The sequence below is a fragment of the Paraburkholderia humisilvae genome (genome assembly GCF_902859855.1).
GTDB classification, from domain to species: domain Bacteria; phylum Pseudomonadota; class Gammaproteobacteria; order Burkholderiales; family Burkholderiaceae; genus Paraburkholderia; species Paraburkholderia humisilvae.
Genome location: NZ_CADIKH010000015.1, coordinates 1 through 187917 on the forward strand (window position 1 = coordinate 1; position 187917 = coordinate 187917).

Here is a 187917-nt window from a genome sequence, read left to right on the forward strand (position 1 = left end):
CGACTCCACGCCGATGATAGTGCGGATCCCCGTGTGAAAGTAGGTAATCGTCAGGCTCCCCTTTCCAGACGCCCCAACCCCGCCCTCCCAGGCGGGGTTCGTGCGTTTACGGGAAACACTAACAAGTGAGAGCTATCTGGGAGGACGGCGCCCGGGCAAGTCTTGACAATGCCCGGTTGTTCCCCCATAATCATCAGTTCTCTGCGGAGGGGTGCCCGAGTGGCTAAAGGGGGCAGACTGTAAATCTGTTGGCTTACGCCTACGTTGGTTCGAATCCAACCTCCTCCACCAGGATAACGCTGAGCAGTTGTCGGGAATCGATGGATCCTTGCGGGTGTAGCTCAATGGTAGAGCAGAAGCCTTCCAAGCTTATGACGAGGGTTCGATTCCCTTCACCCGCTCCAGCAAGAAGCAACGCCCATGTGGCTCAGTGGTAGAGCACTCCCTTGGTAAGGGAGAGGTCGGCAGTTCGATCCTGCCCATGGGCACCAGCAGGTGTCAGTGATTGATTGTTTGCGCCCCGCGCAACGTACGGAAAAACCCTCTTAGGAGTCGAAAATGGCCAAAGGTAAGTTTGAGCGGACCAAGCCGCACGTGAACGTGGGCACGATCGGTCACGTTGACCACGGCAAGACCACGCTGACGGCGGCGATCACGACGGTGCTGACCGCGAAGTTCGGCGGGGAAGCGAAGGCGTACGACCAGATCGACGCGGCGCCGGAAGAGAAGGCGCGCGGCATCACGATCAACACGGCGCACGTGGAGTACGAGACGGCGAACCGTCACTACGCGCACGTTGACTGCCCGGGACACGCGGACTACGTGAAGAACATGATCACGGGTGCGGCGCAGATGGACGGCGCGATTCTGGTGTGCTCGGCCGCGGACGGCCCGATGCCGCAAACGCGCGAGCACATCCTGCTGGCGCGCCAGGTGGGGGTGCCGTACATCATCGTGTTCCTGAACAAGTGCGACATGGTGGACGACGCGGAACTGCTCGAGCTGGTGGAAATGGAAGTGCGCGAGCTGCTGTCGAAGTACGACTTCCCGGGCGACGACACGCCGATCATCAAGGGCTCGGCGAAGCTGGCGCTGGAAGGCGACAAGGGCGAGCTGGGTGAAGTGGCGATCATGAACCTGGCCGACGCGCTGGACACGTACATCCCGACGCCGGAGCGCGCGGTGGACGGAGCGTTCCTGATGCCGGTGGAAGACGTGTTCTCGATCTCGGGGCGTGGTACGGTGGTGACGGGACGTATCGAGCGAGGCGTGATCAAGGTCGGCGAGGAAATCGAGATTGTCGGGATCAAGCCGACGGCGAAGACGACGTGCACGGGCGTGGAGATGTTCCGCAAGCTGCTGGATCAGGGTCAGGCGGGCGACAACGTGGGTATCCTGCTGCGCGGCACGAAGCGTGAAGACGTGGAGCGTGGCCAGGTGCTGGCCAAGCCGGGTTCGATCACGCCGCACACGCACTTCACGGCTGAAGTGTATGTGCTGAGCAAGGATGAGGGCGGCCGTCACACGCCGTTCTTCAACAACTACCGTCCGCAGTTCTACTTCCGCACGACGGATGTGACGGGCTCGATCGAGTTGCCGAAGGACAAGGAAATGGTGATGCCGGGCGACAACGTGTCGATCACGGTGAAGCTGATCGCGCCGATCGCGATGGAAGAAGGTCTGCGCTTCGCGATCCGCGAAGGTGGCCGTACCGTCGGCGCCGGTGTCGTCGCCAAGATCATCGAGTAAAGCCAGCCAGTTCTCGTTGATCTGTTGTTTTCGGGGTTGGCGATGTCGTCAACCCCAAATGGTTTAGGGGTATAGCTCAACTGGCAGAGCGTCGGTCTCCAAAACCGAAGGTTGGGGGTTCGATTCCCTCTGCCCCTGCCAATTCTCGCGTCGATTTGACGCTCGTAAGGTGTTATGGCGAATCCATCCGTCGAAACTGTAAATACGTCCGGTGACAAGCTGATGCTGGTCGTCGGTGTATTGTTGGTCGTGGCCGGGTTCGTGGGGTTCTTCTGGCTCAACGGTCAGGAATGGTACGTTCGCGGTGCGGCTTTGGCCGTCGGTTTGATCGCGGGCGTCGCAGTCGGTCTCCTTTCTGCGCCCGGCAAGGGTTTTATCGCGTTCGCCAAGGACTCGTATAAAGAGGTCCGCAAGGTCGTGTGGCCGACTCGTAAAGAGGCAAGTCAAACGACGCTCGTGGTCTTCGGGTTCGTGTTAGTCATGGCGCTATTTCTTTGGATTTGCGACAAATCCATCGAATGGGCGATTTTCTCGGCGATTCTGGGTTGGAAATGATATGAGTGATACGCCGGCATCCCCGAGTGGAAAACGTTGGTACGTCGTGCACGCCTACTCTGGGATGGAGAAGAGCGTGCAGCGTGCGCTTCAGGAGCGCATCGAGCGGGCTGGCATGCAAGACAAGTTCGGCCAGATCCTCGTACCGACGGAAGAGGTTGTTGAGGTAAAGGGCGGTCACAAATCAGTGACCGAGCGCCGCTTTTTCCCGGGCTACGTCCTCGTCGAAATGGAAATGACCGACGAAACGTGGCACCTCGTCAAGAACACGGCCAAGGTCACCGGGTTCGTCGGTGGCGCGCGTAACCGTCCGAGTCCGATTTCGCCGCGCGAAGTCGAAAAGATCATGTCGCAAATGCAGGAAGGCGTTGAGAAGCCGCGGCCCAAGACCTTGTTCGAAGTTGGCGAGATGGTTCGGGTGAAGGATGGCCCGTTCACTGACTTCAACGGCAGCGTTGAGGAAGTGAACTACGAGAAGTCGCGGGTCCGTGTTTCTGTCACGATTTTCGGTCGCGCGACACCGGTCGAGCTGGAATTCGGACAGGTTGAGAAGTTGTAATCAGTTTTAGCGAGTCGCGCCGACCGGCGCGACTCGCATTTCGCGCTTACGGCCCGCGTAATGGCCGTTGAGGAGCGTCAGTAGTCGAAGTTGGGCGAACGCGCGCTACTACTCACTGAACGCACACGCGTTCCAACGAGGTTTTCAGACATGGCAAAGAAAATCGTCGGCTTTATCAAGCTGCAGATTCCTGCAGGTAAAGCCAATCCGTCGCCGCCGGTCGGCCCGGCACTGGGTCAGCGCGGCCTGAACATTATGGAGTTCTGCAAGGCGTTCAACGCGCAGACCCAATCGATGGAACCGGGTCTGCCGATTCCCGTCATTATTACCGCGTTTGGGGACAAGAGCTTCACGTTCGTTCTCAAGACGCCGCCGGCCACGGTTCTGATCAAGAAGGCAGCGAAGGTCGACAAGGGTTCGAGCAAGCCGCATACGGACAAGGTCGGCAAGATCACGCGCGCACAGGCTGAAGAGATCGCCAAAACGAAGATGCCGGATCTTACGGCAGCTGATATGGACGCAGCGGTACGTACTATCGCTGGCAGCGCCCGCTCGATGGGCATCACCGTGGAGGGCGTGTAAATGGCTAAGCTTTCGAAGCGTCTGCAGGCGTTCGCCAAGAAGGTCGACCGCGAGAAGCTGTACCCGATCGACGATGCGTTGTCGCTCGTGAAGGAATGCGCGAGCGCGAAGTTCGATGAGTCGATCGACGTGGCGGTGCAACTCGGCATCGATGCGAAGAAGTCGGACCAGGTGGTTCGCGGTTCGGTCGTTCTGCCGGCTGGTACGGGTAAGTCCGTGCGCGTTGCGGTGTTCGCGCAAGGTGAAAAGGCTGAGCAGGCGCGTGCAGCGGGCGCCGACATCGTCGGTATGGAAGATCTCGCTGAGCAAGTGAAGGCCGGCAATCTGAACTTCGACGTCGTCATCGCTTCTCCGGACACGATGCGTGTGGTGGGTACGCTGGGTCAGATCCTCGGCCCGCGCGGCCTGATGCCGAACCCGAAGGTCGGTACGGTGACGCCGGACGTGGCGACCGCCGTGAAGAACGCAAAGGCTGGTCAAGTCCAGTTCCGCGTTGACAAGGCCGGCATCATCCACGCGACGATCGGTCGTGCGTCGTTCGAACCCGCAGCGCTGCGCAGCAACCTCGACGCACTCGTCGAAGCGCTGCAAAAAGCGAAGCCGGCGACGAGCAAGGGCGTGTACCTGCGCAAGGTCGCACTGTCGAGCACGATGGGTGTGGGTGTGCGCGTCGATCAGACGTCGCTGGTCGCGCAGTAAAGAATTTTGTCGCTTCCGTGCTGTTCAGCGGGGAAGCGTATAAAGGGCTTTGGGCGGTCGCGAACTGGGCGGTAAGCAGTGCGCGACCGGTTGTCAAAGACCGTTGGCGGATGCGCAGCAATCAGGTGTGTCCTTAATGCAAGCCAACGCAGATGGCGAACCCGAAAAGGTTTTGTGGTGATGAAGCTGTTCGACACGCTCGGTAACGCGAGTGTCGGATGGTCGAAATACTCCTTGACTGGTCGGACGCCGTTGTTGAACGCGATGCATGAAACGCAAGTCGAGTGCGTCGAATCTGGAGGTTAACCGTGCCACTCAACAAAGAAGGTAAGCAGGCCGTCGTGGCTGAGGTTTCCGCGCAAGTCGGGAAAGCTCAGACCATCGTTCTGGCCGAGTATCGTGGGATCACGGTTGGCGATCTGACCAAGCTGCGCGCGAAAGCGCGTGAGCAGAAGGTGTACCTGCGCGTGTTGAAGAACACGCTGGCGCGTCGCGCTGTCGAGGGTACTCCGTTTGCTCCGCTGGCTGAGCAGATGACCGGTCCTCTGATCTACGGCATCTCTGAAGATGCCATTGCCGCCGCTAAAGTCGTCAACGAATTTAGCAAAGGCAATGAGAAGTTGATCATCAAGGCCGGTTCTTACGAAGGCAAGGTGATGGACAAGGCTGGCGTGCAAGCGCTTGCCAACATCCCGAGCCGTGAGGAGCTGCTCTCCAAGCTGTTGTTCGTTATGCAGGCGCCTGTTTCCGGCTTTGCGCGCGCTATGGCTGCGCTGGCTGAGAAGAAGCAGGGCGAAGCTGCCTAACGCACTTCAGCCGAGCGTAATGGATCGCTGGCTGTATCCGAATTCAATCTAGGAGTATTTCAAATGGCAATCGCAAAAGAAGACATCCTCGAAGCCGTAGGCTCGATGTCGGTTCTGGAACTGAACGAACTGGTCAAGGCATTCGAAGAGAAGTTTGGCGTGTCGGCTGCTGCTGTCGCAGTTGCTGGCCCGGCAGGCGGTGGCGGCGGTGCCGCTGCTGTGGAAGAGCAAACCGAGTTCACGGTTATCCTGACCGAAACGGGTGGCAACAAGGTTTCCGTGATTAAGGCTGTTCGTGAACTGACGGGTCTCGGCCTGAAGGAAGCGAAGGACCTGGTCGACGGTGCACCGAAGCCCGTTAAGGAAGCGGTGCCCAAGGCTGCTGCTGAAGAAGCCAAGAAGAAGCTGGAAGACGCAGGCGCGAAAGCTGAAATCAAGTAAATTTCGGCGCGCTTTGCGAAGGCTGGCGGTTTTTCCACCGCCGGCCTTTTTGTGCTTTGTGGAAACGGCGTTTTCCGACGTCGTTTCTGGCAACAATGCATGCAAGAAGCCAAAGAAAACCGCCACATCGGAAGTTGTGTGACGTTTCTCTTTGTCTTCTGAAGCGACTGCAGAAGGCAAGTTTGGTCGGGCAGCGGGCAACACAGGCATCCGCTGCCGTCAGCCAGCGGTTGGTAGCGGCCAACCACCAAGCTTCTCGGCTCGTTCAAGCCATCGGACGGCCAACGGGTCTCAGTCGGTGAACACTCGGGTTGTCACATCAAGGTATCTCGCCTCGACAACAATGCCCGCCGTGATTCGGAGATCGTATGCAATATTCCTTCACCGAGAAGAAGCGCATTCGCAAGAGTTTCGCGAAGCGCCCCATCGTTCACCAAGTACCTTTCCTGCTGGCCACCCAGCTTGAATCATTCAGCACGTTTCTGCAAGCAGAAGTGCCGGCTACGCAACGCAAGCCAGAGGGTCTGCAGGCCGCGTTTACGTCGGTTTTTCCGATTGTTTCTCATAACGGCTTCGCTCGTCTAGAGTTCGTCAGCTACATGCTGTCGTCGCCGGCGTTCAACATCAAGGAATGTCAACAGCGCGGACTGACGTACTGCTCCGCACTGCGCGCGAAAGTGCGTCTTGTGTTGCTCGATAAGGAGTCCCCGAGCAAGCCCGTCGTCAAGGAAGTGAAGGAGCAGGAAGTGTACATGGGCGAGATTCCGCTCATGACGCCGACTGGCTCGTTCGTGATCAACGGCACCGAGCGCGTCATCGTTTCGCAGCTGCATCGTTCGCCGGGCGTGTTCTTCGAACACGACAAAGGCAAGACGCATAGCTCCGGCAAGCTGCTGTTTTCGGCACGTATCATTCCTTACCGCGGTTCGTGGCTCGACTTCGAGTTCGACCCGAAGGACGTGCTGTACTTCCGCGTCGACCGTCGTCGCAAGATGCCGGTCACGATCCTGCTGAAGGCGATTGGCCTGACGCCGGAACAGATCCTCGCAAACTTCTTCGTGTTCGATAACTTCGCGCTGATGCCGGAAGGCGCGCAGATGGAGTTCGTTCCCGAGCGTCTGCGTGGAGAAGTCGCGCGTTTCGACATCGCCGACCGCGATGGCAACGTGATCGTCTCGAAGGACAAGCGGATCAACGCGAAGCACATTCGCGACCTCGATAACGCGAAGACGAAATTTATTTCGGTCCCCGAAGATTATCTGCTCGGCCGTGTGCTCGCGAAGAACGTCATCGACGGCGAAACCGGTGAGGTCATCGCGAACGCGAACGACGAAATCACGGAGACGGTGCTCGAGAAGCTGCGCGAAGCGAAGATCAAGGACATCCAGTCGCTCTACACGAACGATCTCGACCAGGGTCCGTACATCTCGTCAACGCTGCGCATCGATGAAACCGCAGACCGGATGGCCGCGCGTATCGCGATCTACCGGATGATGCGTCCGGGTGAGCCGCCGACAGAAGAAGCCGTCGAGGCGCTGTTCAATCGTCTGTTCTATAGCGAAGACGCGTACGACCTGTCGAAGGTCGGCCGTATGAAGTTCAACCGCCGTGTTGGCCGCGACGAAATCGTTGGTCCGATGACGCTGCAGGACGACGACATCCTCGCGACGATCAAGATCCTCGTTGAGCTGCGCAACGGCAAGGGCGAAGTGGACGATATCGACCACCTCGGCAATCGTCGCGTGCGTTGCGTCGGCGAGCTCGCGGAGAATCAGTTCCGCGCCGGTCTCGTGCGTGTCGAGCGCGCGGTGAAGGAGCGACTTGGCCAGGCGGAAAGTGAAAACCTGATGCCGCACGACCTGATCAACTCGAAGCCGATTTCGTCGGCCATTCGCGAGTTCTTCGGTTCGTCGCAGCTGTCCCAGTTCATGGACCAGACCAACCCGCTGTCGGAAATTACGCACAAGCGTCGCGTTTCCGCATTGGGCCCGGGCGGTCTGACCCGTGAGCGCGCGGGCTTTGAAGTCCGCGACGTGCACCCGACGCACTACGGCCGCGTGTGCCCGATCGAAACGCCGGAAGGTCCGAACATCGGTCTGATCAACTCGCTCGCACTGTATGCGCACCTGAACGAATACGGCTTCCTCGAAACGCCGTATCGAAAGGTGGCGGACGGCAAAGTGACCGACCAGATCGACTATCTGTCGGCGATCGAAGAAGGCCGTTACGTGATCGCGCAGGCGAACGCGGCAGTGGCTGACGACGGCACGCTGACGGACGAACTGGTGTCGTCGCGTGAAGCTGGCGAAACGCTGATGGTCACGCCGGACCGCATCCAGTACATGGACGTGGCGCCGTCGCAAATCGTGTCGGTCGCCGCTTCGCTGATTCCGTTCCTCGAGCACGATGACGCGAACCGTGCATTGATGGGCTCGAACATGCAGCGCCAGGCGGTGCCGTGTCTGCGTCCTGAGAAGGCCGTGGTCGGCACGGGCATCGAGCGCACGGTCGCGGTCGACTCCGGTACGACGGTTCAGGCGTTCCGCGGCGGCGTGGTCGATTACGTCGACGCGGGCCGTATGGTGATTCGCGTGAACGACGACGAAGCGGTGGCTGGCGACGTCGGTGTGGACATCTACAACCTGATCAAGTACACGCGTTCGAATCAGAACACGAACATCAACCAGCGCCCGATCGTGAAGGTCGGCGACGTCGTGTCGCGCGGCGACGTGCTGGCGGACGGCGCATCGACCGACCTCGGCGAACTGGCGCTCGGCCAGAACATGCTGGTCGCGTTCATGCCGTGGAACGGCTACAACTTCGAAGACTCGATCCTGATCTCGGAGAAGGTCGTGGCCGACGACCGCTACACGTCGATCCACATCGAAGAGCTGAACGTGGTCGCTCGCGACACGAAGCTCGGACCGGAAGAAATCACGCGCGACATTTCGAACCTCGCGGAAGTGCAGCTTGGCCGTCTGGACGAGTCGGGCATCGTATACATCGGCGCGGAAGTTGAAGCAGGCGACGTGCTGGTGGGCAAGGTCACGCCGAAGGGCGAGACTCAGCTGACGCCGGAAGAAAAGCTGCTGCGCGCGATCTTCGGCGAGAAGGCGTCCGACGTGAAGGACACGTCGCTGCGCGTGCCGTCGGGCATGAGCGGCACGGTGATCGACGTGCAGGTGTTCACGCGCGAAGGCATCCAGCGCGACAAGCGCGCGCAACAGATCATCGACGATGAACTGAAGCGCTATCGCCTCGACCTGAACGACCAGCTGCGTATTGTTGAAGGCGATGCGTTCCAGCGTCTTGCGCGTATGCTCGTCGGCAAGGTGGCGAACGGCGGTCCGAAGAAGCTCGCGAAGGGCACGAAGATCGAACAGGCTTACCTGGAAGATCTCGACCATTACCACTGGTTCGACATCCGCCTCGCGGACGAAGAAGCAGCGGCGCAGCTCGAAGCGATCAAGGACTCGATCGAACAGAAGCGTCACCAGTTCGATCTCGCGTTCGAAGAGAAGCGCAAGAAACTCACGCAAGGCGACGAACTGCCGCCAGGCGTGCTGAAGATGGTCAAGGTGTACCTCGCGGTGAAGCGCCGCCTGCAGCCTGGCGACAAGATGGCGGGGCGTCACGGTAACAAGGGCGTCGTGTCGAAGATCGTGCCGATCGAAGACATGCCGTACATGGCGGATGGCCGTCCGGCCGACGTCGTGCTGAACCCGCTCGGCGTGCCGTCGCGGATGAATGTGGGGCAGGTGCTCGAAGTGCATCTCGGTTGGGCCGCGAAGGGTCTCGGCTGGCGCATCGGCGAAATGCTGCAGCGTCAAACGAAAATCGAAGAACTGCGCGCGTTCCTGACCAAGATCTACAACGAGTCCGGCCGCGCTGAGGAAATCGACAGCTTTAGCGACGACGAAATCGTCGAACTGGCGAAGAACCTGCGCGAAGGCGTGCCGTTTGCGACGCCAGTGTTCGACGGTGCGACGGAAGACGAGATGTCCAAGATGCTGGACCTCGCGTTCCCGGACGAAATCGCGCAACAGCTCGGCATGACGAAGTCGAAGAATCAGGTGCGTCTGTACGACGGCCGCACGGGTGAGGCATTCGAGCGTCCGGTGACGGTCGGCTACATGCATTACCTGAAGCTGCACCACCTGGTCGACGACAAGATGCACGCGCGTTCGACGGGCCCGTACTCGCTCGTCACGCAGCAGCCGCTGGGTGGTAAGGCGCAGTTCGGCGGTCAGCGCTTCGGTGAAATGGAAGTGTGGGCGCTCGAAGCGTACGGCGCATCGTATGTGCTGCAGGAAATGCTGACGGTCAAGTCGGATGACGTGACGGGCCGGACCAAGGTGTATGAGAACCTGGTCAAGGGCGATCACGTGATCGACGCGGGCATGCCGGAATCCTTCAACGTGTTGGTGAAGGAAATCCGTTCGCTCGGTATCGATATCGATCTGGACCGCAACTAATCGGACTACGGAGAGAAAGCAATGAAAGCTCTGCTCGATCTATTCAAGCAAGTCCAACAGGAAGAAGTTTTCGACGCGATCAAGATCGGTCTGGCCTCGCCCGACAAGATCCGGTCATGGTCGTTTGGTGAAGTGAAGAAGCCGGAAACGATCAACTACCGCACGTTCAAACCGGAGCGGGATGGTCTTTTCTGCGCGAAGATCTTCGGGCCGATCAAGGACTACGAGTGCCTGTGCGGCAAGTACAAGCGCCTGAAGCACCGCGGCGTGATCTGCGAGAAGTGCGGCGTTGAAGTGACGCTCGCGAAGGTGCGTCGCGAACGGATGGGCCACATCGAACTGGCTTCACCGGTCGCGCACATCTGGTTCCTGAAGTCGCTGCCGTCGCGTCTGGGCATGGTGCTCGACATGACGCTGCGCGACATCGAGCGCGTGCTGTACTTCGAAGCATACGTGGTGATCGATCCGGGCATGACACCGCTCAAAGCGCGGCAGATCATGACCGAAGAGGATTACTACAACAAGGTCGAAGAGTACGGCGACGAATTCCGTGCCGAAATGGGCGCGGAAGGCGTGCGCGAACTGCTGCGCGCGATCAACATCGACGAGCAGGTCGAAACGCTGCGCTCGGAGCTGAAGAACACCGGTTCGGAAGCGAAGATCAAGAAGTACGCGAAGCGCCTGAAGGTGCTCGAGGCATTCCAGCGTTCGGGCATCAAGCCCGAGTGGATGATTCTCGAAGTACTGCCGGTGCTGCCGCCGGAACTGCGTCCGCTCGTGCCGCTCGACGGCGGCCGTTTCGCGACGTCGGACCTGAACGACCTGTATCGCCGCGTGATCAACCGTAACAACCGGTTGAAGCGTCTGCTCGAGCTGAAGGCGCCTGAAATCATCGTCCGCAACGAAAAGCGGATGCTGCAGGAAGCCGTCGACTCGCTGCTCGACAACGGCCGTCGCGGCAAGGCGATGACCGGCGCGAACAAGCGTCCGCTGAAGTCGCTCGCTGACATGATCAAGGGTAAGGGCGGCCGTTTCCGTCAGAACCTGCTTGGCAAGCGGGTCGACTACTCGGGCCGTTCGGTGATCGTGGTCGGTCCGACGCTGAAGCTGCACCAGTGCGGTCTGCCGAAGCTGATGGCGCTCGAGCTGTTCAAGCCGTTCATCTTCAACAAGCTCGAAGTAATGGGCGTGGCGACGACCATCAAGGCGGCGAAGAAGGAAGTCGAGAACCAGACGCCGGTCGTGTGGGACATTCTCGAAGAGGTGATCCGCGAGCACCCGGTGATGCTGAACCGTGCGCCGACGCTGCACCGCCTGGGCATTCAGGCTTTCGAGCCGGTGCTGATCGAAGGCAAGGCAATCCAGCTGCATCCGCTCGTTTGCGCGGCGTTCAACGCCGACTTCGACGGTGACCAGATGGCCGTGCACGTGCCGCTGTCGCTCGAAGCGCAGATGGAAGCGCGCACGCTGATGCTCGCGTCGAACAACGTGCTGTTCCCGGCCAACGGCGATCCGTCGATCGTGCCGTCGCAGGATATCGTGCTCGGCCTGTACTACGCGACACGTGAAGCAGTGAACGCGAAGGGCGAAGGTATGTCGTTCACCGGCGTGTCGGAAGTGCTGCGTGCGTACGAGAACAAGGAAGTCGAGCTCGCGTCGCGTGTCAACGTGCGGATCACCGAAATGGTCCACAACGAAGACAAGTCGGAAGGCGCGCCGGCATTCGTGCCGAAGATCTCGCTGTACGCGACGACCGTCGGCCGCTCGATCCTGTCGGAAATTCTGCCGCCGGGCCTGCCGTTCTCGGTGCTGAACAAGCCGCTGAAGAAGAAGGAAATCTCGCGCCTGATCAATACGGCGTTCCGCCGTTGCGGTCTGCGCGAAACGGTGATCTTCGCCGATCAGCTGATGCAGTCGGGCTTCCGTCTTGCGACGCGCGCCGGTATTTCCATCTGTGTGGACGACATGCTCGTGCCGCCGCAGAAGGAAACCATCGTCGGCGACGCCGCGAAGAAGGTGAAGGAGTACGACCGCCAGTACATGTCGGGTCTCGTCACCGCGCAGGAACGCTACAACAACGTGGTCGACATCTGGTCGGCAACGTCGGAAGCGGTCGGCAAGGCGATGATGGAGCAGCTGTCGACGGAGCCGGTGACGGATCGCGACGGCCACGAAACGCGTCAGGAGTCGTTCAACTCGATCTACATGATGGCCGACTCGGGTGCGCGCGGTTCCGCGGTGCAGATTCGTCAGCTGGCCGGTATGCGCGGCCTGATGGCGAAGCCGGACGGTTCGATCATCGAGACGCCGATTACCGCGAACTTCCGCGAAGGTCTGAACGTGCTGCAGTACTTCATCTCGACGCACGGCGCACGTAAGGGCCTGGCCGACACCGCACTGAAGACCGCGAACTCGGGTTACCTGACGCGGCGTCTGGTCGACGTGACGCAGGATCTGGTCGTCGTCGAAGACGATTGCGGCACGTCGCAAGGCGTGGCGATGAAGGCGCTCGTGGAAGGCGGTGAAGTCGTCGAAGCGTTGCGCGACCGGATTCTCGGCCGCGTCGCGGTGGCGGACGTCGTCAACCCGGAAACGCAGGAAACGCTGTACGAATCGGGCACGCTGCTCGATGAAACGGCGGTCGAAGAGATCGAGCGTCTGGGCATCGACGAAGTCCGCGTGCGTACGCCGCTCACCTGCGAAACGCGCTATGGTCTGTGCGCGTCGTGCTACGGCCGCGATCTCGGCCGCGGCTCGCTCGTGAACGTCGGCGAAGCGGTCGGCGTGATCGCGGCGCAGTCGATCGGCGAACCGGGCACGCAGCTGACGATGCGGACGTTCCACATCGGTGGCGCGGCATCGCGTGCAGCGGTCGCGTCGTCGATCGAAGCGAAGTCGAACGGCACCGTGCGTTTCACGTCGACGATGCGTTACGTAACGAACGCGAAGGGCGAGCAGATCGTTATCTCGCGTTCGGGCGAAGCGATGATCACCGACGATCACGGCCGTGAGCGTGAGCGTCACAAGGTGCCGTACGGCGCCACGCTGCTGCAGCTCGACGGTGCGCAGATCAAGGCGGGCACGCAACTCGCGACGTGGGACCCGATGACGCGTCCGATCATCACCGAGTACGGCGGTACGGTGAAGTTCGAGAACGTCGAGGAAGGCGTGACGGTCGCCAAGCAGATCGACGACGTGACGGGTCTTTCGACGCTGGTCGTGATCGACGCGAAGCGCCGTGGTTCGCAATCGTCGAAGAGCGTGCGTCCGCAGGTGAAGCTGCTCGATCCGACCGGCGACGAAGTGAAGATCCCAGGGACGGAGCACGCGGTGCAGATCGGCTTCCAGGTCGGCGCGCTGATTACCGTGAAGGACGGTCAGCAGGTTCAGGTGGGTGAAGTGCTTGCACGTATTCCGACCGAATCGCAGAAGACCCGTGACATTACCGGCGGTCTGCCGCGCGTGGCCGAGCTGTTCGAGGCACGTTCGCCGAAGGACGCCGGTATCCTCGCGGAAGTCACCGGTACGGTGTCGTTCGGTAAGGACACGAAGGGCAAGCAGCGTCTCGTTATCACGGACCTCGAAGGCAATCAGCACGAGTTCCTGATCGCGAAGGAAAAGCAGGTTCTGGTACACGATGGTCAGGTCGTCAACAAGGGCGAAATGATCGTCGACGGGCCGGCGGATCCGCACGACATCCTGCGTCTGCAGGGCGTCGAAGCGCTGTCGCGTTATATCGTGGACGAAGTGCAGGACGTGTATCGTCTGCAGGGCGTGAAGATCAACGACAAGCACATTGAAGTGATCGTGCGTCAGATGCTGCGCCGTGTGCAGATCGTCGACAACGGCGATACGCGTTTCATCCCGGGCGAACAGGTCGAGCGGTCGGATATGCTCGACGAGAACGACCGCATGAGCGCGGAAGACAAGCGCCCGGCGACGTACGAAAACGTGCTGTTGGGTATTACGAAGGCGTCGCTGTCGACCGATTCGTTCATCTCCGCGGCGTCGTTCCAGGAAACGACTCGTGTGCTGACCGAAGCGGCGATCATGGGCAAGCGCGACGATCTGCGTGGCCTGAAGGAAAACGTGATCGTCGGCCGTCTGATTCCGGCGGGTACCGGTCTTGCGTTCCACAAGGCACGCAAGAGCAAGGAGCTGTCGGATCGCGAGCGTTTCGATCAGATCGCAGCCGAAGAAGCCTTCGAATTCGGTACGCCGGAAAGCCCGGCTGCCGAGCAACAAGCGCCTCACACCAACGAGTGATGGCGGGCGGCGCAAGCCGCTTTGCCTGAACCTGCTGGCAAAAGCCGCCCAGTTTCGACTGGGCGGCTTTTTTTTATTTTTTGAATTTCCTTTGAGCGCGCTCAAAGACGAATGACGAACTCGTCGACTGCGATATCAGGTATTACTGCCGCGACTGAATCAGGCTCAAACTGGTTTCAAGGATTCAGCTTCATCGCGTACCGAGACCGATTCGTATAGACATAGACTCACAATTGTTCCTGTGCCACATGATTAGGATGATTAAATATGTTCGAATTCAGAAGTCCCAGCGTAACGTTTCATCCCACGTCCGATCACACTCCCATCAAGGCTGGCTCGATTGATGATAATTTTAACCCACCGACATCAGGCAATCTGGTAGCGGGCCTTAAAACTGAAATGGCCATCGAACTTCGAAACCAGATTGGCCCGGAAAATATGCAGACTTTCTCGGGAGTCAGATCGGGAGTCCCCTCTGCCAAGCCGCGGCTCACTGCCGAGCGCATCATTAAACCCTACGTGAATTATCTGGAAGATAAAGGACAGCTAACCGACAGACACGCAGCCGACATCGTGAAAGACATAGTGGGCGGGCTCGGTAAACCAGCGCTGGCTCAACATCAGGGTAATCCACCGCAGTATGTTTCGCACGGTTTTGATCACTCCGAGCGAGTGGCGGGATATATCGATCAAATTATCAAGGCATATCCAGAAATTGAACAGAGTGCCGCCAAAAAATATAATATTTCACCTGGTCTTGCGCGCTTCCTGTTTCAAGTCACGGCGCACTGGCACGATATCGGTTATCCAGATCTCGATGGCCGACCAAAATCGACTCATGGACTATCCAGTGCGTCGATATTCGATGGCATACGTGATCAATTGAGTAGCCTGATTCGACATGAAAATGGACAAGCGGACCAGGTACTGTCGGATATGAGGAAGGCAATTCAACTTCACTCCGCGGATGTCGACGCGGAGCACTATCCAATTAACGTGAAGACAGACCGGGGGGCATTGCTGACTTCCGATGTGGAGTCGCTGGAGAAGTTGCTGAATCATTATTTGATGTCGTCGCGTCGTCCGCATCAGGTGCAGGAAATAGACATTCGTGGACACGATGCCAAGGAGATGGAAAAACGAGTCAACGATATGCTGAAGAGCCAGTCAATTCCGCAATCCGCAAAGGTAACGGCTGATGAAAGCAAGGACGAGTACGCTGGCCGGCCGGCCGCACTCGACAGGAACAATCAGGTGAAGGTGGGGCTGCGCTACACGGAACAAGAGCTAACGAAGAATCCGTTTGCTGTCATTCGCCTTGCCGATAATCTTGATATGGCGGCAAACCGCTTGAGCCCGTTCCAGCGGTCACCGGTATTTCAAACTATCTATTGGAAACTCGGCGATCAAGCGCCGATTGGTCGGGCGCTATCCGCATTGGACAAGCTGGACGATAAAAATACGTCCGGTGTGCTTGACATATCGCGCGGCCTGCGAAGCGCTGCAGCGGGTGGAAACTCGATCGACCTCGACTCGTCGATTCTTCTTGGCGTGGTGAACCGGTTCACCCCGGATCTTATCCACGGTGCGGATGCTCGGGCCGCCCGCCGACTGCTAATAAGGGCAACGGTAGACAGTGTATTGAGCAGCCCTATCGCCCGAGGTTTGCCCGAGGCTGACCGCGCCATGTTGCGCGAGGTCGGATATCGCATGAATGGGGAATCCGTGCGTCATTTTGGCGGCTGCGAAGCGATTGAAAAGGTAGAGGTAAAGCGAGGGAGGGTCAGTGTGACTGTAAATGGACCGCTATTCCGCAAGCTGAATGAACTAAAGGATCCAGGCGGAATCGGCATCGGCGAGTATCAGGTCGAGCGCGCGAAACAGGCATTTTCCAGTTTGACAATTAATGGCAAGCGTCCCGTTGTCGAGGTGACAGACCGGAACGCGGCTGCGATGTGACAAGATTGCGAGCCTTGTCGAAGCCGGTGTGGCCTCGACCTTCGCACACGCGTGCTACCGCGGCACGATGAGCGCGTGGCGGATTGCGTCAAGGCAGGTGGCCGCGTCCCCGATGACCCACTGAACGGTGCACGCGAGCATCAAGTTCACCGGCAGACCGAAGTCTTCGACAATAAAGCCGCGCGAGCAAAATGCCGTACCCGCCTCCGTGCGCACTGCCGCTCGCGCGACGAGTGGCAGTTCGTCCGATCGATAGCCCCAGACCGGCTTGCCTAGCGCGATCGCAAAGCCTACCTCGAATACCGTGCCAGCATCCGGTTCGCCTGCGCTGCGGAAGTCGTTCAGATTGGCCATCACCGCGTCCGCGGCGCGAATCAGCGCCAGGTTGGTGTCACAGATCCATTGGGCGGTGTCATCTGCACGCATGCCGGCCGGCGCCGCGCTGTCGCCTGGATGGAGGCCGACAAGCCCTCGCTCGGCGCACAGTGCTTTAAGTTGTTCGCCATGCTCGGCGGCATCAGGACGAAACACATCGAATCCGGCGAGATAGATTTGCGGCGACCTTGCCACCACGGTCTGCACACGGGGCATGCCATCTCCAAACGATAGTGAACTCGATGAGGAGTGTATCCCGCATGCGCATGGGACTACACCCTGGCCGTTCAGCCAACGTCACGGACGCATGCAGCCACGGCGCGAACGCGTTGGTAGAATTCGACACTGTTCCGCTTGCGGTCTCTTCACCCCGTTCCTCGCAATCATTCATGTCCCGTCCGCTCGAAATTCTCAATGAAGTCTTCGGCTATCCCGCGTTCAGGGGACAGCAAGCGGAAATAGTCGAGCATGTGGCCGGCGGTGGCGATTGCCTCGTGTTGATGCCAACCGGCGGCGGGAAATCGCTGTGCTATCAGATCCCGTCGCTGGTTCGACGTGAGCGGGCGTTGGGTGCGGGCATCGTCGTGTCGCCGCTGATTGCGCTGATGCACGACCAGGTCGCGGCACTCACCGAAGTCGGCGTGCGCGCCGCTTATCTGAATTCGACGTTGTCCGGCGCGCAAGCGGCTGCGACCGAGCGTGCGCTGCGCGACGGCGATATCGATCTGCTCTATGTCGCGCCCGAGCGCCTGATGACGCCGCGCTTTCTGGAGTTGCTCGAACGCGCGCGCATCGGGTTATTTGCGATCGACGAAGCGCACTGCGTATCGCAATGGGGGCACGATTTCCGCCCTGAATATATCCAGTTGTCCGTGCTGCACGAGCGGTTTCCGTCGGTGCCGCGCATCGCGCTTACCGCGACTGCCGATGCGATCACGCGCGACGAAATCATTCATCGTCTTGCGCTGGACGATGCACGCGTGTTCGTGTCGAGTTTCGACCGGCCGAACATCCGGTACCGGATCGTCGAGAAAGACAACGCGCGCTCACAGTTGCTCGACTTTATCCGCGCGGAACACACGCGGCCTGATGGCACGACCGACGCCGGCGTTGTTTATTGCCTGTCGCGGCGCAAGGTCGAGGAAACCGCTGAGTGGCTTCAGGGGCAGGGCGTTCGTGCACTGCCCTATCACGCCGGGATGGAATTCGAAGCCCGGCAGCAACATCAGGAGACCTTTCAGCGAGAGGAGGGTGTCGTCATCTGCGCGACGATCGCATTCGGCATGGGCATCGATAAGCCGGACGTGCGTTTCGTCGCGCACCTCGATTTGCCGAAGAGCGTCGAAGGCTATTACCAGGAAACTGGCCGCGCGGGGCGCGACGGCCTGCCGGCGAACGCGTGGATGGCCTACGGTTTGGGTGACGTCGTGCAGCAGCGGAAGATGATCGACGAATCGGATGCCGACGATGCACACAAGCGCGTCCAGACCAGCAAGCTCGACGCGCTGCTGGGTCTGTGCGAAACAGCCGCCTGCCGGCGTGTGCGGCTGCTTGGCTATTTCGGTGAAGCGAGCGAGCCTTGCGGTAACTGCGACACATGCCTCGAGCCGCCCGCGTCCTGGGACGCGACGCGTGAGTCCCAGATGGCGCTGTCATGCGTGTTTCGTGCACAGCGCGCAAGCGGCTTTAACTTCGGTGCTGGGCACCTGATCGATATCCTGCGTGGTAACCGTAACGAAAAGATATTGCAGCGCGGCCACGACCGGTTGAGCACCTTTGGAATCGGTTCGGCCCTGACCGAGCCCGAATGGCGAGCGGTGTTCCGGCAACTCGTCGCGTTTGGCTTTCTGGCGGTCGATCACGACGGGTTTGGCGCACTCGTGCTGACCGAAGCCAGCAAGCCCGTTCTCAAGGGCGAGCAGAAAGTCACGATGCGTCGATATGTGAAGCCGACGCGTTCCCGCCAGACGTCCGGACGCACCAGCGAACGCGCCGATCCGACCATTGGCATGAGCGCGCGGGAGCGGGCCCGCTGGGAGCGGCTGCGCGCGTGGCGTTCCGAGACAGCGAAAAGCGATGGCGTACCGGCCTACGTCATCTTTCACGACGCGACGTTGGCCGAGATTGCCCGCAGTGAGCCGGATTCACTCGAGGACTTGCGCCAAATTCCGGGCATGGGTGCTCGCAAGCTGGATCGATTCGGGGCGGAACTGCTGGAAGTCGTGGCGGCCGACTGAGCCCGCCAGTCCGTCAGCAGCTTGCCGAGGGTCGCAACTTGTTGACTCTTTTAATATTTTCGGAATATCATGCTGGGTTCCGGTTCTTGGAGTGTCTTCGCGCGCGCTCGATTCGTTTGAGTTTGCGCGTTTGTCATCGAAGTAGTCATCGAACCGGAGTTCGATGCGTAGCCGTTTTCGCTTTGCCCGGAAACGGATGCGTCGATTTTGTTCACTTTCAGGAATAAACAATGCCAACCATCAATCAACTGGTTCGCAAAGGCCGCACGTCGGAAACGGCGAAGAGCAAGAGCCCGGCCTTGCAGGACTGCCCTCAGCGTCGAGGCGTGTGCACCCGTGTGTACACCACGACGCCCAAGAAGCCGAACTCGGCGCTGCGTAAGGTCGCCAAGGTGCGCCTCACGAACGGCTTCGAAGTCATTTCGTACATCGGCGGTGAAGGTCACAACCTGCAGGAGCACTCGGTTGTGCTGATCCGCGGCGGTCGCGTGAAGGACTTGCCGGGTGTGCGTTATCACATGGTTCGTGGCTCGCTGGATACCCAGGGCGTCAAGGATCGCAAGCAGGCTCGTTCGAAGTACGGCGCCAAGCGCGCCAAGGCTGGCAAGTAAGTCGCCGGTCAGTTGTTTCAGGTCGCCTGCAAAGGCGTTATTGGCGGTGGTGCCGGATTGCCGGTGCTGTCGAGTAAGTGGTCACCCGACCGGGCTGGTAAGTCTCAGAAAGATGAATCGGGTTAGTTGGTGGCCGCGGAGCTGGGCGCGCAATAAGCGTCGCTCCAACTGAAAAGGTAAAGGAAGAAACATGCCGCGTCGTCGCGAAGTCCCCAAGCGGGAAGTGTTGCCGGATCCGAAATTCGGTAATGTTGATGTTGCAAAATTCATGAACGTGCTGATGCTCTCAGGCAAGAAGTCGGTTGCTGAGCGCATCGTGTACGGCGCTTTCGAACAGATCCAGACCAAGGGTGGCAAGGACCCGCTGGAAGTGTTCACGGTGGCGCTCAACAACGTTAAGCCGGTGGTCGAAGTGAAGAGCCGCCGCGTTGGTGGTGCGAACTATCAGGTTCCGGTCGAAGTGCGTCCGTCGCGTCGTATGGCATTGGCGATGCGCTGGTTGCGTGAGGCCGCGAAGAAGCGCAGTGAAAAGTCGATGGCGTTGCGTCTGGCCGGTGAACTGAGCGAAGCCGCTGAAGGTCGCGGAGGCGCGATGAAGAAGCGCGACGAAGTGCACCGGATGGCGGAAGCCAACAAGGCGTTCTCGCATTTCCGTTTCTAAGCATCCCGACCCCGGGTTAGCAGTCAATAACGGAAAGAATTTCCGGGCGGGTGCGCTAAACAGGCGCCTCGCCCGTTTGTGTTAGGGCGCGCGGGTATTTCACTCCCCAGCGCGTCATTCCCATAGAGGATCAAAGTGGCTCGCAAGACACCTATCGAGCGCTACCGCAACATCGGTATTAGCGCTCACATCGACGCCGGCAAAACGACGACGACCGAGCGCATTCTGTTTTACACCGGCGTGAACCACAAGATTGGTGAAGTGCACGACGGCGCTGCAACCATGGACTGGATGGAGCAGGAGCAGGAGCGCGGCATCACCATCACGTCCGCTGCCACGACCGCTTTCTGGAAGGGCATGGGCGGCAATTATCCTGAGCACCGGATCAACATCATCGATACGCCGGGGCACGTCGACTTCACGATCGAAGTCGAGCGCTCGATGCGCGTGCTCGACGGCGCATGCATGGTCTATTGCGCCGTGGGTGGTGTGCAGCCGCAATCGGAAACCGTGTGGCGCCAGGCGAACAAGTACAAGGTGCCGCGTCTTGCGTTCGTCAACAAGATGGACCGTACCGGCGCGAACTTCTTCAAGGTCTACGACCAGCTGAAGACGCGTCTGAAGGCGAACCCGGTTCCGGTCGTCGTGCCGATCGGTTCGGAAGAGAACTTCAAGGGCGTCGTCGATCTGCTGAAGATGAAAGCGATCATTTGGGACGAAGCGTCGCAAGGCACGAAGTTCGATTACATCGACATCCCGGCTGAACTTCTCGACACCTGCAATGAGTGGCGCGAAAAGATGATCGAGTCGGCTGCTGAAGCTAGCGAAGAGCTGATGGAAAAGTATCTCGGCGGCGACGAGCTGAGCGAGGCCGAGATCGTCAAGGCGCTGCGCGATCGCACGATTGCGTGCGAGATCCAGCCGATGCTGTGCGGTACCGCGTTCAAGAACAAGGGCGTGCAACGCATGCTCGACGCTGTGATCGATTTCCTGCCGTCGCCGGTCGATATTCCGCCGGTGAAGGGCGAGCTCGAAAGCGGTGAGGCTGCGGAGCGCAAGGCGTCTGACGAAGAGAAGTTCTCGGCGCTCGCGTTCAAGATCATGACGGACCCGTTCGTCGGTCAGCTGATCTTCTTCCGCGTCTATTCGGGCATCGTGAATTCGGGCGACACTGTGATGAATTCGACGAAGGGCAAGAAGGAACGCCTCGGCCGTATTCTGCAGATGCATGCCAACCAGCGTGAAGAAATCAAGGAAGTGCGCGCGGGTGACATCGCTGCAGCGGTCGGCTTGAAAGAAGCAACCACGGGCGATACGCTGTGCGATCCGACCGATCCGATCGTGCTCGAGCGCATGATTTTCCCGGAGCCGGTTATTTCGCAGGCCGTCGAGCCGAAGACCAAGGCAGACCAGGAAAAGATGGGCATGGCGCTGAATCGTCTCGCGCAGGAAGACCCGTCGTTCCGCGTGCAAACGGACGAAGAGTCGGGCCAGACGATCATTTCGGGCATGGGCGAACTGCACCTCGAAATTCTGGTTGATCGGATGAAGCGTGAGTTCGGCGTTGAGGCGACCGTTGGCAAGCCGCAGGTTGCTTACCGTGAAACGATCCGCAGCACGGCTGCAGACGTCGAAGGCAAGTTCGTCAAGCAGTCGGGTGGTCGCGGCCAGTACGGCCACGCGGTGATTACGCTCGAGCCGAACGAGCAGGGCAAGGGCTACACGTTCCTTGATGAAATCAAGGGCGGCGTGATTCCGCGTGAATACATTCCGGCGGTTGACAAGGGTATCCAGGAAACGCTGAAGGCGGGCGTGCTGGCGGGCTTCCCGGTCGTCGACGTGAAGGTTCACCTGACGTTCGGTTCGTACCACGACGTTGACTCGAACGAAAACGCGTTTCGCATGGCCGGCTCGATGGCGTTCAAGGACGCGATGCGCAAGGCGAACCCGGTCATCCTCGAGCCGATGATGGCGGTCGAAGTGGAAACGCCGGAAGACTACATGGGTAACGTGATGGGTGACCTGTCGGGCCGTCGCGGTATCGTGCAGGGCATGGAAGATATGGTGGGCGGCGGCAAGATCGTCCGCGCCGAGGTGCCGCTGTCGGAGATGTTTGGCTACTCGACGTCGCTGCGCTCGCTCACGCAAGGTCGCGCAACGTATACGATGGAGTTCAAGCACTACGCCGAAGCGCCGCGTAACGTCTCCGAAGCGATCATCAACGCGAAGGCGAAGTAATCATTCGGCAACGCAAGCGCCGATCAACTTTTTTGAAAGAAGAGAAACATGGCTAAAGGTAAATTCGAACGGACCAAGCCGCACGTGAACGTGGGCACGATCGGTCACGTTGACCACGGCAAGACCACGCTGACGGCGGCGATCACGACGGTGCTGACCGCGAAGTTCGGCGGGGAAGCGAAGGCGTACGACCAGATCGACGCGGCGCCGGAAGAGAAGGCGCGCGGCATCACGATCAACACGGCGCACGTGGAGTACGAGACGGCGAACCGTCACTACGCGCACGTTGACTGCCCGGGACACGCGGACTACGTGAAGAACATGATCACGGGTGCGGCGCAGATGGACGGCGCGATTCTGGTGTGCTCGGCCGCGGACGGCCCGATGCCGCAAACGCGCGAGCACATCCTGCTGGCGCGCCAGGTGGGGGTGCCGTACATCATCGTGTTCCTGAACAAGTGCGACATGGTGGACGACGCGGAACTGCTCGAGCTGGTGGAAATGGAAGTGCGCGAGCTGCTGTCGAAGTACGACTTCCCGGGCGACGACACGCCGATCATCAAGGGCTCGGCGAAGCTGGCGCTGGAAGGCGACAAGGGCGAGCTGGGTGAAGTGGCGATCATGAACCTGGCCGACGCGCTGGACACGTACATCCCGACGCCGGAGCGCGCGGTGGACGGAGCGTTCCTGATGCCGGTGGAAGACGTGTTCTCGATCTCGGGGCGTGGTACGGTGGTGACGGGACGTATCGAGCGAGGCGTGATCAAGGTCGGCGAGGAAATCGAGATTGTCGGGATCAAGCCGACGGCGAAGACGACGTGCACGGGCGTGGAGATGTTCCGCAAGCTGCTGGATCAGGGTCAGGCGGGCGACAACGTGGGTATCCTGCTGCGCGGCACGAAGCGTGAAGACGTGGAGCGTGGCCAGGTGCTGGCCAAGCCGGGTTCGATCACGCCGCACACGCACTTCACGGCTGAAGTGTATGTGCTGAGCAAGGATGAGGGCGGCCGTCACACGCCGTTCTTCAACAACTACCGTCCGCAGTTCTACTTCCGCACGACGGATGTGACGGGCTCGATCGAGTTGCCGAAGGACAAGGAAATGGTGATGCCGGGCGACAACGTGTCGATCACGGTGAAGCTGATCGCGCCGATCGCGATGGAAGAAGGTCTGCGCTTCGCGATCCGCGAAGGTGGCCGTACCGTCGGCGCCGGTGTCGTCGCCAAGATCATCGAGTAAAATCGGCGGCTTGCCGTAAGTAGTGGATGGTGCCCGGGATGAGGGCACGCGCGCCTGGCGCAGGTCCTCATCCCTCGTTCTTTTTTAATCCGGCGGTGCAATATCGCCTCGCTCTTTTTAAGGAATCGTCATGCAGAACCAGAAAATCCGCATTCGCCTGAAGGCGTTCGACTATCGTCTGATCGACCAGTCGGCCGCCGAGATCGTCGACACCGCGAAGCGGACTGGCGCAATCGTTCGTGGTCCGGTGCCGCTGCCGACCCGCATTCAGCGCTTCGACATCTTGCGCTCGCCGCACGTCAACAAGACGTCGCGCGACCAGCTCGAAATCCGCACGCACCTGCGCCTGATGGACATCGTCGACCCGACCGATAAAACGGTCGACGCGCTGATGAAGCTCGACTTGCCGGCAGGCGTGGACGTCGAGATCAAGCTGCAATAAGCCTCACAGGGCACCCGGCTTGATGGGTGCTGCTAAGTCTTTGATTGCTTGCGGAAAACGAAAAGCCTCGCTATAATGCAAGGCTTTTCGCGCATTTGCGCAAAAAAGTCGTGGTAGTCGGCGCCGTAAAAGCGCCCGGAAGCACGGCATTTTGTAAATTAGCCCCGACCAATCGCAGTCGGGAATGGAGAAAACGATGAGCCTTGGACTCGTAGGTCGCAAGGTTGGCATGACCCGTATCTTCACGGCGGAAGGGGATTCGATTCCCGTCACCGTGCTGGACGTGTCCGACAACCGCGTGACGCAGATCAAGACTGTAGAAACCGACGGCTACACTGCCGTTCAGGTTGCGTTCGGTACGCGCCGTGCATCGCGCGTGACGAAGCCGCTCGCAGGTCATCTCGCCAAAGCCGGCGTTCAGGCTGGTGAAGTCCTCAAAGAATTCCGTATCGATGCCGCCAAGGCCGCCGAGTTGTCGAACGGCGCGATCGTGGGTCCGGACCTGTTCGAAGTAGGCCAGAAGGTCGACGTGCAAGGCGTGTCGATCGGTAAGGGCTATGCCGGCACGATCAAGCGCCACAACTTCAAGTCGAACCGTGCATCGCACGGTAACTCGAAGTCGCACAATGTGCCGGGTTCGATCGGTATGGCGCAGGACCCGGGTCGCGTGTTCCCGGGTAAGCGCATGACCGGTCACATGGGTGACGAGACGGTCACCGTGCAGAATCTCGAAATCGCTCGTATCGACGCTGAACGCAAGCTGCTGCTCGTGAAGGGCGCCGTTCCGGGCGCGAAGAACGGCAAGGTCTTTGTGACGCCGGCTGTGAAGGCGCCTGCTGCGAAAGGAGCGAAATAATGGAACTTAAGCTCCTGAATGCCAATGGTCAGGAAGGTGCGGCGGTCACCGCGTCGGACGTCGTGTTCGGCCGTGACTACAACGAAGCGCTGATCCACCAGATCGTGGTCGCGTATCAGGCCAACGCTCGCAGCGGCAATCGTGCGCAGAAAGACCGTCAACAGGTTAATCACTCGACGAAGAAGCCGTGGCGCCAGAAGGGTACGGGCCGTGCCCGTTCCGGTATGACGTCGAGCCCGTTGTGGCGCGGCGGTGGTCGTATCTTCCCGAACTCGCCCGAAGAAAACTTCGCGCACAAGGTCAACAAGAAGATGCATCGCGCAGGTCTCTGCTCGATCTTCTCGCAGCTGGCCCGCGAAGGCCGGATCTCGGTGGTCGACGAGCTCACGCTCGAGGCGCCGAAGACGAAGCTGCTGGCCGAGAAATTCAAGGCGATGGGTCTCGATTCCGTGCTGGTGATTACCGACACGGTTGACGAAAACCTGTACCTCGCCTCGCGCAACCTCGCCCACGTGGCGGTTGTCGAGCCGCGTTATGCCGACCCGCTGTCGCTGATCTACTTCAAGAAAGTGCTGATCACGAAGGCTGCGGTCGCCCAGATCGAGGAGTTGCTGTCATGAGCGAGATTCGCAAAAACGATCATCGTTTGATGCAGGTCCTGCTCGCGCCGGTGATCTCCGAAAAGGCGACGCTGGTGGCCGACAAGAACGAGCAAGTCGTGTTCGAAGTTGCGCCGGACGCCACGAAGCAGGAAGTGAAGGCTGCTGTCGAGCTGCTGTTCAAGGTGGAAGTCGATTCCGTCAACGTGCTGGTTCAGAAGGGCAAGGCAAAGCGCTTTGGCCGCTTCATGGGCAAGCGCAAGGACGTGAAGAAGGCGTACGTCTGCCTGAAGCCCGGCCAGGAAATCAACTTTGAAGCGGAGGCCAAGTAATCATGGCGCTCGTGAAAGTTAAGCCGACTTCGCCCGGTCGCCGCGCGATGGTCAAGGTGGTGAACAAGGACTTGCACAAAGGCAAGCCCTTCGTTCAACTGCTCGATACGCAGAAGTCGAAGGCAGGTCGTAACAACAACGGCCACATCACCACGCGCCATCAAGGCGGTGGTCACAAGCAGCACTATCGTGTCATCGACTTCCGTCGCACGAAGGACGGGATTCCCGCGAAGGTCGAGCGTCTGGAATACGACCCGAACCGTAGCGCACACATCGCGCTCGTGCTGTACGCGGACGGTGAGCGTCGCTACATCATCGCGCCGAAAGGCGTGACGGTTGGGCAGCAACTGCTGTCGGGCTCCGAAGCGCCGATCCGCGCAGGTAACACACTGCCGATCCGCAATATTCCGGTCGGTACGACGATTCACTGCATCGAAATGCTGCCGGGCAAAGGCGCGCAACTGGCGCGTTCGGCGGGCACGTCGGCGATGCTGATGGCTCGTGAAGGTACCTACGCCCAGGTTCGTCTGCGCTCGGGTGAAATCCGTCGCGTACACATTGAGTGCCGCGCGACCATCGGTGAAGTGGGCAACGAAGAGCACAGCCTGCGTCAAATTGGTAAGGCCGGTGCAAATCGTTGGCGCGGTATCCGTCCGACGGTGCGCGGCGTTGCCATGAACCCGATCGATCACCCGCACGGTGGCGGTGAGGGTAAGACGGCAGCAGGTCGCCATCCGGTGAGCCCGTGGGGTACGCCGACGAAGGGCTATCGCACCCGCAGCAACAAGCGCACGACGAGCATGATCGTCCAGCGCCGTCATAAGCGTTAAGGAGTAGGCAATGGCACGTTCAATCAAAAAAGGTCCGTTCTGCGACGCCCATTTGCTGAAGAAAGTTGAGGCGGCTGCAGCTTCGCGCGACAAGAAGCCGATCAAGACCTGGTCACGTCGCTCGACGATTCTGCCGGACTTCATCGGTCTGACGATCGCTGTTCACAACGGCCGTCAACACGTCCCGGTGTATGTCACGGAAAACATGGTCGGCCACAAGCTTGGCGAGTTCGCGTTGACCCGTACGTTCAAGGGACACGCGGCCGACAAGAAGGCCAAGAAATAAGGGGCAATCAAGATGGAAGTGAAAGCAATTCATCGCGGTGCCCGCATCTCGGCGCAGAAGACGCGCCTTGTGGCTGACCAGATCCGCGGTTTGCCGGTCGACAAGGCGCTGAACGTTCTGACGTTCTCGCCGAAGAAGGCGGCTGGCATCGTGAAGAAGGTCGTGCTGTCTGCGATCGCGAATGCGGAGCACAACGAAGGCGCCGACATCGACGAGCTCAAGATCAAGAGCATCTACGTCGACAAGGCTGCATCGCTCAAGCGTTTCACCGCGCGCGCGAAAGGCCGCGGCAACCGCATTGAGAAGCAATCCTGTCACATCACTGTGACGGTCGGGAATTAAGGGGTCATACGATGGGACAGAAAATTCATCCGACTGGCTTCCGTTTGGCCGTCAGCCGCAATTGGGCGTCGCGTTGGTACGCGAGCAATAACAATTTCGCGGCGATGTTGCAGGAAGACATCGGTGTTCGTGAATACCTGAAGAAGAAGCTGAAGAACGCTTCGGTTGGCCGTGTTGTGATCGAGCGTCCTGCGAAGAACGCGCGCATTACGATTTTCAGCTCGCGTCCTGGTGTGGTGATCGGCAAGAAGGGCGAAGACATCGAACTGTTGAAGTCGGAACTGCAGAAGCGTATGGGCGTTCCGGTTCACGTCAACATCGAAGAAATTCGCAAGCCGGAAACCGATGCACAACTGATCGCGGATTCGATTACGCAACAGCTCGAGCGCCGGATCATGTTCCGCCGCGCGATGAAGCGTGCGATGCAGAACGCGATGCGTCTGGGTGCGCAAGGCATCAAGATCATGAGCGCCGGCCGCCTGAACGGTATCGAAATCGCCCGTACCGAGTGGTATCGCGAAGGTCGCGTGCCGCTTCACACGCTGCGTGCCGACATCGACTACGCAACGTCGGAAGCAAAGACGACGTACGGCATCATCGGCGTGAAGGTGTGGGTCTACAAGGGCGACACGCTTGGTCGCAACGACGCGCCGGTGGTGGAAGAAGTGGCCGAAGAAAAGCGTCCGCGCCGCAACGCACGCCCGGGTGGCGATCGCCGTCCGCGTCGTGACGGTGAAGGCGGCGGCCCGGCAGGTGCGCGCCGCGGCGGTCCCCGTCGTGGCGGCGCTGGCGCCGGCGGCGATGGCAAGAGTGGAGAATAACCATGCTGCAACCGAAACGCAGGAAGTATCGCAAAGAGCAGAAGGGTCGTAACACTGGTGTAGCGACGCGCGGCAACGCTGTGTCGTTCGGTGAATACGGTCTGAAGGCTATCGGTCGCGGCCGCCTGACCGCGCGTCAAATTGAAGCGGCGCGTCGTGCAATGACGCGTCACATCAAGCGTGGCGGCCGTATCTGGATCCGCATTTTCCCGGACAAGCCGATCTCGCAAAAGCCGGCCGAAGTACGTATGGGTAACGGTAAGGGTAACCCGGAGTACTACGTCGCCGAGATTCAACCGGGCAAGATGCTGTACGAAATGGATGGCGTAACCGAAGAACTGGCACGCGAGGCGTTCCGTCTGGCTGCAGCGAAGCTGCCGCTGAAGACGACCTTCATCGTTCGTCAGCTTGGCGCCTAAGGAGTGATGATGAAGGCTTCCGAACTTCACCAGAAAGATAAGGCCGCGCTCAACAAGGAGCTGTCGGACCTGTTGAAGGCGCAATTCGGCCTGCGCATGCAGCTCGCGACCCAGCAGCTCACGAACACGAGCCAGCTGAAGAAGGTCCGTCGCGACATCGCACGTGTGCGGACCGTCCTGACTGAGAAGGCGAACCAGAAATGAACGATAGCGTAAAAACCTCGCTTAAGCGGACGCTGGTCGGCAAGGTCGTCAGCAACAAGATGGACAAGACGGTCACCGTGCTGGTCGAGCACCGAGTCAAGCACCCGATCTACGGCAAGTACGTCGTACGGTCGAAGAAGTACCACGCTCACGACGAAGCGAACACCTACAACGAGGGCGACCTCGTTGAAATCCAGGAAACCCGTCCGATTTCGAAGACGAAGGCCTGGACGGTGTCGCGTCTGGTTGAGGCTGCCCGCATCATCTAACGCGGTTGGCGCAGTCGAACACGTTGTTGAGTCGTAGAAGTAGTTGAAATCGCAGTAGATTTCGCTTGCCAGACCGAGATTATTTGATATAATCTCGGTCTTCCCTCTTTACGGGAGCCCAGCTGTTGCCTGCAGTTGGCAAGGCGGCGGGCGAGTCGTAGGTGGAAACCTCGGTGGGAAGCGGCGCAAGCAGCAGCCTGCGCTGAAGGCTTCGCCGGATTGCGATGGCGGGTTTCGTTGCCGTCGCTGCCTGTTCTAACCCAAGCAGCCACACGGCTGACGGGACCAAGACTGACCGGATGCGCCATGGTGGTGCGATCGGATTAAGTTGGGAAAAGTAAACCATGATCCAGACCGAAACTCGGCTTGAAGTGGCCGACAACACGGGTGCGCGTGAAGTCATGTGCATCAAGGTGCTCGGCGGCTCGAAGCGTCGTTATGCCAACATCGGCGACATCATCAAGGTGAGCGTCAAAGAGGCAACGCCGCGCGGGCGCGTGAAGAAAGGCGAAATCTATAACGCCGTGGTGGTTCGCACCGCCAAGGGCGTGCGCCGTCAAGACGGCTCGCTGATCAAGTTCGACGGCAACGCCGCCGTGCTTTTGAATACCAAGCTCGAGCCTATCGGTACCCGTATTTTCGGGCCGGTCACGCGTGAGTTGCGTAGCGAACGTTTCATGAAGATCGTTTCGCTCGCGCCGGAAGTGCTGTAAGGAGCCGAGATGAACAAGATTCGCAAAGGCGACGAAGTCATCGTCACGACCGGCAAGGACAAGGGCAAGCGCGGTGTGGTGCTGGCCCTTGGTGAAGGGCGGGTGACGGTCGAAGGCATCAATATCGCCAAGAAGCATGTGAAGCCGAACCCGATGAAAGGGACGACGGGTGGCGTGGAGGCGAAGGCAATGCCGCTCTCCATCTCGAACGTCGCTCTGGTCGACGCGAATGGCAAGCCCTCGCGTGTCGGCATCAAGGTCGAAGGGGACAAGAAGGTTCGTTTCCTGAAGACGACCGGTGCCGTGGTGGGCGCCTGACGCTGCGGAGTAAAAAATGGCACGTTTGCAAGAATTCTATAAAGAGAAGGTTGTTCCTGGCCTGATCGAGAAGTTCGGCTACAAGTCCGTCATGGAAGTGCCGCGCATCACCAAGATCACGCTGAACATGGGTCTTGGCGAAGCCGTCGCTGACAAGAAGATCATCGAGAACGCCGTTGGCGATCTGACGAAGATCGCGGGTCAGAAGCCGGTGATCACGAAAGCGCGCAAGGCAATCGCGGGCTTCAAGATTCGCCAGGGTTATCCGATCGGAGCAATGGTCACGCTGCGTGGCCAGGCGATGTACGAATTTCTCGACCGTTTCGTGACGGTTGCGCTCCCCCGTGTGCGCGACTTTCGCGGTGTGTCGGGCCGTGCATTCGACGGTCGTGGCAACTACAACATCGGTGTGAAAGAGCAGATCATTTTCCCCGAAATTGACTACGACAAGATTGACGCGCTGCGTGGGCTGAACATCAGCATCACGACGACTGCGAAGACCGACGACGAAGCGAAGGCACTGCTCGCCAGCTTCAAGTTCCCGTTCAGAAACTGAGGTTACCGTGGCTAAACTGGCACTGATCGAACGTGAAAAGAAGCGTGCTCGCCTCGTCGCGAAATATGCGGCCAAGCGTGCAGCGCTGAAGGCGATCATCGATGACGTGAGCAAGTCCGACGAAGAGCGTTATGCGGCTCGTCTGGATATGCAACAACTGCCGCGCAATGCAAACCCGACGCGCCAGCGCAACCGCTGTGCGATCACGGGTCGTCCGCGCGGCACGTTCCGTAAATTCGGGCTGGCCCGTAACAAGATTCGCGAAATCGCGTTCCGCGGCGAGATCCCTGGCCTGACCAAGGCGAGCTGGTAATAGGAGAAACATAAGATGAGCATGAGTGATCCTATCGCCGATATGCTGACTCGCATCCGCAATGCGCAGATGGTCGAGAAAGTTTCGGTGACGATGCCCTCGTCGAAGGTCAAGATTGCGATCGCGCAGGTCCTGAAGGACGAAGGTTATATCGACGATTTCGCAGTGAAGTCCGAAGGCGCGAAGACGGAGCTGAATATCGCTCTGAAGTACTACGCCGGCCGTCCGGTTATTGAACGCCTTGAGCGCGTTTCGAAGCCTGGTCTGCGTGTGTACCGTGGCCGCAATGATATTCCGCAGGTCATGAATGGCCTTGGCGTTGCGATCGTTTCGACGCCGAAGGGTGTGATGACGGATCGCAAGGCGCGCGCTACTGGCGTCGGCGGCGAAGTCATCTGCTACGTTGCTTAAGGCCGAAAGGAGAGAGAAACATGTCTCGAGTAGGTAAAAGCCCGATCGTGCTGAAAGGCGCCGAAGTGGTTGTCAGCGACGAGCGTATTACCGTCAAGGGCCCGCTGGGTACGATCTGGCAAATTGCGAATCGTCTGGTGAAGGTGGTGAACGACAACGGCACGGTGAAGTTCGAGCCGGTTGACGGGAGCCGCGAAGCAAATGCGATGTCGGGCACGATGCGCGCACTGGTTGCGAACATGGTGAGCGGCGTTACCAAGGGTTTCGAGCGCAAGCTGACGCTGGTTGGCGTTGGTTATCGTGCGCAAGCGCAAGGCGACAAGCTGAACCTGTCGCTGGGTTTCTCGCACCCGGTGGTGCACCAGATGCCGGAAGGCGTGAAGGCCGAAACCCCGTCGCAAACGGAAATCGTGATCAAGGGGATCGACAAGCAGAAGGTTGGCCAGGTTGCCGCCGAAGTGCGCGGTTACCGTCCGCCGGAGCCCTATAAGGGCAAAGGCGTACGCTATGCCGACGAGGTCGTGATCCTCAAAGAAACGAAGAAGAAGTAAGGGTGCGCAATCATGGATAAGACTCAATCTCGCCTGCGCCGCGCTCGTCAGACGCGTATCAAGATCGCTGAGCTGCAGGTCGCGCGCCTGGCTGTTCACCGCACGAACACGCATATCTATGCACAAGTGTTCTCGCCGTGCGGCACGAAGGTGCTCGCCAGCGCATCGACGCTCGAAGCCGAAGTGCGTGCGCAGCTCGCCGACCAGTCGGGCAAGGGTGGCAATGTTGCCGCTGCGACCCTGATCGGCAAGCGCATTGCTGAAAAGGCCAAGGCTGCCGGCATCGAATCCGTCGCCTTCGACCGCTCGGGTTTCCGCTACCACGGCCGCGTCAAGGCGCTGGCTGAAGCGGCGCGCGAAGCCGGGCTCAAGTTCTAAGGGAAGGAATTCGTCATGGCAAAGATGCAAGCGAAAGTTCAGGCTGACGAGCGCGACGACGGCCTTCGCGAAAAGATGATCGCGGTCAATCGCGTGACCAAGGTGGTGAAGGGCGGCCGGATTCTCGGCTTCGCGGCACTGACCGTGGTTGGAGATGGCGACGGCCGCGTCGGTATGGGCAAGGGCAAGGCGAAGGAAGTGCCGGTTGCTGTCCAGAAGGCGATGGAACAGGCACGCCGCAACATGTTCAAGGTGCCGCTCAAGAACGGCACGCTGCAACACGAAGTGCACGGCAAGCACGGTGCGTCGATGGTTCTGCTCGCTCCGGCGAAGGACGGTACCGGTGTGATCGCCGGCGGCCCGATGCGCGCAGTGTTCGACGTGATGGGTGTGCAGAACGTCGTGGCTAAAAGCCACGGATCGACGAACCCGTACAACCTCGTTCGTGCGACGCTCGACGGTCTGCGCAAGCAGTCCACGCCGGCTGATATCGCAGCCAAGCGCGGCAAGTCCGTCGAAGATATTCTGGGCTAAAGGTGGGCACGATGTCTGAAAAAACTGTGAAGGTTCAGCTCGTCAAGAGCCTGATCGGCACCCGCGAATCGCACCGCGCAACGGTGCGCGGTTTGGGCCTGCGCCGACTCAACTCGGTTAGCGAACTGCAGGACACGCCGGCTGTGCGCGGCATGATCAACAAGGTCTCGTACCTCGTTAAGGTCATCGGCTAAGCGGTTGGTCGGGTACTCAAGGAGTTGATAATGGAATTGAATAACCTGAAGCCGGCAGCAGGCTCGAAGCACGCCAAGCGGCGCGTCGGTCGCGGCATCGGCTCCGGCCTCGGCAAGACCGCGGGTCGTGGTCACAAGGGTCAGAAAGCGCGTTCGGGCGGCTTCCACAAAGTCGGCTTCGAAGGCGGTCAAATGCCTCTGCAGCGTCGTCTGCCGAAGCGCGGCTTCACGTCGTGGACGAAGGAGTTCGTCGGCGAAGTGCGGTTGGGTGATCTCGAGAAGCTGCCGGTCGACGAAATCGATCTGCTCGCGCTCAAGCAAGCCGGTCTGGTTGGTGAGCTGACCAGGAGCGCCAAGATCATCGCGACGGGCGAGCTGAAGCGCAAGATCGTCGTGAAGGGCTTGGGTGCGACGAAGGGCGCGCGCGCTGCGATCGAGGCAGCGGGCGGCTCTTTTGCCGAGTAACGAGCAAGTCGATTGCCGTCACTAGCATTTGCATCGGAGAAGGTACTTGGCTAACAGTCCGAGTCTCGCAAAACCGGGTCGCAGCGCGGCGAAGTTCGGCGACCTGCGTCGGCGGGCAGTGTTTCTGCTGCTGGCGCTGGTCGTCTACCGTATCGGCGCGCACATTCCGGTGCCGGGTATTGACCCGGATCAACTGGCGAAGCTGTTCCAGAGCCAGGCGGGCGGCATCCTGGGCATGTTCAACATGTTCTCGGGTGGCGCGCTTTCGCGATTCACGGTGTTTGCACTGGGGATCATGCCGTACATCTCGGCATCGATCATCATGCAACTGCTGGCAATCGTGTCGCCGCAGCTGGAGGCGCTAAAGAAGGAAGGGCAGGCCGGGCAGCGGAAGATCACGCAATACACGCGCGTCTTCACGGTCCTGCTTGCGACCTTCCAGGCCTTCGGTATTGCGGTGGCGCTCGAGAATCAACCTGGCCTCGTGATCGATCCAGGCATGGTGTTTCGCCTGACGACGGTTGTGACGCTGGTGACCGGTACGATGTTCCTGATGTGGCTCGGTGAGCAGATCACTGAGCGTGGTCTGGGCAACGGCATCTCGATCATTATTTTCGGCGGGATCGCGGCGGGTTTCCCGAATGCGATCGGTGGTCTCTTTGAGCTGGTGCGTACCGGCTCGATGTCGATCATCTCCGCGATCATCGTGGTCGCGCTGATTGCCGCCGTGACGTACGTGGTGGTGTTCATCGAACGCGGTCAGCGCAAGATTCTTGTGAACTACGCGAAGCGGCAGGTGGGCAACAAGATTTACGGCGGTCAGTCGTCGCATCTGCCGCTGAAGTTGAACATGTCGGGCGTGATTCCGCCGATCTTCGCATCGTCGATCATCCTGTTCCCGGCCACGATTCTGAGCTGGTTCAGCTCCGGATCGAGCAACGGCGGCTGGTTTGCAGACACCCTGCACAACGTGGCAGAGGCGCTGAAGCCGGGCCAACCGGTGTATGTGTTGTTGTATGCATTGGCGATCGTATTCTTCTGCTTTTTTTACACCGCGCTGGTGTTCAACAGCAGGGAAACGGCCGACAACCTGAAGAAGAGCGGCGCATTCGTTCCGGGCATTCGTCCGGGCGACCAGACGGCACGCTATATCGACCGGATTCTCACGCGTCTGACGCTGGCCGGTGCGATCTATATCGTGTTCGTTTGCCTGCTGCCGGAGTTTTTGGTGCTGCGCTGGAATGTGCCGTTTTATTTTGGTGGAACGTCGCTGCTGATCATTGTTGTCGTCACCATGGACTTCATGGCGCAGGTGCAGTCGTACGTTATGTCGCAACAGTATGAATCGCTGCTGAAGAAAGCCAATTTCAAAGGCGGCGGCGTCCCAATGCGCTAAAGGACTTATGGCCAAAGACGATGTCATCCAGATGCAGGGCGAAGTGATTGAGAACCTGCCTAACGCTACCTTCAGGGTAAAGCTGGAGAACGGCCATGTCGTATTGGGACATATCTCCGGCAAGATGCGGATGCACTACATCCGTATCCTGCCGGGCGACAAGGTGACGGTTGAGTTGACGCCTTACGATCTGTCGCGTGCGCGGATCGTGTTCCGGGCGAAGTGATTTGAAAAAAGGGTAATATCATGAAAGTGATGGCATCGGTTAAGCGCATCTGCCGCAATTGCAAGATCGTCAAGCGCAAAGGCGTTGTGCGCGTGATTTGCAGCTCTGATCCGCGCCACAAACAGCGTCAAGGCTAAACGACGCGCTTTTGCTTGCGCTTTTTGTTTGAGGAAAAACAATGGCTCGTATCGCAGGGGTGAATATCCCGAACCACCAGCATACCGAAATCGGCCTGACGGCTATTTACGGCATTGGCCGCACGCGCTCGCGCGTCATCTGCGACGCCGCTGGTGTGGCTTATTCGAAGAAGGTTAAAGACCTGAACGACGCAGACCTCGAAAAGCTGCGTGAAGAAATCGGCAAGTACGTCGTCGAAGGCGATCTGCGTCGCGAAACGACGATGAACATCAAGCGCCTGATGGACCTCGGCTGCTACCGCGGCGTGCGCCATCGTAAGGGCTTGCCTTTGCGCGGCCAGCGTACGCGTACCAACGCCCGTACGCGTAAGGGTCCGCGTCGTGCAGCGCAAGCGCTGAAGAAGTAAGCGGCACTGACAGTTACAGGAAAACGTATGGCTAAGGCTTCGAACAACACCGCGGCGCAACGCGTTCGCAAGAAGGTCAAGAAGAACGTCGCCGAGGGCGTGGTTCACGTTCACGCGTCGTTCAACAACACCATCATCACGATCACCGATCGTCAAGGCAACGCGCTTGCCTGGGCGACGTCGGGTGGGCAGGGCTTCAAGGGTTCGCGTAAATCGACCCCGTTTGCAGCTCAGGTCGCAGCCGAATCGGCTGGCCGTGTGGCGATGGAATACGGCGTGAAGAACCTCGAAGTGCGGATCAAGGGCCCGGGCCCTGGCCGTGAGTCCGCGGTGCGCGCGTTGCATGGTCTTGGTATCAAGATCACCGCGATTTCCGACGTGACGCCGGTTCCGCACAACGGTTGCCGTCCGCCGAAGCGCCGTCGTATCTAAGACGCGCTACTGCTTGCGCCTGTTGTCGCCGAGCTGTGGCATCGGCGGCAACGGGCGGCTTGCGTTATTGAATTGACTAAGCCCACCGTTCAACCCAAAGGGTTCGGACTAGCGTGAACGAGAGTTCACGTGATCAAACATAGAAGGAAAGCAACGTGGCACGCTATATCGGCCCTAAAGCCAAGCTATCTCGCCGTGAAGGCACCGACCTGTTCCTGAAGAGCGCGCGCCGTTCGCTTGCCGACAAGTGCAAACTTGATAGCAAGCCAGGCCAGCATGGCCGCACGTCGGGCGCGCGTACATCCGACTACGGCACGCAGCTGCGCGAAAAACAAAAAGTGAAGCGCATCTACGGCGTTCTCGAGCGCCAGTTCCGTCGTTACTTCGCCGAAGCCGATCGTCGCAAGGGCAACACGGGTGAAAACCTGTTGCAACTGCTCGAGTCGCGTCTCGATAACGTCGTGTATCGCATGGGCTTCGGCTCGACGCGCGCTGAAGCGCGTCAGCTGGTCGGCCACAAGGCGATCACGGTGAATGGCTCGGTCGCGAACATCCCGTCGCTGCAAGTGAAGGCTGGCGACGTGGTGGCCGTACGCGAGCAGGCGAAGAAGCAGGCACGCATTCTTGAAGCGTTGTCGCTGGCTGAGCAAGGCGGGCTGCCGAGCTGGGTGTCTGTCGACACGAAGAAGTTCGAGGGCACCTTCAAGCAAATGCCGGAACGCAGCGACATCGCTGGCGATATCAACGAAAGCCTGATCGTCGAATTGTATTCGCGCTAATCGGATTGACGGCCGGGGTACCCTGATTGCGTTGCGCAAGGGGGCGCCTCGGCTGTTTATTTTCAGGTTGTTACCGGTCAGCCTTATCGGTGTAACGAGCCGAGGGTATTGAAAAGGAAAACCTATGCAAACCAGTTTGTTGAAACCCAAGATTATCGCTGTGGAATCGCTGGGCGAGAGCCACGCGAAGGTGGTCATGGAGCCGTTCGAACGCGGCTATGGGCACACCTTGGGTAACGCGCTTCGGCGCGTGTTGCTGTCGTCGATGATCGGCTACGCGCCGACCGAAGTGACGATCGCAGGCGTCGTGCATGAGTATTCGACGCTCGACGGTGTGCAGGAGGACGTGGTCAACCTGTTGCTGAACCTCAAGGGTGTGGTGTTCAAGCTGCATAACCGTGACGAAGTGACGGTTACGCTGCGCAAGGAAGGCGAAGGCGTCGTCACCGCAGGTGATATCGAACTCGCGCACGACTGCGAAGTGATCAACCCGGATCACGTGATTGCGCATCTGTCGAAGGGCGGCAAGCTCGACGTGCAGATCAAGGTTGAGAAGGGCCGTGGCTACGTGCCGGGCAACGTGCGTCGTTACGGTGAAGAGTCGGCCAAGATCATTGGCCGCATCGTACTGGACGCATCGTTCTCGCCGGTTCGCCGCGTGAGCTATGCCGTGGAGAGCGCGCGTGTCGAACAGCGTACCGACCTCGACAAGCTCGTGATGAACATCGAGACCAACGGTGTGATTTCGCCGGAAGAAGCGATTCGCCAATCGGCGCGCATTCTGGTTGATCAGTTGTCGGTGTTCGCTGCGCTGGAGGGCACGGAAGCCGCGGCAGAAGCACCGTCGCGCGCACCGCAGATCGATCCGATCCTGCTGCGTCCGGTCGACGACCTCGAGTTGACGGTCCGTTCGGCGAACTGCCTGAAGGCCGAAAACATCTACTACATCGGCGACCTGATCCAGCGCACTGAAAATGAACTGCTGAAGACGCCAAATCTGGGCCGCAAGTCGCTGAACGAGATCAAGGAAGTCCTCGCTTCGCGCGGCTTGACGCTCGGCATGAAGCTCGAGAACTGGCCGCCGGCTGGCCTCGACAAGTAAATCGCAGCGTATCGGTAGTAGCGGTAGCTGTCCTGCGACTGGTAAAGACGTGGATTTCCCTTTAAAATCCACGTCTTGCCGTTTTTTATACCGGCCCGTGCACTCGTCGTTCAAATGACCGGGTGCGATAGAAGAGCTGGATCAAAACTTTGAATCAAGGAAATCGAAATGCGTCACCGTCATGGCCTGCGGAAACTGAACCGCACGAGCAGCCACCGTCTGGCAATGCTCCGTAACATGTCCAACTCGCTGATCGAGCACGAAGTCATCAAGACTACGCTGCCGAAGGCGAAGGAACTCCGTAAAGTCGTTGAGCCGCTGATCACGCTCGGCAAGAAGCCGTCGCTCGCGAACCGTCGTTTGGCATTCAACCGTCTGCGCGATCGCGATTCGGTCACGAAGCTTTTCGATGTACTCGGGCCGCGTTTCGCAAACCGTCCGGGTGGTTATCTGCGAATCCTGAAGTTCGGCTTCCGCGTGGGCGACAACGCGCCGATGGCGCTGGTCGAACTGCTCGATCGTCCGGAACCGGCTGAAGAAGAAAACGTCGTCGAAGCCGAGTAAGCTTTCTGTCGACCGAGACGAAGGAAACACAAAAAACCAGGCCATGCGCCTGGTTTTTTGCATTAAGCGCGTTTAAGCGTCGAATAGACCGAGTGGCCGATCGTCCAGTTGCGTCCGGAACACAATCGGTCTCGGTGATACGATGCTGGAAGCGGATTTTGTACAGCTGGAGGAGGTGTCGGTAATCATGAACGTGATCCTGATGTTGACCACGGTGCCCGACACCACGACCGCCGATAAGCTCACGTCGGCCATTCTGGCGGCCCGTTTAGCCGCATGCGCGACACAGCTTGGCGCGGTGCGGTCCAGCTTTCACTGGCAGGGCACGATCGAATCGGCTGACGAAGTCCAACTGTTGTTCAAAACGAGTGTCGCTCGCGCGCAGGAACTCGAGCAGTTCATTCTTTCGCATCACCCTTACGACACCCCGGAAATCCTTTCGTGGCAAGCGATCGCGTCAGCCGCATATGGGCAGTGGGTCAACGCGGAAACTCAACGTTCCATCCATGTATAACGGCCTGAATTCGTCCACGCGCGGTGTTGTGCGTGTTGCCCGGCTGCTCTTCGCCGGTCTGCTCATTGCATTGTTTTGCGTCGGTGCCGCGCGCGCGGCCGACGATTTTCTCGACCCCGCTGTTGCGTTCAAATTCAGCGCCACGGAACAGCCCGGCGAAGTCGACGTGCACTACAAGATCGCCGACGGTTACTACATGTATCGCGAACGCTTTTCTTTCGCGGTTCGTAACGGCACGTCGACCATCGGTGATCCGCAATTGCCCGCGGGGCATGTCAAGTTCGATCAGACATTCCAGAAGAACGTCGAGAGCTACCGCGGCGATTTGACCATCCGTATCCCGATCAAGAATGCGGCTGGACCATTTGATCTTGCGGTGACGTCACAAGGGTGCGCCGACGCGGGCATCTGCTATCCACCGATGGAACGCGTTTACCACGTGAGCGGTGCGGCGCTGCATGCTGCAACGGCGGGCGCGACGACCCGCGTCGCGCAGTCGGCGACACCCTCCGACTCATCCGCCGCAGGCAACTGGTACGAACGCGCGACAAGCGCGGACTATGCGCAATCGCTGTTGCAAGGTGGCGGCTTCTTCGCGATCGTCGGCTTGTACTTCGTCGCCGGCGTCGTGCTGAGTTTGCTGCCGTGCTCGTACCCGATGATTCCGATCCTTTCCGCAATCATCATCGGCGAAGGCGCGCGGGTCACCCGTGCACGTGGCTTTGGCCTGTCGCTTTCATACGTGATCGGCATGGCGCTGGTCTACACGGCGCTCGGCATTGCTGCGGCGCTGGTCGGACAGAGCCTGGGCGCGTGGCTGCAAAACCCGTGGGTACTGGGCGTATTCGCCATTCTATTGACGGTGTTCGCGCTGACGCTGATCGCAGGCGTCGATATCGCGATGCCTCAACGTTGGCAAAACAGCGTGTCGAAGGCGTCCGCAGGACACTCGGGCGGTAAGCTCGCTGCAGTCGCGGTGATGGGCGCGCTGTCGGCGCTGGTCGTTGGCGCATGCATGACGGCACCACTCTTCGCGGTGCTCGCGTTTATCGCTCATACCGGTAACGCCGTGCTCGGCGGCGCCGCGCTGTTCTCGATGGGAATCGGGCTCGGCGTGCCGCTGCTCATCATCGGACTGGGCGCCGGGACGTTTTTGCCGCGCGCGGGTGCATGGATGGACAGCGTGAAGGTGTTCTTCGGCGTGGTTCTGCTTGCTGCTGCGTTGTGGATTGTATGGCCAGTGCTCGGCGGCACCGCGCAGATGCTGTTGAGCGTGCTGTGGCTGCTGATCGCCGCCGCCGCATTGGGCCTCTTTTCACCGCAGCCGACGGCCGGCGGTTCGATCTGGCGTGGCCTCGGACGTGGAATCGGCGCCGCTTTCGCGATCTGGGCGGCGGTGCTGCTGGTCGGCGTAGCGGCCGGTTCGACCGACCCGCTGCGGCCACTCGCGGTCCTTGCGAGCCGCGCACCGGGCGTGAGCGTTGCAGCCGGCGGCAGTACGGCTGCGTCTGCTGCCGCGCAAAGCGACCTCACGTTCGCGCCAGTCAGTTCGTCCGGGCAACTCGATCAGGTCGTCAAAGCTGCCGCGCGGCCCGCCATGCTCGACTTCTATGCGGACTGGTGCGTCAGCTGCAAGGAAATGGAGAAGTTCACGTTTAGCGATCCGCGCGTCAACGCGCGCCTGAAGCAACTGAAGTTGCTGCGTGCCGACGTGACGGCTAACAATACCGATGATCAGGCGTTGCTGAAGCGATTCAATCTCTTCGGGCCGCCTGGCATCATCTTCTTCAACCAGGACGGTAAAGAAGTGCTGCGTGTGGTCGGCTACGAGTCAGCGGATACGTTCCTGCGCAGCCTTGACCGGGTCGCCGCCACGCAACAATCGCCTCAGTCCTGATCCGCTGTCCCAAATAACCCGACTACATTTGCGCGGGCGTTGTCGCACAAGCCGCAACGCCCGAGCGCAACATAAACGAAAACGGAGCGCCCTCGCGAACGCTGCGCGCCGCTTATTCATCAACCCGAGTCGAGCCATGCAGGCGACGCGAAGGTCGGGCGTGCGGCATCCGATTCGCGACGCGCCTGTCAACGATCAGCCGTTCACTTCTGCGAGCGAAGCAGTCGCGCCGCATCGAGCGCGAAGTACGTCAGCATGCCATTCGCACCCGCCCGTTTGAATGCGAGCAGCGACTCCATCATCGCCTTGTCGTGATCGAGCCAGCCGTTCTGCGCAGCTGCCTTCAACATCGCATACTCGCCGCTCACCTGATACACATACGTCGGAAAATGAAACTCGTCGCGCACGCGGCGCACGATGTCGAGGTAGGGCATACCGGGCTTGACCATCACCATGTCCGCGCCTTCGTCGATGTCGGCGCGAATCTCGCGCATCGCCTCGTCGGAATTTGACGGATCGAGTTGATAGGTCATCTTGTTGCTCTTGCCGAGGTTCGATGCGGAGCCGACCGCATCGCGGAACGGACCATAAAACGCCGATGCGAATTTGGCCGAATACGCCATGATCCGCGTATGAATGTGCTCCTCGCTCTCGAGCATCTCGCGGATCGCACCGATACGGCCGTCCATCATGTCCGACGGCGCAACGATATCGACGCCGGCTTCCGCGTGAGCTTTCGCCTGTTCCACAAGAATTTCGACAGTTGGATCGTTGATCACGTAACCGGTTTCGTCGATTACGCCGTCCTGACCATGGCTCGTATAAGGATCGAGCGCGACATCCGTCAGCACACCGAGCTCGGGGAAGTGTTTTTTTAACTCGCGTATCGCGCGCGGAATCAGGCCGGCAGGATTGGTCGCCTCGCGGCCGTCGGGCGTCTTCAGCGAGGGTTCGATCGCCGGAAACAGCGACAACACCGGCACACCCAATTGGACGCACTGTTCCGCCACGCCCATAAGCAGATCCACCGACACCCGCTCGACACCCGGCATCGACGGCACCGCTTGCCTTGCTTGAGTGCCCTCGACGATGAATACCGGATAAATCAGGTCATTAGTGGTGAGAACGTTCTCGCGCATCATGCGGCGCGAGAATTCGTCGCGTCGCATGCGGCGCGGACGTTGATGCGGGTAAAAACTCATATCGAAACTCGTGCGAATGTGAAACAGACGGTGGCCGCGTGCCAGAAACTTTTTGAGACAATGGTATATCATACCGATCGAGCAAGGCGCGCTGCGCCGACCTCCCCGCTTCTCCTCCCTGAGCGGGTGCCTGTCGTTTTTCGATTAGGCTGTTTAGCCCGCCGTCAACTTGCGGCGGGTTTTTTTATGGCGGACGGGAAATGCGCGCCACGCGGGTCATCGTGAGCTGCGTACACACGGGGTGGCGCACTATCGATGCGGACCCGCGCGCCAATATGTGTTGTGAGCCTGTTACGCCGTTCCGGCCGAATCACCGGATGGATCGTCTGCGATATCGGGGGCAATCCAGCTTTCGATTAACTCATGCGCTTCTTCGACACCGATGCGCTTGAGCGCCGAAAAGATCTGCGCGGTGAGTTCGCCCTGGTAACCGGCCGCGCGATAGTCGGCGAACGCCTTTTGCGTCGTACGTAACGCGTGGGTGCTTTCCTGACGCGTCAATTTGTCGCATTTGGTCAGCAAGGTATGAATCGGCTTGCCGGTCGGCGCGAACCACTCGATCATCCGCTGGTCCAGCTCGGTGAGCGGGCGCCTCGAATCCATCATCAGGATCATGCCGCGCAACTGCGCGCGCGACTGCAAGTAACTCGACAGCAACGCTTCCCAATGCGACTTTGCTGCGCCGGGCACTTCGGCATAGCCGTAGCCCGGCAGGTCGACCAGATGTGCGACTGGCTCATCGGCCGGCCCGACCGAGAAGTAATTGATATGTTGTGTGCGCCCCGGTGTTTTACTCGCGAACGCTAGCCGCTTCTGATTGCACAGTATGTTGATCGCGGTCGATTTGCCCGCATTCGAGCGCCCGGCAAATGCAACCTCAGGTTGCGCGGTGGACGGCAGGTCGCGCAAATGGTTGACAGTGGTGAAGAAGCGCGCCTGATGGAGCAGAAAGGGCATGAATAGGACCGGAATAGAATGCGTGACCCGCGTTGCAGGCCAACGCCTGGAGCGATGGGAAGTGCGGCTCGTGAACCGCATGGCGACTGCAACGACCACAACGGAACCACGCAACGCGAACGATATGGGCGGCCACGGCTGGATTGGCTGCGGGGCAAGCCCGACTGGCGTCTTGGCGATTAGCGAGTTATTGTACAATACGATGGTTTACTGAAAACCTGTGGAGCGTCGTGTACATCCACGCGCGCTCAATACGTAACTGGGGTTGCGAGGTATTTCAATCGGGTAATTCGGTCGCCGTCGTATTTTGCAGAACCTCTAATTCCCACAAGACGAAACAGGGTGTGCGAATGAATCGACTGGGCAGGATTCTGGTGGTGCTTCACACAGCGGTAGGTCTTTCAGGTTTGGTGGTACAGGCAAAAGCGGCGGATCAGGCAAAGCCGGATTTGAATCGGGGGCAGGCAATCGCAGCACAAGTTTGCGCTGCGTGTCACGGAGCGGATGGCAATAGCGCAGGCGGGGCGTATCCGAAGCTCGCCGGCCAGCATCCGGAATACCTCGTCAAACAGCTCAAGGATTTCAAAACGCAACCGGGCGCGAAGCAGCCCGCGCGCAGTAATCCGATCATGGCTGGCATTTCCGGTGCACTGTCGGATCAGGACATGGTGAACGTGGCCGCGTACTTTGCCACTCAGGTTCCGAAACCCGGCTACGCACACAACAAGAACACAGTGCCGCTGGGCCAGAAGATTTATCGCGCGGGTATTGCAGACAAGGGCGTGCCGGCCTGCGCAAGCTGTCACGGGCCGACTGGCCAGGGCATCCCCTCGCAGTATCCGCGTCTGTCAGGACAGTGGGCCGAGTACACGGCCGCACAATTGACGGCGTTCCAGCAGGGCCCGGGCGCACGCAACAACAGTGATGTGATGCACGCGATTGTGCAGCGTCTGTCAGATAGCGAGATCAAAGCCGTCGCTGATTACATCGCCGGTTTGCATTAAGCTAGCGCCCACGTGCAAGTCAAGCCGGCCAGGCGGTGTGCGGTAAAGCGGCAAAGAGGCCGGCGGAAAAAACAAGAAAAGGGTGAGGGCGTCGTCAGCATGAGACGGCCCTGCACCCTTTTTTGCTGTTCAGTTGGAGTTTGAATGAGCGTTACCACGTCGGGTCTGCAGTCGAAATCGCGTCAGCGGGTCGCGCGCGAAGTCATTGAGGTGCTGAGCTCAATGCGCTTTGCGATCGCGATGCTGGTGATTCTCGCGATTGCGAGCATCATCGGCACCGTGCTCACGCAGGACGATCCGTATCCCAACTACGTCAATCAGTTCGGCCCGTTCTGGGCGGATATCTTCCGGTCACTGAGCCTCTACACCGTGTACAGCGCATGGTGGTTCATGCTGATCCTCGGCTTTCTGATCACGTCGGTGTCGTTGTGCGTGATCCGCAATGCGCCGAAGATGATCGCCGACACGAAGAGCTGGAAGGACAAGGTGCGCGAAGCAAGCTTGCGCGCGTTCCATCACAAGGGTGAGTTCGTCGTCGAAGGAACGCGCGCGCAAGCCACCGCGACCTTGTCGCATCTGTCACGCAAGCTAGGCTACCAATTCGTGACGCGCGAGTCCGACGGCGCGACGCTGATCGCCGCGAAGCGAGGCGCGTTGACGAAGCTCGGCTATATCTCGGCACACCTTGCGATCGTCATCATCTGCATTGGCGGTTTGCTCGACAGCAATCTGCCGATCAAGCTGCAAATGTGGCTGTTCGACAAATCGCCGATTAGCGGCAATTCGGTGATCAACGATATCCCACCCGAGCACCGGCTGTCGCAATCGAATCCGACGTTTCGCGGTTATGCGTGGGTGCCCGAGGGGCAGCACGTGTCGACCGCGATTCTGAATCAGCCGAACGGTTCGCTGATTCAAGATCTGCCGTTCTCGATCCAGCTGGACAAATTCATTGTCGATTACTACTCGACGGGGATGCCGAAACTTTTCGCGAGCGACATCGTCGTGATCGACCACAAGACCGGGCAGCGCGTTCCGGCGCGCGTCGAGGTGAACAAGCCGTTCGAATACGACGGCGTGTCGATCTATCAATCGAGCTTCCAGGACGGCGGCTCCGAAATGAAGATGACCGCGTACCCGATGACGGGCAATAGCGCGAAGCCGGTTCCTTTTGGCGGCACGATTGGCAATTCGACGCCGCTCACCAGCGCGATTCCCGGCACCGACGGCCAGACCATCGAATTCGCCGATTTTCGTGCGATCAATGTCGAGAACATCACAAACGGCAATGGCCAGACCGACGCGCGCGGCGTCGCGGCGCACGAAACGTTGAAACAGGCGTTCGACGAGCGCCTCGGCTCCGGCGCGAAGTCGTCCAAGCCGCTCGATCTGCACAACGTCGGGCCGTCGGTACAGTACAAGGTGCGCGACAAGGATGGTCAGGCGCGCGAGTACAACAACTACATGCTGCCGGTGGAAGTCGGCGGCGAGCGCGTGTTTCTCGCGGGTGTGCGCATCAATCCGGACGATCCGTTCCGCTATCTGCGGATCCCGGCTGACGAAGGCGGCACGGTGAAGGATTGGATGAATCTGCGCGCGGCGCTCGAAAACCCGGCAACGCGCGCCGAAGCCGCGCATCGCTTTGCGCAGCGTTCAGTGCCGTCCTCGAATCAGGAGTTGCAGCAGCATCTGGAAGAAAGCGCGGTTCGTGTGCTCACCCTCTTTGCCGGCGCCGATAGCAGCCTCGCGCCGCAGCCTGGTCAGCCGGTCGGCGGCTTCCAGGCCATCGCGACGTTCATCGACCATTCGGTGCCGAAGGCGGAGCAGGAGAAGGCGGCAGGGCTGTTACTGCGCATGCTGGAAGGCGCGATGTGGGACGTCTGGCAACTCTCGCGTGCGCAAGCCGGCGAAACGCCGGCGCAGCCCAGTGACGCGGCCAGCCGTTTCATCCAGAACTCGATTAACGCAATTTCTGACAGCTTTTTCTATGGATCGCCGGTCTATCTGCAACTGGACGGCTTCAAGCAGGTGCAAGCCTCGGTATTTCAGTTGACGCGCGCGCCGGGTAAAAAAGTCGTGTATCTTGGCAGCCTGCTCCTCGTGCTGGGCATCTTCTCGATGTTCTATGTGCGCGAACGGCGCCTGTGGTTCTGGCTCAAAGATACGGATCGCGGCGTGAACGTCGTGATGGCGATGTCAAGCGCTCGAAAGACGTTCGACTTCGACAAGGAGTTCAGGGAGACGCGCGACGCGGTCGGTACGGCGCTCAACGCCAAACTGGCTGACGAATCGGCAGCGTCCGCTGCGTCCGGCGGCGGCAGCCACCCGGCTGATCCGGCAACCGGCCCACAAGATTCAACCCGGTAACATCATGGACTTGACCCAGTCTTCCTCTTCCTCGCCCGCACAACGGCCTGCCGCGACGTCGGCAGGGTTGCCAACCCGCAATGGCCTGCTCGACGATCGCCCGTTCCTGAAGCGGCTTACGCCGTTCGACTGGCTATTCGCGCTCGTGCTGGTCGGCGGCGCCGGGTTCGCGTTGACGCGCTACCACGCGTTCATGAATTACTACGACAAGCTGGTGCTGGTGTGCGCGGTGCCGGTGTTCGTTGTGCTCGGGTGGCGCTGGAAGCCGGTGCGACCGCTGATGATCGGCATCGCGGCGCTATCGCTGTCGGCTATCGCGCTTTACCACGGCGACCTGTCGCGCGCCGACCAGGCGTTCTTCCTCAAGTATTTCCTGTCGAGCCAGTCCGCGATCCTGTGGATGAGCGCGCTGTTCGTGTTTGCGACGCTCTTCTACTGGATCGGTTTGCTGTCGCGCTCACCGGCGGGCGCCGCGATCGGTTCGAAGATGACATGGGCCGCGGTGCTGATGGGCTTCGTCGGCTTGATGGTGCGCTGGTACGAGTCGTATCTGATCGGCGCGGACGTCGGCCATATTCCGATTTCGAACCTGTATGAAGTGTTCGTGCTGTTCAGCCTGATTACAGCGCTCTTCTATCTGTATTACGAATCGCATTACAACACGCGGGCGCTCGGTGCGTTCGTGCTGCTCGTGATCAGCGCGGCGGTCGGCTTCCTGATGTGGTACTCGATTGCGCGCGACGCGCAGCAGATCCAGCCGCTCGTTCCGGCGTTGCAAAGCTGGTGGATGAAAATCCACGTACCGGCGAACTTCATCGGTTACGGCAGCTTTGCGCTGTCGGCGATGGTGGGCGTGGCCTATCTGATGAAAGAACGCGGCGTGCTGGCCGACCGGCTGCCGACGCTGGATGTGCTCGACGACGTGATGTACAAATCGATCGCGGTGGGCTTCGCGTTCTTCACGGTGGCGACCATCCTCGGTGCGCTGTGGGCGGCGGAAGCATGGGGCGGCTACTGGAGCTGGGACCCGAAGGAGACGTGGGCGCTGATCGTGTGGTTGAATTACGCCGCATGGCTGCATATGCGTCTGATGAAGGGGCTGCGCGGAGCGGTGGCCGCGTGGTGGGCGCTGACGGGCCTGCTGGTGACGACGTTTGCGTTCCTCGGCGTGAACATGTTCCTTTCGGGGCTGCATAGTTACGGGAAGCTGTAATATCCGTCGCCCGAACCCGACAAATGACCGCCGCGTGTTAAACACCGGCGGTTTTTTTATGGTCAAACGGGATGATTTCCGAATTCTTTTCGTTTGCTACAACAGAAGCAGTAAGACCACGCGCCAATCATTCATAAGCGGGCCCGAGCCGGCACGCGAGGAGTAGCAACATGTGGATCAAGCGTACCGGCACGTCGCGCCTGGCCGGCGACGATATTCCGCGCAGCGAGATCACGCCGCAGCGGGTATTCGAAAACAGGCGGCGCATCCTGCAGGTGGCGGGCGCCGCGGCGCTCGGCGGTCTGATCGGGGGCGTGCCCGGCGAGGCGTTTGCGACGTTCTCGTCGCCGGATCCGAAGGCCCAGAAGCTCGCCGCGAAGACGAACCCGAAATTCGTCGTGGTCGACAAGGCGACACCGTACAAGGACATCACCACGTACAACAACTTCTACGAGTTCGGCACCGACAAGTCGGACCCGGCGCGCAACGCCGGTACGCTGCGGCCGCGTCCGTGGAAGGTGAGCGTGGAAGGCGAGGTGAAGAACCCGAAGGTCTACGATATCGACGAGTTGTTGAAGCTCGCGCCGCTCGAGGAGCGTGTTTACCGGCACCGGTGTGTGGAAGGCTGGTCGATGGTCATTCCGTGGATCGGCGTGCCGTTGTCGGAGCTGATCAAGCGCGTGCAGCCGACCGGTAATGCGAAGTACGTGCAATTCATCACCCTCGACGACCCGTCGCAAATGCCGGGTTTGTCGGACCCGATTCTCAATTGGCCGTATTCGGAAGGCCTGCGGATGGACGAAGCGATGAATCCGCTGACGCTGCTGACGATGGGTCTGTATGGGCAGGTGCTGCCGAACCAGAACGGCGCACCGGTGCGGATCGTTGTACCGTGGAAATACGGCTTCAAGAGTGCGAAATCACTGGTGAAGATCCGTTTTGTCGACAAAGAGCCGCCGACCAGCTGGAACACGTATGCACCGAACGAATACGGCTTCTATTCGAATGTGAATCCGAATGTCGACCATCCGCGCTGGAGCCAGGCGACCGAGCGGCGCATCGGCGAAGACGGCTTTTTCACGCCGAAGCGCAAGACGTTGATGTTCAACGGTTACGGCGATCTGGTCGCGTCGATGTATCAGGGCATGGACCTGAAGAAATACTTCTAGGCGGGGACGCAGATGGCAACCGACACGCAAACGGTATCCGGAGGCAGCGCGCAGCGCCCATCGACGGCGGTCGCAGGCAGTGCCGCCGGCTCTGCGAGCGCGAAGAAACGGCCGGCAACGGCGACGGGCCCGCGCTGGGTCGCGCCGGCAAAGATCGCGGTGTTTATCGCGGCGTTGTATCCGCTTGGGCGGCTTGTCCTGTTCGGCTTCACCGGTCAACTGGGCGCGAATCCGATCGAGTTCATCACGCGTTCGACCGGGCTATGGACGTTGGTGTTCCTTTGCATCACGCTGTCCATCACGCCGTTGCGCAAGCTTACCGGTGTCAATGCACTGCTGCGCTTGCGCCGCATGATCGGTCTGTATGCGTTCTTCTACGGCGCGCTGCACTTTACGACCTACTTCTGGTTCGACAAGTGGTTCGACGTTGCCGAGATTCTGAAAGATATCGGTAAGCGGCCTTTCATTACGGTCGGATTTGCCGCGTTCGTGCTGCTGATTCCACTGGCGGCCACATCGACGAAAGCGATGGTGCGCAGGCTCGGCCGCCGCTGGCAGATGCTGCATCGCGCGATCTATCTGATCGCCGCGCTCGCGATTCTGCACTTCTGGTGGATGAAGGCTGGCAAGCACGATCTGATCTTGCCGAAGATTTACGGCGCGATCGTGATCGCGCTGCTTGGGTGGCGCCTGATCGTATGGGCGCGTGAGCGGATCGCGCGGCGCGAGGCGGTGCGGCGCTGATTTCTCTGCGGGCGGTGTTCGCGCTAACGGGCGGGCGTCGGAGGATGGCCTGACAGCGTATGCGCTGCGCGCTCACGCCGTCATCCACACCTTTATCCCTTTGCGGTCTCAGTCAGGCAGCAGAGATTCGCCGGCAAACAGTTGCGTGACGTCTTCACGCGCGCGAATCAGATGCACGGTGTCGCCGTCGACCATCACTTCCGCGGCGCGCGGGCGGGTGTTGTAGTTAGAGCTCATCACGAAGCCATATGCGCCTGCGGAGCGAATCGCGAGCAGATCGCCCGCCGCCACCGCCAGTTCACGTTCGCGCCCGAGCCAGTCGCCGCTTTCGCAGACCGGGCCGACCACGTCGTACACCTGCTTCGGCGCGGCGCGCGTCACGACCGGCTCGATCGCGTGGTACGCGTTGTACATCGCGGGACGCGCAAGGTCGTTCATCGCGGCATCGACGATCAGAAAGTTCTTCTCGATACCGGGCTTCAAAAACTCGACACGCGTCAACAGGATGCCTGCGTTGCCGACCAGCGAGCGGCCGGGCTCGAAATACACCTCCCGGTGACCATGCCCGCGCGCGTCGATGCGATCGAGCACGGTGCGCACGAACACGCCGATATCGGGCGGCGTCTCGTCATCGTAGGTAATGCCGAGGCCGCCGCCGACGTCGATATGACGAATCTTCACGCCATCGGCCTCGATCTGCTCGACGAGCTCGAGCAGGCGGTCGACCGCATCGAGGTACGGCGAGACCTCGGTGATTTGCGAACCGATGTGGCAATCGATGCCGACGACCTCGAGGTGCCGCATCGCCGCGGCCGCGCGATACGTCGCGCGTGCGTCGTCGAACGCGACACCAAACTTGTTCGACTTGAGGCCGGTGGAAATGTACGGGTGCGTTTTTGCATCGACGTCCGGATTGACGCGCAGTGACACCGGCGCTCGCTTGCCCATCGCGCCCGCAGCCTCGTTGAGACGGTCCAGTTCCGGAATCGACTCGACATTGAAGCATTTCACGCCTGCGGCGAGCGCATCGCGCATTTCAGCGGCGCTCTTGCCCACGCCGGCAAAAACGGTGTTTTCCGCTTTGCCGCCCGCCGCGAGCACACGTGCGAGTTCGCCGCCCGACACGATGTCGAAGCCCGCGTTCATGCGCGCGAACACGTTCAACACCGCGAGGTTGCTATTCGCCTTCACGGCGACATGGACGCTCGCGCGGCGACCCGCGCATGCGCCCGCATAGGCTTGCCATGCGTCGGTCAGCGCGGCACGCGAGTAGACGTAAAGTGGGGTGCCGAAGCGCTCGGCGAGCGACACGGCGGACACGCGTTCGGCGTGCAGGACGCCGTCGACGTGGGCGAAAACGGATCGAGTCATGCGAAGGTCTTATTGAGCTTGAGGAACGTCGGACGCGGGCCGCTGCGGCATCGGCGCGGCGCTGCCGCTCGCGGGCGTCTGCATGGTGTCGTCAGGCGACAGCGTCAACGGTTCGCCCGATGTGTCGGGAATGGTCGACGACGCGGTTTCCGGGCCCGGTTTCACCTCGTCAGGCGACGGCGGTTGCGTCTGTTGTTGCGGCTTGGGTGGCAGTGGCGGAACGGTAGGCAGATAAAGCGGGCCGCGTTGCCCGCAACCGGCGAGCGCGCCCGCTGCGAGAATGGATAAAGCCGCTACAATCGCGCTCATCCGGAGTACGGCTCGCATAACAGTCCCTGTATAACGAATCCGTTGGAGTTTAGCATGACCGATATTGATTACCTGGCTCGTGCCGAAGCCGTGCTGGCGGCGGTCGAGCGTGCACTCGACTACACCGACGCCGATATCGAGTTCGGACGCAGCGGCAATGTTCTGACGCTGGAATTCGCGAACGGCACGAAGATTATCGTGAACCTGCAGCCGCCGATGCACGAAATCTGGATTGCCGCGAAGTCAGGCGGTTATCACTTCCGTTTCGTCGACGATGCATGGCGCGACACGCGCAACGGCACCGAATTCTTCGCAGCGCTGTCCGACTACGCGACGCAGCAGGCCGGGGAGCCGGTGCGGATTACCCCTTGAACCGCACTTGAACACGGTGCGGCGATGGCTGCTGGTGCAGGCCGTGCGCGTGATGCCCGTGACGGCCGCAATGCCCGTCAATGCGCGCTAGTGCCCGCTAGTACCCGCTAGTGCCCATCAATGCCCCGTTAGCGTCCGTTAATGTCCGCGGAACAGGTTCATGATGTCCTGCTTCTCCTGTTCTCCGACCTGCTCCGGCGCGCCCTCTGTGCCACTCGCTTCCTCGCCGGGTTGCGGCAGCGTGATGCCGACCGCCGAGACGAAGCCGTTGCCCGGCGTAAAGCCATCGAGATACAGCTCGTCGCCAATCGTGACGACGCCGTCGGGCATCGGCATCTTGTATTCGGGCACGCCCTTGAGCGCGCGGCCCATGTATTCGATCCACACCGGCAGCGCGAGTCCGCCGCCTGTTTCCTTGTCGCCGAGGCTGCGCGGGTTGTCGTAGCCGATCCACGCGATCGCTGTAAGCGTGTGCTGGTAGCCGGCGAACCATGCGTCGCGTGAATCGTTGGTGGTGCCGGTCTTGCCGGCGAGGTCGGTGCGCTTCAACACATTCGATTTCGCGCCGGTGCCGCGTTGCGCGACGCTTTGCAGCAGGCTGTTCATCACATAGGCATTGCGCGGCTCGATCGCATGCGGCGCGCTTTGCCCGGCAACGAGCGGCTGCGCGTGCGCGACGACGACCCCGCGCTGATCGGTGACTTCCGCGATCAGATACGGGTTGATGCGATAGCCGCCATTCGCGAACACCGAATACGCGGCGGCCATCTGCAGCGGCGTGACGAGGCCCGCGCCCAGCGCCATCGGCAGGTACGCGGGGTGGCGCTCCGCGTCGAAGCCAAACTGCGTGATGTACCGTTGCGCGTACTTGGTGCCGATGTGGTTCAAAATGCGGATCGACACGAGGTTCCTCGACTTTTGCAACGCGGTTCGCATCGTCATGGGGCCATCGAAGCCGCCGCCATAGTTTTTCGGTTCCCAGGCCTGGCCGCCGGTCTCGGCCGCGCTAAAAAAGAGCGGTGCATCGTTGATGATGGTCGCGGGTCCAAGGCCCTTTTCGAGCGACGCGGAATAGATGAACGGCTTGAAGCTCGAGCCTGGCTGGCGCCACGCTTGCGTCACGTGATTGAATTTGTTCTTGTTGAAGTCAAAGCCGCCGATGAGCGCGCGAATCGCGCCATCCTGCGGCACGATCGATACGAATGCGCCTTCCACTTGCGGCAACTGCGTGATCGACCAGTCGCCGTCGTCATTTTTGACCACACGCACGATTGCCCCGGGCCGGATCCGCTGGTTCGGCTGCGCACGTGCATTCAGCGCAGACGCCGCATAGCGCAGCCCATCGCCGCTGATCGTCACCGAGTTGCCACCGATTAGCGTCGCTTGCACCTGTTTCGGGGCAGCCGATGTGACGACCGCCGCGAAAATATCGCCATTGTCCGGATGCTCGAGCAGTGCGTCGTCGATCGCCTGCTCGCGGTCGTCCGGATCGCTGGGCAGGTCGATGAATGCCTCCGGGCCGCGATATCCGTGCCGGCGTTCGTAGTCCATCAAACCTTTGCGTAGTGCGCGATAGGCGACGTCCTGATCGGCGGAGTCGATCGTCGTGACCACATTCAGGCCGCGTGTGTACGCCTCTTCCCGATACTGCGCATACATCATCTGCCGGACCATCTCCGCCACGTACTCCGCGTGCACGCTGAACTCCTTGCCGGCGCCCTTGACGATGAGCGGCTGGCGCACCGCATCGTCGTACTGCTGCTGCGTGATGTAGTGCAGTTCGAGCATCCGCTGCAGGATGTATTCCTGGCGCACCTTCGCCCGCTTCGGATTGACGACCGGGTTATACGCGGACGGCGCCTTCGGCAGCCCGGCAAGCATCGCGGACTCGGCCAGCGTGAGGTCTTTCAGATCCTTGCCGAAGTACACGCGTGCGGCGCTCGCAAAACCGTATGCGCGTTGCCCGAGATAGATCTGATTCATATAGACCTCGAGAATCTGATCTTTCGACAGCTTCGACTCGATCTTGTACGCCAGCAGCATTTCGTACACCTTGCGCGTGTACGTCTTCTCACTGGACAGAAAGAAGTTGCGGGCGACCTGCATCGTAATCGTGCTTGCGCCTTGTGTCGCATGGCCGTTTGTCAGTGCAACGAATCCCGCGCGCAGGATGCCGGTCAGATCGACGCCGCCATGATCGTAAAAGCGTGCATCCTCGATTGCGAGCACGGCCTTTTTGAGGTTGTCCGGCACGTCGCGTATGTGCACGATATCGCGCCGTTCCTCGCCGAATTCGCCGATCAGCACGTGATCGGCGGTGTAGATGCGCAGCGGCACCTTGGGCTGATAGTCGGTGAGCGCGTCGAGGGACGGCAGGTTAGGTGTCGCGACGACCAGCGCGTAGCCGAGTACGAGCGCCGCGCTCACGATGCCCGCAAAGATCAGACCAACGAAACCCAGAATAAGCGTGAGCCACCACGGGCGCCTGCGTTTGCGCGGCACCGGCGGCGGGGACGAAGGACTTGAAGTTTGTTGCATATAACCACCAGAAACCAGTCCCGCGATTATAGCCGCGCGCACCATTAGCTTTCGATGCGCTTACATCGCTGCGGGCGCCGGCGACAGCCAATAAGGACGGCCAACGAAGGCCGCCAACGACAGTGCCGGACGCAGACAGGCTGTAAGGGAAACGACATCACGGAATGACGTCACTGTAGCTCGTCCAGCCGCGTCCGGGCAGTACTTCTGTGCGCGTTAGCCATTCGGCCGAATTTCGCAGAACGCACGGTCTGAGCACAATCCTCTCCGTTGTCCGCGTTCGAATGGGTTGTCCGCGGGTTGGTGAAAGGGAGGCAAGATGGCGTTGAAAACTTCGTTGCAAAGGGCGGTGCGCCGGTTCGCGGCTGGCATCGACGTGAGTCCGCAGGCGGTGCGGCTCGTAGTGCTGAGCCGGCGCGTGCGCGGCGACGAGCCGGTGCGAATCGACTGCGTCGCGTCGATGCCGCTACGGCCCGGTGCGATGGCGGGTGCCGAGATTGTCGATCGGCAGGCGGTCGCGCATGCGCTGTTCGAGCTGTTCGACAGCTTGCAGATTGAACGCGTTGTGCTTTCGTTGCCATGCGCGATGGCGATTCCCGGTTCGGCGACGCTAACGGCAAGCGTGCCGCTCTGTCAGCTTGCGCCGCTTCTGCGGCGTCAAGGGCCGCCGCCGAACGCGGAGTGCCCGAACGGCGACGCCCTGGCGGCACTCGAGCCGGCGGTGCTGATCGAGGTGGAGCGCATCGCGGGAATCGAGCGGCATGCGCTCGCGGTCGACTGGTATATCGACGAATCGTCGTTGCGCGAAGGGGAGGTGACGATCGCCGCAACGGCGCGCCAGCATCTCGAAGCACGCATCGAGTGCGCGGCGATTGCCGGCATCTCGTTGACGTCGATCGACGGCGAGCCGCATGCGGCGTTGCGGGCGATGCGTTACGCGGCAGCAGTCGAACTCGAACTGAATGACGAGTACGTGGCCATCTGGGTCGGCAGTGATGGCATTTATGGCTGGCGTATCGCCGATGACGAGGTCGCGGCGCATATGCGTTACCCGGCGCCTGAGCACGGCAGTCTGGCCGATGCGCTGCGCGAGCTGGGCGGCGGCAGTGAGCTTGTGTCGGTGCTGGTGGCGGGCGAAATCGCGCTGCTCGACGGCGTCTCGCTGTCGCTTGCCGACATCGGCGACGTGCTCGGCTGCACGGCGCTGCCATTCCAATGCGCACTGCTTGGCGAGGTCGCGCATCCGGATGACTCGGAATTGCTGAGCGATCCCGCGTGTGCGGTTGCATTCGGTCTCGCGGTACGGGGAATCTACGAATGAAGTGGCTCACGTTGCGCTTCGGCGATGCGCCGGCGCGGCGTGCGCGGCCGGTGTGGCTAGGGGGATTCAATCTGCTGCCGCACCGGCAGCGCGCCGCGCGCCGTGAACGGCGGCGCCGCGTCAACGAAGCGTTGGGCTCGGTGGCGGTCGGGTGCATCGCTGTGCTGGCGCTGGCCACCTGGCAGACGGTCGATCGGGTACGGCTCGACGCGCAACGCGCTTCGTTCGAGCGGTCGCTCTCACAACTGACCGCGCCGCTTGCCGAACATGCGCGGCTTACACGCGACGTCGATGACGCGCATACACGCGCCGCGCACGCGGCATCGCTCGTCGAGCCGCTCGTGCACCTGCTGGCGCTGCTGGATGAGTTGGCCGTCGAGCCTCGCGAGCGCGTGGTCGTGCGGCAAATGCGGCATCGTGACCACGAGACGGAACTGCTCGCGATCGCGCACGACCATACGGCACCGGCATCGTGGGTGAAGCGCTTGAGTGCGATACCTGGAGTGAGGGACGCTGAAGTCAAAGACTTGCGCCGTGCGCCGCCACCGGCGCGCGGCGTCATCGGAAACGCCAGCGAAGCAATCGGGTTCTCGGCGCGCCTCGACTGGAAGGGTGCGCGCGAACTTGCAGCAGCGAGGTCCGCGCCCGCGGTACGTCCGGTACAAGGTGGCGACATACATGGCGGCGACATGCGAGGTACAAGATGAGTGTAAGCATCACGGGCCGCTTCGGTCCGATCAACCAACGAAAAGCGCCGCGCCACTGGGTGGACCGTCTGCGCGTGCCGCACGGTGCGTGGAGCGGGCGACGGCGTCTGCTAGCGGCGAGTCTGATCGCGAGCGCGACGTTTGCGCTTGGCGCCAACGCGTGGGTCGCAGCGGATTTTGCGGGCGCGCGCGCGATGCACGCGTTGCTCGACGACACGCAACGCCGTTTCAACAGCGCGCAACACGCTATCGGTGAACTGCCGGCGCTGCGCGCGGCGGCCGGCGCGGCCAATTCGATGCGCTCCACTCGAGCGACCGATAGCGGCGCGTCGACGGATGACGTGCGGATCGTGTCGCAACTCGCGGCACGCGGCGGCATGACATTGATCTCGCTTGAGCCGGGAGCGGTCACGGGGACGGGAATCGATGCGATGCGTCCGCTGCGCTTGACGGCACTTGCGCAATTTTCGCAAGTGCTGGCCTTTGTGCGAGCACTGCCAAGTATTCCGGTGCTGATCGTGCCAGGCGAATTGCTGATCAGGCCAGCCAATGACGCCTCGCCGAATGGCGGTCTGCTGTCGGTCAGCGCGACACTGAACGTATTCGATGCACTGCGTCCGCTCGAACCGCCCGCTACCGGGTTGCAGGACGATGCGGCCATCGACGATGACGAAGATATCTTCTATTACGATCCGTTCTTGCCGCCGCCGCAATCTGACGCGCGCGTTGCCGCCGCTGACACTGCCGGAATTCGCCTCGTCGGTCTTTTGTACGATCTCGCGCGCGGTCTGGGGCTTGTCGAAACGCCTGATGGCGAAGCGATGCTCGAAGCAGGGCAGCACGTTCGTGGCGAAAGCGTTGCGCGCGTCGACGGATTCGGCGTGACGCTTGCGGCGCGAGACGGCAGCGAGCATCAGTTGACGTTCGAGGAAACGGTGCAATGAACGCCCGATCTCGCCTGAAGTCGGCAATGGCGGTCACGTCGATGGTAACGGCGGCGGCTCATGCGTCGCTGCCGCCGTTACCCGAGTCGATGCCGCTCGACGACACGCTCGCGCAATACGGTGTGCCGCCGCTACCGTTGCTGCGTGTTGCATCCAATGAAGTGCGCAATCCGTTCACGGCGGATCTTGCGACCGATGAAGCTGTGCAGGTCGACGCTGCGGCGGATCCATCCGCGGCTGCCTATAAGCGCGACGATAACGACGACAAGGGCGACGATGCATCACCAGCAATCGCAGCGGGCAGCGAATCGACAATACCCCGAGAGTCGACGCGTACCGAGGATCCGCAAGCCGCGCTGGAAGGACCGCCGGTGCCGCTCGCTCCAATGGCGCGGCTGACCACCACGCCGGCCGCGACGGCTGTCGACGATCTGCCGCCCGACCGGCCGATTTCGCTGAATTTCCGGCGCGCTGAGCTGGGTGCCGTGCTGAACGCATTCGCACAATTCACAGGCCTGAACATCATTGCGAGCGACAAGGCGCACGGCGTGGTCACACTGCATCTCGACAAGGTGCCATGGCGTACGGCGTTCGATACACTGCTCGACGTCAACGGACTTGCGATGGAACGTCGCGCCAACGTGATCTGGGTTGCGCCGCTTGCCGAACTCGCCGCGCGTGAGCGGCAGCGTTTCGAGGCGCACGCGCGTGGCGCGGATCTCGAACCGCTCGCCAGCCGCACCTTCGAATTGCACTACGCGCATGCCGACGAAGTGCGCAAGATGTTGACCGGATCAGGCAACCAGCGTGTGTTGTCAAAGCGCGGTGCGGTGATGGCCGATCCGCGCACGAATCTGCTTTTCATCACCGATCTCGAAGCGCGTCTTGCGCAAATCGCGAAGCTGATCGCGGCGATCGACCAGCCAACGCGTCAGGTGATGATCGAGGCGCGCATCGTCGAAGGCGAACGGGGCTTCTCGCGCAACCTCGGTGTAAAGCTGTCGATGGCGGCCACCAGCGAGGATGGGGCGGCGCTCGGCGTGACCGGTGGCAAGGACGGTGCGATCCACGATCTGTCCGCGCGGCCGATTTCCGGATTCGACGCGGCAACCGCCGGCCTGACGCTGTTCGCCGCGCGTGCAACGCGTCTGATCAACCTCGAGCTGAGTGCGCTTGAAGCGGAAGGACGCGGGCAGATCGTGTCGAGTCCGCGCGTCGTGACCGCGGACCGGATGAAGGCGATCGTCGAGCAGGGTACGGAACTGCCGTATCAGGCGAAGGTCGGTCAGGGCGTGTCCGGCGTGCAGTTTCGTCGCGCGAGCCTGAAGCTCGAGGTGGAGCCGCAAATCACGCCCGATGGCAGAGTCGTGCTCGACCTCGATGTCGCGAAAGACAGCGTTGGCGAGCAGACCGCGGCCGGGCCGGCGATCAACACGAAACATGTGCAAACACGCGTGCAGGTCGAGGATGGCGGCACGGTGTCGATCGGCGGCATCTATGAGACCGACGATCGCGATGATGTGACTCGCGTGCCGGTCCTGGGCAAAATACCCCTTTTGGGCGCGCTTTTTCGTCATCGCGCGCATCGCGATACGCGCAGCGAGCTGGTCGTTTTCATCACGCCGAACGTTGTGCAGATGAATTGATGCGCGAAAGTACAGGCCGGCCCGCAGGCTCGACAAGCCGGCCGCTTTGACAGTAAGCTGCGCCACAAACCAAACCGGATTAGCCAGAGGACACCGTTGCAAGCGCGGGACGCACACGCCAATGTTTTTTTTGTAGGGCTCATGGGAGCGGGCAAGACGACCGTCGGCCGCGCCGTGGCGCGGCGGCTGGATCGTCCGTTCTTCGATTCCGATCACGAGATCGAGGAACGCACGGGCGCCCGCATTCCGGTCATTTTCGAGCTAGAAGGCGAATCGGGATTCCGCGAACGCGAAGCGCAGGCGATCGAGGAGCTGACGAGCCGCTCAGGCATCGTGCTCGCGACCGGCGGCGGCGCGATCCTGCGGCCCGAAAACCGCGACGCGCTGCGCAATCGCGGGCTGGTCGTCTATCTGCGCGCGAATCCGCACGATTTGTGGCTGCGCACCCGGCGCGACAAGAATCGCCCGTTACTGCAGACTGAAGACCCGAAAGCGAAGCTCGAAGCATTGTACGAAGTGCGCGATCCGCTTTACCGCGAATGTGCACACTTCGTGATTGAAACCGGACGTCCGTCGGTCAACGGCCTTGTCAACATGGTGCTGATGCAGCTGGAGATGGCGGGCGTCGGCAAACCCGCTGCGTCATAATTGCGAGCATGAGTCCCTCCATGATTACCGTTAACGTCGACCTGGGCGAACGCGCCTATCCGATTCATATCGGCACCGATCTGATCGGCAAGACTGAGCTATTTGCGCCGCATATCGCAGGCTCGTCGGTCACGATCGTCACCAACACGACTGTCGAGCCGCTGTACGGCGACACGCTGCGCCGCGCGCTCGGGCCCCTTCTTGGCAAGAACGTGTCGACCGTCGTGCTGCCGGATGGCGAGGCGTACAAGAGCTGGGAAACGCTGAACCAGATCTTCGACGCGCTGCTCGGCGCGCGCGCCGATCGCAAGACCACGCTGATCGCGCTTGGCGGAGGCGTGATTGGCGACATGACCGGTTTTGCCGCCGCGTGTTATATGCGCGGCGTGCCGTTCATTCAGGTGCCGACCACGCTGCTGTCGCAAGTCGATTCGTCGGTGGGCGGTAAGACTGGCATCAACCACCCGCTCGGTAAAAACATGATCGGCGCGTTCTATCAGCCGCAAGCGGTGATCGCCGACATCAGCGCGCTGCGCACGCTGCCGCCGCGCGAACTGGCAGCCGGCATGGCCGAAGTGATCAAGACTGGCGCGATTGCGGACGCGGTCTTCTTCGACTGGATCGAAGCCCATATCGATGCGTTGAATCGCTGCGAACCCGAAGTACTGGCGGAAGCGGTCAAGCGATCGTGCGAGATCAAGGCATCGGTCGTCGCGGCTGACGAACGGGAAGGCGGCCTGCGCGCGATTCTCAATTTTGGCCACACGTTCGGCCACGCAATCGAAGCGGGCCTCGGCTATGGTGAATGGCTGCACGGAGAGGCGGTCGGTTGCGGCATGGTGATGGCGGCGGATCTGTCGGTGCGGCTGGGTTATCTCGACGAGGCGGCGCGCGAGCGCCTCGTCGCGCTCATCACGGCGGCGCATTTGCCGACGCGCGCACCGGCGCTCGGCGCCGCGCGTTATGTTGACCTGATGCGTGTCGACAAGAAAGCGGAATCCGGCGAGATCAAGTTCATCCTGCTCAAGCGGTTCGGCGAGACGCTGATCACGCGCGCGCCCGACGATGCGGTGAACGCAACGCTGGCGGCAACCGTCTAACGGCCGAACGCGCCGAACGCGCACGTCAACGCTTGCATAGCCGTTTGCCCTAGTTCCGGAGAGGCCGGTGACCGAAAGACTCAGCGACAATCCGCTCGAACCACCTCACGCGCCTCATGCGTCTGACACCGCGCCGCGGCACGCGGTGTCGCCGCCATCCGTCGCCGCGCTCGAGGCCCATCTCGCACCGTACGCCGCGCATGCCGCACAGTCGCGCGGACGCCACCATCCTGAAGCGCCGCCAAGCGCGCGCACCGAGTTTCAGCGAGATCGCGACCGCATCGTTCATTCAACCGCGTTCCGGCGGCTCGAGTACAAAACGCAGGTGTTCGTCAATCACGAAGGCGACCTGTTTCGCACGCGGCTCACGCATAGCCTCGAAGTCGCGCAGATTGCACGGTCGGTTGCGCGCAATCTGCGCGTGAACGAAGACCTCGTCGAAGCGATCTCGCTCGCACACGATCTCGGCCACACGCCTTTCGGTCACGCGGGGCAGGACGCGCTCAACGACTGCATGCGCGAGCACGGCGGCTTCGAGCACAATCTGCAAAGCCTCGCGGTCGTCGACGAACTCGAAGAGCACTACGGTGCGTTCAATGGGCTGAACCTCTGTTTCGAGACGCGCGAGGGGATTCTGAAGCACTGTTCGCGGGAAAATGCCCGGCGGCTCGGCGCACTCGGCGAGCGCTTCCTGCAGGGGCGTCAGCCGTCGATCGAAGCGCAGATCGCCAATCTCGCGGACGAAATCGCGTACAACAACCATGACGTCGACGACGGTTTGCGTTCCGGATTGATCACGATCGATCAACTCGCTGAAGTCGAGCTATGGCGCATGCACTACGATGCGGCACGCGACGATTATCCGCAAATCGAAGGGCGCCGGCTGATTCACGAGACCGTGCGCCGCATCATCAACTCACTGATCGTCGATCTGATCGATACGACGATGCGCAATCTAATTCACCATGCGCCGCGCTCGCTCGACGACGTGCGCGCCGCGCCGCCGCTCGTTGCGCACAGCGAAGCGGTGTCCGCGCAAGCGACGGTGCTCAAGCGCTTCCTGTTTAAGAACCTGTATCGGCACTATCGCGTGATGCGCATGGCCAACAAGGCGCGACGCGTCGTGACCGGGCTTTTTAGCGCGTTCAGTGACGATGCGCGCCTGCTGCCGCCGAATTACCAGTCGCCGGACCCGCAGGTACAGGCACGTCTCATCGCGCATTACATCGCGGGCATGACCGACCGCTATGCGCTGAAGGAGTACCAGCGGCTTTTCGTCGTTGACAGCAACTGACGCAGTCGACCGGAGTGCGCAGACACGTAAAGACAAGCGGCAGAGACAAGCGGCAGCGCATCACGAGGCCGCGACCGCCACGCGGTCGCGCCGTATCAACGGCTCGGCGTACGTGGTCCGCGCCGCACGCGCGCCAGCGCGCCGTGCCCAACGAATATCGCAACGCGTCGGACGCGAAGCTCGTTCAGCTCAACGTCCAACGCGTCCGCGCGCCGACCTCAGCGCGTCAACGTGCGCGCGTGAGCAGCGCGCCGGCGACCACAGCAAGCGCACCGACAACGGCGATTGTCCGCCACGGGTTTTCATGCACGTAGTCGTCCGCACCGGCAAATGCATCTTGCGCGCGATCGCGCATCACGCTGCGCGTGTCGTTGAGCCGCTCACGCGCATCGTCCAGACGCTTGCGCACCTGCTTGCGCAATGCGACAGCGTCGGCCTGCGTCCCATCGCCAAGCGTGGTTTCAAGTTCGGCGATCAGCGTGCGCAGCTCGCTCGCAATGTCTTCCGCGGCGTGGCGGCTGTGTCGCGCAATACGGCGCGCACGACGCCCGGTCGTCGTCCAGGATTCGCCAATGGCATCTCGCGTGTTCGGTAGTGCAGTCATGGTCGCTCCGATGATGGTTTGATGAAAGTCCCCGCTGCTTGATGCGGTAAATCCAACTGGACGCAACTTCGGTGCCTGCCGGGCGAAGCGATATCGCGTGCGGCGAAGCCCAGCCGAAGTACAGCGTATCGCATATCGGCACGCGGTATAAACGATCATCGCTTGACGGAAGACACAGTCAGTCGGATGTCGCGATGGACACCGTGCGCGCTGTCGCTAGCGCGTCACGGAAAACGCGCGCGTCGGCAAGATGCAGCAGAATTTTCAGCGACAACCGTGGCAGAGCGTCAAAATTACAATACTTGCACGGTTGATACGGAGCACCGGCCGGATCGCGACGTGCGATTGCGCAAAAACGAAAACGCCGTTACGCGTTGCGCGACGGCGTTATCCAAGCCGGAAAAACTCGACTAACCTAGGTTAGAACCGATAGCCGATGCTCAGCAGCGTGACGATCGGGTTCAGTCGAATCTTGGTTTGCGACTGCACGTTGAGTGTGCCGACGGGCGTCTGCGCAGCGGTATTCAGCTTCGCCGTGGTGCTAACCGGCAGATACGAAATCGAGAAGCCCGCGAACCAGTGTTCGGTGAACGCGTAGGTGAAGCCAGCATTAAACACGGGTGCCCACGAACTATCCGTGTCGACTGTGGTCGGACCATGCAGTACGCTTTGTTCGAATGCGCCGTTCGTGATGCGCGCGTCGGTGAACCAGACGCGGCTCACGCCGATGCCAACGTACGGACGGAACTTCGACTGTGCCGCGAGGAAGTAGTACTTAAGCAGCAGCGCAGGGCTCCACTGTTTTGCCTGGCCGAGCTTGCCAAACTGTCCGAACTGGCCGGTGCCATTGATATCGAAGGTCGGTGGGACACCAATGTCGAACTGGGTGGCGATATGGTCGGTGATGAAGTAGCCCGCAGTGAAGCCAACCGTATCGGCGGAGCTGATCTTCGCGCCGGTATTCGGAATCGTGATGTTGACGGGCGAGCCGCCGACGTTTGTCTCCTTCAACGGATCACTACTGGACTGAGGCGCAAAATGGAACCAGCCTGTCGTGAAGTAAAAGCTGCCGGCCGTTTGAGCGTGAGCCGCAGTCGAAATGCATGCGAATGCAACGGCCCCCGTGATGGCCTGTTTTAATTTCATATGTGCTCCTCCTGAAAGGCCCGCACATTATGACCACTACGTTTGAAACAAACCATACGCGTCGGCTAGAGCGTTCACTCTGGGCGACGCGTGGTTTCTGGCTCAGGCCCGCCGCGCGGAACGCCGCGCTGGTGGCGCCTGTCGGACCTTCGGGTATCTACCAACGCGAATTTGGATAATCCAGCATGGCACGGCTTGCACGTCTTTATGTTCCTGACCAGCCGCAACACGTGATCCTGCGCGGACTCGACCAGCAGCCCGCGTTTGTCGACGACCAGGACTACGAACTCTTCATCGACTGTCTGAAGGCGGCTTCACGCGATCATCACCTCGCGATTCATGCGTATGCGCTGATGCCCGGCGCAGTGCAACTACTCGTCACGCCCACCGACGAGTCGAGCTTGCCGAAGGCGATGCAGGCCGTCGGCCGGCGCTACGTCGCGCACTTCAACCGGCGTTACTCGCGACGCGGCACGCTGTGGGAAGGGCGATACCGCGCAACGGTGATCGAGGGCGAGCGCTACTTTCTGCTCGCGAGCCGGGTAGTCGAGATGTCGCCGGTGCGCACCCAGCTCGTTGCCGCGCCCGAGGACTACCGGTGGTCCAGCTACCGGCATCACATCGGCCTGACGCTCGACAGCCTGATCACCGATCATCCGCTGTACTGGTCGCTCGGCAATACGCCGTTCGAGCGGCAGCGCGCGTATCGCGAACTGTGCGAGCAGCCGCTCGACGAACGCGAGGCCAGTCAGCTGCAGCAGGCGACGCTCAAAGGCTGGGTGCTCGGCAGCGACTCGTACCGCGAATGGGCGGCGCGCGCGGCGAACCGCCGCGTGTCGCCTTTGCCGCGCGGCCGGCCGCGCAAAGTCCGCGAGACGCCGCAGACCCAGTGAGACCGCGATGACGCGGCAATAAACCATGGCGCATCACGGGTTTGCAGGACCGACGGCATCTTCGCATGCCGTTTTCTTTTGCCCCTGATTGATATGGAACCAATAAATTTAGCCCGCAATGCACCATTGTGATAATTAGGGTTCAATCATCACGTTTTGTTTGCTATTTCATTGATTCGTCGCGTATATTCCGAATTCCGGCGGGTCGGGGCGCGCAGCGCATCCCGTCGCCTGTGCAGTTGCAGCGCGGTTCCCCACTCGCGCTGCCGGCAACAAGAAAACGGCAAGCAGACGATTTAACGGCCGCCCGGCCTCTGACAGACGGTGTCCCCCATGAACGACCAACAGCAACCGATCCAACCGGTTCCCGCGGCGCAAGGTCTGTATGACCCGCAAAACGAACACGACGCATGCGGCGTCGGTTTCGTCGCGCATATCAAGGGCAAGAAAAGCCACGAGATCATCGAGCAGGGCCTGAAGATTCTCGAGAATCTCGATCACCGGGGCGCGGTCGGCGCCGATCCGCTGATGGGCGACGGTGCGGGCATCCTGATCCAGATCCCGGACGGCTTCTATCGCGAGGAGATGGCGAGGCAAGGCGTGACGCTGCCGCCGGCCGGCGAGTACGGCGTCGGCATGATCTTCCTGCCGAAGGAACATGCATCGCGTCTCGCGTGCGAGCAGGAACTGGAGCGCACGGTGAAGGCCGAAGGCCAGGTCGTGCTCGGCTGGCGCGACGTGCCGGTCGATCACGCAATGCCCATTTCGCCGGCCGTGAAAGCGAGCGAGCCGCTGATCCGCCAGATCTTCATCGGCCGCGGCAAGGACATCATGGTCACCGATGCGCTCGAACGGAAGCTGTATGTGATCCGCAAGACCGCGAGCCACCGTATCCAGGCGCTGAAGCTCAAGCACGGCAAGGAATACTTCGTGCCGTCGATGTCGGCGCGCACGATCGTCTATAAGGGCCTGCTGCTGGCGGGCCAGGTGGGCGTTTACTATCGCGACCTGCAGGACGAGCGCGTCGTGTCGGCGTTGGCGCTCGTGCACCAGCGCTTTTCGACGAACACGTTCCCCGCGTGGGAACTCGCTCACCCGTACCGGCTGATCGCCCACAACGGCGAAATCAACACGGTGAAGGGCAACGTCAACTGGCTGAACGCCCGCACCGGCGCGATCGCGTCGCACGTGCTCGGCGACGACCTGCCGAAGCTGTGGCCGCTGATCTACCCGGGCCAGTCCGATACCGCATCGTTCGACAACTGTCTCGAACTGCTGCTGATGGCCGGCTACCCGCTCGTCCACGCGATGATGATGATGATTCCGGAAGCGTGGGAACAGCACACGCTGATGGACGACAACCGCCGCGCGTTCTACGAGTACCACGCCGCGATGATGGAGCCGTGGGACGGCCCGGCGGCCATCGCGTTTACCGACGGCCGTCAGATCGGCGCGACGCTCGACCGAAACGGTTTGCGCCCGGCGCGCTACCTTGTGACCGACGACGACCTCGTGATCATGGCGTCGGAAGCCGGCGTGCTGCCTATTCCCGAGTCGAAGATCGTCAAGAAGTGGCGTCTGCAGCCGGGCAAGATGTTCCTGATCGATATGGACCAGGGCCGGATCATCGACGACAAGGAACTGAAGGACAACCTCGCGAACGCGAAGCCGTACAAGAGCTGGATCGATGCGGTGCGCATCAAGCTCGACGAAATCGAAGCGAAGGCCGAGGACGTGATCACGGAGCGTCGCGAGGCGGCGGCGCTGCTCGACCGTCAGCAGGCGTTCGGCTTCACGCAGGAAGACGTCAAGTTCCTGATGGCGCCGATGGCGCAGGCCGGCGAAGAAGCGGTCGGCTCGATGGGCAACGACTCGCCGTTGGCCGTCATGTCGAACAAGAACAAGACGCTGTACCACTACTTCAAGCAGCTGTTCGCGCAGGTGACGAACCCGCCGATCGATCCGATTCGCGAAAACCTCGTGATGTCGCTGGTGTCGTTCGTCGGTCCGAAGCCGAACCTGCTCGACACAAACAACATCAACCCGCCGATGCGTCTCGAAGTGTCGCAGCCGGTGCTCGATTTCAAGGACATCGCGAAGATTCGTGCGATCGATCAGTACACCGGCGGCAAGTTCAGCTCGTACGAGTTGAACATCTGCTATCCGGTCGCGTGGGGCAAGGAAGGCATCGAAGCGCGCCTCGCTTCGCTATGCGCGGAAGCCGTCGACGCGGTGAAGTCCGGCTACAACATGCTGATCGTGTCGGACCGCCGGACCGATCGCGACAATGTCGCGATTCCGGCGCTGCTGGCCACCTCCGCGATTCACACGCACCTCGTCACGCAAGGTCTGCGCACGAGCACGGGTCTCGTCGTCGAAACCGGCTCGGCGCGTGAAACGCACCATTTCGCGCTGCTCGCGGGCTACGGCGCCGAAGCCGTGCACCCGTACCTCGCGATGGAAACGCTCGCGCAGATGGCGACCGGTCTGAAGGGCGACCTGTCGGCGGACAAGGCGATCTACAACTTCACGAAGGCGGTCGGCAAGGGCCTGCAGAAGGTCATGTCGAAGATGGGCATTTCGACTTACATGTCGTACACCGGCGCGCAGATTTTCGAAGCGGTCGGCCTCGCTGAAGACCTCGTGCTGAAGTACTTCAAGGGCACGGCGTCGAAGGTCGGCGGCATTGGTCTATTCGAAGTCGCGGAAGAAGCGATCCGCCTGCATCGCGAAGCGTTCGGCGACAACCCGGTGCTCGCGACGATGCTCGACGCTGGCGGCGAATACGCGTACCGCGTGCGCGGCGAAGAACATATGTGGACGCCGGACGCGATTGCGAAGCTGCAACACTCGGCGCGCAGCAACTCGTACCAGACGTACAAGGAATATGCGCATCTGATCAACGATCAGACGAAGCGTCACATGACGTTCCGTGGCCTGTTCGAGTTCAAGTTCGATCCGATGAAGGCCATTGCGCTCGACGAAGTCGAACCGGCGAAGGACATCGTCAAGCGGTTCGCGACCGGCGCGATGTCGCTCGGCTCGATCTCGACCGAAGCGCATGCGACGCTCGCGGTCGCGATGAACCGGATCGGCGGCAAGTCGAACACCGGCGAAGGCGGCGAGGACGAAAAGCGCTATCGCAACGACCTGCGCGGCATTCCGATCCGGAATGGCGACACGATGAAGTCGGTGATCGGCGATGAGGTCATCGTCGATATTCCGCTGAAGGACGGCGATTCGCTGCGCTCGAAGATCAAGCAGGTTGCGTCGGGCCGCTTCGGCGTGACGGCCGAGTATCTGGCGTCGGCCGACCAGATTCAGATCAAGATGGCGCAAGGCGCGAAGCCGGGCGAAGGCGGCCAGTTGCCGGGCCACAAGGTGTCCGACTACATCGGCAAGCTGCGCTATTCAGTGCCGGGCGTTGGCCTGATCTCGCCGCCGCCGCACCACGACATCTACTCGATCGAAGACCTCGCGCAACTGATTCACGATCTGAAGAACGTGAATCCGTCGTCGAGCATTTCCGTGAAGCTCGTGTCGGAAGTCGGCGTCGGCACGGTGGCCGCGGGCGTTGCGAAGGCCAAGGCGGATCACGTCGTGATCGCCGGTCATGACGGCGGCACTGGCGCGTCGCCGCTGTCGTCGATCAAGCACGCGGGCACGCCGTGGGAGCTCGGTCTCGCGGAAACGCAACAGACCTTGGTGCTGAACCGTCTGCGCGGCCGCATTCGTGTGCAGGCCGACGGCCAGATGAAGACCGGCCGCGATGTCGTGATCGGCGCGCTGCTCGGCGCGGACGAGTTCGGCTTCGCGACGGCGCCGCTCGTCGTCGAAGGCTGCATCATGATGCGCAAGTGCCACCTGAACACGTGCCCGGTCGGCGTCGCGACGCAGGACCCGGTGCTGCGGGCGAAGTTCAAGGGCCAGCCGGAACACGTCGTGAATTTCTTCTTCTTCATCGCTGAAGAAGTGCGCGAGATCATGGCGCAACTGGGCCTGCGCAAGTTCGATGAGCTGATCGGCCGCTCGGACCTGCTCGACATGAAGAAGGGCGTCGAGCACTGGAAGGCGAAAGGTCTCGACTTCGCGCGCGTGTTCTATCAGCCGGAAGTGCCGGCGGAGGTCGCGCGTCTGCACGTCGAATCGCAGGACCACGGCCTTGCCCGCGCGCTCGATCACACGCTGATCGAAAAGTCGAAGGCCGCGCTCGACAAGGGCGAGCACGTGTCGTTTATCCAGCCGGTGCGCAACGTGAACCGTACGGTCGGCGCGATGCTGTCCGGCATGATCGCGAAGAAGTACGGCCACGACGGGCTGCCCGACGACACCGTGCACATTCAGCTTAAGGGCACCGCGGGTCAAAGCTTTGGCGCGTTCCTCGCGAAGGGCGTCACGCTCGACCTCGTCGGCGACGGCAACGACTATGTCGGCAAGGGCCTGTCGGGCGGCCGCATCATCATCCGCCCGACCAACGACTTCCGCGGCAAGTCCGAAGAAAACATCATCTGCGGCAACACCGTGATGTACGGCGCGATCGAAGGCGAATCGTTCTTCCGCGGCGTCGCCGGCGAGCGCTTCTGCGTGCGCAACTCGGGTGCAACGGCGGTCGTCGAAGGGACCGGCGACCATGGCTGCGAGTACATGACGGGCGGCACGGTGGTCGTGCTCGGCGAGACGGGCCGCAATTTCGCGGCCGGGATGTCGGGCGGCGTCGCGTATATGTACGACCCGGACGGCACGTTCCCGGGCAAGTGCAACAAGTCGATGGTCGCGCTCGATCCGGTGCTGCAGCAGGCCGAGCAGGAACGCACGGTCGACCGGGCACTGTGGCATGCCGGCCAGACCGACGAGGCGCTGCTCAAAGGCCTGATCGAGCGTCACTTCCAGTTCACCGGCTCGCCGCGTGCGAAGGCACTGCTTGAAAACTGGGACGCGGCGCGCCGCCAGTTCGTGAAGGTCTTCCCGACCGAGTACAAGCGCGCGCTGGGCGAACTGGGCGCGAAGAAGGCCAGCAAGGAAGTGCTCGCGGCCTGATTGGCCGGCGGATTCAACCGCCGCGACGTCAGCCTGTAGCAACGAACATTAATCTGCGCACCCGCCGTCTGCACCATGAATGGGCGGCGACGGGTGCCGATCCCCACCGATCTGGATAGACAAGAGAACCACATGGGCAAGGCAACCGGTTTTCTCGAGTTCGAACGCCGCCATGAGGCGTACGAGGCTCCGCTCACGCGTGTGAAGCACTATAAGGAATTCGTCGCTGCGCTCAGCGACGAAGACGCGAAGATTCAAGGCGCGCGCTGCATGGACTGCGGCATTCCGTTCTGCAACAACGGCTGCCCGGTCAACAACATCATCCCGGACTTCAACGACCTGGTGTTTCGCCAGGACTGGAAGAGCGCGATCGACGTGCTGCACTCGACCAACAATTTCCCCGAGTTCACGGGCCGCATCTGCCCGGCGCCGTGCGAAGCGGCGTGCACGCTCGGCATCAACGACGACCCCGTCGGCATCAAGTCGATCGAGCACGCGATTATCGACAAGGCGTGGGCCGAAGGCTGGGTTGCGCCGCTGCCGCCGAAGCATAAGACCGGCAAGAAGGTCGCGGTGGTGGGCTCGGGCCCGGCGGGACTCGCTGTGGCACAGCAACTCGCGCGTGCCGGCCATGACGTGACGGTTTTCGAAAAGAACGACCGTATCGGCGGCCTCCTGCGCTACGGCATCCCTGACTTCAAGCTCGAGAAGTGGCTGATCGACCGCCGCATGCGCCAGATGGAAGCCGAGGGCGTGACTTTCCGCACGAATGTGTTTGTCGGCAAGGACGCGATCCCCGCGCATATCGGCAATACGGCGAAGGAAACCATGACGCCCGACGAGCTGGGGGAACAGTTCGATGCCGTCGTGATCGCCGGCGGCTCGGAAACACCGCGCGACCTGCCGGTGCCGGGGCGCGAACTCGCGGGCATTCACTATGCGATGGAGTTTCTGCCGCAGCAGAACAAGGTCAACGCGGGCGACAAGGTCGCGGATCAGATCCTCGCGAAAGGCAAGCACGTGATCGTGATCGGCGGCGGGGACACCGGCTCGGACTGCGTCGGCACGTCGAACCGCCACGGCGCGAAGCACGTCACCCAGTTTGAACTGCTGCCGCAGCCGCCCGAAGAAGAGAACAAGCCGCTTGTTTGGCCGTACTGGCCGGTCAAGCTGCGCACGTCGTCGTCGCACGAGGAAGGCTGCGAGCGCGATTGGGCGGTCGCGACGAAGCGCTTCGAAGGCAAGAACGGCAAGGTCGAGAAGCTCGTCGCCGTGCGCGTTGAATGGAAGGACGGCAAAATGCAGGAAGTGCCGGGCTCCGAATTCGACATGAAGGCCGATCTCGTGTTGCTCGCGATGGGCTTTACGCAGCCCGTGTCGCCGGTGCTCGAAGCGTTCGGCGTCGACAAGGATGCGCGCGGCAACGTGCGTGCGTCGACCGAAGGCGACAAGGCGTATTACACGTCGGTCGACAAGGTGTTTACCGCTGGCGACATGCGCCGCGGGCAATCGCTGGTCGTGTGGGCGATTCGCGAAGGACGACAGTGCGCCCGCTCAGTTGACGCGTATCTGATGGGCTGCTCGGAGTTGCCGCGCTAACCCGCATCAACGTTCCCTGCCGCACTCGGGGCCGGCGAGGCCCCGGCAGCGAAGCAAGGCTTTTTGCAGGAAGAGGTGGAGACGATAGGTGTGGCACAGGGCTGGCGGCCCGCTTGCGGCCTAGCTCGCAGCTGGCTTTCAGCCTGATAGCCACGTCCGGAGGCCGGGCACCCGCGAGGGTGACCCGGCCTTTCGTTTTTAGCATCGGCAACATCGGCTGCGGTGCCGGTGCGTCGAACCGGCCGCATGAAGAGAAAGACGCATGATCGCCCGATTCGCGCGGTCGCGGCGATAATGCGACGATGACTTTGCCGCGCAGGCGCCCACCCAAGCGATGCAGCCGCATGACTCCTCTACCGTAACCGGCCACGACGCCGGGCACCAGGCGGTGCAAGGCTGGCAGCGCTGTTTCATCGCGCTCGTGCCTGATGCCGCCACGCGCGATGCGCTCGCCGCCGTGGCGGTTCCGGCTGCCGCGCGCCGCGTGCCAAACGAGCAATTGCATCTGACGGTCACATTTATCGGCGCATTGACGCACGAACTCGGTAGCGCGCTAATCGACGCGCTGGCTCCGCAGGCGATTCCGTTGACGCCAGTGCCTGTCACGCGCATTGAGCACTGGCCGCGCGCGTCGCATCCGCGGCTGACGGTCGCGATGCTCGCGATGTCCGACGAATTCGTTGCGCTCGACTGGCGCGTCCGGTCATTGATGATCAAGCTGGGCTTGCCGGTCGACGCGCGTGCGTTCCGGCCACACGTGACACTTGGGCGCTTTCGCCGCGATGCGCCGGCGGTGGGGCGCGCACCGGATGCGCCGGACAAGCTGCTCGCGCGTTTTGACTCGTTGACGCTGTATTCGAGCACGCTCGCGCGCACCGGCGCGCGTTATCGCGCACTGACAAGCGTACCGGTCATCGCAACCTGACTGAGTGTCTCGCGACGGGCGATCGACGACCCCGCCAACGCTCCACGCGCGCGCTTCGCTTACGCGTGATAGCGCGCAATCGTCAGTCCGTCGAGGTCGATCTCGGGCTGTTTTTGCGTGACCAGATCGGCAACCACGCGTCCCGACCCGAGCGACATCGCCCAACCGGTCGAGCCGTGCCCGATGTTGAGCCACAGGTGGCCGATGCCGGACGGGCCGAGCAGCGGCGTGCCGTCCGGCATCATCGGCCGGCGTCCGACCCAGAAGTGCGCGGACGATGGCACGCTTGCGTGAGGAAACCAGTCGTCGAGCACTTTCAGCAGCGTACGCAGCGACTGTTCACGCAGTGTCGCTTGCCGATCGCCGAGTTCCGCAGTGCCGGCGACTCGCAGATTAGGCCCAAGACGCGTGATCGCCGTTTTCAGCGCTTCGTCCATGAGTGCGGCACGCGGCGCTTTCTGGTCGTTGATCACCTGCAGCGTCGCCGAATAGCCTTTCACCGGATAAAGCGGTACGCGTACGCCTACCGGCTCGAGCAACCCGGCGCTGTCGACGCCCGCGGCTACCACGACCGCGTTGGCCGCGAGCGTCTCGCTACCTTGTGCGCTATCGACGTGCACGCCGCGCGCCGTGCCGCCTCGCACGTCAAGTGCGGTCACTCGCGTATCGAAGCGGAACTGCACGCCGCGCCGCTCGCAGAGCGCGCGCAGCTCACGCGTAAACGCCGCGCAGTCGCCGCATTCGTCGTCGGGCAGGTAGAGGCCCGCGAATGGCGCCTTGCGCGCCCAGCGCAATCCCGGCTCGACCGCGGCGCATTCCCCGCCGCTCAATTCGCGGTGCGGAATGCCGGCGTCGCGCAGCATCGCGAGCGCGGGCTGCGCGAGCTCGACGTCGTATGCGCTGCGAAAGAGCTGCAGATAACCGTGGCTGCGCCGGTACTCGAACGGATGGGCCGTGCGGAATTCATGCAGACAGGCGCGACTGTAGTAAGCGATACGCTGCATCCGCTGTTTGTTCACCCGGAACCGCTCGAGCTCGCATTCGCGCAGCCAGCGGCCGATCCAGCGCCATTGCGCGGTATCGAGCGTCGGGCGGAAGATCAGCGGCGACGTTGGTCTGAACAGGTATTTGAGAATTTTCGCGGGCATGCCGGGCGCGGCCCAAGGCGTCACATAGCCCGGCGCGATCACGCCCGCGTTGGCGAAGCTCGTTTCGAGCGCGACGTCCGTTTCGCGTTCGATGACGGTGACGTCGCATCCGCGCTCACGCAAATAGAAAGCTGTGGCCACGCCGATCACGCCGGCGCCGAGAACGATCGTCTTCATGCACGCGAAAGTACCATCAGATGGCCGACGGTGCATGCGCGAGCGACTTGCCCTTGGTTTCCGGCAGGCACAGCGCCGCGACGATCACCAGCAGATAGCCGGAGCCCGCGACGAGCCCGATCGCTTTCACCAGCGTCATCGATTGCGACAGCGTACCGACCAGGATCGGGAAGAACGAGCCAGCGCCACGTCCGAGGTTGTAGCAGAACCCTTGGCCGGAGCCGCGTATCGCATTCGGATACAGCTCGGACAGGTATGCGCCGATGCCCGCAAAAATGCCCTGTACGACGATGCCGAGCGGAAAGCCGAGCAGCAGCATCGCGCGATCGGTGATCGGCAGCATCGTGTAAGCCATGCCGAGCAAAAACGAGCCGATCGCGAACAGGATGAACGACGCGCGGCGACCGATCCGGTCGCACAGAATCGCACCGACGATGTAGCCGGCGAACGAGCCGACGATCAGCACCACCAGATAGCCGCTCGTATTAAACACCGACAGATGACGCACGGTCTTCAGATAGGTGGGCAGCCACGTCGTGATCGCGTAGTAGCCGCCGAGCATGCCGGTGCACAGCAGGCTGCCGAGCACGGTGGTTTTCAGATACGCGCCCGTGAAGATCTGCAGGAAGTGCGCGCGTTCGTGACCGGCATCGCGCGCACGTCGTGTAGCGACGTAAATCTCCGGGTCGCTCACGTTGCGGCGGATATAGAGAATCCACAGTGCGGGCACGATGCCGATCCAGAAGCACGCACGCCATGCATATTCTTCAGGAAGTAGCGCGAAGAAAGCCCAATATAGAATGGCGGCCGCTGCCCAGCCGAACGACCAGCTGCTCTGCACCGTGCCGACCGCCTTGGCGCGATGCTGCGGCGAGCGGATCGTTTCGGCCATCATGATCGTGACCACCGACCACTCGCCGCCGAAACCGATGCCTTGCAGCGTGCGGGTCGCGAGCAGTTGCCCGAACGAGTGGGTGAAGCCGGACAGGCAGGTGAACAGTGCGAATGTCGCAATGGTCCATTGCAGCACGCGCACACGGCCATAGCGGTCCGCCAGAATGCCTGCAAGCCAGCCTCCGAGCGCCGATGAAATCAGCGAGCTGGTCGCGATCAGGCCTGCTTCGCTTTTTGTCATGCCCCAGCGTGCGATCAGCGTCGGGATCAGGAACGAGTAGATCATGAAGTCGAACGCATCGACTGCATAGCCGCCGAATCCGGCGTAGAGCGCGCGGCGCTCGCGCGTCGTCAGTTCCGTGAACCATTGAAATGACGCCATCCCGTCTCCGTGATCTGGTTGGAAGCGAATTGTGGGGCGATGCGCAAACGGGCTGTATTGTACGGTCCGCTTCGAGCCGCGCGCGGGGCGTTGCAAAAATGCGTTACGGGGAAGGTTGCGTATGCAACGAGATGGTTCACGAGCGTTGTGAGCATAGGTATTTGCATCTGTGCAACGCGTCAGACGGGTGGACTAGCCGAGCGACAGGCCGCCGTCGATGTGAATCACCTGACCGGTGATATGCCGTGCGTCGTCGGCGAGCAGAAACGCGATCAATGCCGCAACCTCGGCGGGTTCCGCGATGCGGTTGAGCGGCGCCGCTTCGGCGGCATGCGTCCACGCGGATGCGTTTTCCGTGCTCGGGCCATGCTCCTTGCGCGTATAACCGGGCGCGACGCAATTGACCGTCACCGCGTGGGCCGCGAGTTCGGCCGCTGCGGTCTTCACGAGCGATTCCAACGCCGCTTTCGCAGCAGCCGTGGCGGCGAATGGCGCATCGGCGCGATAGCGGTGCGCGACAAACGAACTCACCGCGACGACCCGGCCGCGCGGCGAGGTTTCGAGCGCCGGCGTCGCGCGCTTCACCAGCGCGGCGAACGCGCCGGGCATCACGTTGAACGATGTCGCGAGCGTCTCGGCGTCGAGCGCCGCAAGGCTTTGCCGTTGCGCGAAGCCCGCGTTTGCGACGAGTTGATCGAGGGCGCCGAAGCGTGAGAGGGTTTGATGAACGATGTGCTCGGGCGCGCCGCGTTCGGCGAGATCGGCGTGCAGTGTCGCCACGGTCGCGCCTTTGGCCGCGCAGTCCGCGGCGACCGCATCGAGCCGCGTGCGCGACGCCCAATCGGCGCCTCGTACATGCAACATCAGCGCGGTGCGTGGCGCGGCGATGCGCCGCGCGAGTGCCGCGCCGATGCCCGAACCGGCGCCGGTAATCACGACGACGCGATCAAACGACGCAGTGCTCATCACGCGCTCGCAACGGACGCGATGGACGCAACGGCGCGCCGCTTACGCGGCCTCGCGTTCGACCGCGCGCTCGACATACAGCGTCTGGTCGTGGAACGCTTCGAGCGTTTTGCGATGCGCGACGCTGATGATCGCCGAATCCACGAGCCGCTCATTGAGCGCGGTGTAGATTGCCGCTTCGTTGTCCGGGTCGAGTGCGCTCGTCGCTTCGTCGAGGAACAGGAAGTCGGGCTTTTGCAGCAGTGCGCGCGCGGCGGCCACGCGTTGCTGCTCGCCTGGCGACAAGGTGTGTTCCCAATGCGCGGATTCGGCAAGACGATCGGCAAGCTCAGGCAGCCGGCATACCGTGAGCGCTTCGCGGCACGCGTCGTCGCTGAAGGCGTCTCCGAGCGACGGGTAGCAGAGCGCCGCCTTCAGCGTGCCGATCGGCAGATAACTGCGCTGCGGGACGAACATCAGCTTGGCGCCGACCGGTGCTTCGATGGTCCCTTCGCCGAACGGCCACAGGCCCGCGAGCGCACGCAGCAGTGTGCTCTTGCCGGCGCCCGATGGTCCGCGCACCATCCAGCGCGCCTTGCGCGCGATCCTGAACGAGCCGATCGCGGCGATCGGCTGGCCGTCCGGGCGTTTGAGCACGAGGTCCTGCACGTCGAGCACCTGCGTGTCCGTCATGTGGATATTGATGCCGCCGTGCGCGGTGCCGCCCACCACCGACTCGTGCAGATGCTGCTCGCGCATCACGCGATTGAATTCCCGCAGACGATTGACCGTGGCGCGCCACTCGGCAAGTGAATCGTAATTGTTGATGAACCACGAGAACGAGTCGCTGACCGTGCCGAACGCGCTCGTCAACTGCTGATAGACGCCGAACGAAATGGCCTTCGAGAAGTACTTCGGCGCGGCCGCGATATACGGAAACACAATCGCAAGCTGCGAGTAGCTGATCACGACGATCGACAGGCGCCGCGTGAAGCGCATCACGAGCCGCCAGTTGTCGCGGATGTGGCCGAACACGCCTTGCAGCGATTTTTCCTCGGCCGCCTCACCCTGGTATAGCGCGATCTGATCGGCGTTCTCGCGGATGCGGATCAGCGAGAAACGGAAATCCGCTTCGACGCGCTGCTGCTGATAGTTGATCGACACGAGGGGATGGTTGACCTTGTGCGTAATCCACGAGCCGATTGCCGCGTAAATGAGTGCGACCCACACCATGTAGCCGGGAATCGATATCTGGGTGCCGAATACGGGGAACGCGAGCGCGCCCGACAGATTCCACAGGATCACGATGAACGAGAACAGCGTGACGGTGGTCGACAGCAGGCCAAGCGACAGGTTCAGCGTGTTGCTCGCGAGGCCCTGCAGGTCGGCGGAAACCCGCTGGTCGGGGTTGTCCGCGAGGCGGTCGCGCTCGATCCGGTAGTACGCGTCGTCGCCGAGCCAGGCATTGAGGTACTTCGTCGTGAGCCACTGCCGCCAGCGGAATTCGAGCATCTGGCGGAAGTACGTGCGATAGGAGCCAAGCAGGATCAACGCGAGCGCGATGACCGTGAACTGCAGCAGCGAATGTTTGAAAACAGGGTAGTTGTACTGCTGGATGGCATCGAAGAAGATGCCTTGCCAGCGGTTGAACCACACGTTGGCGGCCACCATCGTCATGTTCATCGCGATGACGATGGTGAGCAGGCCCCATGCGCGCCATTTGTCCTCGGACACCCAGTAGGGCTTGATGAGGCCCCACGCGGTGATATCCGCGGAGCTGTTCGGGTTTTCGGTCATATGCGTCCTTTGAAGCGGCGTCCTTTGAAGCGGCGTCCCTTGAAGCGCGTCTTTTGAAGCGCGCGTTCTGTAAAGCAATTCGACGCGACGCACGCGGCGACACGACGACGCGTTCGCCGGCGAATTCGTCCGAGGCGCGATTGTCGCGGCCAACGCTTAACCGGAACTTAATCCGTGCCACAGCCGGGCGCCCGCTGGGCGTGCTACCCACCCATCTGCGATCGGCCGTGGCCGTGGCCGGACTGGCCGGGGCAGGGTGCGCGTACCGACTGTGTGTCGCGCATTATGTCAGAGCCGCTTGCGTGGCTCATATTGAATTCGTCCGGCCCCGTGCGCGCTGGATGTGGCGGCCCATACGCCGGTGAAACCCTCGGGTTTGCGCGAAGGGTCTTTTATGTTCTAATGACCAGGACGAAACAGGGGTGCTTTGGCGCGGACCATACGTCGCGGCGAGGCTGAGAGAGACCCTTCGCACCCGATCCGGGTAATACCGGCGCGGGAAGTTTCGAAGTCTTTCGTTTCCTGCCGGGCGGCTTTCATGCGAAAGCCGTGCACCGGCCGGTTCCGCCCGCCGCCGCGTCTGCTGCCGCCTCCGCGTGTTTCGTCCTTGGGTACGTGCGTTTTCTTGCCGTACGGAAAGGATCCGATGACCGCTCATACTTCAGTCTTCTGTCTGGCCTGTCCCCAGTTCGCTCGACGTGCTCGACGCACGCGACGTGTCGCGTCGGGTATTGCTGCATCGCGCAACGGGTGGTCGAAATGAACGCGCCCGCAATGTCCGCGTCGCGCTCCGGTGCGTCGACCGATTTCGCGGTGATCGGTGGCGGCTTGTGCGGGCGGCTAGTCGCGTGGCGGCTGGCCGGCAAGGGGCGCCGCGTTGCGCTGTACGAACGTGGCGACGCAGCGGGCACGCAGTCGGCCGCGTGGGTTGCCGCTGCGATGCTTGCGCCGCTTGCCGAAGCGGCCAGCGCGGAGTTGCTGATCACGCGGCTCGGTGCGACGTCGCTCGACAGCTGGCCGCACATCATTGCCGAACTGCCTGAGCCGGTGTTCTTTCAGCGTAACGGCACGCTCGTCGTCTGGCATCACAGCGACCGCGGCGAGGCGCCGCTGTTCGAGCGGCGGCTGCGCGCGAACGCACCAGCGGAACTGCTCGACGGTGGCTTGCTCACGTTGTCCGGTGTGCAGATCAACGCCGCCGAGCCGGCGCTCGGCGGACGCTTCACGCAAGGTTGGCTGCTGCCGCATGAGGGGCAGCTCGACAACCGGCAGGTGCTCGCCGCATTAGCTGCGGGTCTCGCCGAGCGCGGCGTTCAGACGCACTGGAACACGCCGGTCGACGACTGCGCGCTGCCGGCGGCACACGTCACGATCGATTGCCGGGGCCTTGGCGCGAAGCCGGCGCTGCCGACGCTGCGCGGCATCCGCGGCGAGGTGGCGCGCGTGCACGCGCCGGGCATCGGACTGGTGCGTCCGGTACGGCTGCTGCATCCGCGCTATCCGCTTTACGTCGCGCCGAAGCAGAACGACCTGTACGTGATCGGTGCGACTGAAGTAGAAGGGGAAGACATGTCGCCGGTCAGCGTGCGGTCCGCGCTCGAGCTATTGAGTGCCGCGTTTTCGGTGCATCCGGGCTTTGGAGAAGCGCGCATCCTCGAGTTGAACTCGCAGTGCAGGCCGACGTTGCCGGACCATCGCCCGGCGCTCGTCTGGGACGGCGCACAGACGTTGCGCGTCAATGGCCTGTATCGGCACGGCTACATGATTGCGCCCGAGGTCGCCGACGAAGCGGTGCGCTTTGCGCTCGCGCTCGCCGACGGCCAGATCGCCGACGCCGATGCGTTCGCCGACTGGCGGGACCATGCGCGTTGGAACGAACTGTTTCATCTCGATCACCGGAACCCGCGCGACAGCGTTGCGCGCGAGCCCGCCTGAGCGCGCTCACGCCACGCCGGCAACCTGACTACGTAGACAACATCGCTTCAAGAACAAGGTAGATCCACAACATCATGGATATTCAAGTCAACCAGAAGCCGCTGAAGTTGCCCGAAGGCGCGACGGTCGCCGATGCGCTGGCCGCGTTCGGTGCCCAGCCGCCGTTCGCGGTTGCGCTGAACGGCGATTTCGTCGCGCGCGCGCAGCATGCGGCGCGCGCGCTGAGCACAGGCGACCGGCTCGACATTGTGCAACCGGTCGCGGGCGGCTAAGCCGCCCGGTGATCACGCCGCGCTGGCATTCCGACTGAGCCAAACTGAGCCCAACAGAGACTGCACCAGGACCCTGGCAACTGCTACAGGCAAGGACTGACCGATGACTTCCACTCAATCCACGCCCGCCGACGCGCTCAAGCTGTACGGCGAGACTTTCGCGAGCCGCGTGCTGCTCGGCACGTCGCGCTATCCGTCGCTGCAATCGCTGTCCGATTCGATCGCGGCGGCACGGCCTGGCATGGTCACCGTCGCGCTGCGCCGGCAAATGAACGAAGCCGGCGCGCAAGCCGGCTTTTTCGATCTGCTCAAGCGCCACGCAGTCCCGTTGCTGCCGAACACGGCCGGCTGCCAGACGATCGCCGAAGTCATCACCACGGCGCAGATGGCGCGCGAGGTGTTCGAAACCGACTGGATCAAGCTCGAGCTGATCGGTGATGACTACACGCTGCAACCCGACCCGGTCGGCCTGATCGAAGCCGCAGCGAAGCTCGTGAAGGACGGCTTCAAGGTGCTGCCGTATTGCACCGAAGACCTCGTGATCGGCCGACGTCTGCTCGACGCCGGTTGCGAAGCGCTGATGCCTTGGGGTGCGCCGATCGGCACCGGCAAGGGCGTGGTCAATCCGTACGGGCTGCGCGTGCTGCGCGAACGGCTGCCGGACGTGCCGCTGATCGTCGACGCCGGGCTCGGCGTGCCGTCGCACGCCAGCCAGGTAATGGAATGGGGCTTCGACGGCGTGCTGCTGAACACGGCAGTGTCGCAGGCGACGCACCCGGAGACCATGGCGCGCGCGTTCGCGCTGGGCGTCGAAGCTGGCCGCGCGGCGTTTCTCGCCGGGCCGATGGCCGAGCGCGACGCCGCGCATGCGAGCACACCGGTGGTCGGCATGCCGTTCTGGCATCAGGATGGGAGCGCGGCAGCATGACGCAGACGCTTAAGCTCACGGGCCGCGACCTCTTCTGGCCGCCCGCCGACGAACTCACTGAGGCCGTCGAGCGGATTCGCGCGCGCCTTGGCGACTGGCCGCCGAATCTCGCTCCGTGGCGCCTCTGTTTGACGCCGCCGGATCGGCCGAACGGTGGCGATCTGATCGTCGTCGCCGACGAGCAGCATCACGGCGAGAACATCGCGCGCTGGCTTGTGCAGGGTGCCGGCGTGATCGAAGCGGGCAACGGTGGCGCGACGTTGCATCTGGGCGGCGAGCGCTACCGGCTCGAAGGCCAGTTGGCCGAAGACTGGATCGCCGCGCTGGCCGCGTTCCTCGATTGCGGCTTTGCCCCGCATGATGCACTGGTGTTGGCGTTGGCGTGGCGCGACGGCGATGAAAAGCGTACCGCCGACGCGTGGCCGTCCGATCTCGCGCGCTTTCCGCGCGTCGCCGGTTTACCGGCCGCGCCTGCGCAGCCTTTCGCGCCGTGTCCGCACGACCTGGGCCTGTATCCGGTGCTGCCGACGGCTGAATGGGTCGAGCGGGTGGCCGGTTTCGGCGTGCGGACGATCCAGCTGCGTCGCAAGACGGCTGAGCCTGCCGAGCTCGTGCGGGAAATCGAGCGGTCGGTCGCGGCGGGGCGCACACACGGTGCGCGCGTGTTTATCAACGACCACTGGCAGCACGCGATCGGCGCCGGCGCGTACGGCGTTCATCTCGGCCAGGAGGACGTGCACACCGCCGACTTGCACGCGATCGCGGCGGCGGGCCTGCGGCTGGGTCTATCGACACATGGCTATTACGAAATGCTGACCGCGCTGCATTTCCGGCCTAGCTACATTGCGCTTGGCGCAGTGTTCGCGACCACCACCAAGGTGATGCCGACCGCGCCGCAAGGCCTCGCGCGGCTCACGCGCTATGTGCGGCTCCTGAACGGTGTGGTGCCGCTGGTCGCGATCGGTGGCATCAGCGCCGATGTGCTGCCGGATGTGCTGGCGACGGGCGTGCGCTGCGCGGCGCTGGTGCGGGCCGTGACGGAAGCCGCCGATCCGGCGGTGGCTGTCGCGTCATTGCAAAAAGCCTTCGACAAGAAATTGTCAGATTAAGTAAGGGGGCAGAACGCATCACGGCAGCGAATTCACGATGGCCCTATAATTCGCCTTCCGTGTAAAGGACTGTCAGAGTTGCCTTCTACTCCCGAGACCCTCCTCGAGCTACGCGACGTCGACTTCGGCTACAACAACGATCGGCTCGTTCTGTCGAACCTGAACCTGCGCTTTGGGCGCGGTCAGGTCGTGGCGGTCATGGGCGGCTCGGGGTGCGGCAAAACCACCGTGCTGCGCCTGATCGGCGGCCTCGAGCGCGCACGGCGCGGCCAGGTGCTGTTCCAGGGCGAGGACATCGGCGCGCAAACGCGCGAAGGTCTCTACGCGCTGCGCCGCCGGATGGGTATGCTGTTCCAGTTCGGTGCGCTCTTCACCGATATGTCGGTGTTTGAAAATGTCGCGTTTGCGCTACGCGAGCACACTGATCTTCCCGAAGAACTGCTCCGCGACCTCGTGCTGATGAAGCTCAACGCAGTCGGCCTGCGCAGCGCGCGCGATCTGGCGCCGTCGCAGATTTCCGGCGGCATGGCGCGCCGCGTGGCGCTTGCGCGCGCAATCGCGCTCGATCCGGAGCTGATGATGTACGACGAGCCATTCGCCGGCCTCGACCCGATTTCGCTCGGCATCACTGCGAACCTGATTCGCGCGCTGAACCGGGCGCTCAACGCAACGTCGATTCTCGTTACGCACGACGTGCCCGAATCGTTCGCGATTGCCGACTACGTGTACTTTCTCGCGAACGGCGGGGTGCACGCGCAGGGCACGCCGGACGAGCTGCGCGCGTCGGCGGACCCGGTCGTGCGGCAGTTTATCGACGGCGCGCCGGACGGTCCTTTCAAGTTTCACTACCCGGGCGGCAAATCGCTCGCGGCGGACTTCGGCCTGGATGCGGACGCCAATGCAGACGCAAAACACGGAGGCCGGTCATGATCTCCGCAATCGGACGATCCGTTCTCGATGGCCTCGGCACTGCCGGCTACGCGGCGCGCCTGTTCGTGCGGCTCGTGTTCGAACTTTTTCCACTGCTGCGCCGTCCGCGGCTTGTCACAAAACAGATCCATTTTGTCGGTAATTACTCGCTGGTCATCATCGCGGTGTCCGGGCTGTTCGTCGGCTTCGTGCTGGGCCTGCAGGGGTATTACACGCTGAACCGCTATGGCTCCGAACAGGCATTGGGCCTGCTCGTCGCGCTGTCGCTCGTGCGCGAACTCGGGCCGGTCGTGACCGCGCTGCTGTTCGCCGGGCGGGCCGGCACGTCGCTGACCGCGGAGATCGGCCTGATGAAGGCCGGCGAGCAGTTGACGGCGATGGAGATGATGGCGGTCGATCCGGTGAAGGTTGTCGTCGCGCCACGGATGTGGGCCGGCATTATCGCGATGCCGATCCTGGCCGCGATCTTCAGCGCGGTGGGCATTTTCGGCGGCTACGTGGTAGGTGTGTTGCTGATCGGCGTCGATGCCGGCGCGTTCTGGTCGCAGATGCAAGGTGGCGTCGATGTGTGGCGCGACGTCGGCAACGGTGTGATCAAGAGCATTGTGTTCGGTTTTGCGGTGACGTTCATCGCGCTTTTCCAGGGCTACGAAGCGAAGGCGACACCCGAAGGCGTGTCGCGTGCCACGACGAAGACGGTCGTCTACGCATCGCTTGCTGTACTCGGCCTCGATTTCCTGCTGACCGCACTGATGTTCAGCTAAGTCCCGCGAGGGGGCGCCGGAAGGCGGGCGCGGGTCGCGCGCGCCTTGCGTGGCGCGCTCGCGCGTCAAGATTTACTTTGGGATGACGATGAAAAAGACTGCTCTCGACTTCTGGGTCGGCCTGTTCGTGGTGCTGGGCTTTATTGCGCTGCTGTTTCTCGCGCTGAAGGCTGGCAACATGAGTTCGCTGTCGTTTCAGGCGACCTATCCGGTCAAGCTGAAATTCGACAACATTGGTGGCCTCAAGCCGCGTGCGCCGGTCAAGAGCGCCGGCGTGACGGTCGGCCGCGTCGCATCGATCGGTTTCGACAGCAATACCTATCAGGCGCTGGTGACGATCGACATCGACAAGCAGTACCAGTTTCCGAAGGACAGCTCGGCGAAGATCCTCACGTCGGGGCTCCTCGGCGAGCAATACATCGGGCTCGAGCCGGGCGGCGACACCGAAATGCTGAAAGCCGGCGACACGATCACGATGACGCAGTCGGCGATCGTGCTCGAGAACCTGATCGGACAGTTCCTGTACAGCAAGGCCGCCGATGCGGGCGCAGCCAAGCCGGCGGCGCCCCCCGCACCGGCCGCCGCGCCGGCTCAACCCGCTTCGGGCGCGGCTCAATAAGGAGAAGAAGATTGCAGATCAAACCCCAGCGCGCCGCGGCGATCGCGCTTGCCGCAGCGGCCCTGGTCGGCTGTTCGACCGTTCAGACGCCGACGAAGGAAGACCCGTGGGAAGGCTTCAACCGGACTGTGTTCACGTTCAACGACAAGGTTGACCAGTACGCGGTCAAACCCGTCGCGCAGGGCTACGTGAAGATCACGCCGCAGCCGGTGCGCGACAGCGTCACGAACTTCTTTTCGAACATCGGCGACGTCTATATCGCAGCCAACAACCTGCTGCAGTTGAAGATTGCCGATGGCGTCAGCGACATCATGCGGATCGTGATCAACACCGTGTTCGGCGTCGGCGGCCTGTTCGACGTCGCGACGATCGCGAAACTGCCGAAGCATGACAACGACCTGGGCCTCACGCTCGGCCACTATGGCGTGCCGTCGGGTCCGTATCTGGTGCTGCCGCTTTTCGGGCCGAGCACGGTGCGCGACGCGGCCAGCTATGTCGGCAACTACTTCGCGAATCCGATTTCGTATATCGATTCGGACGCGATCAGCTGGAGCCTGTGGGGCGTGCAGCTGATCAACACGCGGGCGAACCTGCTGAGCGCGACCGACGTGCTGGAAGGCGCCGCGCTCGACAAATACTCGTTCGTGCGCAATGCGTATCTGCAACGTCGTCAGTTCCTGCTGACGGGCGGCACGGGCAGTTCGCTGCCGAACTATGGTGAAGGCGCACCGCTGCCGAATTACGACCAGGAGGGCGCCGCCGCGGCGGGCGCGCCTGCGGCAGGTGCGCCTGGCGGTCCCGCGTCGTCGGCTCCGGCTGCGCCGCGTGGCGCGTCGGGCACAGCGGCTGCTGAAGGTGCGGTTCCGGCGTCCGGTACACCGGCCCAGCCGCCGGTCGACTCGAACGGCATTCCGTCGCCGACCACGGTGCCGGGCGACCAGGTGGTGCCGCCGGGACGTTATCCGTCGCTGAGGTTACGCTAACCGGATTCGGGACCGCGAGCGCCCGTAACACCGGGATACAACTCTCGCAGGTTTCCGGTGGTTTAGGATAGAACTTGCGTGATATTGTCGGCTCGAAGTTAGCGATCTTCTTTTTGCAGGACTGGAAATGAAAAAATTCTTCTTTATCCCGTTTTTCGCAGCATTGTTCACGTTCGGTGGCGCAGCGGTCGCGCAGACCGTCGACACCAATTCGCCGGACGCGATGGTGAAGACCGTCACGCAGCAGGTGATCGACACGATCCGTTCAGACAAATCGATCCAGCAAGGCGACATCAACCGGATTACCCAGCTCGTCAACGAAAAGATCCTGCCGTACATCGATTTCCGCCGCACCACGCAACTCGCGATGGGGCGCAGCTGGCGCACTGCGACGCCCGAGCAGCAACAGCAGGTCATCGAGCAGTTCAAGATGCTGCTGATCCGCACCTACGCCGGCGCGCTCGCGCAGGTGAAGAACCAGGAAATCCAGTACAAGCCGTTCCGCGCGAATCCGGACGATACCGATGTCGTTGTGCGCTCGACGGTAATGAACAACGGCCAGCCGATCGAGCTCGACTATCGCCTGTACAAGACGCCGCAAGGCTGGCGCGTGTATGACATCAACGTGCTCGGCGCATGGCTGATTCAGGCCTACCAGCAACAGTTCGCCGAGCAGATTCAGCAGCATGGCGTCGACGGCCTGATCCAGTTCCTCACGCAGCGCAACCAGCAGCTGGCGGCGGGCAAGCAGTCGTGAACCGTGCACCGCTTCCAGGCAACGTCGCGGGCAGCTTCGCGACCGGCCCCACGCTGACCCACGCCAGCGCGCGCGCCGCGCTGGCGAGCGGGCTCGAGTGTATCGCGGGCGGCGCGCGCAACGTCGATTGTGCGCCGCTCACGCAGTTCGATTCGTCCGCGCTCGCGGTGCTGCTCGCGTGGCAGCGCGCGGCCCGCGCACGCGGCGCGGCCCTGGAAATCGTCAATCTTCCCGCCGGGCTTGCCAGTCTCGCGCAAGCCTATGGCGTCGACACACTGCTGTCGGCGCGACATTCACGCTCAGTCGATACCGAGCGCTCGCCGTCCTGATGCAACGTGGAGCCGGCAGCGCGTCCGGCTTTATCCCGACGTTTGCCGCAAGCTTTTGACCTATAATCAAACGTTTTTTGGGGCAGGTAACCGGCCCCAATTTCGCTTTTCGTTGCCCCCTTTCTCGTGCGCGAAGCGCACTTTTCAGTCGCCGCCGTCCGGCGGCGCATAGTCATGCCAGCCATAGAATTCCGTAACGTCAAGAAGCGCTACAAGAGTCTGCAGGCGCTCAAAGGCGTGAGCCTGACGGTTGAAGAAGGTGAGTTTTTCGGGCTGCTCGGCCCGAATGGCGCGGGCAAGACGACGCTCATCAGCATCCTCGCAGGCCTTGCGCGCGCCGACGAAGGCAGTATCGCGGTGCGCGGTCACGATGTCGTCGACGACTTCCGCGCGGCGCGCCGCGCGCTCGGCGTCGTGCCGCAGGAGCTCGTATTCGATCCGTTTTTCACCGTGCGCGAAACCTTGCGAATCCAGTCCGGATACTTCGGCTTGCGCCACAACGATGCATGGATCGACGAAGTGATGGCCAATCTCGATCTGACCGAGAAGGCCGATGCAAACATGCGTGCGCTGTCAGGCGGCATGAAGCGCCGCGTGCTGGTCGCGCAGGCGCTGGTGCACCGGCCGCCGGTGATCGTGCTCGACGAGCCGACCGCCGGCGTGGACGTCGAACTGCGCCAGACGCTGTGGAAATTTATCTCGCGTCTGAACCGCGAGGGCCACACGATCGTACTGACCACCCATTACCTCGAAGAAGCCGAATCGCTGTGCGACCGCATCGCGATGCTGCGGCGTGGCGAAGTGGTCGCGCTCGATCGCACCAGCGACCTGCTGCGGCGCTTCGCGGGCTTGCAGCTTTTTGTGCGCTTCGCACAGGGCGTGCTGCCCGCTGAGCTGCGCGCACTCGAAGTCGACCCCGGCGCGGTCAACACGCGCGAGCATCTGCTGCGCCTGTCGAATTACGACGATGTCGAACGGATTCTCGCGCAGTGCCGCACGGCGGGTTGTACATTCGACGAAATCGAGGTGCGCAAGGCGGATCTCGAAGACGTGTTCGTGCAGGTGATGAACACGCCGGAAATGGTCGAGGGGCTTGCATGAGCGGGTTTCGCACGCTGTTCTACAAGGAGCTCCTGCGGTTCTGGAAAGTGTCGTTCCAGACGGTGCTCGCGCCGATCGTCACCGCGCTGCTGTACCTGATGATCTTCGGTCACGCGCTGCGCGACCATGTGCAGGTGTATAGCGGGGTCGGCTATACGAGCTTCCTGATTCCCGGCCTCGTGATGATGAGCATGTTGCAGAACGCGTTTGCGAACAGCTCATCGTCGCTGATCCAGTCGAAGATCACCGGCAACCTCGTGTTCGTCTTGCTGCCGCCGTTGTCGCATTGGGAAATGTTCGGCGCCTATGTGCTCGCGTCGGTGGCGCGCGGCCTCGCGGTCGGCTTTGGCGTGTTCATCGTGACGGTGTGGTTCATTCCGGTGAGCTTTACCGCGCCGCTTTTCATCGTGCTGTTCGCGGTGCTGGGTTCGGCGATTCTCGGCACGCTCGGTGTCATCGCTGGCATCTGGGCCGAGAAGTTCGACCAGCTCGCGGCATTTCAGAACTTTATTATCGTGCCGCTCACGTTCCTGTCGGGCGTGTTCTATTCGACCCACTCGCTGCCGCCCGGTTGGCGCGAGGTATCGCGGCTCAACCCGTTCTTCTACATGATCGACGGCTTTCGCTACGGCTTTTTCGGCCAGTCGGATATCAATCCGCTCGTGAGCCTCGCGATCGTCGCCGCATTTTTCGTGGTGCTGGCCGTGCTTGCGATGCGTCTGCTTGCAAGCGGCTACAAGCTGCGCTACTGACCAGGAGCGTCCCATGTTACCGACTCCCGAACAGATCAAGACTTACATCTCCGCCGGCCTGCCGTGCGAGCACCTCGAAGTGGAAGGCGATGGTCAGCATTTCTTCGCGACCATCGTTTCCGCGAGCTTTGAAGGCAAGCGGTTAATTCAGCGTCATCAGCTGGTGTACGCGGCGCTCGGCGACCGCATGCGCGAAGAAATCCACGCCCTCAGCATGAAAACACTGACGCCTGCCGAATGGCAGAGCGCGTAATCTGGAACACTAGTGCGTATTACTCAAGACAGCCACGGCGCCGTGAGCGGCGCCACCCACGTTTCCGCTAATGCGCAACCCATCGCGCACAACGATCAGGAACCGACAGGCATGGACAAACTCGTCATCGAAGGCGGCCGGCAGTTGGCAGGGGAGATCCACGTTTCAGGTGCAAAGAATGCCGCGTTGCCGATTCTTTGCGCGAGTCTTTTGAGTTCGGACCCGATGCAGCTCGCGAATGTGCCCGACCTGCAGGACGTGCGCACGACGCTCAAGCTGCTGCGCCAGATGGGCGTGAAGGCGGAGACGGCAGACGGGACGGGTAAGGTGATGCTCGATGCGTCGAAGGTGAACAACCTCGTCGCGCCATACGAGCTCGTGAAGACCATGCGCGCTTCCATTCTGGTGCTCGGTCCGCTGGTCGCGCGGTTCGGCGAGGCGAAGGTGTCGCTGCCGGGCGGCTGCGCGATCGGCGCGCGGCCGGTCGACCAGCATATCAAGGGCCTGCAGGCGATGGGCGCCGAGATCAATATCGAGCATGGTTTTATCGAAGCGCGTGCGAAGCGTTTGAAAGGCACGCGGATCATTACCGACATGATCACCGTGACCGGCACCGAGAACCTGCTGATGGCGGCGGTGCTCGCCGAAGGCGAGACGGTGCTGGAAAATGCGGCGCGCGAGCCGGAGGTCGGCGATCTCGCGCATCTGCTCGTCGCGATGGGCGCGAAGATCGACGGAATCGGCACGGACCGGCTCGTCATCCAGGGTGTCGACAGGCTGCACGGCGCCGAACATACGGTGCTGCCGGACCGCATCGAGGCGGGCACGTTCCTGTGCGCGGTCGCGGCGGCGGGTGGCGATGTGACGCTGCGACACACTCGTCCGCAAACGCTCGAAGCGGTGATCGACAAGCTGCGCGAAGCCGGTGTCACGATCGACGAAGGCCACGACTGGCTGCGCGTGCGGATGAATCGGCGCGCCAACGCGGTGTCGTTCCGCACGTCCGAATATCCGGCGTTCCCGACTGACATGCAGGCGCAGTTCATGGCGCTCAACGCGATCGCCGATGGCCCATCGCGCGTCGTCGAGACGATCTTCGAAAACCGCTTCATGCACGTCCAGGAACTGAATCGCCTCGGTGCGAACATCACGATTGACGGCAATACGGCGCTGGTGAACGGCGTCGGCAGACTGTCCGGCGCGAAGGTGATGGCGACCGACCTGCGTGCATCGGCGAGTCTCGTGATCGCCGGTCTGTGCGCCGATGGCGAAACGCTGATCGACCGTATCTATCACCTCGACCGCGGTTACGACCGGATGGAAGTGAAGCTCACCGCGGTTGGCGCCAACGTGCGCCGCGTATCGGGTAAGCAGGCATGAGCACGTCGCAGCGAGGCGCGTCCCAGCAGACGTCTTCTGCACAGGCGAGCGGCGTGCCGTTGACGCTGGCGTTGTCAAAAGGGCGTATTTTCGAGGAAACGGTGCCGCTGCTCGCGGCGGCTGGCGTACAGGTCGCGGAAGACCCGGAATCGTCGCGCAAGCTGATTCTGCCGACCACCGATCCGGATCTGCGGGTGATTATCGTGCGCGCGACCGATGTGCCGACCTACGTCGAATACGGCGCTGCCGATTTTGGCGTGGCCGGCAAGGACGTGCTGATCGAGCACGGCGGCAGCGGGCTGTATCAGCCGGTCGACCTGGATATCGCGCGCTGCCGGATGTCGGTCGCGGTGAAGGCGGGTTTCGACTATGCGAACGCGGTGCGCCAGGGTGCGCGCCTGCGGGTCGCGACGAAGTATGTGCAAACCGCGCGCGAGCATTTCGCGGCGAAAGGCGTGCATGTCGACCTGATCAAGCTGTACGGCTCGATGGAGCTCGCGCCGCTCGTGGGTCTTGCCGACGCGATCGTCGACCTCGTCAGCTCGGGTGGCACGCTGCGCGCGAACAATCTGGTCGAGGTCGAGGAGATCATGCCGATCTCGTCGCGCCTCGTCGTGAATCAGGCCGCGCTGAAGTTGAAGCGCGCCGCGCTGCAGCCATTCCTCGATGCGTTCGAACGCGCGTCGAGGCGCGCGGTGTGATGACGCTCGGGGGCCTCGCGCCGCGAACGGCTGCGAAGGCGCCCCGCGCGTTTTACCGAAACGGATATCAGCATGTCTATCAAGATTCGCAAACTCGATTCCAGCGCTGACGGCTTCCAGAAGTCGCTGCATGCGGTGCTCGCGTTCGAGGCGAGCGAAGACGAGGCGATCGAGCGTTCGGTCGCACAGATACTCGCCGACGTGAAAGCGCGCGGCGACGCTGCGGTGCTCGAGTATACGAACCGCTTCGACCGGCTCGACGCGAAGGCCGTCGCCGCGCTCGAGCTGCCGCTAGCGGAGCTCGAGGCGGCGCTCGAAGGGCTCGGGCCGAAGCGTCGCGCGGCGCTTGAGGCGGCCGCCGCGCGCGTGCGCGCCTACCACGAGAAGCAGAAGATCGAATGCGGCAGTCATAGCTGGCAATACGAGGAATCGGACGGCACCGTGCTCGGCCAGAAAGTGACGCCGCTCGATCGCGCGGGTATCTATGTGCCGGGCGGCAAGGCCGCCTATCCGTCGTCGGTGCTGATGAATGCAATTCCGGCGCGAGTGGCCGGCGTGCGCGAAATCGTGATGGTCGTGCCGACCCCGGATGGTGTGAAGAACCCGCTCGTGCTGGCGGCGGCGCTGCTCGGCGGCGTCGATCGCGTGTTCACGATCGGCGGCGCACAGGCCATCGGCGCGTTGGCATACGGCACCGAAACGGTGCCGGCGGTCGACAAGATCTGCGGACCGGGCAATGCCTATGTCGCGTCCGCGAAGCGGCGCGTGTTCGGCACGGTCGGCATCGACATGATTGCCGGGCCGTCGGAAATCCTCGTGCTGTGCGACGGCACGACCGATCCGCGCTGGGTCGCGATGGATCTGTTTTCGCAGGCCGAGCACGATGAGCTTGCCCAGTCCATCCTGCTGTGTCCCGACGACAACTTTATCGCGCGCGTCGAGGCGGCGATCAAGGACTTGCTGCCCACGATGCCGCGGCGCGACGTGATCGCGGCATCGCTGACCGGCCGCGGCGCGCTCGTCAAAGTGCGCGACATGGCCGAAGCGTGCGCGATTGCGAACGATATCGCGCCGGAGCACCTCGAAATCTCGGCGCTCGATCCGCACCAATGGGGGCAGCAGATTCGCAACGCCGGCGCGATTTTCCTTGGGCGCTATACCAGCGAGAGTCTCGGCGACTACTGCGCGGGCCCGAACCACGTGTTGCCGACGTCGCGCACCGCACGGTTCTCGTCGCCGCTTGGGGTTTACGATTTCTTCAAGCGTTCGAGCCTGATCGAAGTCAGCTCCGAAGGCGCGCACACGCTCGGTGAAATCGCGGCGGAACTCGCGTATGGCGAGGGTTTGCCCGCGCATGCGCGCAGCGCGGAATACCGGATGAAGCAGAACGGCTGACGCTTTACGCGATGACTACCCCACAAGACATCATCCGCCGCGACGTGCTGGCGATGACCAGCTATCCGGTGCCGGACGCAACCGGCTTCGTGAAGCTCGACGCGATGGAGAACCCGTTCTCACTGCCGCCGCCGCTTGCGGCGCAACTCGCGGAACATCTGGCGGGCATCGCGCTGAACCGATACCCCGCGCCGCGGCCGGGCGCGTTGCTCGACAAGCTCAAGCGTGCGATGCACGTGCCGGCGAACTGCGAGGTGCTGCTCGGCAACGGCTCCGATGAAATCATCAGCATGATCTCGGTGGCGTGCGCGCAGCCGGGCGCCAAGGTGCTCGCGCCGGTGCCGGGCTTCGTGATGTACCAGCTATCCGCGCAGTTCGCGAATCTGGAGTTTGTCGGGGTGCCGCTGCATGCGGATTTCACGCTCGATACCGGCGCGATGCTCGCGGCCATCGAAGCGCACCGCCCGGCCGTCATCTATCTCGCGTACCCCAACAACCCGACTGGCAACCTGTTCGACGAAAACGCGATCGAGCGGATCATCGCGGCCGCGAAGCGCAGCCTCGTCGTGATCGACGAGGCCTATCAGCCGTTCGCCGGGCACAGCTGGATGCCGCGCGCGGGCGAATTCGACAATGTCGTCGTGATGCGCACCGTATCGAAGCTTGGGCTCGCCGGTATTCGTCTTGGCTACCTCGCCGGCCGGCCGGCATGGCTCGCCGAATTCGACAAGGTACGTCCGCCGTACAACATCAACGTGCTGACCCAGGCGACCGCCGATTTCCTGCTCGATCACATCGATGTGCTCGATGCGCAGGCTGCGCACCTGCGTGCGGAGCGGGCGAAACTGGCGCGGGCGGTTGCCGGCCTGCCCGGCGCCGAGGTGTTTCCGAGCGCCGGCAACTTTCTGCTGGTGCGCGTGCCGGATGCGTCCGCGACCTTCGAAGCGCTGCTTGGCGCGCGGGTTCTGATCAAAAACGTGAGTAAAATGCACCCACTGCTGGCGAATTGCGTACGTCTGACGGTCGGTGCTCCGGACGAGAACACGCAATTGCTTGCCGCGCTAAGGCTCGCGTTGCATTGAGTGGACGCGGCAACGGCCCGCTTCCCCACCTTACCTTTCAAGCAAGCTTCGAGGAATTGTCATGCGCCTTGCGGAAGTCGTTCGCAACACCAGCGAAACGCAGATCCGTGTGAAGATCAACCTGGACGGCACCGGCCAGCAAAAGCTCGCTACCGGCGTGCCGTTTCTTGACCACATGCTCGACCAGATCGCGCGGCATGGGTTGGTCGATCTGGACATCGAGGCGCATGGCGACACGCATATCGACGACCACCATACGGTCGAAGACGTCGGCATCACGCTGGGCCAGGCCGTCGCGAAAGCGGTCGGCGACAGGAAAGGCATCCGGCGCTACGGCCATGCGTATGTCCCGCTCGACGAGGCGCTGTCACGTGTCGTGATCGACTTTTCCGGTCGCCCGGGCCTCGAATTCCACGTGCCGTTCACGCGCGCGCGGATCGGCACGTTCGACGTTGACCTGTCGATCGAATTTTTCCGCGGCTTCGTGAACCACGCGGGCGTCACACTGCATATCGACAATCTGCGCGGCCTGAATGCTCATCATCAGATGGAAACGGTCTTCAAGGCATTCGGTCGTGCGCTGCGTATGGCGGTCGAACTCGACGAACGCGCGGCGGGGCAGATTCCGTCGACCAAGGGCAGTCTCTGACGCTTATTTCGGCGCCGATTCCCGGAGCAGTACCTGTTTGACGTGTCAGGCGAATGCGCAGCAGGCGCCGAACCGACCAACCGAACCGGTGCTGCGTCCACGGGTGCCCGGGTTGCGATGGATATCCTCAAGTCGTTTATTTCGCTGCTTGCGCTGATCAACCCGGTCGGCGCCGTGCCGTTTTTCCTGAGCCTGACCGCACAGCAGTCCGAGGCGGAGCGGCGGCGCACGATTCGTATCGCATCGGTTTCGGTGTTCTGCGTGATTGCGGTCACAGCGCTGTGCGGCAAGCAGATCATCAGCTTTTTTGGCATTTCGGTGGGCTCGCTCGAAGTCGGCGGCGGCATCATCATGCTATTGATGGCGATCAGCATGCTCAACGCGCAAATCGGCAATGCCCGTTCGACGCCCGAGGAGCGCTACGAAGCCGAGTCGAAGGACAACATTGCGGTCGTGCCGCTCGCAATCCCACTGCTGACCGGACCGGGTTCGATCAGCACGGTCATCGTCTATTCGGCTAGCTTTCACCACTGGTACGACCGCGTTAGTCTGATCGGTATCGGCGCGGTGCTCGCGGCAATCTGCTTCGCGTCGCTGCGTCTGGCTGAACCGATCGCCCGCTGGGTGGGTCGCACCGGTATCAATATCGGTACGCGTCTGATGGGTTTGATGCTGTCGGCGCTGGCGGTGGAGTTCATTGTCGACGGCCTGAAGGCGCTGCTGCCTAGCCTGAAATAAAAACCTGTTGAAGTGCAAACCTCGGTTGTGAAATGAAGACCTCGATTGCAATTGTGGATTACGGAATGGGCAATCTGCGCTCGGTTGCGCAGGCGCTGAAGAAAGCGGCGCCCGAAGCGGATGTGGCGATTGTCGACCGGCCCGAGGCGATCCGCGCGGCCGACCGCGTCGTGCTGCCTGGCCAGGGTGCGATGCCGGACTGTATGCGCTCGCTCGGCGAGTCCGGCTTACAGGATGCGGTGGTTGAGGCGTCGCGCACCAAACCGCTGATGGGCGTTTGCGTCGGCGAGCAGATGCTGTTCGACTGGAGCGCCGAGGGCGACACCCGCGGTCTCGGCCTGCTGCCGGGCAAAGTCGTGCGCTTCGAGCTGGACGGCCAGGTGCAGGACGACGGCTCGCGCTTCAAGGTGCCGCAGATGGGCTGGAACCGTGTCCGTCAGGCGCAGTCGCACCCGTTGTGGGACGGCGTGCCGGACAGCAGCTTCTTCTATTTCGTGCACAGCTACTATGTGGTGCCCGACAATGCAGCACATACGTCCGGCGAAACTATCTACGGTGTGCCGTTCACGTCGGCGGTGGCGCGCGACAACCTTTTCGCGACCCAATTCCACCCGGAAAAAAGTGCGGACGCGGGCTTGCGTGTATACCGGAATTTCGTGCACTGGAATCCATGAACGATGCCATCTTCGCCGGCGGGCCCGAGCGGTCGCGGTTGCCCCTTGACATTAGCAAGGCCGCCGAAAGAGTTGTACTAAACTAGCGGAACGGTCCGGCGCGGCACCGCCGCAGGCTTCGCGCCGGCCGAACATCAACCTTCTTCCCAGATATCACCCGATTGCTATGCTGCTGATCCCCGCCATCGACCTGAAAGACGGTCAATGTGTTCGCCTCAAACAGGGCGATATGGACCAGGCGACGATATTTTCCGAGGAGCCGGCGGCAATGGCCCGGCATTGGCTGGAGCGTGGCGCGCGGCGCCTGCACCTCGTCGACCTGAATGGCGCGTTCGCCGGCAAGCCGCGTAACGAAGAGGCGATTCGCGCGATTATCGAAGAAGTCGGCGCCGAGATTCCGGTGCAGCTAGGCGGTGGCATTCGCGATCTGAACACGATCGAGCGCTATCTGGACGACGGCCTCGAATACGTGATCATCGGCACGGCGGCGGTGAAGAATCCGGGCTTTCTGCTTGAAGCGTGCACCGCGTTCGGCGGCCACATCATCGTCGGTCTCGACGCGAAAGACGGGAAGGTCGCCACGGATGGGTGGAGCAAGCTGACCGGCCATGAAGTGGCGGATCTCGCGCGCAAGTTCGAAGACTACGGGTGTGAATCGATCATCTACACCGATATCGGCCGTGATGGCATGATGCAGGGCATCAATATCGAGGCGACGGTACGTCTCGCGCGTGCGGTGAAGATTCCGGTGATCGCGAGCGGCGGTCTGTCGAACCTGAGCGATATCGAGGCGCTGTGCGAGGTGGAAGACGAAGGCGTCGAGGGCGTGATCTGCGGCCGTGCGATCTACTCGGGCGACCTGGACTTCGCCGCCGCGCAGACGCATGCGGACCGGCTGCGCGAATCGGACGACGCCTGAGGGATGAAGTTTGAACGCTCGGCACGGCAGGCTGCGCAGGCTCAGGTGGCGTATCATCCGCCGCACCGATGCACTCCTTCCTTCCTTCATTGTTCATTGAGCGCCGTCGTTGTCCCGGCACACAGCAGCGTGCGGTACGGTTTCGCAGCACGGCACGCGCGGCACACCCGCTACACCACGTAAGCGCACCATCATGGCTTTAGCTAAACGCATCATCCCCTGTCTGGACGTGACCGCCGGGCGCGTCGTCAAGGGCGTGAACTTCGTCGAGTTGCGCGACGCCGGCGATCCGGTCGAGATCGCGCGCCGTTACGACGGGCAAGGCGCCGACGAGCTTACGTTTCTCGACATCACCGCGACTTCGGACCAGCGCGATCTGATCCTGCCGATCATCGAAGCGGTCGCGTCGCAGGTGTTCATCCCGCTGACAGTCGGCGGCGGCGTGCGCGCGGTTGAAGACGTGCGGCGTCTGCTCAATGCCGGTGCGGACAAGATCAGCATGAACTCGTCGGCGGTCGCGAATCCGCAGCTCGTGCGCGATGCAACGGACAAGTACGGCTCGCAGTGCATCGTTGTCGCGATCGACGCGAAGCGCGTGTCGGCCGACGGTGAGCCGCCGCGCTGGGAAGTATTCACGCACGGCGGGCGCAAGCCGACGGGTCTCGACGCCGTTCAATGGGCGCGCAAGATGGCGGAACTCGGCGCTGGCGAGATTCTGCTGACCAGCATGGACCGCGACGGGACCAAGAGCGGTTTCGATCTCGCGTTGACGCGAGCGGTATCGGACGCCGTGCCGGTGCCGGTGATTGCATCGGGCGGTGTCGGCTCGCTGCAGCACCTGGCCGACGGTATCAAGGACGGCCACGCGGACGCGGTGCTGGCCGCCAGCATCTTCCACTATGGCGAACACACGGTCGGCGAAGCCAAGCGCTTTATGGCCGATCAGGGCATTTCAGTGAGGTTGTGACGTGGTGAACGCTTCGGGTGTCGACTGGCTCGACAAGGTCAAATGGGACGCGAACGGACTCGTGCCGGTGATCGCGCAGGAGTTCGCGACGAACGACGTGCTGATGTTTGCATGGATGAACCGGGAGGCGCTCGCGAAGACGGTCGAGACCGGCCGCGCGGTGTATTTCTCGCGTTCACGCCAGCGGCTGTGGTTCAAGGGCGAGGAGTCCGGCCACGTACAGCACGTCCATGAAGTGCGCCTCGATTGCGACGAAGATGTCGTGCTGCTCAAGGTCGAGCAGGTGTCCGGCATCGCTTGCCACACGGGCCGTCATTCGTGCTTCTTCCAGAAATTCGAAGGCTCGATCGACGAAGGCGAGTGGGTCGCCGTCGATCCGGTACTGAAAGATCCCGAACATATCTACAAATGACGCAACCACACTTGCATGACACGCTGCTGCGCCTTGCCGCGATCATCGACAGCCGCAAGGGCGGCGATCCCGATGTTTCGTACGTGTCGCGCCTCTTCCATAAGGGCGACGACGCGATACTGAAAAAGATCGGCGAAGAGGCCACCGAAGTGGTGCTCGCCGCGAAGGACGTGCGGCACGGCCGCGAATCGAAAGCCCTGGTCTACGAGATGGCCGATCTGTGGTTTCATTGTCTCGTGACGCTGTCGCATTTCGGGCTGAGCCCGGCCGATGTGCTTGCCGAACTGGAGCGGCGCGAAGGCCTGTCCGGAATCGAGGAAAAGGCGCTGCGCAAGAGCCGCGATCGCGAGCAGAACGGCGACTGACGCGCGCCGCAGCGCGCGCGACGATGCCGGACAACCATGCGTTGGGTCGCCCCTGAAGGAGGATGAAACATGGAGCAGTCGCACAGCGGATATCCGCCGCCGTCGTATCAGAGCGCGGTCGAAATCGACCGGCAGCGCAGCCTGCGCACACTGACGCACGTGCTGTATGCGCTCTATGCGGTCTACTGGCTGACGGGCGGCGTGTCCGTGCTGGTCGCGATCATCATCAACTACCTGAAGCGGGGCGAAACGGTCGGCACGCCCTACGAGGCCCATTTCGAATGGCAGATCCGCACGTTCTGGATGGGTCTGGTCGGCCATTTGATCGGCGTGGCGCTGCTGATCGTGCTGATCGGCGTACCCATTCTCTGGGCTGTCGCGATCTGGACGTTGTACCGTATCATCAAAGGCTGGCTATATCTGTACGACAATAAGCCGTTGCAGAATCCGCGCGCGTGGTTCTGACGGCCAGCACCGGCCAGCCCTCGTAACCGCAGTCGCGCAACAAGCCAAACCGGGAAGTAACGGGAGAGAGTCGGGAAGACCATGAGCCACGATCCGAACTGCCTTTTCTGCAAGATCGCCGCGGGCGAGATTCCGTCAACCAGAGTGCATGAAGACGACGAGTTCGTCGCGTTCCGCGACATCCGTCCGGCCGCCGATACGCACGTACTGGTGATCCCACGCAAACATATCGCGACGCTGACCGATTGCCACGAAAGCGATGCCCCTCTGCTTGGTAGAATGCTTGTATTGGTCGCGCGTCTTGCGGACAAGCTTGGGGTTGCGTACACAGGCGGCGAAACGGGCTTCCGCACGGTAATCAATACCGGTCCGGGTGGCGGTCAGGAGGTCTATCACCTGCATGCGCACCTGCTTGCCGGTCCGCGCCCGTGGTTACGCATGGGGTGACATATGTTCATAACCGTTCGGCAGCGATACTAACGGGCCGCGCGACGGTGACGGATGCGAAAAGCAACGATGGGACGAAGCGCCCGCGCTTCGATTCGGGCCGCAAGGCCCAAGTGTTTTTCTTCACGTCGGTGGGCGACGGGAGACAAGGAGAGTTTTCATGGGTTCGTTTAGCATTTGGCATTGGCTGATCGTTCTGCTGATCGTCGCTCTGGTGTTCGGCACGAAGAAGCTGCGCAACATCGGCAGCGATCTGGGCGGTGCGGTGAAGGGCTTCAAGGAAGGCATGAAGGACCCAGACGCGCCCGCCGACGCGCAGGCGCAGCAACGCGAATTGCCGCGTGCGGGGACGATTGACGTCGACGCGAAGGAAAAAGCTACGCAACCGGGTGACTCGCGCTAAATCGCGCGTTGGACCCGAGTTAACACCCCTGCAAACGGCGCACTGACGGGAAGCCCATTCGATGCTGGACCTCGGCCTCACCAAGATGGCGTTGATCGGCGTAGTCGCGCTGGTCGTGCTCGGCCCTGAGCGGCTGCCGCGCGTTGCGCGCACGGCGGGTGCGCTGTTCGGCCGTGCGCAGCGATATATCAACGACGTGAAGGCCGAAGTCACGCGTGAAATCGAGCTCGACGAGCTGCGCCGGATGAAGAGCGAATTCGAAACGGCCGCGCAGAACGTCGAAACCACGATTCACGACAATCTGCGCAAGCAGGAAACCGAGCTGAACGAAGCGTGGAAAGCGGGAACGTCCGTTTCGCCGAGCATCGCGGGCAGCGGAGCGGAGCCTGGCGGCACGGCGGCATCGAGCGACGCGTCGTCGTCATGGAACGGCTTTGGCACGTCCCGGTCATCCTATAGCGCGCCGAAGCGCAAGAACTGGCGCCTTAAGCAAACCGCCACACCGACGTGGTACAAGCGTGCAACAGCGCGCCGTACGCACGTACAATCGGGCGCTGCGCGCGTGGCGCGCCACAAGCCAGTCAGCATGCGGCGCATGACGCGCTTCTTCTGATCACTCGTGAATCCATCTCCTACCGAGGGCCGGTGTGAGCGACCCCCAGCACAACCAGAACGAAGGCACTGAAGAGACCTTCATCTCCCATCTCGTCGAACTGCGCAATCGCATCATCCGCGCCGGCATTGCGGTGATTGTCGTGTTCGTGGGGCTCGTCTACTGGGCGCCGGACATTTTCCGGTTGCTCGCGCGGCCGCTGATGATGAACCTGCCAAAGGACGGGAAGATGATCGTCACCGACGTCACCGGCTCGTTCTTCGTGCCGATGAAAGTGACGATGCTCGTCGCGTTCGTGATCGCGCTGCCGATCGTGCTGTACCAGATCTGGGCATTCGTGGCGCCAGGGCTCTATCAGCATGAGAAAAAGCTCGTGATGCCGCTCGTTAGCAGCAGCTACGTGCTATTCCTGTGCGGCATGGCGTTCGCGTACTTTGTCGTGTTTCCGACCATCTTCCGTGTGATGGCGCACTACAACGCACCGCTGGGCGCGGAAATGACCACGGATATCGACAACTACCTGAGCTTCGTGCTGACGATGTTCCTCGCGTTCGGCGTTACGTTCGAGGTGCCGATTGTCGTCGTGCTGCTGGTGCGCATGGGCGTGCTGACGGTGCAAAAGCTCAAGCAGATTCGCCCGTATGTGGTGGTCGGCGCGTTTATCGTGTCCGCGGTCGTGACGCCGCCGGACGTGTTTTCGCAGCTGATTCTCGCGGTCCCGCTGATTGTGTTGTACGAGGCGGGCATCATCGCGGCGCGGTTCTTTGTCAACAAGCCGGCTGTGGAAGCCGCGAAAGAGGGCGAAGGCAACGCGGCTCCGTGACGCGCGGGGTTGCCCCCGCTATGTGTCCACTGCGAGCCCGCTCTGTGCCACATTGGGCCGCCTGCAACTCAAACTCACCGTCGTAGCCGTCCCTGCATCACCCGCAGCTGCGGAGCCGCACCCGCCCAGCCCGCGGCGCCTTAGCCGCCGTCGTCGCCCTGATCCTCGTCATCGGATGGCGACTGCTTCGGCGGCGGCGGGCGTTTGCCGATCATCACCGTCAGATCCAGTTCCTTGTTCTTGCGCACCAGATGCACCTTCGCACCGGTGCCGGGCTTGATTTGCGCGATCACGTTCAGAAGACGCGTCGTATCGGTAATATCCTGGCCATTCACGCCAACTAGAATGTCGCCGGGCTTGATGCCCGCCTTGTCCGCCGGGCCGCCCTTCAGCACGCCTGCGACGATCGCGCCGGTCTTCTGCTCAAGCCCGAACGATTCGGCGATTTCAGGCGTCACATCCTGCGGCTCGACGCCGATCCAGCCGCGCGTGACCGTGCCGGTGGTGATGATGCTTTCCAGCACGCTGCGCGCGGTCGACACGGGAATCGCAAAGCCGATGCCGAGCGAGCCGCCCGAGCGGGAATAGATCGCCGTGTTGATGCCGAGCAAGTTGCCGTGAATATCGACCAGCGCGCCGCCGGAGTTGCCGGGATTGATCGGCGCGTCGGTCTGAATGAAGTTCTCGAAGGTATTGATGCCGAGGTGGTTGCGCCCGAGCGCGCTGACGATGCCCATCGTCACGGTCTGACCGACGCCGAACGGGTTGCCGATCGCGAGCACGACGTCGCCGACGCGCGTCTGGTCCATGCGGCCAAGCGTAATGGTCGGCAGATTGGTCATATTGACCTTCAGCACCGCCAGATCGGTTTCCGGATCGACGCCGATGACCTTCGCTTCGCTCGTGCGGCCGTCCGCGAGCGCGATTTCGATCTGATCCGCGCCGTCCACGACGTGCTGGTTCGTTAGAATGTAGCCTTCCGAACTCACAATCACGCCTGAGCCCAGATTCGCGGCCGGTTGCTCCTGCTGGCGGCGGTTACGGTCGCCAAAGAAGTAGCGGAAGAGCGGGTCTTTCGCGCGCGGGTCGGGCGGGAGCGATCCGTCCTTGCTGGAGAATACGTTGACCACCGCGGGCATGGCTTTCTGGGCGGCGTCGGCATAGGAACTCTCCAGCTTGCCGCTGCCGATCCCCGGCGCCACTTCGCGTAGCGCGACGATCGGTTCGGCAAGCTGCTTGCCGAATTGCCCTTGTCGCTGCAGCCATTGCGGTTTGAGTGTCGCGATGATGAACATCAGCGCGAGCAGTACCGTCACCGCCTGGGCGAACAACAGCCAAAAGCGTCTGAGCATCTGGAAAATTAGAGGTTTATATGGATCGGATCGAATTGGAATTGTACTTGAACAACGTTCTCGAAGCCTCACGGTTCAAGGACTATTGCCCGAATGGACTGCAGGTCGAAGGGCGCCGCAAGGTCGAGAAAATCGCAACCGGCGTGAGCGCGTCGCTGGCGTTTCTCGAGGCCGCGCACGAGTGGGGCGCGGACGCGGTGCTCGTGCATCACGGCTACTTCTGGCGCAACGAAGCGCCGCAGATTACCGGGCGCAAGTACCACCGCCTGAAACTGCTGCTGGCGAACGACATTAACCTGTTCGCGTATCACCTGCCGCTCGACGACCATCCGGTCTACGGCAATAACGCGCAGCTTGGCGCGAAACTGGGCCTGATCGGCGACGCGCGCTTCGGGGACAACGACATCGGCTGGATGACCACGCTGCCGATGCCGATCACGCTCGCGCATTTCTCGGCACAGGTCGAGCAAACCTTGGGCCGCACGCCGCTCGTGCTCGGCGATCCGGACCAGGAACTGCGTCGCGTCGCATGGTGCACCGGCGCCGCGCAGGGCTATTTCGACGCCGCGATCGACGCCGGCGCGGACGTCTACCTGACTGGCGAAATTTCCGAGCAGAACACGCATATGGCGGCGGAAAGCGGCGTCGCGTTCGCGGCCGCGGGGCACCACGCGACTGAGCGCTTCGGTGTGCAGGCGCTCGGTTCGCACCTGTCCGAGGCGTTTAATCTCGAGCACCTCTTTATCGATATTCATAATCCGGTCTAGTTGCGACAAAACCAGTCCGAAGCAGTCAAAAACATGCGAAGCGGCGCATCACGCCGCATGCAAAGCGGGTAAATACAAAACGAAGGAAATACTTAAATCCGCATCGCTAAAATGTTTGCAAACTGTGCGGGAATACCCTGATTTATCAATAACTTCGTGCGGTTTTTGGTTATCGGGCCTTGTAAATGGCGACTCCATTCGAGCAAACTAGCGGCGGTAGAAGCGACGGAAGGAAAAAAATCCAACTTAGAAGTGGGGCGTGTGATGCGAGACAAGGAAGATGGACGCGTCGACGGCAGCCGTCGTACCTGGCTGATCGCGACGACCGTAACAGGTGGCATCGGAGGAGTCGCCACCGTAATACCCTTTGTTAGTTCATTTGCACCATCCGAAAGGGCCAGAGCAGCGGGTGCGCCGGTCCAGGTCGATATCAGCAATCTGAAGTCCGGCGAGATGATGACGGTCGCGTGGCGCGGCAAGCCAGTGTGGATTCTCAACCGCACTGACCGGATGCTGGCCGACGTGCAGAAGGCTGACAACGAAGTCGCCGACCCGCATTCCAACAATCCGTTTTCGATGCCGATGCCGGAGTACGCGAAGAACGAGTTCCGCTCACGGCCCGAACGCAAGCACATTCTCGTTGCCGTAGCGGTGTGCACCCACTTGGGTTGCACACCGACACCGCGTTTCCAGGAGGGCGCGCAGCCCAATCTTCCGGACGACTGGCCAGGTGGTTTCCTGTGCCCGTGCCACGGTTCGACGTATGACCTGGCCGGCCGCGTCTTCAAGAATAAACCTGCGCCGCAGAACCTCGACATCCCGCCTTTCATGTTCGTGGGCGACACGCTCGTGATCGGCAAGGACGAGAAAGGAGAAGCGTAAATGGCGACGACCGAAAAAGATGTGGAGAACACGTCCGGACTTGTCGGCTGGATCGACCGGCGCTTCCCGATGACGTCGACGTGGAAGGCTCACGTTTCCGAGTACTACGCACCGAAGAACTTCAACTTCTGGTACTTCTTCGGTTCGCTCGCGCTACTCGTGCTGGTCAACCAGATCGTCACCGGCATTTTCCTCACGATGAACTACAAGCCCGACGCAACGCTCGCGTTCGCATCGGTCGAATACATCATGCGCGAGGTGCCGTGGGGCTGGCTGATCCGCTATATGCACTCGACCGGCGCGTCGATGTTCTTCGTGGTCGTGTATCTGCATATGTTCCGCGGGCTGCTGTACGGGTCGTACCGCAAGCCGCGCGAACTGGTGTGGATCTTCGGCTGCGCGATTTTTCTGTGCCTGATGGCCGAGGCGTTCTTCGGCTACCTGCTGCCGTGGGGGCAAATGTCGTACTGGGGCGCGCAGGTGATCGTTAACCTCTTTTCGGCCATTCCGTTTATCGGCCCGGACCTGTCGCTGTGGATTCGCGGCGACTACGTCGTGTCCGACGTCACGTTGAACCGCTTTTTTGCGTTCCACGTGATCGCGATTCCGCTGGTGCTGATCGGCCTCGTGATCGCGCATGTCGTCGCGCTGCACGAAGTCGGGTCGAACAACCCGGACGGCATCGAGATCAAGGCGAAAAAGGACGAGAACGGCATTCCGCTCGACGGCATTCCGTTCCACCCGTACTACTCGGTGCACGATTTCATGGGCGTGTGCATCTTCCTGATCGTGTTCGCGGCGATCATCTTCTTTGCGCCGGAAATGGGCGGCTATTTCCTCGAAGCCAACAACTTCGTGCCGGCCAATCCGCTGCAGACACCGCCGGAAATCGCCCCGGTCTGGTACTTCACCGCGTTCTACGCGATGCTGCGCGCGACCACCGATCCCTTCAAGATCGTGCTGATGATCGTCGTCGTGCTGCTCGGTCTGCTCGCGCTCGCCCGCGCGCGCGGCAAATGGCGCGTCGGCTTGCCGGTGCTCGCGGTGCTGGTCGTGCTCGCGATGCACTTCACCGAATCGAAGTTCTGGGGCGTGGTCGTGATGGGCAGCGCGGTGGTGTCGCTATTCTTCCTGCCGTGGCTCGACCGGTCGCCGGTCAAGTCGATCCGCTACCGGCCGCTGTTTCACAAGGTCTTCTACGCGATCTTCGTGCTGGCGTTCCTGACGCTCGGGTTCCTCGGCACGCGGCCACCGTCACCGGCGGCCACGCTGATCGCGCAGATCTGCGCGCTGGTCTACTTCGCGTTTTTCCTCGGCATGCCGTTCTGGACACCGCTTGGCCGTTTCAAGCAGCCGCCCGAACGAGTGCGGTTCAAACCCCACTGAATGCCACGCGAGGAGAACCCGAACATGAAAAGACTACTTTCGATACTCGCGCTGATTGGCGCGACGCTGGGTGGGCTGGCGGCCGCTCCGGTTACTGCGCAGGAAAATATTCCGCTCGACCGGGCGCCGGATAACGCGGACAATTTTGCTTCGTTGCAACATGGCGCGCAAATCTTTGTAAACTATTGCATGGGTTGCCATTCCGCGAACCTGGTGCGGTTCAGCGCGCTGCAGCAACTCGGCATTTCGCAGAAGGAAATCGAGCAAAACCTGATGTTCACGACGGACAAGATCGGCAACACGATGTCGATCGCGATGCGCCCGGACGACGCGAAGGCGTGGTTCGGCGCGGCGCCGCCGGATCTCTCCGTCATCTCGCGGGCGCACGGCCGTGACTGGCTCTATTCGTACCTGCGCGGCTTTTACCGCGACGATACGCGGCCGACCGGCTGGAACAATCTCGTGTACGAGAATGTGAGCATGCCGAATGTGCTGTGGCAGTTGCAGGGCGAGCGCACCGCGAAGTTCGAGGAGGAAACCGACGAGCGGACCGGGGAAAAGGTGCGCACGTTCGCCGGTTACCAGCAGGTCACGCCGGGGACGATGTCGCCGGTAGATTATGATTCGGCTGTGGCCGATCTTGTCGCGTATCTGTCGTGGATGGGCGAGCCGACCCAGAAGTTCCGCCAGCAGCTCGGTGTGTGGGTGCTTCTGTTCCTCGGTCTGTTGAGCTTTTTCGCCTGGCGACTGAACGCCGCGTATTGGAAAGATATCAAATAAACACACCGTAGCGGGTGTGGGGCTGGCGCAAGGAAAAACCGCACGGGGAAACTGTGTGACGGCTTTTCCGCGTGCTGGCCCTTCAGCTTTTTGAGGAAACGTAAAAATGATGGTTCTGTACTCCGGCACTACGTGCCCATTCTCCCAGCGTTGCCGGCTGGTGCTGTTCGAGAAGGGCATGGATTTCGAAATCCGCGACGTTGACCTGTTCAACAAGCCGGAAGACATCGCGGTGATGAATCCGTATGGGCAGGTGCCGATTCTCGTTGAGCGTGATCTGATCCTGTATGAATCAAACATCATCAACGAGTACATCGACGAGCGCTTTCCGCACCCGCAACTGATGCCGGCCGATCCGGTGCAGCGCGCCCGCGCGCGCCTGTTCCTGCTCAACTTCGAGAAGGAACTGTTCGTGCATGTCGGCACGCTTGAAAATGAGAAGGGCAAGGCAGCCGAAAAGAATCATGAGAAAGCGCGCCTCGCCATTCGCGACCGTCTGACGCAACTTGCGCCGATTTTCCTGAAGAACAAGTACATGCTCGGCGAAGAATTTTCGATGCTCGACGTCGCGATCGCGCCGCTGTTGTGGCGCCTCGACCACTATGGAATCGAGCTGTCGAAGAACGCCGCGCCGCTGATGAAATACGCCGAACGTATCTTTAGCCGTCCGGCCTATATCGAAGCGCTGACGCCGTCGGAAAAGGTGATGCGCCGTTGAGTTTGGGCGAGGGCGAGCGCCGCGACACCGCTGCCGCGGCCGCCCGCCCGGCATGAGGACTGTTGATGCAAGAAATTTCCACGAAGCCGTACCTGTTGCGTGCGCTGTACGAGTGGTGCACCGATAACGGCTATACGCCACATATCGCGGTGCGGGTCGACAATCAGACACGTGTGCCGCGTCAATTCGTGCGCGACAACGAAATCGTGCTGAACATCAGCTTCGAGGCGACCAGCCAGTTGCAGATGGGCAATGACTGGATCGAGTTCAGCGCGCGGTTCTCCGGCAAGTCGCATAAGATCGAAGTGCCGGTGGCGAACGTGCTGGCCATTTACGCGCGTGAGAACGGACAGGGCATGGCGTTTCCGGTGGATTCGGCGGGCGGCGAGGCGACCGATTCAGAAGCCGACGCCGATCATCTGCCGGCCGAGGCCGTCGATAACCCTGCGCAGCAGGCCGCGGCGAAGCCGGATGCGGACCATGCTGGTGGCGCGCAAACCCGTGCGCAATCCGAGTCCGACGCGCAGACCGACGGGGACCCGCGTCCGGACGATGACGGCGCCAAAGGTGGACGGGGTCACCTCAAGGTCGTGAAATAGAGGTTCTACCGGGCGGCGTTCGTGCAACAGACAGAACCGGCAGGCATACGAGGCGCCGGTTCTTCCTCCCGTTCAGTGCGATGCAAGCACTCGCACGAATGCGAACACGAGCGCGAGCACAACCACAATCACACCTGTGGCAACCACCAGGCGATCAGCTAGCAAGCGGCGCATGGCGACTTCTCCTACACGAAGCTGTAGCGCTCGGAATGATACCGGGCGATCGGCACTTTCATCTTGCCCAGCGCGGTTTCGATCGCGTCCATCATGACATCCGGCCCGCAAATGAAGTACTCGTGGTCGGTGTACTCGGGCGGCAGGTGACGCCTGAAGACGTCTGCGTTGATGCGGCCCGTTTCTCCCGTCCAGGCGTTGGGCGGATTCGAGAGAACATAGACGATCTTCAGGTCGAGCCGCGTCCTTAGCGCGTCAAGCTCGTCGCGGAACGTAAGCGACTCCCAGTCTTTGCCGCCATAGAGCAACACCAGCGGACGCCTGTCGCCGCGGTCGGCGAGCGTGCGGATCATGCTCATCATCGGCGTGATGCCGATGCCGCCTGCGATCAGCACGTGCATATCGGTCGGGTTGCCGATCGTGAACGCCCCATACGGGCCGTCGAGATACACGCGCTGCCCGGCCGTGACCGTTTTGACGGCGCTCGTGAAGTCGCCGAGATTGCGGATCGTCATTTCGACGCGCCCATCCGGCGCCTCGGCACTCGACGAGAACGAGAACGGGTGCCCGGTAATGCGGAACGGGCTAGCCCATAGCGTCAGCCAGCCGAACTGGCCCGGCTTGAAGCGGAACCCCGCGTGCCCTTCGGGCCGCATGACGAGCGTCGTCGTGTCGCCGCGCTCCATGCGCACCTCGACGATGCGATAGGGCCGCCGCAGCATGAAGACCGGCTTGATGATGCGCACATAGAGCAGCAACGCGATCCAGAAGATCGTCATGCCGATCCACAGGGTTCGCTTGAGCGGATCGGCGAGGTAGAAGCCCCAGCCGACCATATGCAGCATGCCCGCGCCGATCGCGGTCAGCGCGAGCACGATATGGGACAGATGCCAGATTTCGTAACGGATTTTCAGCTGCTTGCGCCACAGGGCCGTCACCACGAGCACGATGAGCGCACCGATCGACAGCACGGCAAAGCGGGCACCCCAAGGGATATCCCAGATCGAGTCCGGCATCGCGAGCGATTCCGAGCGGATGGCGATCAGGATCAGCGGATGCACCACGACGAGACCGACGGCCAGCAGCGAGACACGTCGATGGAAGTGATAGATGACGTCCTCGCCCCACGGTTCGGTCACGTGTCGAAAACGTGCGGTGAGGCCGAATTGCAGCCCCATCATCGCGAGACCGGAGTAGCCGAGCGCGACCGAGAACTCGGTGCCGAAATTCCGGGCGGGCGGCAGATCGCCCGCGAGCAGCGCGAACAGCGGGGCGAGAATGAACAGCAGATAGATGGCAGACCAGATGGCCTTGCGCACGAAATCGCGATACCGCATGAAATCCCCTCTATTCCGGCAGCAAATTGGGGCCACCTTTGGTCCAGCTGGGTCCTCGTTTTCCGCGTACGGACGGCCTACGCGGCGCCGGCTCTCGCGAACAGGCTGATCCGCTCGCCACGGCCATCCGCCGCAGGTCCTCCATGCACCGCGTCGCCCGGCGCTGCTTCAGATACAGGTAGTCAACAGCAGCGCGGGCCCGAATGTGATGACGGTGGCGGCCAGGGCCGCTATCAAGGTCCAGATGACGACGGTGCGCAGAAACGTGCTGATGGGCTCCGGTCCAGGGTCGCGCCTCGCGGTGGCGCGATAGCGCCACAGCCAGCCGATCGCGACGAGATGCACGAGCAGCACGATCGCGAGGCTCAGGCGCAACGGACCCGTCGACCAGCCGAACGCGCAACCGATCGCGTGCAGTGCGTACAGGATCACGAGCGCGAGACACCAGATCGTGAAGCCAACGGCCAGCCACCACAGACGCCGCGGCGGGAGCGGGTGTCCGTTCATGGCCGTGCCCCCAGCATCGCAACGAGTCCGGGCAGCGCAAGCACGAGGCCGAGCGCGATGATCGCGGTCACCGTCGTGTAGTCAAGCCACACACGCGACAGGCGCAGGTCGGTCAGCCGGCGCGGCGAGATGAAGCCCGCACCGAAGCGCAGCAGGTTGCTGAGAAGGAACAGCAGTCCGATACCGGCGTGCAGCGCGACATAGCTGAGCAACGCGGCGGCTGTCGCACCAAGCGCATGCTCGCGCGGACTGGGCGTGACACCGGCGATCAGGGAGACATCGGCGGCAAGCGCCACGACCAGCGCTAGCGCGGCGAGCGCGATCCAGCCGTGCGGCTTGCTGCCCGCCGCGGCGCTGCGCAGCGAGCCGCGCGCGGCCGCCGCCGCGACGGCGAGCCCTACGACCGTGACGAATGCGAGCAGGCTGCTCGGCTGCGGCGTCACGGCAGCGGGCCAGTTGGGCGCGGCGATCCAGAGATAGAACGTGCCGAATATCAGCGACGTGAACAGCGTGCCGTTCGCGACCAGCGCACAGACAAGCGCCAGCCAGGACGGTGCGTTGGCCACTTCGGTATGCGGCGGCACGCTGACGCCACGACCGACCGGCAGCGGACCATAGTCACGCGGCAGTCCCGCGCTCTGGCCGGCGAAGACGAACATGCCGAGCGTCGCGACGGCGAGCGCCGCGGCCAGCAGATAGAACTTGAAGAGCATCGCGAGCACTGCGGCGCCGGTCATGAGTGCGGTGAAAAGCGGCAGGTACGTCGGGTTCGGCAGCACGATCAGCTGTTCGGGCTCGCCCGACGTCATGTGCACGCCCAGCGTTTCCTGCCAGCCGTTGCGTGTAAAACCGAGATAACCTTCGCCGCGCGCCAGGGACACGGCGAGTTGGCCCGCACCGATGCCATCCGTTTCCGTGCCGACGCGCGGGAGCGACGCAAACGCGTAGGGCGCGGGAGGAATCTGCATGGCCCACTCCAGCGTCGTCGAATCCCACGGATTGCGCCGCACGCGTCGGCCGAAGCGCAGTTGCACGATGATGTCGATCGCGACCAGCGCAAAGCCGATTGTCATGATGAAGCCACCTACCGAGGACAGCAGGTTAAGCCCGTTCCAGCCTTCCTCGCCGCTGTAGGTGAAGATGCGCCGCGGCATGCCGAGCAGGCCGGTCAGGTGCATCAGGAAGAACGTCATGTTGAAGCCGATGAAGACGAGCCAGAAGGCAGGCAGTGACAGCTTGTACACGGCGGTGCGCCCGGTCAGCAGCGGCAGCCAGTAATAGAACGCCGCCAGCATCGGAAACGCGAGGGCGCCGGCCACCACGTAGTGCATATGCGCGACGACGAAATAGGTGTCGTGCGCCTGCCAGTCGAACGGCACGATCGCGAGCATCACGCCGGTCAGCCCGCCCGCGGTGAACACGAAAAAGAAGCCGAAGATGTACAGCATCGGCACATCCCAGCGTGGCCGGCCGTGCGACAGCGTGGCGAGCCACGCGAAGAACTGGATCGCGGTCGGTACCGCCACGATCGCCGAGCCCGCCGAGAAGAACGCAAGCGCCAGATGCGGAATGCCGACCGTGAACATGTGGTGCACCCAGATGCCGAAGCTCAGGAACGCAAGCGCGATGATCGCGACGACGATGGTCCGGTAGCCAACCAGCGGCCGCCTCGCGAACACGGGGATGATGGTCGACAGCACGCCCGCCATCGGCAGGAAGATGATGTAGACGTCCGGGTGGCCGAACAGCCAGAACAGGTGCTGCCACAGCAGCGGGTCGCCGCCGCGGCGCGGGTCGAAGAACGGCAGGCCGAAGGCGCGCTCGACCTCGAGCATGATCGAGCCGAGGATCAGCGGCGGAAAGGCCACGATCATCATCATGGCCGTCACGAGGATGTACCACGCGAAGATCGGCATGCGGTCCAGCGACATACCCGGCGCGCGCATCTTGAGGATCGACACGACGATCTCCATCGCAAGCGAGAGCGCCGAGATCTCGACGAACGTGACGCCGAGCAGCCAGACGTCGGCGTTGATGCCCGGCGTATAGACGTTGGAACTGAGCGGCGTGTACATGAACCAGCCGCCGTCGGGGGCGACATGCATGATAAGCGCCACGGTCAGGATCGTGCCGCCGAACAGGTAGCACCAGTATCCGTAAGCCGTGAGCCGTGGAAAGGCGAAGTCGCGCGTGCCGAGGATCTTCGGGGTGAGATAGACCGCGAAGCTCTCCACCATCGGAATCGCGAACAGGAACAGCATCATCGAGCCATGCATCGTGAAGACCTGGTTGTAGGTCTCCGCATCCATGAAGGTCGCACGCGGGCTAGCGAGCTGCACGCGCGTCAACATGCCGAGAATGCCAGCGATCGCGAAGAACACGAACGACGTGATCATCATGCGCATGCCGATCACGCTATGGTTCACTGCGGCGAGCCGCTGCACGCCGGGCCCCGTGGCCCATATCGCGGCCAGCTGGCGATGCAGCCGCAGCGCGTTCATGCGCTGTGACGGAGGCTCGACGGGCACACTCATTTTTTCACCTCCGCGGCGGAGGCCGCCTCTTTGAGGGCGGCGGAAAAGTCTTCAGGACGATCGACGATCACCGTGAAGTGCATCCCTGCGTGGCCGAATCCGCAGAACTGGTTGCATAGCCCTTCGTACTGGCCCGGCTGATCGGCCTGCACGCGCAGGTGCGTCTCATGGCCGGGGATCGCGTCGATCTTGCCGGCAAGGCGCGGGACCCAGAACGCATGCACGACGTCCTGGCTCGTGACCACGATGTCGACAGGCGTGCCGGCCGGCAGTTGCAGCACGTTCTTCGTTTCGAGCCCGCCCGCATCGGGATAGCGGAAGGTCCAGCTCCATTGCTGCGCGATGGCTTCGATGCGCGGCGGCGTCGTGCGGCCCGGCAGCGGCAGCAGCCGTTCGCCGGCATAGAGCGCATAGCCGATCAGCGGAATCAGGACTATTGCGGGCAGCACGAGCCCGCCCAGCACGACCCAGCGCGCGGGCGACACGCCCGAGCCCCAGCCCGGTCGCCGCATCACAAGGAAGAACAGCACGAGCACCAGCGCGAACAGCACGGCCGCGCCGGTCAGCATCACCCACCATAGCGCGGCGATCGAAGCGGCAGCGGGCCCGGACGGCGACAGCGTCGAGAGCGGACCGGCGCAGCCGGACAGCGCCGCGAGCGATCCGGCTTGGACCGGCACACGCCACGCACTATGATGGCTTGAAGCATCACATCTTCGACGCGGCGGGCATTGACCATGGCAAAGAACGGCGATTCCGGACACCAGACCAGGAGCGAGGTGGTGCTCGAACTGCTGAGGCTCGATGCGGGCTCGGCCGTCGCGCTTGTGGGGCACCCGATTCACGTGATGATGGTGCACTTCCCGATTGCCTTCGTGGTCGCCACGCTGGGCGTCGATGTCATCTACTGGTGGTCGGGCGATCCGTTCTGGGTGAGGGCGGGTCTGTGGGCCGCCGGCTTTGCATTCTGGAGCGGCGTGGGCGCGAGCCTCGTCGGCACGGCCGAGCTGTTGCTGGTGCGCGGCATCCGCTTGCGGGAGGCCAGCTGGTCGCATGCCGTGGCCGCCATGACACTGGTCGCGATCGCGGGCGCCAACTGGGGGCTGCGCCTTTTCTATCCCGCCGAGGTGCTGCCGCACGGGCTCGCGCTGTCGATCCTCGCCTCGGTGATGACGGGCTTCGCCGGCTGGCATGGAGGCAAGCTCGTGTTCGATCATGGCGTCGGCATTCTGGTTTCGCCGAAGGACTGATGTAGCCAGCGGGCGAGGCCGCCTGGCTCGAACAGATGCGGGGCGAACGTGTTTGACGGGATGTGCGGCTTGGCCAGTACGACCCAGATGATCGCGACGATCACGAGCACATAGGCCGTTGCCAGTGCAATCGACGCAGGCCGGCTGAAGTGTCCGTCGGGCAGGAACAGATGATGGAGGACGAGGCCCGCGACGACATGCAGCATCGCCATGATGCCGACGAGCACCATCTTCACTGAGAACCATTCGACGAAGGTGGCCTGCAGGAAGATCAGCGCCGTGCCGCTTGCGATCGCGATGAACGCAGCCGGAGAGGTCAGCTCGACATAGACAAGCCTCGTGATGCGGTGCAGCCGGTCGAGTTCGGGGCCAACCGTGAGCGTGCGCCGTTGCCAGAACAGCAGCGGCAGCACGATGAGTCCGCCCGACCAGATCGCGATCGCGGCCAGATGGATGAATTTCAGGGCGGTTGTCACAGGGCGGGCTCCCTCGCGCGCAGCGAGGACCAGGTGATCCAGAGTCCCGCAGCGAGATAGGGGATCATCGCGAGCACCCACATCAGTAAGCCGGCCAGTTGCTGATCGGCGAGCGGGGTGAGGCCCCATGCGGCCGTGCTGGCGAAATGCACGACATAGAGCGGCCGCGGTGAGAAGACGATCAGCGCGCCGAGCAGGCCCATCTGCCCGATCGTCGCGACCAGCGCCATCAATGCGGCGCCGGTCTGGACCCACGGCGCAAGGATGCTGCGCCACATTAACCATGCACTGCCGAGTAATGTGACCTGCATCAGCCAGTAGGCGGGCACGGTGGCCAGAGCCCAGGCATAGGGCCCGGGTGCATGCCAGAGCCAGACGACGATGGCATGAGCAGCGACCACCGGCGCAAGCGGTGGCCAAGGCAAGTGGGGGAGCGGGAACGCACGCGCGAGCAGAGGCGCGACGGCGGCGATCAGGATGATGTGGTGGGTGACGCGCGCCGAGAACAACGCGGACGACAACGCGCACAGCGGCGAGACGAATACGACGACCATCAGCGCAAGCGCCGCCCAGCCGGCGCTTGCATCGGCCGAGCGGCCGCGGGCGATGACGAATGCCAGGGCGGCAAGCGCCGCGAGCAACAACGGATCGGTATTCCAGCGCAGCCAGAAGTCTTGAGGAATGGCTGCGGGGCCGCAGTAGGCGATCAGTGAAGCTGGCATGACACGCTGCCCTCCGGATCGTAACCGCACTGTAATGTACGCTTAGCCGTCGGTGTGACAAGGCATGTGAAGCTGCTGGTGATAGTAGACTAATTTCGCTCGTATCGCGTAGCGGAAGAACGATCGCTCAAGGCCGGTGGGCATGCGTTAGCGCACATGGGGTATAATCGTGCGCTTCGCCGGGTTAGCTCAGTTGGTAGAGCAACCGCCTTGAACACACACGAGTGCCCTGTCGGAAACGATGGGAGTAGAACCCCTCAAATTCGGGGAAAGCTAACGCCTTCACGGGCTATGCCAATCCCGAGCCAAGCTTGCTGACGCAAGAAGGTGTAGAGACTAGACGGGGGGAGCCTAAGGCGTTCGCTATGGCTAAGGGATAGTCCAGACCACAAACGTTAGGCGGCGAAAGTCGTAGTGGTAAGGTAAGCGGTAGGTCGTCTGTTCGAGTCAGACACTCGGCACCACATCAAAGGGTTACAGGGATTTTTCCTGTAACCCTTTTTGCGTTTCGGGTCCTGAGTTGACCTACGAGCGCACGCCGCCCGAATCCCGCCGCTGATCCTCACACAGATACGCCACAATCTTCTCCGCCGCTTCCTCCGGCGTGAGCTTCGTTGTATCGATATGCAGTTCCGGGTTCTCTGGCGGCTCATACGCCGAATCAATCCCGGTAAAGTTTTTCAGCTCACCCCGGCGCGCCTTCTTGTACAACCCCTTCGGATCGCGCCGCTCCGCCACCGCGAGCGGCGTGTCGACAAACACTTCGACAAACTCACCATCCGCAACCAGACCACGTGCGGTTTCGCGTTCCGCCCGGAATGGCGAAATAAACGACACCAGCGCGATCAGCCCGGCATCGACCATCAGCTTCGCCACTTCACCCACGCGACGTATGTTTTCCACGCGATCGACCTCGGTGAACCCAAGATCCATACAGAGACCATGCCGGACGTTATCACCGTCGAGCAGATACGTATGCCGTCCCAACGCATGAAGCTTCTTCTCCACAAGGTTCGCGATCGTGGATTTGCCGGCGCCCGATAGGCCCGTCAACCAGACCACCGCCGGCGTTTGCCCCTTGAGCCGTGCGCGCGCGTCCTTATTGATCTCGAGCGCTTGCCAATGGACGTTCTGCGATCGGCGTAACGCAAAGTGCAGCATGCCGGCGCCCACCGTCGCATTCGATAGCCGGTCGATGATGATAAAGCCGCCGGTATCGCGATTCTCCTGGTAAGCATCAAACGCAATGCCCTGATCGACATGCAGATTGCAGACGCCGATTTCGTTCAGCTCCAGCGTTTTTGCCGGCAGACGCTCCATCGTATTGACGTTGACCTTGTACTTGAGCGGGCCGATCGACAAACCCACAGTCTTCGCGCCCAGCTTCATCAGGTACTTCCGGCCTGGCAGCATCGGCTCGTCGCTCATCCAGACGACGTTGGCCTCGAACTGGTCGGCGACCGACGCGGGCGCGTCGGCGGCACACAGCATGTCGCCGCGGCTGATATCGATCTCGTCGGTCAGCGTGACCGTGATCGATTGGCCCGTCACCGCCTGCTCGAGGTCGCCATCGAACGTCACGATCCGCTCGACGGTGCTTTCACGTCCCGACGGCAGCACCCGCACCCGCGCGCCTCGCCGCAGGGTGCCGCCCACCACGCGACCCGAGAAGCCGCGAAAATCCGCATTGGGCCGATTGACCCACTGAACCGGCATACGGAACGCGCCCGACTGCGCCGCATCGTCGCCGATCTCCACCGTTTCGAGGTAAGCCATCAGCGTCGGCCCGTGGTACCACCGCGTGCGCTCGCTTGGAACCGTGACGTTGTCTCCATTGAGCGCCGACATCGGAATGGCAACCACGTGGGCAATACTTGTCTGTGCCGCCAATGCACGGTATTCGTCGACGATGCGATCGAATACGTCTTTCGAGTAATCGACCAGATCGAGCTTGTTGATCGCGAGCACGACGTGCCGGATGCCAAGCAGCGACACGATGTAGCTGTGGCGGCGGGTTTGCGTGAGCAACCCCTTGCGCGCATCGACGATCAGGATCGCGACATCCGCCGTCGACGCGCCGGTCACCATGTTGCGGTTGTATTGCTCGTGGCCGGGTGTATCGGCAACGATGAACTTGCGTCGATCCGTCGAGAAGAAGCGATACGCGACATCGATCGTGATGCCTTGTTCGCGCTCTGCCGCGAGCCCGTCGACGAGCAGTGCAAAGTCGAGCGCTCCGCCCTGCGTGCCGACCTTTTTCGAATCGGCTTCGAGCGCGGCCAGCTGATCGGCAAACAGCATTTTCGACTCATAGAGCAGACGTCCGATCAGCGTGCTCTTGCCGTCGTCGACGCTGCCGCAGGTGATGAAGCGTAGCAGTCCCTTGTGCTGGTGCGCTTCCAGATATTGCTCGATGTCCTCGGCGATCAGGTTCGATACATGTGCCATCAGAAATAGCCTTCCTGCTTTTTCTTCTCCATCGAGCCGCTCGAATCGTGGTCGATCAGGCGCCCCTGACGCTCGGAGGTTTTCGTCAACAGCATTTCCTGAATGATCTGAGGCAAGGTCGTCGCGGTGCTCTCGATGGCGTCGGTAAGCGGGTAGCACCCGAGTGTGCGAAAGCGGACGCTGCACATTGTCGGCTGCTCGCCGGGCTTGAGCGGCATCCGGTCGTCATCGACCATGATCAGCAAACCGTCGCGCTCGACCACCGGCCGAACGGCGGCGAAATAGAGCGGTACGAGCGGAATATTCTCCAGGTAGATGTATTGCCAGATATCGAGTTCGGTCCAGTTCGAGATCGGGAAGACGCGCATGCTCTCGCCTCGATTCTTGCGCCCGTTGTACAGGCGCCAGAGTTCGGGGCGCTGCATCTTCGGATCCCATCGGTGCTGCGCCGAGCGAAACGAGAAAATGCGTTCCTTCGCGCGTGATTTTTCCTCGTCGCGGCGCGCGCCGCCGAATGCCAGGTCGAAGCCGAATGTGTCCAGCGCCTGCTTCAGGCCTTGTGTCTTCCAGATATCCGTATGAATGGCCGAGCCGTGATCGAACGGATTGATGCGTTTTTCCAGCGCTTCCGGGTTCTGATAGATCAGCAGATCGAGACCGAGCCGCGCCACGGCCTGGTCGCGGAACGCGTACATGTCGCGGAATTTCCATGTAGTGTCGACATGCAGCAGACGGAACGGCGGCTTCGACGGATAAAACGCCTTCATGGCCAGATGCAGCAGCACCGAGCTGTCCTTGCCGATCGAATACAGCATCACCGGATTCTCTGCATCCGCGATCGCCTCGCGCATGATGTCGATGCTCTCGGCTTCGAGCCGCTGCAAATGCGTGAGCGCGTTTCCCGCCGCCTTCTGCGGTATCGCGTTGCGGTGCGCCAATCGTTCGTTCATAAGCTTCACGCGTCTGGAGCGGGCAATGATGCCGGTCTAAAGGGATTTCCTTGAGCGTCCCGAATCGATACTTTCGCCGCTCATCTTACGCTTGGCGATTGAAACGGCTGCCGCCGAAGAGAGCAAACCTTTGCCCGCAGTTCTTTGAATCGCCTTACAGGGATGCCCGAATGTGAGGCGTTCCGGTTTGCGCCGCCGTAATCGTCGACCGCATTGCTGCATAATGCGTGGCGTTGCTTCCGAGTAGCCATGACCTCATCCGCTGATCTTCCTCACATTCCCGTCATCACGTGGCCCGAAGCCGATGGCCCACGCTCGGCACGCTGGCGCTCCGAGGCGGGCGTGCCGCCGCCGAAGCGCGTCGTGCTGGCGGACGACCGTACGACAGCCGATTCCGCCTATCGGCTCGCCTGCGAAGGCACCGCCTTGCTTTGGCACGGTGACTTCCAGAACGCGCGCCAACTGCTGCAAGCGATGACGCGCCGGCTCGAACGCAAGCCGCCGAAGCGCGCGACTTCGCCACTCGACGCGTTCAACCTGCATCGGCAAGCGCAGTCGCAACGCGCGCGCACACTGGGCATGTTGCTGATCCCGCTCGATGCCGATTACACGATTCCGCTGCGTCGCGCGCCCGACGTGCAGCAGGCGTGTACCGAAACCTACGGTCCGCCCGGCGCTGACACGTCGGTGGTCTCGCTGCGCGAGTTGCTCGGGTTGATCGGTGCGCACGAGTGGCGCAAAAAGGGCGTCGACGTTCTAGCGCTCGGCGCGCGTATTCACCCGTACTACGGCGTGTTTTCGCCAGTGCGCGGCGAATATATCGATCTGGTTGCGCGCACACCGCTGCCTTCGCAAGCGCTCGCGTTTGATATCGGCACCGGTACCGGTGTGCTTGCCGCCGTGCTCGCGAAGCGTGGCGTCAGGAAGATCGTCGCCACCGACCAGGACCCGCGCGCGCTCGCGTGCGCACAGGAGAATCTTGTGCGGCTCGGCTATGCCGGGCGCGTCGAGATCGTCAACGCGGATCTGTTTCCACCCGGCCGCGCGCCGCTTGTCGTGTGCAATCCGCCGTGGCTGCCGGCGCGGCCTGCATCGCCGATCGAGTACGCGATTTACGATCACGAGAGCCGCATGCTGCTCGGCTTTCTCAACGGCCTTGCCGACCATCTGGAGCCCGACGGCGAAGGCTGGCTGATCCTGTCCGACTTCGCCGAGCACCTCGGCTTGCGCACCCGAGCCGATCTGCTCGCAGCGATCGATCGCGCAGGGCTTGCCGTCGCGGGGCGCGAAGAGATCCGGCCGCGTCATCCGAAGGCAACCGATCCGTCCGACCCATTGCACACGGCGCGCGCGGCGGAAGTGACGTCGCTATGGCGTCTGAAAGTCCGCTAAGCACCCACTAAGCACCCGCTGAGCGGCGCGTGAGGCGCCGGCGGGCAAGTGCATCACCGTCAGCGCCCGACGCTCGCGAGATGATTCAACGCACCGAGCCCTGCGGCAAGCCCGCTCGCGAAACAGGCGGTGAGCAGATAGCCGCCGGTTGGCGCTTCCCAGTCGAGCATTTCACCCGCGCAAAACACGCCAGGCAGTTCGCGAATCATCAGGTGCGAATCCAGTGCCTCGAATGGCACGCCGCCCGCGCTGCTGATCGCCTCTTCGATCGGCCGCGCACGTACGAGCCGCAACGGCAGCGCCTTGATGGCGTACGCGACCCGCTCGATATCGAAGAAGTCCTTCTTCGACAGGCACTCGTGCAGCAAGCCGAGCTTCACGCCCGCGATGCCGATGCGGCTTTGCAGATGGCTCGACATCGAGCGCGAGCCGCGTGGCCGCACGACTTCGTCGATCACGCGTTCATGGGACAGTCCCGGCGCGAGATCGAGCCGGATGACCGCGGCGCCGTCGGCAAGCACGCGTTCGCGAATCGCGGCGGAAAGCGCGTAGACGAGGCTGCCTTCGATCCCCGTGGTCGTGATGACGAACTCGCCTTGCCGACGCAGCACCTGGCTGTCGGTGTCCGTCACGACGATCGCGACCGCCTTCACCGGCTGGCCGGCGAAGCGCTCGCGAAAGGGTTCGGTCCAGTCCGCATCGAAGCCGCAGTTGGAGGGGGTGAGCGGAGTGACCGGTATGTTGCGTTCGGTCAGCAGCGGCACCCATGACGCGTCCGAGCCGAGCCGCGGCCAACTGCCGCCGCCGAGCGCGAGAATCACCGCATCGGCGTGCAGCACCTGTTCGCCGCCGGGCGTCAGCAGACGCAGCGCATGCCGCGCGCGTCCGCTGGGGGTATCCCAGCCGACCCATTTGTGCCGCATATGAAAACGCACGCCGGATTCCCGCAAGCGGTGCAGCCATGCGCGCAGCAGCGGCGCGGCTTTCATATCGGTCGGAAACACGCGCCCCGAGCTGCCGACGAAGGTGTCCACGCCGAGCTCGCTGGTCCATGCGCGCAATGCGTCGGGAGCGAACCGTTCGACGAGCGGCGCAATCTGCGCGCTGCGCTTGCCATATCGTGTCAAGAACCGGTCGAGCGGCTCCGAATGGGTGATGTTCATCCCGCCTTTGCCGGCCATCAGAAACTTGCGGCCGACGGAAGGCATGGCATCGTAGACGTCGACTTGCACGCCGTGCTGCACCAGCGCTTCGGCGGCCATGAGTCCGGCGGGCCCGCCGCCGATCACGGCGACGCTATGACGGTCGTACAAAATCGACATGCGTGGCAAACGATCGAGAGAATGACATTGAATGGATGTTCCGGACACCGGTTACATGCGAAGCCCGAGTCAGGCGGCGTCCGCATTCTCCCATAGGCTCGCGACACGGCCCGAGCATCCATAAGAGCGACGTATTGTGCAACGCTCTCCTTTCGAACCCCTTCGTCAATTTCCGTCCGCGCGGTGCCTCGCTTGGCCGCACCGCGACCTATACTTTTTGACACCTCCCCGTTTGACGCACTTCGCGTCATTTTCCCGCGCACGCATTGTCCGATGACCAATCGGTTCAGTCGATCCGAAAGGCTCGCCTGTCGAATCGTTCAGACATGAACCGCGTGTGTATCCATTGATGTGAGGAGTACTACCATGAGCCGCGTCTACATCGATTGCCGTGAATACCCGAGCGACATTGCGTGTTCGGTTGCGCTATGCGCCGATTCGGAAGGCGAACTCCTCGAGGCTGCGGTGCAGCACGCGGTCACGGTGCACAAGCATGCGGACTCGCCTGAATTGCGCTCGCAGTTGAAGACGATGTTCCACGCCGGCACGCCACCGGCTGAGATGCAGCACAACGCGTGATACGTGCCGCGCGCGATCGCTTCAGGTCACGACGCCCACTTGCCACGGCACGAATTCGTTCTGTCCATAGCCGTGTAATTCGCTTTTCGAAGGCGTGCCGGACGCGCAGTCGAGCATCATCTGAAAGATCGCGTCGCCTAGCTGATCGATGGATGCGGTGCCGTCGATGACGCCACCGCAGTTGATGTCCATATCGTCCTGCTGGCGTTCCCACAGCGCGGTATTGGTTGCGAGCTTCAGCGACGGCGATGGCGCGCAGCCATACGCGGAACCGCGGCCGGTGGTGAAGCAGATCAGATTCGCGCCCGACGCGACCTGGCCGGTCGCCGACATCGGATCGTAGCCGGGCGAATCCATAAACACGAAGCCTTTCGCGGCGATCGGCTGCGCGTATTCGTAGACGTCGACAAGATTCGTCGTGCCGCCCTTGGCGACGGCGCCGAGCGATTTTTCGAGAATCGTCGTGAGGCCGCCGACCTTGTTGCCAGCCGACGGGTTGTTGTCGAGCGCCGCATGGTTGCGCGCGCAATAGTCCTGCCACCATGCAATGCGCGCGAGCAGCTTCTCGCCGACCTCGCGGCTCACTGCCCGCCGCGTCAACAGGTGTTCGGCGCCGTAAACCTCCGGCGTCTCGGACAGGATCGCGGTGCCGCCGTGCCGCACCAGGCGGTCGACCGCCGCGCCCAGTGCGGGGTTTGCCGAAATGCCCGAGTAACCATCGGACCCGCCGCATTGCAGCCCGACGTTCAGCCAGGACGCCGGCACGGGTTCGCGCGCGACGCGGTTCGCGTCGGCGAGCATCTCGCGCACCATTGCGATGCCGCGTTCGATCGTCTTGCGTGTGCCGCCGCTGTCCTGGATCGTGAAGCTGCGCAGTTTCGGCTGATTGTCTTTCAGGCCGCCGGACTCGAGCACCCCGCCGATCTGATTGGCCTCGCAGCCCAGTCCGACGAACAGTACCGCTGCGAAGTTCGGATGCACCGCGTAGCCCGCGAGCGTGCGGCGAAGAATGGTCATTCCCTCGCCGAGCGTGTCGATTCCGCAGCCCAGGCCATGCGTCAGCGCGATCACGCCATCGACGTTCGGATAGTCGGCGAGCGCTTGCGGATGCACATCGCGGCGAAAGTGATCGGCGATCGCGCGTGCCACGGTTGCTGAACAGTTAACGCTCGTCAGCACGCCAATGAAGTTGCGCGTGGCGACACGGCCGTCCGCGCGGCGGATTCCCATGAAATGCGCGGGCTTGGCGATGTAATCGGTCTGGTGCACATCGACGCCGAACTCGTGTTCGCGCGCGAATTCCGCCATGCCGAGATTGTGCACGTGCACATGCTGGCCACGCGCGATCGCGTCGCGCGCGACGCCGATGATCTGGTTATAGCGCTTGACCGGCTCGCCCTTTGCGATCGCGCGGGTCGCCACCTTGTGACCGGGCGGAATCAGTCCGGTGACGACGAGATCTTCCGCGTCGATGCGCGTGCCCGGCACGAGCTGGCGAGTTGCAATGATCACATCGTCGTTCGGATGAAGACGGATGATGGGTTGAGCAACGGCTGATTCGGTCGGCATCGCGCGGGCCTCGAAAGGGGAGCGTCGTAGGGAAGCGGAGCGGCGATCGCGCGGGGCGCATAGGTCGCTATGCGCGGCACGTCGATTTCTTCTGCAAACGATTCAAAGAATAGCCGATTGACGACGCCAGTTGGGAGGTTGACGCAGAGGCGAGCGAAAGCGGCGTGCACGCGGCAAGGGATGTCGCGATGCCACGCCGTGCCGGTTAGATGAGAGTTAGCGAAACGGGCAGCGGACCGTTTCAATCGACGCTTTTACGGGTGCTTCAGCCCGGGTAGGCTTCATCGACCTTCAGTCCCGCCAGCTTGAAGATGACGCGCAGCGTCTGTGGTTTGATGTCGCGCCGCGACGCGAGCGTCGTCATCACGAAGTCGAGCACTTTGGCATATTTGAGCAGAATCAGAACGGTTTCGAGGTCGACGCTGCCATCGCGCATCTCTTCGGCGAGACGCAGCATCTCGACCGAGATGTCTCGCGCCATTTCCAGCTCGAGCTGTTGTTTCTCGGTCCATTCCGGGGTTGTCGTCAGCTTTGCGAGCAGTTCCTGAAACTTCTGCTCTGCGTTTCCGTTGGGTATCGTATCCATTGCCGCCTCTTCGGATCCGAGCGCGCTTCCTGTGAACAGTCGCGGCACGCTTCAGGTTAGGTTACGTTCGGCCCCGTCGTATCGGGCATGATCGCATGCACGTGACGGGTACGACCTCCCCCACAGTCACCGGTTCATCGCGTTTGAGCGGCCGGCAGCTTTCGTTGTTATGTCGCGTAGCCGCCAGGCCGGGCTGGTCGCCCGGCGGGCACGCGTGACGCACGATGCAACGCTCATGCAGCGCCCATGATGGGGTCCGCGCCGCATAAAGCGTTCCTCACAGATGCTCGCGCACCGTTTTTCGCGCGGCGACCCAGCGGGTTGTCCGCGCTTTTCGGTAAACTGGCAGCAACTTCTTCCTTTTTCCGTCACCTGTCGCACGTTTTTCATGCAATGGGTGGCACGCAACTTCGATGTCGAGCAAAACTTACGAAATCCGGCCCACTCAATCCGTCGAACTGCTAAAGGAACTGCATATCCTCACGCGCGACGGCAAGATGAACCAGGACAGCCGCCGCAAGCTCAAGCAGGTCTATCACCTGTATCAGTTTATCGAGCCGTTGCTCAATGACGTAAAAGAAACGAAAGGCGCGGTCTCGCTCGTCGATCACGGCGCGGGCAAGTCGTATCTGGGCTTCATTTTGTACGACCTGTTCTTCAAGGATCTGCGCGATAGCTCGCACATCTATGGCATCGAGACGCGCGAAGAGCTCGTGACGAAGTCCGAGGAACTGGCGGCGCGGCTTGGTTTTGGTGGGATGTCGTTTCTCAATCTGTCGGTGGCCGAGTCGATCGTGTCGGACCGGCTGCCGCCGGCCGTCGACGTCGTCACCGCGCTGCACGCATGCAATACCGCGACCGACGATGCGATCCGCTTCGGGTTGCAGAAGCACGCGAAATATGTGGTCGTGGTCCCGTGTTGCCAGGCGGAGATCGCAGGCGTGCTAAAGCGAAACAAGAGCAAATCGCTCGGTGACGCGTTGACCGAAATCTGGCGCCATCCGCTGCACACACGCGAGTTCGGCAGTCAGATCACCAACGTGCTGCGCTGTTTGCAACTCGAGGCGCATGGCTACCAGGTGAACGTGACCGAGCTGGTCGGCTGGGAGCACTCGATGAAGAACGAGTTGATCGTCGCTCACTATAAGGATTTGCCGCGGCGCAGGCCGGCCGAGCGGCTTCACGAAGTGATGGACAGGTTCGGGCTCAACGAGCTGCGCGAGCGGTTTTTCGTCGACGCTTGAGCGTGATCTGCGGGCTAATTGCGCGTTGACTGTGCGTTGACCGCGATCCCCGGGGCCGCTCAGTCGTCAGTAAGCGTTGCCAGCATCCATTGACGCCAGCCTGCCAATCCGAGCCGCCGCAGTGTCTGCTGATTGCGTTGGTAGATCTCGGCCGCATCCGGGAATGCTTCGACCGCGCGTTCAATGCTCGCTTCGCGCAGCAAATGCAGGATCGGATAAGGCGAGCGGTTCGTATAGTTTTCGATGTCGTCCGGCTCGCTGCCATCGAACTGATAGTTCGGATGAAAGCTCGCAATCTGCAGCGTGCCGTCGAGACGCAGTTGCTTCAGCAACCGGTCCGCAAAATACAGACAGTCGTTGTAGTCGAGAAAGTCGGCGAGTGCGTGCGGAACAATCAGCAGCGTGGTGTCGATGGCCTCGGGGTCCGTGTGCGCCAGCGTGCTTAGTTCGCGTTCGAGGTCGGCCAGCACGCCTTCAACGTCTGTCGCCTTGCTGACCGCGTAGCGGATCTGGTTTTTCACGTGGACCGCTTTCGCGAACGGACACAGGTTCAGCCCGATCACCGCGCGCGTCAGCCAGTGACGGGTCGCGGCGACGACCGCTTGATCGCATACGGCATCGGCGGGCAACGAACAGGGCGGCATAGCGCGGCAGGGCGGCAAAATGGCTATTTTACCGGCGCCTCTGTGCACGCAGCCGCGATCAGTTGCGCGGCGACAATCGGCGCGGCAGCAATCGGCCCGCAGCCGGGGCCGTATGTCTGGCTTGCCGCATAGACGCCTTCGATCAGCAACGCGAGCGCGTCGGCAAGGGCCGCGGGCTCGCGCGCGCCCGCCTGGACAGCCAGTTCATTTAGCCTGGCGTTGAGCTTCGCCTTGTTGCGGCTCACGCAGAGCCGCGCGGGATGCGATGCATCGGGAAACTCCGCCGCGACATTGACGAACGGACAACCGCGGTAGTCGGCTGCCGACGCACGCCGCGCGAGGTCGCTGAAATACTGATTCAGCTGTTTGACCGCGTCGCCGGGGCGTTTCGCGAAGTTGCGTTCGAAGCGAACGAAGAACTCGCGGTCCGCCTGTTCAAGGTACGCGACGACCAGATCGTCCTTCGACGAGAACTGCCGATATAGGCTCATCTTGTTCACGCCCGCCCGTTCGACAACCGCATCGACGCCGACCGCGCGCACCCCGTCACGATAAAACAGCTCGGCCGCGGCACGCAGCAATTGCTCCTGCGCTTCGGGGCCCGCGGTGTGAGGGCGTCGCGTCGTACTTCCGGGCTCGCGCGTGGCGGCATCGGACAGTGCACCCGCTTGGGGTTGCGTATTGCTCTGCGGTTTAACCGTGCGTGAATCGTTCATGACAGTCCGTGGTTGCGAATGACTCGCCTTGACATGTTACTGATCGGTAACTACCATCGCAACACATTGTGACAGATCAGTCACAACTGCTTTACGCGATTCGTAATAATTCCACCCTAAATCGATCCCGGCGGCGCGTGTGTCTGATTTCCGCAGCGGCGTCCGTCGAAACGGAGAGCAACGGATGAACTGGGCTTCAAGACTGATTGGGGGGCGCTTCCATTACGGCTGGCTGGCCGTCGCGGTGGTGTTCCTCGTGCTGCTGTCGGCGGCCGGCACGCGCGCGACGCCGAGCGTGATGATGGTCCCGCTCGAGCACGAATTCGGCTGGAGCCGCGCGATGATCTCGCTCGCGATTTCGGTGAACATCGCGCTATACGGTTTGATGGGCCCGTTTGCCGCAGCGGCGATGCAGCGCTTCGGTGTGCGGCCCACCTTGCTGACCGCGCTGACGGTGATGGCAGGCGGTGTCGCGCTGTCGTCGATGATGACTGCGCCATGGCAGATGGTGCTGGTGTGGGGCGTGATGGTCGGCGGCTCGACCGGCGTCGCGGCGCTGACGCTGTCGGCGACGGTGGTCAACCGCTGGTTCACCGCGCGTCGCGGGCTGGTGATGGGCATTCTCACCGCCAGCTCCGCGACCGGGCAGCTGGTCTTTCTGCCGATGCTCGCCGCGATTGCCGAGCATCATGGCTGGCGGCCGGTCGTCTGGGTGGTCGCGCTCGCGGCCGGCGTCGTGCTGCCGCTGGTCGCCTTCCTGCTGCCCGAGCGTCCCGCCGATCTGACGCTGCGGCCCTACGGCGAACCTGCGGATGCGCCGCTCAGAACCGATCAGTCGAAACAGAACCCGCTTGCGATCGCGTTTGGCACGCTGGCAACCGCGAGCAGGACGCGCGATTTCTGGCTGCTTTTCTTCAGCTTTTTCATTTGCGGCGCCAGTACCAATGGCTATGTCGGCACGCATCTGATCGCGATGTGCGGCGACTATGGTCTTTCCGAAGTGCAAGGTGCGTCGCTGCTTGCCGCGATGGGCATCTTCGATCTTTTTGGCACGACGCTGTCGGGCTGGCTGTCGGACCGCTTCAATTCACGCATCCTGCTGTTCTGGTACTACGGTCTGCGCGGTCTCTCGCTGATTTACCTGCCGCATGCGTTCGGCATCGATTTCTTCGGCTTGCCGCTGTTCGCTATCTTCTACGGTCTCGACTGGATCGCGACGGTGCCGCCTACCGTGCGCCTTGCCACCGACGTGTACGGCAAGGAGTCCGCACCGGTCGTGTTCGGCTGGGTGGTGGCCGGGCACCAGCTCGGCGCGGCATTTGCCGCGCTCGGCGCGGGGATGCTGCGCGCCAGTCTTGGCACCTACACGGTCGCGTCGATGATTTCAGGCGGCTTGTGCCTGATCGCCGCGGTGATCGTGCTGCGCATCAATCGGCGCCCGCGCGAGGTCGTGGTTCAGGCGGTCTGATGCATGTTGCAGTCTCGCAGTGAAATGTGGGGTTGAACGCGTCGAGGCGCGGTATATGACCCGAGTCCGGGTTATCCTATCCGGCCGTTGGGCAACGACCGATCGTTCATGTACTTCGACTGCGAGACGCCGATGATCAAAAAAATCGCCCCTACAGAAGCGCCCATTCACGAACTGCTGGCAAGCCGCTGGAGCCCGCGTGCATTGTCGAGCGAGCCGGTGAGCCGCGAGCATCTGCACGCGGTACTCGAAGCGGCGCGTTGGGCGCCATCGGCGTATAACGCGCAGCCGTGGCGTTTCGTCGTGTTTGATCGGAGTGCGGATGAGGTTGCCTTCAAGAAGGCATTCTCGACACTCGTGCCGTTCAATCAGGGCTGGAATCGCCCGGTGCCGGTGCTGATCGCCGTCACCACGCAGACCTTGACCCACAAGGGCGATGTCAATCGCTGCGCGGCGTATGATGCGGGCGCCGCGGCGCTGGCGCTGGTCCTGCAGGCGCACGCGCTCGGCCTGGGCGCGCATCAGATGAGCGGCTTCGATGTCAAAGCGTTTCGTCAGGTGTTCGAGATTCCGGGCGACGTCGAAATCATTGCAATGATCGCGCTCGGTCATTACGGTGAGGCCGACAAGCTCGATCCGGTGTTGCGCGAACGCGAGAAGGCGGTGCGTTCGCGCTTGCCGCTTGCGGAGATCGCGTTCGCCGGGGCATGGAAAAAGGCGTTCTGACCGCCTGACTGTGTATCGCCGCGCGGCGATCTCATCTGACGAAAGAGGCGTGTGCAATTGTCGCGTGAGAGGACCGTATCAGTCGTTATCGGTAACCGCCGAAAGCGGCGCGGCCACACTTTCCAACGAGCGCCGCTCCGCATCGATGCCCCAGATCGCGGCGACCACGGCGGCGATCAGCATCAGCGCCGAGCCGACCAGATAGCCCGAGAATACGGCACTGCGTTGATGCGTATCGATCAAGCGTCCGAAGAAAGCGGGTCCTGCGATGCCGCCGAGCGCTGTGCCGAATGCATAGAACACCGCGATCGCAAGCGCGCGAATCTCGAGCGGGAACGACTCGCTGACGGTCAGATACGCGGAGCTCGCGGCGGCTGAAGCGAAGAAGAAGATCACCATCCACGCGATGGTTTGCGTCGTGACGGTCAGCCAATGCTGCTGGAACAGATAGCCGCTCGCGGTCAGCAGCACGGCGGACAGCGCATAGGTCGTCGCGATCATCTTGCGCCGGCCGATCACATCGAAGAGTCTGCCGAGCAGCAGCGGACCCAGAAAGTTGCCCAGCGCGAACGGCAGCAGATACCAGCCGACATGATCGCCGGGCACGCCGTAGAAGTCGGTGAGCACCAGTGCATAGGTGAAGAAGATGGCGTTGTAGAAGAACGCCTGCGCGGTCATCAGCGATAGCCCGACGAGCGCGCGTCGTCGATGCCGGACGAACAGCGTGCTGAACACCTCGCGTAGCGTCGTGCGCTCGCGCGAGCGCAAGCGTAGGCGCTTGAGTGAGTCGTCGGCGGCGAGCGCGTGTCCGTCGCTGCGAAAGCGCGCCTCGATTGCTTCGACCACCGAGCGCGCCTGCTGCGCTTCGTTGTGCGTTAGAAGCCAGCGCGGGCTCTCCGGAATCCACACGCGCATCGGCAGGATCGCGAGCGCGAGCACCGCGCCGATCAGAAAGCAGGCGCGCCAACCCCAGTCCGGCGGCATCAGGCCCGGGTCGAGCAGCACCAGCGAGCCGGCGGCGCCGAGTCCCGCGCCGACCCAGAACGTGCCGTTGATCGCCAGATCGGTCCAGCCACGGACCCGTGCCGGTGTGAACTCCTGGATCGTCGAGTTGATCGCGGTGTACTCGCCGCCGATGCCCGCGCCGGTCAGGAAGCGGAACAACAGGAACGTCGCGAGGTTCCACGACAACGCGGTCGCCGCGGTTGCGACCAGATAGAGCGCGAGCGTGATGAAGAACAGTCTGCGCCGGCCGAGACGGTCGGTCAGCCAGCCGAAGCCGAGCGCGCCGAGCACAGCGCCCGCGATATACGCGCTGCCGGCGAGGCCCACTTCGGCATTGTTGAAATGCAGCGCCGGGCTCGACTTCAACGCGCTCGCGACGGCGCCGGCCAGCGTCACCTCCAGTCCGTCGAGCAGCCATGTGATGCCGAGCGCGACCACGATCAGCGAGTGAAAGCGGCCCCACGGCAGACGGTCGAGCCTCGCCGGTATATCCGTTTCGATGATCGCGGACGCTTCAGCGCGGGCCGTTGCGGCGGGCGGTTCGGACATGGCGGTGAGTCTCCTGTTTCCGATACGGGGTAGCGGGTGGGGATGCGATGGAATTGGCGGTCGATAAAGCCAGGCGGGTATTCTGGCGCCGCCGCGATTCAGGCAGTCCGGCTTCGCGCAAATTTCGTTCCGCGTGTTGGCTGCGACGCGCCGGTGGATGCCTGTCCAATGACGCCTGTACGTTCTCGTACGCGGCCTACGGCGTCGCCCGCGGCATGTGCCGCCGGTGCTGCTGCGGGCGCCGGCCCGGAACCATTGGTTGCCGCATCGGGTGCTTTCGTGCTAAAAAGCCCGTCCTTCCCCTTGCTCGCGCGGGCGCGGGCGGCGCACGCCGCCGTCAGCCAGCGATGTCCTCATGACCTTTTGCGCGATTGACTTCGGTACGTCGAATTCGGCTGTCGCGGTGCCCGGCGATGGGGCGCTGCGGCTCGCGCCGGTCGAAGGTGCGTACACCACGCTGCCGACCGCGGTGTTCTTCAATGTCGACGAAAACACCCGCGAATTCGGGCGCGCGGCGCTCGAAGCGTATATCGACGGCTTCGACGGCCGGCTGATGCGCTCGATGAAGAGCATTCTCGGCTCGGCGCTTGCCGACAGCACGACCGACCTCGGCGACGGCAGTGCGATCAAGTACACCGACGTGATCGCGATTTTCCTGATGCATCTGAAGCGCCACGCGGAAGCGCGCGCGGGCGTCCCGCTCGAGCGCGCGGTGCTCGGCCGCCCGGTGTTCTTCGTCGACGACGACCCGCGCGCCGACCGTCTCGCGCAGCAACAGCTGGAAGCCGCCGCGCGCTCGGTTGGCTTTCGCGACATCCATTTCCAGTATGAGCCGATTGCCGCCGCGTTCGACTATGAATCGCATCTGACCGAAGAGGGGCTCGTGCTGGTCGCGGACATCGGCGGCGGCACATCGGACTTCTCGCTGGTGCGCGTCGGGCCGCAGCGGATGGCGCGCCTCGAGCGTAAGGACGACGTGCTCGCGCATCATGGCGTGCACGTTGCGGGCACCGATTTCGATCGGCGCGTCGAACTGACGACGATCCTCACCGAACTCGGCTACCGGTCGATCGACCCGGAAGGACGCGAAGTCCCAAACCGCATCTACTTCGATCTCGCGACGTGGCATCTGATCAATACCGTCTATGCGCCGAAGCGTGTCGGCGAGCTGGTGCTGATGCGGCATCTGTACACGGACACTCACCATCACGACCGGCTGATGCGCGTCGTCGAGCAGCGCCTCGGTCATGCGCTTGCTGCGCGCGCGGAAGAGGCGAAGATCGGTGTCGCGGCAGGCGGCGAGACGCTGATCGATCTGGATCGGGTGGAAGACGACCTGCGCGTCGCGTTCGATGAGGCCCAACTGATCGACGCGGGCAAGGAGGAAACGCAGCGCATCGTGCAGGCGGCGCGCGATACGGTCCAGGCAGCCGGTGTCGCCGATCGGGACGTAAGCGCGTTGTATTTCACCGGCGGCTCGACTGGTCTTGCGTTTCTTTCGGGCGCGCTGTCGGCGGCGTTCCCGGCCGCGCGGCCGGTGTTCGGCGATCGGCTCGCCAGTGTCGCGACAGGTTTAGGTATTCACGCGCAGCGGGTCTTCAGGTAAGCGCGGCAGCGGGAAGCTTCGCCAGCGTGTTGCTGCGGGTTTTCCCGGGCAGCAGGCACAAAAAAACCCCGCACAGGCGGGGTTTTTTGCATCCCGAGGGATCGCCTCGGGGCAGCACGGCGTATTAGGCCGGCTTGATGTTCGCGGCTTGCTTGCCCTTCGGGCCAGTCTTCACTTCGAACGTGACCTTCTGGTTTTCTTGCAGCGTCTTGAAGCCTTCGATGCGAATTTCAGAGAAATGCGCGAACAGATCTTCGCCGCCGCCGTCCGGGGTGATAAAGCCAAAGCCCTTTGCGTCATTGAACCACTTGACGGTACCGGTTTCCATATTACTTTTTCCTAAGAGAGGTAAATATAAGGCCGAAGCCTATAGGGGGTGCATGAAAATCAAGGAAGGGGGTAATAGGACCAACCGGAGTACCGTGATGGGCGAACTACGAAAGACCAATTCACTCGCCACTTGAAATCCTGCACGATCTTTATACGGTCATTTCGAGAGAAGGTCAATAGTGTCCCTATTTTCTTCGCGGCGATTAACGTTTGTACCCCAAACGATGATTACAAAACTTGCAAACCAGCCGTTTTTTTTGTAGGGATGCAGACTTCCGGTATTCAAACGACAGGTGCAACCGTTACACTACGACCCCTCGCGGGGTTGCACCTGTACATACGGACGGATGTGTGGACATGCTGGCCCGAAGCGTGCATATCGTAGCCGGCGAACGGTAAAGCAGCTTTGAACCCATACGGCATCGATACGGATTCAGACACAGGAGAAGACGTGAAAAGTTCTATTCAACGGAACGTCGGGCCGATCGCGTTGTTGTTGACCGGCCTGGGTTCGATCATCGGATCGGGCTGGCTGTTCGGCGCGTGGAAGGCGGCAAAAATTGCAGGGCCTGCTGCCATTTGTGCATGGGTGATCGGCGCGGTCGTGATTCTCGCGATTGCGATGACCTACGCCGAACTCGGCGCGATGTTCCCCGAGTCGGGCGGCATGGTGCGCTACGCGCGCTATTCGCATGGCGCGCTGGTCGGTTTCATCAGCGCATGGGCGAACTGGATTGCGATCGTATCGGTCATTCCAATCGAAGCGGAAGCGTCCATCCAGTATATGAGCACCTGGCCTTACGACTGGGCGCATGCGCTGTTCGTGAACGGATCACTGACGACCAACGGCGTGCTGTTGTCCGCCGTGCTCGTGATTATCTATTTCCTGCTCAACTACTGGGGCGTGAAGCTGTTCGCGCACGCGAACTCGGCCATCACGATCTTCAAGTTCCTGATTCCCGGCGCGACGATTCTCGGCCTGATGCTGACCGGGTTTCACCGCGAGAACTTCGGCCAGGCGAGCACGTTCGCGCCGTACGGATGGTCGGCAGTGCTGACCGCGGTCGCGACGAGCGGCATCGTCTTTGCGTTCAACGGATTCCAGAGTCCGGTGAATCTGGCGGGGGAGGCGCGCAATCCGGCGAAGAGCGTGCCGTTCGCGGTGATCGGTTCGATCCTGATCGCGCTCGTGATCTACGTACTGCTGCAGATCGCGTATATCGGGGCGGTTAATCCCGGCGACGTGGCGAAAGGCTGGGGTCACCTCACGTTTGCGTCGCCGTTCGCGGAACTGGCGATCGCGCTGAACCTGAACTGGCTGGCGATTCTGCTGTATATCGATGCGTTCGTCAGCCCGAGTGGCACCGGTACGACGTACATGGCAACCACGACCCGGATGATCTACGCGATGGAGCGTAACAACACGATGCCGAAGATGTTCGGCGTCGTGCATCCGCTCTACGGCGTACCGCGTACAGCGATGTGGTTCAACCTGTTCGTGTCGTTTCTCTTCCTGTTCTTCTTCCGCGGCTGGAGCTCGCTCGCGGCGGTGATCTCGGTCGCGACGGTGATTTCGTACCTCACCGGGCCGATCAGTCTGATGGCGCTGCGCCGCACCGCGACCGATCTCGAGCGGCCGCTGCAGATCGCCGGGATGAAAGTGATCGCGCCATTCGCGTTCGTCTGCGCATCGCTGATTCTGTACTGGGCGAAGTGGCCGTTGACGGGCGAAATCATTCTGCTGATGATCGTCGCGTTGCCCGTGTACTTCTATTTTCAGGCGAAGATCGGCTTTGCCGGCTGGAGCCGCGACCTGACTGCCGCGTGGTGGCTGGTTGCTTATTTGCCGACGATGGCGGTGCTGTCGCTGATCGGCAGCAAGCAGTTCGGCGGCACTGGCGTGTTGCCGTATGGGTGGGATATGGTGGTCGTGATCGTGTGCGCGCTGGTGTTCTACTACTGGGGCGTCCATACCGGCTACCGCACCGAGTACCTTGACGAGCGCGAATCGCACGACGAGATTCTCGAGGGGATCGGCGCGTAAGGCGCGTTCGAGTCCGATCCGCTGGCGCCGATCGGGCGTCGTGTATTGAATGAGAGGCCGCCGGAGGCATCGCATCCGGCGGTTTTTATCGAGTACTCAACGCACCGCAGTTCAGGCGTCGGCGAACACGTAGTTCGTCATCGCCAGCACGCGCTGATACGTGCCGAGCGGTTGGATCTGCATCTGAAAGTGATCGCCGGCGGCGCCCAGCGCGGCGAACAACGGCAGCAGATGCTCGTCGGTCGGGTGCATCGACACCGCGTGCGGCGCACGACGCCGGTAGTCGAGCAACGCGTCGATATCGCGCGCGGCCAGACGGGCCTCGAACCAGTCGGTGAACTCCGTCACACGCGGATCCGCGTCTTCGGGGCGCGCCGAGAAGTCCGCTTCGCGCAGGTTGTGCGTGATTTGTCCTGAGCCGATCACCATCACGCCGTGATCGCGCAATTCGCGCAACGCGCGGCCGACCCGAAAGTGGTGTGCCGGATCCCGGCGCGGCTGAATCGACAACTGAGCGACCGGCACGTCGGCCGCCGGGAACATCAATAGCATCGGCACCCATGCGCCATGATCGAGCCCGCGCGGCTCACTCGACGATGCGATACCCGCTGCGCCAAGGCGTTCCGCCGCGCGGCGCGCGAGGTCCGGCGCGCCTGGCGCTGGATATTCGATCTCGTAGAGTGGGCGCGGGAAGCCGTAAAAGTCGTGAATCGTCTCCGGATTCTCCGCGGTGCTTGCAACCGGCTGCGCGGTCATCCAGTGCGCGGATAGCATCAGGATCGCGTTCGGACGCGGCAATTCAGCCGACAGCGATGCAAATTCAGCGGACGGCAACGACGGGTCGATCGGCAGCGTGGGCGCGCCGTGAGACAGGAATAGCGAGGGTAAGCGGGTCATGGCGGGGTGGGTCGCGCGCGGGCGCGATCGGGTGGCGTCAACGAAAGCACTATATAACCCGCACTACGGCTTGATAAACGGCACAAAACGGAATTATTTGCGTCGCCGTTGTTGGGAATCGTTGCCGGTCGCTGCCCGTCGCTGCGGCCTATGCGGTTCCGTTCAACCCTTCCCACGCCGGCGCGAGCGACGGCCCGAGTGCAAGCAGATCCATCGCGCGCGCGACGGTGTGATCGACCATTTCATCGAGCGAAGCGGGTTTGCTGTAGAACGCCGGCACCGGCGGGAACACGATCCCGCCCATCTCGGTCACGGCCGTCATATTGCGCAGATGCACGAGGTTAAGCGGCGTCTCCCGCACCATCAGCACGAGCCGGCGACGCTCTTTCAGCGTGACGTCGGCGGCGCGGGAGATGAGATTGTCCGACAGCCCATGCGCGATGCTCGCGAGCGTCTTCATTGAACACGGCGCGACGATCATCCCGTGCGTCGCAAACGAGCCCGACGCGACACTCGCGCCAATATCGCGCACCGAATGGACGACATCCGCAAGCGGGTTCACGTCGTCTTTGGTCAGCTGCAGTTCGTGCTGGATGTTGAGCCAGCCGGCGCCCGACACGAGCAGATGGCTTTCGATGCCGCCGATCCGGCGTAGCGCATGCAACAGCCGGATGCCATAAATGGCGCCAGATGCGCCGGTGATCGCGACAATCACCCGACGCGGCGCCGCAACGCGTGTGTCCATGACGTGACGCGCCTCCTGGGCGCCCAAGCCGCCCCCACGGGGCGGAGGGGCTATTGTCTCTTTATGCTTTGTTATGCCGCGGCGAACAACTGCTGGAGTTCGCCCGATTGATACATTTCCATCATGATGTCCGACCCGCCGATGAATTCGCCCTTCACGTAAAGCTGCGGGATGGTCGGCCAGCTCGAGTATTCCTTGATGCCCTGGCGGACTTCGTCATCTTCGAGCACGTTGACGGTCTTGAACTCGTCGACGCCGCACGCCTTCAGGATTTGCACCGCACGGCCCGAGAAACCGCACATCGGAAATTGCGCGTTGCCCTTCATGAAGAGCACGACGGGGTTTTCGTCGACGATTTGCTTGATGCGTTGTTGCGTGTCCATGACTGACCTTGCGGTTCCGGAAGTAAGTGGGGTGACTTGAAATGATAGCGGATTTCGCGGACGCAAGCCGGCGCTGCCGGCGCGGTGGGGTGCGGTGACGTGTCTCCGGCTGACTCCGCAAAGACGCCGCGCAAGGGCGCTGCGCGCTGATCAACCCAAGCGCCGGGCGCGATCACGCGTCGGTATGCGGCGACGAGTCCGCGAGTTCGCCGCCACTGACGCGTTCGATGCCGGCCAGGTCGCGTTCCGAGCGCACCTGGCGAAAGCCGCGTGCTGTCATCAGCGTGCGCACTGCGCTCGCCTGATCGTAGCCGTGCTCGATCCACAGCGCGCCGTGCGCGGCGAGCCACGCCGGTGCATCCGCGACGATCGCGCGGATCGCGGACAGGCCGTTCGCTTCGTCGGTCAGCGCGCCGCGCGGCTCGAAGCGCAAGTCGCCTTGTGTGAGATGCGGATCGTCGCTCGCGATATACGGAGGGTTGCTGACGATCACATCGAAGCGAAGTGCGGGCACTAGCGCGGCGTACCAGTCGCCTTGCTGCAGGTTCAGCGCGCCGCCGGGCCGTCCGGCGTCGAGCAGGCGCGCCGCGTTGCGCGTGGCGACCTGCAGCGCTTCGGCGGACCGGTCGACCGCCCACACCTGCGCATCCGGTCGCGATGACGCGATCGCTACCGCGATCGCGCCGGTTCCGGTGCCGAGATCGAGCACGCGCGGCTGCGCACGGCCAGCAATGGCACCGAGCACCGTTTCGACCAGCAACTCGGTCTCCGGACGCGGAATCAGCACATGCGGCGTCACTTCGAATTCAAGCCCGAAGAACTCGCGCGCGCCGACCAGTTGCGCGACCGGTTCTCCCGCGACACGCCGCGCTTCCAGCGCTCGCCAGCGCGCCACGGGCGCGGCATCGAGCGGTTCATGCGCGCGCGTGATCAACTCCGTGCGGCGCCAACCGAGCGCATGACCGAGCAGCATGCGCGCTTCGAGCGCCGGCAACGCGGACGCGCGAAGGAGTGCCGCTACCGTATCGGGAGCTTCGGCCATGTGTTTGCTCACTCGGCGTCGCCGAGCGATGCGAGCAACTCGGCCTGATGTTCGCTGACGAGCGCGGCGATCAGTTCGTCAAGGTCGCCTTCCATGATGGCTTCGAGCCGGTACAGCGTCAGGTTGATCCGGTGATCGGTCAGCCGACCTTGCGGGAAGTTGTACGTGCGGATGCGCTCGGAGCGGTCGCCGGAGCCGATCAGGCTCTTGCGCGTCGCCGCTTCCTTCGCGTGCTGCTCGTGGTACTGCTTGTCCTTGATGCGCGCGGCCAGCACTTTCAGCGCGCGATCCTTGTTCTTGTGCTGCGAGCGGTCGTCCTGGCATTCGACGACGATGCCGGTCGGCAAGTGCGTAACCCGTACCGCGGAATCCGTCTTGTTGATGTGCTGGCCGCCCGCGCCGGACGCGCGGAACGTATCGATCCGCAAGTCTGCCGGATTGATTTCGACCTCGCCGATTTCGTCGGCTTCCGGCATCACCGCGACGGTGCACGCGGAGGTGTGAATGCGGCCCTGCGTTTCGGTGGCGGGCACGCGCTGCACGCGGTGGCCGCCCGATTCGAACTTCAGCTTCGAGTACGCCGCCTCGCCGGCGATGCGCACGATCACTTCCTTATACCCGCCGAGGTCCGACTCGCTCGCCGACATCATTTCGACCTGCCAGCGGTTGCGCTCCGCGTAGCGCAGATACATGCGCAGCAGGTCGCCCGCGAACAGCGCCGACTCGTCGCCGCCTGTGCCCGCACGGATTTCGAGGAAGATGTTGCGAGCGTCGTTCGGGTCCTTCGGCAGCAGCATCCGCTGCAATTCGTTTTCGAGCTGCTCCATCCGCTCGCGCGCCGCGCGGATTTCGTCTTCGGCGAATTCTTTCATCGACGGGTCCGACAACAGTTCCTGCGCGGTGGCCGAGTCGCTTATCGCCTGGCGCCACAGTGCGTAGTGCTCGACGAGCGGGCCGAGCTCCGCATGCTCGCGCGTCAGCTTGCGGTATTGGTCGAGATTCGCGGTGACGTCTTCGCGGCTTAACAGGTCATTCAGTTCGGCCAGTCGCGTGGTGAGCTGGTCGAGCTTGCTTTGCATGCTCGTTTTCATCGGGCGTTCAGTGTGCGGTCCGCAGCGGGCTCCGGACGGGATGACGACTTCGGGAAGCGGGCCAGAAAGGCCGCAGGGCAGGGGCGTCGCACAGGTTCCGCGAAGCGACTGCTGCCGGACCGTCGACGCGCGATACGCTTGAGCGCAGCTAACGCTCGGACGTGTGATTGTGCTTGTAGAAGCCGCTCATCAATTCGATGAGCGCAGCGCGGTCTTCGCCGTTTGCGCGATTTAGCGCGTGGGTCGGACCGTGGATCAGCTTGTTCGTGATCGCCTGCGACATCGCTTCGAGCACGACCGCTGGGTCGTCGCCGCGCGCGAGCATCTTCAGCGCTTTTTCGACTTCAACACGGCGCAGCGAATCCGCCTGCGTGTGCATATGACGAATGACCGGCACGATGCTGCGCGCGTCGAGCCAGTGCATGAAATTCTGCACACGCGTTTCGATGATCGCTTCGGCCTGCGCGACGGCCGCCTGGCGCGACGCATTGCCTTCGCGGACAATCGCGCCGAGATCGTCGACGGTGTACAGGAACACGTCTTCGAGCATGCCGACTTCCGGCTCTATATCGCGGGGCACGGCCAGATCGACCATGAAAATCGGCCGGTGGCGGCGCGCCTTGACCGCGCGCTCGACCGCGCCAAGACCGATGATCGGCAACGTGGACGCCGTGCACGACACGATGATGTCGAACTCGTGCATCCGCTGCGGCAGCTCGCCCAACGGAATGGCCCGGCCATTGAAGCGTTCGGCAAGGCGCTCGCCGCGCTCGGCGGTGCGGTTCGCGATCACCAGTTCGCGGGGCTGCTGCGCGGCGAAGTGCGTCACGCACAATTCGATCATTTCGCCCGCGCCGATGAACAGCACGCGTTGGTTCGACACCTTGTCGAAAATGCGCTGCGCAAGCCGCACGGCCGCGGCAGCCATCGACACCGACTGCGCGCCGATTTCAGTCGTGCTGCGAACTTCCTTCGCAACCGCGAAGGTGCGCTGGAACAACTGGTTCAGATAGGTGCCCAGCGCGCCGGCCTCGGACGCGGTGCGCACCGCATCCTTCATCTGACCGACAATCTGCGTTTCGCCAAGCACCATCGAATCGAGCCCCGACGCGACGCGAAACGCGTGCCGCACCGCTTCCGATTGCGGCAGCGCGTAGACATGCGGCGCGAGTTCGTCGACGGGGAGATTGTGATACTTCGATAGCCACCGGATCGCGGCCTCGCGGGCGGCATGGTCGTCGGTGGCGCAATAGAGTTCGGTGCGGTTGCAGGTGGACAGGATCGCGGCTTCAGGCGCGTTGGGCGCCGCCCCGTGCCCCAGCCAGATGCTCTTGAACGCCTCGAGCGCAGGCTTGACCTGTTCGAGCGGAAACGCCACGCGTTCGCGCAGGGCGACTGGCGCAGTGTGGTGGTTGATTCCGATCGTTAGAAGCTGCATAAGTGGGGACAGCCCGATAAATAGGGCTATGGTTTAGCCCCATATTATAGCGTTTCTACGATTGTTTCATTCCTCGGCGGCTCATCGCCGCCGCCATTGCCGCCTCCGGCGGAAACTGCGTCCAGCCGGTAGCCGTAGCCATAGAGCGGCGTCAACGCGTAGCCTCGCTCGGGCCGCAGTTCCAGTTTCGCGCGGATGCGGGATGCATGCGTATCGAGCGTACGTGACCTGATGTCGCGGCGACCCCAGACGGTTTCAAGGATCTGCGCGCGCGAAACGGGCCGCGACATGTTCGAAAACAGCAGGAGCGCGAAGCGAAGCTCCTTCGGCGTCAGTGGAATGATTTGTCCCCGAAAGGAGACGATCGAGCGTCCGCCGTCAAACGCATACTCGCCGAACATCTCGCGGGCGTGGCTGCGCGGTCTGCGAAAGCCCGCGCGCCGGATCAGCGCGTCGACACGGGCCAGCATTTCCGGGCCGCGCACCGGTTTCGCGAGGCAGTCGTCGGCGCCGGCGTGGAGCGCTGCGACCAGCTCGCTCTCGCGCGGCGCCTTCATCGTGACGATGACCGGCAGGCCGGGCAGCACGTCGCGTGCGAGCGAAATGACGTCGTCGGCGCAGCGGTCGCCCGCCCAGGCTTCGGTGACGAGCAGATCGAAGAAAAGCTGCTTCGCGCTACAGAGAAACGGCTCGCTGGCGCTGAAGTGCTGGCACGCGTGTCCCGCCGCGAGCAGCAGGCGGGTGACGAGTTCCGCGTGGCGAAGGTCCGGCTCGATGAGGGCGATTCGCATGAGGACGCGTTGCAGACCGACGCCACGGGTTGCGCGGGCGCTGGCGTTGCGGCTTGCCTAACGTTATTCCCGCCCCTAAACTCAACCGCTACTCATCGCCGCGCAACTGCTGGCGAACCGCCGATGAACAGCGGCGCAGAAAAGCGCCGTGCTGACCTTCTGGTTAATGAGAGAAAAATGCTAGCTATCGTCGTCATGTCGGCCTATGGGATAAATCCGAATCTGCAGACAAATCTTGCGCTGCGGGAGTCATGTCGCTGATGGGCTGGCCCGGAATCGTTGTCCTCGGGGTAGCGGTGGGGCTGGTCGGCTGGTGGCTACACCCGCTGCGGCGCAGAAGCCGCGCGCGACTGTGGCTTGCGGTGCTGGCCGGGGTGCTGGGCGCTGCGGTCGCGCGCATGGCGGGCAACGTCACCACGCTGTTTCATGATGGCGATACGCTCGAATGGCCGGTTTGCACGGCGGTTGCGCTGGTCGCGGTGGCCGCGGCCGTCGGCTTGCTGTCAACGCGGCGATAAACTCGCCGCCTGAACTCAATTTTCCTGGTGAATACGATGAACGTCCGACTCCCCGAAACCGCGTCGATTCCCGAGCGGATTGCACAATTACGCAGCGCGATGTCGCGCGCAGGCTTTGCTGCCTGTCTGGTGCCGTCGGCGGACCCGCATCTGTCCGAGTATCTGCCTGGGCGCTGGAAAGGGCGCGAGTGGCTGTCCGGCTTCACCGGCTCGGTCGGCACGCTCGTCGTGACCGCCGATTTTGCGGGCCTGTGGGTCGATAGCCGCTATTGGGTGCAGGCCGAAGCGCAACTGGCCGGCACCGGCGTCCAGTTGATGAAGATGATGGGCGGCCAGCAGACACAGCCGCATATCGAATGGCTCGCGCAAAACGTGCCGGCCGACGGCACGGTGGCGGTCGACGGCGCGGTGCTGGGCGTCGCGGCGGCACGCGCGCTCAACGACGCGCTGAGCGCGCGCGGCGTCAGGCTGCGCACGGATGTCGACCTGCTCGACGCGATCTGGCCACAGCGCCCGGCGTTGCCGACCGATGCGGTATACGAACATACGCCGCCGCAGGCGAGCGTCGCGCGGGCGGAAAAGCTCGACCGGCTGCGTCGCGCGATGCGGGAGCAAGGCGCGCAGTGGCATTTCATCTCGACGCTCGACGACCTCGCATGGCTGCTGAACCTGCGCGGCGCCGACGTGAACTACAACCCGGTGTTCGTCGCGCACGCGCTGATCGGGCTTGAGCGTGCGTCGCTGTTCGTGGTCGAGGGCAAGGTGCCGGCGGCGCTGGTCGACGCGCTCGCGCGCGACGGGATTCGCGTCGACCCGTATCCGCAGGCGGCCGATGCGCTCGCCGCGCTGCCGGCCGGTGCGACGCTGCTTGCCGACCCGCGGCGCGTCACGTTCGGCATGCTGCAGTCGGTGCCGGCGCACGTGAAGATCGTCGAAGCGGTCAACCCGACGACGTTCTTCAAGTCCCGCAAGACCGAGGCCGAAGCCCAGCACGTGCGTGCGACGATGGAGCAGGATGGCGCGGCGCTCGCGGAGTTCTTCGCGTGGTTCGAAGGGGCGCTTGGTCGCGAAACGATCACCGAGCTGACCGTCGACGAGCGGCTGACCGCGGCCCGCGCGCGCCGTCCGGGCTTTGTCACCTTGAGCTTTTCGACGATCGCCGCGTTCAACGCGAACGGCGCGATGCCGCACTACCGGGCGCTGCCGGAATCGCATGCGACGATCGAAGGCAACGGTTTGCTGCTGATCGATTCGGGTGGCCAGTATCTGAGCGGCACCACCGACATCACGCGCGTTGTGCCGATCGGTACGATCGACGACGCGCACCGGCGCGATTTCACAACAGTGTTGAAGGGCACGATCGCGCTGTCGCGCGCACGGTTCCCGCGCGGCATTCGCTCACCGATGCTCGATGCGATCGCGCGCGCGCCGATCTGGGAGGCCGGCGCCGACTACGGTCATGGCACCGGTCACGGTGTCGGCTACTTTCTGAACGTGCACGAAGGGCCGCAAGTGATCTCACACTATGCGCCCGCCGAAGCGTGGACCGCGATGGAAGAGGGCATGATCACGTCGATCGAGCCGGGCATTTACCGGCCGGGCAAATGGGGCATCCGGATCGAAAACCTGGTGCTGAACCGTGCGGCCGGCAAGACCGAATTCGGCGATTTCCTCGAGTTCGAAACGCTGACGCTGTGCCCGATTGACACGCGTTGCATTGCGTTGCCGCTGCTGCGCGACGATGAGCGCGCGTGGCTTAACGCGTATCACGACACGGTGCGCGCACGTGTCTCGCCGCATGTGTCAGGCGACGCGAAAGCATGGCTCGAGACGCGTACCAAGGCGATCTGAGCGGATGAACAATAACGGAGCTTGCATGGCCATCAAGGCAGTCGTGTTCGATTTCGGCGGGGTGCTGATCGATTGGAGTCCACAGTACCTGTACCGCGCGCTGATTCCCGACGAAGCCGAACGTCAGTGGTTCCTCTCGCACGTGTGCACGATGGACTGGGTCATTCGTCAGGACGGCGGTCAGTCGATCGCCGAAGGCACAGCGGAGCTCATCGAGCGGTATCCGGAACACGAAACGCTGATTCGCGCGTTTTACGAGCGTTGGCACGAGATGATTGCCGGCGTGTTGCACGATGGTGTGGCGACTGTCGACAAGCTCGATGCGGCCGGCGTGCCGCTCTTCGGGTTGACGAACTGGTCGGCGGAGACGTTCCCATACGCATGGGAGAACTTCCCGGTGCTGCGGCGTTTTCGCGACATCGTCGTATCGGGGCGCGTGAAGCTGGTGAAACCGGACCCGGCGATTTTCAGCATGATGCGCGAACGGATCGAAGCGCACGTGCCAGGCGTTGAGCCGCACGAACTGGTCTTTATTGACGACAACCTGAAAAACGCCGAAGCGGCGAATGCGCTCGGTTGGCACGGCGTGCATCACACGAGTGCCGTGCAGACCGAGACGAAGCTGCGCGAACTGGGCCTGCCTGTTTGAGTGAACGGCGGGCATCAGTCTGTGTAGCGGACTCGCGCCGGGAGAAGAGTGACGCCAGGCGTCACTCGAACGCGAGTGCCACGCCGCCCCACGCCGAAGTCGCCGCGTCTACTGCCCAAACAGATTCTTTAGCGCATTGCCGAGGCCCTTCACCGTCTCGGCCGCTCCCTTCGCGACGCCCTCCGCGCTGACACCGAGCGCCTTCGCGAAATTCGTGCGCAGCTCGGTCATCAGGCTTTCGTTGAGCTTGAATTTCGGGTCGCGCAGATTGCCGTCGAGCACGAAATGCAGCGTGATTTCGTCACCATGGTTCTTCAACGCGGCGACCGCGGCGCGCGTCGGAATCGACAGGAACGTGTCGAGCGGGTTATCCGTTTCGGCGAGCCGCAAATGATGCAGCGTCAGCGTGCCGGGTGCATGAAGATGGTAGTCGCGCACCGTCGACTCGACGTTCAGATCGAGCGTGCCGCCTGTTACCCGCGTTTTCGCGCCTGCCTTTTTCAACAGATACGGATCGAGCATCACGATATCGACGCCGCGTAGCGTCGTCGTCAGTTGCGAGTCCTTGTTCGCGATCTTCATCCAGCCGCTGAACGTGACCTTGCCCGTATGTTCGGGTCCCCTGATCGAGCCCGCGACCGACACGGAAGTCGGTTCGTTGAGATCCGGAAGGTGAATATGATCGACGGTCGCGTTCGCATCGGTCACGCTGACTTTATAGGGCGGCTGGCTGACCATCTGATCGTAGAAGTCGAATGTGCCCCGCTCGAAGCGGACGTGGTCGATCAGCTTTTCCGCAGGCAGCGACGCCTGCGCGCTGGGCGCGCTCGCGACGGGCTGACTGCTGCTCATTAACTGCCTGAGGTTCGGCAGCAACTCGATCGTGCCATCCGGCGTGCGCAGCGCACTCAGCGTGAAATCGCTGACGACGACTTCGCGCACATGGACGCTCCGTTGCGTGAGCGTGTCGTGTATGTCTGGTATCAGCGTGATCTGCGCGGCGCGCAGTGTGTCGGGCGTCGGCCAGCCTTTCGGCGCGATCAACCGCACATTCGTCAGGCGGATCGACGTGAAGCCGACATCGATGTGTTCGGCGCTACCCAGCGGGCCGAGCGCGGCGATCACGCGCTCTTTCACTTCGCGTTGCACGAAGTACAAACCGGCAAGCGCCGCGACCGCGAGCACGGTGACGATCGCGACCACGCTGACCGCCACGCGTTTGCCTACCGACATCGTCATGCGGCCCTACCTTTGTAAGTGCTGTTTCGACAGTGCCTGACAGAAGCATTCCGTTGCGCAAGAATGTGAGTCAGGCGGTGGTTACACCATACAGCGCGTGGTGCAGCAAACGTCATGCCGTCGCTGACGCTGACGTGCGGCGGTACTGCGTTCGCCGGCGACAGCGGGTGACGCGAAGACGGGGCCTTCCTGTCGCATGTGCGTTGTCCAGGCCGCCCACCGCCGTCGCACCGCTCCCGTCTTCGCGAATCGCCCGACGCGGGTTACCGGCTGATCGGCTTGTACCGAAGACGCGTCGGCCGCGCTGCTTCCTCGCCGAGCCGATTGCGCTTGTCCGCCTCGTACTCCTGGTAGTTGCCGTCGAAGAACGTCACCTGCGAGTCGCCTTCGAACGCCAGGATGTGCGTCGCAATCCGGTCGAGGAACCAGCGATCGTGCGAGATCACCATCACCGAGCCGGCGAACTCGAGCAACGCATCTTCGAGCGCGCGCAGCGTTTCGACGTCGAGGTCGTTCGACGGCTCGTCGAGCAGCAGCATGTTGCCGCCCGCGATCAGCGTCTTCGCCAGATGCAGCCGGCCGCGCTCACCGCCCGACAGCGTGCCGACATTCTTCTGCTGGTCCCCGCCCTTGAAGTTGAAGCGGCCGATATACGCGCGCGACGGCGTCTCGTACTTGCCGACCGTCAGCACGTCGGCGCCGCCGGAGATTTCCTCGAACACGGTCTTCGAGCCGTCGAGCGCGTCCCGGCTCTGGTCGACATACGCGAGCTTGACCGTCGGGCCTTGTACGATTTCACCGGAATCCGGCTGTTCCTTGCCGGTCAGCATGCGAAATAGCGTCGACTTGCCCGCGCCGTTCGGCCCGATGATGCCGACGATCGCACCCGCCGGAATCTTGAAGCTCAGGTTGTCGATCAGCAGGCGATCGCCATACGACTTGCTGACGTTCTTGAATTCGATCACTTCATTGCCGAGCCGTTCGCCGGCCGGAATGAAGATTTCCTGCGTTTCGTTGCGCTTCTGATATTCCTGGCTGCTCAGTTCCTCGAAGCGAGCAATACGCGCCTTCGACTTCGCCTGGCGACCCTTCGGGTTCTGCCGCACCCATTCAAGCTCTTTCTTGATGGCTTTCTGGCGTGCGGATTCGGACGACTCTTCCTGCTTCAGCCGGTCTTCCTTCTGATCGAGCCAACTGCTGTAGTTGCCCTTCCACGGAATGCCGTGGCCGCGGTCGAGTTCGAGAATCCACTCGGCGGCGTTGTCGAGGAAGTAGCGGTCGTGCGTGACCGCGACCACCGTGCCGGGGAAGCGCGTGAGGAATTGTTCGAGCCACTCGACCGATTCGGCGTCGAGGTGGTTGGTCGGCTCGTCGAGCAGCAGCATGTCGGGCTTTTCGAGCAGCAATTTGCAGAGCGCGACGCGGCGCTTTTCACCCCCCGACAGATGCTCGATCTTCGCGTCCCACGGCGGCAGGCGCAGCGCGTCGGCGGCCACTTCGAGCTGCTGCTCGGGGCTGCCGCCGTCGGCTGTCGCGAGGATCGCTTCGTATCTCGCCTGTTCGGCGGCGAGCTTGTCGAAGTCGGCATCCGGCTCCGCGTAGGCGGCGTAAATCTCGTCGAGCTTCTTCTGCGCGTGGAACATGTCGCCAAGGCCGTCCTCGACGGCTTCGCGCACGGTCTTTTGCGGATCGAGCTGCGGCTCTTGCGACAGATAGCCGATGTTCAGATTCGGCATCGGCGTCGCTTCGCCTTCGATGTCCTTGTCGACGCCGGCCATGATCTTGATCAGCGTCGACTTACCCGAGCCGTTCAGGCCGAGCACGCCGATCTTCGCACCGGGGAAGAACGACAGCGAAATGTCCTTCAGGATTTGACGCTTGGGCGGCACGATCTTGCCGACCCGATTCATGGTGAAGACGTATTGGGCCATTTGCTTGCGATTGGGCGTTGGTGCCGCCGGCCAGCATGGCGCGTGGCGGGCGACGAGGGGTGGATGGCACAGTCAGCCCGCTTCGTGCCCGACGACCTGGCGACGCGCGTTGATCCGCTGTGACCGGCTCCCGCGCTGCGCCGCTGGTGCATGGTCGGTCCGTGATGCGACGGTTCGTACGATGCAGCGGCCACGGCGTCAGGCAGGAGGAGGTGCCATTGTACTTCGCGCCCGATGGCGCGGGCGTGGCAAGGGTAACGGCGGGCGACGCGTCTGACCGGTGGACCGATGCGGACAGCGACGATGCGTGGTGTGTCAAAGCCACGCGTCGACGCCGCCATGCCCCGAACAGGTGCCACTGCGATGGCGGCTAAAGCTGTACGTATCGTCGCGGCAGCGCGCGCTCGCGCCTTCGGGCACCTTGCCGGAGCGCGAGCGCGCGGGTGCGTGAACTGTGTCGCCGTCGCTGTTACGGTAGGTGTTGTGATTGCTGAGATCTGCTTCGTCGGGCGTGCTGGCCGGCGGTTGGTACGCGAATACAGAAGTCGCGAAGAGCAGCATGCCGGCCGCCATCAAACCTTGCAGAGGGCGCGCCCATTGACGCACGATTCGGGTTGTCATTTTTCGTGTTGTTGGAGTGAGTGTCGCGCCAGTAATGATATACAACGACCCATCAACGTCCGCGCTTCATAGACTCGTGCTTACTCTTTCAATATTCAAAGCGAGCATTCACGTGTTCAGATCGATTTGCGCGGCATCCGCGCTGTCTGCGGTTTTGCTGGTGTCGGCATGTGGGGCCGGCTCCGCGGCACAGCCGTCGGAGGAGAGGGCCGCGTCGACGCTGCCGCGCATCGTCGCGCATCGCGGCGGCGCGGCGGACGCACCGGAAAACACACTTGAAGCGATTCGCCTTGCGATCGCCAACCATGCCGATGCGATCTGGCTCACCGTTCAATTGAGCGCGGACGGCGTGCCGGTACTGTATCGTCCGGCGGATCTGGCGGCGTTGACGGATGCAAGCGGGCCGGTAGCGTCGCGCACCGCGGCGGAACTGGCGCGTATCAACGCGGGCTGGACCTTCAAGGTCGCTGACGCGTATCCGTATCGCGCGACCCCCGCGCATATTCCGACGCTGCGCGACGCGTTGCATGCGATTCCCGCCCGTATGCCGATCATGCTCGATATGAAAGCGCTGCCGGCCGAGCCGCAAACCCATGCCGTCGCTCGCGTGCTGACTGAAGAAGACGCATGGTCGCGCGTGACGCTCTATTCAACCGAAGACGCGTATCAACGCAGCTTTGCCGATTACCCACAGGCGCGTCTATTCGAGTCGCGCGATGCAACGCGCACGCGCCTTGTGAGTACGCTGCTCGCCGGCCGCTGCGGGGCTCCGCCGGCCGCGCACACGTGGACCGCGTTCGAATTGCATCGCGCGCTGACGGTGACTGAACAATTCACGCTCGGCGAAGGACACTCGGAAGTGAACGCGACACTGTGGACGCCGGCAACGGTCGCGTGCTTCCGGCAGCAGCCGGACGTGCGGATCGTCGCGATCGCGGTGAACAGTGCCGACGACTATCGCGCGGCCGCATGCCTGGGCATCGATGCGGTGTTGTCGGACTCGCCGAAGCAGATGTCGGCGATTCGCGCGGCGCTGGGCGCGGCCTTACACAGTCCTCGAAACGGGGTGATCGAGTGCGCGGGTGAAAGGGGCGAACACGATTGAGTTGAGCCACGGTTCAAAACGGCGTTCGACGTGTACCGTACGCGCGACGCGCAGTAAGGCATGCCGTTACCGCTTGCGCCGTTCACCGGCCGGCACTTTGCCCGCCAAACCTTCCGGCAACTCGCCAATGCCCTTCAGGCGTTCCGCCATAAACTCGCGCAACACACGCACCTTCGTGGAAATCCGCCGGTTCGGCAGATAGGCCATATAAATCTGCCGGCCGGTGAGTGCATTGTCGAGCCGGTATTTCGGCAATACCACCTCGAGCGCGCCGCTCACGAGCAGATCGCGGATCAGCCAGATTTCGAACTCGGCGATGCCGAGCCCCGCGCAGGTCGCCTCGAGCAGCAGTTCCGAGTGGTCCGACTGCAAGTTGCCTTGCGGCAACACGGAGTGCACGGTTTTCCCGTTCGACAGATGCCAGCGCGGATCGCCCTCCGGATGCAGATAGCGCAAGCAGTTGTGCTGCGCCAGATCGGCCGGCGTGGCGGGCCGCCCGCGCTGCGCGAGGTAGCCGGGTGACGCGCACAGGATGCTGTCATTGCGCGAGATCGGTTGCACGATCAGGTTGTCGAGATAGTTCTCCCCCTCGTGGATGTCGAGATCGAAGCCGCCCGTCACCATATCGTTGTGGTTGTCGGTGAGCCGAAGATCGAGCTGGATGGCCGGATAGCGCTTCAGAAACGGCGCGACGAGCGGCGCGAGATAGCGGCGGCCGAACGCGACCGGCGCGGTCAGCTTCAAAGGCCCGCTCGGCTCCGCGTCGAGTTCCGCGACGACGCGCAGCGTGTCGTCGAGGTCGGCGATCATCGACACCGCGCGTGCGTGATACAGATTGCCCGCTTCGGTCAACGCGACGTGATGGGTCGAACGATGCAACAGCGGCACGCCGAGCATTTCTTCAAGGGCGCTCACCTTGCGCGCGATGGTTGAAGTTGCAACCTTCAGTTCGCGAGCGGCCGCGGAAAGACTGCCGAGTTCGACGATGCGCACCAGCGCGCGCATCGCGCTCAGGTGGTCAATGCTCACTTCTTTCGCTTTCTTTCGGGCCATATTGCGTTGCGTTCCATGCAAAACCGTTTTCGAAATTACGCTGGAACGCAGTTTTTTGCAATAATTAAACTCGCTATACCTGTTCGACACTCCTAACGATGAAATGACGCTTCCTTCGCACGTGCCCCTTGTCATTGCCACCCGCAACTCGCATGTCGAGCGGATTCACTGGGGTTCGGTCGCGGTCGTCGATGCGGACGGCGCATTGCTGGCCCATGCCGGCGATCCGCATGCATCCGTGTTTTCCCGCTCCACGCTCAAGCCGTTTCAGGCACTTGCCTTCGTGCGCGACCACGGACCCGAACATTTCGGCTTCACTGAGGCCGAACTCGCGCTGACCTGTGCAAGCCATGGCGGCGAGCCGATGCATGTCGACGCGGTGACCAGCATGCTCGATAAAATCGGCGCCGCCGAGTCGGACTTGCGTTGCGGCGTCCATATGCCGGATAGCTATAACGAAGCCAATCTGCCGCCGCGCGGCAGCGTGTTTGATCAACGTCATCACAACTGCTCGGGCAAGCACACGGGTTTTCTCGGCTATTGCTGCATGCATGGCTATTTGCGTGAGCAGTATCTCGAGCGCGACCATCCGTTGCAGCGGCAAATCGCGGATGACGTCGCCACGCTCGCCGGGCTGCGCGAACACGAATTGTGGTCCGGTATTGACGGCTGCAGCGCGCCGAACTATGGCATGCCGCTGTCACGTCTCGCGCTGATGTGGGCGCGGCTGGCTGCCGGCGTCTCGCCGTCGGGCGCCTCCACTGACGCGGCGCTCAAACGCATTTTCACGGCGATGGCCGCGCATCCGGAGATGGTGTCGGGCACCGGCCGCTGCGATCTCGCGCTCGCCAACGCATCGCGTGGAGACTGGGTCGCGAAGGTCGGCGCCGATGGCGTGCATACGATCGGTATTCGCAGCAGCGGCATCGGCGTCGCGGTGAAGATCGCGGACGGCGATTTCGGCGCGGTCTACGCGACGACCATCGCGGTGCTGAAGCAACTGGGTTTGCCGATCGAGCCCGAAGGCACGCCGCTCGCGAAATGGGCCGACCCGGTGCTGCACAACGTGCGCGGCACCGCAGTCGGCCGGCTCGAAGCGAAGGTGCGGCTGACATGGGTATGAACGAACACGCACGCTCTGGCGCCGCCGTAAAACCGCTGGTGTCACTGCGCGGCGTGAACAAATCGTTCGGTGCGCAACAGGTGCTGTTCGACGTCGATCTGGATGTCGCGCCGGGTGAAGTCGTCGTCGTGATCGGGCCGTCGGGTTCGGGCAAGTCGACGTTGTGCCGCTGCATCAACCGGCTCGAAACAATCGATTCCGGCGAAATCCGGCTAGCCGGCGAGCGCCTGCCGCAAGAGGGCTGGGCGCTGGCGGCGATGCGCGCCCAGATCGGCATGGTGTTTCAGTCGTTCAACCTGTTTTCGCATCGCACGGTACTCGAAAACGTCGCGATGGGGCCGCGCAAGGTATTGCGTCGCTCGCGCACCGAGGCCGAGACGCACGCGCGCCGTCTGCTCGCGCGCGTCGGTCTCGCACACAAGGCGGACGCGGCGCCGGCGGAACTGTCCGGAGGCCAGCAACAACGGGTCGCGCTCGCCCGCGCGCTGGCGATGAGTCCGAAGGTGATGCTGTTCGACGAGCCGACCTCGGCGCTCGACCCCGAGATGGTGAGCGAAGTGCTCGCGGTGATGCTGGAGCTTGCGCAGAGCGGGATGACGATGGTCGTCGTGACGCATGAGATGGGCTTCGCGCGCCAGGCCGCCGACCGCATCGTCTTTATGGACTGCGGACGCATTGTCGAAGTGGCGGACCCGCAGTCGTTCTTCGCCGCGCCGAGTTCCGAGCGGGCGCGCGATTTTCTGTCGAGCATCCTGCACCACTGAATTTGAGCAACGGTTCAGGCCAACCCATTTCGATCAGGCTTATTCGGCAGGACCACCTGCCCCATCACGGAGGAGAGACCATCATGAAGTTCAAATCGATCGCGGTACTGGCAGCGTGTGTCGCCGGCACGCTATTCATCGCTGTTGCGTCCGCTCATGCGGCCGATACGTTTGCGCCGGATTCGACGATGGCGAAGATCCAGAAGCGCGGCAAGCTGGTGGTGGGCACGTCGCTCAATACACTGATGTTCTCGGTTCGCAACCCGATGACGGGGCAGACCGAGGGCTTCGAAGGCGATCTCGCGCGGTTGCTCGCGAAGCGGCTGACGGGCTCGGCCGATAACGTCGAATGGGTGAAGACGACGACCGAGAACCGTCTGCCGTTCGTGCAGAACGGCCGCGTCGACGTCGTTATCGCGACGCTGACGATTAACGATGCGCGCAAGAAGGTGATCGGTTTCGCGGGCCCGTATTACGTGGCAGGCCAGGACATTCTGACGCGCGCGTCGAACCAGTCGATCAACGGCGTGACCGACCTGAACGGCAAGACGGCGTGTGTGCTGAATGGCACGACGGTCGAAGATAACGTGAAGAAGTTCGCGCCGCAGACGAAGTTCGTCACGTTCAACGACACCGCCGCGTGTGTGGAAGGCGTCGCCGACGGCCGCTTCGACGCGTATGTCGATGACGGCGCGACGCTCGCCGGCGAATCGCTGCGCCAGCCGAACAAGTTTCGCATCGTCGGCAAGCCGTTTACGCAGGAACCGTACGGCATTGGCGTAGCGAAGGACGACGCGGCGTTCCGTGAATGGATCGACACGCAGCTCGAGCAGTCGATCAAGGACGGCACGTGGAACAAGCTCTACGCGAAGAACCTCGAGGGCACGCTGGGCAAGCCGCAAGTGCCGGCGATCGAACGCTGATACGCGCGCAAGATGGATTCGCTGCTCTCATTCGGTTGGCGCTTTATTGAAGGGATGGGTGTCACGATCGAGTTGACGGTGCTGTCGTTCGCGATGGCATTCGTGCTCGGCGTGACGCTCACCGTGATGGCGGTCGGTCCGCTTGCGCCGTTGCGCTGGTTTGCCGCGGCTTACGTCGAAATCATGCGCATGACGCCGCTGCTCGCGTTGCTGCTGCTGTTCGTGTTCGGCTTGCCGAAGCTCGGTTTCATGTATTCGCTGGTCACTTCTTCGGTACTGGTGCTTGGCTTTTATACGGCGGCATGGATTGCCGAGGTGCTGCGCGCTGGTGTCAACGCCGTACCAGCCGGGCAGATCGAGGCGGCGCGCAGCATCGGCATGACCTTCATGCAGGTACTCGTGAATGTGGTGCTGCCGCAGGCGGTGCGCACGGTGATTCCGCCGCTCGGCAATCTGTTCGTCAATCAGATCAAGGCGTCGTCGATTGCCGCGGCGATCGGTGTGTTCGATATCACCTATACGGCACAACGCATCAACTTCGAGACGGCGCAGGCGGTGCCGACCTTCGCTGCGGCGATGTTCGCGTATCTGGTGCTGACCATTCCGCTGGGTCTTTATATGCGCAGGCTCGAACAGCAACTGGCGGTGACGCGATGAGCGGCGCGGTGAAGCTCTACGAGGCGCCGGGGCCGCTCGGCCGGGTGCGGCATCGCGTGTTCTCCATCGTGAGCGCGATCGCGGTGTGTGTGCTGCTGATGGCGATCGGCCGGCGCCTCGAAACGAGCGGTCAGTTCGAAGCCGACAAATGGGCGATCTTTCTGCACTGGGGCACGGCGAAGTTTCTGTTCGACGGGCTCGTGTCGACGATCGAAGCCGCGGTGTGCTCCGCCGTCGCCGCTTTCGCGCTGGCGGTGCCGCTTGCGCTCGGGCGTCTTTCCGATCGGCGCTGGGTCGGCACGCTATGCGGCGTGTACGTCGAGTTCTTTCGCGCGGTGCCGTTGCTGCTGCTGATTCTTTTCGTGGTGATCGAATTGCCCGCGCTGGGGTTCGACTGGCCCGCGCTCGGGTTTCTCGTGCTGGCGATGGCGTTGCACCATGCGGCGATGACCGCCGAAGTGGTGCGCGCCGGCATTCTGTCGTTGCCGCGCGGGCAACGCGAAGCGGCGCTCGCGCTCGGCATGCGGCCTGCTCAGGCGATGCTTTACGTCGTGCTGCCGCAGGCGCTGCGCACTATGCTGCCGGCGCTGATCAGCTCGATTCTTGCGATCGTTCAGGACACGTCGCTCGGCTATGTGATTCCTTATGACGAACTGCTGCACCGCTCGCAGGACGTGTCGAGCTATGCGCCGCAGTCCCTGCTGCAGGCGGCATTTGTCGTGACGATGATGTATGGCGTGGTGAGCGCGGCGCTGCTGTATCTGAAACGGCAGGTGATCAAGCGGCAGGGCCGCACGGTCAGGCGCAAGGCGGCGATAGCCGGGGGCGACGTGTCCACCGGCGTGTCGGCGGAACGCACGACGCACGTTTGATGGCGCGCGTTGCGGTCTGCACTACCCTATCTTCGCATGCCCTGTTCAATTCGATCGCGACTTCTTTGTGCCCGTCAGTACAGTCTGCATGGAAGTTGTGCAACGATCGGCTGATTTTTCCGGTTACATGTCTGGTGATCTTCGCGACGGCAGATCGACCGTTTCTCCATCGAGCCGCTGGCGAGCGACGCGCAGGCCGCGCGGTTCGCTGAAGCGGGCCAAGGCTGGAAATATGGGGATTTAAAACGGCGTGGGCAGTCAGTCGCGCGCAAGATGCCGATCAAGATCAACGCGCTGCTCAAAAAGGGCATCGACGAGCGGGTCAAAAGGCGGTGACACTTACCAGGCCGTCGTATTCCTGTTTTCAGACATCTGTTGCTAGCGGGCCTTGTCTCAGGTTGACGGGTGCCTGTTGTTGTTAGCGTGCCGTTTCGCTATCGATGGAACGCCGGGCGCGGGATGCGTAAGGGAGTGGGACGAAAGCGGCGGAAATTCAGGGAGGGCTGCGATGCCAGTGCCAGTGCTGCGGCACCGGGATGGTACGCCGGTGGGCGAGTTCGACATCGAGTCACTTAGATACTTCTTGCACGGGACAATATTGTCACCTGGAGAGCATGCGTATGAAGAGGCGTGCAAGAACATACCGAGCGATTCGCTCCCTGGGATCTTCGCCCGGTGTCAAGACAGATTCGACGTCGGATGGGTCGTGAAATTCGCGAGAGCACATGACATTCCGCTTGCTGTAATGAATTGTCGTGACGAAAGCATTGTCGCTTCGCCTTATCAGGACCGATTAGTCGTAGATCTCGCGATGATGGATCGTGTGGCTGTGCTCCCCGAGGTCCAGATCGTCTATGCGGAGGCTGGCGCTTCCCTTATCGATGTCGAAAACAAGGCACGCCGCCGTGGATTGACTCTGCCAGGTATTCTGATGCCAACCCGTCTCGACATAGCCGTATCCTCGATCGATTGGCCGAGAAACAAGGATGATTTGAACAACTCTTTTCTTCTTGCTTGCGAGGGCGTAACGGCACGCGGTGACTATTTTGTCGCCAGCAGCGATACTGTTCTGGAGACTTCGGATCGGAACTGGTTCAAGGTTGTTACGTCGTTTGCGTTTCGCGCGCGCCGACGCTAGCTCGTCGACGTCCGGCATCCTGCGTGCGGAATGTGCTCAACGTCGGAGGTGGTCTTCAGATGCAGCGGCAGCGTCCGTATGCAAAGATGCTGGCGCAACCGCATTCACGCTTAGTGAATCGTCGCGGTCACGCTAGCCTCTCGCGATTTCGGCGCCAGTTCCATCGTGTTGGATCCGCGGAAATCGCATACCAAACAATCGCTGGCGGCCTGAACGTTCAGGATCGAACAATCGGACCAGCGAGTAGGGGAGGCCGGTAGCGGTCCATTTCCCATGCGTAACCGGTGAAACCGTGGTGGCCGGGTACGAAGTACCACGATCGGAAGAAGATATCGGCCAGCAGCGCGGTGAAAACAAGTCGGGTGCTTCGTCTCCCACGAGTTGCCTTCGCGATTGGTCGATTAACGACGCAACAGATGAGCCACGCTTGACAGGCAAGTGAAGTACCCGGTGGCGTGCCGACGTGGGCACAGATGATCGTTTGCTCAATTTACGCAATGAGTGAGGAGTGGAATTGTGAATGAACTGATCACAACGGGAAATGCTGTCGAGACCGTCCGGCATCGGACGACCTGGATGGAATCGGGCCCCGCACACGGACCTCTGATGATTTTTCTTCACGGTTGGCCTGCGCTGGGGCTGGTGTGGCGCCAGCAGATGCAGCATTTCGCCGCGCGGGGCTGGCGTTGCGTAGCACCGGACATGCGCGGCTACGGTGGTTCGTCCAGGCCGGATTCCACAGGCGCCTATGCAGTACGTGAACTCGTCGCCGACATGGTCGAGTTGCACAACGCGTTGGGCGGTGCCCCGGCTGTTTGGGTCGGACACGACTGGGGAAGCGCTGTTGCATGGTCGATGGCTTCACAGCACGCGGAGCGATGTACGGGCGTGGTCAATCTTTGCATTCCTTATTTCTCGCGTGGCTTTGCCTTACCAGAGCTCGCCCATCTGGTCGATCGTGACCTCTATCCGGAGCACACCTATCCGGTTGGCCAATGGGATTATTGGCTCTTCTATCGTGAACACTTCACGCGCGCCGCAAAGGAATTCGAAGTGGATGTGGCTGCGACACTGGCGCTGATTTATCAAAGGAGGCCGAAGCGCGAGGCCGGTATGCGCGCTTTCACGGCTGGCATCCGCGCGCAAAACGGCTGGTTTGGAGCGGCCGGTCGCGCGCCCGTTACCTCACGCGATGACATGTTGCTCAGTCAGGACGACTTCGACGCGATGGTCGCGGCGTTTAATGACGCGGGGTTCATCGGTGCCAACGCGTGGTACATGAACGACGCAGCGAATCTCGCCTATGCGGCCGACGCTCCCAATTTCGGCCGTATCGGCATTCCCTCGCTTTTCATTCACGCGACCAATGATCTCGTCTGTGACTCGACGCAAAGCCGCCTCGCCGAGCCGATGCGTGAGGATTGTGAGCGACTGACCGAAGTGACGATCGAAGGCGGACATCACATCATGATCGAACGTCCTCTGGACGTGTGCCACGCGATCGATGAGTGGGTCCGGTTGAAGATTGAAGGTCTCGATCAAGCTGTTCGTGATCGGGATCGCTGAATAGGGGGCGCGTGCGTTTGAATCAGCGCTACCCGGTTGCTATGCCTTTTGGCCCGGGGTAGTGCGAATGTGTTGGAGCTTGTGTTTGACGAGATATTGTCACCGGCACGAGGGCTTTGATCCTTTATCTCCACGGTCTGCATCAACCCGGTGAGGTGCGCGAAAGTGAATCAGGGCCTGGAATCTGGTTTGGCCCGCTGATGCGCGGCCTGGAATTCGCCAGGCGTCATCCCGTAGCGCTGCTTGAAGACTCTGCTGAAGTGCGATGCGTTAGTAAAACCGCTCTGATAGGCAACTTGTCCGATGGCAGCGGGCGAAGGCGTATGTTGTAGCAATTGCGCGGAGTGTTCGAGCCTCAGCGCAAGTGCGTAGCGCATCGGCGACAATCCTGCGGTCTTCATCGCACGCAGGAGCGTGCTGGCTGACACGTTCAGTTCATCAGCAATGTAGGTGATGTTCAAGTCGGGATTGCCGACATGGCGTGCAATCAGCTGCCTTGCGCGTGACACGATCGTCTGGCTAGTGCGTGCTGGGCGCAGTACGCCGCCCAGGTTGACGATAACGTCCATCAGGTCGAGACACTGTTCGCCGATCCGCGCAAGCAATTGATTGCTGGTGCCGTCGACGTACTCTCCAAGATGGAGGACGAATTCACGCACCGCTTTGACGTCGGGATTTCTCGTGTCGGGGCGACACACTGTGTTGAACCGGTAGCATATACCTCGTTCGCGCAACGCTTGCTTCGGCAGCCTCAGCACGATGATGTGTGCTACCTCACGGAACGTCTCATTGAAGCGCACCAGCGGATCGATGAGCACGACGTCGCCTTCTTCGAAAACCAGCGGTTGTGCATTCATTTCGAGCATCATCGTGCCGCGGCGCACGACTATCAGAAACAGGTCATCGCCTGCCCAGCCTTCGCAACGATGTGCGATCGGCGACAGCGATTGCCACGCGAGCTTGGCATCTATCATGGCGGTTTGACCGAAATTCCAGTGCATGGTCGACGAGCGAGCGCGATGGGTGTTATCAAGCTGACAGAGTATGCCTTCGCTCGACAACTCGCGGACCCATTTGTATCGATCGACGATTATGCCGTCCCAAGTCATTTCACCAGGTTGGGTTTCCATGCTCAAAATATCTTCGACGATTCGGTTGACGCTACGTCCTGAACCAGCATGGACGTCGACGAAATCACGTTCACAGTGCCTTTAGGAATAGCGCGAAAAAATGATAAGCGACAAGCCATTGCGGATTGGTTAAAGATTGTGTGGAGGCGCCAGCTATGAACAACGGTGCATGACGCGGACGTGTTGCGAATTTCAGCATGGTGCAGACACGCCGGGTGGCACGGTCATCGTTCGCTTATCAGAATGGACAGTCTCGCATGCGCGTGAGTCCGTTAGACCGCGAGCGATTCGAAATGATGCGCTCTGCTATTGAGGTCTTCGTTGATGCACGTTTTGATAAATGCAGCGGCGCTATGGTACAAGGACCCTACCACGCGGGACGTGTCATGAAACACTCGAGATGAAGACGTCAGTCCTTGATTTCGCAGCGGTACGCGCCGGAGAGACGGCGAGAGATGCGCTAACGCATTCAGTCGAGCTTGCGCGCACAGCGGAGGCGAGGGGCTTCACGCGCTACTGGGTGGCCGAGCATCATGGTCTGCAGATGTTCGCGAGCGCGGCTACGCCCGTTGTGGTCGGGCATATCGCGAGTAAGACATCGACGATCCGGATCGGATCGGGCGGCGTCATGCTACCGAATCACGTCCCTCTGATTGTCGCGGAACAATACGGCACACTTGAGTCGCTATATCCCGGCAGGATTGACCTCGGCGTAGGACGCGCGTCGGGCACTTTGAGCGACGATGTCGTGCGTGCGTTGCGTCTGACTCCGGAAGCACGGGAACGCTTTCCAGACGATTTGCGCGAACTGCAACTGCTCTTTCGGTCCAATCCTGGCGACACAACCCTTGCGGTTCCCGGATCAGGACTCGACGTGCCAATCTGGGTTCTGGCTTCATCGCCATATTCTGCAAGGGAAAGCGCAGTACTCGGATTACCGCTGGCATTTGCGACGCATATCGGACCGAGCGCGTGCGGCGCGGCAATCGACGCCTATCGAACGGCTTTCAGACCCTCTGCGGTACTCAAGAAACCCTATTTGATGCTAGCGGTGGTCGTAACGGCGGCAGACACTGACACAGAAGCCCACCACCTGTTCACTTCAATCCAGCAGATGCAGCTGAGCCACATGCGCGGCTCGACACAAACGCGACTGCCGAGGCCTGTGGCTGATTTCGGCGTGCATGCAACTCTCGATGAACAGCAAAAAGTGGGCGCACGGTTGCAGAGCGCCATAACGGGTTCGGCGCGAACGGTTCGTACGCGTATGGAAGAACTCCTCGCGGAAACGGCAGCGGACGAAATCATGGTGCTGTCATTCATCCACGACCTGGATGCACGTCATCGCTCGCTTGAGATCGTTGCGCAGGTGCGAGATGAGATCAACGGGCAACAGGCGCGCTCCTCGTTCTACTGAAGTCGTCGCCTCCTGCGCGCCGCGATGTCAGTTCGCGCGGCGCCCCGAGGCCGGATCGAAGAAGTGCAGATGCCGCACCGGCAACGAGAGCTCGAGTGCGTCTCCGGCCGCGGGTCGATGCGCATGCGGCAAACGCGCGGTCACGTCGTGTTTGCCCCAGCGACCGTGCGCGAGATTGTCCGCGCCGAGCAATTCGCACGAATCGACGGTCAACGTCATTTGAGAGGCGCCGGGCTGCCCCGGCGTCAAATGCTCCGGACGGATACCGAGCACCCATTCGCGTCCGGCCGCGACCTCGCGGCCGATGCCAGGCACACCGGCAAGCGATAAGCGCGGTCCGTTGCCGGTGACATTGAACGTTGCACCGTTATCGGAAATACGGCCTTCCAGCAGGTTCATGCCGGGCGAGCCGATAAAGCCCGCGACAAACACGGTCGCCGGCCGCTCGTACACGTCGGTCGGCGCGCCGATCTGCTCGGCGACACCGCGATTCATCACAATGACCCGTTGCGCGAGCGTCATCGCTTCGACCTGATCGTGCGTGACATACAGACTCGTCGTCGCGAGGCGCGCATGCAGCCGCTGGATTTCAAGGCGCATTTGCACGCGCAGCCGTGCGTCGAGGTTTGACAGCGGCTCGTCGAACAGGAACACCGCCGGCTCGCGCACAATCGCGCGTCCCATTGCGACGCGCTGCCGCTGGCCGCCCGACAGCTCGCGTGGCTTGCGCGACAGTAGCGGCTCAAGTTCGAGAATCTGCGCGGCGGCCTGCACGCGTCGCTCGATGGCCACTCGATCCGCGCCGCCAATCTTGAGCGCATAGCCCATGTTCTGCGCGACCGTCATATGCGGATACAGCGCGTAGTTCTGAAACACGATCGCGATGTTGCGATCCTTCGGCTCGAACTGATTGACGACCGTGCCGTCTATCTCGATCGTGCCTTCGCTGATCGGCTCGAGTCCCGCGACCATCCGCAGCAGCGTCGACTTGCCGCAGCCGGACGGGCCGACCATCACGACGAACTCGCCGTCGGCGACATCCGCATCGATGCCGTGCAGCACGAACTGCTTGCCGTCGTACGTTTTCTTCACGCCTTTTAGTGTCAGTGCAGCCATGCGCTGTGCCTTTCAGGGTTTATTTCTCCGCATCCACCAGCCCGCGTACGAACCAGCGCTGCATCGCTAGCACGACGATGAGCGGCGGCAGCATGGCGAGCAGCGTCGCGGCCATCACCAGATGCCATTCGGTTGCGGTATCGCCGGATGCGATCATACTTTTGATGCCGATCACCGCGGTCATCAGCGCCGCGTCGTTCGTGATCAGGATCGGCCACAGATACTGATTCCAGCCGTAAATAAAGGTGATCACGAAGAGCGCCGCGATGTTGGTCTTCGACAGCGGCAGCACGACGTCCCAGAAGAAACGCAACGGGCCCGCACCGTCGATCCGCGCGGCTTCCATCAGTTCGTCGGGCAGCGTCATGAAGAACTGGCGGAACAGGAAGGTCGCAGTGGCCGATGCGATCAGCGGCAGCGTCAGGCCGCCATAGGTGTTGGTCATATGCAGCGATGACACGACCTGCACGGTCGGAAAGATGCGCACCTCGACGGGCAGCATCAGCGTGACGAAGATCAGCCAGAACGCGAGATTGCGGAACGGAAAGCGGAAGAACACGATCGCGAACGCGGAGATGATCGACACGGCGATCTTGCCGATCGAAATGACCAGCGCCATCACGAGGCTGTTTACGAGCATTTGCCCGAATGGGCTCGCCGCATTGCCGCTGCCGTGGCGCCACACCGTGGCGATGTTCTCGAACAGGTGCGAGCTCGGCACGAGCGACAGCGGCACGTTAAAGACCTGATGCTCGTTCATCGAGGCCGCGCAAAACGCGACATACACCGGGAACACGACGAGCAGCACGCCGATCACCAGCACCGCATGGCAGAAGAGGTCGAAACCGCGGCGATTCTCGATCATGAGTATTGGACCTTGCGCTCGATGAAACGGAATTGCACGACCGTCAGGCCGACCACGATCAGCATCAGCACGACCGACTGCGCGCCCGAGCTGCCGATGTCGAGCCCCTGGAAGCCTTCGGTGAAGATCTTGTAGATCAGCGTTTTGGTCGCCTGTGCGGGGCCGCCGGCGGTGGCTGCATCGATGATCGGGAACGTGTCGAAGAACGCATAGACGATGTTCACGACCAGCAGAAAAAAGCTGGTCGGCGACAGCAGCGGCAGTGCGATGCCGAAGAAGCGGCGCACCGGTCCCGCGCCGTCGATCGCGGCGGCTTCGATCAGCGAACGTGGAATGGCTTGCAAACCGGCGTAGAAGAACAGGAAGTTGTAGCTGATCTGCTTCCACACGGACGCGAGCACGACGAGGAACATCGCCTGCCCCGGGTTTAGCGCGTGATTCCACACGATGCCTGTTCTCGCCAGCGCATAGGTGACCAGTCCGATGCTCGGATTGAACAGGAACGCCCACAGCACGGCGGCGATGGCGGGCGCGACGGCGTACGGCCAGATCAGCAGTGTCTGATATGTTTTCGCGCCGCGCGTGACGCGGTCCGCACAGACGGCGAGCAGCAGTGAAATGACGAGGCCGCTGACGGTGACGAGCGCGCTGAAGATCAGCGTCGTGTTGAACGACGCCAGATAAAGCGGGTCGCTGAACAATTGACGGAAGTTTGCGAAGCCGACGAATTGGCTCGATGTGCCGAATGCATCCTGAGTTTGCGTCGACTGCCATAGCGCGACGCCGGCAGGCCAGACGAAGAACACCAGCGTAATCGCAAGTTGCGGCGCCATAAGCCAATAGGGCAGCAGGCCGGTGCCGAAGGTCGAACGTTTTTCCATCGAAGATTGCCTCGAAGGGAACGCGAAAGTGAAGGTGGCGCCGCGTGACGGCATTCGCGCGCGCGGCGCCTTGCGCCCGCGTGCCTAGCCGCCGGCCTTTTCGAAGCGGCGCAACAGATCGTTGCCGCGCGATACCGCTGAATCGAGCGCGTCCTTCGGCGACTTCTTCTGAGCCCACACGTCTTCGAGCTCTTCGTCGATCACCGTGCGGATCTGCGGCATGTTGCCCAGACGCAGGCCCTTCGTATACGGTAGCGGCGGCTTGTTCAGCATCTGTTTGATCGCCGTGTCGCTGCCCGGGTTCTTGTCGTAGAAGCCTTGCTGCTGCGTGAGCTGATAAGCGGCGGTCGTGACTGGCAGATAGCCGGTGTCCTGATGCCACTTCGCGGCGACCTGCGGCGAGCTCAGATAGGCGAGAAACTGCGCGACGCCCTTATACACAGCCGGGTCCTTGCCGGACAACACCCACAGGCTCGCACCCCCGATGATCGCGTTCTGCGGCGCGCCTTTCACGCTCGGGTCATACGGCATCATGCCAGTGCCGAAATTGAACTTTGCATACTTACGGATCGTTGCGAGCGAGCCCGACGAGTTCGTGATGATCCCGCAGTCGCCGCTGTAGAACTTCGACACCGGTTCGTCCTTGCGTCCCGCATAGGTGAACGTGCCTTCCTTCGCCATGCTCTGCAGGAACTGGATGTGCGCAATCTGCAGCGGCTTGTTGAATTCGAGCTGCGCGTCGAGGCCGTCGAAGCCGTTGTTTTCGGTCGCGAACGGCGCGCCGTGCCAGGCGCTATAGTTTTCGAGCTGGATCCAGCTCTGCCAGCCCGACGAGTAGCCGCACGACATGCCCGACGCCTTCAGCTTCTGCGCGTCCTGCTCGACTTCGGGCCATGTCTTCGGCGGCTGGTTCGGGTCGAGGCCCGCCTTTTTGAACGCGTCCTTGTTGTAGTACAGCACGGGCGTCGAGCTGTTGAACGGCATGGAGATCAGGTGGCCGGTTTTCGAGTCGCTGTAGTAGCTCGCGATGGTCGGCACGAACGCCTTTTCGTCGAGCGGCACGCCGGCTTGCCTGAACACGTCGTAGACCGGGATGACCGCTTTTTTCGCCTGCATCATCGTCGCTGTGCCGACTTCGTAGACCTGCAGGATCGCCGGCGCATTGCCGCTGCGATACGCGGCGATGCCGGCGGCGAGCGTCTGGTCGTAGCTGCCCTTGAAGACCGGCACGATCTTGTAGTCGCTTTGCGACTTGTTGAAGTCGTTGGCGATATCGTTCAGGCGTTCGCCGAGCGCTGCTTCCATGGCATGCCAGAACTGGATCTCAGTGGTGGCCTGCGCGCTCGGGCTGATGGCTGCGCAGAGCGCGACGGTGGCGGCGACGGAAAGGGAACGGATGAGCGGCTTGCGATGCATCGATTGTCTCCTGTGTCGGCTGGAGTGAGCGCTTCCGCGCTCGCTCCGGTCCCATCCCAGATGGGGTTGCTCGCGCAGACGCGCGCGGATTGAGGTCGCGCGATTCTAGTTGTGAACGATGACAGTCAGGCGGAAGTTATATTACATTTTGTAATTATATGATGAATAGGCGAGCACGAGCGCGCAATTTAACATTGCGGCTGATATCAAGGAGAGCGGCGTGCGGCAGATTGGCTAGCTATAGCGCCGAGTATTTGGTGGACGTTCCCTTCGCTTTTTCCACCGGGTATCGCGTTTCGTTGAGCTTGAGTTTGTCGGCGGCGGCTTCGACGAGGTCGAAGCCCGCCTTCTCCGCAATCAGCATCAGATACATCAGTACGTCCGCACATTCGTGCTCAAGATGTTTGCGTTGGGCTGGGTCAGCGGCGAGCGCGTCGATCTCATCTTCCGTTTTCCACTGAACGGTTTCGAGCAATTCGCCCGCCTCGATGCTGGCCGAGACGATCAGGTTACGCAGCGTATGGAATTGCCGCCAGTCGCGCGCGTCGCGGAATGCGAGGAGTTGTTTGAGCAGATCGTCGATTGTCATGGTGTCGGTCGGTGTTGCGGTGCGGGCGGGTGCGGAAAGAGCGGCGGTCAACGGGGCTTTGTTGTGCCCGTGAGTTCGAGCGCCACCGAAAATGCGTCGGCCAGCGACGATTTTGTTCTGACGCCCGACAGATCGACACCCAGGTGCACGATCGTTTGTGCGATCTGCGGACGGATGCCGCTGATAATGCAATCCGCGCCCATCAGTCGTGCCGCCGATATGGTCTTCATCAGATGCTGGGCGACGAGTGTATCGACCGTTGGCACGCCCGTAATATCGATAATGGCAATCGCCGCACCGGTGTCAACGATCTTTTGCAGCAGACTTTCCATGACCACCTGCGTGCGCGCCGAGTCGAGCGTACCGATCAGCGGCAGTGCAATGATCCCTTCCCAAAGCTGCACGACCGGTGTTGACAGTTCCAGCAGTTCCTCCTGCTGGCGCAGGACGATCGCTTCGCGACCGCGCTGGAAGACCTCCGTTGTATAAAGCCCCAGCGCATCGAACAGCTGGTTCACCAACCAGCTCTGGTTGGCAAGCTCAGTCGCGTCGCTGGACCTGTCGCGCAACTGCGTGTAGAAGGGCTGCTTGAGCGAAAACACGAACGTCGCGGTTTCGGCTGGTGTGAAGCCTTGTCTTGCACGATGCGCCGACATCTCGTCGAGGAATGTGTGCACGGCGGTCCATTCCGGGCGGCTTGCATCGAGCGAATCGGCGACCTCAAGCGTATCGAGAAAAACCTCCAGGAACGTCGCAAATTGGGCGCGCATGTCCGCTTCGGTGGTCAGGCATCGAGCCAGCGCAATCAACAGATGCTGATCAAGCCAGTCCTGAAGAAGTGCTGGCCGGTTCAGCGAAGCTGAGAGCGTCGCGCCGGAAAAAGTGTTCATGTGAGCCCTTTGGCGGATGGAGGGAGAGGTCGGTGCCGGACATGCGCACGGTTCGCTAACCGTCGTGCCATCGTAACCCGTCCACTTACGTCGCGGCGGGCATTGAGCCAAATAAGATTCCTGTTTCGATGGCCGACTTTGCCAAGGAAAAGCAGCGAAAGTTTCGCTGTACAAACGCCCGGAAGCGCGTACGATGGGTTAGTCGTCGCCGAATCCATCCAGCGTCTCTGCCAGCTTGAAGTCAGCGCCGCCGGGGTTTAGCCGGCAACAGTCTGTTCCATCTCGCCATGCGGCCGCTATGCCGCATCAACTCTCCGCACCAGCCCTGTCGCAAATTCGCGGCCACAGAGAGGTACTTCCATGGCAAACGCCGCTTACGTGTACAGGGGACTGCAGGTCTGTCCACTCGTCTATCCGCGTCATCCCACGAAGTCAGGTTACGCTCATAACTACGACGACGGCTTCGATGCCGCTGTTCGTATCAAGGAACTCGACGGAACAGAAACTGGCGTTCGTAGCCGGGTTTTTCTGCTCGAGGTCGACCGACCTTTCGAGAATAGCGGTGATGCACGGCGTGCGTCGATCGCCTTCGCCGAAGGCCTGATTGACGGGTGTCCCGCAGGACAAACGATCTGGGATCGCGAGTAGACCGAAACGAAATGGGTGCGCGAGCAATGCAGGTCGTCGAACCTGACGTGCAGACCAGTTAGTTCATGGCATGCCCACGCGTCATGGCAGGCCGTCATGTTGCTGGTCGTTTACCGCGTGAAGCGGTGTGGAGTGGAATATGAGTTTCGATACTGCGGCATTCCAGATTGATCCGACGCCACGACGTGCTGACGGCGAATACATGGCCCACGCGACGATCCGGGGTACCCCGCCTGGCGGGGTCGCATTCACTCACCTGAGTGGCGACCTTGCGGGTTTTGACCTGCGTGACGATGCAATCCGGTACGCGAGCAACTGGGCAGAGGAGTGGCTCAACAAGCGTTACGGCGCGTGACCTACGTTCGGGAAATTCTGATGTGGGCGGACGCGTCGCTTGTTTGAGTCTGGCCGAACATCTCCAGCTTCCGCCGACCGTTGCAGAGCATCATCATGATGCAGGAGTGCGACGCGTCGGCAGACGGCGGTTCGTCGAGCACCAACATCATCCAGTCAGTAACGTTCAGAACCTGCCTGGACGTATTGGACCAAAGGCCAATACCAAGGCAAATAGGTGATCGATAAGCTGATAAGTGCGATGAGTGTGCTTTAAAAAATTCAATCACTCGTTCAGGACTTCGAGGACGTCAATCGTGCTACGACGTCAGGCTTCGATTGACCGGTGCGGGCACGGGTCACGTGCGATATCGTCTACACGACGTGTCTTCAGACAGGACAGCACCATGAGCGCGCTGATAGGCAAGATCAAGCACGAGTTCATGAAGGCGCTTCCGCCTACGATTTTCTTCTTCATCATTTTGCACATCGTTGCGTTGATACGTACGCTGATGACCCGGGGCACGGGTGTATCACTGCCGGTTTCCGCATCGGTGCTGATCGCATCGCTCGTGCTCGGCAAGTCCGTTCTGATCGCCGACATGCTGCCATTCATCAACCGCTTCCCCGAAAAACCGCTGATCTGGAATGTCGCGTGGAAAACGCTGATGTATGCGTTTGTCGCGTTTGTCGTCCACTATCTGGAGCGACTCTACGAGTATTGGAAGGAAGCGCCTGGCGTTCTGGCAGCGAACCACAACCTGTGGATCGAGATGAACTGGCCGAGGTTCTGGGCAATCCAGATTCTGCTCATTACGCTGATTCTGATGTACTGCGTGATCGCGGAACTGGCGCGGGTCATTGGCCGCGACAAACTCAAGGCAATATTCTTTGGCCCGCTTCCGGCGCGGTCGAAATGACAACCGCTGTAGTGGAGACATGGCATGGCAGAGTTCGTCTCTCATCCGGCTGTTCTGTTTGTGGTGCTCCTTGTGCTTTTCATCGGAGCGGTAGCGTTTGGCGCCTATGTATTGCGGCGCGTTGCCGTACTCCCGGAAGACGCCCGCGAGGATTTCAACATCGTCCAGACCGCCACGCTAACGTTGCTGGCGCTGCTCGTCGGCTTCAGCGTTTCGATGGCGGTGGGCCGTTATGACCAGCGCAAGAACCTGGAGGAGGGCGAAGCCAACGCTATCGGGACGGAATACGTGCGAGCTGATCTGGCCGATGCGGCAGTCGGCGCGAAAATGAAGGCCGCGTTGGTCCGCTATACGGAACTTAGACTGGCCGATTTCCGCACGCGAGACCGGCAGGAACTCGAGCGCATCCATCGCGATACAGCGGATCTTCAAACTGAGTTGTGGCAGTTCGCGACGCAGGTGGCGCAGGATAAGCCGACACCCATTGGCGCACTTGTCGTTGCAGGGATGAACGACGTGCTGAATTCGCAGGATTATTCCGAGGCTGCACGGATTAATCACATTCCGCTCGGCGCGTGGTTTCTCATGATCCTCATTGCGCTGCTGGCGTGTGTCGTGCAAGGCTACGGCACAAAGGGGAAGCTGCGCAGAGGCCTGCTCGTCACAATCTTGCCCGTGACGGTCGCGCTATCGCTGGCTCTGATCGCGGATATTGATAGTCCAAGGCGTGGACTGATCCGCGTCCAGCCTCTGGATCTGGCCAGATTGTTTCAGTCGATACGAAAGTGAACGCTGTCAGCAGGCGGGCGGGCCCTTCGATGCCTGCCTGACTGCCGACAGCCGTCAACTCAACCGCCCTCGCTTAGACGTTGAACAGAAAGTTCATCACATCGCCGTCGTGCACCACGTACTCCTTGCCTTCAGCGCGCATCTTGCCCGCTTCCTTCGCGCCCTGTTCGCCCTTGTACGCAATGTAATCGTCGAAGCCGATCGTCTGCGCGCGGATAAAGCCGCGCTCGAAATCGGTGTGAATCGCGCCGGCCGCCTGCGGCGCCGTATCGCCGATATGGATCGTCCACGCGCGCACTTCCTTCACGCCCGCGGTGAAATACGTCTGTAGACCGAGCAGCTTGAAGCCCGCGCGGATCACGCGGTTCAGCCCGGCCTCGTCCATGCCCATGTCGGCGAGGAACACGGCCTTGTCTTCGTCGGCGAGGTCGGCGATCTCCGCTTCGATCGCCGCGCACACCGCGACCACCGGTGACTTGTCGCTTTCCGCATACTTGCGCACCGCGTCCAGATGCGGATTGTTTTCGAAGCCGTCTTCCTTCACGTTCGCGACGTACATCGCCGGCTTCGCGGTGATCAGACAGAACGGCTTGATCAGCGCCTGCTCCTCGTCGTTCAAACCGAGCCCGCGCACAGCCTTCGCCTGATCCAGTTGCGCGCGCACCTTTTCGAGCACGGCGGCGAGCTTCACGGCTTCCTTGTCGTTACCCGATTTCGCGGCCTTCGCGTAGCGCGTCAGCGCCTTTTCGACGGTCGCGAGGTCGGCGAGCGCAAGTTCGGTGTTGATCACTTCGATATCCGACAGCGGATCGACCTTGCCGGCGACGTGAATCACGTTCTCATCTTCGAAGCAGCGCACGACATGCGTGATCGCATCGGTTTCGCGGATGTTCGCGAGGAACTGATTGCCGAGCCCTTCACCCTTGCTCGCGCCGGCGACGAGGCCCGCTATATCGACGAATTCCACGACCGCCGGCACGATGCGCTCCGGCTTCACAATCTCGGCGAGCGCCTGCAGCCGCTTGTCCGGTACTTCGACAACGCCGACATTCGGTTCGATCGTGCAGAACGGATAGTTTTCGGCGGCAATGCCCGCCTTGGTCAGCGCGTTGAACAGGGTGGACTTGCCGACGTTGGGCAAGCCGACGATGCCGCATTTGAGGCTCATGAGTTTCTCTAAAAATCAGAAGGTGACGTGCAGCGCCGGACGGGGCCGACCGATGCGGCGCGCCCGCGCCATACCGCGCGGCTTCAAAGCAAACCGTCTTGCGGAATGGGGCGGGCACGGGAAACCGCAATTGTAACCCTGTCGGGGTGGGCGTTCCCGGCTTACGGCACGGCCGTGCGCGCAGGCGTCGACACACAGCCGCACGGGCGCTTGTGCCGGCTGCGTGCTGCTGGGCAGGCGGCGCTAGCCGGACGCCCCTCGCCGGGCGCCGCTGGCTGGACACCCCTGGTCGGACGCCGCTGGCTGGACACCCTTGGTCAGGCGCCCCGGTCCAGCAGGCCCGCGCGGCTATAATGCCCGCATGAATGCTCACCATCAGACCTTCGACGCCGCGGTGATCGGCGGCGGGCTCGTCGGCAAGACCGCCGCGCTCGCGCTGACGCAGGCCGGCCTGCGTGTCGCGCTGCTGGCGCAGCACTGCGCGCCGCTGGCACCCGACGCCGCATTCGACTCGCGCATCTATGCGCTGTCGGCCAGTTCGCAGGCATTGCTCGAACGGCTGCGGGTCTGGCAGGCGCTCGATACGGCCCGGCTGTCGCCCGTTTACGACATGCGCGTCTATGGCGACGCGCACGCCGAGTTGCATTTTTCAGCATTCCAGGCGGCCGTGCCGCAACTGGCGTGGATCGCCGAATCGTCGCTGATCGAGCAGGCGCTCGATTCCGCATTGCGCTTCCAGCCGAACGTCACGTGGTTCGACGCGCGCGCGCAAGGGCTCGACGTGCAGCCGCGCGGTGCGACGATCGGTCTGGCGAACGGTAACGTGCTCGAAGCGGATCTCGTGGTCGGCGCGGACGGCGCGCATTCGTGGGTGCGCGCGCAGATCGGCTCGAAGGCCGACCGGCGCGATTACCGGCAAACCGGTGTGGTCGCCAATTTCAAGGCGGAGCGGCCGCACGGTGAAACCGCGTACCAATGGTTCCGCGACGGCGAGATCATCGCGTTGCTGCCGCTGCCGGACGGTCATGTGTCGCTGGTCTGGTCCGCCCATGCCGATCACGCTGAGGAATTGATGGCGCTCGCGCCGGCGCGTCTCGCGGCCGAAGTCGAACGCGTCACGATGGGCGCGCTCGGCGCGCTCGAGTGCGTGACGCCGGCCAAAGGCTTTCCGCTTGCGCTGCAGACGGTCGATCGGCTTGCGGCGCCACGCGTCGTGCTGGTCGGCGACGCCGCGCATCTGATCCACCCGCTCGCCGGGCAGGGGATGAATCTGGGGTTGCGCGATGTCGCGTCGCTCGCCGATGTGATCGCGAAGAAAGAGGCGTTCCGCGATCTCGGCGACATGGTGCTGCTGCGCCGCTACGAGCGTTCGCGCAGCGAGGACATCCGCGCGCTGATGATCGCCACGGATGGTTTGCAGCGGCTCTTCGCGGTGCCGGGGTTTGTCGCGCGCGCGGTGCGTAATGCCGGGATGGCGATCGTCGGCGCGCAGCCTTTGATCAAGCGCTGGCTCGTGTCGTCGGCGCTCGGCTGACGCCGCGCCGGCGCGGAGCTGTCAAGCGGCGCGCAAGCGAACCGTAACCGGAAAGGGCAGGCGTGCAGCCCGATATCACCGGGCGCATCCGGTGCGACAAGCAGAATGAACAGCGGGACGAACGGTGCCAGCACCTGCTGGTCCCAACCGTATCAACAGCGTGCGCGATCGCGCACGCGAACGCCATGCACTTCGTGTGCAATGGCAGCATCGAACGAGGGAGTTCAGAGATGAAGAAACGTATTCGCATAGCGGCGCTCGCGCTGACGATCGCGGCCGTCACGCTCGGTTGCTCAGCGCAGGCCGACCAGACCACCGACAAGCTGAAATCGACATTGCAGTCTCGCCTTGGCGCCGACGTCACGATCAAGGGCGTGTCGAAGTCGCCGATTGCCGGGCTTTACGAGGTGAACCTCGGCACGCAAATTCTGTATACCGACGCGAATGGCGACTACCTCGTGCTCGGCGACATCGTCGATGCAAAAACGCGCAAGAACGTCACCGAGGCGCGTCTGGCCGACCTGAACCGGATCGACTTCGGCAGCTTGCCGCTCGCGAACGCGGTGAAAGTGGTGAAAGGCGACGGCAGCCGGAAGATCGCCGTGTTTTCCGATCCGAACTGCCCGTATTGCCGGCAGCTCGAGAACACATTGAAGTCGGTTGACAACATCACGGTGTACACATTCCTGTATCCGGTCCTGTCGCCGGATTCGACCGCGAAAGCGAAGTCGATCTGGTGTTCCACCGATCGCGCGAAGGCATGGGAATCGTGGATGCTGGATCGACACTCGCCGACCGCGGCCGGTACGTGCGACACCGCCGCGATCGACAAGAACCTGTCGCTCGGCCAGGCAATGAACGTGAACGGCACGCCGACCGTGTTCCTTGCCGACGGCCGGCGTTTGCCGGGCGCGGTGCCTGCCGACCGACTGGACAAGGAACTGGCCGCGGTGCATTGAGCGAGCGGTGTCACGTGCCGGCCGGCGGATGCGCTACCGCCGTCCCCGGCTGGCCGCTCGAGCGTTTCGAGGGTTCCATTCCATCCGCACCATTGTCCGACCGTCCCGCCGATGAAGCCGATCCGCTACACCATCGTCCCAAAGCAACCCGCCGCTCATCTTTTCGAAATCACCGTCACGGTTGCCGACCCCGATCCCGACGGCCAGCGCTTCATGCTGCCGGTGTGGATTCCGGGCAGCTACATGGTGCGCGAGTTCGAACGCAACATCATTACGCTGCGCGCGTTCAACGACGCCGGCCGCAAGGTGCGTATCGACAAAACCGACAAACATACATGGCACGCCGCGCCGGTGAAGGGCGCGTTGACCTTGCGTTACGACGTGTACGCATGGGACATGTCGGTGCGGGCCGCGCATCTGGATGACAGCGTCGGGTTCTTCAACGGCACGAGCGTGTTTCTCGCAGCGCTTGGGCACGAGGAGGCGCAATGCGTGGTCGATATCCGCAAGCCCGATGGTCCGGCATACCGCGCGTGGCGCGTGGCGACCGCGCTGCCGGAAGCGCGCGGAACGAAGCGCTATGGCTTCGGCGAATATCAGGCGCAAAACTATGACGAGCTGATCGACCATCCGGTCACGCTCGGCGAATTCGAGCTCGCGACCTTCAAAGCGCATGGCGTGCCGCACGATATCGTGATCGCGGGACGCGTCGTCGGGCTCGATATGCCGCGGCTCGCGGCGGACCTGAAACGCATCTGCGAAGCGCAGATCGCGCTGTTCGAGCCGAAATCGAAGAAGGCGCCGGTCGATCGCTATGTGTTCATGACGCAAGCGGTCAGCGATGGCTACGGCGGTCTCGAGCACCGCGCGTCGACCGCGCTGATCTGCAATCGCACCGATCTGCCGGTCGCGGGCCGCACGGAAATGACCGACAGCTACCGGACGTACCTCGGCCTGTGCAGCCACGAGTACTTTCATACGTGGAACGTGAAGCGTATCAAGCCGGCCGCGTTCGCACCGTACGATCTGACGCGCGAGAACTACACGACGCTGCTGTGGCTGTTCGAAGGCTTTACGTCGTACTACGACGACCTGATCCTCGTGCGCAGCGGTGTGATCAGCGAAGACGACTATCTGACGATGGTCGGCAAGACGATCGGCAGCGTGCTGCGCGGCAGCGGGCGGCTCAAGCAGAGCGTCGCCGAAAGCTCGTTCGACACATGGGTGAAGTATTACCGGCAGGACGAGAACGCAACGAATGCCATCGTCAGCTATTACACGAAGGGTTCGCTCGTCGCGCTCGCATTCGATCTGACGATTCGCGCGCAGACTGGACATCGCCGCTCGCTCGACGATGTGATGCGCGTGCTGTGGCAGCGCTACGGCCGCGATTTCTACCGCGGCAAGCCGGTGGGCGTCGAAGAGGCTGACGTGGAGGCTTTGTTTGCCGACGCGACGGGCGCTGATCTGGCGGACCTCTTTGCGAATGGCGTGCACGGCACGCGTGACTTGCCGCTCGCGGAATTGCTCGCGCCTGCGGGCATCGAGTTCGTGCCGGATGCCGGGACGAACGGCAAGCCGTCGCTCGGCGTGCGCCTGCGAGGCGGCGCGGAATGTGCGCTGGCCGTCGTGTACGACGGCGGCGCCGCGCAGAAGGCGGGGCTATCGGCCGGCGACGTGCTGGTCGCGCTCGACGGCCTGCGCGTAACTGCGTCGAATCTGGATGCGCTGCTCGCGCGTTATCTGCCGGGGGCGAAAGTCGAGGTGCATGCGTTCCGGCGCGACGAACTGCGCGTCGCGCAGCTCAAGCTGGATGAGCCCGAGGCGCTGCGCTACCGGCTTAAGGTGAAGGACGAGACGTCGGGAAAATCCGGGAAGGCGGGCAAGTCCGGCAAATCGGCGAAATTGGGTCACGGCGGCAGCCATGGCAGTTCGGACGCGTCGCGTGGCTGGCGCGCGCGCTGGCTCGGGATCTGAGCGATATTTTCCCGCGACGGCGGAGGCAGGCGAGGCGGGCGTGCCCGCTGTGGACGTGCAGTTGCAGCATCCAACGCGCGTTTCCGGTGCGATTGTTCCGCTGTTGCAACAATCCTTCGCTGCGGCACTACTTTTTCAAGTGTCGATGAGAATTCAGAATGGCTCCACTCGCGCAACGCTGCGCCCCCTAAATGGAGTCAGACAGATGACCACGATCCTGCAAATCAATTCCGCGGCCCGCTCGCAAGGTGCTCAATCCACGCTGCTGTCGAACGAACTTACCGAAAAACTGCAACAGTCGAAGCCGGGCGCGCGTGTTGTTGTGCGTGATCTGTATAGCGATGCGCTGCCGCACCTCGACGACAACATCCTCGGCGCGTTCTTCACGCCGGCTGACCAGCGCACGTCCGCGCAACAAGCGATTGCCGCGCGCAGCGATGCGTTGATCGCCGAGCTGCAGGCCGCTGACGTGATCGTAATCGGCGCGCCGCTGTACAACTTCGGCATCTCGACGCAACTGAAGACGTATTTCGACTTCATCGCACGCGCCGGCGTCACGTTCAAGTACGGCGCGACCGGTCCGGAAGGCCTCGTGAAGGGTAAGAAGGTGTATGTCGTATCGGCGCGCGGCGGCAAGTATCTGGGCACGCCGGGCGATTCGCAGACGCCTTATCTGACAACGTTCCTCGGCTTCCTCGGTATGACTGACGTGACGTTCATCTACGCGGAAGGCCTGAATATGGGTCCGGAGGCGGCGCAAGCGGCGTTGGCCGGTGCGCGTGATGCGATTGCCGCTGCTGCGCAAGCCGTTGCCGCCTGACGAAAGGGCAGCAGAAAGCGCCCGCGTGACGGGTCAAGCGGGCGAAGCGTTGAACCGATGTTCATGATGTGACGCGACGCTATCCTCGTCGTCACCGAACGCGAACGCCGCGGAACACAATTCCGCGGCGTTTTCTATTGGAGAGCCTGAATGAGTGAGCGCCCGAATGGCGGGGTGTGCACGCCGTCAGGCGAGTACTTGTGCTTCGTCGGGCAGTCGCCAGTCGATCGGTTGACGGCCGTGCGCTTCGAGATACGCATTGGCCAGCGCAAAATGCCGGCAACCGAGAAATCCGCGATGCGCGGAAAGTGGCGACGGATGGGGCGCTTCCAGCACACAATGCGGCTTGCCGCCGAGCAGCGCGCGCTTCGCCTGGGCGTGCGCCCCCCATAGCATGAATACCAGCCCTTCGTGGCGTACCGCAAGCTCGTGAATCAGCGTGTCCGTGCATTTTTCCCAGCCGCGCTTCGCGTGACTCGCAGCCTGATTGCGTTCGACGGTCAGCACCGTGTTCAGTAGCAGCACGCCCTGTTTTGCCCACGCATCGAGACAGCCGTGGGCCGGCGATGGGTAGCCGAGGCTCGCGGTGATTTCCTTGAAGATATTGCGCAGCGACGGCGGCGGCCTTACCGCGGGCGGCACCGAGAACGCGAGGCCATGCGCCTGCGGCGTGCCGCGATCTTCGCCGTGGTACGGATCCTGGCCGAGAATCACGATTTTCACGTCGTCGGGGCTGGTTAGACGCAATGCGCGGAATACATCGGCTGGGTAGACGGTTTTGCCGGCTGCCCGTTCGCCATCGACGAAACGACACAGCGACAGGTAGGCGTCGCTGTCGACAAACGGCCGCAGATGCGCGCGCCACGCGGACGGCAGCGCGTCGAACTGCGATTCGAGTGACGCAGGGGCGGCCGGCGCGGATGTCGTCGACGCAGTGGACGACGCAGCCGACGACGCGCCGGCATTCGACGCGGGTGTTTCGTCGCCAAATAGCGAGCCTTGCGACGAAGCAGAGCGGGAACGGTTAGCAGAGGTCATGGGCGCAGAGTGTCGCAGCTAATGCGGCGCGGCTCAAGACGTGTCCGGAAAATGGCTGTCGCGCGGGCAACGGCGATGAGCTAACGGCCTCGAGTGGATTCGGTCACTGGCGGAGGACTACGCCGCGTCGGTCCCGCTTTCACGCAATTGATAGCCACGCTGCGCCTTGCTGATATCGTCCGGTACGAGGCCCGGCACGCTCGCCATCAGCTCGGACGCAAGCGCGTGCAGCACGGCCTCATCACCGCCTTTCAGTTCGAGTTCGACTTCGCAAATGGGTGCGCGGCGCGATGCGCGATCCCCCACCGCGACGATCTCGCCGCGATCGATCGCCGCTTCGATAGCCGTGCCGTCCTTGACGACCGGCCACAGCGTGCGCGTGAAAGTCGTGCGAAACAATTCGATCAGCTGCGGCGCGGCGTCACGCAATGCCGCGGCCGCGTCGGGATCGTCGCAGATCTCGCGCAGCGCGTCGATTTCCAGCGCGGGTCCGGCGACCGGCATTTCCCATTCGTGCCGGCTATGCATACCCGCTTGTGCATGGCCGACGGTCTTGAACGTCTGTAGCCAGCCATCCGGCGTGCGGCGCAGCCGCAGTGCGCTCTTCGAGCGGGCGAGTGTCAGCGCCGGCGTATCGAAATACAGATTGTCGAGTGCGATCGGTTTGCCGGGTTGGCCGGTGCGGGCGGTGAGCCATTGCGCGGCTGCCTCGGCCTGATCGGCCGGCAGTGCGAGCTTGATTTCGCGTTCGATGCCCATCGTGACTCCGTGCTCCAGTGGCTGCGCTGCCGCCAGCGTTATACAAACCGCCGGCGCGCAACGCGTCAGAAAAACATCCGCGCGAGTTCGACGCCCGGTTCTTCCGCCCGCATGAACGCCTCGCCGACGAGAAACGTATTGACGTCCAGCGCGCGCAGCCGCTCGACGTCGAGTCGCGACAGAATGCCGGATTCGGTGACGACGATCCGCTCGTCCGGAATCATCTCAAGCATGCCGATCGTCGTGTCGAGCGATGTTTCGAACGTGCGCAGATTGCGATTGTTGATGCCGATCAGCGGCGTTTTCAGCGTCAGCGCTTCGACGAGCTCGTTCTTGTCGTGCACTTCCACGAGCACCGCGAGGCCGAGCGAATGCGCGAACGCTTCGAGGTCCTGCATCTGCGATGTTTCGAGCGCGGCAGCGATCAGCAGGATTGCATCGGCGCCCATCGCACGGGCTTCGACGATCTGATATGGATCGATGATGAAGTCCTTGCGCAGCACCGGCAAATCGCATGCGGCGCGCGCCTCTTCGAGATATGCGGCGCTGCCTTTGAAGAACTGCACGTCGGTGAGCACCGACAGACAGGCGGCGCCGTGCTGCGCATAGGATCGTGCAATTTCTGCGGGCACGAAATGCTCACGGATCACGCCTTTCGACGGACTCGCCTTTTTAACTTCGGCGATCACCGCGGGTTTGCTAGCCGCATGCTTCGCACGCAATGCGCCAACAAAATCGCGATGGTCGCGCGCCGACGCTTCGAGGCGCAAGGCTTCGAGCGGTGCGCTTTGCACCGCCGCACGCACTTCTGCGCGCTTGACGTCGATGATGCGTTCGAGAATATCGCTCATGGCCGTTCCCATACCTGAATCATGACTTGAACTGCTGGGTAAAGCGGACCAGCTCGTCAACCTTAGCCCGCGCGCGGCCGCTTGCGATGATTTCGCGCGCAAGGTCGATGCCGCTTGCGATCGACGACGACACGTTCGCCGCATACAACGCCGTCCCCGCATTGAGCACGACAATTTCCCGCGCGACGCCCGGCTTGTTGTCGAGCGCTTCGAGCAGCATCACTTTGGACGTGGCCGCATCGGCGACTCTAAGCGTGCGGTTCGACACCATTTGCATGCCGAAGTCCTCCGGATGGATTTCGTACTCGTGCACTTCGCCGCCACGCAGTTCGCCGACCAGCGTCGCGGCGCCGAGCGACACTTCATCCATGCCGTCCTTGCCGTACACGACCAGCACGTGCTTTGCGCCAAGCCGTTGCATCACGCGTACCTGGATGCCGACGAGGTCTGGATGAAACACGCCCTGCAACTGGTTCGGTGCACCCGCCGGGTTCGTCAGCGGGCCTAGGATGTTGAAAATCGTCCGCACGCCGAGTTCGCGGCGTACCGCCTGCACGTTCTTCATCGCCGGATGATGGTTCGGCGCGAACATGAAGCCCATGCCGGTTTCGGCGATCGATTCCGCCACCTGCTCCGGTTGCAGCTCGATATTGACACCCAGCGCTTCGAGTACGTCCGCGCTGCCCGACTTGCTCGACACGCCACGATTGCCGTGTTTCGCGACCTTCGCGCCGGCGCCGGCGGCGACGAACATCGTCGCGGTCGAGATATTGAACGTGTGTGCGCCGTCGCCGCCGGTGCCGACGATATCGACGAAATTCGAGCTGTCCGGCACGTCGACCTGACGCGCGAACTCGCGCATCACAGTCGCCGCGGCGGCGATTTCCCCGATCGTTTCCTTCTTGACGCGCAAGCCGGTGAGGATCGCCGCCGTCTGCGCCGGCGATAGCTCGCCGCGCATGATGAGCCGCATCAGATGCAGCATTTCGTCGTGGAAGATCTCGCGGTGCTCGATCGTGCGCTGTAGCGCTTCGTGTGGCGTGATCATGTCGCCTCCCCTTGCGTTGTTGTTTTACGCGCCGTGCGGCGCGGCGGCGTGTTTCGACTGCTTGATGAAATTTTCGAGCAGTGCGTGGCCGTGTTCGGACAGGATCGATTCCGGATGGAACTGCACGCCTTCGACCGCCAGCGTCCTGTGGCGCACGCCCATGATTTCGCCATCGGGTGTCCACGCGGATACCTCGAGGCAGTCGGGCAGCGATTCGCGCTCGATCGCCAGCGAGTGATACCGCGTCACCGTGAAGTGCTTCGGCAGGTCGGCGAACACGCCTTTGCAGTCGGTTTCGATCTGGCTCACCTTGCCGTGCATGATCGTTTGCGCGCGCACGACGCGGCCGCCGAACGCTTCGCCGATCGCCTGATGGCCGAGGCACACGCCGAAAATGGGAATCTTGCCGGAGAACGCGCGTAGCACGTCGAGCGTGATGCCCGCGTTCTGCGGATTGCTCGGACCTGGCGACAGGCAGATGCGCTCGGGGTTCAGCGTCGCGATTTCGTCGGTCGTGATTTCGTCGTTGCGGTAGGTTCGCACGTCTTCGCCGAGTTCGCCGAAGTACTGGACCAGGTTATAGGTGAACGAGTCGTAGTTGTCGATCATCAGCAGCATGGTCTTTCTCCGGTCAGAAGTCGCTATCGAGGCCGTCTTGCACCTGTTCGGCGGCGCGCAGTACCGCGCGCGCCTTGTTCTCGGTCTCCTGCCATTCGGATTCGGGCACCGAGTCGGCGACCACGCCTGCGGCGGCCTGCGCATACAGATAGCCGTTGGCGATCACGCCGGTGCGAATCGCAATGGCGAGATCCATGTCACCGGTAAACGACAGGTAGCCGACTGCGCCGCCGTATAAACCCCGTTTGACGGGCTCGAGCTCGTCGATCAGTTCCAGCGCGCGTACCTTCGGCGCGCCGGACAGCGTGCCGGCCGGAAACGTCGCGCGCAGCACGTCGAAATTCGTGATGCCGGGCTTCAGCTTGCCTTCGACCGAGCTCACGATGTGCTGCACGTGTGAGTACTTCTCGATCGCCATCTTGTCGGTGACCACCACCGAGCCGATCTGCGCGATGCGGCCGACGTCGTTGCGCGCAAGGTCGATCAGCATCACGTGCTCGGCGATTTCCTTCGGGTCGTTCAGCAATTCGGTCGCAAGCTCGGTGTCGCGCTCGGGCGTGTTGCCACGCGGACGCGTGCCGGCGAGCGGGCGGATCGTGACCATTCGGTCGTCGCCGCGCTTTTCCTGACGCACCAGAATTTCCGGCGATGCGCCGACCACGTGAAAGTCGCCGAAGTTGTAGTAATACATATACGGCGAAGGGTTCAGCGAACGCAGCGCGCGATAGAGCGAAAGGGGATTGTCGCGATAGGGTTTGGTCAGACGCTGGCCGACCTGCACCTGCATCAACTCGCCGGCGGCGATGTATTCCTTCGCTTTGCGGACGGCGGCGAGATAGTCGTCCTTCTTGAACTCGCGATAGATTTCGGTGCGAACGCTGGCGGACGTCACCGGCGGCTGCACCGACACGCGCAGGCGCTGGCGCAGTTCACGCAGTCGCTGTTTGCCGCGCGTATACGCTTCGGGCGCGCTCGGGTCGACGTAGACGACGAGGTACAGCTTGCCCGCGAGGTTATCGATAACCGCGACTTCTTCGGTCAGCAGCAACTGGATATCCGGCAAGTTCAGATCGTCCGGCGGCGCCGTGTGCGCGAGCTTCTTTTCCATGTAGCGCACTGCGTCGTAGCCGAAGTAGCCGGCCAGACCGCCCGTGAAGCGCGGCAAGCCCGGGCGTTGCGCGACCTTGAAGCGTTTCTGGAACTGCTGGATGAAATCGAGTGGATCGCCTTCGTGCGTTTCGACGACCTTGCCGTCCTTGACGATCTCCGACACGCCGCCGCTGCGCGTGCGCACCAGCGTGCGCGCGGGCAGGCCGATGAACGAGTAGCGCCCGAAGCGTTCGCCGCCCACCACCGATTCGAGCAGGAATGAGTTCGCGCCGTTGCGCTCCGATTGCGCGAGCTTCAGATAAAGCGAGAGCGGCGTTTCAAGATCCGCGAGCGCTTCGGCGATTAGCGGAATGCGGTTGTAGCCCTCGTTCGCGAGAGACTGGAATTCGAGTTCGGTCATGTTCCGATCCTGTTCGTACGTCCGGCCGCGGCGGGCGTCGGACAAAGCGGGGCGTTGCGCGGCCGGTCAGGGCTCGACGTGTGTACCGTTGAATGTGACCGGCGCGCGCTTTCCCGACAATGCGTATTTGCCTTCAGCGTGGACCGCGAATGTACATCAGGTACATGACGGCCAGCGTCCAGCAACGCAACTGAAAAGCCAGTTAATAGCCACGAGACAGCCAGGAACCAGCTAGAAAGCGGGAAAGCGCGTGGTGCGCAACGAACTAAAAACGGTGCTGAAGACGTGCTTCAGCCTACCTCGGAGAGAGGTTAGTGCGACCAGCGACGCCAGGGCCATGCTCCCCGGTCGATGCTGCTCAGACTCCGTTTTTTGTTCAGAAACATGAGGAAGGATTGTCAGGTCAGTGAGGATTTCAGGCTGAGGCACGTGCCTCCGGATTCGCCTGATTATGTGCTGCGATAACCTTGGCGGCCTCGAGCAGAGTGGCCACTATACCATCCGATTTAATTGTTTGTATAGCCTGGCCATGGTTATAGCCATAAGGCAGCGTGAGCGTTGCCATGCCGGCTGCGCGGCCCGCGAGCGCGTCGTTCTCCGAATCGCCGATCGCGACGGTCGCCTGCGGTGGCACCTGCATGGCCTCGCAGGCGGCGAGCATCGGCAGCGGATCGGGTTTTTTCTTCGCAAGACTGTCGCCGCCGATCACGACGCTAAAGAGCGGAAACAGTCCGTACTGCTTCAGCAGTTCGAGCGCGAACCGGTGCGGTTTGTTGGTGACGCAAGCGAGCTTTAGTCCCGCGCCGCGCAGTGCGGTGAGGCCCGCTTCGACGTCCGGATAAAGCCGCGTATGCAGCCCGTTGATCTTCGCGTACTCCGCCTGGTAGATCGCCAGCGCCTCGTCGAAACGTTCCTGCGCATGATCGGCGGGAAAGCGCGGCGCGAGCACGCTGCGGATCAGATGTTCCGAGCCTTTGCCTACGTAGTCGATCACTTCCTCGCGCGATGTTTCTTCCGCGTCGAGTTGCGCAAGCATTCCGTTCAGGCCTGCGGTGAAATCGTCGGCGGTGTCGACCATCGTGCCGTCGAGGTCGATGATCGCCGCGACGACGCGCGGCGCGGACAAAACAGGGGCGGCGTAGCGAGGAGGCGTGGTCGTCATGTCAATGCTCGATGTTGGCGAGGGCGCTGCGCATCTGGCCGATGATGGCCTTGTAGTCAGGGTGTCCGAAAATGGCGGAACCGGCGACAAAGGTATCCGCGCCGGCAGCCGCGATCTGCGCGATGTTGTCGATCTTCACGCCGCCATCCACTTCGAGATGGATCTCGCGGCCGGTCTTGTCCCGGTATGCGTCGATGCGCTCGCGCGCTTCACGCAGTTTGTTGAGTGCCTCGGGAATGAACGACTGCCCGCCGAACCCCGGATTCACCGACATGATCAGCACGAGATCGACGCGGTCCATCACATGGTCGAGGTAACTGAGCGACGTGGCCGGGTTGAACACGAGGCCGGCTTTGCAGCCGTGATCGCGAATCAACGTCAGCGTGCGGTCGATGTGATCGGACGCTTCCGGGTGAAAGCTGATCACGTTCGCGCCGGCTTTCGCGAAGTCCGGCACGATGCGGTCGACCGGGCGCACCATCAGGTGCACGTCGATCGGCACCTGCACGTGCGGGCGGATCGCCTCGCACACGAGCGGACCGATGGTCAGATTAGGCACGTAATGGTTGTCCATCACGTCGAAGTGGATCCAGTCCGCACCGGCGGCAACCACGTTGCGGACTTCTTCACCGAGTCGCGAGAAATCGGCGGACAGAATACTGGGGGCGATGTGGAATTGCGTCATGTCGGAGGCCGGACGGTTTGGCGAAAAGCGTTATTTTACCGTCACATGCGTGTGGAAGCCTTGTCCGGATGGCCTACGCGGTTGCGGGCGTGCGTTTCATCAAGCAGAATGCCAATTCATCACGAACTGCCCGTCTGCAACGCGTCGCAGTCTGTCGCGAACGGTTTTTTCTTACAGACCCGCATTGGCGTTCGCACCGGTTTGCGCAACGGGCCTCATCCGAGGTTTTACGCAGGCCGCACTACTTTGGAATCAGGCAACAGGATGAGTCAGTATCAATTCAGCGTGTCTACGCAGGTGCGTTACCTGCCTGATGAGTCGGATCCGGAACGCCGTCAATATGCGTTCGCGTACACGCTGACCATCCGCAATACCGGGCAGGCGCCCGCGCAGCTGATCGCTCGCCACTGGGTCATTACAGATAGTGAAAACCACGTTCAGGAAGTGAAAGGTCTGGGTGTGGTCGGGCACCAGCCGCTTCTCAAACCGGGCGAGCAATTCGAATACACGAGCTGGGCCGTGATCGCGACGCCCGTCGGCACGATGCGGGGCGAGTATTTCTGTGTGGCGGAAGACGGCGAGCGTTTCGAAGCGCCGGTGCCTGAATTCGTATTGCGCATGCCGCGCACGCTGCATTGAAGCGGCGCGGATTCATTCCCCCGTTTTCTTCCGGGCCGGCTAGCGGCGCGGTGGCTGCTGCGTGGACGCTTGCGCGTTCTGCGCCGGCGGCGTGTTCTGCGCTTGCTGTGCCTGTTGCCTCAGTTGCTGTTCCTTGCGCGCCATCTTCTTCTTACCGGACGTGGTCCATACCACGATGAAGACGAGCAGGAACAGCGCCAGAAACGACTCCAGCGCAAAGATGAGCATCGGATATTCGTCGAGCAGATCAGACATAGCGGTTTCCATCAAGAACGAGCATTGTATGCGGTTTGTCCGCGGCGCCGCGCTTTGGGCCGTGTCGGTTTCGATGGCGGTGATGCTTGCCGCGTGCGGCGGGCGTGGGACGGTTCGCCCGTCCGGGAATCCGCCGACCGGCGCGGCGCTTATCCCGGGGCAGATCGCCGCCGCGCGACTGACACCGGTCGCGTGGCAGCAGGTGCCGGGCTGGCAGGACGATTCGCTGATCGGCGCGACGGCTGCGTTGCGGCAAAACTGCGTCAGGCTCGCACGTCAACCGAACTGGCAGCGTGCGTGCGTGGCGGTCGAGCAGATCGACGATCTCGACGTCGCCGGGGCGCGGACCTTCTTTGAAACCTACTTCACGCCGTTCCAGTTCGCGAACGCCGACGGCACGCTCGACGGACTCGTGACCGGCTACTACGAGCCGTTGCTGCATGGTTCGCGCACGCGACATGGCGTCTATCAGACCGCGTTGTACCGTTGGCCGGCCGGTTACCGCGCAGGCGAGTCGCTGCCGGCGCGCTCGCAACTCGAGCGCGCTGGCGCGCTGGACGGCAACGAACTTGTCTGGGTCGACGATCCGATCGAAGCGTTTTTCCTGCAAGTGCAAGGGTCGGGACGCATCGTGATGGAAGACGGCAGCGTGATGCGAGTGGGCTTCGGCGGGACGAACAATCAGCCGTACCGGTCGATCGGCCGCTGGTTGCTGGACCATGGCGAAATCACGCCTGCGCAGGGGACGATGCAGGGCATCAAGGCATGGGCGCGCGCGAATCCGACGCGCGTCGATGCGTTACTCGACACGAACCCGCGCTTTGTATTCTTCCGCGAGATGACGCCAGCCGATCCGGCGCCGGGTGGCGGAGCCGATGGTCCGATCGGCGCACTCGGCGTTCCGCTTACGCCGGAGCGTTCGATCGCGGTGGATCCGTCGTCGATTCCGCTCGGTACGCCCGTGTTTCTACAGACGACCCGGCCGATGACCAACGCGCCGATGAATCGACTTGTGTTCGCACAGGACACCGGCACGGCGATTCGAGGCGGCGTGCGAGCCGACTACTTCTGGGGGCTCGGCGACGAAGCGGGCGATCTGGCCGGCAAGATGAAGCAGAACGGCAGGATGTGGCTGCTGTTGCCGAACTCGTGAACGCCGTATCAGGCGCCGCCCTTGCGCTTGTCGACGACGCGGCGCGCCTTGCCGACCGAGCGCTCGATGCCGTTCACCGCTAGCACGTTGACAATTGCCGTCACCCCGATCAGCGCCTTGATGTCGTAAGCGAGCGTGTCTCGTGCCGTGTTGAGCGCCGGCGAGTCCGGTGCCGTCTCGGGGCATGGTTCGACGTTGATTGTCATCACGTCGAGCGGCCCCTCCTTGGTCAGCACAATCTGATAGTGCGGTGCGAGCGCATGCTGTTTCAGCAGCAGTTCCTCGATTTGCGTTGGAAATACGTTAACGCCGCGCACGATCATCATGTCATCACAGCGGCCGGTGATTTTCTCCATGCGGCGCATTGTGCGCGCAGTGCCGGGCAGCAGGCGCGTCAGATCGCGAGTCCGATATCGGATGATCGGCAGCGCTTCCTTCGTCAATGATGTAAACACCAGTTCGCCGAGTTCACCGTCGGGCAACGCTTCACCCGTCTCTGGGTCGACGATTTCGGGGTAGAAATGGTCTTCCCAGATGGTCGGGCCGTCTTTGGTTTCGACACATTCCGACGCGACGCCTGGTCCCATCACTTCCGACAGCCCATAGATGTCGACCGCATCGATGCCCATGCGTGCTTCGATCGCGCAGCGCATGTCGTTGGTCCACGGCTCCGCGCCGAAGATGCCGACTCGCAGCGAGCTATGCGCGGGATCGACGCCCTGCCGCTCGAACTCGTCGGCGAGCGACAGCATGTAGCTAGGCGTCACCATGATGATGTCCGGGCTAAAGTCCTGGATCAGCTGGACCTGCTTTTCCGTTTGACCGCCACCGAACGGGATTACCGTGAGACCCGCGCGCTCAGCACCGTAGTGCGCACCGAGCCCGCCGGTAAAGAGACCGTATCCGTAGCTGATGTGGACCTTGTCGCCCGAACGCGCGCCCGCTGCGCGAATCGAGCGCGCGACGAGTGACGCCCATGTGTCGATGTCGCGTGCGGTGTAGCCGACGACAGTCGGCTTGCCGGTCGTGCCCGATGACGCGTGAATTCGCGCGATGCGTTCCTGCGGCACCGCGAAGAGACCGAACGGGTAGTTGTCGCGCAGATCTTTCTTGGTCGTGAACGGGAAGCGCGACAGGTCAGAGAGCGTCTCCAGATCGGCTGGGTGGACGCCGGCCTCGTCGAACTTGCGGCGATATACCGGCGAGTTTTCGTAGGCATGCGTGAGCGACCACTTCAGCCTGTCGAGCTGCAGCGCGGCAAGCTCGTCGCGGCTCGCCTGTTCGATCGGATCGAGCGGAAGCGAGTGGGTCATCGAGTGTCTCCTGGTGCTTTTTTGAATGGGTGCAGCGCGGTGCGGCGGCGACGCGACGCCTGGCAATCGCCGGTTCGCCGTTACCTGTCCGCGGGGATCACCGTGCCCTTGATTTGCGTGGATTTGCCGCGGAACATCGCGACGGTTTCGTTCGCGCGATTGGTGATGCGTATGTCGTAGATGCCGGTGCGGCCGGTCAATGACTGTTCGACGGCTTCCGCGGTTAGCAGATCTCCACCATGCACGGGCCGGAGAAACTCGATTGAGCAGCCGGACGCAACGGTGTTGATGTTGTGCGAGTTGCACGCGAACGCGAACGTTGAATCGGCGAGCGTGAAGATGAGACCGCCATGGCAGATGCGATGTCCATTCAGAAAATCGGCACGCACGAGCATTCGCATGCGCGCGTAGCCTGGCCGGACTTCCAGCAATTCAAGTCCGAGCACGCGGCTGCAGGCGTCTGCCTCAAACATTGCAGCGGCCGTCGCGCGCGCGAGTTCGTCGGCGGACATCGGTTCGTTGCGTTCAGATTGCGTCGACATATCAGCGGCCCTCGAAGCGCGGGGTGCGTTTTTCGATGAACGCGCGTACGCCTTCCGCGTAGTCGTGTGACGCGCCCAGTTCGCGCTGCAGATCGCGCTCGAGGTCGAGTTGCTGATCGAGCGTTTGTGTCATGCCCTTGCGCATTGCCAGTTTGGTGGCGGCGATGGCTTTGGTGGGCTGTTGAGCGAGCTGCGCAGCCAGTTTCGCTGCTGTCGGGAGTAATTCACTATCGTCGACCACTTGCCAGACGAGTCCCCAGCTTTCCGCTTTTTCCGCGCTCAGTTTGTCCCCGGTCATGGCGAGGCCAAGTGCGCGCGCGATGCCAATGCGCTGCGGCAGGAACCACGTGCCGCCGGAATCCGGCACGAGGCCGATCTTGACGAAAGCCTGAATGAAACTTGCCGAGCGCGACGCAAGCACGATGTCGCAGGCGAGTGCGAGATTCGCGCCGGCGCCTGCGGCCGTACCGTTGACCGCCGCGATAACCGGCAGCGGTAATGACTGAATCCGGCGTATCAGCGGGTTGAAATGCCGACCGATCACGTCGCCGAGGTCGGTCATCGTGCCCGGCGTAAAGTCGAGATCCGCGAGATCCTGGCCCGCGCAAAAGCCTCGGCCGGCACCGGTAAGCACAAGCGCGCGAGCGCCAGCCGCGTCAACTTCATCGAGTGCCGCCGCAAGTTCCTCGTGCATCGCACGTGTGAAACTATTGAGCTTGTCGGGACGGTTCAGCGTGATTGTGACGACGTGGCTCGTCGAATCGTTGACTACGCGGATCGCTTCATTTGCCATCGGATGTCTCCTCCCACGGGTGACGGTCGGCACAGCGGGGTCGGCGAAAGTCGACCCTTGATTCATGTTAGAGCCCCGCGCTGTTTGGCAACAGTCGGCCAAATGGCATATGCCATTTGGCCGACTTACGCGGTGACCGCTTTCGGTTCAACATGAATGCGACTTTGAACAACGCGGAATCGATTGGCGACAAACGCTGCATCGGTCAGCGCCGCATTCGCAGCAGGGTTCGCGCCGGTACCATGGAAATCGGAGAACGCAGCTGACTGATTGACGAATACGCCGCCGGTCAGATTGATCGACAGTGCGACGCCGCCGCGTAGTGACGCTTCGTGTGCTGCTTTGATCACCGAGTTGTCGGTGCTGTAGACCGAGAGCGTCAAGGCGCCATGTTCAGCGGCGGTATGCGCGGCGAGATCGAGCGACTGATCGGTGGAGTCGGTTGCGATGACGAACGAGATCGGCCCAAACCACTCTTTGGTGAATTGCGCCGAATCGGTAGCGGCATCCAGTTGCAAAACGAGTGGCGTGCGCACGCGCGCATCGGGGAAAGCCGGGTGCTCGAGCGCCCGGCTGTCGACCAGAATCCCACCGAGCTTGCGCGCTTCGTCGATGCGCTGCATCACGCCGTCGTTTTGTATCGCGCCAAGGAGTTCGACTGCTTTTGCCGGTTCCACGAGTATCTTCTCGACGGCGGCGGCCAGCGCTTGCGCGACGGCGTCGAAGGTCATTGCGCCTTCAGCGGTTTTGATGCCGGTGCGAGGCACATAGATGTTCTGAGGTGCGGTGCACATCTGGCCGGAGTACAACGCGAGCGAGAACGCAATGTTGCGGGCGGCGGCTTTGATGTCGTCGACCGAGTCGATCACGATCTGGTTGACACCGGCCTTTTCGGTGAATACGTGTGCCTGATGCGCATGATGTTCGAGCCAGGTGCCGTTCTGCGTGCTGCCGGTGAAATCGATCAGCTTGATCTGCGGGCACAGTGCGAGTTGCTGGGCCAGTTCGCCGTCATTCGGCTCGGTCGCGAGCAAGGTGATGACGTTCGGATCAAAGCCGGCTTCTCGCAGCACGTCGCGAGCAATGCGAACGGTGATTGCGAGCGGCAGGATCGCTCCCGGATGCGGCTTGACGATCACCGTGTTGCCGGTCGCGAGGTCGGCGAACAGGCCCGGGTAACCGTTCCATGTCGGGAACGTGCAGCAGCCGAGCACGAGACCGGTGCCACGCGGGACAACCGTGAAGCGCTTGTGCATCGCGAGCGGCGGGTTTTTGCCTTGCGGTTTTTCCCAGTGTGCATCGGCCGGAACGCGGCGCAACTGGTCCCACGCGTAGGCGACTGCTTCGAGTGCGCGGTCCTGGGCGTGCGGACCACCGGCTTGAAAGGCCATCATGAAGGCTTGGCCAGTGGTGTGCATGACCGCATGGCCCATTTCGAAGCTGGCGCGATTGATCCGTTCAAGAATTTCAAGGCTCACGCCGACCCACGCTGTCGGACCCGCATCCCGCCAGGTGCGCTGTGCGGATACGGCTGCGTCTACTAGCGCGGCCGGGTCGGCCTGCGGATACCGGATGCCGAGCGGAACGCCAAATGGAGACGTTTCGGAGCCCACCGTGTTGCCGTTGGTTGGCTGGTCAATCTCGAAGATGCGGTTCAGATGCGCGCGGAACGCGGCGTCACCGTCGGCATGAGCCGTTTCCCCGTACACTTTGGGACTAGGCATTTCGGCGTACGGGCTCCAGTAGCCGCGCGTTTCGATTGCGGCGAGCGCCTTTTGCAGCGTGTCTTCGTGCTTGCTGAATAGCGAATGGGTCATGGCGGAAGCGATGCGGGACGGGTTGGAAAAGGTCTCGTCGAATAATTGACCGACCGGTTGGTTGGTGAATGGTAGCATTGTTAGCGGCGTGCGCAAAAAATTTCGCGCACTGTCAGTACAACCTCGGAGGATGCATGGCATACGAAAACATTCTGATTGAGACCAGAGGCAGGGTCGGTCTCGTCACACTGAATCGACCGAAGGCGCTCAACGCACTAAACGACGCGCTGATAGACGAACTAGGTGCAGCGCTGCGTGCATTCGACGCGGACGACAACATCGGGGCGATGATCGTGACCGGCAGCGAAAAGGCGTTCGCTGCGGGGGCCGATATCTCGATGATGTCGAAGTACTCCTATATGGACGCGTACAAGAGCGACTACATCACGCGAAATTGGGAGGCGGTCCGGCAGATTCGCAAGCCAATCATTGCTGCGGTGGGGGGCTTTGCATTGGGCGGCGGCTGCGAATTGGCCATGTTGTGCGACATCATCATCGCGGCGGATACCGCGAAGTTTGGTCAACCTGAGATCAAGCTGGGCGTCATGCCGGGTGCTGGCGGAACGCAACGCTTGCCGCGCGCCGTTTCCAAGGCGAAGGCGATGGACATGTGCCTGACGGCGCGTTTCATGGATGCGGACGAGGCCGAGCGCGCGGGGCTCGTGTCACGCGTGGTTCCGGCGGCGTCGCTGCTCGACGAAGCAGTTTCAGCGGCCACGACGATTGCCGAGTTTCCGTTGCAAGCCGTGATGATGGTGAAGGAGTCGGTCAACGCCGCATATGAAACGACCTTGGCTGAAGGTGTGCACTTCGAGCGCCGGCTGTTTCACTCGCTGTTCGCTACTGAAGATCAGAAAGAGGGGATGGCGGCGTTTCTCGAGAAACGCAAACCTGAGTTCAAGCATCGATAGCATCGGTCTTCAAATACCACTTGCACGTGCTGCGGCGAGTGACTAGAATCTCGGTCTTTCGCGCTCTGAGCGGCCTCGTTGCGAGGCATAAGCGGGAGGGTGCGGAAGGCGGGAGCGCCAGTAATGGCGGGGCTTTGCGCGGCGTGTGACGGGGTTGGTGAAGTTAAAAACCTGTTGACGGTGTGAGTGGAAGTCTGCATAATCTCGCTTCTCTGCTGCAACGCGCGGCGGACACGCAGGAAGGTGGTGGGGTGCGGTGGTTGAGCGATCCGGCCTTTTTGCGTGAAGCGATCTTTAACAATACACAGTCGATAAGTGTGGGCGCTTGATGGCGGCGCACGATGGTCTTGGGGCC

The 187917-nt window shown here is 62.2% G+C and carries 188 protein-coding genes, 4 tRNA genes, 2 pseudogenes and 1 riboswitch; of the genes and pseudogenes, 134 read left to right on the top strand and 60 right to left on the bottom strand.

The window, feature by feature from the left end; translation table 11 throughout:
* The first annotated feature begins 205 nt into the window (after positions 1 to 205).
* The 14 genes from HV796_RS17105 (at position 206) to HV796_RS17170 (ending at position 16091) form a co-directional block, all read left to right on the top strand.
* Positions 206 to 291, top strand: a tRNA-Tyr gene (locus HV796_RS17105).
* 39 nt (positions 292 to 330) lie between these two features.
* Positions 331 to 404 (top strand) — tRNA-Gly (locus tag HV796_RS17110).
* Positions 405 to 416: 12 nt separating this feature from the next.
* Positions 417 to 491, top strand: a tRNA-Thr gene (locus HV796_RS17115).
* Positions 492 to 558: 67 nt separating this feature from the next.
* Entirely contained in the window at positions 559 to 1749 is a 1191-nt protein-coding gene (tuf, locus tag HV796_RS17120; protein ID WP_175227697.1) for an elongation factor Tu, read from the top strand.
* Positions 1750 to 1814: 65 nt separating this feature from the next.
* A tRNA-Trp gene (locus HV796_RS17125) sits at positions 1815 to 1890 on the top strand.
* A gap of 33 nt (positions 1891 to 1923) precedes the next feature.
* On the top strand, positions 1924 to 2304 hold the full coding sequence (secE, locus tag HV796_RS17130; protein ID WP_134197233.1) for a preprotein translocase subunit SecE: 381 nt from the start codon (positions 1924 to 1926) through the stop codon (positions 2302 to 2304).
* A 1-nt stretch (position 2305) separates the two neighbouring features.
* A complete protein-coding gene (nusG, locus tag HV796_RS17135) occupies positions 2306 to 2863 on the top strand; it encodes a transcription termination/antitermination protein NusG (protein WP_026121916.1) in 558 nt (185 codons plus the stop codon).
* A 150-nt stretch (positions 2864 to 3013) separates the two neighbouring features.
* Entirely contained in the window at positions 3014 to 3445 is a 432-nt protein-coding gene (gene rplK / locus HV796_RS17140) for a 50S ribosomal protein L11 (RefSeq protein ID WP_175227698.1), read from the top strand.
* Positions 3446 to 4144 (top strand): 50S ribosomal protein L1, encoded by a 699-nt coding sequence (gene rplA / locus HV796_RS17145; RefSeq protein ID WP_175227699.1) that lies wholly within the window; start codon positions 3446 to 3448, stop codon positions 4142 to 4144.
* Between the two features lie 308 nt (positions 4145 to 4452).
* Positions 4453 to 4950 (top strand): 50S ribosomal protein L10, encoded by a 498-nt coding sequence (gene rplJ, locus HV796_RS17150; RefSeq protein WP_175227700.1) that lies wholly within the window; start codon positions 4453 to 4455, stop codon positions 4948 to 4950.
* Between the two features lie 63 nt (positions 4951 to 5013).
* Positions 5014 to 5391, top strand: a complete 378-nt coding sequence (gene rplL / locus HV796_RS17155; RefSeq protein WP_175227701.1) for a 50S ribosomal protein L7/L12 — start codon at positions 5014 to 5016, stop codon at positions 5389 to 5391.
* 368 nt (positions 5392 to 5759) lie between these two features.
* Positions 5760 to 9866, top strand: a complete 4107-nt coding sequence (rpoB, locus tag HV796_RS17160; RefSeq protein WP_175227702.1) for a DNA-directed RNA polymerase subunit beta — start codon at positions 5760 to 5762, stop codon at positions 9864 to 9866.
* A 21-nt stretch (positions 9867 to 9887) separates the two neighbouring features.
* Positions 9888 to 14132 (top strand): DNA-directed RNA polymerase subunit beta', encoded by a 4245-nt coding sequence (gene rpoC / locus HV796_RS17165; protein WP_175227703.1) that lies wholly within the window; start codon positions 9888 to 9890, stop codon positions 14130 to 14132.
* 267 nt (positions 14133 to 14399) lie between these two features.
* Positions 14400 to 16091: a hypothetical protein gene (locus HV796_RS17170; protein WP_175227704.1), complete on the top strand. Its 1692-nt coding sequence runs from the start codon at positions 14400 to 14402 to the stop codon at positions 16089 to 16091.
* 54 nt (positions 16092 to 16145) lie between these two features.
* On the opposite strand, the gene HV796_RS17175 is transcribed toward HV796_RS17170, so the two are convergent.
* On the bottom strand, positions 16146 to 16682 hold the full coding sequence (locus tag HV796_RS17175) for a nucleoside 2-deoxyribosyltransferase (protein ID WP_175227705.1): 537 nt from the start codon (positions 16680 to 16682) through the stop codon (positions 16146 to 16148).
* 173 nt (positions 16683 to 16855) lie between these two features.
* Between HV796_RS17175 and recQ the strand changes: the two genes are divergently transcribed.
* From recQ to dsbD, 36 genes are all read left to right on the top strand, one after another.
* Positions 16856 to 18703: a DNA helicase RecQ gene (gene recQ, locus HV796_RS17180; RefSeq protein ID WP_175227706.1), complete on the top strand. Its 1848-nt coding sequence runs from the start codon at positions 16856 to 16858 to the stop codon at positions 18701 to 18703.
* 230 nt (positions 18704 to 18933) lie between these two features.
* Positions 18934 to 19314, top strand: coding sequence for a 30S ribosomal protein S12 (rpsL, locus tag HV796_RS17185; protein WP_173256831.1), 381 nt, complete (start codon positions 18934 to 18936; stop codon positions 19312 to 19314).
* Positions 19315 to 19504: 190 nt separating this feature from the next.
* Positions 19505 to 19975: a 30S ribosomal protein S7 gene (rpsG, locus tag HV796_RS17190; protein ID WP_006053291.1), complete on the top strand. Its 471-nt coding sequence runs from the start codon at positions 19505 to 19507 to the stop codon at positions 19973 to 19975.
* A 135-nt stretch (positions 19976 to 20110) separates the two neighbouring features.
* A complete protein-coding gene (gene fusA, locus HV796_RS17195) occupies positions 20111 to 22213 on the top strand; it encodes an elongation factor G (RefSeq protein WP_175227707.1) in 2103 nt (700 codons plus the stop codon).
* A gap of 48 nt (positions 22214 to 22261) precedes the next feature.
* The gene (gene tuf / locus HV796_RS17200) at positions 22262 to 23452 is read left to right on the top strand and encodes an elongation factor Tu (protein ID WP_175227697.1); all 1191 of its coding nucleotides are present in this window, start codon (positions 22262 to 22264) and stop codon (positions 23450 to 23452) included.
* 130 nt (positions 23453 to 23582) lie between these two features.
* On the top strand, positions 23583 to 23894 hold the full coding sequence (gene rpsJ, locus HV796_RS17205; RefSeq protein ID WP_017777154.1) for a 30S ribosomal protein S10: 312 nt from the start codon (positions 23583 to 23585) through the stop codon (positions 23892 to 23894).
* Positions 23895 to 24090: 196 nt separating this feature from the next.
* Positions 24091 to 24750 (top strand): 50S ribosomal protein L3, encoded by a 660-nt coding sequence (rplC, locus tag HV796_RS17210; RefSeq protein WP_175227708.1) that lies wholly within the window; start codon positions 24091 to 24093, stop codon positions 24748 to 24750.
* Entirely contained in the window at positions 24750 to 25370 is a 621-nt protein-coding gene (gene rplD, locus HV796_RS17215) for a 50S ribosomal protein L4 (protein ID WP_175227709.1), read from the top strand. Before rplC ends, rplD begins: the two co-directional genes overlap by 1 nt.
* Complete coding sequence (gene rplW, locus HV796_RS17220; protein ID WP_075158350.1) at positions 25367 to 25681, top strand: 50S ribosomal protein L23; 315 nt, start codon at positions 25367 to 25369, stop codon at positions 25679 to 25681. Before rplD ends, rplW begins: the two co-directional genes overlap by 4 nt.
* A 2-nt stretch (positions 25682 to 25683) precedes the next feature.
* Positions 25684 to 26511 (top strand): 50S ribosomal protein L2, encoded by an 828-nt coding sequence (gene rplB / locus HV796_RS17225; RefSeq protein ID WP_175227710.1) that lies wholly within the window; start codon positions 25684 to 25686, stop codon positions 26509 to 26511.
* Positions 26512 to 26521: 10 nt separating this feature from the next.
* Complete coding sequence (gene rpsS / locus HV796_RS17230) at positions 26522 to 26797, top strand: 30S ribosomal protein S19 (RefSeq protein WP_006998484.1); 276 nt, start codon at positions 26522 to 26524, stop codon at positions 26795 to 26797.
* 12 nt (positions 26798 to 26809) lie between these two features.
* Positions 26810 to 27139, top strand: a complete 330-nt coding sequence (gene rplV / locus HV796_RS17235; RefSeq protein WP_004199272.1) for a 50S ribosomal protein L22 — start codon at positions 26810 to 26812, stop codon at positions 27137 to 27139.
* Between the two features lie 11 nt (positions 27140 to 27150).
* On the top strand, positions 27151 to 27960 hold the full coding sequence (rpsC, locus tag HV796_RS17240; RefSeq protein WP_134197247.1) for a 30S ribosomal protein S3: 810 nt from the start codon (positions 27151 to 27153) through the stop codon (positions 27958 to 27960).
* Positions 27961 to 27962: 2 nt separating this feature from the next.
* Positions 27963 to 28379: a 50S ribosomal protein L16 gene (gene rplP, locus HV796_RS17245; protein ID WP_075158347.1), complete on the top strand. Its 417-nt coding sequence runs from the start codon at positions 27963 to 27965 to the stop codon at positions 28377 to 28379.
* 9 nt (positions 28380 to 28388) lie between these two features.
* Complete coding sequence (gene rpmC / locus HV796_RS17250) at positions 28389 to 28583, top strand: 50S ribosomal protein L29 (protein WP_075159014.1); 195 nt, start codon at positions 28389 to 28391, stop codon at positions 28581 to 28583.
* Positions 28580 to 28852 (top strand): 30S ribosomal protein S17, encoded by a 273-nt coding sequence (gene rpsQ, locus HV796_RS17255; RefSeq protein ID WP_175227711.1) that lies wholly within the window; start codon positions 28580 to 28582, stop codon positions 28850 to 28852. The genes rpmC and rpsQ overlap by 4 nt, the downstream gene beginning before the upstream one ends.
* Positions 28853 to 29196: 344 nt before the next feature.
* Positions 29197 to 29565: a 50S ribosomal protein L14 gene (rplN, locus tag HV796_RS17260; protein WP_012402188.1), complete on the top strand. Its 369-nt coding sequence runs from the start codon at positions 29197 to 29199 to the stop codon at positions 29563 to 29565.
* 9 nt (positions 29566 to 29574) lie between these two features.
* The gene (rplX, locus tag HV796_RS17265) at positions 29575 to 29883 is read left to right on the top strand and encodes a 50S ribosomal protein L24 (protein ID WP_175227712.1); all 309 of its coding nucleotides are present in this window, start codon (positions 29575 to 29577) and stop codon (positions 29881 to 29883) included.
* Between the two features lie 16 nt (positions 29884 to 29899).
* Positions 29900 to 30439, top strand: coding sequence for a 50S ribosomal protein L5 (rplE, locus tag HV796_RS17270; RefSeq protein ID WP_006052214.1), 540 nt, complete (start codon positions 29900 to 29902; stop codon positions 30437 to 30439).
* Between the two features lie 7 nt (positions 30440 to 30446).
* On the top strand, positions 30447 to 30752 hold the full coding sequence (gene rpsN / locus HV796_RS17275; RefSeq protein WP_175227713.1) for a 30S ribosomal protein S14: 306 nt from the start codon (positions 30447 to 30449) through the stop codon (positions 30750 to 30752).
* Between the two features lie 15 nt (positions 30753 to 30767).
* Positions 30768 to 31163, top strand: a complete 396-nt coding sequence (rpsH, locus tag HV796_RS17280) for a 30S ribosomal protein S8 (RefSeq protein ID WP_175227714.1) — start codon at positions 30768 to 30770, stop codon at positions 31161 to 31163.
* 20 nt (positions 31164 to 31183) lie between these two features.
* The gene (gene rplF, locus HV796_RS17285) at positions 31184 to 31714 is read left to right on the top strand and encodes a 50S ribosomal protein L6 (RefSeq protein WP_175227715.1); all 531 of its coding nucleotides are present in this window, start codon (positions 31184 to 31186) and stop codon (positions 31712 to 31714) included.
* A gap of 12 nt (positions 31715 to 31726) precedes the next feature.
* Positions 31727 to 32092 (top strand): 50S ribosomal protein L18, encoded by a 366-nt coding sequence (rplR, locus tag HV796_RS17290; RefSeq protein ID WP_175227716.1) that lies wholly within the window; start codon positions 31727 to 31729, stop codon positions 32090 to 32092.
* A gap of 15 nt (positions 32093 to 32107) precedes the next feature.
* Entirely contained in the window at positions 32108 to 32626 is a 519-nt protein-coding gene (rpsE, locus tag HV796_RS17295) for a 30S ribosomal protein S5 (RefSeq protein ID WP_175227717.1), read from the top strand.
* 11 nt (positions 32627 to 32637) lie between these two features.
* Complete coding sequence (gene rpmD, locus HV796_RS17300; protein WP_004202755.1) at positions 32638 to 32820, top strand: 50S ribosomal protein L30; 183 nt, start codon at positions 32638 to 32640, stop codon at positions 32818 to 32820.
* A 30-nt stretch (positions 32821 to 32850) separates the two neighbouring features.
* The gene (gene rplO / locus HV796_RS17305) at positions 32851 to 33285 is read left to right on the top strand and encodes a 50S ribosomal protein L15 (protein ID WP_175227718.1); all 435 of its coding nucleotides are present in this window, start codon (positions 32851 to 32853) and stop codon (positions 33283 to 33285) included.
* Positions 33286 to 33331: 46 nt separating this feature from the next.
* Positions 33332 to 34681, top strand: a complete 1350-nt coding sequence (gene secY / locus HV796_RS17310; RefSeq protein WP_175227719.1) for a preprotein translocase subunit SecY — start codon at positions 33332 to 33334, stop codon at positions 34679 to 34681.
* Positions 34682 to 34688: 7 nt separating this feature from the next.
* Positions 34689 to 34907, top strand: a complete 219-nt coding sequence (gene infA / locus HV796_RS17315; protein ID WP_004521905.1) for a translation initiation factor IF-1 — start codon at positions 34689 to 34691, stop codon at positions 34905 to 34907.
* A 20-nt stretch (positions 34908 to 34927) separates the two neighbouring features.
* A complete protein-coding gene (rpmJ, locus tag HV796_RS17320) occupies positions 34928 to 35044 on the top strand; it encodes a 50S ribosomal protein L36 (RefSeq protein WP_175227720.1) in 117 nt (38 codons plus the stop codon).
* A 41-nt stretch (positions 35045 to 35085) separates the two neighbouring features.
* A complete protein-coding gene (gene rpsM, locus HV796_RS17325) occupies positions 35086 to 35451 on the top strand; it encodes a 30S ribosomal protein S13 (RefSeq protein WP_175227721.1) in 366 nt (121 codons plus the stop codon).
* A gap of 27 nt (positions 35452 to 35478) precedes the next feature.
* Positions 35479 to 35883, top strand: coding sequence for a 30S ribosomal protein S11 (gene rpsK / locus HV796_RS17330; protein ID WP_017777173.1), 405 nt, complete (start codon positions 35479 to 35481; stop codon positions 35881 to 35883).
* Positions 35884 to 36038: 155 nt separating this feature from the next.
* Positions 36039 to 36662, top strand: coding sequence for a 30S ribosomal protein S4 (gene rpsD, locus HV796_RS17335; RefSeq protein WP_175227722.1), 624 nt, complete (start codon positions 36039 to 36041; stop codon positions 36660 to 36662).
* A 124-nt stretch (positions 36663 to 36786) separates the two neighbouring features.
* Positions 36787 to 37764 carry a DNA-directed RNA polymerase subunit alpha gene (locus HV796_RS17340; RefSeq protein WP_027199071.1) on the top strand — a complete coding sequence of 326 codons (978 nt, stop codon included), beginning with the start codon at positions 36787 to 36789 and terminating at the stop codon, positions 37762 to 37764.
* 168 nt (positions 37765 to 37932) lie between these two features.
* On the top strand, positions 37933 to 38328 hold the full coding sequence (gene rplQ / locus HV796_RS17345; RefSeq protein ID WP_134197258.1) for a 50S ribosomal protein L17: 396 nt from the start codon (positions 37933 to 37935) through the stop codon (positions 38326 to 38328).
* A 187-nt stretch (positions 38329 to 38515) separates the two neighbouring features.
* Positions 38516 to 38842 (top strand): divalent-cation tolerance protein CutA, encoded by a 327-nt coding sequence (gene cutA / locus HV796_RS17350; RefSeq protein WP_175227854.1) that lies wholly within the window; start codon positions 38516 to 38518, stop codon positions 38840 to 38842.
* A complete protein-coding gene (gene dsbD / locus HV796_RS17355) occupies positions 38835 to 40739 on the top strand; it encodes a protein-disulfide reductase DsbD (RefSeq protein WP_175227723.1) in 1905 nt (634 codons plus the stop codon). Before cutA ends, dsbD begins: the two co-directional genes overlap by 8 nt.
* A gap of 203 nt (positions 40740 to 40942) precedes the next feature.
* Here the strand turns inward: dsbD and hemB are convergent, their stop codons facing one another.
* A complete protein-coding gene (gene hemB / locus HV796_RS17360; protein ID WP_175227724.1) occupies positions 40943 to 41941 on the bottom strand; it encodes a porphobilinogen synthase in 999 nt (332 codons plus the stop codon).
* A gap of 291 nt (positions 41942 to 42232) precedes the next feature.
* Positions 42233 to 42898, bottom strand: coding sequence for a ribosome biogenesis GTP-binding protein YihA/YsxC (yihA, locus tag HV796_RS17365; protein WP_175227725.1), 666 nt, complete (start codon positions 42896 to 42898; stop codon positions 42233 to 42235).
* Positions 42899 to 43248: 350 nt separating this feature from the next.
* Between yihA and HV796_RS17370 the strand changes: the two genes are divergently transcribed.
* The 5 genes from HV796_RS17370 to msrQ all read left to right on the top strand — a co-directional run bounded on the left by HV796_RS17370 (position 43249) and on the right by msrQ (position 49395).
* Entirely contained in the window at positions 43249 to 43902 is a 654-nt protein-coding gene (locus tag HV796_RS17370; RefSeq protein WP_175227855.1) for a c-type cytochrome, read from the top strand.
* 144 nt (positions 43903 to 44046) lie between these two features.
* On the top strand, positions 44047 to 46269 hold the full coding sequence (locus tag HV796_RS17375; RefSeq protein ID WP_175227726.1) for a cytochrome c biogenesis protein ResB: 2223 nt from the start codon (positions 44047 to 44049) through the stop codon (positions 46267 to 46269).
* Positions 46270 to 46273: 4 nt separating this feature from the next.
* Positions 46274 to 47482 carry a c-type cytochrome biogenesis protein CcsB gene (gene ccsB / locus HV796_RS17380; protein WP_175227727.1) on the top strand — a complete coding sequence of 403 codons (1209 nt, stop codon included), beginning with the start codon at positions 46274 to 46276 and terminating at the stop codon, positions 47480 to 47482.
* 170 nt (positions 47483 to 47652) lie between these two features.
* Positions 47653 to 48651: a protein-methionine-sulfoxide reductase catalytic subunit MsrP gene (gene msrP, locus HV796_RS17385; protein WP_175227728.1), complete on the top strand. Its 999-nt coding sequence runs from the start codon at positions 47653 to 47655 to the stop codon at positions 48649 to 48651.
* A gap of 12 nt (positions 48652 to 48663) precedes the next feature.
* The gene (msrQ, locus tag HV796_RS17390; RefSeq protein WP_175227729.1) at positions 48664 to 49395 is read left to right on the top strand and encodes a protein-methionine-sulfoxide reductase heme-binding subunit MsrQ; all 732 of its coding nucleotides are present in this window, start codon (positions 48664 to 48666) and stop codon (positions 49393 to 49395) included.
* A 108-nt stretch (positions 49396 to 49503) separates the two neighbouring features.
* On the opposite strand, the gene lysA is transcribed toward msrQ, so the two are convergent.
* Together lysA and lptM are read right to left on the bottom strand one after the other, a co-directional pair.
* Entirely contained in the window at positions 49504 to 50766 is a 1263-nt protein-coding gene (lysA, locus tag HV796_RS17395) for a diaminopimelate decarboxylase (protein WP_175227730.1), read from the bottom strand.
* Between the two features lie 9 nt (positions 50767 to 50775).
* Positions 50776 to 51093: an LPS translocon maturation chaperone LptM gene (lptM, locus tag HV796_RS17400; RefSeq protein WP_175227731.1), complete on the bottom strand. Its 318-nt coding sequence runs from the start codon at positions 51091 to 51093 to the stop codon at positions 50776 to 50778.
* Positions 51094 to 51129: 36 nt separating this feature from the next.
* On the opposite strand from lptM, the gene cyaY reads away from it, so the two are divergent.
* Entirely contained in the window at positions 51130 to 51447 is a 318-nt protein-coding gene (gene cyaY, locus HV796_RS17405; RefSeq protein WP_175227732.1) for an iron donor protein CyaY, read from the top strand.
* A gap of 138 nt (positions 51448 to 51585) precedes the next feature.
* On the opposite strand, the gene HV796_RS17410 is transcribed toward cyaY, so the two are convergent.
* A complete protein-coding gene (locus HV796_RS17410; RefSeq protein WP_175227733.1) occupies positions 51586 to 53985 on the bottom strand; it encodes a penicillin-binding protein 1A in 2400 nt (799 codons plus the stop codon).
* A gap of 319 nt (positions 53986 to 54304) precedes the next feature.
* Between HV796_RS17410 and HV796_RS17415 the strand changes: the two genes are divergently transcribed.
* The 7 genes from HV796_RS17415 (at position 54305) to HV796_RS17445 (ending at position 61645) form a co-directional block, all read left to right on the top strand.
* A complete protein-coding gene (locus HV796_RS17415) occupies positions 54305 to 55306 on the top strand; it encodes a type IV pilus biogenesis protein PilM (protein WP_175227734.1) in 1002 nt (333 codons plus the stop codon).
* Positions 55303 to 56013 (top strand): fimbrial assembly protein, encoded by a 711-nt coding sequence (locus tag HV796_RS17420; protein ID WP_175227735.1) that lies wholly within the window; start codon positions 55303 to 55305, stop codon positions 56011 to 56013. Before HV796_RS17415 ends, HV796_RS17420 begins: the two co-directional genes overlap by 4 nt.
* On the top strand, positions 56010 to 56957 hold the full coding sequence (locus tag HV796_RS17425; RefSeq protein ID WP_175227736.1) for a hypothetical protein: 948 nt from the start codon (positions 56010 to 56012) through the stop codon (positions 56955 to 56957). Before HV796_RS17420 ends, HV796_RS17425 begins: the two co-directional genes overlap by 4 nt.
* Positions 56954 to 58603, top strand: coding sequence for a type IV pilus secretin PilQ (locus HV796_RS17430; RefSeq protein WP_175227737.1), 1650 nt, complete (start codon positions 56954 to 56956; stop codon positions 58601 to 58603). The genes HV796_RS17425 and HV796_RS17430 overlap by 4 nt, the downstream gene beginning before the upstream one ends.
* Before the next feature lie 96 nt (positions 58604 to 58699).
* Positions 58700 to 59251, top strand: coding sequence for a shikimate kinase (locus HV796_RS17435; RefSeq protein WP_175227738.1), 552 nt, complete (start codon positions 58700 to 58702; stop codon positions 59249 to 59251).
* A 20-nt stretch (positions 59252 to 59271) separates the two neighbouring features.
* Positions 59272 to 60351, top strand: a complete 1080-nt coding sequence (gene aroB, locus HV796_RS17440; protein WP_175227739.1) for a 3-dehydroquinate synthase — start codon at positions 59272 to 59274, stop codon at positions 60349 to 60351.
* Between the two features lie 67 nt (positions 60352 to 60418).
* The gene (locus HV796_RS17445) at positions 60419 to 61645 is read left to right on the top strand and encodes a deoxyguanosinetriphosphate triphosphohydrolase (protein ID WP_377695106.1); all 1227 of its coding nucleotides are present in this window, start codon (positions 60419 to 60421) and stop codon (positions 61643 to 61645) included.
* 226 nt (positions 61646 to 61871) lie between these two features.
* Here HV796_RS17445 and HV796_RS17450 read toward each other — a convergent pair whose 3' ends face one another.
* Positions 61872 to 62249 (bottom strand): ElaB/YgaM/YqjD family protein, encoded by a 378-nt coding sequence (locus HV796_RS17450; RefSeq protein ID WP_175227740.1) that lies wholly within the window; start codon positions 62247 to 62249, stop codon positions 61872 to 61874.
* A 420-nt stretch (positions 62250 to 62669) separates the two neighbouring features.
* A complete protein-coding gene (locus tag HV796_RS17455) occupies positions 62670 to 63395 on the bottom strand; it encodes an OmpW/AlkL family protein (RefSeq protein ID WP_175227741.1) in 726 nt (241 codons plus the stop codon).
* A gap of 185 nt (positions 63396 to 63580) precedes the next feature.
* On the opposite strand from HV796_RS17455, the gene HV796_RS17460 reads away from it, so the two are divergent.
* The 4 genes from HV796_RS17460 to thpR all read left to right on the top strand — a co-directional run bounded on the left by HV796_RS17460 (position 63581) and on the right by thpR (position 71849).
* A complete protein-coding gene (locus HV796_RS17460; RefSeq protein ID WP_175227742.1) occupies positions 63581 to 64288 on the top strand; it encodes a transposase in 708 nt (235 codons plus the stop codon).
* Between the two features lie 333 nt (positions 64289 to 64621).
* Entirely contained in the window at positions 64622 to 69325 is a 4704-nt protein-coding gene (locus HV796_RS17465; RefSeq protein WP_175227743.1) for a glutamate synthase-related protein, read from the top strand.
* A 132-nt stretch (positions 69326 to 69457) separates the two neighbouring features.
* Entirely contained in the window at positions 69458 to 70924 is a 1467-nt protein-coding gene (locus tag HV796_RS17470) for a glutamate synthase subunit beta (RefSeq protein WP_175227744.1), read from the top strand.
* A 334-nt stretch (positions 70925 to 71258) separates the two neighbouring features.
* Positions 71259 to 71849 (top strand): RNA 2',3'-cyclic phosphodiesterase, encoded by a 591-nt coding sequence (thpR, locus tag HV796_RS17475; protein ID WP_175227745.1) that lies wholly within the window; start codon positions 71259 to 71261, stop codon positions 71847 to 71849.
* Positions 71850 to 71908: 59 nt separating this feature from the next.
* Here the strand turns inward: thpR and HV796_RS17480 are convergent, their stop codons facing one another.
* The 4 genes from HV796_RS17480 to HV796_RS17495 form a co-directional block, all read right to left on the bottom strand.
* Positions 71909 to 73174: a D-amino acid dehydrogenase gene (locus HV796_RS17480; RefSeq protein WP_175227746.1), complete on the bottom strand. Its 1266-nt coding sequence runs from the start codon at positions 73172 to 73174 to the stop codon at positions 71909 to 71911.
* 16 nt (positions 73175 to 73190) lie between these two features.
* Positions 73191 to 74450 (bottom strand): MFS transporter, encoded by a 1260-nt coding sequence (locus HV796_RS17485; protein WP_175227747.1) that lies wholly within the window; start codon positions 74448 to 74450, stop codon positions 73191 to 73193.
* Between the two features lie 192 nt (positions 74451 to 74642).
* Entirely contained in the window at positions 74643 to 75416 is a 774-nt protein-coding gene (locus HV796_RS17490; RefSeq protein ID WP_175227748.1) for an SDR family NAD(P)-dependent oxidoreductase, read from the bottom strand.
* 42 nt (positions 75417 to 75458) lie between these two features.
* Positions 75459 to 77192, bottom strand: coding sequence for an ABC transporter ATP-binding protein/permease (locus HV796_RS17495; RefSeq protein WP_175227749.1), 1734 nt, complete (start codon positions 77190 to 77192; stop codon positions 75459 to 75461).
* Positions 77193 to 77600: 408 nt separating this feature from the next.
* Positions 77601 to 77711: riboswitch (TPP riboswitch) on the top strand.
* A gap of 240 nt (positions 77712 to 77951) precedes the next feature.
* Here HV796_RS17495 and HV796_RS17500 point away from each other — a divergent pair.
* The 30 genes and pseudogenes from HV796_RS17500 (at position 77952) to tatC (ending at position 99957) form a co-directional block, all read left to right on the top strand.
* The gene (locus HV796_RS17500) at positions 77952 to 79127 is read left to right on the top strand and encodes an FAD-dependent oxidoreductase (RefSeq protein WP_246355907.1); all 1176 of its coding nucleotides are present in this window, start codon (positions 77952 to 77954) and stop codon (positions 79125 to 79127) included.
* Positions 79128 to 79201: 74 nt separating this feature from the next.
* Complete coding sequence (thiS, locus tag HV796_RS17505) at positions 79202 to 79399, top strand: sulfur carrier protein ThiS (protein ID WP_175227750.1); 198 nt, start codon at positions 79202 to 79204, stop codon at positions 79397 to 79399.
* Positions 79400 to 79502: 103 nt separating this feature from the next.
* Positions 79503 to 80327, top strand: a complete 825-nt coding sequence (locus HV796_RS17510; RefSeq protein WP_175227751.1) for a thiazole synthase — start codon at positions 79503 to 79505, stop codon at positions 80325 to 80327.
* Positions 80324 to 81436, top strand: a complete 1113-nt coding sequence (gene thiE, locus HV796_RS17515; protein WP_175227752.1) for a thiamine phosphate synthase — start codon at positions 80324 to 80326, stop codon at positions 81434 to 81436. The genes HV796_RS17510 and thiE overlap by 4 nt, the downstream gene beginning before the upstream one ends.
* 78 nt (positions 81437 to 81514) lie before the next feature.
* Complete coding sequence (locus HV796_RS17520) at positions 81515 to 82366, top strand: ABC transporter ATP-binding protein (RefSeq protein ID WP_175227753.1); 852 nt, start codon at positions 81515 to 81517, stop codon at positions 82364 to 82366.
* A complete protein-coding gene (mlaE, locus tag HV796_RS17525) occupies positions 82363 to 83130 on the top strand; it encodes a lipid asymmetry maintenance ABC transporter permease subunit MlaE (RefSeq protein WP_175227754.1) in 768 nt (255 codons plus the stop codon). Before HV796_RS17520 ends, mlaE begins: the two co-directional genes overlap by 4 nt.
* Before the next feature lie 82 nt (positions 83131 to 83212).
* Positions 83213 to 83749: an outer membrane lipid asymmetry maintenance protein MlaD gene (gene mlaD, locus HV796_RS17530; RefSeq protein ID WP_175227755.1), complete on the top strand. Its 537-nt coding sequence runs from the start codon at positions 83213 to 83215 to the stop codon at positions 83747 to 83749.
* An 11-nt stretch (positions 83750 to 83760) separates the two neighbouring features.
* On the top strand, positions 83761 to 84732 hold the full coding sequence (locus HV796_RS17535) for an MlaA family lipoprotein (RefSeq protein ID WP_246355908.1): 972 nt from the start codon (positions 83761 to 83763) through the stop codon (positions 84730 to 84732).
* Between the two features lie 127 nt (positions 84733 to 84859).
* A complete protein-coding gene (locus tag HV796_RS17540) occupies positions 84860 to 85489 on the top strand; it encodes an MlaC/ttg2D family ABC transporter substrate-binding protein (RefSeq protein WP_175227756.1) in 630 nt (209 codons plus the stop codon).
* Complete coding sequence (locus HV796_RS17545) at positions 85486 to 85818, top strand: STAS domain-containing protein (RefSeq protein ID WP_175227696.1); 333 nt, start codon at positions 85486 to 85488, stop codon at positions 85816 to 85818. The genes HV796_RS17540 and HV796_RS17545 overlap by 4 nt, the downstream gene beginning before the upstream one ends.
* A 174-nt stretch (positions 85819 to 85992) precedes the next feature.
* Positions 85993 to 86919 (top strand): ABC transporter ATP-binding protein, encoded by a 927-nt coding sequence (locus tag HV796_RS17550; protein ID WP_175227757.1) that lies wholly within the window; start codon positions 85993 to 85995, stop codon positions 86917 to 86919.
* Positions 86916 to 87671, top strand: a complete 756-nt coding sequence (locus tag HV796_RS17555) for an ABC transporter permease (protein WP_175227758.1) — start codon at positions 86916 to 86918, stop codon at positions 87669 to 87671. The genes HV796_RS17550 and HV796_RS17555 overlap by 4 nt, the downstream gene beginning before the upstream one ends.
* A 13-nt stretch (positions 87672 to 87684) precedes the next feature.
* Positions 87685 to 87924, top strand: a complete 240-nt coding sequence (locus HV796_RS17560; protein ID WP_175227759.1) for a BolA family protein — start codon at positions 87685 to 87687, stop codon at positions 87922 to 87924.
* Between the two features lie 111 nt (positions 87925 to 88035).
* Complete coding sequence (murA, locus tag HV796_RS17565; RefSeq protein WP_175227760.1) at positions 88036 to 89304, top strand: UDP-N-acetylglucosamine 1-carboxyvinyltransferase; 1269 nt, start codon at positions 88036 to 88038, stop codon at positions 89302 to 89304.
* Positions 89301 to 90005: an ATP phosphoribosyltransferase gene (gene hisG, locus HV796_RS17570; RefSeq protein WP_175227761.1), complete on the top strand. Its 705-nt coding sequence runs from the start codon at positions 89301 to 89303 to the stop codon at positions 90003 to 90005. Before murA ends, hisG begins: the two co-directional genes overlap by 4 nt.
* 72 nt (positions 90006 to 90077) lie before the next feature.
* Positions 90078 to 91400, top strand: coding sequence for a histidinol dehydrogenase (gene hisD, locus HV796_RS17575; protein ID WP_175227762.1), 1323 nt, complete (start codon positions 90078 to 90080; stop codon positions 91398 to 91400).
* 11 nt (positions 91401 to 91411) lie between these two features.
* On the top strand, positions 91412 to 92482 hold the full coding sequence (gene hisC, locus HV796_RS17580; RefSeq protein WP_175227763.1) for a histidinol-phosphate transaminase: 1071 nt from the start codon (positions 91412 to 91414) through the stop codon (positions 92480 to 92482).
* A 61-nt stretch (positions 92483 to 92543) separates the two neighbouring features.
* A complete protein-coding gene (hisB, locus tag HV796_RS17585) occupies positions 92544 to 93131 on the top strand; it encodes an imidazoleglycerol-phosphate dehydratase HisB (RefSeq protein WP_175227764.1) in 588 nt (195 codons plus the stop codon).
* A 117-nt stretch (positions 93132 to 93248) separates the two neighbouring features.
* Positions 93249 to 93869, top strand: a complete 621-nt coding sequence (locus HV796_RS17590) for a YchE family NAAT transporter (RefSeq protein WP_175227765.1) — start codon at positions 93249 to 93251, stop codon at positions 93867 to 93869.
* Between the two features lie 32 nt (positions 93870 to 93901).
* Positions 93902 to 94543, top strand: coding sequence for an imidazole glycerol phosphate synthase subunit HisH (gene hisH, locus HV796_RS17595; protein ID WP_175227766.1), 642 nt, complete (start codon positions 93902 to 93904; stop codon positions 94541 to 94543).
* Positions 94544 to 94709: 166 nt separating this feature from the next.
* Complete coding sequence (hisA, locus tag HV796_RS17600; RefSeq protein WP_175227767.1) at positions 94710 to 95462, top strand: 1-(5-phosphoribosyl)-5-[(5-phosphoribosylamino)methylideneamino]imidazole-4-carboxamide isomerase; 753 nt, start codon at positions 94710 to 94712, stop codon at positions 95460 to 95462.
* Between the two features lie 193 nt (positions 95463 to 95655).
* Positions 95656 to 96429 (top strand): imidazole glycerol phosphate synthase subunit HisF, encoded by a 774-nt coding sequence (hisF, locus tag HV796_RS17605; RefSeq protein WP_175227768.1) that lies wholly within the window; start codon positions 95656 to 95658, stop codon positions 96427 to 96429.
* 1 nt (position 96430) lies between these two features.
* On the top strand, positions 96431 to 96841 hold the full coding sequence (gene hisI, locus HV796_RS17610; RefSeq protein WP_175227769.1) for a phosphoribosyl-AMP cyclohydrolase: 411 nt from the start codon (positions 96431 to 96433) through the stop codon (positions 96839 to 96841).
* Positions 96838 to 97206 (top strand): phosphoribosyl-ATP diphosphatase, encoded by a 369-nt coding sequence (locus HV796_RS17615; protein WP_175227770.1) that lies wholly within the window; start codon positions 96838 to 96840, stop codon positions 97204 to 97206. Before hisI ends, HV796_RS17615 begins: the two co-directional genes overlap by 4 nt.
* Before the next feature lie 69 nt (positions 97207 to 97275).
* Positions 97276 to 97671 carry a DUF4870 family protein gene (locus tag HV796_RS17620; protein WP_175227771.1) on the top strand — a complete coding sequence of 132 codons (396 nt, stop codon included), beginning with the start codon at positions 97276 to 97278 and terminating at the stop codon, positions 97669 to 97671.
* An 81-nt stretch (positions 97672 to 97752) separates the two neighbouring features.
* A complete protein-coding gene (locus tag HV796_RS17625; protein ID WP_175227772.1) occupies positions 97753 to 98118 on the top strand; it encodes a histidine triad nucleotide-binding protein in 366 nt (121 codons plus the stop codon).
* A 160-nt stretch (positions 98119 to 98278) separates the two neighbouring features.
* Positions 98279 to 98521 carry a Sec-independent protein translocase subunit TatA gene (tatA, locus tag HV796_RS17630; RefSeq protein ID WP_175227773.1) on the top strand — a complete coding sequence of 81 codons (243 nt, stop codon included), beginning with the start codon at positions 98279 to 98281 and terminating at the stop codon, positions 98519 to 98521.
* A gap of 61 nt (positions 98522 to 98582) precedes the next feature.
* Positions 98583 to 98859 (top strand): annotated as a pseudogene (gene tatB / locus HV796_RS45840) (Sec-independent protein translocase protein TatB); the annotation flags it as partial.
* Positions 98860 to 98975: 116 nt separating this feature from the next.
* Positions 98976 to 99134, top strand: a pseudogene (gene tatB, locus HV796_RS45845) (Sec-independent protein translocase protein TatB); the annotation flags it as partial.
* A gap of 34 nt (positions 99135 to 99168) precedes the next feature.
* Positions 99169 to 99957, top strand: a complete 789-nt coding sequence (tatC, locus tag HV796_RS17640) for a twin-arginine translocase subunit TatC (protein WP_175227775.1) — start codon at positions 99169 to 99171, stop codon at positions 99955 to 99957.
* Between the two features lie 140 nt (positions 99958 to 100097).
* Here tatC and HV796_RS17645 read toward each other — a convergent pair whose 3' ends face one another.
* A complete protein-coding gene (locus HV796_RS17645) occupies positions 100098 to 101309 on the bottom strand; it encodes a Do family serine endopeptidase (protein ID WP_175227776.1) in 1212 nt (403 codons plus the stop codon).
* A gap of 20 nt (positions 101310 to 101329) precedes the next feature.
* Between HV796_RS17645 and HV796_RS17650 the strand changes: the two genes are divergently transcribed.
* The 6 genes from HV796_RS17650 (at position 101330) to HV796_RS17675 (ending at position 106441) form a co-directional block, all read left to right on the top strand.
* On the top strand, positions 101330 to 102076 hold the full coding sequence (locus tag HV796_RS17650; protein ID WP_175227777.1) for a Nif3-like dinuclear metal center hexameric protein: 747 nt from the start codon (positions 101330 to 101332) through the stop codon (positions 102074 to 102076).
* Between the two features lie 264 nt (positions 102077 to 102340).
* Positions 102341 to 102958 (top strand): ubiquinol-cytochrome c reductase iron-sulfur subunit, encoded by a 618-nt coding sequence (gene petA, locus HV796_RS17655; RefSeq protein ID WP_175227859.1) that lies wholly within the window; start codon positions 102341 to 102343, stop codon positions 102956 to 102958.
* Positions 102959 to 104344, top strand: a complete 1386-nt coding sequence (locus HV796_RS17660; RefSeq protein WP_175227778.1) for a cytochrome b — start codon at positions 102959 to 102961, stop codon at positions 104342 to 104344. It begins immediately after the preceding gene.
* A gap of 24 nt (positions 104345 to 104368) precedes the next feature.
* Positions 104369 to 105124: a cytochrome c1 gene (locus tag HV796_RS17665; RefSeq protein ID WP_175227779.1), complete on the top strand. Its 756-nt coding sequence runs from the start codon at positions 104369 to 104371 to the stop codon at positions 105122 to 105124.
* A 106-nt stretch (positions 105125 to 105230) separates the two neighbouring features.
* Entirely contained in the window at positions 105231 to 105842 is a 612-nt protein-coding gene (locus tag HV796_RS17670; RefSeq protein WP_006052302.1) for a glutathione S-transferase N-terminal domain-containing protein, read from the top strand.
* A 65-nt stretch (positions 105843 to 105907) separates the two neighbouring features.
* Positions 105908 to 106441 carry a ClpXP protease specificity-enhancing factor gene (locus HV796_RS17675; RefSeq protein WP_175227780.1) on the top strand — a complete coding sequence of 178 codons (534 nt, stop codon included), beginning with the start codon at positions 105908 to 105910 and terminating at the stop codon, positions 106439 to 106441.
* A gap of 185 nt (positions 106442 to 106626) precedes the next feature.
* Here HV796_RS17675 and HV796_RS17680 read toward each other — a convergent pair whose 3' ends face one another.
* The 4 genes from HV796_RS17680 to coxB all read right to left on the bottom strand — a co-directional run bounded on the left by HV796_RS17680 (position 106627) and on the right by coxB (position 111673).
* On the bottom strand, positions 106627 to 107952 hold the full coding sequence (locus HV796_RS17680) for a ferredoxin reductase family protein (RefSeq protein ID WP_175227781.1): 1326 nt from the start codon (positions 107950 to 107952) through the stop codon (positions 106627 to 106629).
* 168 nt (positions 107953 to 108120) lie between these two features.
* Positions 108121 to 108459 carry a hypothetical protein gene (locus HV796_RS17685; RefSeq protein WP_175227782.1) on the bottom strand — a complete coding sequence of 113 codons (339 nt, stop codon included), beginning with the start codon at positions 108457 to 108459 and terminating at the stop codon, positions 108121 to 108123.
* A complete protein-coding gene (ctaD, locus tag HV796_RS17690; RefSeq protein ID WP_175227783.1) occupies positions 108456 to 110993 on the bottom strand; it encodes a cytochrome c oxidase subunit I in 2538 nt (845 codons plus the stop codon). The genes HV796_RS17685 and ctaD overlap by 4 nt, the downstream gene beginning before the upstream one ends.
* On the bottom strand, positions 110990 to 111673 hold the full coding sequence (gene coxB, locus HV796_RS17695; RefSeq protein ID WP_246355909.1) for a cytochrome c oxidase subunit II: 684 nt from the start codon (positions 111671 to 111673) through the stop codon (positions 110990 to 110992). Before coxB ends, ctaD begins: the two co-directional genes overlap by 4 nt.
* 57 nt (positions 111674 to 111730) lie before the next feature.
* Between coxB and HV796_RS43385 the strand changes: the two genes are divergently transcribed.
* Positions 111731 to 112243, top strand: a complete 513-nt coding sequence (locus HV796_RS43385) for a DUF2231 domain-containing protein (RefSeq protein WP_217477928.1) — start codon at positions 111731 to 111733, stop codon at positions 112241 to 112243.
* Here HV796_RS43385 and HV796_RS17705 read toward each other — a convergent pair.
* From HV796_RS17705 to cysD, 4 genes are all read right to left on the bottom strand, one after another.
* The gene (locus HV796_RS17705) at positions 112207 to 112719 is read right to left on the bottom strand and encodes a CopD family protein (protein WP_175227786.1); all 513 of its coding nucleotides are present in this window, start codon (positions 112717 to 112719) and stop codon (positions 112207 to 112209) included. The genes HV796_RS43385 and HV796_RS17705 overlap by 37 nt on opposite strands.
* Positions 112716 to 113441 carry a cytochrome c oxidase assembly protein gene (locus tag HV796_RS17710; protein WP_175227787.1) on the bottom strand — a complete coding sequence of 242 codons (726 nt, stop codon included), beginning with the start codon at positions 113439 to 113441 and terminating at the stop codon, positions 112716 to 112718. Before HV796_RS17710 ends, HV796_RS17705 begins: the two co-directional genes overlap by 4 nt.
* A 525-nt stretch (positions 113442 to 113966) precedes the next feature.
* Entirely contained in the window at positions 113967 to 115889 is a 1923-nt protein-coding gene (gene cysN, locus HV796_RS17715) for a sulfate adenylyltransferase subunit CysN (protein ID WP_175227788.1), read from the bottom strand.
* Positions 115889 to 116839, bottom strand: coding sequence for a sulfate adenylyltransferase subunit CysD (cysD, locus tag HV796_RS17720; protein WP_175227789.1), 951 nt, complete (start codon positions 116837 to 116839; stop codon positions 115889 to 115891). The genes cysN and cysD overlap by 1 nt, the downstream gene beginning before the upstream one ends.
* A 249-nt stretch (positions 116840 to 117088) precedes the next feature.
* Between cysD and HV796_RS17725 the strand changes: the two genes are divergently transcribed.
* Complete coding sequence (locus HV796_RS17725; protein ID WP_175227790.1) at positions 117089 to 118231, top strand: N5-glutamine methyltransferase family protein; 1143 nt, start codon at positions 117089 to 117091, stop codon at positions 118229 to 118231.
* A 59-nt stretch (positions 118232 to 118290) separates the two neighbouring features.
* On the opposite strand, the gene HV796_RS17730 is transcribed toward HV796_RS17725, so the two are convergent.
* Positions 118291 to 119553 carry a TIGR03862 family flavoprotein gene (locus tag HV796_RS17730; RefSeq protein WP_175227791.1) on the bottom strand — a complete coding sequence of 421 codons (1263 nt, stop codon included), beginning with the start codon at positions 119551 to 119553 and terminating at the stop codon, positions 118291 to 118293.
* Between the two features lie 366 nt (positions 119554 to 119919).
* On the opposite strand from HV796_RS17730, the gene HV796_RS17735 reads away from it, so the two are divergent.
* A complete protein-coding gene (locus HV796_RS17735; RefSeq protein WP_175227792.1) occupies positions 119920 to 120132 on the top strand; it encodes a DUF1059 domain-containing protein in 213 nt (70 codons plus the stop codon).
* A gap of 21 nt (positions 120133 to 120153) precedes the next feature.
* Here HV796_RS17735 and HV796_RS17740 read toward each other — a convergent pair whose 3' ends face one another.
* Positions 120154 to 121701 (bottom strand): UxaA family hydrolase, encoded by a 1548-nt coding sequence (locus HV796_RS17740; RefSeq protein ID WP_175227793.1) that lies wholly within the window; start codon positions 121699 to 121701, stop codon positions 120154 to 120156.
* Between the two features lie 265 nt (positions 121702 to 121966).
* A complete protein-coding gene (locus HV796_RS17745) occupies positions 121967 to 122287 on the bottom strand; it encodes a type II toxin-antitoxin system HicA family toxin (RefSeq protein WP_134196473.1) in 321 nt (106 codons plus the stop codon).
* A gap of 413 nt (positions 122288 to 122700) precedes the next feature.
* On the opposite strand from HV796_RS17745, the gene HV796_RS17750 reads away from it, so the two are divergent.
* Positions 122701 to 123531 (top strand): class I SAM-dependent methyltransferase, encoded by an 831-nt coding sequence (locus tag HV796_RS17750; protein WP_175227794.1) that lies wholly within the window; start codon positions 122701 to 122703, stop codon positions 123529 to 123531.
* A gap of 59 nt (positions 123532 to 123590) precedes the next feature.
* Here HV796_RS17750 and HV796_RS17755 read toward each other — a convergent pair whose 3' ends face one another.
* Both HV796_RS17755 and HV796_RS17760 read right to left on the bottom strand, forming a co-directional pair.
* Positions 123591 to 124175: a DUF1415 domain-containing protein gene (locus HV796_RS17755; RefSeq protein ID WP_175227795.1), complete on the bottom strand. Its 585-nt coding sequence runs from the start codon at positions 124173 to 124175 to the stop codon at positions 123591 to 123593.
* A 23-nt stretch (positions 124176 to 124198) separates the two neighbouring features.
* Positions 124199 to 124834 (bottom strand): TetR/AcrR family transcriptional regulator, encoded by a 636-nt coding sequence (locus HV796_RS17760; RefSeq protein ID WP_377695129.1) that lies wholly within the window; start codon positions 124832 to 124834, stop codon positions 124199 to 124201.
* A gap of 241 nt (positions 124835 to 125075) precedes the next feature.
* Here HV796_RS17760 and HV796_RS17765 point away from each other — a divergent pair, with 241 nt between their 5' ends.
* Positions 125076 to 126359 (top strand): MFS transporter, encoded by a 1284-nt coding sequence (locus HV796_RS17765; RefSeq protein ID WP_175227797.1) that lies wholly within the window; start codon positions 125076 to 125078, stop codon positions 126357 to 126359.
* A gap of 132 nt (positions 126360 to 126491) precedes the next feature.
* The gene (locus HV796_RS17770) at positions 126492 to 127085 is read left to right on the top strand and encodes a nitroreductase family protein (protein ID WP_175227798.1); all 594 of its coding nucleotides are present in this window, start codon (positions 126492 to 126494) and stop codon (positions 127083 to 127085) included.
* A 78-nt stretch (positions 127086 to 127163) separates the two neighbouring features.
* Here HV796_RS17770 and HV796_RS17775 read toward each other — a convergent pair whose 3' ends face one another.
* Entirely contained in the window at positions 127164 to 128639 is a 1476-nt protein-coding gene (locus HV796_RS17775) for an MFS transporter (protein ID WP_175227799.1), read from the bottom strand.
* Positions 128640 to 128994: 355 nt separating this feature from the next.
* Here HV796_RS17775 and HV796_RS17780 point away from each other — a divergent pair, with 355 nt between their 5' ends.
* Positions 128995 to 130245 (top strand): Hsp70 family protein, encoded by a 1251-nt coding sequence (locus HV796_RS17780; RefSeq protein ID WP_175227800.1) that lies wholly within the window; start codon positions 128995 to 128997, stop codon positions 130243 to 130245.
* Between the two features lie 124 nt (positions 130246 to 130369).
* Here the strand turns inward: HV796_RS17780 and HV796_RS17785 are convergent, their stop codons facing one another.
* Positions 130370 to 130573: a cold-shock protein gene (locus HV796_RS17785; protein WP_075158275.1), complete on the bottom strand. Its 204-nt coding sequence runs from the start codon at positions 130571 to 130573 to the stop codon at positions 130370 to 130372.
* 453 nt (positions 130574 to 131026) lie between these two features.
* Between HV796_RS17785 and HV796_RS17790 the strand changes: the two genes are divergently transcribed.
* On the top strand, positions 131027 to 132619 hold the full coding sequence (locus tag HV796_RS17790) for an APC family permease (protein WP_175227801.1): 1593 nt from the start codon (positions 131027 to 131029) through the stop codon (positions 132617 to 132619).
* Between the two features lie 111 nt (positions 132620 to 132730).
* Here the strand turns inward: HV796_RS17790 and HV796_RS17795 are convergent, their stop codons facing one another.
* From HV796_RS17795 to HV796_RS17825, 7 genes are all read right to left on the bottom strand, one after another.
* Positions 132731 to 133516, bottom strand: a complete 786-nt coding sequence (locus HV796_RS17795; protein ID WP_175227802.1) for a DODA-type extradiol aromatic ring-opening family dioxygenase — start codon at positions 133514 to 133516, stop codon at positions 132731 to 132733.
* A gap of 148 nt (positions 133517 to 133664) precedes the next feature.
* Positions 133665 to 134261 carry a UbiX family flavin prenyltransferase gene (locus tag HV796_RS17800; protein WP_175227803.1) on the bottom strand — a complete coding sequence of 199 codons (597 nt, stop codon included), beginning with the start codon at positions 134259 to 134261 and terminating at the stop codon, positions 133665 to 133667.
* Between the two features lie 71 nt (positions 134262 to 134332).
* Complete coding sequence (grxD, locus tag HV796_RS17805; RefSeq protein WP_175227804.1) at positions 134333 to 134644, bottom strand: Grx4 family monothiol glutaredoxin; 312 nt, start codon at positions 134642 to 134644, stop codon at positions 134333 to 134335.
* A gap of 172 nt (positions 134645 to 134816) precedes the next feature.
* Positions 134817 to 135686, bottom strand: a complete 870-nt coding sequence (gene prmC, locus HV796_RS17810; protein WP_175227805.1) for a peptide chain release factor N(5)-glutamine methyltransferase — start codon at positions 135684 to 135686, stop codon at positions 134817 to 134819.
* 8 nt (positions 135687 to 135694) lie between these two features.
* Entirely contained in the window at positions 135695 to 136777 is a 1083-nt protein-coding gene (gene prfA / locus HV796_RS17815; RefSeq protein WP_175227806.1) for a peptide chain release factor 1, read from the bottom strand.
* Positions 136778 to 136925: 148 nt separating this feature from the next.
* Positions 136926 to 138215, bottom strand: a complete 1290-nt coding sequence (hemA, locus tag HV796_RS17820; RefSeq protein WP_175227807.1) for a glutamyl-tRNA reductase — start codon at positions 138213 to 138215, stop codon at positions 136926 to 136928.
* Between the two features lie 44 nt (positions 138216 to 138259).
* Positions 138260 to 139006: a response regulator transcription factor gene (locus HV796_RS17825; protein WP_175227808.1), complete on the bottom strand. Its 747-nt coding sequence runs from the start codon at positions 139004 to 139006 to the stop codon at positions 138260 to 138262.
* A 260-nt stretch (positions 139007 to 139266) separates the two neighbouring features.
* Here HV796_RS17825 and HV796_RS17830 point away from each other — a divergent pair, with 260 nt between their 5' ends.
* Genes HV796_RS17830 through HV796_RS17840 form a run of 3 tightly spaced genes read left to right on the top strand, consistent with a single transcriptional unit; the run spans position 139267 to position 142024 of the window.
* A complete protein-coding gene (locus HV796_RS17830; protein WP_175227809.1) occupies positions 139267 to 139524 on the top strand; it encodes a hypothetical protein in 258 nt (85 codons plus the stop codon).
* Positions 139525 to 139560: 36 nt separating this feature from the next.
* Positions 139561 to 141375 (top strand): aminopeptidase P family protein, encoded by a 1815-nt coding sequence (locus HV796_RS17835; protein WP_175227810.1) that lies wholly within the window; start codon positions 139561 to 139563, stop codon positions 141373 to 141375.
* Between the two features lie 25 nt (positions 141376 to 141400).
* Complete coding sequence (locus HV796_RS17840; protein WP_175227811.1) at positions 141401 to 142024, top strand: HAD family hydrolase; 624 nt, start codon at positions 141401 to 141403, stop codon at positions 142022 to 142024.
* A gap of 108 nt (positions 142025 to 142132) precedes the next feature.
* Here the strand turns inward: HV796_RS17840 and HV796_RS17845 are convergent, their stop codons facing one another.
* The 3 genes from HV796_RS17845 to HV796_RS17855 form a co-directional block, all read right to left on the bottom strand.
* Positions 142133 to 143263 (bottom strand): DUF748 domain-containing protein, encoded by a 1131-nt coding sequence (locus HV796_RS17845; RefSeq protein WP_175227812.1) that lies wholly within the window; start codon positions 143261 to 143263, stop codon positions 142133 to 142135.
* Between the two features lie 263 nt (positions 143264 to 143526).
* Positions 143527 to 145194, bottom strand: coding sequence for an energy-dependent translational throttle protein EttA (ettA, locus tag HV796_RS17850; RefSeq protein ID WP_175227813.1), 1668 nt, complete (start codon positions 145192 to 145194; stop codon positions 143527 to 143529).
* A gap of 315 nt (positions 145195 to 145509) precedes the next feature.
* Positions 145510 to 145755, bottom strand: coding sequence for a DUF3761 domain-containing protein (locus HV796_RS17855; RefSeq protein ID WP_246355911.1), 246 nt, complete (start codon positions 145753 to 145755; stop codon positions 145510 to 145512).
* 166 nt (positions 145756 to 145921) lie between these two features.
* Here HV796_RS17855 and HV796_RS17860 point away from each other — a divergent pair, with 166 nt between their 5' ends.
* Positions 145922 to 146920 (top strand): glycerophosphodiester phosphodiesterase family protein, encoded by a 999-nt coding sequence (locus tag HV796_RS17860; RefSeq protein ID WP_377695126.1) that lies wholly within the window; start codon positions 145922 to 145924, stop codon positions 146918 to 146920.
* Positions 146921 to 146986: 66 nt separating this feature from the next.
* Here the strand turns inward: HV796_RS17860 and HV796_RS17865 are convergent, their stop codons facing one another.
* Positions 146987 to 147973, bottom strand: a complete 987-nt coding sequence (locus HV796_RS17865) for a LysR family transcriptional regulator (RefSeq protein ID WP_175227816.1) — start codon at positions 147971 to 147973, stop codon at positions 146987 to 146989.
* Between the two features lie 103 nt (positions 147974 to 148076).
* Here HV796_RS17865 and HV796_RS17870 point away from each other — a divergent pair, with 103 nt between their 5' ends.
* The 7 genes from HV796_RS17870 to HV796_RS17900 all read left to right on the top strand — a co-directional run bounded on the left by HV796_RS17870 (position 148077) and on the right by HV796_RS17900 (position 155016).
* Positions 148077 to 149096 carry an asparaginase gene (locus HV796_RS17870; RefSeq protein WP_175227817.1) on the top strand — a complete coding sequence of 340 codons (1020 nt, stop codon included), beginning with the start codon at positions 148077 to 148079 and terminating at the stop codon, positions 149094 to 149096.
* Positions 149093 to 149860: an amino acid ABC transporter ATP-binding protein gene (locus HV796_RS17875; protein WP_281369792.1), complete on the top strand. Its 768-nt coding sequence runs from the start codon at positions 149093 to 149095 to the stop codon at positions 149858 to 149860. Before HV796_RS17870 ends, HV796_RS17875 begins: the two co-directional genes overlap by 4 nt.
* Before the next feature lie 83 nt (positions 149861 to 149943).
* On the top strand, positions 149944 to 150783 hold the full coding sequence (locus HV796_RS17880) for a glutamate ABC transporter substrate-binding protein (protein ID WP_175227818.1): 840 nt from the start codon (positions 149944 to 149946) through the stop codon (positions 150781 to 150783).
* Between the two features lie 12 nt (positions 150784 to 150795).
* Positions 150796 to 151440 (top strand): amino acid ABC transporter permease, encoded by a 645-nt coding sequence (locus tag HV796_RS17885; RefSeq protein WP_175227819.1) that lies wholly within the window; start codon positions 150796 to 150798, stop codon positions 151438 to 151440.
* Complete coding sequence (locus tag HV796_RS17890; RefSeq protein WP_175227820.1) at positions 151437 to 152312, top strand: amino acid ABC transporter permease; 876 nt, start codon at positions 151437 to 151439, stop codon at positions 152310 to 152312. The genes HV796_RS17885 and HV796_RS17890 overlap by 4 nt, the downstream gene beginning before the upstream one ends.
* Before the next feature lie 508 nt (positions 152313 to 152820).
* Positions 152821 to 153450, top strand: a complete 630-nt coding sequence (locus HV796_RS17895; protein WP_175227821.1) for an FAD-binding protein — start codon at positions 152821 to 152823, stop codon at positions 153448 to 153450.
* A gap of 606 nt (positions 153451 to 154056) precedes the next feature.
* On the top strand, positions 154057 to 155016 hold the full coding sequence (locus HV796_RS17900; protein WP_217477929.1) for an alpha/beta hydrolase: 960 nt from the start codon (positions 154057 to 154059) through the stop codon (positions 155014 to 155016).
* Positions 155017 to 155186: 170 nt separating this feature from the next.
* Here the strand turns inward: HV796_RS17900 and HV796_RS17905 are convergent, their stop codons facing one another.
* Positions 155187 to 156146, bottom strand: coding sequence for a helix-turn-helix domain-containing protein (locus tag HV796_RS17905; protein ID WP_175227822.1), 960 nt, complete (start codon positions 156144 to 156146; stop codon positions 155187 to 155189).
* 400 nt (positions 156147 to 156546) lie between these two features.
* On the opposite strand from HV796_RS17905, the gene HV796_RS17910 reads away from it, so the two are divergent.
* On the top strand, positions 156547 to 157563 hold the full coding sequence (locus tag HV796_RS17910) for an LLM class flavin-dependent oxidoreductase (protein WP_175227823.1): 1017 nt from the start codon (positions 156547 to 156549) through the stop codon (positions 157561 to 157563).
* 27 nt (positions 157564 to 157590) lie between these two features.
* On the opposite strand, the gene HV796_RS17915 is transcribed toward HV796_RS17910, so the two are convergent.
* From HV796_RS17915 to HV796_RS17940, 6 genes are all read right to left on the bottom strand, one after another.
* Complete coding sequence (locus HV796_RS17915; RefSeq protein WP_175227824.1) at positions 157591 to 158679, bottom strand: sn-glycerol-3-phosphate import ATP-binding protein UgpC; 1089 nt, start codon at positions 158677 to 158679, stop codon at positions 157591 to 157593.
* 19 nt (positions 158680 to 158698) lie between these two features.
* Complete coding sequence (gene ugpE, locus HV796_RS17920) at positions 158699 to 159544, bottom strand: sn-glycerol-3-phosphate ABC transporter permease UgpE (RefSeq protein WP_175227825.1); 846 nt, start codon at positions 159542 to 159544, stop codon at positions 158699 to 158701.
* Positions 159541 to 160425 carry a sn-glycerol-3-phosphate ABC transporter permease UgpA gene (gene ugpA, locus HV796_RS17925; protein WP_175227826.1) on the bottom strand — a complete coding sequence of 295 codons (885 nt, stop codon included), beginning with the start codon at positions 160423 to 160425 and terminating at the stop codon, positions 159541 to 159543. The genes ugpE and ugpA overlap by 4 nt, the downstream gene beginning before the upstream one ends.
* A gap of 84 nt (positions 160426 to 160509) precedes the next feature.
* Positions 160510 to 161841, bottom strand: coding sequence for a sn-glycerol-3-phosphate ABC transporter substrate-binding protein UgpB (ugpB, locus tag HV796_RS17930; RefSeq protein WP_175227827.1), 1332 nt, complete (start codon positions 161839 to 161841; stop codon positions 160510 to 160512).
* Positions 161842 to 162079: 238 nt separating this feature from the next.
* Complete coding sequence (locus tag HV796_RS17935; protein WP_175227828.1) at positions 162080 to 162430, bottom strand: nucleotide pyrophosphohydrolase; 351 nt, start codon at positions 162428 to 162430, stop codon at positions 162080 to 162082.
* Between the two features lie 47 nt (positions 162431 to 162477).
* Positions 162478 to 163320 (bottom strand): STAS domain-containing protein, encoded by an 843-nt coding sequence (locus tag HV796_RS17940; RefSeq protein WP_175227862.1) that lies wholly within the window; start codon positions 163318 to 163320, stop codon positions 162478 to 162480.
* Between the two features lie 360 nt (positions 163321 to 163680).
* Here HV796_RS17940 and HV796_RS17945 point away from each other — a divergent pair, with 360 nt between their 5' ends.
* From HV796_RS17945 to HV796_RS17960, 4 genes are all read left to right on the top strand, one after another.
* The gene (locus HV796_RS17945; RefSeq protein ID WP_175227829.1) at positions 163681 to 163968 is read left to right on the top strand and encodes a hypothetical protein; all 288 of its coding nucleotides are present in this window, start codon (positions 163681 to 163683) and stop codon (positions 163966 to 163968) included.
* Positions 163969 to 164107: 139 nt separating this feature from the next.
* Positions 164108 to 164323, top strand: coding sequence for a hypothetical protein (locus HV796_RS17950; RefSeq protein ID WP_175227830.1), 216 nt, complete (start codon positions 164108 to 164110; stop codon positions 164321 to 164323).
* Between the two features lie 385 nt (positions 164324 to 164708).
* Positions 164709 to 165221 carry a hypothetical protein gene (locus HV796_RS17955; protein ID WP_175227831.1) on the top strand — a complete coding sequence of 171 codons (513 nt, stop codon included), beginning with the start codon at positions 164709 to 164711 and terminating at the stop codon, positions 165219 to 165221.
* A 24-nt stretch (positions 165222 to 165245) separates the two neighbouring features.
* Positions 165246 to 166010, top strand: a complete 765-nt coding sequence (locus HV796_RS17960) for a bestrophin-like domain (RefSeq protein ID WP_175227832.1) — start codon at positions 165246 to 165248, stop codon at positions 166008 to 166010.
* A gap of 73 nt (positions 166011 to 166083) precedes the next feature.
* On the opposite strand, the gene ychF is transcribed toward HV796_RS17960, so the two are convergent.
* A complete protein-coding gene (gene ychF, locus HV796_RS17965) occupies positions 166084 to 167178 on the bottom strand; it encodes a redox-regulated ATPase YchF (RefSeq protein WP_175227833.1) in 1095 nt (364 codons plus the stop codon).
* Between the two features lie 361 nt (positions 167179 to 167539).
* On the opposite strand from ychF, the gene HV796_RS17970 reads away from it, so the two are divergent.
* From HV796_RS17970 to HV796_RS17985, 4 genes are all read left to right on the top strand, one after another.
* Entirely contained in the window at positions 167540 to 168712 is a 1173-nt protein-coding gene (locus HV796_RS17970) for a UbiH/UbiF family hydroxylase (RefSeq protein ID WP_175227834.1), read from the top strand.
* Positions 168713 to 168942: 230 nt separating this feature from the next.
* Positions 168943 to 169671, top strand: coding sequence for a DsbC family protein (locus tag HV796_RS17975; RefSeq protein ID WP_175227835.1), 729 nt, complete (start codon positions 168943 to 168945; stop codon positions 169669 to 169671).
* 111 nt (positions 169672 to 169782) lie between these two features.
* A complete protein-coding gene (locus HV796_RS17980) occupies positions 169783 to 171648 on the top strand; it encodes a M61 family metallopeptidase (RefSeq protein ID WP_175227836.1) in 1866 nt (621 codons plus the stop codon).
* 205 nt (positions 171649 to 171853) lie between these two features.
* The gene (locus tag HV796_RS17985) at positions 171854 to 172468 is read left to right on the top strand and encodes an FMN-dependent NADH-azoreductase (RefSeq protein WP_175227837.1); all 615 of its coding nucleotides are present in this window, start codon (positions 171854 to 171856) and stop codon (positions 172466 to 172468) included.
* A 186-nt stretch (positions 172469 to 172654) separates the two neighbouring features.
* Here the strand turns inward: HV796_RS17985 and HV796_RS17990 are convergent, their stop codons facing one another.
* The 8 genes from HV796_RS17990 to rpe form a co-directional block, all read right to left on the bottom strand.
* A complete protein-coding gene (locus tag HV796_RS17990) occupies positions 172655 to 173506 on the bottom strand; it encodes a uracil-DNA glycosylase (RefSeq protein WP_175227838.1) in 852 nt (283 codons plus the stop codon).
* Positions 173507 to 173623: 117 nt separating this feature from the next.
* Complete coding sequence (locus HV796_RS17995) at positions 173624 to 174265, bottom strand: CYTH domain-containing protein (RefSeq protein ID WP_175227839.1); 642 nt, start codon at positions 174263 to 174265, stop codon at positions 173624 to 173626.
* Positions 174266 to 174330: 65 nt separating this feature from the next.
* Positions 174331 to 175116 carry an indole-3-glycerol phosphate synthase TrpC gene (gene trpC, locus HV796_RS18000; protein ID WP_175227840.1) on the bottom strand — a complete coding sequence of 262 codons (786 nt, stop codon included), beginning with the start codon at positions 175114 to 175116 and terminating at the stop codon, positions 174331 to 174333.
* Between the two features lie 19 nt (positions 175117 to 175135).
* Complete coding sequence (gene trpD / locus HV796_RS18005; protein WP_175227841.1) at positions 175136 to 176164, bottom strand: anthranilate phosphoribosyltransferase; 1029 nt, start codon at positions 176162 to 176164, stop codon at positions 175136 to 175138.
* 24 nt (positions 176165 to 176188) lie between these two features.
* Positions 176189 to 176782 (bottom strand): aminodeoxychorismate/anthranilate synthase component II, encoded by a 594-nt coding sequence (locus tag HV796_RS18010; RefSeq protein WP_175227842.1) that lies wholly within the window; start codon positions 176780 to 176782, stop codon positions 176189 to 176191.
* A gap of 13 nt (positions 176783 to 176795) precedes the next feature.
* Positions 176796 to 178292: an anthranilate synthase component I gene (trpE, locus tag HV796_RS18015; RefSeq protein WP_175227843.1), complete on the bottom strand. Its 1497-nt coding sequence runs from the start codon at positions 178290 to 178292 to the stop codon at positions 176796 to 176798.
* A gap of 415 nt (positions 178293 to 178707) precedes the next feature.
* The gene (locus HV796_RS18020; RefSeq protein ID WP_175227844.1) at positions 178708 to 179454 is read right to left on the bottom strand and encodes a phosphoglycolate phosphatase; all 747 of its coding nucleotides are present in this window, start codon (positions 179452 to 179454) and stop codon (positions 178708 to 178710) included.
* 1 nt (position 179455) lies between these two features.
* Positions 179456 to 180139 (bottom strand): ribulose-phosphate 3-epimerase, encoded by a 684-nt coding sequence (gene rpe / locus HV796_RS18025; RefSeq protein ID WP_175227845.1) that lies wholly within the window; start codon positions 180137 to 180139, stop codon positions 179456 to 179458.
* A gap of 264 nt (positions 180140 to 180403) precedes the next feature.
* Here rpe and apaG point away from each other — a divergent pair, with 264 nt between their 5' ends.
* Positions 180404 to 180778 (top strand): Co2+/Mg2+ efflux protein ApaG, encoded by a 375-nt coding sequence (gene apaG / locus HV796_RS18030; RefSeq protein WP_175227846.1) that lies wholly within the window; start codon positions 180404 to 180406, stop codon positions 180776 to 180778.
* 39 nt (positions 180779 to 180817) lie between these two features.
* On the opposite strand, the gene HV796_RS18035 is transcribed toward apaG, so the two are convergent.
* Positions 180818 to 181033, bottom strand: a complete 216-nt coding sequence (locus HV796_RS18035; RefSeq protein WP_175227847.1) for a hypothetical protein — start codon at positions 181031 to 181033, stop codon at positions 180818 to 180820.
* Here HV796_RS18035 and mltA point away from each other — a divergent pair.
* The gene (gene mltA / locus HV796_RS18040) at positions 180954 to 182186 is read left to right on the top strand and encodes a murein transglycosylase A (protein WP_175227848.1); all 1233 of its coding nucleotides are present in this window, start codon (positions 180954 to 180956) and stop codon (positions 182184 to 182186) included. The genes HV796_RS18035 and mltA overlap by 80 nt on opposite strands.
* An 8-nt stretch (positions 182187 to 182194) precedes the next feature.
* On the opposite strand, the gene paaK is transcribed toward mltA, so the two are convergent.
* The 4 genes from paaK to paaN form a co-directional block, all read right to left on the bottom strand.
* Complete coding sequence (gene paaK, locus HV796_RS18045; protein ID WP_175227849.1) at positions 182195 to 183499, bottom strand: phenylacetate--CoA ligase PaaK; 1305 nt, start codon at positions 183497 to 183499, stop codon at positions 182195 to 182197.
* An 80-nt stretch (positions 183500 to 183579) separates the two neighbouring features.
* Entirely contained in the window at positions 183580 to 184041 is a 462-nt protein-coding gene (gene paaI, locus HV796_RS18050; RefSeq protein ID WP_175227850.1) for a hydroxyphenylacetyl-CoA thioesterase PaaI, read from the bottom strand.
* Between the two features lies 1 nt (position 184042).
* Positions 184043 to 184834, bottom strand: coding sequence for a 2-(1,2-epoxy-1,2-dihydrophenyl)acetyl-CoA isomerase PaaG (paaG, locus tag HV796_RS18055; protein ID WP_175227851.1), 792 nt, complete (start codon positions 184832 to 184834; stop codon positions 184043 to 184045).
* 125 nt (positions 184835 to 184959) lie between these two features.
* Complete coding sequence (gene paaN / locus HV796_RS18060; protein WP_175227852.1) at positions 184960 to 186651, bottom strand: phenylacetic acid degradation protein PaaN; 1692 nt, start codon at positions 186649 to 186651, stop codon at positions 184960 to 184962.
* A 134-nt stretch (positions 186652 to 186785) separates the two neighbouring features.
* Between paaN and HV796_RS18065 the strand changes: the two genes are divergently transcribed.
* The gene (locus tag HV796_RS18065; protein ID WP_175227853.1) at positions 186786 to 187562 is read left to right on the top strand and encodes an enoyl-CoA hydratase; all 777 of its coding nucleotides are present in this window, start codon (positions 186786 to 186788) and stop codon (positions 187560 to 187562) included.
* Positions 187563 to 187917 lie beyond the last annotated feature (355 nt).

Coding starts and splice junctions, on each gene's coding strand:
- tuf (WP_175227697.1), top strand. CDS start 559: ATGGCCAAAGGTAAGTTTGAGCGGACCAAGCCGCACGTGAACGTGGGC.
- secE (WP_134197233.1), top strand. CDS start 1,924: ATGGCGAATCCATCCGTCGAAACTGTAAATACGTCCGGTGACAAGCTG.
- nusG (WP_026121916.1), top strand. CDS start 2,306: ATGAGTGATACGCCGGCATCCCCGAGTGGAAAACGTTGGTACGTCGTG.
- rplK (WP_175227698.1), top strand. CDS start 3,014: ATGGCAAAGAAAATCGTCGGCTTTATCAAGCTGCAGATTCCTGCAGGT.
- rplA (WP_175227699.1), top strand. CDS start 3,446: ATGGCTAAGCTTTCGAAGCGTCTGCAGGCGTTCGCCAAGAAGGTCGAC.
- rplL (WP_175227701.1), top strand. CDS start 5,014: ATGGCAATCGCAAAAGAAGACATCCTCGAAGCCGTAGGCTCGATGTCG.
- rpoB (WP_175227702.1), top strand. CDS start 5,760: ATGCAATATTCCTTCACCGAGAAGAAGCGCATTCGCAAGAGTTTCGCG.
- rpoC (WP_175227703.1), top strand. CDS start 9,888: ATGAAAGCTCTGCTCGATCTATTCAAGCAAGTCCAACAGGAAGAAGTT.
- HV796_RS17170 (WP_175227704.1), top strand. CDS start 14,400: ATGTTCGAATTCAGAAGTCCCAGCGTAACGTTTCATCCCACGTCCGAT.
- HV796_RS17175 (WP_175227705.1), bottom strand. CDS start 16,682: ATGCCCCGTGTGCAGACCGTGGTGGCAAGGTCGCCGCAAATCTATCTC.
- recQ (WP_175227706.1), top strand. CDS start 16,856: ATGTCCCGTCCGCTCGAAATTCTCAATGAAGTCTTCGGCTATCCCGCG.
- rpsL (WP_173256831.1), top strand. CDS start 18,934: ATGCCAACCATCAATCAACTGGTTCGCAAAGGCCGCACGTCGGAAACG.
- rpsG (WP_006053291.1), top strand. CDS start 19,505: ATGCCGCGTCGTCGCGAAGTCCCCAAGCGGGAAGTGTTGCCGGATCCG.
- tuf (WP_175227697.1), top strand. CDS start 22,262: ATGGCTAAAGGTAAATTCGAACGGACCAAGCCGCACGTGAACGTGGGC.
- rpsJ (WP_017777154.1), top strand. CDS start 23,583: ATGCAGAACCAGAAAATCCGCATTCGCCTGAAGGCGTTCGACTATCGT.
- rplC (WP_175227708.1), top strand. CDS start 24,091: ATGAGCCTTGGACTCGTAGGTCGCAAGGTTGGCATGACCCGTATCTTC.
- rplD (WP_175227709.1), top strand. CDS start 24,750: ATGGAACTTAAGCTCCTGAATGCCAATGGTCAGGAAGGTGCGGCGGTC.
- rplW (WP_075158350.1), top strand. CDS start 25,367: ATGAGCGAGATTCGCAAAAACGATCATCGTTTGATGCAGGTCCTGCTC.
- rplB (WP_175227710.1), top strand. CDS start 25,684: ATGGCGCTCGTGAAAGTTAAGCCGACTTCGCCCGGTCGCCGCGCGATG.
- rpsS (WP_006998484.1), top strand. CDS start 26,522: ATGGCACGTTCAATCAAAAAAGGTCCGTTCTGCGACGCCCATTTGCTG.
- rplV (WP_004199272.1), top strand. CDS start 26,810: ATGGAAGTGAAAGCAATTCATCGCGGTGCCCGCATCTCGGCGCAGAAG.
- rpsC (WP_134197247.1), top strand. CDS start 27,151: ATGGGACAGAAAATTCATCCGACTGGCTTCCGTTTGGCCGTCAGCCGC.
- rplP (WP_075158347.1), top strand. CDS start 27,963: ATGCTGCAACCGAAACGCAGGAAGTATCGCAAAGAGCAGAAGGGTCGT.
- rpmC (WP_075159014.1), top strand. CDS start 28,389: ATGAAGGCTTCCGAACTTCACCAGAAAGATAAGGCCGCGCTCAACAAG.
- rpsQ (WP_175227711.1), top strand. CDS start 28,580: ATGAACGATAGCGTAAAAACCTCGCTTAAGCGGACGCTGGTCGGCAAG.
- rplN (WP_012402188.1), top strand. CDS start 29,197: ATGATCCAGACCGAAACTCGGCTTGAAGTGGCCGACAACACGGGTGCG.
- rplX (WP_175227712.1), top strand. CDS start 29,575: ATGAACAAGATTCGCAAAGGCGACGAAGTCATCGTCACGACCGGCAAG.
- rplE (WP_006052214.1), top strand. CDS start 29,900: ATGGCACGTTTGCAAGAATTCTATAAAGAGAAGGTTGTTCCTGGCCTG.
- rpsH (WP_175227714.1), top strand. CDS start 30,768: ATGAGCATGAGTGATCCTATCGCCGATATGCTGACTCGCATCCGCAAT.
- rplF (WP_175227715.1), top strand. CDS start 31,184: ATGTCTCGAGTAGGTAAAAGCCCGATCGTGCTGAAAGGCGCCGAAGTG.
- rplR (WP_175227716.1), top strand. CDS start 31,727: ATGGATAAGACTCAATCTCGCCTGCGCCGCGCTCGTCAGACGCGTATC.
- rpsE (WP_175227717.1), top strand. CDS start 32,108: ATGGCAAAGATGCAAGCGAAAGTTCAGGCTGACGAGCGCGACGACGGC.
- rpmD (WP_004202755.1), top strand. CDS start 32,638: ATGTCTGAAAAAACTGTGAAGGTTCAGCTCGTCAAGAGCCTGATCGGC.
- rplO (WP_175227718.1), top strand. CDS start 32,851: ATGGAATTGAATAACCTGAAGCCGGCAGCAGGCTCGAAGCACGCCAAG.
- infA (WP_004521905.1), top strand. CDS start 34,689: ATGGCCAAAGACGATGTCATCCAGATGCAGGGCGAAGTGATTGAGAAC.
- rpmJ (WP_175227720.1), top strand. CDS start 34,928: ATGAAAGTGATGGCATCGGTTAAGCGCATCTGCCGCAATTGCAAGATC.
- rpsM (WP_175227721.1), top strand. CDS start 35,086: ATGGCTCGTATCGCAGGGGTGAATATCCCGAACCACCAGCATACCGAA.
- rpsK (WP_017777173.1), top strand. CDS start 35,479: ATGGCTAAGGCTTCGAACAACACCGCGGCGCAACGCGTTCGCAAGAAG.
- HV796_RS17340 (WP_027199071.1), top strand. CDS start 36,787: ATGCAAACCAGTTTGTTGAAACCCAAGATTATCGCTGTGGAATCGCTG.
- rplQ (WP_134197258.1), top strand. CDS start 37,933: ATGCGTCACCGTCATGGCCTGCGGAAACTGAACCGCACGAGCAGCCAC.
- cutA (WP_175227854.1), top strand. CDS start 38,516: ATGAACGTGATCCTGATGTTGACCACGGTGCCCGACACCACGACCGCC.
- dsbD (WP_175227723.1), top strand. CDS start 38,835: ATGTATAACGGCCTGAATTCGTCCACGCGCGGTGTTGTGCGTGTTGCC.
- hemB (WP_175227724.1), bottom strand. CDS start 41,941: ATGAGTTTTTACCCGCATCAACGTCCGCGCCGCATGCGACGCGACGAA.
- yihA (WP_175227725.1), bottom strand. CDS start 42,898: ATGCCCTTTCTGCTCCATCAGGCGCGCTTCTTCACCACTGTCAACCAT.
- HV796_RS17370 (WP_175227855.1), top strand. CDS start 43,249: ATGAATCGACTGGGCAGGATTCTGGTGGTGCTTCACACAGCGGTAGGT.
- HV796_RS17375 (WP_175227726.1), top strand. CDS start 44,047: ATGAGCGTTACCACGTCGGGTCTGCAGTCGAAATCGCGTCAGCGGGTC.
- ccsB (WP_175227727.1), top strand. CDS start 46,274: ATGGACTTGACCCAGTCTTCCTCTTCCTCGCCCGCACAACGGCCTGCC.
- msrP (WP_175227728.1), top strand. CDS start 47,653: ATGTGGATCAAGCGTACCGGCACGTCGCGCCTGGCCGGCGACGATATT.
- msrQ (WP_175227729.1), top strand. CDS start 48,664: ATGGCAACCGACACGCAAACGGTATCCGGAGGCAGCGCGCAGCGCCCA.
- lysA (WP_175227730.1), bottom strand. CDS start 50,766: ATGACTCGATCCGTTTTCGCCCACGTCGACGGCGTCCTGCACGCCGAA.
- lptM (WP_175227731.1), bottom strand. CDS start 51,093: ATGCGAGCCGTACTCCGGATGAGCGCGATTGTAGCGGCTTTATCCATT.
- cyaY (WP_175227732.1), top strand. CDS start 51,130: ATGACCGATATTGATTACCTGGCTCGTGCCGAAGCCGTGCTGGCGGCG.
- HV796_RS17410 (WP_175227733.1), bottom strand. CDS start 53,985: ATGCAACAAACTTCAAGTCCTTCGTCCCCGCCGCCGGTGCCGCGCAAA.
- HV796_RS17415 (WP_175227734.1), top strand. CDS start 54,305: ATGGCGTTGAAAACTTCGTTGCAAAGGGCGGTGCGCCGGTTCGCGGCT.
- HV796_RS17420 (WP_175227735.1), top strand. CDS start 55,303: ATGAAGTGGCTCACGTTGCGCTTCGGCGATGCGCCGGCGCGGCGTGCG.
- HV796_RS17425 (WP_175227736.1), top strand. CDS start 56,010: ATGAGTGTAAGCATCACGGGCCGCTTCGGTCCGATCAACCAACGAAAA.
- HV796_RS17430 (WP_175227737.1), top strand. CDS start 56,954: ATGAACGCCCGATCTCGCCTGAAGTCGGCAATGGCGGTCACGTCGATG.
- aroB (WP_175227739.1), top strand. CDS start 59,272: ATGATTACCGTTAACGTCGACCTGGGCGAACGCGCCTATCCGATTCAT.
- HV796_RS17450 (WP_175227740.1), bottom strand. CDS start 62,249: ATGACTGCACTACCGAACACGCGAGATGCCATTGGCGAATCCTGGACG.
- HV796_RS17455 (WP_175227741.1), bottom strand. CDS start 63,395: ATGAAATTAAAACAGGCCATCACGGGGGCCGTTGCATTCGCATGCATT.
- HV796_RS17460 (WP_175227742.1), top strand. CDS start 63,581: ATGGCACGGCTTGCACGTCTTTATGTTCCTGACCAGCCGCAACACGTG.
- HV796_RS17465 (WP_175227743.1), top strand. CDS start 64,622: ATGAACGACCAACAGCAACCGATCCAACCGGTTCCCGCGGCGCAAGGT.
- HV796_RS17470 (WP_175227744.1), top strand. CDS start 69,458: ATGGGCAAGGCAACCGGTTTTCTCGAGTTCGAACGCCGCCATGAGGCG.
- thpR (WP_175227745.1), top strand. CDS start 71,259: ATGCAGCCGCATGACTCCTCTACCGTAACCGGCCACGACGCCGGGCAC.
- HV796_RS17480 (WP_175227746.1), bottom strand. CDS start 73,174: ATGAAGACGATCGTTCTCGGCGCCGGCGTGATCGGCGTGGCCACAGCT.
- HV796_RS17485 (WP_175227747.1), bottom strand. CDS start 74,450: ATGGCGTCATTTCAATGGTTCACGGAACTGACGACGCGCGAGCGCCGC.
- HV796_RS17490 (WP_175227748.1), bottom strand. CDS start 75,416: ATGAGCACTGCGTCGTTTGATCGCGTCGTCGTGATTACCGGCGCCGGT.
- HV796_RS17495 (WP_175227749.1), bottom strand. CDS start 77,192: ATGACCGAAAACCCGAACAGCTCCGCGGATATCACCGCGTGGGGCCTC.
- HV796_RS17500 (WP_246355907.1), top strand. CDS start 77,952: ATGAACGCGCCCGCAATGTCCGCGTCGCGCTCCGGTGCGTCGACCGAT.
- thiS (WP_175227750.1), top strand. CDS start 79,202: ATGGATATTCAAGTCAACCAGAAGCCGCTGAAGTTGCCCGAAGGCGCG.
- HV796_RS17510 (WP_175227751.1), top strand. CDS start 79,503: ATGACTTCCACTCAATCCACGCCCGCCGACGCGCTCAAGCTGTACGGC.
- thiE (WP_175227752.1), top strand. CDS start 80,324: ATGACGCAGACGCTTAAGCTCACGGGCCGCGACCTCTTCTGGCCGCCC.
- mlaE (WP_175227754.1), top strand. CDS start 82,363: ATGATCTCCGCAATCGGACGATCCGTTCTCGATGGCCTCGGCACTGCC.
- mlaD (WP_175227755.1), top strand. CDS start 83,213: ATGACGATGAAAAAGACTGCTCTCGACTTCTGGGTCGGCCTGTTCGTG.
- HV796_RS17540 (WP_175227756.1), top strand. CDS start 84,860: ATGAAAAAATTCTTCTTTATCCCGTTTTTCGCAGCATTGTTCACGTTC.
- HV796_RS17550 (WP_175227757.1), top strand. CDS start 85,993: ATGCCAGCCATAGAATTCCGTAACGTCAAGAAGCGCTACAAGAGTCTG.
- HV796_RS17555 (WP_175227758.1), top strand. CDS start 86,916: ATGAGCGGGTTTCGCACGCTGTTCTACAAGGAGCTCCTGCGGTTCTGG.
- HV796_RS17560 (WP_175227759.1), top strand. CDS start 87,685: ATGTTACCGACTCCCGAACAGATCAAGACTTACATCTCCGCCGGCCTG.
- murA (WP_175227760.1), top strand. CDS start 88,036: ATGGACAAACTCGTCATCGAAGGCGGCCGGCAGTTGGCAGGGGAGATC.
- hisG (WP_175227761.1), top strand. CDS start 89,301: ATGAGCACGTCGCAGCGAGGCGCGTCCCAGCAGACGTCTTCTGCACAG.
- hisD (WP_175227762.1), top strand. CDS start 90,078: ATGTCTATCAAGATTCGCAAACTCGATTCCAGCGCTGACGGCTTCCAG.
- hisC (WP_175227763.1), top strand. CDS start 91,412: ATGACTACCCCACAAGACATCATCCGCCGCGACGTGCTGGCGATGACC.
- hisB (WP_175227764.1), top strand. CDS start 92,544: ATGCGCCTTGCGGAAGTCGTTCGCAACACCAGCGAAACGCAGATCCGT.
- HV796_RS17590 (WP_175227765.1), top strand. CDS start 93,249: ATGGATATCCTCAAGTCGTTTATTTCGCTGCTTGCGCTGATCAACCCG.
- hisH (WP_175227766.1), top strand. CDS start 93,902: ATGAAGACCTCGATTGCAATTGTGGATTACGGAATGGGCAATCTGCGC.
- hisA (WP_175227767.1), top strand. CDS start 94,710: ATGCTGCTGATCCCCGCCATCGACCTGAAAGACGGTCAATGTGTTCGC.
- hisF (WP_175227768.1), top strand. CDS start 95,656: ATGGCTTTAGCTAAACGCATCATCCCCTGTCTGGACGTGACCGCCGGG.
- HV796_RS17615 (WP_175227770.1), top strand. CDS start 96,838: ATGACGCAACCACACTTGCATGACACGCTGCTGCGCCTTGCCGCGATC.
- HV796_RS17620 (WP_175227771.1), top strand. CDS start 97,276: ATGGAGCAGTCGCACAGCGGATATCCGCCGCCGTCGTATCAGAGCGCG.
- HV796_RS17625 (WP_175227772.1), top strand. CDS start 97,753: ATGAGCCACGATCCGAACTGCCTTTTCTGCAAGATCGCCGCGGGCGAG.
- tatA (WP_175227773.1), top strand. CDS start 98,279: ATGGGTTCGTTTAGCATTTGGCATTGGCTGATCGTTCTGCTGATCGTC.
- HV796_RS17645 (WP_175227776.1), bottom strand. CDS start 101,309: ATGCTCAGACGCTTTTGGCTGTTGTTCGCCCAGGCGGTGACGGTACTG.
- HV796_RS17650 (WP_175227777.1), top strand. CDS start 101,330: ATGGATCGGATCGAATTGGAATTGTACTTGAACAACGTTCTCGAAGCC.
- petA (WP_175227859.1), top strand. CDS start 102,341: ATGCGAGACAAGGAAGATGGACGCGTCGACGGCAGCCGTCGTACCTGG.
- HV796_RS17660 (WP_175227778.1), top strand. CDS start 102,959: ATGGCGACGACCGAAAAAGATGTGGAGAACACGTCCGGACTTGTCGGC.
- HV796_RS17665 (WP_175227779.1), top strand. CDS start 104,369: ATGAAAAGACTACTTTCGATACTCGCGCTGATTGGCGCGACGCTGGGT.
- HV796_RS17670 (WP_006052302.1), top strand. CDS start 105,231: ATGATGGTTCTGTACTCCGGCACTACGTGCCCATTCTCCCAGCGTTGC.
- HV796_RS17675 (WP_175227780.1), top strand. CDS start 105,908: ATGCAAGAAATTTCCACGAAGCCGTACCTGTTGCGTGCGCTGTACGAG.
- HV796_RS17680 (WP_175227781.1), bottom strand. CDS start 107,952: ATGCGGTATCGCGATTTCGTGCGCAAGGCCATCTGGTCTGCCATCTAT.
- HV796_RS17685 (WP_175227782.1), bottom strand. CDS start 108,459: ATGAACGGACACCCGCTCCCGCCGCGGCGTCTGTGGTGGCTGGCCGTT.
- ctaD (WP_175227783.1), bottom strand. CDS start 110,993: ATGAGTGTGCCCGTCGAGCCTCCGTCACAGCGCATGAACGCGCTGCGG.
- HV796_RS43385 (WP_217477928.1), top strand. CDS start 111,731: ATGGCAAAGAACGGCGATTCCGGACACCAGACCAGGAGCGAGGTGGTG.
- HV796_RS17710 (WP_175227787.1), bottom strand. CDS start 113,441: ATGCCAGCTTCACTGATCGCCTACTGCGGCCCCGCAGCCATTCCTCAA.
- cysN (WP_175227788.1), bottom strand. CDS start 115,889: ATGGCACATGTATCGAACCTGATCGCCGAGGACATCGAGCAATATCTG.
- cysD (WP_175227789.1), bottom strand. CDS start 116,839: ATGAACGAACGATTGGCGCACCGCAACGCGATACCGCAGAAGGCGGCG.
- HV796_RS17725 (WP_175227790.1), top strand. CDS start 117,089: ATGACCTCATCCGCTGATCTTCCTCACATTCCCGTCATCACGTGGCCC.
- HV796_RS17730 (WP_175227791.1), bottom strand. CDS start 119,553: ATGTCGATTTTGTACGACCGTCATAGCGTCGCCGTGATCGGCGGCGGG.
- HV796_RS17735 (WP_175227792.1), top strand. CDS start 119,920: ATGAGCCGCGTCTACATCGATTGCCGTGAATACCCGAGCGACATTGCG.
- HV796_RS17740 (WP_175227793.1), bottom strand. CDS start 121,701: ATGCCGACCGAATCAGCCGTTGCTCAACCCATCATCCGTCTTCATCCG.
- HV796_RS17745 (WP_134196473.1), bottom strand. CDS start 122,287: ATGGATACGATACCCAACGGAAACGCAGAGCAGAAGTTTCAGGAACTG.
- HV796_RS17750 (WP_175227794.1), top strand. CDS start 122,701: ATGTCGAGCAAAACTTACGAAATCCGGCCCACTCAATCCGTCGAACTG.
- HV796_RS17755 (WP_175227795.1), bottom strand. CDS start 124,175: ATGCCGCCCTGTTCGTTGCCCGCCGATGCCGTATGCGATCAAGCGGTC.
- HV796_RS17765 (WP_175227797.1), top strand. CDS start 125,076: ATGAACTGGGCTTCAAGACTGATTGGGGGGCGCTTCCATTACGGCTGG.
- HV796_RS17770 (WP_175227798.1), top strand. CDS start 126,492: ATGATCAAAAAAATCGCCCCTACAGAAGCGCCCATTCACGAACTGCTG.
- HV796_RS17775 (WP_175227799.1), bottom strand. CDS start 128,639: ATGTCCGAACCGCCCGCCGCAACGGCCCGCGCTGAAGCGTCCGCGATC.
- HV796_RS17780 (WP_175227800.1), top strand. CDS start 128,995: ATGACCTTTTGCGCGATTGACTTCGGTACGTCGAATTCGGCTGTCGCG.
- HV796_RS17785 (WP_075158275.1), bottom strand. CDS start 130,573: ATGGAAACCGGTACCGTCAAGTGGTTCAATGACGCAAAGGGCTTTGGC.
- HV796_RS17795 (WP_175227802.1), bottom strand. CDS start 133,516: ATGACCCGCTTACCCTCGCTATTCCTGTCTCACGGCGCGCCCACGCTG.
- HV796_RS17800 (WP_175227803.1), bottom strand. CDS start 134,261: ATGGACACACGCGTTGCGGCGCCGCGTCGGGTGATTGTCGCGATCACC.
- grxD (WP_175227804.1), bottom strand. CDS start 134,644: ATGGACACGCAACAACGCATCAAGCAAATCGTCGACGAAAACCCCGTC.
- prmC (WP_175227805.1), bottom strand. CDS start 135,686: ATGGCCGAAGCTCCCGATACGGTAGCGGCACTCCTTCGCGCGTCCGCG.
- prfA (WP_175227806.1), bottom strand. CDS start 136,777: ATGAAAACGAGCATGCAAAGCAAGCTCGACCAGCTCACCACGCGACTG.
- hemA (WP_175227807.1), bottom strand. CDS start 138,215: ATGCAGCTTCTAACGATCGGAATCAACCACCACACTGCGCCAGTCGCC.
- HV796_RS17825 (WP_175227808.1), bottom strand. CDS start 139,006: ATGCGAATCGCCCTCATCGAGCCGGACCTTCGCCACGCGGAACTCGTC.
- HV796_RS17830 (WP_175227809.1), top strand. CDS start 139,267: ATGGGCTGGCCCGGAATCGTTGTCCTCGGGGTAGCGGTGGGGCTGGTC.
- HV796_RS17835 (WP_175227810.1), top strand. CDS start 139,561: ATGAACGTCCGACTCCCCGAAACCGCGTCGATTCCCGAGCGGATTGCA.
- HV796_RS17840 (WP_175227811.1), top strand. CDS start 141,401: ATGGCCATCAAGGCAGTCGTGTTCGATTTCGGCGGGGTGCTGATCGAT.
- HV796_RS17845 (WP_175227812.1), bottom strand. CDS start 143,263: ATGACGATGTCGGTAGGCAAACGCGTGGCGGTCAGCGTGGTCGCGATC.
- ettA (WP_175227813.1), bottom strand. CDS start 145,194: ATGGCCCAATACGTCTTCACCATGAATCGGGTCGGCAAGATCGTGCCG.
- HV796_RS17855 (WP_246355911.1), bottom strand. CDS start 145,755: ATGCTGCTCTTCGCGACTTCTGTATTCGCGTACCAACCGCCGGCCAGC.
- HV796_RS17865 (WP_175227816.1), bottom strand. CDS start 147,973: ATGGCCCGAAAGAAAGCGAAAGAAGTGAGCATTGACCACCTGAGCGCG.
- HV796_RS17870 (WP_175227817.1), top strand. CDS start 148,077: ATGACGCTTCCTTCGCACGTGCCCCTTGTCATTGCCACCCGCAACTCG.
- HV796_RS17875 (WP_281369792.1), top strand. CDS start 149,093: ATGAACGAACACGCACGCTCTGGCGCCGCCGTAAAACCGCTGGTGTCA.
- HV796_RS17880 (WP_175227818.1), top strand. CDS start 149,944: ATGAAGTTCAAATCGATCGCGGTACTGGCAGCGTGTGTCGCCGGCACG.
- HV796_RS17885 (WP_175227819.1), top strand. CDS start 150,796: ATGGATTCGCTGCTCTCATTCGGTTGGCGCTTTATTGAAGGGATGGGT.
- HV796_RS17890 (WP_175227820.1), top strand. CDS start 151,437: ATGAGCGGCGCGGTGAAGCTCTACGAGGCGCCGGGGCCGCTCGGCCGG.
- HV796_RS17895 (WP_175227821.1), top strand. CDS start 152,821: ATGCCAGTGCCAGTGCTGCGGCACCGGGATGGTACGCCGGTGGGCGAG.
- HV796_RS17900 (WP_217477929.1), top strand. CDS start 154,057: ATGATTTTTCTTCACGGTTGGCCTGCGCTGGGGCTGGTGTGGCGCCAG.
- HV796_RS17905 (WP_175227822.1), bottom strand. CDS start 156,146: ATGGAAACCCAACCTGGTGAAATGACTTGGGACGGCATAATCGTCGAT.
- HV796_RS17910 (WP_175227823.1), top strand. CDS start 156,547: ATGAAGACGTCAGTCCTTGATTTCGCAGCGGTACGCGCCGGAGAGACG.
- HV796_RS17915 (WP_175227824.1), bottom strand. CDS start 158,679: ATGGCTGCACTGACACTAAAAGGCGTGAAGAAAACGTACGACGGCAAG.
- ugpE (WP_175227825.1), bottom strand. CDS start 159,544: ATGATCGAGAATCGCCGCGGTTTCGACCTCTTCTGCCATGCGGTGCTG.
- ugpA (WP_175227826.1), bottom strand. CDS start 160,425: ATGGAAAAACGTTCGACCTTCGGCACCGGCCTGCTGCCCTATTGGCTT.
- ugpB (WP_175227827.1), bottom strand. CDS start 161,841: ATGCATCGCAAGCCGCTCATCCGTTCCCTTTCCGTCGCCGCCACCGTC.
- HV796_RS17935 (WP_175227828.1), bottom strand. CDS start 162,430: ATGACAATCGACGATCTGCTCAAACAACTCCTCGCATTCCGCGACGCG.
- HV796_RS17940 (WP_175227862.1), bottom strand. CDS start 163,320: ATGAACACTTTTTCCGGCGCGACGCTCTCAGCTTCGCTGAACCGGCCA.
- HV796_RS17945 (WP_175227829.1), top strand. CDS start 163,681: ATGGCAAACGCCGCTTACGTGTACAGGGGACTGCAGGTCTGTCCACTC.
- HV796_RS17950 (WP_175227830.1), top strand. CDS start 164,108: ATGAGTTTCGATACTGCGGCATTCCAGATTGATCCGACGCCACGACGT.
- HV796_RS17955 (WP_175227831.1), top strand. CDS start 164,709: ATGAGCGCGCTGATAGGCAAGATCAAGCACGAGTTCATGAAGGCGCTT.
- HV796_RS17960 (WP_175227832.1), top strand. CDS start 165,246: ATGGCAGAGTTCGTCTCTCATCCGGCTGTTCTGTTTGTGGTGCTCCTT.
- ychF (WP_175227833.1), bottom strand. CDS start 167,178: ATGAGCCTCAAATGCGGCATCGTCGGCTTGCCCAACGTCGGCAAGTCC.
- HV796_RS17970 (WP_175227834.1), top strand. CDS start 167,540: ATGAATGCTCACCATCAGACCTTCGACGCCGCGGTGATCGGCGGCGGG.
- HV796_RS17975 (WP_175227835.1), top strand. CDS start 168,943: ATGAAGAAACGTATTCGCATAGCGGCGCTCGCGCTGACGATCGCGGCC.
- HV796_RS17980 (WP_175227836.1), top strand. CDS start 169,783: ATGAAGCCGATCCGCTACACCATCGTCCCAAAGCAACCCGCCGCTCAT.
- HV796_RS17985 (WP_175227837.1), top strand. CDS start 171,854: ATGACCACGATCCTGCAAATCAATTCCGCGGCCCGCTCGCAAGGTGCT.
- HV796_RS17990 (WP_175227838.1), bottom strand. CDS start 173,506: ATGACCTCTGCTAACCGTTCCCGCTCTGCTTCGTCGCAAGGCTCGCTA.
- HV796_RS17995 (WP_175227839.1), bottom strand. CDS start 174,265: ATGGGCATCGAACGCGAAATCAAGCTCGCACTGCCGGCCGATCAGGCC.
- trpC (WP_175227840.1), bottom strand. CDS start 175,116: ATGAGCGATATTCTCGAACGCATCATCGACGTCAAGCGCGCAGAAGTG.
- trpD (WP_175227841.1), bottom strand. CDS start 176,164: ATGATCACGCCACACGAAGCGCTACAGCGCACGATCGAGCACCGCGAG.
- HV796_RS18010 (WP_175227842.1), bottom strand. CDS start 176,782: ATGCTGCTGATGATCGACAACTACGACTCGTTCACCTATAACCTGGTC.
- trpE (WP_175227843.1), bottom strand. CDS start 178,292: ATGACCGAACTCGAATTCCAGTCTCTCGCGAACGAGGGCTACAACCGC.
- HV796_RS18020 (WP_175227844.1), bottom strand. CDS start 179,454: ATGACGACCACGCCTCCTCGCTACGCCGCCCCTGTTTTGTCCGCGCCG.
- rpe (WP_175227845.1), bottom strand. CDS start 180,139: ATGACGCAATTCCACATCGCCCCCAGTATTCTGTCCGCCGATTTCTCG.
- apaG (WP_175227846.1), top strand. CDS start 180,404: ATGAGTCAGTATCAATTCAGCGTGTCTACGCAGGTGCGTTACCTGCCT.
- mltA (WP_175227848.1), top strand. CDS start 180,954: ATGAAGACGAGCAGGAACAGCGCCAGAAACGACTCCAGCGCAAAGATG.
- HV796_RS18035 (WP_175227847.1), bottom strand. CDS start 181,033: ATGTCTGATCTGCTCGACGAATATCCGATGCTCATCTTTGCGCTGGAG.
- paaK (WP_175227849.1), bottom strand. CDS start 183,499: ATGACCCACTCGCTTCCGCTCGATCCGATCGAACAGGCGAGCCGCGAC.
- paaI (WP_175227850.1), bottom strand. CDS start 184,041: ATGTCGACGCAATCTGAACGCAACGAACCGATGTCCGCCGACGAACTC.
- paaG (WP_175227851.1), bottom strand. CDS start 184,834: ATGGCAAATGAAGCGATCCGCGTAGTCAACGATTCGACGAGCCACGTC.
- paaN (WP_175227852.1), bottom strand. CDS start 186,651: ATGACCCATTCGCTATTCAGCAAGCACGAAGACACGCTGCAAAAGGCG.
- HV796_RS18065 (WP_175227853.1), top strand. CDS start 186,786: ATGGCATACGAAAACATTCTGATTGAGACCAGAGGCAGGGTCGGTCTC.